Source organism: Photobacterium kishitanii, from assembly GCF_003026355.1.
Taxonomy (GTDB): Bacteria; Pseudomonadota; Gammaproteobacteria; order Enterobacterales; family Vibrionaceae; genus Photobacterium; species Photobacterium kishitanii.
In genome coordinates this window covers 1-230,686 of sequence record NZ_PYON01000006.1, presented here as the reverse complement: position 1 = coordinate 230,686, position 230,686 = coordinate 1, and the positions used below count along the sequence as shown (strand labels likewise).

Below are 230,686 nucleotides of genomic sequence, written 5' to 3'. Positions count from 1 at the left end.
AGGCTTCTATGACTTTTTCTATCCGCCCAAGCGAGAGAAAGGTCAAAAGGGTCAGCTACCTAGATCTGTTCAACTTTCAAAGATACCTGTTCCTAAAGACAAAAAACTGCACTTTGTTGAACCACTTCAGATTAACTATTGGATGACAATCGCCTCTGATATTAACGATATGATTCGTCGTAGCACGTTTCCGAAAACAGAGTTTGGCTTTTACTACCCAGAGTTGACGTTCCACAAGGTTGTTTCCGCTGAGAAGTATCTCCCAGCAACTATTGAAATGCTGTCATCGCCTTTCATTATCATCAAACACGACGAGGTGCATGATATCGTTGGTGGTCAAATCAAATCGGTATACGACCCTGGTTATGTTGTCTACTATAACCGAGAAGCAAACACAGATAATGAGTTTCTATACCTTTTAGATTTACTATCAAAGTATCAACTGTTAAACGCTGAAAATAAGATTCGATTAAAAGTACCACATACTGAAACCAGTGGTTCAGCTCGATCACATTTTAATCGAGCATTAGAGAAGTATGCCCATGAGTGGGGATATGACGAAGAAATGAAGAAGAGACTCGATATTAAATTTGAGTTGATTCCTTACAAGATTGAGTTTTACAACTCAGAAGATATTGGTTGGAAGGGTGTCCATGCATAAAAATTACCTTTATAGCGTTACTGATAAGGCCTTATTTGACGCACTTAATACCTCGAAGATTAATAACTCTGAACTAAGAGATTTATTCCTTTCACGGGGCGTAATCATATCGACTGAAACCAAAAGAGAAGAACTTGCTCGTGATTTCTCTAAATACAACCACGATTATTACGACCATCAAAGAATAGCTTCGGCGATGGGGGTGGTGCAGCGTAAAGAAAAAACAACGACGAGCGATTATGCCACTAAGGTAGATAAAGAGTCTTTGGAAACATCGTTGAACGTCCTTAAGAAGCAAATCACTGAAGAAAAGGATTTGTGTATCTGGCACGAAGACGAAAACGGTAACTTTATCGTCGATATCACGTATGAAACGCCTGATTACACCAAGTCTGATTTCAAGCAAATTGTTAAGAAAGAAGCGACGATTACGATCGAGAAAACGGATTCTGGTTACACAGTAAGATACCCAGACAATCCAAAAGTAAAAGGATACGAAAAAACTATTAGAGAGTCTGTCGAACTTATAGCAGAAGATGCGGGCGAGGAATTTGACTCAACTCGTATCAATATGACTTCTGTGGAAGATCCTGACGCCCGAACTAGGTTCTTTCAAAAGCTGCTTTATAGAATGGATGGGTTTAAGCCAATTGATGTAACGGACGTTTATGTGTTCCACCCGAAGCCCACTGATGATGAGAAAGACAGATCTGGGGATTCTGGTATACATATAAGCAGAGCTTCACTAAAAGGGGAGGGAGTACTGCACTCTGGCGAGCTTCAAGAATTCTATAATCGCGGTTTTTACATTTCTAAAATCAGATGGAAATTTGAAGAGGACCTTGTAGGTTCGGATATCTATGTGATTGAAGCAATGTTCGGTGAACCAGAGACCTTTGAGGATTTCTCTTACATAACGAGAGGGAAGTTCAAGTATAAAGCCAAGAACGAATATAACAAAAACCCGTCCAAATTGGATAAGGAAGAAGAACTAAGGATATCTAGGCTCATCGAAGATACTGCACGTGAGATAGTAGATGAAATCGTAGCAGAAACTCTAGGGGAGAACGAAAATGAGTCGTCAGAGGCTGAAGTTACTACTGATAAACAGTAAAAAAAGTGTTTCAGAAATGCTGTCTAAATTACGACAGCTATCTGATGAGCAGCATGGTTTTACATTTCATGGCGTGTCACTAAGTGAGTCGGAAACTCTTCACGCTACGTACTCTGAAAAAGTAGAGTTTAGCAATGAAACTTATGACCAATTTGGTAATGTTATCGATGAGGTATCATATGTTACCTATAGGAATATTAGTTTTCATATAGAGGCTCTTGATACAAATAAGCTACTGATGGTGATTTACAATTCGCCTAAGTCGACGAGAACGTTTGTGGATTGTTTTACAAGACTATTTGATTTTCAGGTTGGCTTCAGTAATCCAGAACTCAATTTGAAAAAGTTTAAGGGCGTACTTGAAAGTGACCTCAACTCTAAACTTGAAGGCACTGGGAAAGTAAAAGTTAGTCGTATAGTTATAGACAAGGCAGCGAAAGCTAGTATCGAAATAACAAGTATAAAAGATGCGTTTGAGTCACTGGAAAAGCTTATAGAAGGCAAGGAATATAATCTAGATAAGCTTAGTAGCTCGATTTACGTTGATGGACATACTGTTGATTTTGAACTTTCTAAAACATGTAGCTTAAGGGTTCGGGATGATCATCTGGGTTATATTCTGCCATCAATCAAAAGTACGCTCATAAAACAATAGCTGGTCAACTAAAGTAAAGATAACCCAGTTGATATGAAAATTAGTTGGGTTGTCATCACATGCTTCTGATCACGACTATTTGTCTTACTACTATATTAGAGCTAGATCTAACATGTTTATGTCCACTAATGAGTTTAATAAATCAAAGCACTCTGGTGAATAAGGTTGTATCCGTTATTGGTTCGATGTGTATAGCGCATAAAAGTGAGCGCTTACGCGAAGTGTGATACAAGCCACTCGATGTTCGTTAATGTGATAATGGAGTTAAATTGGCATGTAGTAACTCAGTAGCTGGATATTACCTCTAGGACTCTAATAAGCACTCTTTTTCTATTAATTAAAGTGTAAGAATAAACATGGAAAGTTACTCAATTTCTTTTTTTATGTTCTCTTTTCTTACGAAAAATAAAAAGTGTAAAGATAGTTTTTTTTGATTCGAGATCTTATTGTGATAAGCTGCTATAAAATAAGGGTTTTTATTCGGTACTTACTCACACGCTCACTGATTGGTTAGTATTTTTACCTTTATTACCGTTCTAGATCCCGAAAAAAGAAGCGATTATATTTAGCTTACTAATATCTATTAACCCAGCATTATTGCTGGGTTTTTTTGTGTATCAAAAATATTATACCTAAGCTAAACTATTAATATTATTATCACTATATATCTTGTTGTATTTATGAAACGTTTAAATGTCGTTATTACTCTTTTATTATCTTTATTACTTACCATTGGGGTTGGATATAATGGCAATGAAATGATTGTAGTAAGTGGATGCTTATTTTTAGCATTGATTTTTTTGTCGTCTAAACGTTGGTTAAAATGGTTGTTTATATTTCCAATTGGTTTTGTTGCAGTATTATATTTTCAGTCTGGATATATTTATGGTCATCCTAATATAGGTATTATTGCATCGTTAGTTGAAACCACTAAACGTGAAAGTATTGAGTTTTTATTAGCGGTGCCAATAAAAGTATGGCTATTAAACGCTATTTTGCTAATCGTATTTGGTTATTATTTAATTAGGATTGAATTCGTATTTAAATGGCATAAATCTACTGTTTTATTAGGTGGGGTTTGCCTTTATTTTTCTTCTTTAAGTTTGTTTGTTAATCATATTTATATCAGTACTGAGCATTACATTGCCCAGATGAATGCAATCAGGAGCAGTATTCACCAAGCGGCTAATTGGACGGTTTTAAGTGCCAAGCCGAAGTATAAAAATTATGTGTTAATCATTGGTGAGAGCATGCGTAAAGATTATATGTCTGCTTATGGCTACCCGATTAATACCACTCCTTTCTTAGCTCAAACACCGGCAATATTAGTTAATGGTTATTTGTCGACAGCATCCCATACAGCAGTATCATTACCAAGAACTTTAGGTATCAGTAACGGATTAGATTTACATCCGGTTAATAATATAATTACGTTAGCCAATGCCGCTAAAATGAAAACAATATGGCTATCAAATCAAGGTTTTATTGGAAAATATGATACAGCTGTTTCAGTAATAGCGATGCATGCAGCAGAAAAACAATTTTTGAAAAAAGGTAATTTTCTAACTAATAATACGAGTGATTATGCATTACTACCGTTATTTAAGCAGGCATTAGCACAGCCTTATAATGGGTCTAAATTAATTGTATTGCATATTATGGGATCACATGAAAATTTTTGTGATCGAATTAAAAAAGACATATATGGTTTGAAAGATAAAGATTTATCCTGTTATTTATCTACTTATAATCAAACAGATAACATTATTAAAGCGGTAGTTAATGATTTAAAATCGACTCAAGAAAGTTATTCATTATTTTATTTTTCAGATCATGGCCTTGATAATGTCAGCACTGTTAAAGGGCAAACACAATTAGTCCATGGTGATTTATATAAACAAAATTATGAAGTCCCATTGATTGAAATAGCCAGTGATATTAAGCAGCATACTATGCTGAATAAAAAAATAAGTGCTTTTGATTTTATGTCTATTTTTTCCAACTGGATCGGTGTTAAAACGACTCAATTGCCAGCATTCAGTGTTTATCAGTCACCTCGAGTGAATAACATTCACGTATTGAGCGGTAATAAAATGGTGCCTTTTAACTCATTAAAAAATGATCCAGATGAAATTATTAAACAGCATTAATTGGTATTTATTAACATTATTTCTCAGTGCTTAATGAGTTCGTTGCCGATTTTTGTTTAATGAAATCAATAAATAATTTCGTTTTAACATGATGATAATTTAATTTGGGGTAGTAAGCATAAATTGCATTTGTAGGCTGCTTTAATGTCGGTAGTACAGGGACGAGTAAGCCATTATCTAATTCTCGTTTGATGGTTTGGCGGCTGGTTAAAATTAGCCCCATTCCAGCAACAGCACCCGCAACCAGTACTTCTGGATTGGTGGTAATAAAATTGCCTTGTAATCGCAGTCGCTGATTATGCTCAAAAATATGATCTTGTTGATGACCTTGATCGCCAAATAATAGGTAATTATGCTGGCATAATTGCTCGGGGGTAGTGATTGGCTCATTATTTTCAAGGTAGGCAGGGGCGGCATAAAAACCATTACGATAATTCAGCAGTTTAGTTGCTATATAGCTGCAAGAGTTAAATTCAGTGATTTCTCTGCTGATAAATACATCGAGGTTGAGATCGGGAAGTTGCCCTGCAGTTACGGTATGGAGCTCAATTTTTATTTTTGGGTAACATTGACTAAATTCAGTTAAGTAATTGACTAATAAGCGACTGCCTGTTGCTAGTGGGGCGCCAATACGTAATATTCCGCCGACCTCACCATAGGTAGCGGTTGTTTCTGCCAGCATCTGTTGCCAGTCATTGACCAATAATGCACTGCGTTGATAAAACAATTGGCCTGCATCTGTCACGGTTAAGTGGCGAGTGGTGCGTTTTAAAAGCTGTACACCAAGTTGTTTTTCTAACCAAGATAATCGTTTTGATAATGCGGAGCTGGAAGTATTGAGTTTATTAGCGGCTTGCGCCAATGAGCCGTGTTCTACCACGGTAATAAAGCTATTCGCGCAAGTGATCCAATCCATAAATGTATTATTCCTTTGTTACAATATTAATAATCGATTAACTGGTCTAATGTAGCGTATGCTTAGCGATGAGAAAATGATTAAGATCGTTTTGACGTTTACATATTGATATTAATGGCATATATGAAATAAGGATGCTATGAGAAAAGCCTCAAGGATGAAGTTAACAAATCGCTTAGTTGCCTTTGTTACCATGATCGTGATTTGCGCGATTTTAGTTATTTTTATTGGCGGAGCCTTGAGTTTTCGTAAACTCGGCCAAGACTCATTAGTGCATTATCTTGATGGCGTTGTTAGCGTTATTGATCAAGAGCTTTCTGAGCCTCAAGGATCTCAGGCGTTATCGCGTTGGTTGCCGACGTTATTAGAGGCGAGCAATGTGGTGACGTTAACGATTAATGATGGTGATAAACAGCTGTTTGGTTTTGAAGGTCATCAAATCGTTCCTGATCCTAATATTCTGTATCATCATCAATACTTACTGCCATTGCATCCTCGCTATCAAGTAACAATTGCGGCAATTCCACTTTATAGTGAATTTACCTATTCCCTTGGAGCGATGTCATCAATTTCATTAGCACTGCTGATTGTAATCGTCGGCTTAATTCGAGGTGTGCATTGGCTACGTACGCAATTATATGGTTCTGAATTATTAGAAGAGCGTGGCCGAATGATTTTAGCTGGTCGCGTCGATCAATATGCTGAAGGCAATGATTATGAGTGGCCAGCAACAGCGAGTTTAGCCCTTGATCAATTAATTAGTGAACTTAAAGATGCTCGTCAAGAACGGAGTCGGTTTGATACGTTTATTCGTACTCACACTTTTTTAGATCAATTAACGGGTACTGCTAATCGTGTGTTATTTGATAGCCGTTTACAGTCAATGGTGCAAGATCAAGATAGCCATGGTGCGGTAATTCTATTGCGTTTAAGTGACTGGGATGAGCTGTGCTCTCTGCAGGGAAAAACGATTGCAGATGAGTTGCTACAAGATATCAGCGTAATTTTATCTAACTTTATTCAGCGTTTTCCAGATACGGTATTAGCACGTTATTTTGATGCTGAATTTGCGATTCTTATTCCCCAGCAACCCGCCAAAGAAATTAAAATATTTACTAATCAATTATTGAATGCCGTTGAGCGTATATCGCCACCATCACCGATGGAACAAGACAATTGGTGCCACATCGGAGTGACATATTTTCATGGTGGTGATCGCCGTGGACGGATTATGGATGAAGTCGATACCGCTTTACGTAGTTCACAGTTACAAGGCGCAAATAGCTGGAATAGTTTTAAGAAAGATCATCAATGGGATAAATCGCGCGGTAATGTACGCTGGCGTAGTTTGTTTGATAAAACGTTGGTGCAAGGTGGGCCGCTATTATATCAACAACCGATTATTATGGCGGTTGATGAAGAGGTGATGAGTTATGCCTTACTTGCTCGTATTAACGATGATAATGGTGACATCATTAAAGCATCACATTTTATGTCCGCCGTAGAACAAGTGGGTTATTCGGTGCGTTTTGATCGGGCGGTTATTAGTCAAACCTTAATGTTGCTCAAGCAGCAATCGGCGGATAATAGTTACGCGGTTAATATTACTACCATCAGTTTACGCGACAAAAAATTTGTTAAATGGCTACGAGATGAATTATTACAATTACCACGTCCAGTATTGAATCGGTTATTGTTTGAAGTATCAGAAAGTATGTTGGTGAAACATCTTGATGCGATACGGCCTATATTACGTGTATTAACAGGGCTTGGTTGTAAGCTTGTTGTTTCACAAGCGGGGCGAACTATAGTTAGTACTTACTATATTAAAGATATTAAGGCTGATTATATTAAATTACATCGTGGCCTAGTACGTGATATTCATCAGCGGCAAGAGAATCAGTTATTTGTTCGAAGTATGCTGGGAGCATGTGCCAATAGTGATGCCCAAGTGATTGCTGTCGGTGTTGAAACCAATAAGGAATGGCGGGTGCTACAGCAGCTTGGTGTGGTAGCTGCACAAGGGCGCCTTTTTGCTGCTGAGCGACCAATATCCCCAATTGTAAATGCTTTAAAGGTATAATTATTAAAGAGTTAATGTGAAAGGTATTATTTAAAGTGATGTAGGTCTTACATTTAATAGATTAATATTGTGAAGCACTAACTCTTTACCTAAAGTGCGAGCTGTTATTCGGCTCTAACTTTCGGCTTACTTTTATCATGATCCAGCGCTTACTTTCTCCTTTTTTTTTCCGTAAAAATTCTATATTAAATGCTGCGCTTGCTCTGTTTTCTGACACGGTTATTTTAGTTGCTGATAATGAAGCTGATGTCATCGTTGATTCAGTGTCAATTACATCGGTAACCGAGTGGCAAAGTGCGATTGAAATGTTGATCGCTAAGCATCAATTAGCGGGTAGTCAACTTGCTATCATTTTAGGACCGGGGCTATATCAAAGTTTATTGATTGATAAGCCTGAGTTGAGCGGTGATGAATTGGCTCTCGCGCTGCCCTATCTGGTTAAAGATTTAGTTAATGAGTCGCCAGAAGATATCGTTGTTGATGGTTTTAGCAGTTTAAATAATGATCGTATTCAAGTGTTTGTGAGCAATCGTCAACAAATGAATAAGATTGTTTTAGCCTGTCAATCTGCAGGCTGTAGTGTTGGCTGTATGACAGTTGACAGCGTGGTTTTGAGTGAATTTACCGCTGAGAATCGCAGTCAATTAGTCGTGCATCGCTATGGCAATGGCAATTTACAATTAACGGCATTTAGCCAACATAAATTGTTTTTTCAACGCCAACTGCGCGGGTTTGATGTACCTCTCGTGGCAACCCCAAGCTCTGATATCCAAGCATTACAACTGGATAGTTTAGCGTTAGAACTTCAGCGCTCGTTGGATTTTCTTAGTGCGCAATTACGTGATAATTCGATCAGTCAGTTATTAATTAGTTGTGATAATGATGATAACCACCAATTAGCGCAGGAATTAAACGTTCGCTTAAATGTTACTGTCGAAGCGCTTGAACCACAGGTGTCATTATTAACCTCCACAGGAGCGCGTGTTGCTTGGGCGGGACTTAAACAAGGATTATCATCTTCAATTAATTTCTACTCACAACATCTACAACCTAAACGACAATGGTTAACCCTTAATAATATGGTGGCAAGTTGGTTAGTTCTTATGGTGTTAATCAGTGTCGTTAGTGGCGTTTACACCTATAAGTCTCGTCAGTTAGCACCTAAATTAGCATCGAGTAAAGCCCAATTAACTGCGGCACAAAGCCAACTAACGTTGACTCAAAAACAATTACAGCTCCATATCGTTAGCCCAATAAAGCAGCAGCGTGTTAGTGCCTTAGAACAAGACATCATTGCTAAACAATCGACATTAAAGGCTGTTGCTAATCATGATGTAAGTTTAATGGTTGGTTATGGCCAAGTATTAACCCAACTTGCAGCAGCTGGCTCAAACAATATTGCTATTGAACGTATTTCGATTTCAGGTAATGCGCTGGATTTAAACGGTGTTGCTCGAACGCCGGAGGCAGTACCTGGTTGGTTAGGGACATTTAATCGTTATTCCACGTTGGCTGAGCGGCGATTCCAGTTACTCAATATTGGTCGAGATGATACCAATCAGGTCACTTTTACATTGCAAGCCCAACGCATACAAGGGGCAAATTGATGAGAATAACCTGGATTGAATGCCAACTAAGATTCAGTGGCTTGTCATCACGAGAGCAATGGCTGATAGCTATTTCAGGTTGGGTTGCGATCGGCTTTATTGGCGTGTTTATGGTGTTAGAACCACAATGGTTACAGCTGAAAAGCCAAATGAATAATGTCCAAACCACGACGAATAATGCTATTGCTATCCGTAATAATATTACGGTATTGCAACGTCAATTAGCCCAAGATCCTAATAAAGACATTGAGGTTAAAATAGCGCAACTGACTCAAAAAAATACTCAGTTAGTACAACAGCTACAACAAAAGATTGGCGGCTTAGTTACCCCGACACAAATGCCAAATATCCTTGAGCAAGTGTTGCGCCACAGTAAAGAATTGCGGTTGCAGAGTATCGTGTCATTACCCGCAGCTCAGCTAATAAGTGGTGAAGACCAAGGTTATTATATTCATCCCTTACGGATGACGTTTGAAGGAAAGTATTTTGATGTTATTCGCTATTTAACTCAGTTAGAAGCGTTACCCGTTAATTATTATTGGCGCAATTTAAACTATCAAGTAATGCAATATCCATGGGCAAAAATCGAGCTTGAGCTCTATACCTTAGGTGAAAGTAAGGACTTTATTGGTGGTTAAATATATTGTGGCAGGGTTAGCGATCAGCAGTTTATTGCATGCGGTAAATGTACAGGCTCAGCAAGATCCAACAGCACCATTAGGGTGGCAAAAAAAATCACCATCAGTAGTTGTTTCAGCACCATCATTACCACAGTTACAAAGTGTTATTTGTGAACAGCAACATTGTCGTGCCATTTTAAATGGTCAAACGGTGAGGGTTGGTAGTTATATAAAAGGCTACACCGTAAGTCGAATCAGTGATAGTTCAGTGATATTAACCCGCAATAAAAAACAGTGGCAATTGTCACTATTTAGCGCAGATATTAAGCAGTGAAGGTACGTAAAAATATGCAACGGATCATTCTTGGTGTAGTTATCGCTTCGTTAGTTGGCTGTTCAACCCAAATGGGACATAAGTCCCCAGTGGCGATTAAAAAAGCACTCAATCAAGCTGCGAATGATGCGGTAAGTCAACCTATGTTTGAGTTACCGGCTGCTGTTAATAGTGATTTGATGCCGACATTGGATACGAGTGATTTTCAGACACCTCAAGCCTTAGAGAAACGCTTTCGAGTCAATGCGCGTAATGTTGATGCCAATGCGTTTTTTTCTAGTTTAGTTCAAGGAACACCGTTTAATATCGTGATTCATCCCGGTGTGAGTGGCTTGATTAGCTTGCAATTAAAAGATGTCACACTTGATGAAGTGCTGGATGTTGTCGATGATGTTTATGGTTATAGCGTCACCCGTAAAGGTAATATTATTCAGGTGTTTCCGGCTACTTTGCGGACCGATATTATTCCAGTAGATTATTTACAATTGCAGCGTCAAGGGGTGTCGTTGACCTCGATAACAACGGGATCGATCGCCAACGGCAATAGCTCTGATTCAAATTCAGGTGCTAATGATGATGACAACACGACAGAGGGCGTAAACACGACAACGGGTGGTACTACGATTAAAACCACTTCTGAAAGTGATTTCTGGCAACAGTTAGAAAAAGTGGTACGCGGTATGATTGGTCACGGTGAAGGCCGTAATGTAATGATATCACCGCAAGCGGGTTTAATTTCTGTACGGGCATTTCCAAACGAATTACGTGAAGTGAAACAGTTTTTGGGTATTTCACAACAACGCTTAGTACGTCAGGTGGTATTAGAAGCCAAGATCATGGAAGTGACCCTTAATGATAGTTATCAGCAAGGGATTAATTGGCAAAATATTACCCGTAGCATTGGTGGTACTAATATTGTTGTGGGTTCAACCCCGATAGTTGATGCCGCAGCAATTGCAGCACTGCCGGGTGGTAACGCCATTTCAAACCTGTTAGGCGGTCAAACTAATATCACCATTAGTGATGGTAACTTTACTTCAGTATTGAGCTTTCTGGAAACCCAAGGTGATCTTAATGTGCTTTCAAGCCCACGCGTGACTGCGGCTAATAACCAAAAAGCGGTGATCAAAGTGGGGGGGGATGAATATTTTGTGACTAATGTCTCGAGTAGTAATGTTTCGGGAGATAACAGTACTGCGGCTCCTGATATTGAATTAACGCCATTTTTCTCCGGTATTTCATTGGATGTAACGCCGCAAATTGATGATCAAGGCGGGGTGTTATTACATGTTCATCCCGCGGTGGTTGATATTAAAAATGAAATAAAAGCCGTTGATCTAGGGGAAAAGTTTGGGGTTTATCAATTGCCATTGGCGAAAAGCACTATCCGTGAATCAGATTCCATTATTCACGCTCGCAGTGGTGACGTAGTAGTGATTGGCGGCTTAATGAAAACAGCGATGACTGATCAAGTATCAAAAGTACCGTTGTTAGGTGATATTCCGATAGTGGGTAATCTGTTTCGTAACATCAATAAAGTGAAGCAAAAAACCGAATTGGTTATTTTATTGAAGCCAACTGTGATCAGTGATCAAACTTGGCAAAAAGAGATCGAACGCTCACGAGCATTGGTTAATGAATGGTTTCCAGAAGATAAGTAGCCGATGTATTTATCGCACTTTGAGCTTCATTCGGCACCGTTTTTATTGACGCCTAATACCGCTTTATTTCATGCTTTGCCTACTCATTTAACTGCAATCGATACGGTGTTAGCAGGACTGGCAATGGGGGATGGCATTATTCAGGTATCCGGTGAAGTTGGAACCGGAAAGACCCTCGTTTGCCGAATGTTAATCAATCGCTTACCGGCAAAATTCGATTTAGTGTATTTACCGACTCCCGCGCAATGTGGAGTGACGTTACAACTGGCGTTAGCGCATGAATTAGGACTGAATATCGATGCTGATCGGCATCGACTCACTATCGATATTCAGGATCAATTACTGCAGCGGAAAGCGAATGGACGTGCGGTAGTGGTGCTTATTGATGAAGCTCAAGCATTGACTGATGACGCATTAGAAATGATCCGTCTATTAGGTAATCTTGAGACAGAATCAGAAAAGTTACTCCATATTGTGTTAGTTGGTCAGCCAGAATTAGATCAGCGTTTAGCGCATTATCAATTGCGTCAATTGCAACAGCGAATTACTTTACGTGCCATTTTATTACCATTAACTGAAGCAGAAGCCGTTGCTTATATTGAACATCGAGTGTTATTCGCGGGGGGGAAGCTGGGATTATTTTCAGTGGCCCAAGCGCGCGCGATTTGGTTTGCGAGTGGTGGTATTCCAAGATTGATTAATCAATTAGCCCATAAAGCATTACTCGCAGCCTATAGCCAGCAGCGTCAGTCTGTTTGTCAGCAAGATATTAAGATAGCGATTGCTGATACTGTCGCGGCTCGGCAATCAAGTCGGTTGTGGTGGCGATGGCTGAGATGGAAATATTTATGAGTGAATTAAATCGTCGTTTGAGTGCGTTAACACCGCAGTCTCATGATGCGGCAGTTGTATTACAGCCAGCTACGATCAAACCATTACCTAAAAAACGCTGGTGGTATGGTGTGGTGGCGATTTTGATAGCGGTAATGTTAATGGTTGCGCTGAGTTATTGGCGACAACAGTCAGCCGCAGTTGTTGCACCTGCACCTGCATCATCACCTTCGGTAGCAGCCGTTGCTACAACCGTTGTCGTGGCTGCACAGCCCCAAGCTGTCGCTAGTCTAACTGATTCCGATCGTGTTGTTTTAACGGCGATGCCAGAGGCTGAGCCTGCTATTGAAACCCTCGAGATGGAACAAGAACTCGCTAGTTCGTATGAACAAGGCTATGACAGTGGTTACCAACAAGCATTAGCTGAGCAGCAAGTGAAAGATATTGCGATAGAGCCTCCACAAGAGGCTAAAGTCGCTTTAGTCTCGAAACCATTACCAAGTAGTTTATCGATAAAAACAGTGGCGTTAACACCATCACAGTTAGCTGAGGTTGAATATCGTAAAGCGGAAAAAGTATTGCGTCAGGCGAATAGTCGTCAGGCGATTATTCATCTTGAAGCAGCGTTAAAGTATCGCCCTCAATGGGTGGCAGCTCGTCAAAAATTGGCAGCATTATATTATGGTCGTGGTGATAATCGCCAAGCCGTTGCAATGTTACAACAAGGATTACAGCAGCAACCGCAGAATACTGAATTGCGATTAACGCTAGCTAAATTATTGGTTAATGAAAAACAACTTCAAGCGGCGTTAACGGTATTAGAACAACCGTTGAAGGTCGATTCAATCGCTTTTTTGGCGATGCGGGCGGCACTTGCTCAGCAGTTAAATAATACCGCTTTAGCACTGACTAGCTATCAACAATTGTTATTACATGATGCTAGCGATGGACGCTGGTGGCTGGGATTAGCTATTGCTCAAGAGCGTAGCCACCAACAGACAGCAGCCTTAACTTCTTATCGAAACGGATTAACCCATGGTGGGTTATCAGTGGCATCACAACATTTTATTCAACAACGTATTATGGCGTTACAAACCCAAAGGATCTAACAGGTGCAAATTCGATTACGTAAACGTTTAGGCGATCTGTTGGTTGATGAACACATTATTGCGCAGCAGCAATTGGATCAAGCCCTTACTCAGCAGCGAACCACGGGGCGTAAATTGGGTGATACGCTGATTGGAATGGGTTTCCTCAGTGAACAACAACTGTTGCAATTTTTAGCTCGCCAATTAGATATACCGTTGGTCGATTTAAGTCGAATTGTGGTTGATAGTGAGGTGGTGAACCTGCTATCAGAAGTTCATGCCCGCCGTTTACGCGCTTTAGTGATCAGCCATCGTGGTGATGTGGTACGGGTGGCGATGAGTGATCCCGCCGATCTAGCGATGCAAGAAGCACTACTTAACCAGTTGCAGCAATATCAAATTGAGTTTGTGATTGCCCCCGAACGGCAATTGATCACGGCTTTTGATCGTTATTATCGCCGTACTAAAGAAATCGCTTCATTTGCCGAGCAACTTAACGCCGAGCATAAAACTCAACAGCATTATGGGTTTGCTATTGAAGATACTGATAATGATGAGATGACAGTGGTAAAGCTGATCAATTCATTATTTGAAGATGCATTGCAAGTGGGGGCATCAGATATCCATATTGAACCCGATGAAGATGTGTTGCGGATTCGACAGCGTATTGATGGCATTTTGCATGAGACCCTACTTAACGAAAATAGTGTCGCAGCAGCTTTAGTATTACGACTTAAGTTGATGAGTGGCCTTGATATATCAGAAAAGCGCTTACCTCAAGATGGACGCTTTAATGTTAAAGTTCGCGATCATTCGGTTGATATTCGTGTATCAACAATGCCAGTTCAATATGGTGAGTCGGTAGTCATGCGCTTATTGGATCAATCGGCGGGAATTCTCGATTTAGATCATGTCGGCATGCCCGCGGATCTTTTATCACGGGTTAGACGCCAATTAAAACGTCCCCATGGAATGATCTTAGTTACTGGGCCAACGGGCTCAGGTAAAACCACCACCCTATATGGGGCGCTTAATGAACTGAATAAGCCCGGTAAAAAATTAATTACCGCAGAAGATCCGGTTGAGTATCGCTTACCGCGAGTCAATCAGGTGCAGGTGAATAATAAAATAGGGTTAACTTTTTCTTCGATTCTACGGACTTTCTTACGCCAAGATCCAGATGTGATTTTGGTCGGTGAAATGCGTGATCAGGAAACGGTTGAAATTGGTTTACGTGCCGCTTTAACTGGTCATTTAGTGTTATCGACTTTGCATACCAATAATGCGATTGATAGTGCCTTACGAATGATTGATATGCAGGCGCCAGGCTATCTGGTCGCTAGTGCGGTAAGGGCTGTATTAGCGCAACGATTAGTGCGTCGAGTGTGTCGCGACTGTGCTCAAGTAGCAGTATTAGAAGCGGAGCAGCAGTTATGGTTACGAGCTCGCCATTTCGGTGATGATCATAGTGTATTTAAGCTTGGTCAAGGCTGTCAAAGTTGTAACTTTACCGGTTATAAAGGCCGAGTTGGCGTGTTTGAATTATTAGAAATCGATCAACCGATGATGGATGCTTTACGCAATAACAATGCGGTGCTATTTAGCCAAATTGCACGAGAAAGTGACGGTTATAAACCATTGGTTGAGTCGGCATTGGCACTGGCTTTAGCTGGGGTTACCAGCTTAGATGAAGTCATGATCTTAGCCGAAGGTGATTTTGATGATTGCCATATTGGGTTGCCAGTCAATGAAACTATTTAATTATCGTGGTCGTGGTGCACAGGGTAATATTCAGCGTGGTCAGTTGGAAGCATTAACCCAATCAGCGGCGGCCGATCAATTATTACGCCAAGGTATTATTCCACTAGAGATCAAACTGGCGCCTAATAACCACTCATTATTTGCTGTTAGTGGTTGGTGGCAACGGTCATTACCGATTGAAGTATTAGTTATTTTTTGTCGGCAGTTATACAGCTTAACTAAGGCGGGAGTGCCGTTATTACGCGCTTTTAAAGGCTTAGAACAAAGTGCTAGTCATCCATTATTACGCTCAACGTTAGCGGAAGTCGCAACAGAATTAACCAATGGTCATTCGTTATCTGCAGCAATGAAACAACATCCTCGAGTGTTTTCTGATTTATTTGTCTCCATGATCCATGTTGGAGAGAATACTGGTCGCTTGGATCAAACTTTATTGCAGCTTGCTAATTATTATCAGCAAGAGATGGATACTCGACGCCAGATTAAATCGGCAATGCGCTATCCAATGTTTGTCATCATTGCAATTGGACTGGCGATGGTGGTGTTGAATACTCAGGTTATTCCACAATTTGCAGGCATGTTTGCTCGGTTTGGGGTTGATTTACCGTGGCCGACCAAGGTATTGATCACCACCTCAAACGTATTTGTTCATTATTGGCCATTAATGATCGCCATTAGTGCCGCACTTTGGATGAGTGTTCGAATGTGGCGTAATACTATTGCTGGCCAACAGAGGTGGGATCTATGGCGACTGCGAGTGCCTATCGTTGGCAGTATTATCAATCGAGCTCTCATGGCACGTTTTTCGCGTACATTTGCGTTAATGGTACGTGCTGGGTTACCGCTAAATCAGGCTTTAAAAATGGCAGCCGAAGCATTAGATAATCGTTTTTTAGAGCAACGGTTGTTAGAAATGAAGCTTGGTATTGAAAGTGGTACTAGTATTGCTACGACAGCTGCAAATACGCATATTTTTACTCCGCTAGTATTGCAAATGATCGCGGTAGGTGAAGAAACGGGTCAAATAGATGATTTGTTATTAGAGGCTGCCGATTTTTATGATCGTGAAGTTGATTATGATTTAACGACCTTAACTGCTCGTATCGAGCCATTATTATTATTAGTGGTATCGGCAATGGTGCTCTTACTGGCTCTCGGTATATTCTTACCAATGTGGGGGATGTTAGATGTCGCCAATGCAGGCTAATATTTATAAATTCCAAGGTGATTACGTTATTAATTATCATTGATGGAAATATTAATTTGTTATTTACGATTATATTAACTATCTACTAGTTATTATTATTAAATACAATATTAATAATATCCTAATAAAGAATAATAATATTGTTAATTGGAATTTAATTGTTGTTTTCTTATTATATATTAATTGGTTGCAAATAATTGTTGGCAATATTTTGACTAAGTGAGAAACTATTAAGATAGTTTTTTGACAGTTTATGTTGTTAGGAATAACCATTGTCAATACGACCTAAAGGTTTTTCATTTATTGAGTTGGTTATTGTCATTGTGGTTATTGGTTTATTAATGGCAGTAGCGTTACCGCGATTTATTAATATTATTCAACAAGCAAAACAAGCCGCTATTGAAACAATTAGTGGTAATTTTGCGACGGCGGTTATTTCTGCACGGGTGCAATGGGAAGCGGATGGTCACCCACGAACACCTAACGATAATAATACGGTTAACTATGACGGCAGTATTTTTAGATTAACCTCAGCAACGACTAACAGTTCGGTATTAATTGGATATCCATTTGCATTGTTAACCAGCACGACTATGGATGTTGAACAATTAACAGCCCAAGACTGTGTTGATTTAATTGAGAACTTATTACAAATCCCACCGCCAGCAACGGCATTAATCGCCAACGTTGCAATGGGAAAATATATATTTTTCGTCACGGTTGAACGACAACACGCGCATCAACAGTGTCGATATTATCAGTTAGCATCTGCTAGCAATCATCGCTCAGGCGCTATTAATGTGACTGCCGGGCATTCATTTACTTACATACCGGCTCAAGGTCGAGTTGAAGTGAATTTACATCAGAGAAAGGACTAAGTTATGAAACGTCAAAACGGTTTTACATTAATTGAATTGGTGGTGGTGATTGTAATTCTCGGTATTTTAGCCGTAACTGCAGCACCTAAGTTTTTAAACTTGCAAGATGATGCACGTGCGTCATCACTACAAGGGTTGAAAGGCGCAATTGATGGGGCGGCAGGGATTACTTATGGTAAGGCTGCGATTCAGGGCGTTGAGTCTAAAGATACAGATACTGTAGATGATATTGCAATTGTTTATGGCTATCCAGCAGCAACATCGGCTGGTATTGGTGCTGCGATGACTGGTTTTTCTGATTGGGTCGCAATTACAAATCCTGCACCAACAGCAGGTAGTTTAGTATTAACTTACAAAGGCAATACTGATGTTGGTTGTAGTGTAACGTACACTCAAGCAACAGATACTACTGCTGCTTCAACAAAAATCGCAACAACAGGCGCTGGTTGTAAGCCTTCAACTGACGAAACACCATAACTAATAGTTAGCGCTCTGTGGAGCGCTATTTAGTGATGTTATTTTATTTGAAATAGCATCACTAAATAATCATCACAAAAGGTTAGGGCTGTGGCGCGACAACATGGATTCACCTTAATTGAATTAGTGATGGTGATTATTGTACTGGCGATTATCTCAGTTACTGCTGCCAGTCGTTATGCCAGTAAATCGAGCTTTAGTGCCCAACTTGCTCGTGATCAAGCGATAGCTATTGCGCGTCAAATTCAAATTACGGCGATGCAGCAACAACGCGGTTGTGCAACGTTAACGATTAATCAGCAGTTATTCGGTTGTGCGACTCGTCAAAACGCCACCAATTACCTTACGACCATAAATGATCAGGTCACCATTACCCCAAATTCTATTATTGTTTTTAATTTACTTGGGCAGCCATTACATGCCCACGGTGAGCCTCAATGCATGACTGGATGTGAGATTGTATTTACTGCTAATAATAACAATTACGCGAAAATGTGTATTAATCAGCAAGGTTACATTCACGCGGGGGCTTGTTTATGACCTGCTTTGGTCGTCGAACTCAGCGCGGATTTACGCTAATTGAAATGATTATTACGATTGTCATTTTTGCGGTGGCAATGCTTATTTTAAGCCGCTTTTTATTTCCGCAAATCGCATTATCAGCTCAGCCGCATTATCAAGCTCGAGCTGCAGCGTTAGCGAATGCGATGATGAGTGAAATTTTAGCGCGTAAATTTGATGCCAACAGTGATGATAATGGTGAGCAAATTCGCTGTGATGATACTCAAGATCTGCAGGGTAAAGTGATTAATAATCCATGCTCATTAAACCTAGTCGCAACCACGGATAGACAACAGTTTTCGAGCGTTGATGATTATATTGGCTGTTGGCAGGGCAAGAGTGCCCATTGTGACGGCGGTAATGGAAAGGCGTTGAGTAATGCGCTCGGTGATTCGATTGCAGCAGACTATAGCCATTTTACCGTGACGGTGGCTGTTTTTTACGATAACAATTTAACTAATACGCCTAATCCCATCGCAGTAGAAACCCCTCATAATTATAAGCGTATCAATATGGTGGTTGATAGCGGCCGATATGGGCGTTATCAATTTGCAGCTTATCGAGGTAATTATTAATGTTATCGCGGCGCTCGCAAGGATTTACATTGATCGAATTGATCATGGTGATCGTGGTGATGGCTATTCTTACCATTGGTATTGGCCGCTTTGTCAGTCTTGGTACTGAGGGCTATTTGCAAACTCGCGATCGGGAACAATTACAATCCCAAGCTCGATTTGCGGTTGAGAGAATAAGTCGCGAATTACGTGATGCGGTGCCAAATAGCCTTGAAATCACTAGTGATGGGCAATGTTTGGCGTTTAAGCCGATTCAATATAATGGTGATTATGTTAACCCAAGTCTAACGAATATCGATGTGATTACCGGTTTTATTACTCAGACAATAGCTCCGCAATTTCAATCCGAGATGATATTAGTGATTAACCCTCATAAAGCTCAGGATTTTGATGGTGTTAGTGATCAAGCTGCTAAAGTGAAAGCGATAAATAAAGGCACTGAAAGCAATCAGTGGCAATTTGAACTTGATGGTCAACATCGCTTTGGCAGTGGTTCATTGGCACAGCGTTTCTATGTTTACACTCATAGCGTTAAGTTCTGTATTGAAAGTAATAGCCTCACACGCATGACCATCAATAATTCGGGAATCGAATCACAGCCAATATTACTGGCACAATATATTGATACTAATTTGTCTGCTTTTGAGCTCGACAATGCCGCCCTTGCACGCAGCGCGTTAGTGGCTTGGCAATTAACGTTTACTCGTAATGGTGAAACTAGCCGTTATAACCATACCGTACAGGTGATGAATGCGCCGTAATTACTCTTCATCATTGGCTTCCCAAACGGGGAGCGCCTTAGTGGTGGCTATTTTTATTATTACTGTGATGTCGATGATGGCTGCTGCAATGATCAAAATTAATGCGTCGCAAGCGGTAACCACCACTCAAGAAATACTCGGTACTCGAGCATGGTTTGCCGCTCACAGCGGGATTGAAATTAGCTTAAATAAATTATTCCCGATTGGTGATCCGAATCAAATGTTAACTTGTGAAGCTATTCCTACTCAGATCCCGTTGGTGGATTTTAAGGGTTGTCGCGTAACCGTAACATGTGATGAATTTTCAGCTAACGATAATACTGTGGTTAGTGCCGACCGACGCATTAAGTTAAGTAGTACAGGACGTTGTGGTAGTGGTCAATATCAAGTGGCTCGCCAGCAACAAGTGTGGGTTAAGGGATTACAGCGATGAAATTTATAACCATGTTAAGCGGTTATGTGTTTTTTATGATGGTGAGCTTTGCCGCAGTTAGCGAACCTGTATTTGATTTTGGTCAGTATACGGTCAAGCAACAACAGGGTTGTATTGAGAACGACTGTGAAATTATTTTAGAAAAAAACTTTACTCACAAGCCACTGGTTTTTTTAATGCCAACCATTACTGAAAATGGTTTAGATGCGCCATCCTCACTAAAAATAACCACAATATATAAAAAAACGACAGGAAAATATGCATTTAAAGTTCGGCAGGTGTATCCGCTGATTAGCGATAAAATAGAACTTGAAGATGGTGATGAATTTGAACCCGACGATGATTTGGAATCAGATAAAGATTTAGAGCTATATAAAATACCAATGATGAAAATCGCTTATTTCGCCATGGAAGAAGGTGAAATAGCATTAGGTAATAAAGGTCGTATTTTAGCGGCTAAAACAGAGATTAGTCATAACCTTGATGGCAGTATTAAAAGTCTTTATAAAAATCAAACACTCAAAAAAGGCAGTGCCGATCAGTTAGTGAAAAATGGCAAACTTATTTCAATACCGTTGCCTGAACAATTTAATCATCCAGGGGCAATAGTTGAGGTTCAACCGTCTGCTTCTATTCATGATGATAACAGTCATATTGAAAAAAATTGGTTTACGCCATTAATGCTGCGTAATAACGATAGTAACAACAATAATTTTGGCGATTTTTATTTAGGGGTTGATAGCTCAGAAACTGGCGCTGTACTCAATAAAAAATTGATGGTTGGTTATCTTTTGGTTGAAGGTAGTGGTTTCCATCGTGGATTACAATTTGCATTAGGTTCTGCTGCCACCCCCAATACTTTAAAAGAAGAGTATAGCGGTAATGAGTTAGTCACTCAGCCAGTATTGGATCAATGTCAGGGATTCACGACATTAAAAAATACTAACTTTAATTTTACTGATCAGCAGAATAATCCGATTTTATTTGTCGCATCTAAAAATTCGCGTTTTGGCTCCAATGGGGGCTGGGTACGTTTGTGTCAGGTAGAGACAAATGCGGTAACTAAGCAATTGCAGGTTAGTTTTGTTAATGATGAAGATCTTAATGAGAATAAGCTCCCTGAACGTAAGCATGCTAATGAAGAAGTGGGCTTTATGGCATTTCAGCGCCGTGTTGCTGAAGAGATCTGTAATGTTTTTCCTGGACCGGTACAAACCTGGCAAGATTCAGGTGGTATTTTTGCTGGTTCTCATAAAGTAAATATTAAAGGGGCGCCGTTTGTAGGTGATCGTTATCGATTAGGTTTTGAACGTGTTAGCAGTAGTTATGCACCTAATGATTATTGTAATGGTCAGCAGTGTTTTGCTGCCGATGGGTACCCTAAACTTTACGCTCAAAAAATGTTATTGCCGACATGGCCCTCAAAGGATGATGGTGAATATTTTGATCGTAGTAAAATAACCCCCCATAAAAAAGAATATTGGTTTAAAAAATTATATTTATCTGGTGGTGATCCAGTAATATTTCCTGCGGGAACTAAGCTACATCTGCAAGATTTAGATCTTAGCCGTGGTGCAGTATTAGCTGCAGATACTGTGTTTGCAGATGACTTACAAATTTTTATTCATGGAGAAAAGGGGCCACCAAACCGACCTTCAATTACTTTAAGTAAGGGAAGTAAATTACATGCATTAATTTATTCTGAGCGTCATATCTCAATGTCTAATGGTAATAATAAAGATGAAAAAACGATTATTACGGGGGCCGTTACTGCACCTGCTATTTTAATGGCAGGCAATAAAAATAATCGTTGGACTGAAATTATTGGTCAAACGGGCTGTTTTGACGCTCAACTTGAATATCAATTAGCGATTACTCCTACCGTAGCAACATCAACCTTGTGTGAGCCACAAAAAATAGAGTTTTTAGTCTCGCAAGCTGGAGCCAGTAAGTCTGATTTTAAAGGCGATATTTCATTTAGCATTAGCTCTGCGACAGGCGGTAAATGGGCTCGTAATGTAGGGCTTAATAATGCGACCTCATTTGGTGTTGGAACCTCAACTTTTGTGCTGAAAGAGAGTGACTCAAGGAGTGTTATTTGGTTACAACCCAATGGTGCTGAAACGGTAACTGTTACGGCATCGATTGCTAATATGGTTGGTGAACAACCATCTGGAAAATACAGTTTTATTCCCGGTGGGTTTAGCGTTACACCAAATACCAATAACATTATTGCTGGTCAACCGTTTTCAGTAACAGTTAAAGCTGTTGCTTGTGCTAATAGCGAAAATATTAATGATAGCGTTATTGAACAATATTCTGGCTTAAAATCACTTCAGTTTAAAACCGAGTATTTAGCTCCTAAAATAGGACAATTTAAAGTTGGTGTTGTGAGTGATAATACTGAAGTAGAACAGTTAAATGTTGATTTTACTAACGGTGTTTCTGAAGTAATAACGATGCGTTATCGTGATGCTGGAGAGCTGGCGTTAATCGTTAATGACGCTGATTGCACTCGTGACACTTGTTCCTTAATTGAGAGTAAATCAAAACATAATAAGAGATTACTCACCAAGGCGGATCTACCTCAAGGATTGAGTGGTAAAGCTAATCTAAAATCCCGTCCTTGGACATTTGCTATGTGCCCTCAAGTGGGTGACAGTTTTACTGGTACAGCGACGAGTGGCGATGGTTTAGTCGCGGCGGGAGAAGCGTTTGTGGTGCGGGCTAAACCATTGCAATGGCAGGCGGGTGATAGCTTAAATAACCCTATTGATGTCACAAATAAAACTTACTGCCAACGACCCATTACCCCCAATTTTTTTGCCAATGGTGCGCCGATTACCACTTTAACAGCCTCGATTGCTGGTATTGATACACCAGTAAATGGCCACCGAGGTGATCTTAGTGGTACTGTAGCGCAACCAAACAGTGGATCTCATGATAAGACAGCAATGATTTTTAATAATTTGCGCTGGAGTGAGGTTGGCAGTGTGGTGTTAAAAATGACCGCTAATAGTTATCTTGGTATGACCGTTAACCCAAGTCAGCGTGCGATTGGACGTTTTTACCCCAAGCAGTTAGTTATCATTGATAGTGTAATCACCAATGCTCATACTGAATCATCACCGTTCACTTATATGGATCAAGCTTTTACCACCAATGTGACCGTTGAAGCGCAAAATGTTATTGGTGAGCCAACGTTTAATTACGGCAAATTTGCGCCCCAATTGAAAGAAACATTGCTATTAACAGCGGTTGATCTTAATCCGCAAACCAGTATAAATGATCTCAGCTTTCGATTGGATCAAGTTAATTTAGCTAATGATTGGCAGCAACAGTGGCAGCAAGCACAATTAACGATTACCAATGGTGTGCTGACATTTAAACGTTTACCTAAAAATGACACTCATGCTACCGTGAAAGTGACAACGGCAGATGGTCCGTATGAGGTTGGATTGGGCTTGTCGGTACTGCCACGTTCACAATGTTCGACATTAGGTTGTACGGATTTTATTGCTAAAACGCTACCGTTACGCGGATATAATACTTCTCAGGCGGCCTCTATTGCTCCTCTTACGGGTCAAGTCAGTAGTCGCTATGGCCGAATGGTATTACAAGATGTCAATGGTGTGTTTGATAAACCGTTAACCATGCCACTTAAAGTGCAATATTGGAATGGTAAGCAATTTATAATCAATAGTGACGATAGCCGCTCGCGATTTAATAGTCAGTGGTCATGTAAGAAAATTATCTATACCTCTAAACCGCATGATAAAGCCAGTTTAGTCGCAACCAACAATAGTGTCTCGCAAGGTCAAAATAATTCGCTACAGGTATTACCTGGCATTGGTGAAAATGAAGCCTATATAAAGCAACAATTACGGTTTTGGTTACGAATAGCCGCTCAGCCTGCGAGTAATATTGGTTGTACAGAAGATAAAATGGCAAATCAGCCATGGTTAACATTTAACTGGCGTGGTGTTGGTGATGAGGATCCATCAGGGTTGGTGACCTTTGGCAGTTACCGTGGTAACGATAGAATCATTTATCGAGCAGAAAAAGGCCTCAATCAACCCATAGAGTAAATAAATTGCGTGTCTAGGCGCGGTTTAGCGATCCATATCTTGTTTCACTTGGTTGCACTTGATACATTGAGCGCAATTTACGATTTTTTAACGCTTGCAGGAATAGCTGAAGACTATGTTTAAGAAGCTTCGTGGCATGTTTTCCAATGACTTGTCTATTGACTTGGGCACAGCCAACACCCTTATTTATGTCAAAGGACAAGGAATTGTTCTTGATGAACCCTCTGTAGTGGCTATTCGTCAAGATCGCGCGGGGGCAACCAAAAGTGTTGCCGCAGTAGGCCATGACGCCAAATTAATGCTTGGCCGTACGCCAGGTAATATTGCTGCTATCCGTCCAATGAAAGATGGCGTTATTGCCGATTTTTACGTTACAGAAAAAATGCTTCAGCACTTTATTAAACAAGTGCATGACAATAGTTTTTTACGCCCAAGCCCACGTGTATTAGTGGCAGTACCTTGCGGTTCCACCCAAGTTGAACGTCGTGCTATTCGTGAATCGGCTCAAGGTGCTGGTGCGCGTGAAGTGTATTTAATTGATGAGCCTATGGCGGCAGCAATTGGTGCGGGCATGCCTGTATCAGAAGCAACTGGCTCAATGGTGATCGATATCGGTGGTGGTACTACTGAAGTTGCGGTTATTTCATTAAATGGTGTCGTGTATTCATCATCAGTACGTATTGGTGGTGACCGTTTTGACGAAGCGATTATTAACTATGTGCGCCGTAATTACGGTAGCTTGATTGGTGAAGCAACCGCTGAACGTATTAAGCATGAAATTGGCTCGGCTTATCCGGGTGATGAAGTGCGTGAAATTGAAGTGCGTGGTCGTAACCTTGCAGAAGGTGTACCGCGTAGCTTTACATTGAACTCCAATGAAATTTTAGAAGCATTGCAAGAGCCGTTAACGGGGATTGTGTCTGCGGTTATGGTTGCACTTGAGCAATGCCCACCTGAACTAGCGTCTGATATTTCAGAGCGCGGCATGGTGCTAACGGGTGGTGGTGCATTATTGCGCGATCTTGATCGTCTACTAACGGAAGAGACTGGAATTCCAGTCGTTGTGGCTGAAGATCCATTGACGTGTGTAGCTCGTGGCGGCGGTAAAGCGCTTGAAATGATCGATATGCATGGTGGCGATCTTTTCAGCGAAGAATAATACCATCATGGGTTTTCAACTAAACAGGTTATAGCGTTATATGAAACCTATATTTGGCAGAGGTCCATCTCTGCAATTACGCCTGTTTCTTGCCATATTATTATCGGCTAGCTTAATGCTAGCCGATAGTCGTCTTGGTGCTTTTGCCAATATTCGTTATTTATTGAATTCGGCGGTAGCGCCGCTGCAATATGCTGCCAATTTACCGCGTGAAATGTTAGATGTTCTGCGGGGGCAATTTAGTTCTCACCAACGATTATTGACAGAAAATAAAGCATTAAAACGTGATTTATTAGTCATGAAAAGTAATGTGTTATTACTCGATCAATTACAGCAAGAAAATCAGCGTTTAAGAAGTTTACTCGGATCTCCATTTGTTCGTGACGAACGTAAAATGGTGGCAGAAGTCATGGCGGTTGATTCAGATCCTTATAGCTATCAAGTAATGATAAATAAAGGCCGTGTTGATGGCGTTTATGAAGGTCAGCCAGTCATTAATGACAAAGGTATCGTTGGTCAAGTTTCTTATGTCGGGGCGCATAATAGTCGGGTGTTATTATTAATCGATCCTACTAATGCGATTCCAGTACAAGTTGTTCGTAATGATATTCGTGTTATTGCCACTGGCGGTGGTCGTAATCATCAAATTTTACTGGAGCATGTACCCAGTAGTACGGATATTAAAAAAGGTGATTTATTAGTGAGTTCAGGTCTTGGTGGACGTTATCCTGAAGGTTATCCCGTTGCGCGGGTAACATCGTTCTCATTTGACAATAAACGCCCATTTGCACAAATTACCGCTAAGGCAACGGTACAATTTGATCGCTTGCGTTATCTGTTATTAGTGTGGCCAACTGATCGCGTTAAAATGAGCTCTAAGCCAGCTGTTACCGAGGCCGCTCCAGCAACGGTTGTTGAACCTTTAGTTGCGCCAGCAGTTGCACCTGTAACGACAACGACAACAGCTCCTGTGGTACCAGCTTCGAATAAGGTGAATCATGCCAACCAATAAAGCACATGGCCGAATCTGGATTTGGTTATCATTTTTATTTGCGTTAGTGTTACAAGCGGTACCGTGGCCTGGAGAACTTGAACCCTTTCGACCATCATGGGTCGTATTAGTAACTTGTTATTGGGTATTAGCATTACCCCATCGAGTTAATGTCGGTACTGCGTTAGTTGTTGGTCTATTATGGGATTTAACCTTAGGGTCAACACTTGGTGTTCGTGGGTTAATGCTGTCAGTGATTGCTTATATTATTGCACTCAACTTTCGAGTATTACGCAATTTATCGCTCTGGCAGCAGGCAATTGTAATTGCGTTATTATCATTAGCCGCTAAATTAATTGAATTCTGGGCTGAATATTTAGTCTCAAATATTAGTTTTTATCCGCAGCAATTATGGGCGGTGTTATTAAACTTTATATTATGGCCATGGTTATTTTTATTACTCCGTCGAATTCGGCGTAAATTAGCCATTCGCTAGTAACGATTAACATTATAGGGGGAAGCCAACAGGTATTCCCCCTTTGTGCTTTTGGCGCAAAAATTGCTAATTTAACAATTTATTATTTAATACAGGATAATTATGGCTGCTATTCAACTTTACCTTGCCTCTGGTTCGCCGCGTCGAATGGAGCTTTTGACCCAACTTGGTTATAACTTTGAGCGCATAGTGGTTGATGTTGAAGAGTGTCATCAAGCTCAAGAAACAGCAGCACAATATGTGCAACGTTTGTCACGTGATAAAGCGTTTGCAGGTGTAAAAGCCGCTGATAATGATATTCCAGTACTCGGTGCTGATACTATTGTTGTGGTAGATCAACAAATTCTAGAAAAACCTGTCGATTTTGAGGATGCGGCGCGTATGCTGAGGTTATTATCAGGAAGGCAGCATCAAGTGATGACCGCTGTCACCTTAGCAACACCATCACATAATCAAACCTGTTTAGTGACCACCCAAGTGTGGTTTAAAACTTTGTCCGAGAACGATATTAAAAAATACTGGCAAAGTGGTGAACCGCAAGACAAAGCCGGAAGTTATGGTATTCAAGGTCTAGGTGGCAAATTTATTACCCGTATTGATGGCAGTTATTATGCTGTGATGGGGTTACCATTAGTGGAAACCGACATCATGGTGCAAGATTTTTTAAAGTTATAAGTAGAGGCAACCATGGGCACTGAGCTGCTAATAAATGTGACGCCGAGTGAAACACGTGTCGCAATGATTGAAGGGGGTGTTTTGCAAGAGATTCACATTGAACGTGAATCGAAGCGAGGCATTGTCGGCAATATTTATAAAGGACGTGTTAGTCGTGTCTTACCGGGAATGCAGGCTGCATTTGTTGATATCGGTTTAGATAAAGCGGCGTTTTTACATGCGTCAGATATAGTTCCACACACTGAATGTGTGGCGGAAAATGAAAAAAAACAATTTAAAGTCCGTGATATCTCGGAACTCGTCCGTCAAGGGCAAGATATTGTGGTGCAAGTTGTTAAAGATCCTCTCGGTACCAAAGGCGCCCGTTTAACGACTGATATTACTCTACCATCGCGTTATTTAGTGTTTATGCCAGGGGCGAGTCATGTTGGTGTATCACAGCGAATTGCCTGTGAAAAAGAACGCGATCGACTGAAGAAAGCAGTGGCGCAGCATTGTGATCACCTTGGTGGCTTTATTATTCGTACTGCCGCTGAAGGTGCTGATCCTGATGAAGTGGCACAAGATGCAGCCTTTTTAAAACATTTATGGCGTAAAGTCATTGAGCGTCGTGCGAAATATAAGCCGCGGTCAATGTTATATGGTGAATTGGGTTTAGCGCAGCGTATTTTACGTGACTTTGTTGGTACTCAAATTAATCATATTCAGGTCGATTCACGCGTGGCGTTTGATAAGCTCAAAGAATTTACCGATGAATTCGTGCCTGAAGTTACCGAAAATATTGAATATTATTCTGGTGATCAGCCTATTTTTGATCTTTATGATACCGAAGCTGAAATTCAGCGTTCACTTGATCGTAAAGTCGAGATGAAATCTGGTGGCTATTTAATTATTGATCAAACTGAAGCCATGACCACTATTGATATTAATACTGGTGCTTTTGTTGGTCGTCGTAATTTAGATGAGACAATTTTCAATACTAATATTGAAGCCACTAAAGCGATTGCACGCCAATTACGCCTACGTAATCTTGGTGGCATTATTATCATCGACTTTATTGATATGGCATTAGAAGAGCACCAACGCCGTGTACTACAGGCTTTAGAACAAGCACTGTCGTTTGATCGAGTGAAAACCAATATCAATGGTTTTACTCAGTTGGGCTTGGTTGAAATGACGCGTAAGCGTACCCGTGAGAGTATTGAGCATGTGTTATGTAATACCTGTCCATCTTGCGAAGGCCGCGGTACGGTAAAAACAGTTGAGAGTGTGTGTTACGAAATTCTACGTGAAATTACTCGCGTTAATCGTGCTTATGATGCTGAGCGGTTTGTGGTTTATGTATCGTCAGCTGTCGGTGATGCGTTAGCGGGTGATGAATATCATGCGTTAGCCGAGCTAGAAGTGTTTATCGGTAAACAAGTGAAAATCAAACCAGAGCCTCTTTATACGCAAGAGCAGTTTGATGTGGTAATGATGTAATGTACTCAGTGAGGAAGTAACAGTGCCCAAGATACTCGTACGCCTTGTACGCGGTGGTTTATGGTTGATAGTGATTATATCGTTACTATTAGCGTCGTTAATCACCGGCTTAAGGTTACTGCTTCCTCACCTCAATGATTACCGTCAGCCGATAGCACAATGGGTGTCTCAGCAGGCGGATATTTCTTTAAAATTGACGCATATCGAAGGGCGTTGGCAAGCGGCAGGCCCGGCTTTAACCTTAACGGGTATTACGCTTTCCGCTCCAAATCAGTCGCAACCGTTGGCTAAAATTGGCCAGGTTGGATTTTATTTTGATATTTGGCATTCCGCGCTGCATTTACGGCCCATTTTCAAACAAGTCACTATTCGTCAGGTCGATCTTGATCTGACAAAAATAAAACCATCTTCATCATCGTCTAATGGGGCTGATGTCAATGTCGCTCAACATTTAGAGCAATTATTTTTTACGCGTTTAGGTCAATTTAAACTGCTTGATTCGTCAGTATCTTTTATTGCGCCATCCGGCAATCAGCAGCAACTTAATATTAAGCAGCTTGATTGGGCGAACGTTGAAGGGCGTCATTTAGCACAAGGCAGTATTAATTTTACCAATACTGATTTGGGACAATTAGCGGTTAAAGCTGATATTTATGAACAAGGAGGACTTAACAGTTTATCCGGTTCGGTGTATATCAAAGGTGAACACGTTTCGGTAACGCCGTGGTTGAATAAACAACTCGCTGGGGTAGCAAATATTACCCATAGTGAAATTGGTGTTGAGGCGTGGTTAACCTTAAAACAGGGCCAGATAGAGAGTAGCAAAGCGAAGATCAATAACAGTATTATTGATTGGCAGGCCGGTAAGCAACAGCATCAAATTAATATTAAACATGGGCTGGTTTCATTAAGGCCAATTCGATTAGCTGATGGCTCAAAAACGTGGCGGATTGATACTGAAAAATTTTCTATTTATACCGATGATGTCGAGTGGCCAACATTTGATATTGCTGGACAATTAGCTTTTAGTGATCACGACCAATTAAAACAATGGAAACTCGCTTTAAGTAATATTGCCTTACAGCGATTATTACCATTAATTAATTTTTTACCCTCGACGAATCACATCGTTAATGCGGTGCAACACCTCCAACCGAGTGGATTATTGACTCAGATTCGGGTTGCTGGTGAACATAATAAGGTGCCACGTTTTTCATTTAAGGTGCAGCAATTAAGTGTTAAACCATGGCAATGGGTACCGGGACTCAATCATTTAAATGCGACTATTGCAGGTGATGGTCAGCAAGGCAAAATTACCCTTAATGTTGCAGCTGACAGCTTTGCCTATGAACGGGTGTTTGCCAAACCATTAAAGATTAACCAAGCTCAAATACATGCTTATTGGCATCGAGATGCTAAAAGTACCACGTTATGGAGTGATCAACTTGCAGTGGCAACGCCTGATTTAACTTTTGCGGGACAAGCAAGAGTGGATATTGCTAATAATGCTGCACCATGGTTATCGTTATACGGCGAAGCGAATGTGGTTGATGCGGGGCAAACTTGGCGTTATTTACCACGACCAGCATTAGGTGATGCGCTCACTGATTATTTATCGAGGGCGATTAAAGGTGGTCAAGTAAAGTCTGCGCGTATTTTGTGGTACGGCGCTTTAAATAATTTCCCTTATCATCACCATGATGGTGTTTTTCAAGCATTTGTGCCGTTAACCAAAGCCAAGTTTAGTTTTGATCCTAGCTGGCCATTATTGCGTGACCTTCAGCTCGATTTATTGTTTGAAAATGACAAGATGTACATTGATTCCAATCACGTTAAAACAATGGCAGCACAAAGCTCCAAAGTGATTGGTGAGGCTGATTTAACCCCTAATGGTCATTTGAAATTGGCAATAGATCTTGCTGCGACAGGACCGCAAGTTCGCCAATATATGCTTAATAGCCCATTAGCAAATTCTGTCGGTAGTGCTTTGACGACAATTGATGTGACAGGGCCTGTCACAGCAAAGCTTAATTTAGATATTCCATTTAATGGCACCGCGGTTGATGCGAGTGGTCGAGTCTATTTCAAGCATAATCCAATTACACTTACCACACCGCATTTAGCGATAGATAATGTTAGTGGTAGTTTACGTTTTACGAATAGTGCGATTAAAGCACAAGGACTGACAGGGCTATTATATCAGCAACCAATTCGGTTTGGCTTTAATGGCGATAATAGTCATCAAGCGGCGGATTATAAGGTCAATGTTAATATTGGCGGCCGATGGCAACTGGCTAAGTTGAGAGATTATTTGCCAGCCGTCGTCTTAAATAATGTTAGCGGTAGTAGTGATTGGCGAGCTCAGGTCGGGGTTAATATTAAACCTAAGGGGGTTAATTATAACGTTGGTGTCACGATCCCTTTAAATGATGTTAGTTCTAAATTACCGTATCCACTCCAGCAACCTCAAGACACTGCTGCAGCGCTGACGGTGCGTGTTAATGGTGACAAATCCCGCTTGTATGCTCAGGCTTTATTGCCTGATGTTAGCTATCAAGCACAACTGTCGTTATTGACAAAAGTGCCTAAAATTACTGCCAGTAACCTTAGTATAGGTAAAAAACGCTTATTAACTCAGCCATTACAAGGCCAGTTAGTGCGGATTAATAGTCGGCAATTTAATGCTGACCAATGGCTTGCGGTGGTAAAGCAACTAACGGATAAAAACGCCAAACTATCATCAGTGACAACAGCCAACACTGCGGCATTTTCGTTGCCATTACCTACACGAGTGATGGCAAATATTGGTCAATTAACGTTAGGTGGTCTTAATTGGCACCAAGTTGATACCGTTGCAACGCGTGGTCAGGGGTGGTCGATAAAATTGGCATCACGTGAAGCGAATGGTTATATTTCATGGGTCAAGAATCGACCATTAAATGTCATTTTAAAATCGCTACACCTTAATTTACCACAATTAAATCAGCAGCCACCTGCTGCATTATTAACGCCAATATTAGCCACAAAACTGCCATCAACGTTGGTTACCGCTAACGATCGCCGCATTATGGCTGCAATACCGAAAATAGATTTGTCGATTGCAGATGCATGGTTACAAGGCTATCGCTTGGGGGCGGTAACGGCAAAGTTAACAAAGACCAACAATAGCTTGCAGTTGCAGCAGTTTAATATTAAATCTGGTAATGTGAAATTAAATGCATCTGGTGACTGGAGTATAGGTCAGCGGCATAATCAGACTAAACTCGATGTCGTTATTAGTGGCAGTAATAGCACTGATTTACTTGATAGGTTTGGGATTTCAGGTGGAGTACAGAATGCACCGTTTAATACTCATGTCATAGTTAATTGGCAAGGTACTCCTTGGGGCATAGATCGCAGTACATTAAATGGCACCGTGGCCACTGATATCGGTAAAGGTCTCGTTAGTGGTGTTGGTGGTGCAGGGCGATTACTGGGCTTATTTAGTCTTGATTCGATTATACGAAAAATGAAGCTCGATTTTTCTGGGGTATTTGATAACGGCTTAGCCTTTAATTATATTCGCGGTAACGGCATTATCAAAGACGGTATTTTTGATAGCGACAATATTAAGATGCAAGCGTTAGCGGGTGATATGTACATTAACGGTAAAGTTAATCTGATTGATGAAAAAGTGAATGCTAACGTTAAATTTATTCCTGATTTTACCTCAGGATTACCGGTAATGACGGCATTTGCAGTTGCACCGCAAGTTGCATTGTATGTGTTCGCGATCTCAACCGTATTATCGCCGGTGTTAGACGTTATTACCCAAGTTAATTATCAAGTTACGGGACCGATAGCTTCACCAAAAGTGGTCGAACGATCACGTTTAGAGGGTGAATACAAAATACCAGAGAGCAGTAATCTTTAATGTTGAAGCTGTTACTTTTGCAGTGATAGTCGATGAATCTGATTCATTTCAGTTATAGTTCAGGAGATAGCCATGACAAAGATTGGTGTAGTACAAATGAACTCAGGCACAGATCCTGAGCGTAACCTGAGCCAATTAAAGAAGTTTATGCAAGGGTTGCAGCTACAGGGGGCTAAATTAGTAGTTACCCCTGAAAATACTGTTGTTTTTGGCAGTAAAGCCGATTATCAACGCTGGGCTGAGCCACTGGGCAACGGCCCATTGCAGCAACAACTATCTCAGTATTCACAACAGTTAGGGATTTGGCTATTGATTGGTTCGATGCCAATTTTACAAGCTGACGGCAGCATCACGACGACTGCGGTGTTATTTGATGATCAGGGTAAGATCCAAGCTCATTATAATAAAATGCATATGTTTGATGTTAATGTTGCCGATAAACATCAGAGTTACCGAGAATCTGATACTTTTAAAGCGGGTGACGACATTAAAGTGATCGATACTCCTTTTGGTAAACTAGGATTATCTATTTGTTATGATATTCGTTTCCCTCAACTTTACAGTGAATTACGTCAGCAAGGTGCTGATATTATAGTTATTCCGGCAGCATTCACTAAGTTGACGGGACGAGCCCACTGGGAAGTGTTAGTGCGAGCGCGAGCAATTGAAACTCAGTGTTGGGTTGTCGCGGCAGCGCAGTGGGGCGAGCATAATGAAACGCGAGAAACATGGGGTCATTCAATGATTGTTGATCCATGGGGACAAGTGGTTGCTTGCCAACAACAAGGAACGGGTGTTCTGACAGCGAATGTTGATTTACAATTAGCTAATAAGATTCGCACAAATATGCCAGTGGCTGATCATGCCCGCTTGGTGCTCAGTCATATTCAATAATTAAGAGCAAATTAATGACCCTTAACACTGTAGAAAGTACCATGCTAGACCAATCAGGTCTTGGTCGTGATGAATTGCATAACATTCTTGGCTTAATTGCTACCCGTGATGTTGATTATGCTGATATATATTTTCAGTCATGTTGGCATGAGTCGTTAGTTTTAGAAGACAGTATTATCAAAGATGGCTCGTTTAACATTGATCGTGGTGTAGGCGTGCGTGCTGTTGCTGGTGAGAAAACTGGCTTTGCTTACTCAGATCAAATTAATTTATTAGCCTTAACCCAAAGTGCTAAAGCTGCGCGTGGGATTGTGCGTCAAGGCGGTAATGGCAAAGTTCAGACATTTGCACCAATGGCATCGTCTGGTATTTATTCACCAATTAATCCATTAGGTAGTTTTGATAAATACCAAAAAATTGCATTGCTTGAAGAAATTGATCGTTATATTCGTACTAAAGAGCCATTGGTCACAGAAGTTTCAGCCAGTATAAATGGCGTCTATGAAGAAGTATTAGTTGCGGCATTAGACGGTACTTATGCGGCAGATATTCGCCCATTGGTACGTTTATCTATTAGCGTCTTGGTTGAAAAAGGTGATAAGCGTGAACGTGGCAGTGCTGGTGGCGGTGGTCGTTATGGTTATGAAACGTTTTTAACTGAAGATGCAACCGGTAAAAGCCAAGCGATCTTTTTTGCTGATGAAGCGATTCGCCAAGCATTAGTTAACCTTGAAGCTGATGCTGCGCCTGCTGGTACTATGCCGATTGTATTAGGGGCGGGTTGGCCAGGGGTGTTATTACATGAAGCGGTAGGCCACGGTTTAGAAGGTGATTTTAACCGTAAAGGCTCATCAATGTTCGCTGGCCAAATAGGACAGCAAGTGACTTCGCCGTTATGTACTATTGTTGATGATGGTACGCTAGTCGATCGCCGAGGTTCAATTAATATTGATGATGAGGGTACGCCAGCACAACATAATGTCTTGATTGAAGGCGGTAAGCTTAAAGGCTATATGCAAGATAAGCTCAATGCACGTTTAATGGGGGTTGCACCAACAGGTAACGGTCGCCGTGAATCCTATGCGCATTTACCGATGCCGCGAATGACCAATACTTATATGTTGCCAGGCGAACATACTCCAGAAGAAATTATTGCCAGTGTTAAAAGTGGTATTTATGCGCCTAACTTTGGTGGCGGTCAGGTTGATATTACTTCGGGTAAATTCGTTTTCTCTGCTTCAGAAGCTTACTTGATTGAAAACGGTAAAATTACTCGTCCGATTAAAGGTGCGACCTTAATTGGTAGTGGTATTGAGGCGATGCAGCAAGTGTCGATGGTCGGTAATGATCTTGATATTGACCGTGGCGTTGGTGTGTGTGGTAAAGCGGGTCAAAGCGTGCCTGTTGGTGTTGGTCAACCAACATTGAAGATCGATTCAATGACGGTTGGTGGCACTGAATAAATAACAGTAATTACTTTATTTTAAATAAAAATGCCGGCAGAGATGCTGGCATTTTTGTTATTGCTGAGGGCATTAATCGAGGAGATTAATCAGCAAGGTATAAAGATTTTAGATATTGAAAAATCTCACGGCATGCTTTGCCTGGTTTTTCCTGCGCTTTTTCTTTGGCTGCTTGACGAACCAATTGGCGTAGGTGTTGGCGATCAGCATCTGGATGATCAACCATAATAGCATTAAGCATGCTGTCACCATTTTCAATCAGCTTATCACGTTTGATTTCAAGCTTTTTAAGGGCAACAGTGTGCTGTGAGTGCTTATTATTTAATTTGTCGAGTGCAGCTTGAATTGGTTCGAGATCCATATGACGCATCTGCTTACCAATAAATTGCAACTGACGACGACGCGCTTCTTTGCTAAAGCGCTGGGCGTCTTTAATTGCAGCCATCATTTCTTCATCTAATGGCACTTTTGCTAGCGCGTTGGGTGTAAGTTCAACTAACGCTTCACCAATTTTTTGTAACTCTTCCATGTCGCGTTTCATCTCGGATTTACTTACCCAGATGATTTCTTCTTCTTCATCCCAAGGGGCTTTTTTGTTTTTACGGCTCATAAATGGGCTCACTTATTGTATCAATAGTTCTATTTTATCAGTTTAATAACGATTTTGGGCGTAAATTACATTATTCTATAACTAATAAGCTAAACCCTAACCTTAAGTGATTGTATGGACGTAAGAGAACAGGTTGCTCATCAGCGTGTTGAACTTGAAGCTGCAGTAGCAAAAGCGCTTGAAGTTGCTGGTAAACAGGCTGATGCAGCCGAAGTAGCCATTAACAAAACAACAGGTATCAGTGTTTCAACTCGCATGTGTGAAGTTGAAAATGTTGAATTTAATAGCGATGGTGCGCTTGGTATTACTGTGTACCGTGGCAACCGTAAAGGTAGTGCATCAACTTCAGATTTAAGCGAAGCCGCTATTGCTCAAACTGTTGCAGCCGCTTTAGATATTGCAAATTACACATCGGAAGATCCGTTTGCAGGTCCAGGTCCAGCAGAGTTAATGGCGCGTAATATTCCTGATTTAGACTTATTTCATCCAGATGAGCCTGAGCCTGACCATGCTGCTGCCGTCGCAATTGCCGCAGAAGAAGCTGCGCTTGCGTTTGATCCGCGCGTAAAACAAAGTGATGGTGCTAGCTACGATAGTCACTACGGTGTACGTGTTTATGGTAATAGTCATGGCATGTTAGCCAGTTATGCCTCTAGTCGTCATAGCATTAGTTGTTGTGTGATCAGTGAAGGTAAAAATGGCAATATGGAGCGTGATTATAGCTATACCACTTCACGTCTAGCATCTGAAATGTGGACGCCTGAACGGGTTGGTCGTCATGCTGCTGAGCGTACGGTTAGCCGTATTGATCCACAAAAACTGACTACGCGTGAAGCACCGGTGATGTTTGCCGCTGATGTCGCAACGGGATTGTTTGGCCACTTAGTGATGGGGATAAGCGGTGCTAACCTATACCGTAAATCATCATTTTTATTAGACAAACTTGGTGAGCAGATTTTTCCAGAATGGTTAAACATCAGCGAGCGTCCTCATATTCTACGTGGTATGGCAAGTACCCCGTTTGATAGTGAAGGCTTAGCAACTTATGATCGTGAAATCATTACGGGTGGTGCACTGCAGACGTATTTGTTAACCAGTTATGCTGCGCGTAAGATGAAGATGCAGCCGACTGGCCATGCTGGTGGTATTCACAACTGGTTAGTATCATCAAGCGGTGAAAGCTTTGAGCAAATGCTGAAGAAGATGGATCGCGGCTTGCTCGTCACTGAATTGATGGGTCAAGGGGTTAACATTATCACTGGCGATTATTCACGTGGTGCTGCTGGCTTCTGGGTTGAGAATGGTCAAATTCAATACCCTGTATCTGAAATTACGATTGCGGGTAATCTTAAAGATATGATGCAGAATATTGTCGCAATTGGTCGTGATACTGAAACTCGCAGTCAGATTCTAACGGGGTCAATGCTGTTAGATTCAATGAAAATTGCGGGCGAATAATCGTATTTAACCTAGCATAAATTATCAATAAAAAGCCCGAATCAATTGCTTGATTCGGGCTTTTTTGATCGCGTTAGTTATTCGGAATTAAGGCGTAATAAAGATCGTTGCTAGACCTAAGAACACCATTAAACCGACAATATCAGTACAGGTCGTGAGTGCCATACCACCTGCGAGTGCTGGGTCGATCTTTAGTTTTTTAAGTCCGATTGGAATTAATACTCCAGCAACACCAGCAATAAACAGGTTGGCTAGCATGGCTCCGGCCATAATGGCACCCAGCATTAAGCTGCCTTTCCAAACAAAGACCACGACCCCGATAATTAATGCCCAAACTAAGCCATTAATTAATCCCACCCGTGCTTCTTTACTCAGTAGCCAGCGGGTGTTGGTATCACCGATATGGCCAACAGCAAGGCCTCGAATCACCAGTGCTACAGTTTGGTTACCTGCGACACCACCCATCGATGGCACAATCGTCATTAATACCGCTACGGTCGCCATCTGTTGTAAAGTGTGTTCAAACATGTTGGAAACAGATGCTGCCGCTAAGGCTGTTAGGACATTAACCCCTAACCAAATGCTACGACTTTTCGCTGATTTTAATACTGGAGCAAAAGTATCTTCATCATCATCCATACCTGCCATGGTCATCATTGAGTGTTCCGCTTCTTCACGGATCAAGTCAACCACGTCATCGATAGTAATACGACCTAATAGATGGTTGTTAGCGTCAACAACAGGCGCAGATAGCCAATTTCGACGTTCAAAGATATTCGCTATTTCACTATCTGCCATATCAACAGCAATTGCTTCGTCAGCATCTTGCATCACATCTTTAATTTCAATGTCTGGTTGGGTTGTGATCAAGGTAGATAGAGATAGATGACCAATTAATACTTGGTTATCATCGACAACATATAAAGAATCAGTTGCTTCTGGAAGTTCACCACGCATACGTAAATAACGTAATACTACATCAGCAGTTACGTCACCACGAATGGTGATAAAATCGGTACTCATCATCCCACCGGCAGTATCTTCCGGGTAGGCGAGCGCTGTTTCGATACGATGACGATCGGTGGCATCCATTTGTGCCAATACTTCTTGGTAACGCTCATCAGAGAGGCTACGAAGTACGTATGCGACATCATCGCTTTCCATCCCCTCGGTAACGGCTGCCAGTTTTTCTGGTTCCATTTGCGAGACGATGCCATCTTTTACATCTTCAGAAAGCTCATCAAGGATCTCCCCTTGCTCTTCCGGATCCGTCAATTGCCATAAGACTTGACGTTCTTTCGGAGGCGAGGCTTCTAACAGGTGAGCAATATCCTCCGGCTCCATATCTTGGAGTAATCGGCGAACATGGACAAACATGCCATTTTCAAGTGCTTTGTTGACTTCTTGGAGTGTGTGATGGGTTTGATCTTGTTCTAATACATCCGCCATAGGTATTAGGCCCACTTATATTTGATGGCGCAATAAGCTGAATTTTAACGTAATCAGTTAGCCTTTGTCTCCTGCTGATTGATATTTAATTAGCTCATAAACCAATCAAGTATGGGCGATACGCATGATCATAATGGTGATATATCTACATTTCATGCTTTTTATCTACCAAGAACCTCTAAAAAGCGTATTTGGCGAGAATGTATCGCGCACTAAAAAAGTTATTAAGTTGAGCAATAAACCAGGATTTAATAGCTAATAATCGATTGTTAGTGAGATAGTTTGTTAATTTTCTTCATCAAATCCCGCTTCAATTAGGCTTGAAACGGCAATCAAAGCAGATTTAGCATCTTGGCCTTCAGCACTGACCATGATTTTTTGGCCTTGTGCTGAATCAAGCATCAGTAATCCCATTACGCTATCAGCTGTAGCACTGTTATCACCATTAGAGATAGTAATGACGGCTTCAAAGCTTTGAGCTAACTCAACCAACTTTATCGCCGCTCGAGCATGGAGCCCGAGACGATTACGAATAAATAACTCACGGCTGATGGTCATTTATAATTTTCCAGCGTGCGATGACGCACCTGCACTTGTTGACCTTGCTGAGTAAAATAATCGGCAAGTTGCTGGGCGATATAGACCGAACGGTGTTGTCCGCCAGTACAGCCAATGGCTACTGTGACATAACTACGATTATTTTTTTCTAACATAGGTAGCCAAGTTTCGATGAAATTACGCAATTGATAATTAAGCTTATTGACTTCAGCATGCGCGGATAAAAAATCTTTTACGCCTTGATCAAGACCTGTTTGGGGTTTGAGCTCAGGCACCCAATGTGGATTAGGTAAAAAACGCACATCAAATACATAGTCAGCATCAGAAGGGAGACCATGTTTAAAACCAAAAGATTCAAACACTAAGATCAACTCTCGTGCTTCACGGCCTAATACTCGAGCACGAACAGTTTCACTTAAATCATGAATGGAGCGGTTAGTGGTATCAATTACAAGATCCGCATGCTCTTTAAGATCACTTAGCAAAGCACTTTCTGATTGGATAGCTTGTTCCAAGCTCATGTTATGGCGAGATAACGGGTGTAAACGGCGTGTTTCACTGTAGCGTTTGACCAACTCTTTATCATCAGCATCGAGAAAAATAATGTTGACATCAACATCACTGGCTAAATTTTTAAAAATGGCTTCGAGCTCACCTTGGTGCGGTGGCATATTACGAATATCGATGCTAACAGCTATGTCTTGCTCGCTATTTGCTATGTCATTTACAAATTGTGGCAGCAGGTGTACGGGAAGGTTATCAACACAGTAATACCCTAAATCTTCTAGCACGCGTAGTGCGACCGATTTACCAGAACCTGAGCGGCCACTAACAACCATTAACCTCATGGTTAAGCTACCTTCTTTATGTGGGGGTTCACTGATTTATTCTTCATCAATCAGTATGTTATATAATTCTTGATCGGTTGTTGCATTGCGTAATTGCTTGCAAATTTTCTTATTTCCAAGTTTTTCAGCCATGCTTGCAAGGGTCGATAAATGCTCTTTACATTGTTCTTCAGGAACCAGAAGGGCAAATAAAAGATCAATCGGTTGGCCATCAATGGCATCAAAGTCGATTGGATCTTGGCATTGAATCAGGATCGCAATAGCGTGATCACTGTTACTGATTCGACCATGCGGAATCGCAATGCCGTTACCAATACCTGTGGTACCCAATTTTTCACGATTGAGCATACATTCAAATAATGGCTGCGGATTTTGATCAAGATGTGCTGCGGCGATCTCACTGATGAGCTCTAGCGCGCGTTTTTTGCTGGAGCAGGGGACTGCACTTTTGGTGCAGTCCAGGCTCAATACTTTACTCAGTTGCATGATTAGTGACTATTGAGTTTATCTTTATGTTTGTTTAATTGACGGACCAGTTTATCAGTCAATTCGTCAATCGCGGCATACATATTTTCAGAATCAGCCTTTGCGTGGATTTCTCCTGAATTAATATGCAGTGTTGCTTCGGCAATTTGTTGGAGCTTTTCGACATTTAAGATCACTTGTACAGTATTGATTTTGTCGAAGAATCGCTCTAATTTTTCAAATTTGGTACTGACATACTCTCGTAAAGAATCGGTTACATCAACATGGTGTCCGGTAATATTGATTTGCATAGACATCTTCCTTTTGTTGGCGCTGATCCGATTTAGATCAGACATTTTCGCTGATTTGATGGCGGAATTCCTAAAGATTCACGGTACTTAGCGATAGTTCGTCGCGCAACCATGATCCCTTGTTCTGCCAATAAAGTCGCAATTTTGCTGTCACTCAGGGGTTTAGCCTGATTTTCAGCAGCAACAAGTTTCTTCACCAGTGCGCGAATAGCTGTCGATGAACATTCACCGCCATTATCCGTACTGACATGACTTGAGAAGAAGTATTTCAATTCAAAAATACCCCGAGGTGTATGCATATATTTTTGTGTAGTGACTCGGGATATGGTGGATTCGTGCATTTCAACCGCAAGAGCGATGTCGTTAAGAACCATCGGTTTCATGGCTTCTTCACCAAATTCAAAAAAATCTTGCTGTTGTTCTACAATACAGCGAGCAACTTTGAGCAAGGTTTCATTGCGACTTTCAAGGCTTTTAATTAGCCATTTAGCGTCTTGTAGGTGGGTGCGGATAAATTGGCCATCAGCACTATTACGGGTGTTGTTACTCAATGCGGCATATTGCTGATTAACTTTGATGCGTGGAATGCTATCAGGGTTAATACTGACGACCCATTTGCCATTCTCTTTAAATACTGACACGTCGGGAATAACGTATTCAGTTTCAGTTGATATTACGCGGTTACCTGGGCGAGGATCTAAGCTATGGATCAGATCCATTACCGCTTTAAGTTCTGGCTCTTTGAGCTTGGTCTCTCGCATTAGCTGACGATAATCGCGATTGCCTAATAAATTAATGTGTTCGCGCAATAGCGTTTTAGCTTCAGTAAGCCATTGGGTCTGGGTTGGATAAGTGGCAAGTTGCAGTAATAAACATTCTTGTAAATTACGAGAGGCGACCCCGAGAGGATCAAATTGCTGTACTCGTTTAAGTACAGCCTCTACTTCATCAAGTTCAATCTCAAGCTCTTCATCTTCGAAGTTCTCAAGAATTTCAGCAGTAGTGCAGCTGAGATAGCCTTTTTCATTAACCGCATCGATAATGGCGGTCGCAATGGCTAAATCCGTTTCACTAAATGGGGTTAGATGCACTTGCCACATTAAGTAATCTTGTAGTGATTCGGTGGTTTCACCTTGATACACAGGAATGTCGTCATCAATCGCAATGCCAGCACTACCTGTGCCGGCACTGTAAACATCATCCCAAGTGCTATCAACAGGGAGTTCAGTGGGTAGTTCGCGCGTTTCTAGTGCTTCTGCTGTATCAAAGCTTTCAATATCGTCGAGATTTTCACTGCTGTCGTTAGTGGTGGTTTCTGCGGTGGAGGTGTCATTGTTAGTGCTGACTTCATCCGCATCAAGTGTTTCATCGAGCTCTAGGAGAGGGTTACCATCAAGCGCTTCTTGAATTTCTTGTTGGAGTTCCAACGTAGATAGCTGCAACAAGCGAATGGCTTGTTGTAGCTGAGGCGTCATTGCTAACTGTTGACCGAGCTTAAGTTGGAGCGAAGTTTTCATTAACGTTGATACACCTTATTGTTATTGTTGTTAGTATCTGTAATCAATAGTGAATGCTAGAGACGGAACTGATCACCAAGATAAACCCGTTTAACGTGCTCATGATTGAGTACATGATCCGGGGTGCCATTAGCGATAAGATGGCCTTGGCTTACAATATAAGCATGTTCACAGACATCCAGTGTTTCACGGACATTATGGTCAGTAATTAATACCCCTAACCCACGATCCCGTAAATGTTTAATGATCTTTTTGATATCGATAACTGAAATAGGGTCGACACCTGCAAATGGCTCATCAAGTAGAATAAATTTCGGATTTGCTGCTAATGCGCGAGCGATTTCAACTCGACGACGCTCACCACCTGATAATGCTTGTCCTAAACTATCGCGAATGTGTTGGATATTAAACTCATCCAATAACTCTTCAGCTTTGTCTTGTCGACCTTCTTTGGTGAGCTCTTTACGGGTTTCTAGCACCGCCATTAAGTTGTCATAAACCGTTAATCGACGAAAGATTGATGCTTCTTGGGGTAAATAGCCAATACCCATTCGTGAACGGTTATGCATTGGTTGTAGGCTAATATCTTCTCCATCGATGGTGATAGTGCCTTCATCGCGGCTAACTAAGCCAACGATCATATAAAATGAAGTGGTTTTACCGGCGCCATTAGGACCAAGTAAACCAACAATTTTTCCTGATTCTACCTCAAGACTTACATCGGAAACGACTTTGCGCCCGTTGTAACTTTTTGCAAGGTGTTCAGCTTTTAGAATAGCCATAAATGATGTTTATTTCTTATTATTGTTTAATTGACTTGGTAGTATCACCGTGGTGACACGCTCTTTGTTGCCGCTTTCTGCTACTAGGCGTTGGTCACGAATATTGTAGGTGATGATATTACCTTTAATATTGCTACCGTCTTGATTAAGTTGAGCTTTTCCTGTCATTTTTAGGCGTTCAGTCGCTGTTTCATAGTGCATCGTAAGCGCTTCACCATCAAGAGGTTTACCGTCTTCCATTATTTGATGGAAAGTTGCCGGTTTTCCATATGCCATGATCGTTTGCTGCTTGGATTTAGCATTTGGTTGAGTCACAACGACTTTATTGGCGCGAATATCAATCGTACCTTGGCGCAACTTAACATTACCGATAAAAGTGACAATATTATTCGGCATATCAACTTGTTGACTGTCTGAATCAATATAAATGGGTTGCTTGGTATCACTTTTCATAGCCCATGTTGGTGCACTGATACACAACAAGCATAGTAGAGTACTAATTTTTAGTCGGTTCATATCTACCTTTTACATTTTTTAAGAGAGTTGCCACATTACGATCCATATTACCTTTCATGCCATCGCCTTCATTTTGAAAAACAGGGCCATTGATTGTGACATGATCATTGGTATCAAAATCTTTATTAACTAAATTTAAGCGTAGATTATTTGTTTTAATAACCTGAATATCTGAATCAGGTAATAAGTTAAAAATACGCACATTACCTTGAAGGTGTAAGATTTTATCTGACTCTAGTTTGGCGTTGTTAGCACTTACTCGCCACTCAGCATTTTGACCTTGCTTAAATACCCATAGCACTGGTTTAGTGAACGTAGTGATACCACTAACGTTGAAATGCTCAAGGTGCTCAGCATCAATTTGATATTGGCGTACGCCTTTCAAATTGAAACTAGTGTTACTGACTTTATTACCAATAAACATCGGTTTTTCGTCATTAGGTGTTACTTGGACATCTTGTCGCCAATGTTGTTCAAGTAGATAGTAGCTGAGCCATGCACATATAATCATTAGCAGTACATAGAGTAGCTTTTTAAAAGTCATAGACTTAAGCCTTTATTGTCTTAGATGTTACCGATAGTTTCTAAATAGGTATACGCTTTATAATAGCGTTACATGACGCCGGCTTTAAGTAAATCGTGCATATTTAGCGCCCCAACTAATTGGTTATTTTCGGTCACCAATAAGCCATTAATTTTGTTATCTTCCATTAATTTTAGCCCTTCTGCGGCTAATAGTTGTGGCGAAATAGTTCGTGGGTTAGTCGACATCACTGTACCAATACTGGTGTTGTGAATATCAACATGATTATCCAGTAAGCGTCGTAAATCACCGTCAGTAAAAATACCACGTAATTGTTGGTTATGATCAACAATTGCCGTCATGCCTAAGCCTTTGTGTGATATTTCTAACAATGCATCTTTGATGCTGGCATGCTCCTCAATCATAGGTAGCAACTCGCCACTATGCATAACATCTGCAATGCGAAGTAATAATTTGCGACCTAACGCCCCGCCAGGGTGAGAAAGTGCAAAATCATCAGCAGTAAAGCCGCGCGCTTCCATAACTGCAATTGCGACCGCATCACCCATAACCAGCGTGGCTGTAGTACTAGAGGTTGGCGCTAGATTTAGTGGGCAAGCTTCTTTATCTACCGTTACTTGAAGATGCACTTGTGCCATTTTTGCCATACTAGATTCGGGTTTACCTGTTACGCTGATCATTGCAATACCAAGCCGTTTAATGACGGGCAATAAAGCGAGGATTTCAGTCGCTTCGCCTGAATTAGAAATCGCAATCACGACATCATTTTTTTTAATCATACCTAAGTCACCATGGCTGGCTTCACCAGGGTGAACAAAGAAAGCAGGGGTTCCTGTGCTGGCCAATGTTGCTGCTATTTTTCGCCCAATGTGACCTGATTTCCCCATCCCCATCACGATAACTTTCCCTTGGCAATGTAAGATTAACTCACAAGCTTGGCTAAAGCTGCTATCAATATAATGACGGATTTTTTCAAGGGCTTGTAACTCAGTATCGAGTACCTTTTTACCATAGCTGCAAAAATCAAATTGACCAGACATCAGAAAAAACTCCTTTATGCGGCAATATTTAGAAACAAGAATGCTTGATAAGCAATAAAGCAAACCACTAATATTCCGCCTTCAATACGACTAATTTGGCGTCGTTTTCCGAGTGCCATTAGCAGTAATAAAATTGAAATAGCCAACATAACATAAAAGTCACGGCTCATAGCCAGTGGACTTAATGCGGATGGATTCAGTAATCCGGGAATGCCCATTACCGCTAAGATATTAAAAATATTGGAGCCGATAATATTACCAACTGCCATATCATCTTCGCCCTTAAAGACACTCGCAATTGAGGCGGCAAGTTCAGGTAAGCTGGTACCGACAGCAATAATCGTTAAGCCAATCACTAAATCACTCATGCCGAAGTATTTAGCGATAGTAACTGCTGACTCAACCACCATGTCTGAAGAGTATAATAAGAGACCTAAGCCAATAAAAACCCAAATAATAGCCTTAGTATTAGTCACCCCAGTTGGAATATCTGCTTGTTGTTCTTCAACTAAAGGATCACTTTTACTGCCACGACTGATTTTTAGCATTACGATTAAGAACAGGCCAAACAGTACTGCTAAGATAATACCTTCATTACGGCTTAAATAATTATCCCATAGAACAGCACCGGCGATAACCGTAACCCCAAGCATTATTGGTAGTTCGCGGCGAATAATGGTTGAACTTATGCACAATGGTTTGATTATTGCGGTGATACCGAGAATTAACGCGATATTGGCAATATTTGAACCTAACACGTTACCAACTGCAGTATCGGTTTTATCAGCAAGGGCTGCGGTAGCCGATACCATCATTTCTGGTGCAGATGATCCCATAGCTAGAATTGTCATACCAATAACTAGTGGCGCAACACCAAAATTTTTTGCTAGTGCCGCCGCACCATATACCAATCTATCGGCACTCCAAACCAGTAAAGCTAATCCGATACAGAGCAACACAATGGCTTCTAGCATGTTAATTCCTTTTCAGTACGACTCGCTAAAGAGCGAATTTCAGTCAATTGATGAAATATTTCCAATTTGAGTTGCTAATTTTGACGTTAACTCATGCAAAAGGGAAGCATAAGCCAATACTAATTATCATCTTGAGGCGGTTTTATAGTAACGATCTTGGTAAACCATCGCTGAATCACAACCAATTGAGGCGAGAAATAGCAGTTTGACTATTTACACTATTAAAACGATGTTTTATTGTGTCAAAATTACAATCGCTATGATTTGTTTTAGGCTGAAATCGTGCTGTTAGTGCCGTTTTTATGGTAAATGTTTTATTTTTGATAAAAATCCACCATTAAAGCGTGATAATACCGCGCTTAGGTTGAGTTGATAGTTAATTCCTCCTATCATCGGCGCTCTATTTTTATAATACCTACTGATTGTTTTTCAGATGTTTATTATGAAGAGGTATGAAGCACGATTGTGTCAGATAACATCAATATTCATCGCTTACGCAAGCTAGTTAGCTAGAGGTAACGTAAACATAATGCTCAATGATGATGTACTTGTTTCGATTAAAAATATGAGCTTCTCTCGAGGAAGTCGAGTTATTTTTGATGATATTAGCCTTGATATTCCACGCGGAAAAGTTACCGCGATTATGGGGCCGTCAGGGATCGGCAAAACCACCTTATTACGTTTAATTGGCGGTCAGATTGCGCCTGATAGTGGTGAGGTGTGGTTTGATCAATGGAATATACCAACATTACGTCGCAGTGAACTTTATCAAGCGCGTAAACGAATGAGTATGCTATTTCAATCAGGGGCATTATTTACTGATATGACAGTATTCGATAATGTCGCGTTTCCATTACGTGAACACGCACAGTTACCTGAAGATTTGCTACGCACCTTAGTGCTCTTAAAATTAGAAGCGGTAGGGTTACGTGGTGCGGCACAATTAATGCCCAATGAGTTATCTGGTGGTATGGCACGTCGAGCTGCATTGGCTCGTGCGATTGCGCTTGATCCTGATTTGATGATGTACGATGAACCTTTTGTTGGTCAAGATCCGATTACTATGGGTGTATTGGTCAAATTAATCCGCGATCTTAATCAAGCATTAAATATTACTTCAGTAATTGTATCGCACGATGTGCCTGAAGTGATGAGCATTGCTGATCATGTGTATATTCTCTCCGGTGCTAAGATCATTGGCAGTGGGACACCGAATCAATTACGTGCAGATACTAATCCTCAGGTACGTCAATTTTTAGATGGTGATGCGGATGGTCCAGTGCCGTTTCAATTTCCAGCACAGCCATTAAGTGATGATTTGTTTGGTTAATGTGTGGTTCTGATAGTCGTTATGGCATCAGTCTATTACAACAAAGAATATGAGCAAAAAATGATTATTGATGCTATTTCCCGATTGGGACGAGCGACCATTGAAAAGTGTCAAGCATGCGGGCGTGCAAGCTTGATGTTATATGGCGCGTTAGTGTGTAAGCCACAACCGAAAAAAATGTTGCCATTATTAATCAAACAACTGTATTCAGTTGGGGTGTTATCAATGGCGATTATTTTAGTCTCGGGATTATTTATCGGTATGGTGTTAAGCCTTCAAGGTTATTTGGTGCTAGCGGGTTATGGTGCCGAAACTAGCCTTGGGCAAATGGTGGCATTATCATTACTGCGTGAATTGGGGCCTGTGGTCACAGCCTTGTTATTTGCAGGTCGAGCAGGCTCAGCATTGACCGCTGAAATTGGACTGATGAAAACCACAGAACAATTATCGAGCATGGAAATGATGGCCGTCGATCCGCTACGTCGAGTGATTGCACCACGTTTTTGGGCGGGGGTAATTTCAATGCCATTATTGGCACTGATGTTCTCTTTAATTGGACTTTGGGGGGCACAGTTAGTTGGTGTTGATTGGAAAGGCATTGATTACGGTAGCTTCTGGTCAGTGATGCAATCATCTGTTGATTTCAGTACTGATATTGGTAATAGCATTATCAAGTCAGTCGTGTTTGCCATCGTGATAACTTGGATTGCAGTCTTTAATGGTTATGATGCCGTACCCACGTCGGAGGGGATCAGCCGTGCAACAACTCGTACAGTAGTTAATTCATCATTGGCGGTACTGGGACTTGATTTTGTGTTAACAGCATTAATGTTTGGTAGCTAAACATTCACTTAGCCGCATGCATACGACGGCATAAATTACATGGATAAAGACAATGCAACAAAATAGACGATTAGAGTTGTGGGTTGGCGTTTTTATGCTAGCCGGCATTAGTGCCTTATTAGTGTTAGCGTTTAAAGTCGCTAACGTACAAAGTTTCGGTAGTACAGAAACTTATACCCTCAAAGCCCATTTTGACAATATTGGTGGTTTGAAAGTACGTTCACCGGTCAAGGTTGGTGGTGTTACTGTCGGTGAAGTAACAGCGATTACGTTAGATAAGCAAACTTACGTGCCGATTGTGACTTTAGAAATCAATAAAAAGTTTGGTTATTTCCCTGAAACGAGCTCTGCGTCGATCCTAACCTCAGGGTTATTGGGTGAGCAGTACTTAGGTATTCGTCCTGGGTTTATAGATACTGATACTGAGATGCTACATAACGGTGATTTAATTGAAGACACTAAATCCGCGTTAGTATTAGAAGATATGATTGGTCAAGTGCTGTATAGCCTTGGCGGCGATAAGAAATAATGAGGAGAACCACTATGAAATTTGTACGAGGCTTAATGCTGTGTTTATTGGCAATACCAATGCTAGCACAAGCGGCGACGATTGATCAGACTAACCCTTATCAAATGATGGATAAAGTATCTGCACATTTGTTTGGTACCTTAAAAGCTGAACAAACAAAAATTAGAGCGAACCCAGAAGAATTACGACTGATCGTTAAGCAAGAGTTATTACCATATATTAATACCCGTTATGCTGCTTACAAAGTATTAGGCTCTAATTTACGTAATACAACTGCTGAGCAGCGTGATGCATTTACTGCTGCTTTTACTGATTACTTAGTTGCGTCGTATGCACAAGTTCTTACTCAATATACTGATCAAAAAATTGAATTAGAATCACCAAAACCAGTACCTGCTGATCGGAGTATTATTTCTGTTCGAGTCGATATTGTTGATCCACAACGTCCGCCTATTCGTCTTGATTTCAAATTACGTTTGAATAAAAAAACCAAAGAATGGCAGGGATTTGACATGGTAGCTGAAGGTGTCAGTATGCTTTCAACTAAACAAAGTGAATGGAGCGGTCAGCTACGTACCAAAGGTATTGATGCTGTGACGCAAAGTTTACGTGATTTGGCGGCGAAACCGATCCAAATAGAGAACAACTAACCATGGCTGTTGATAAGATTTGTTGGCAGGTCATTGCGGAAGGGCAATACCACTTGTCAGGGGTATTAGATCGTGACACAGTGCCTGATTTCTGGCGTCAAAGACACCAATGGATGCCACATAATAAGCGCTTAACCATCGATCTTGCTGACTTGTCTCGAGTTGACTCCGCAGGCATGGTAATGTTGCTACATTTGTGCCAGCAACTTGAGCAAGCGGGAAGTGGTGTGATGTTACATAATGTACCTCAGCAGCTTAAGACGCTGTTTCGCTTAAGCCATATCGAACCAATGTTAGCAGCTTGCATGGAGTAAGCTGTAGAGAGGATAGCTTGTGGAAATCTCTGAAATTAAACAAATTCTAGAAAGCGCTTTAGACGTTGATGAAATCATCGTTAAAGGTGAAGGTAGCCACTACCAAGTGATCGCAGTGGGTACCTTATTTGACGGCATGAGCCGTGTTAAAAAACAACAAACAATTTATGGTCCATTAATGGATCGTATTGCAGCAAACGACATTCACGCGTTAAGTATTAAAACATTTACGCCTGAAGAATGGGCGCGTGATAAAAAATTAATGTCGTTATAGAGAGCTAAATGATGCAAAAGTTTCGTATTCAGGGCAGTGGCCCATTAAGCGGTGAAGTGTCTATTTCAGGTGCTAAAAATGCAGCATTGCCTATTCTATTCTCAGCGTTGCTTGCTGAAGGTCCAGTAGAGATTGCTAATGTACCTCAGTTACGTGATATTGATACCACCATGGAATTGCTGTCGCGTTTAGGCGTGAAAGTTTCCCGTAATGGTGCTTCGGTTCATATCGACGCGAGTGATGTTAATGAATTCTGTGCCCCTTATGATCTCGTGAAAACCATGCGTGCATCTATTTGGGCATTAGGTCCATTAGTGGCACGTTTTGGTCAAGGTCAAGTGTCATTACCTGGCGGTTGCGCTATTGGTGCACGTCCAGTTGATTTACATATTGCAGGTCTTGAGCAACTTGGTGCTGTTATCACATTAGATGAAGGTTATGTTAAAGCCGCTGTTGATGGTCGTCTAAAAGGCGCTCATATTGTTATGGATAAAGTCAGTGTTGGCGCAACTGTAACGATTATGTCAGCGGCAACATTAGCTGAAGGCACGACTGTGATTGAAAACGCAGCCCGTGAGCCAGAGATTGAAGATACTGCTGCATTCTTAAATGCGATTGGCGCTAAAATTACGGGTGCTGGTACTGCAACTATCACCATTGAAGGTGTTGAACGTCTTGCTGGCGGCTATCATGAAGTGGTTGCTGACCGAATTGAAACAGGTACTTTTTTAGTTGCAGCTGCGGTATCTGGTGGTAAGATTGTATGTCGTAATACCAAGCCTGAATTACTTGAAGCAGTACTTGCTAAGCTAGATGAAGCTGGTGCATTAGTTGAAACTGGCAGTGATTGGATCAGTCTTGATATGACGGATCGTGAGCTAAAAGCGGTTAATATTCGCACTGCACCACATCCTGGTTTCCCGACAGATATGCAAGCCCAATTCTCGCTATTAAATTTAATGGCGAAAGGTACTGGCATTATTACTGAAACGATTTTTGAAAACCGTTTTATGCATATTCCTGAATTGATCCGTATGGGTGCTCACGCTGAAATCGAAGGTAATACTGTGATTTGTGGCGATACTGATGGTTTAAGTGGCGCCCAAGTCATGGCGACTGATTTACGTGCCTCTGCGAGTTTAGTGATTGCTGGTAGTATTGCTAAAGGCGAAACTATCGTTGATCGTATTTATCATATCGATCGTGGTTACGAATTTATTGAGCAAAAATTCAGTGCGTTAGGTATGAATATCGAACGTATCTCTGAATAAGCACTCATCGTTTCAAGCTATAAAAAAACCTCGCATCATGCGAGGTTTTTTATTGCTGTTTTTTGGTTAATCGTACCGTGATAGGCGCTTATTTAGGCGGGTTAGCCATTGGTGGCCTATTCGCAACGGTAACGGGAATCATCAGTGGTTTGCCATTACGTAATATCTTCACTTGAATATGGGTACCCGGACGAATATCAGTCACGATATCACGTACACTTTGTACATTAGTCACTTCCTTACCCGCTATCTCAATCACGATATCATTTTTCTTAAACCCTGCTTTTGATGCCGGGCCTGTCGGATCTAGACCATCAACAATGATGCCATTGACTTTAGCGACGTCATAAAGTCGTGCCATTAGCGGGTTGATTTCACGACCTTGAATACCAATCCAACCTCGAATAACTCGCCCATCAGCAATCAATTTTTGCATGATCTTAATCGTCAGCTGGTAGGGAATCGCAAACGAAATACCATAAGTTTCAATATTGGTTGCTTGTTGGAAAGAGGCAGTGTTAATGCCAACTAATTCACCACGCGTATTGACTAATGCACCACCAGAATTGCCTTTATTAATTGCAGCATCTGTTTGGAGGAAATCTTGGGGGCCGTAGAAACTCATGCCTGAGCGTCCTGTGGCTGAGATAATTCCAAAAGTAGTAGTTTGGCCAAGGTTATAAGGGTTGCCTATTGCCAGTACCACATCGCCCACGGCAGCTTTATATTGGGGATTAACCGGGATCACTGGCAAGTTATCGGCATTGATTTTTAATACTGCGAGATCAGTGAGCTGATCTAAGCCAATTAATTGGGCATTGAGTACTCGTCCATCCTGTAAGGCCACAATGATTTGATCAGCATGAGCAACAACATGGTAGTTAGTAACGATATAGCCTTTATCGCTCATGATAACGCCAGATCCTAACCCTTGGGTACGTAATTCACGCTCTTCACTATTATTATTGTCATAACGACGATTATAAATATTAACCACTGCCGGCGAGGCACGACGAACTGCATAATTAAAAGAAAGTGGGGTTGAACCGCTATCGGGTAATGATAAGGACGCTGGCGTCGTCGGACGTAAATCAGGGACGGCAATGAGCACAATAATAGCAGTGATAAGGCCGAGGAGAATAGAGCGACCAATAAATGCCAGCATTAACAGTCCTTATAAAATGGGTAATAAAAAGGTGCTAACAGAATAGCACCCCTCTGGAGTGAGACCAACTTTGACGTTGATTATCACCGTTAAAGCCAAGCAGTAATATCAGCTCAGTGAGCGCTAATTATGGCTAACGAATGATAATATACAGCACATTATTACTGCGTTGAATTTCGAGCGCGATGACTTTAGGTGGATGCTCTAGAGCTTTACGCAGTTGGCCGAGGTTATTAATTGCAGTTCGATTGAGACCAATAATAATGTCACCTTTGAGTAGTCCTGAACGTGCAGCTAACGATCCTTTAGTGAGTTGGCTAACTTCAACGCCGCGGGCCTTACCGTTAACAGTAACATTTGTGAGTTGGGCGCCAGTTAAGCTAGTGTGAAGATCATCAGCTTTGACGATACTATCAGCGCTAGCACTCAGAGTGACGGTAAATTGTTGTAATTTACCATTGCGCATCGCTTGCAGTGTCAGGGTTTTACCGGCACCTAATGTGGCTATTTTTGCGCGTAACTCACTGAATGAACGAATAGGACTGCCATTAACTGTAGTAATGATATCACCTGCTTTTAGACCTGCTTTTTGTGCGGCAGAATTTGGCATTACTTGGTTTACAAACGCACCCTGATTGGTGTCATAACCAAATGTTTTGGCTAATTCTGCGGTCAGTTCACGTCCTTGTACCCCTAATGTACCGCGTTGCACATGACCAAATTTGATAATTTGCGCGGTAAGGTTGTTCACCATATTGGCAGGAATAGCAAAACCAATTCCAACGTTACCGTTATCTGGAGCCAGTATTGCAGTATTAATACCGATCAGTTCGCCATTAAGGTTAATCAGTGCGCCACCAGAGTTACCACTATTAATTGCGGCATCTGTTTGAATGAAATTCTCTATGTTTTCAAGGTTTAAACCACTACGCCCTAACGCAGATACAATACCGGAGGTGACAGTTTGCCCGAGGCCAAAAGGGTTACCAATTGCAATCGCAAAATCCCCCACACGTAACTTATCAGAATTGGCTAATTTTATAGCCGTTAGTTTTTGTGGAGTATCGATTTGTAGCAAGGCGATATCGGATAATTTATCACTACCAATCAACTTCGCCGTTACTTCGTTACCATCATAAAGTTGAACCATTATTTTATCAGCGTTATTGATAACATGCTGGTTGGTAACAATATAGCCTTTGTCTGCATCAATAATAACCCCAGAACCTAAGCCACGAAAAGGGCGTTCTTGAACTTGCTCGGCTGGAAAATTAGGGCCAAAGAAAAAGCGATAGGCTTCTGGAATTTGTTGCTTTGAAACTTGTTTGCCTTCAATTGCGATACTCACAACAGCAGGCGTTACTTGTTCAAGCATGGGAGCAAGACTGGGTAGTGGTTGACTATTTACCGCTATTGGTAATGCGGCATTAGCGGCGATTGGTGACAAAAGAGCACTAACAGTTAAAGCTAATGCACTAATAAGAAAAAGATTTTTTTTACGCATGATTTAACTCCAAGTTAACAAGTTAAAGTATGACTTGTTAACTGGAATTAAGTTCCCTCTACCGTGATGTTTTGTGGTGGAGGTATTGATATGGTGATTAACTGTTAGCTGGCTTTTACTTGCTGCTCAGGGGTAGCAATTTCATCTTCTCTAACGGTAGTTGCTTTATCACTGAAGAGACCTGTGGCACCATTTGCGTAGTCACGCGGTTGATGATCCATGACTTCATCTTCAATTGGCTTATCATTCTTTACTTGTTCCAAGGTGGTTATTCGTTGTGCGAATGGGTTGTCTTGGGTTGGTAAATTAGGCATAAGCTCTGCAGATGTTTTTGCCATATGTTCATAAAGTTTACTGTAATCTTTAGATACGTTGTCTAATAACTCTGCGCTACGAGCAAAATGATCAACAAGTTCTTGTCGATATTGTTCTAGCTCGTACTTTGATTTATCAAGATCTTTTTTTAATGATATTTGTTGATTTTGATTTTTATTGGTTAAGCGACTTACGATGGAACCAATAAAGATTCCGGCAATAAAAATAGCAGCTGCAATAATCCAACTCATAGCCATGATAATTCCTTGTGATTTTGATGTTAATACGTGTTTTTTCAGTCAGAGTGCTGTTTATTAATAGGTAATAACGCTATTACTATACCTTGAGCGGGTTACGCATGGAACAAATTCAATCATCTATTGTGACTATTTATGCTCTAATTTTATGGCAAATAAGATAAAAAGGGACAACTTCAAATGAATCAGCAGCAGACGCCGCTTAATAAATATCATGCAGATCTACAACGTCTCGATTTTTTTGCAGACCCTGCTCAGGCTCAGGCCGTCACTCATTTAAATGATTTGTACCATAGGTTGATAGCGCCAGTTGCCCCATTACCAGCCACAACCGAATGGCAACGATTATGGTCGGCGACTAAAACATTATTTCAAACCACAACCACTCAAGCAGATATCGTGCCAGTAACGGGACTGTATTTTTGGGGAGGGGTTGGGCGCGGGAAAACGTATTTGGTTGATACCTTTTATGACTGTTTGCCAATAGAACGAAAAATGCGGATTCATTTTCATCGCTTTATGTATCGGGTTCATCAGCAGTTGCAACTGCTTGATGGAACTGAAGATCCGTTAGAGCATGTGGCTGATAATTTTAAACAACAAACTGATATTATTTGTTTCGATGAATTTTTTGTTAGTGATATTACCGATGCGATGATTTTAGCTACTTTACTTGATGCGTTGTTTAGACGGGGGATTACTTTAGTTGCGACATCAAATATCGCGCCTGATTGTTTATATCGAAATGGTTTGCAACGTGCACGGTTTCTGCCAGCAATCGCTCTTATTGAACAACATTGTCTGGTGGTTAATATTGATGCTGGTATTGATTATCGGTTGCGTTCTTTAGCACAGGCTGAAATTTACTATTCGCCACTAGGACCACAAGCCGATGCTAATTTAGCGCGTTATTTTGAGCAACTGAGCTTTGAACCGCGGTATTACGCTAAAGATATTATTATTAATCAGCGTCCAATAACGACTCAACGAGAAGCTAGCGGGGTGGTGCAGTTTAGTTTTCATCAGCTATGTCAAACTGCGCGTAGTCAAAATGATTATATTGAAATTGCACAGTTATATCACACCGTGCTTATCGCAGATGTGATGGTGATGAAAGAGCAAGATGCCGCACGGCGTTTCATCGCCATGGTCGATGAATTTTATGAGCGTAACGTGACGGTGATTATTTCTGCGGCGGTGCCATTAATTGAGCTTTATACTGAAGGACGATTGTTATTTGAATTTGAGCGCTGTTGTTCACGCTTAATTGAAATGCAAAGTGAGCAATATTTAGCAAGAGCACATCTAACGGATTAATTACTGCTGTTAATTACTCAAGGCTATTGCACTTTTAGTATGATTAGCACACTTTAAGTTGTGATTTATTGGTCTAATTAGCAATTAATGACCGTGGATATGAAAAAAAAACATTTTTTTTGGGAAAAAAGGTGATTTTTTCCACACCCTTCTCTATAATCTTGCGACCCACCGTACCTGTATGGCGAAAGCCAGGAGTGCCACCCACTCGAAGGGGTGATGACTGGGCTCTTAACAGAGGAATCATCATTTGATGGTTCTAGTAAGTGAAACTATTTAAATAATGGGTATTAATTAGCATGAAAACTTTCGTTGCTAAACCAGAAACTGTAAAACGTGACTGGTATGTTGTTGACGCTGAAGGTAAAACTCTAGGTCGTCTTTCAACTGAAATCGCTTCTCGTCTACGTGGCAAGCATAAGCCGGAGTACACTCCACACGTTGACACTGGTGACTACATTGTAGTTATCAATGCTGAGAAAGTAGCAGTAACTGGTAATAAGCGTACAGATAAAATGTACCATCACCACACTGGCTTCATCGGCGGCCTTAAGTCAATCAGCTTTGATAAGCTAATTGCTAAGAAACCAGAAATGGTTATTGAAACTGCTGTTAAAGGCATGCTTCCAAAAGGTCCTCTAGGCCGTGCTATGTTCCGTAAGCTTAAAGTTTACGCGGGTACTGAGCACAACCATGCTGCACAACAGCCTAAAGTACTAGACATCTAATTGGGAATTATGACAATGGCAGAGAATCAATACTACGGCACTGGTCGCCGTAAAAGCTCAGCAGCTCGCGTTTTCATCAAACCGGGTACTGGCAACATCGTAATCAACAAGCGTAGCATCGAAGAGTACTTCAGCCGCCCAACAGCGCGCATGGTAGTTCTTCAGCCTCTTGAGCTTGTAGGTATGACTGAGAATTTTGACCTATACATCACTGTTAAAGGTGGTGGTATCACTGGTCAATCTGGTGCTATCCGTCACGGTATCACTCGTGCTCTTATGGAATACGATGAAACTCTACGTCCTGCTCTACGTGCAGCTGGCTACGTTACTCGCGACGCTCGTTGCGTTGAGCGTAAGAAAGTTGGTCTACGTAAAGCACGTCGTCGTCCACAGTTCTCTAAGCGTTAATTTTTCGCTTCCAGATTTTATCTGGTTACTGTGTACAGAAAAGCTCAGCCCTCGGGTTGGGCTTTTTTTTGCCTTTTTTCCAATAGAGGTACTCATTAGCTTCAATTGGTTATTTTCTCGCATCTCGCATCTCGCATCTCGCATCTCGCATCTCGCATCTCGCATCTCACATCTCACATCTAACGTCGTATTTTTCGATAAACCTTGATGCATAATAATGAAAAACGGTATATATCCAATATTTGCGGCTAAACAATAGCTTGAACTTGTGAATATATTGACCTTTACTTATTCTTTAAATGTTGGTGATAATTTAAAACTGTAGCAATATTGTTGCTACGGTATGTTTGGCTAAGTTTGCATCTAAGCGCTAGGGATATATAAAAATCCAAGCAGGAGCTATTGGAGAAAATGGATGAGCAATGTGCGAATAAGTAATGGAAGACGTCGCTTTCTAACGGCAACAACCTCGATCGTTGGAGGTATAGGTGCGATTGCAATTGCTGTGCCTTTTATTAAATCATGGAATCCCAGCGAGAAAGCGAAAGCAGCAGGTGCACCCGTTGAAGTCAATATTAGCAAATTAGCCGATGGGCAAATGATCCGCGTTGAATGGCGCGGTAAGCCGGTATGGATTGTGCGTCGCAGCCAAGCGGTGTTACAGCAATTAGCTTCTCACGATGATCAGCTTCGTGATCCGGCCTCTGAAGAACCACAACAACCCACTTATGCGCAAAATTCACATCGTTCATTAAAGCCAGAAATCTTTTTAGCGGTGGGTATTTGTACTCATCTTGGTTGCTCGCCGACATATTTACCGAATAGTTTTAGTGATCAAGTCAGTGGCGTTGCTGCTGGCTTTTTTTGTCCATGTCATGGTTCTACATTTGACATGGCAGGGCGGGTATTTGCTGGTGTACCTGCTCCTCTTAATCTGGTGGTTCCACCGTATCAATTCTTAGACGATAACACCATTTTGGTTGGGCTTGATAAGGAGACGGTATAATGGCAGGTTTAGTTGATTGGATCGATAAACGTTTACCGGTGATCAATGCCTACCGTAAGCACTTGTCTCAATATCCAATGCCAAAGAATTTTAATTTTTGGTATGTATTTGGTTCGTTAGCGATGTTAGTGCTAGTCAATCAAATTATTACTGGAATCTGGTTAACCATGAATTATGTGCCATCAGCAGAAGGTGCATTTGCTTCGGTTGAATACATAATGCGAGATGTTGAATATGGGTGGTTACTGCGTTATATGCATTCTACCGGCGCTTCAGCATTTTTTGTGGTGATATATTTACACATGTTCCGTGGCTTAATTTATGGCTCTTACCAAAAACCACGGGAGTTATTGTGGTTATTTGGCATGCTGATATTTTTGGTGTTGATGGCTGAAGCTTTTATGGGATATTTGTTGCCATGGGGACAAATGTCTTACTGGGGAGCACAAGTTATCATTTCACTGTTTGGTGCGATCCCGGTGATTGGTGATGATCTTACCTTATGGATTCGAGGTGATTATGTTATTTCTGGAGCAACCTTAAACCGTTTTTTTGCCTTACACGTGATAGCGTTACCATTAGTATTACTACTGCTGGTGGTATTGCATGTGTTAGCGCTGCATGAGGTGGGTTCAAATAATCCTGATGGTATTGATACTAAGTTACCTAAAGGTAGTAAAGGGGATGACTATCAGACTCAATTTACTTTTCATGAAGACTATACCAAAAAATATGACATTATTGATTCGATCCCTTTTCATCCTTATGGCACCGTTAAAGATCTAATTGGAGTAGCAGTGTTTGCACTTTTCTTCAGTTATGTGATCTTTTTTGCCCCTGAAATGGGCGGCTATTTTTTGGAAGCGCCAAATTTTGAAGCTGCTAATCCGATGAAAACCCCTGAACATATTGCCCCCGTTTGGTATTTCACTCCATTTTATGCCATTTTGCGCGCTGTACCCGATAAACTGCTGGGTGTTGCAGCAATGGGGGCTGCAATTGTGTTTCTATTCTTATTACCTTGGTTTGATCGCTGCAATGTGCGCTCATTCCGTTATCGCAGTAAATGGCACTTGGCTAATTTGGTTCAATTTACGATTAGCTTTATTGGCTTGGGTATTCTTGGATCTTTACCCGTCACCCCTATGTTCACCTTGTTAGCTCAAACATTTAGCTTTACCTATTTTATGTTTTTTATTGTGTTGTTTTTCTACAGTAAAAATGAAGCGACTAAACCGCTACCAGAGAGGGTAACATTCAAATGAAGCAATGGATTGTAACACTACTGGTTTTGGTGCCGACATTAGCATTTGCAGGTGGTGGAAATGTACGTCTGCAAGCGGCGAATAATGATTTGACAGATCAAGCCTCTTTACAACGTGGAGCGCAATTGTTTACCAATTATTGTGCTGGTTGTCATTCAACGCAATATCAACGTTATGAACGGGTTGCTACCGATTTAGGTATTCCATTGGAATTAATGCAACAGCATTTGATATTTAATCCTAAGGCTAAAATCGGTGATTTAATGACCAATGCAATGTCGGAGCAATATGCAGCGACTTCATTTGGTGCCCCTACGCCCGATTTAACGATGGTTGCCAGAGTGCGGGGGACTGATTGGCTGTATACTTATTTACATTCTTTTTATGCTGATCCTAGTCGTCCATTTGGCGTCAACAATAGCCTTTTTCCAAGTGTAGGTATGCCACATGTACTGGAAGAATTACAAGGGGTACCACGTAGGATCTATGAGACTCAGATGATCGATGGTAGTCCAACTCAAGTATTAATGGGGATCGAAACCGATGGTAGCGGTGAGTTAAATCCACAGCAATATGATACTGCGGTACGTGATTTGGTGAATTTTTTAGATTACTCCGCCGAGCCAATGAAGCTTGAACGCCAGCGTTTAGGGCTGTGGGTTATGGGATTTATTGGTGTATTCTTAGTATTAACAGTATTGTTGAAGAAAGAATATTGGCGTGATGTCCACTGATAAGGTAATCTAGTGGGTTAAGAATCTCGCAATGGGGGCTTGAGCCTCCATTGCTTTTTGTGTATTGAAATATACTGGAGGGGTTGATGGCTGTTGCTGCCAATAAACGCTCTGTGATGACTCTGTATTCTGATGCTTCAGACATCTACAGCCATCAGGTGCGTATCGTACTAGCCGAAAAAGGCGTTAGTGTTGAAATTGAGCTGGTTGATCCAATGAGCCTGCCGGAAGATCTGTTAGAATTGAACCCATACAGTTCAGTTCCAACATTGGTTGATCGCGAATTAGCGCTATACCAAGCTAACATTATCATGGAGTACTTGGATGAGCGTTTCCCTCACCCACCTCTAATGCCTGTTTATCCTGTTGCTCGTGGTAATAGTCGTTTGATGATGTACCGTGTTGAGCGTAACTGGTACTCACTAGCTGACAAGATTAATTCAGGCAATGCTGATGAAGCTGATAAAGCACGTAAGCAATTACGTGAAGAGCTATTAGCATTAGCACCTGTATTCGCTGAATACCCATTCTTTATGAGTGATGAATTTAGCTTAGTTGATTGCTACCTAGCTCCACTATTATGGCGTTTGCCTGAAATGGGTATTGAGCTAAGTGGTACTGGCGCTAAAGAAGTGAAGGCATATATGACTCGCGTATTTGAACGTGATTCATTCCTTGCATCATTAACTGAAGCTGAACGTGAAATGCGTTTAGCTGGCCAGTAATTATGGATATGGAAAATATGACGCCGCGTCGCCCTTATTTGTTGCGCGCGTTTTATGATTGGTTGGTTGATAATGACCTAACACCACATTTAGTCGTTGATGCGACTTTACCTGGGGTTAAGGTGCCAATGGAGTTTGTTAGCGATGGTCAAATCATCCTTAACATTGCTCCTATGGCGGTGGGTAACCTCGAACTGAGCAATGAAGCAGTTAGCTTTAGTGCTCGCTTTAGTGGACGCCCACATTCAGTTATCGTACCTATGTATGCCGTTTTAGCTATTTATGCACGTGAAAACGGCGCAGGAACGATGTTCGAGCCAGAAGCTGCATATGATACTGAAACTCCTATCTATGATGATGAGCATGCGTTAGAAGACGACAACACTGATGATGCAGTGTCTCCTACAGTTTCACCATTTGCAGTCGTTACAGAAGCGGCTGAAGGTGATGAGCCTGATGATGAGCCACCACGTCCTCGTGGTCGTCCAAGCTTACGCGTTGTCAAATAACATTGGCAATTAGCTAAAATAAAAACGCAGCCATTGGCTGCGTTTTTTTATTACTCAAATAAGCGAACTAATTAGCTGGTAAGTGGTTTTTCAAATAGTGTAATAACGTGTTTAACACCTGAAACATTCCGGGCAATATTAGCGGCTATTGCAGCTTGTTCTGGTGCGACATAACCCAATAAAAACACCTGTTTATTTTCAGTGATCACTTTAATGACCACATTGGTTAGTTGTTTACTGGCAATCAGTTGCGACTTCACTTTAGTGGTTAACCATGCATCGTTACTGATACTCGTCATGGTTAATAATGGCCGTACTTGGATTTGATCATAAATACGTTTCACATCGCTAATCGCACGAACTTGAGTAACAAATGCTTGCTTAAGTGGTTGTGATGTTGCTTGACCAACGAGCAATACTGTACCGTCTAAGGCAACACTATCAATACTCAATTGTTTGGTATATTTACGGGTGTGGGCAATACCTGCAATATCCATTTCCGTTTTTTGATCTTGCCAATGTTGGGTGTTATTGCGTGGATCTTGGGTTGAAAAAACAGAACATCCAGAGAGTGATAAGCTCGAAATAATGAGTAACGCCAATAACCACTTCATCGGTTAGCCTTCGTGATGAGGAAATAAAACTTGGTCAATTAAATCGCATAGGCAATGGACCGTTAATAAATGGCCTTCTTGAATACGAGCTGTTCGTTGTGATGGAATGCGAATTTCAACATCTTGTACGCCTAATAATCCCGCCATTTCGCCACCATCTTTACCTGTTAAGGCAATGATATTCATATCACGAGTTAGCGCTGCTTCCATCGCTTTAATGATGTTCTTACTGTTACCGCTTGTGGATAGCACCAATAAAATATCACCGGCTTGGCCTAAGGCGCGGACTTGCTTTGAAAAAACTTCATCATGGTGGTAATCATTGGCTATAGCGCTTAACACGGTAGTATCTGCCGTTAATGCTAATGCGGGTAAGCTCGGACGTTCAATTTCAAAACGATTGATTAGGCATGAGGCAAGTTGTTGGGCATTGGCTGCTGAACCACCATTACCACAACTTAAAATCTTATTGCCATTTAATAAACTTTGAACCATCACTTGAGCAGCTTTTGAAATTGCATCTGGCAGTGCTTCAGCAGCGGCGATTTGGGTTTGGATACTTTCGGTGAAACTTTCTCGAATGCTATCTAGCATGACTAACCTTCAACTAATATGTTAGTAAACCACTCAATGTGGTGGTGATGACCTTGGATAGCAATTACATCAAAGCGAAATTGACTATGCTCAATTGAGAAGCCATTTTTGTGTAACCAAAAAAAAGCTGCGCGTTTGAGTTTTTGTTGTTTACGCCAATTTACCGCTTCAACGGCTGATCCATAGTGAGCTTGGGTTCGGTATTTTACTTCAATAAACACCAAACATTTACCTTGTCGCATGATTAAATCAATTTCACCACTGCGACAGCTAAAATTTCGTGCAATAGGCGTCAAATTATGGCGGCACAAAAATTGTTCCGCCATTTGTTCATAGGCTTGGCCAATTTGACGTTTATTGGGCAGAAGTCTCACCATTGATAAGAGTAATATTATCAGCTGTACTAGATATAGGTGCCGTTGGCGTATGCGTTGCAGTTAGCGGTGTTATACCTTGACTACTAAACTTGCCCCAATCCATTTGACGCTGAACAACACAGTAGTTATTCACGGATAATTGTCCAGTTTCACCCTGTACGGTGTAATCACTATTTGCACGCATTTCAGGTAACTTTTTAGCGATTAAGTAAGCATCCATGCCAAATGCATGTAAACGAATACTGGTATTACCTTGATTTGGCCACAGTTGATTAAAGCGTTCCATATAACCCGGTTGCGGGTTGATGAGTAATGGAATATCACTGACTTCGATACCTCGCAATTCACGATTGGTATTGTGACTATCTGGGTTACTGCGTGAACTTGCGTATATTTGAGCTGGATCACCACTTGGAGGCATTGATGCTTCAATGAAAGGTTTTAGCATCATTACTTCGTTGCGACTGGCGACCATATAAATAGCATCAACATGGCTGCCTGCACCGCTGGTAAAAGCGCTTTTAATTTGCTGAGGTATCTCAGCGCGGCTACCAAAATTAACGATGAGCGCTGGTTGATTATCAAGCTGTAACCACTGCTGGTTAAACGCTTGTGCAACTCGTTGACCGAAGCCATTGGATGGCACTAATATCGCTGGATTACGGTGCCCTTGGGCGTAAATACGTTCTGCGGCTTGCTGTGCTTCTTGTTCTGGTGATAAAGCAAAATAGCAAGCATTGGGTTTGTTATTACTGATTTGTGGTGGCATGTTTAATGCCAGCATATTGATATGGCTGGTATTGTCTTGTTGAAACTCAGTAATAACGTTTTTACGTAGCGGGCCGACAACAAACTGAGTACCGTTATGCTGTAGCTGCGCCATGATATCTGGCATTGATTGTGCTTCAGTATCGTAAATATTGAGCTCGCTATCCGCATCGCGATTTTTATCATCCATCATCGAATTAATAAAACCATCACGAACGGCTTTACCTTGAGCTGCAAAACGACCTGAGAGTGGCAACAATAAGGCGATATTATCAAGCTTAATCGCTTTCATGTCGATTAACGCTTTTAGCTCTGCTGGTAAATATTGATTTGCGGGATGATAAGGATGGCGATGTAGCCATTGTTCAAGTGCTTGTTTCAGTTGCATTGGCTGCATCGCCGCATTGTTTTTCAACATTGCGAGTTCAACCCAACCTTTCAGGACACTATCATTATCGGTGAGCTTAACGCTGCCTAATTGAGCATTAGTATAACCAGATAGATCATGCCAAACTTGCTGCCAGTTAGCGGCTCTTTGACTTTGATCTAAATAGTAATCAAGCTTAGTACGTTCACGTGCTGCTTGGAACGGATGGTTTAACTGCTCCAACAGATGTGCTCGTAAAGTGTAATAACGTTGATACTGGCTCTTGGTTAGCTGCCACGATGGCTGAAAGTTTAAGCTGTTCAGTGCCGCTTGTGGTTGACCCTGATGCTCACGTACCATTGCGCGTGCGAGTTGCCACTCCGCAATTTGGGTTGGGCTCATAGATTGTTGAGATAATTTAGCAATCCATTGATCGGCTTGTTGCCATTTATTTTCGAGGATCATCGCTTTAACAGCCATGATCTCCCAGTTAATGCGCTCTGCGCCATCACTGGTGTTAACTTTATTTAAATAGGCGGCTGAGCTTTGAGCGGCTACCGCAGTGATATCCGTTAATGGTACCTGCTGGTTGTACAGGTTTGGCGTGCTACACCCTGCTAAAGCAACAGCAAGGGCTACAGGCGCCATCAGTCGTGATACACTTTTACGCTTATGGGTAAAATTGGGCATTGAATTTATTCAACTGTGACAAATTACTCTTGATATTAATTGCAGATGAGATCTTAGACAAATGAGTGAGAGCAATTCAGGCATGGTAGATGTCGCAACTTTGTACATCGTACCGACACCTATCGGTAATCTTGCTGATATAACGCAGCGTGCATTAGACGTATTAGCAAACGTAGATTTAATTGCTGCTGAAGATACACGTCATACATCGCGATTGTTGTCCCATTTCTCTATCTCGACCCGCACCTTTGCGCTTCACGATCATAATGAACAGCAAAAAGCTGACTTTTTGATTGAGAAACTTCAGGCAGGTACTAGCATCGCGCTTGTATCAGATGCTGGTACGCCGCTGATCAGTGATCCAGGGTATCATCTTGTTAATCGCTGTCGTCATGCGGGTGTTAAAGTTGTGCCATTACCAGGCCCATGTGCTGTGATTACAGCGTTGAGTGGTTCAGGTTTGCCTTCTGACCGTTTTAGTTTTGAAGGTTTTCTTCCTCCAAAAAGTAAAGGTCGCCGCGACTGTTTTCAAGCATTAGCCGACGATGCACGAACATTGATCTTTTATGAGTCGCCACATCGTATTAATGATTCCCTAAGTGATATGTTAGCCGTGCTTGGCCCTGATCGCCAAGTAGTATTAGCGCGTGAGTTAACAAAAACTTATGAAACCATCCATGGCGCACCACTTGGCGAGTTGATTGACTGGTTAGCTGAGGACAGTAATCGTGTTCGTGGCGAGATGGTAATTTTAGTGGCTGGTCATCGGGCTCAGAAAGATGACCTGCCTGGTGAGGTTTTACGGACGCTAACATTATTGGCTAAAGAGCTACCCCTTAAAAAAGCAGCGGCGCTAACCGCTGAAATTCATGGTGCCAAGAAAAATGCGTTGTATAAATGGGGTCTTGAAAATCTTGAGTAAAGCGACCTAGCTTACGCCAGTTAATTTGCTGACTTGAGACGAGGGCGTGGTTTTTATCAACGAATTAAAATCAGACGTTGGTTTTTTGTTCAAGCTGTAACTTTGGTGATTTTTTCACTGGTAACTGTGAGCGTAGTCTTATACAATTCACAGCGGAGTTGGTCAGGTAATCGCTGCTTCGTTGGTAACCTTCGGGAAATCAATGGAGGGGAGGAAAGTCCGGGCTCCACAGGGCAGGGTGCCAGATAACGTCTGGGGGGCGCAAGCCCACGACAAGTGCAGCAGAGAGCAAACCGCCGATGGCCCATTGCTTGCAATGGTGCACAGGTAAGGGTGAAAGGGTGCGGTAAGAGCGCACCGCGCGGCTAGTAATAGTTTGTGGCAGGGTAAACTCCACCCGGAGCAAGACCAAATAGGTCCCTAATGGCGCGGCCCGCGTTGGGGACGGGTAGGTTGCTTGAGTCTGTGAGTGATTGCAGACCTAGACGAATGATTGCCGCCGCGAAAGCGGAACAAAACCCGGCTTATCGACCGACTCCCTACATTTAGAGAAGGTGGTGTTTGATTACAAGCACCACCTTTTTTTCGTTTTATTTTCCGCCAAAATTACATTTCGCAATCAGGTTTCTTCGCCACTGTTAGAAGTGTGTCTGAATTACTGCCAATTGCTTGACATCGTTTTTGTCTCATACGTACACTTTGCGGTGGGAATTTGTGGGGAAAAGTGGTGTTGTCTTATTATCTTTGTTGTTATTCTGCTAAAGTGAGTAATTAACGTACTCTTTTATCGTGTAATTTAACCGAGATCCCCAAATGTTAAGAGGTGCCACTAACGTTGTTATTGATGATAAAGGTCGCTGGGCAATGCCGAAGCGTTACCGAGCATCATTAATAGAGCAATGTCAGGGACACTTTGTTTGTACTATCGATCACCAGTTTTGTTGCTTGTTGCTATATCCCATTGATGAATGGGAACGAATTGAAGCTAAATTAGTACGTCTATCCAGTCTTCACCCCGCAGAACGCCGATTGCAACGATTATTGCTTGGGCATGCAAGCGAATGTGAATTGGATGCGCAGGGAAGGATATTAATTCCACCGACGTTAAGACAATATGCTCAGTTAGCGAATAAAATTATGGTCGTCGGCCAGTTAAATAAATTTGAAATCTGGTCCACGCCTTTATGGCAACAGCAAATTGAACATGATATCGACCTTCAGGCTGAGGATGCGCCGGAATCTTCCCCGCGCCTTAGTGAGCTTTCACTTTAGCTGAAATTATATTTATGTCTGAGCAATTTGAGCACGTCTCCGTTTTACTTAATGAATCAGTAGACGGGTTAGCCATTAAACCCGATGGTATCTATATCGATGGTACTTTCGGTCGCGGCGGTCACAGCCGTTTAATTCTTTCAAAATTAGGTGATAACGGTCGCCTTTACAGTATTGATCGCGATCCTCAAGCGATTGCAGAAGCGCAAAAAATTGATGATCCGCGTTTTGAAATTATCCATGGCCCATTTTCTGGCATGGAAAAATACATGCAAGAACGTGATCTTATTGGTCGTGTTGACGGTGTCCTACTTGATTTAGGTGTTTCGTCCCCACAGCTTGATGATGCTGAACGTGGTTTTAGCTTTATGCGTGATGGTCCACTTGATATGCGAATGGATCCTACTTCAGGTATGTCTGCTGCTGAATGGTTAGCAGAAGCTGATGCTGATGATATTGCATGGGTACTGAAAGAGTTTGGTGAAGAACGCTTCGCTAAGCGCATTGCTCGCGGTATTGTTGATCATCGAGAAAACCCGGATAAAGAGCCATTAACACGTACGCGTGAATTAGCCAGTCTAATTGCTGAAGTATCACCGTTTAGAGATAAGCATAAGCACCCAGCTACTCGTAGTTTCCAAGCTATTCGTATTTACATTAACAGTGAATTAGAAGAGATTGATACTGCTTTGCATGGTGCAATGAATACGCTTGCTGCTGGTGGTCGTTTATCTGTGATCAGCTTCCATTCCTTGGAAGATCGCATGGTAAAACGCTTTATCCGTAAGCAAAGTAAAGGGCCTGATGTGCCCGCGGGCTTACCATTGACAGAAGATCAAATTAAAGCGCTTGGTAGTGCTGATATGAAACCTGTAGGTAAAGCAATTAAACCGTCACAAAATGAACTTGGTTATAATACCCGTGCTCGTAGTTCAGTATTACGTTTGGCCGAGCGTCTATGAAACCAACAGAATCTTCAATGAATCTGGCTAGCCTGATCGGACGAGACCTCGTCACGGTCGGGTTGGTACCGCTGATTCTAGCCTTTACTATCCTCATATCTGCCTTATCTGTTGTTTATGTTACTCATGAATCTCGTCAATTAATTGCCAAGCAAGAAAAATTGCTAATGCAACGTGAGAACTATGATGTCGAGTGGCGAAATCAGATCCTTGAAGAAAACTCACTTGCAGAGCACAGTCGTATTGAACGATTAGCTGAAACTGAACTCAAAATGCAACGTCCATCTGTCGATAATGAAATTGTTATACATTAAAAGATGAAATTACTTAATCGTTCAAATAAAAATACCAAGGTTAGTCCTAAGAGCACGCCATTTTTAAAATGGCGTTTTATGATCATTTGTGGTTTTATTTTATTAGGTTTCTTTGGCCTAATTGCTCGTGCTGCCTATATTCAGGTGCTTGAACCTGGCCGTCTTATTCAAGAGGGTGATGCCCGTTCGTTGCGAGTGCAATTAATGCCTTCTGCACGTGGTATTATTTCTGATCGTAACGGTGAGCAACTTGCCGTTAGTGTGCCAGTACAGGCAGTATTTGCTAACCCGGTTGAGATCTTTAAACACGGTGGTTTAAGTGAGACTAAGCGTTGGAATGCGCTTGCCGATGTGCTTGATCTTGACCGCACCAAACTGCTGCAACGACTCGAAAAAAATAAAAATCGCAAATTCATTTATCTTGCGCGCCAAGTTAGCCCACCGATGGCTAATTACGTCGAGAAATTAAAATTACCAGGTATTGGCTTACGAGCTGAGTCACGTCGTTTTTATCCTTCTGGTGAAGTTAGTGCCCAATTAATTGGTTTTACCGGTATTGATGGTCATGGGCTTGATGGTATCGAAAAAACCTATGATGGTTGGTTAACGGGTGAGCCGGGACGCCGAACGGTACGTAAAGATCGCTATGGTCGAGTAGTCGAAAATATTTCTCAGCAAAGCCGTCAGCCAGGTAAACCGTTAGAGCTAAGTATTGATCAGCGCATTCAAGCAATCGCTTATCGTGCCGCGAAAGAAGGGGTGATGGATATTCCTGCGACCTCGGTCAGTATTGCTATTTCAGATGTGCGCACTGGTGAAATTCTCGCGATGGTGAATGCGCCATCATTTAACCCTAATGATCGCAATGATCGTCAACCGTATAAAATGCGTAACCGAGTGATCACCGATACCTTTGAGCCGGGTTCAACGGTGAAGCCATTTGTGGTTTACACCGCACTCAAAAATGGTGTCGTCAATGAGCATACGCTAATTAATATTCCGCAAAGTAAGCATTTCCGTGTGGGTAGCAAAGTGATCACTGACGTATCACGAATTGAACCGTTAGCGACCGTACAACGTATTTTACAGAAATCGAGTAATATCGGTGTAAGTAAACTATCGTTGGCAATGCCAGTCGAAGACATTCTTGATACCTACCGCAAAGTTGGCTTTGATGAGCCATCAGGGATCAACTTAATTGGTGAAACGACGGGTCACTTCCCTAACCGTTATCGTTGGTCAGATATTGGGCGCGCTACTTTGGCCTATGGCTATGGTATTTCATTAACACCAATTCAATTACTGCATGCTTACACAACCCTAGGGGCTTATGGTATTAAACGGCCATTATCAATTTTAAAAACGGAAAAAGTGGTTCCGGGAGAGCAAGTACTCGATCCTAAAATTGCTAAGAAAATTCTGTTGATGATTGAGTCTGTTACCGATAAAGCCGGTGGTGGTGGTGGTTGGCGTGCTGCTGTTCCTGGCTATCGTGTGGGTGTTAAAACCGGTACTGCGAAGAAAGCGATTGCTGGTGGTTACGGTAATGATTACTTCTCATATACCGTTGGTGTAGCGCCGATCAGTCATCCGCGCTTAGCAATAGTGGTAATGGTGAATGAGCCTAAAGGTGATAAATTCTATGGCGGTGCAGTTGCTGCACCAATTTTATCAAAAGTACTTGGTGGTGCACTACAGATCCTAAACGTGCCGCCAGATGCTGATACGCTAAAAATAGATAAATGAGTGTGATCATGGCATTGGTTAAGCAGGAAGTACAATTAGGCGCTTTATTAGCGCCTTGGTTAACAGCCAAAAATGTGCCAGCTGAATATGCACAATTGTTGTTAACTGCAATGACATTGGATAGCCGTCAAGTAACGGCAGGATGTTTATTTGCCGCGGTTAATGGCCATACGGTCGATGGGCGTCGTTTTATTACCAATGCTATTGCAGCTGGTGCGAGCGCCATTGTTGCAGAAGCTGAAGGTGTTGCTAGTGATGGAGAGATCCAGTTTCAAGATGGGATCATCATTATCTATCTACACCATTTAGGCCATAAGTTATCTGCTATTGCTGGGCGTTTTTATGCTGAGCCTGATAGCAAACTTAAATTGTATGCGGTAACGGGCACCAATGGTAAAACGACCATTAGCCAATTATTGGCACAGTGGGCTGATTTAATTGGTTATCGTGCTGGTGTGATGGGGACAACAGGCAATGGTTTGTTAACCGATCTTCAGCCAGCGGCAAATACCACCGGTAGTGCGATTGAAATTCAACAAACGCTAGCGGAATTAGTTACCCAAGGTGCTAATTTTGCTGCGATGGAAGTGTCCTCTCATGGTTTAGTACAAGGCCGTGTGAGCACATTACATTTTGTGGCGAGTATCTTTACTAATCTTAGTCGTGATCATCTTGATTATCATGGTGATATGGCCCATTACGCGGCAGCGAAAAAAAGCTTATTTACAGAGCATGATAGTGGTGTGGCGGTGATTAATGCCGATGACGCTATTGGTCAGCAATGGTTAGCTGATTTACCACAAGCGGTTGCAGTCGCTATGAATGCTGAGGCTGTGGCTGCGCACTCTGGACCAAAATTGTGGGCGACTGCTGTCGATTTTAGTACTCAAGGTGTGACGATTTGTTTTGAATCAAGCTGGGGTAACGGTAACTTTACCGCACCATTAGTGGGCTCATTTAATGCGACTAACTTATTGTTGGCATTAGCAACGTTATTAGTTAGTGGGCACTCATTACCACAACTATTAGCCGTTGCACCACGCTTACAAGCTGTGATTGGTCGCATGGAAGTCTTTCAGGCACCACAAGCTGATAAAGCGATGATGGTAGTTGATTATGCGCACACCCCTGACGCGCTCGATAAAGCACTGCAAGCATTACGTGTACATTGTGATGGTCAGTTGTGGTGTTTATTTGGCTGTGGCGGTGATCGTGATAGCGGTAAACGACCAATGATGGCTGCAATTGCAGAGCGGTATGCTGATCATATTATTTTAGTCGATGACAATCCTCGCAGTGAAGATCCACTGCAAATTATGCTCGATATGCAAGCAGGACTAACTGTCGCGACGGCTGCTACGATAATTCATGATCGTGCTCAAGCGTGCGCTTATGCACTTACGCATGCGAAGGCGAATGATATTATTTTGGTCGCAGGTAAAGGCCATGAAGATTACCAAATTCTTGCAGATCGTACGATCCACTATTCAGACCGCGAAACTGTGGCCGCATTATTTAGAGAACTTCCATGATTAAGGTTCAACTGAGTCACTTACAATCAGTATTAGCCGCAGAGTTAATTGGTGAGGATATTGAGATTGCTGCAGTATCAACGGATACTCGCGTGATCGGTGATAATACCTTATTTATCGCTCTTATTGGTGAGCGTTTTGATGCCCATGACTTTTGTCAAAATGCGGTTGAAAACGGTGCTAAAGCATTATTAGTCAGTAAGCCATTAGCATTAGATATTCCACAATTAGTGGTTGCGGATACTCATCAAGCTTTAGGCCAGTTAGGCGCATGGTTAAAAGCTAAAATGACCGCTGAGCATGGATTAAAAACCCTAGCATTAACGGGAAGTTGTGGCAAAACCACCGTTAAAGAAATGGCTGCAGCAATTTTAGCGACCAAAGGTAAAGTGTTAGCAACTGCGGGAAACTTTAATAATGATATTGGGGTGCCATTAACATTATTGCGTTTAACTCCTACCGATAACTATGCCGTGATTGAGCTTGGTGCTAATCATTTAGGCGAAATTGCTTACACGACTGCGTTAGTTAAACCTGATGTGGCCTTGATTAATAATCTTGCTGCCGCTCACCTTGAGGGATTTGGTTCATTACTCGGGGTGGCTAAAGCCAAAGGTGAAATTTTTGAAGGATTAGCCGCACAAGGGCAGGCGGTGATAAATCTTGATTCTAATCAACTTGCAATGTGGCAGCCAACGTTATCTAACCACAATGTAGTCAGCTTTTCGGCAACGATGAATAGCGCTGATTATTTTGCGACTGAGATAAATCTTAACCAGCAAGGTTTAGCGTGTTTTACCATGCAAACCCCGATGGGTGCTATTGATATCAAGTTAACCTTAGCTGGCATTCATAATGTTAGTAATGCATTGGCAGCCGCGGCATTAACCATGGCATTAGGTGCCAGCTTAACAGCGGTAAAACAGGGTTTAGAAACCGTGACTAATGTTAAAGGTCGGTTAGCGATCTCTGAACCACGTTCAGGGTTACGGTTAATCGATGATACCTATAATGCCAGTGTTGCTTCTGTGAAAGCAGCGATTGATGTGCTACATAGTTTCAGTGGTAAGCGCTACTTTATTCTCGGTGATATGGCTGAACTTGGTGACGAAAGTGAGAGTTTACACCGAGAAGTGGGCGAATATGCACGCGATAAACAGTTTGATGGTGTGATGACATTTGGTCGTGCCAGTGCTGTTGTCAGTCAATTAAATAATGGTCAGCATTTTAGCGATAAAACTGCGTTGATCGATGAACTTAAACAACAATTACACCAACAACATGCTTCACAAGTGACTGTGCTTGCCAAAGGTGCGCGTAGTTCACATATGGAAGACGTTATTATTGCCTTGCAGGAAGATAAATAATGATTTACTGGTTAGCTGACCACTTTCAGTCCTCAATCCCTTTTTTCCGTCTGTTTGAATACCTGACGTTTCGCGCCATCATGAGTATTTTAACGGCGCTACTGTTTTCGTTGTGGCTCGGCCCTCGAATGATTGCTCGATTGCAGATGCTGCAAATTGGTCAAGTTGTGCGTCATGATGGCCCTGAGTCACATTTCAGTAAGCGCGGTACGCCAACCATGGGCGGCTTAATGATTTTAGCTGCAATTACCTTAACCGTATTGTTGTGGTGTGATCTTAGCAACCCTTATGTATGGGCTGTTTTGGTAGTTATGCTGGGCTATGGTGTGGTGGGTTTTGTTGATGATTATCGCAAAGTCGTACATAAAAATACTGATGGCTTAATTGCTCGTTGGAAATATTTCTGGCAATCAGCTATCGCCCTCGTGGTTGCTTTTGCACTTTATGCTTACGGCAAAGATACCGCAGCAACGCAATTAGTATTGCCGTTCTTTAAAGATGTGATGCCGCAGTTAGGTTTGTCTTATATTGTACTGACCTATTTTGTGATTGTTGGTACCAGTAATGCGGTTAACTTAACCGATGGCTTAGACGGTCTTGCAATTATGCCGACGGTAATGGTTGCCGCAGGTTTTGCTTTTATTGCGTGGGCTACTGGTAACTACAACTATGCAGAATACCTGCATATTCCTTACCTAAGTAATGCCGGTGAATTGGTTATTCTATGTACAGCTATTGTTGGTGCAGGTTTAGGTTTCCTATGGTTTAACACTTATCCTGCGCAAGTATTTATGGGTGATGTCGGCTCATTAGCATTAGGTGGTGCGCTAGGTACGATTGCAGTGTTAGTTCGTCAAGAATTCTTATTGGTGATCATGGGTGGCGTGTTTGTGATGGAAACGGTGTCGGTAATCTTACAAGTTGGCTCATTTAAATTACGTGGCCAACGTATCTTCCGAATGGCACCGATTCACCATCACTATGAATTAAAAGGCTGGCCAGAACCACGTGTTATTGTCCGTTTTTGGATTATCACGTTGATGCTGGTATTGATTGCATTAGCAACATTGAAGGTGCGTTAACATGAATGGCTTGGTAGGTATCAATAAGGTTGTGGTGATTGGACTTGGAATGACTGGTCTGTCAGTAGTTCACCATTTAGGACGATTACCGCAATCACTGGATATTAAAGTGATTGATACTCGTGATAACCCACCAGGCCAAGATCAATTGCCCGCTGGTGTTGATTTATGTGCAGGGCAGTGGAACTTACAGTGGCTGTTAAATGCTGATCTGATTGTTGCGAGCCCTGGGATTGCATTAGCCACGCCAGAATTATTATTAGCAGCTCAATCAGGGATTGAGCTGGTGGGTGATATTGAGTTATTTGCACGCGCGGTTAATAAACCAGTGATTGCAATCACTGGTTCTAATGGCAAAAGTACTGTTACTAGTTTAGTCGGTGAAATGGCTAAAGAAGCCGGCATTAATGTTGGTGTTGGCGGTAATATTGGTTTTGCAGCGCTTGATATGCTGGCACAGGATCATGATCTTTATGTGTTAGAGCTATCAAGTTTTCAGTTAGAAACTACCTCATCGTTGGTGCTTGAAGCGGCGGTATATTTAAATCTGTCTGAAGATCATATGGATCGCTATCCTGGCGGTTTAACGGATTATAGTAACGCCAAAATGCGCATTTTTAATCATGCCAAATTAGCCGTTTATAACCGTGATGATCTCGCGACTAAACCGTTATTTAGCGATAACATGACCAGTTTTGGTTTTGATAGTAGTGATTATGGTTTAGTCATCGTAGATGGTGAGGAATGGCTTGCGATAGCGGGTGAGCCATTGATGGCTGTGAGTGAGATCGCTTTAGTTGGGCGTCATAATGTAGCTAACTGTTTAGCGGCATTAGCGTTAGCTGATGCGGTTGGCATTGATCGCCACGCTGCTTGCCAAGCAATGCGTCGTTACACCGGCCTTGCCCATCGTTGTCAACTTGTGGTTAATCAGCATGGTGTTAAATGGGTTAATGATTCTAAAGCCACCAACCTTGCTAGCACTGTGGCGGCATTAACTGGCTTGCAACTGGCAGGCAAACTGCATTTATTAATGGGCGGTGATGGTAAAGGTGCTGATTTCAGTGAACTTAAACCCGTTCTGGCTGACTTAAATGTACAACTTTATTGTTTTGGGCGTGATGGCCATTTATTTAGCGAACTCGTAGAGAATGCGATAAATGTCGACACTATGAGTGAAGCAATGGATCGTGCAGCAGCAACAGTACACGCTGGCGATATGGTTTTATTATCACCGGCATGTGCCAGTTGGGATCAATTTGCCAACTTTATGGCTCGTGGTGATGCTTTTGTTGAACAAGCCATTCGGCTCCAAGATTCAGTCTCAGGAAAAATTTAATGTTTAAAATGGCCCGTAACGGATTATCGGTAGTCTCTGGTTGGTTTCTAAAGCCAGCTAAACCGATTCTGTATGACCGCCAATTGGTGTGGATAGCAATCGCCTTGATGATTACTGGTTTAGTCATGGTAACCTCAGCATCCATACCTGTCGCCACTCGTCTTACTGGTATTCCTTTCTTCTTTGCACTTCGACATGCGTTTTTTCTCGCGTGTTCATTAGTGATTGCAGCGATTGTAATGCAAGTTCCATTAACAAAATGGGAAAAATATAGCGTACCGATGTTACTCACTTCGATCTTATTATTGGTCGTGGTATTGGTCATTGGTCGTTCGGTTAATGGTGCCGCACGTTGGATTCCACTTGGCGTGTTTAACTTGCAGCCTGCTGAAGTCGCTAAACTATCGTTATTTGTGTTTCTGGCCGGTTATTTAGTCCGTAAAAATAAAGAAGTTAGAGGCAGTGTCGCTGGTTTTCTTAAACCTATTGCCGTACTTGGTATTATGGGATTTCTATTACTACAACAGCCTGACTTAGGATCGTTTGTAGTAATGTTCGTTGGTACTATTGGGATGCTGTTTCTTGCAGGTGCTAGGTTATGGCAGTTCTTAGTCATGATTGGACTCGCGATGGGGGGGATTACGATGTTGATTGTATTTGAGCCCTATCGTCTACGACGAGTCACCTCATTCTTAAATCCATGGCAAGATCCGTACGGTAGTGGCTATCAGTTAACCCAGTCATTAATGGCATTTGGCCGCGGTGACTGGTTTGGGCAAGGCTTAGGTAACTCGATTCAAAAACTGGCTTACCTTCCTGAAGCACATACTGACTTTGTGTTTGCCGTGTTAGCCGAAGAATTAGGTTTGATTGGCGTTATCGTGGTATTAACGCTGTTATTTGCGTTAGTGTTTAAAGCGATCATGATTGGCCGTAAATGTCTTGAAGATGGCTTGCTTTTTGGCGGCTATTTGGCATCTGGATTTGGTATTTGGTTTGCATTCCAAACCTTAGTTAACGTTGGTGCGGCGGCGGGTATTGTACCGACTAAAGGCTTAACGTTACCCTTGATCAGTTATGGTGGTTCGAGCTTATTTATTATGGCTGCCGCCGTGGCGATTCTGATTCGTATTGATTTTGAACAACGGGTTGCCGCTAAATTCTCATCAGAGCAACCAGCTGATGTTGATGATGAAGCATTAGATAATATGGAAGTAGCGGTTGAGCAAGGATCTTTAGGTTTACAGAGCCTAGCCACTGCTGATCATTCACAACTAGAACAAGATAAAAAGCATTCTAATGACAAAGAATAAACGTTTATTAGTGATGGCTGGTGGTACTGGTGGTCACGTATTCCCTGGACTTGCAGTTGCACGTCAATTGCAGCAACAAGGTTGGGAAATTCGCTGGTTAGGCACCGCGGATCGCATGGAAGCGGAGTTAGTACCAAAGCATGGTATTGATATTGATTTTATTAAAGTAAAAGGCCTACGTGGCAGCGGTATTGTATCGTTACTCGGCGCGCCATTTAAAATTATCAAAGCGATTTTTCAAGCCCGTAAATACATGCAAGCATGGCAGCCTGATGTGGTGCTTGGCATGGGCGGTTATGTTAGTGGTCCCGGTGGTGTAGCTGCTTGGTCGCTTGGTATTCCTGTGGTACTGCACGAACAAAATGCAGTCGCAGGTTTAACCAATCAATGGCTAGCGAAAATTGCCAGTAAAGTGCTGCAAGCTTTCCCTGGTGCATTTAAAGACAAGCAAGTCGTCGGTAACCCAGTGCGTGAAGATGTGACATTACTGGCTGACCCTAAACAACGTTTTGCTGAACGTAGTGGACCGATTCGCATCTTGGTTATGGGTGGCAGTCAAGGGGCACGTATTCTGAACCAGACTATGCCTGAAGTTGCTGCAATCTTAGGTGAGCATGTGACTATCTGGCATCAAGCTGGTAAAGGTAATCAGCAGTCGACTGAACAGGCCTATGCCAAAGATACTCAAACGCCACATAAAGTGACCGAGTTTATTGATGATGTTGCTGCTGCTTATGGCTGGGCTGATTTAGTGGTTTGTCGTTCAGGCGCATTAACCGTTTCGGAGCTATCGGCTGCTGGGGTAGGGGCAATCTTTATTCCGTTTATGCACAAAGATCGTCAGCAAGCATTAAATGCTGAACATTTAGTTGCTTGTGGCGCAGCTAAAATGATTGAGCAACCACAATTAACTGTTGACGGTTTAGCTCAACAAATTAATTTATTAAATCGTATTGCGCTTGAGCACATGGCTTGTGCGGCGCGCAATGCTGCTATCATTGACGCAGACCAACGTGTCGCTGATGTGATCAAATCACTAGCAAAGAATTAAACAGGAACAAAGTGATGAGTAAACTGGATAACCAGCAATTAGCAAAGATTCGAACTATGGTGCCCGAGATGCGCCGAGTCGAACGTATTCACTTTGTTGGTATTGGTGGTGCTGGCATGAGCGGCATCGCAGAAGTATTAGTCAATGAAGGTTATCGTATTAGTGGTTCAGATATTGCACCTAATGCGGTAACCAATCGTCTGACAGCGAAAGGTGCTGAGATCTTTTTTGGTCATGCGGCTGAAAATGTTACTGGTGCTAGTGTGGTGGTGGCATCAACCGCTATCAACAAGCAAAACCCTGAATTATTAGCTGCAACAGAATTACGTATTCCGGTAGTACGTCGTGCTGAAATGTTGGCTGAGTTAATGCGCTATCGCCACGGTATTGCGATTGCGGGTACTCATGGAAAAACGACCACTACCGCTCTAGCAACTCAAATTTACTCTGAAGCTGGGCTTGATCCAACGTTTGTTAACGGCGGTTTAGTTAAAAGTGCTGGTACTAATGCCCGCTTAGGTTGTAGTCGTTATTTAATTGCTGAAGCTGATGAAAGCGATGCCTCGTTTTTACATTTGCAACCGATGGTGTGTGTGGTCACTAACATAGAAGCTGATCATATGGATACTTATGGTGGTGACTTTGAAGTGCTCAAGCAGACCTTCATTGATTTTATCCATAACTTACCATTTTATGGTTTAGCTGTGATGTGTATTGATGATCCTGTGGTGCGTGAATTATTACCACGTGTTGGTCGCCCAATGTTGACTTATGGTTTTGCCGAAGATGCTGATGTGCGATTAGTTAACTATACTCAAACTGGTCAGCAAGGTCACTTTACGGTACTGCGGAATGACAAACCAGCGTTGAATATTACCCTGAATATTCCGGGAAAACACAATGCACTTAATGCGACTGCTGCTATTGCTGTCGCGACTGAAGAAGGTGTTAGTGATGATGCCATCATGCGTGCTTTAATTGAGTTTGAAGGTACGGGGCGTCGCTTTGATCATCTTGGTGAGTTTGAAACAGGCAATGGTAACGTGATGTTGGTGGATGATTATGGTCATCACCCGAGTGAAGTCGATGTGACGATTCAAGCCGCACGTGCTGGCTGGCCGAATAAACGTTTAGTGATGGTATTCCAGCCGCACCGTTATAGCCGTACTCGTGATTTATATGATGATTTTGCTAATGTGCTAGAACAAGTTGATGTGCTAGTGATGCTTGATGTTTATGCTGCTGGTGAAACCCCAATTGCAGGTGCTGATAGCCGTTCATTATGTCGTACTATTCGTTCTCGAGCTAAAATCGATCCTATATTTGTACCGCAAGCAGATAATCTGCCTGCAATTTTAGCCAATATTATCCAAAATGATGATTTAGTTCTGACACAAGGTGCAGGCGATGTTGGCAAAATAGCCCGCCAATTGGCTGAATTACAGTTGAATATCGCGGTTATGCAGAAGGATGCCTAGAAGGCATTATTTGTTACTGATAATGTCGTAACTATTGATCACTGGCTGTAAATTGGATATTCCATCGCCAGTGATCGCTATTTTTTGCGATTTCTCGACAAATAGATAAATTTATTGTCAGGTTATGCTCGGAAAACGCCTCATGAGTGTTGGAGTGGGTCGAGTTGCTCGGTATAATCGTTTAACTTTGCTCGTTATACCTGATTGAGCGCACCATCATAAAATACCTTTATGGAATGGTTTGGCTGAAATGGTAAGGTAAATAGACACGCGATGACTGAACAAGTCGTAAACAAAGAGCATATATCATCCTCTCCTCGTGGCTTAAAACGCTGGGGTGGATTAGCGTTTTTTATCTTTGTCATTGGTTTTACGGTTTGGCTTGTCAGTGCTACTAAAGACTGGATGACAGATGCAAATCGATTACCATTGTCAAATTTAGTAATTCAAGGGCAGTTGCATTATCTGACTAAAGATGATGTTAGGCAGTCAATTTTAAATCTTCATCATCTGGGTACTTTTATGACCCAAGATGTGAATAGTATTCAAGCATCCGTAGAGGCATTGCCTTGGGTTGCTCAAGCCGCTGTACGTAAACAGTGGCCGAATACTATTAAAGTATTTTTGGTTGAAAATCAGCCTATCGCAGAATGGAACGGAACTTATCTAGTTAACCGTGCTGGCGATGTTTTTAAGGCGCCAGCATTACAGGTTGCAGGATTAGGGTTAACCAATCTGATTGGTCCGAAAGGCACTAGCCAAGAAGTTTTAGCTGGATTGCGTGAAATGCGTCCGGTACTGAAAAAAGCGGGTTTTGGGATTGCGTCATTAGCATTTAATGAACGTCGTTCTTGGCGCGTGGTATTAAAAAACGGAATTATACTTCAATTAGGGCATGAAGCTCGAATGCAACGTATAAAGCGTTTTATCGAGATTTATCCTGAGTTATTGAAGCAGGATAAACCGATTGATTATGTAGATTTGCGTTATGATTCTGGCGCAGCTGTGGGTTGGAAAACAAAGTCGGAGTATGATAATCATGCGTCGACAAAAAATAAGAGCGTGCACTGATGACTAAGGCTGCAGATAAAAAACTCATAGTTGGTCTTGATATCGGCACTTCCAAAGTTTGTGCTTTGGTTGGGGAGGTCCTACCCGATGGCAATGTTAATGTTATTGGTGTAGGTAGCAGCCCGTCACGCGGAATGGATAAAGGTGGGGTTAATGACCTTGAATCAGTAGTGAAGTCAGTTCAGCGTGCTGTTGATCAAGCTGAACTCATGGCTGATTGCCAAATTGGTTCCGTGTGTTTGTCGCTATCAGGTAAACATATTAGTTGCCAAACAGAAAAAGGCATGGTGCCTATTTCTGATAAAGAAGTGACTCAAGATGACGTCGATAATGTTATTCATACGGCGAAATCTGTAAAAATAAGCGATGAGCAACGTACGTTGCATGTGATTCCACAAGAATTTGCGATTGATTACCAAGAGGGTATTAAAAACCCAGTTGGTTTATCTGGTGTTCGTATGGAAGCAAGTGTTCATTTGATCACTTGTCATAACGACATGGCGCGCAACATCGTTAAAGCAGTAGAGCGTTGTGGTTTAAGTGTTGATCATCTGATTTTTTCAGGATTAGCGGCAAGCCATGCTGTACTGACCCCAGATGAGCGTGAGCTCGGCGTATGCGTAGTCGATATTGGCGGCGGTACAATGGATCTTGCTATTTGGTCTGGTGGTGCATTACGTCATGCGGAAGTGATTCCGTATGCGGGTAATGTAGTTACTAGTGATATTGCTTATGCGTTTGGTACACCGCCGGGTGACGCTGAAGATATTAAAGTGAAATACGGCTGTGCATTAAGTGAGTTGGTGAGCAAAGATGCTAAGGTAGACGTACCCAGTGTAGGTGGTCGTCCATCGAGGAGCTTGCAAAGTCAAACACTAGCAGAAGTGATAGAGCCTCGATATAGTGAATTGCTAGGGTTAGTAAATCAAAAATTACTAACCGTACAAGATCAATTGCGAGAGGCTGGTGTTAAACACCACCTAGCAGCAGGCATCGTCCTTACCGGGGGCGCTGCACAGATGGAAGGTTTAACTGAATGTGCTGAGCGGGTTTTCCGCAATCAAGTACGTATCGGTCAGCCTCTTGAGCTGAGTGGATTGACTGACTATGTTCAGTCTCCACCTTATGCAACTGCAGTAGGATTACTGCACTACGGAAAGGATAGTCAATCATTTGATGAAAATGCACCAGAACCGAAACGCTCGGTAACGGGGATATTTTCACGAATCAGTGGTTGGTTCGAAAAGAATTTTTAAACCTGATGCGAACAGGATAACGGAGAGAACAAATGTTTGAACCGATGATGGAAATGTCTGATGAAGCTGTAATTAAGGTCATTGGCGTTGGCGGCGGCGGCGGTAATGCAGTCGATCACATGGTACGTGAGTCTATTGAAGGCGTGCAATTCATTAGTGTTAACACTGATGCACAAGCTCTTCGTAAAACAAGCGTAAGTACTGTTATTCAAATCGGTGGTGATATCACTAAAGGTTTGGGTGCCGGTGCTAACCCACAAGTGGGTCGTGATTCAGCGTTAGAAGATCGTGAAGCAATCAAGAAAGAGCTTGAAGGCTCTGACATGATCTTCATTGCAGCGGGCATGGGTGGTGGTACCGGTACTGGTGCTGCGCCAATCATTGCTGAAGTGGCTAAAGAGCTTGGTATTCTTACTGTTGCTGTTGTGACTAAACCATTTAGCTTCGAAGGTAAGAAGCGTATGGCATTTGCAGAGCAAGGTATTGATGAGCTTTCTAAGCATGTTGATTCATTAATTACTATTCCTAACGAAAAGCTACTTAAAGTACTTGGTCGTGGTATCACATTACTTGATGCCTTTGCGAAAGCAAACGACGTACTTAAGAATGCCGTTCAAGGTATTGCTGAGCTAATCACTCGCCCAGGCATGATTAACGTCGACTTTGCGGACGTACGTACCGTAATGTCGGAAATGGGTCATGCAATGATGGGTAGTGGCGTTGCTGCTGGTGACGATCGTGCTGAAGAAGCTGCTGAAATGGCAATTTCTAGCCCATTACTAGAAGATATCGATCTAGCTGGCGCACGTGGTGTATTAGTTAACATTACTGCTGGTATGGATATGCGTCTTGACGAATTCGAAACTGTGGGTAACACAGTTAAAGCATTCGCTTCTGATAACGCTACCGTGGTTATTGGTACTTCACTTGACCCAGATATGACTGATGAACTACGCGTAACTGTAGTTGCAACGGGCATTGGTAAAGAGTGCAAGCCTGATATCACATTAGTAACGTCATCTAAGCCAGCACCTGTTGTTGCACAGGAAAAACCTGCTGCGATCGCTGAAGAAAAGCCTGTTGAAACACCACAAGCTAAATCTCAGGGTGCTGATCATGACTACTTAGATATCCCAGCATTCTTGCGTAAGCAAGCGGACTAAATAGCCATCATATTGATTGTGGTAGCTAATTTAGCTAAGTAAGAGTTGCATCTTTTGTTTCACCACAAAAGATGCGCTGTTTCACCCGCAGTTAATTATTTTGGATATTTTTTAGGTTATGGTATGATAAGTGTTCGATTCGCCATTTTGGTGTTGCGAATAGTTTCTATTCACCTAATTAGTTTGCAAGCAAAAGTTTGTTTAACCGTTGAGATATAAAGCAGATGATCAGACAACGTACACTTAAAAGCATTGTGCAGACGACTGGTGTGGGCCTCCACTCTGGACGTAAAGTGACGCTTATTCTGCGTCCTGCAGCCGCAAATACTGGCGTGATTTATCGCCGTACTGACCTTAATCCACCTGTGGATTTTCCTGCAAATGCAGACTCAGTGCGCGATACCATGTTATGTACAGCTCTTGTTAACGAACAAGGCGTGCGCATTTCAACTGTTGAGCACTTGAATGCTGCACTAGCCGGTATGGGTATCGATAACGTGATTATCGAAGTTGATGCACCTGAAATTCCTATTATGGATGGTAGCGCAAGCCCATTTATTTACCTGCTTCAATCAGCAGGTATTGATACGCTAAATGCGCCAAAGCGTTTTTTACGTATTAAAAAGCCTGTTCGCATTGAAGATGGCGACAAGTGGGCGGAACTCGTGCCTTATAACGGTTTCCGTCTCGATTTTGCTATCGACTTTAACCACCCTGCGATTGATTCAGATCAGCAGCGTCTAGTGCTAGATTTTTCAAGCCAGTCTTTTGTTAAAAAGATTAGCCGTGCACGTACTTTCGGTTTCATGCGTGATATCGAATACCTTCAGTCACAAAACTTGTGTCTTGGTGGTAGCTTTGATAACGCAATTGTATTGGACGACTACCGTATCCTGAACGATGATGGTTTGCGTTTTGACAATGAACTTGTTACTCACAAAGTATTGGATGCCATTGGTGACCTTTACATGTGTGGTCATAACATCATTGGTGAGATGCGCGCCTATAAATCAGGTCATGCGCTTAACAACCAACTACTGCGTGCAGTATTGGCTGACCAAGAAGCCTATGAGTGGTCAACCTTTGAAGATGAGCGTGAAGTGCCTGTCACTTTTGCTCAACCAGGTATGGTGTTAGCGTAAATCACGCAATTGCCTTGTATTAAAAAACGCCGAGCATTTATGTTCGGCGTTTTTGTAGCTGTTGTTTGTCGTTTAGTGACGTGATCGCAATATGCTCAATTAACCGATTATCTTTAGAAGCATTAGTGTTTTTTCTTTTGGGCTAATTTAGCCAACCGTTCTAAACAGGCTTTGACTTTATCAGGTGCATTAGCCGCTGTTGCCAATAAGTGTTGTGCTGCTACATCGCTGATCGGTTTTTGAATAATATCAGGGATTTTATCTTGTTTACGAATTGCAACTGCTGCCAGTGCTGGATTTACCTTCACTTCGATATCACGTAATTTTGGTAATAATTTTTCGCGTAATTTAGTCATTAACTGGTAGCGTTCATAGTTAAGTCGCATTGACCATGCCGCCGATGCGGTTTCAATGATCAGCACCCCTTGGCGATAATTACTGACTCGACAATGCTCGGCACAATTTAGATGGGCTTTTACTGCGGTATCTAGTTGGCTAAGTGCCGCTGCGCGTTGTTGAATTGACGTTAGACCATCACTATCGAGCAGATGAGCAGGGGTTTGCGGGCGATGATCTCTCATGATTTTAGTTCCTGAATATTCAACAGAATAAAAATGTGACTTTTGCGGATACGATCTTAATTTTTCACAGATAAAAACCGTTGCTGTGGCTTTTATCATAGGCGATGACATTAATATGACTTATCATATCAGATGTATAGGTTAATATATGTTGAGTGATATGTCTGCCAAGCGTCAGTGACCATTGTCTTTTTAGCTGAGATGGCAAGTAAAAGGGTATTAGTTTAGCATTGAGCAAGGTGCTTTTTGTTAGGATAGTAATGATAGCCCTTGAAAAGCAACTATCGCGACACAATATCAGTTACTACATGTTTTAGATTAACCTCTTAGTCACCGTTGTGACGATTCCTGTGGGATAGGGATGGCTTAGGTCCCCCAAGGAATGAAACCCGAATTAAGCGATTCAGCAATAGAAACGCTGATATAACAAAGAGAAAACGGCATCACCATGTTATCAAAACTACTGACTAAAGTTATCGGTAGCCGTAACGACCGCACTCTGCGTCGTATGCGCAAAATTGTTGATCAAATCAATAAGCTAGAACCTCAGTTTGAAAGCCTACAAGATCATGAGCTGCAAGCAAAAACAGCTGAATTTCGTGAGCGTTTAGATCAAGGCGAAACGCTAGATCAACTACTACCAGAAGCCTTCGCGACTGTTCGTGAAGCATCAAAACGTGTTTATGGCATGCGTCACTTTGACGTCCAGCTACTTGGCGGTATGGTTTTAAATGACTGTAAAATTGCCGAAATGCGTACCGGTGAGGGTAAAACTCTTACAGCAACATTGCCGTCATACCTTAATGCTTTAACCGGTAAAGGTGTTCACATTGTTACTGTGAACGACTATCTTGCTGCGCGTGATGCCGAAACTAACCGCGAATTATTTGAATACCTTGGCATGACTGTCGGTGTTAACGTACCGAATATGTCTCCGCCAGCGAAGAAAGAAGCTTACGCAGCAGATATACTTTACGGAACTAATAACGAATTTGGTTTTGATTACCTACGTGACAACATGGCATTCCGCCCTGAAGATCGCGTTCAGCGTGAGCGTTTCTTTGCGGTTGTCGATGAAGTTGACTCAATTCTAATCGATGAAGCGCGTACACCATTGATTATCTCAGGCCCTGCTGAAGATAGCTCTGAGATGTACATCAAAGTGAACAAGCTGATCCCGTTGTTGGTGCGTCAAGATAAAGAAGACAGTGCTGATTACCGTGGTGAAGGTCACTACACCGTTGATGAAAAGTCTAAGCAAGCGCACTTTACTGAAACGGGTCAAGAATTCATCGAAGAGTTGTTAATCAATAATGACATTATGGCTGAGAATGACACTCTGTATTCTCCGGCTAATATTAGTTTATTACACCACGTTAACGCCGGTTTACGTGCGCACGTGTTGTTTGAAAAAGACGTCGATTATATTGTGCAAGATGATGAAGTTATCATTGTCGATGAGCACACTGGCCGTACTATGCCAGGTCGTCGTTGGTCTGAAGGTCTTCACCAAGCTGTTGAAGCGAAAGAAGGCGTTAAGATCCAAAATGAAAACCAAACTTTGGCATCTATTACTTTCCAGAACTACTTCCGTCTATACGAGAAGTTATCTGGTATGACAGGTACAGCTGATACTGAAGCGTTTGAATTCCAATCTATTTACAACCTAGATACGGTAGTACTACCAACTAACCGTCCAATGGCACGTATCGATAATGGTGATTTAGTTTACATGACTGAAGCGGAGAAATTCGCAGCGATCAGTGAAGATATTACTGAGCGTGTTAAAAACGGTCAGCCATGTCTCGTGGGTACGGTTTCGATTGAAAAATCAGAGATGCTATCAAACGCACTTAAAAAAGCCGGTATCAAGCACAACGTATTAAACGCTAAATTCCACGAGAAAGAAGCCGATATTATCGCCGAAGCGGGTGCGCCAGGCGCGGTAACTATTGCAACTAATATGGCCGGTCGTGGTACCGATATTATGTTGGGTGGTTCATGGAAAACGGATGTTGAAAAACTTAACAACCCAACGGAAGAGCAAATTGCTAAGATCCGTGCTGAGTGGCAGGTTAAGCATGATGCAGTATTAGAATCAGGTGGTTTGCACATTCTTGGTACTGAGCGCCATGAATCTCGTCGTATCGATAACCAGCTACGTGGTCGTGCTGGTCGTCAAGGTGATGCTGGTTCTTCACGCTTCTATCTTTCAATGGAAGATGGCCTAATGCGTATCTTCGCCTCTGATCGTGTTTCAGGCATGATGAAGAAGCTAGGTATGGAAGAAGGTGAAGCAATTGAGCACCCATGGGTATCAAAAGCTATCGAGAACGCGCAACGTAAAGTTGAAGGACGTAACTTTGATATTCGTAAGCAATTGCTTGAATTTGACGATGTGGCTAACGATCAGCGTCAGGTAGTATATGAACTACGTGATGAGCTAATGAATGCTAACGATATCAGTGAGATGATTGAGCACAACCGTGAAGACGTGTTGAATGCAATTATTGATAACTATATTCCACAGCAATCGCTAGAAGAAATGTGGGATATTGAAGGCCTAGAAGCGCGTCTAAAAGAAGACTTTGATTTAGAACTACCGATTAAGCATTGGTTGGATACTGAAGATAAGCTTTATGAAGAAGCGTTACGTGAGCGAATTATCGAACAAGCGTTTGAGCTTTACCGTGAGAAAGAACAAGTTGTTGGTGCGGAAGTACTACGTAACTTTGAAAAAACAGTAATGCTGCAAAACCTTGATACGTTATGGAAAGAACACCTAGCAGCGATGGATCATCTTCGTCAGGGTATTCACTTACGCGGTTATGCACAAAAGAACCCTAAACAAGAGTACAAGCGCGAGTCGTTTGAATTGTTTGAAGAGATGTTAGATAACTTGAAGAGTGATGTAGTCTCTATCTTAAGTAAGGTACGAGTACAACAGCAGGAAGAAGTTGATCGTATGGAAGAAGAGCGTCGTCAAATGGCAGAAATGCTAGCACGTCGTCAACAGTTCCAACATCAGGATGCTGACAACCAAATTGTCGATGAGTCATCTCAAGCAGAAGACGATAGCCATCAAGGTACGTTTGAGCGCGAAGAGCGTAAGATCGGCCGTAATGAGCCTTGTCCATGTGGTTCTGGTAAGAAATACAAGCAGTGTCACGGTAAGATCGACTAAGATCACCGTTAAGCTGTAACAAAAAAGGTCGCTTTCGAGCGACCTTTTTTTATGGTTATTATTTTCAGTGTAAGAAAACTACCGTCATTCCCTACAGTGAGGTTACGAACGAGATAGGAAATCTACTATCTATACGCCGTAGCGTTAATATTATTTCTGGTATCTTTTAGGCTCAAGCTCGTTGTGAGTAGATCCCAAATAATTTCGTGCCTCAATTTTCGGGATAACTTATTCCGTTATCCCCCATACACCTCAACGATCTTCGCCAGTACTGCCGCATTCGCCTCAGGAAATGGATATTGATTAAGCTCATTAATTGCTACCCATACTCCAGCTTGACCCTCATTACCGCAGGCTTCACCGGTGAATGCTGTAATAGCAAAGAAATCGAACTGTAATGCTTTATCTGGGTAATCATGGGCGAGGCTAATTAACGGTGCTAGCGTGGTAACTTGAATGCCAATTTCTTCGTTAAGTTCACGTATTACTGCTTGCTCTGCGGTTTCATTAGCCTCCACTTTACCACCGGCAAATTCCCACAACCCACCTTGATGAGCATTGGCATCACGACGAGTGATAAATATCTGATCTTGTTCTGAATTTAAAATGATCCCCGCAGCGATCCAAACGCGTTTTTTGGTCATAAGTCAGTACCTGAATAAAATCGAGTTATTAAAAATTTAGTCATTAAAAAAGGGCGAGCTAATGTGAACATTGACTCGCCCTTATCAGCAATAGGTTTCTAAATAGCACTAGAAAGATTTAGTAATTATCTTCAGACCAACCATCGGCATCAGACATATCTGGTGCGCCAGCAATGGATTTTTCTTCATCAGCCCACTCACCAAGATCAATCAATTGGCAGCGTTTACAGCAGAAAGGGCGATATGGACTTTGTTCGCCCCAGACCACATCAGTTTTACACGTTGGGCATTTCACCACAGTAGGTTGAGATTGCGACATAGTCACCTCAGCAAATAGCTAATTTAAAGTCGATATTCGTTGCTACTGTCGAACCGTCTTCATAAGGTGAAAACCGAATAGAGAAGTGGCTACGATGGCCTGATACCACAGGATAAACCCCATAGCTTGCATCGATTTCAACTCGAAGTAAACACGATAAGCTCGCATCATTCTGGAAAAAGCCATTATGTGCAGACTGCGGTTGATATTGAGCAGACTGGCGAACCAAATGTAGCCATAAGCTTAATGCTTGATCAACTTCAGATAATTGATCAAGCCACGCTTGGGTGGTTTGTTGACGTTCTTCAAGTGGTAATTGACGCCAGTAATGTAACGCTGGCAGATCAAAACTACAGGTGCCGCCAGGAATAGAGAACCGTTGTCGAATCGAGCTTAGAAAACGATCTTCACGTAGGCTTTGGCCTAAACGTGGTGCCGCTAATAAGTTTTTCTGAGCGTGACTCATGTCATTGAGTAATGATTCAATCGCAGTCGGATCAACACCATCATAATCTAACCATGCTTTTAATTTAGTGCTCTGTTTATCGAGTGCTTTGGCGAGATCGGTTTTAACCGGAATTTGCTCAATCAATTCCAGCAGATCAAATAAGGCATTAAAGAAAATCGTATATTGCCATGGATCGCTAAGTTCGCTGCTGTCATGTAATTGTTTAAGTAAGTGTTCTAGGCGCAGATAAATACGCACTTTTTCATTCAGTGGATGTTCATAGCGATGTATTTGCATAACGGAAACCAGTGGAAGCCAAAAAGAATAATGAATGCACGCTGAGCGTTATTTCGCGGCCTGTGCGAGTGCGAGATAATGTTGGTGTAGCTGAGCGACTTGAGTCAACAGTGCCTGATTATCACCGTTATTACAAATGATATCATCGGCGGCATCGAGCCGTTGCTGGCGTGACGCTTGCGCTGAAAGAATACTTTTTATTTGCTCAAGCGATACATTATCACGCTGTTGGGTACGCATTATCTGTGTTTGTTGGTCAACGTCAACCACCAGTAATCGGTCGGTCATGGTTTGAAGGTTATTTTCTACCATTAACGGCACGATAAGCAGACAATACGGCGAACGAGCACGATCTATATCAGCTAACATCTTTTCACGGATCAATGGATGAAGCAGTTGATTGAGCCAGTTTTTGAGGTGTGGATCACTAAATATAGCCGCTCTTAATTGGCTTCGATCAAGATTTCCGTCTGCAAACAGTATGCTATCACCGAATTTTTCAGTGATGCGTGCTAAGCCGATGCTGCCGATGGCCACTACCTCACGGGCAATGATGTCAGCATCGATCAAATCAATCCCATAGTCGCCAAATAAGTTAGCCACCGTTGTTTTACCGCTACCAATTCCACCCGTTAAACCAATCACAACTGCCATTAATTAGAATCCTAAATATGAAGTAACATACCAATGTAAGATTGGCTCGCCCCATAGAATAGCAATCCAGCCAGCGACAGCAAGGTATGGTCCGAAAGAGAATGGCGTTTGTTGATCTTCATGCTTGATTCGCAGCATGATAATGCCGCATATCGCACCGACAAGTGAAGAAAGCAACACCACAAACGGTAATAATGACCAGCCAACCCAAGCGCCGATAGCGGCTAACAGCTTAAAATCACCGTACCCCATGCCATCTTTTTTAGTCAGTAGTTTAAACGCCCAGAATATCGACCATAACGATAAGTAACCCGTCATCGCACCAATAATCGAATCGGTTAATGAAATCGGACTGATACCGATGACCGCTAATAAAATACCAGCCCACATTAGTGGCAGCGTGATTTGATCCGGCAGTAGCATTTTATCGATATCAATAAATGTCAGTGCGATAAGTGCAAAGCTACAGCCGAGAACAGCAACAGCCCACCATGTCGGTGGTAACACTAGCGCGACCGTTAAGCTAATGATGGCGGTGAGTAGTTCAATTGCAGGATAGCGTTTACTGATCGGTGCCTGACACTCGCGGCATTTGCCTTTTAATACTAACCAACTAATTAGAGGAATATTTTCCAGCGCACTGATGGCATGATTACAATGCGGGCACCGTGAACGGGGGACACTTAAGTTAAACGGGGCTGGATCATGATGCTGAGGATTATCTAATTCAGGAAAACAATCATGACATTCTTGACGCCATTGGCGCTCCATCATTATCGGTAGTCGATAAATCACCACATTGAGAAAGCTGCCGATCAATAAACCAAATATTGTTGCAAATAGTGGATATAACCACGGGTAATAACTCAATACAGCCATGAAGTGCTCTCTAAAAAATGCATGTATTAACCTTTAACGTCATGGTTATTGATTGAGTTGTGATCACCCTATAACGCTCATTAGCGTAAAGATAGGCATGTACATCGCGACTAATAAACCACCGATAATGGTACCAAGAATGATGATAATAAATGGCTCCAGAATTTGACCAAGGTTATCGACGGTATTATCGACATCATCTTCGTATAATTGTGCCATTTTATTTAGCATATCATCAAGTGCGCCAGATTCTTCACCAATCATTACCATTTGCAGCATTAATTCTGGAAAAACATCAGCTTGACGTAAGGCTAAATATAGCGGCATTCCTGCTGCAGTACTGTTGTAGACCTCATCAATCGCTTGTTCGATATAAATGTTATTACTGGTTTTAGCTGCTGATTGAATCCCAGTCAATAATGGAATGCCGGCATTAAAAGTGGTGGCAAGGGTGCGAGCAAAACGAGAGATAGTCGCTTTAAGTAACACATCACCTAACAGCGGTATTTTAAGACTGAGCTTGTCAGCACGATAGTGAAAGCGGTAATAATGTTGATAACAATAGCGACACAACATCACCACCCCCACTATTCCAATCCCAAGGTAACTGCCGTAGTTAACCAGAAAATCAGAAGCTTTCATCACTTGGCGAGTAAACCACGGCAGTTCAGCGCCAAAACCACTGAAAATAGCCGCGAATTGGGGAATAACAAACACCAACATTAGTACAGTGACTAATACGGCGGTGATCGATACCATTGATGGGTAGATCATCGCTTTAATGACCTTTTTGCGCATCGCTTCGGCTTTTTCACGGTAAACCGCAATACGGGCGAACACTTGCCCTAAATGACCGGTTTGCTCGCCAGTATCAACTAAGTCGCAATAGAATTTATCAAACAATGGCGAACTGGATCGCATTGCCTTAGAGAGCGATGATCCCGCTTCAACTTGAGTGGTTATTTGAGTTAAGGTGGCGCGCATTTCTGCTTTATGGTGGCTGTTAGCCATTAAGGTTAATGCTTGTACTACTGGTACGCCTGATTCGACCATGGTTGATAACTGGCGCGTTACCATAGTGACATCTTCAGGCTTCATTTGGTTACGCAGTCGGCTTAACGTTCCTGGGGTAGTGCGCTTGATCTTTTTAACATTGATCATTTGTTCTGTGAGTTGGTAGCGCACTTCTTGTTCTTGATATCCCATCGTGACACCAGAGACTTTACGTCCGGCTTGATTGATGCCACGCCATTGGTAGTAACGAATTTTAGTGGCAGCAACCATAATCAATTCTCTTTAATTGAATGATAGGAAAAGGTATTAGTGTTAATACCCAAGTTGTATGGCGGGCTAAGTTAAAGTTGCAATACTCGCTGTAATTCAGTGAGACTAGTAATGCCCTCAACCAGTTTATCGACCCCTGATTCTCGCAGCCGCTGCATGCCTTGGCTGGCAGCAATATCTTCTAACTGCAAGCTGGTGGCGTGTTGCATTAAGGCTGCGGCAATTTCGCGACTAAATGGCATCACTTCATAAATACCGACGCGACCGACATAACCTTTATTACAATCATCGCAGCCTTCTTTATGAGCTTGATAAACGCGGGTGTTGATGGGGAGCTTTAGTCGCTCACAAGTGAGATCATCAAGTAGATGTGGTCGCTTACAGTGGCAACATAAACGTCGTGCTAACCGTTGGGCAATAATCAAACTTAAGGATGAGGCGAGATTAAAATCTTCAATCCCCATATTGGTTAAGCGGGTAATGGTTTCCGCGGCTGAATTGGTATGCAGAGTCGATAATACTAAGTGCCCAGTTTGGGCCGCTTTTACTGCAATTGCTGCAGTTTCTAAATCCCGAATCTCACCCACCATCACCACATCAGGATCTTGGCGCAGAAATGCTCGTAGTGCTGCGGCAAATCCAAGTCCGGCAAGATTATTGATCTGCACTTGGTTAATCCCTTGAAGGTTGATCTCGACCGGATCTTCAGCGGTGGAAATATTGCGCTCATCGGTGTTTAAAATACTTAAGCCAGTATATAGCGACACGGTTTTGCCACTGCCCGTTGGACCGGTCATTAAAATCATCCCTTGCGGGCGCTGGAGCGCAGTTAAGTAGGCCTGCTTTTGGGCGTCGCTATAACCTAAAATATCAATATTTAAGCTGGCGCTGGAGCTGTCTAAAATACGCAGCACTACTTTTTCCCCCCACAAGGTGGGTAGTGTCGATACCCGCAGATCTATTGCCAGCGATTCCGAGAGCTTAAGTTTGATACGACCATCTTGTGGTTGACGACGCTCGGCAATATTGAGTTTTGACATCACTTTTAAACGGGTTGATAACCGCCGCGATAAACTTGAAGGTGGGGTTAAATGTTGGTGCAAAATGCCGTCACAGCGAAAACGAATTCGATAACTGGTTTCATAGGGTTCAAAGTGAATATCAGATGCTTTACGGCGCAGGGCATCCATTAAGACTTGGTTGATATAGCGAGTGACAGGGGCGCTATCTTGGCTTAAATCCGTACCATCATCGATTTCACCATCGTGAATATCAATTAAGTTACCCAGATCTTCATCGCTGATTTGGCGGCTATGGCTAACATCACCAATGTCACTGCCATAAACTCGCCGAATCGCGGATTCAAGCTGTTTATTATCTAATAATAAGGGTTCAACATTCTTACCAATGGCGAAGCGAAACTCATCTTGAGCATCGACATTGGTAGGATCGCTCAGACCAACAAACAGGGTGTTATTATCTTGTGCCAGTGGTAATACGCGATGACGCAAGACTAACTCACGTTGGTAGACACTTTGGCAACAGCCTTGAAAGTCATAGTGGTGGGCATCAACCCGATCGAGGTTGAACAGATGCGATAGTGAACGTGCTAATTCATCATCCGCCATGATCCCCAATCGAGTAATGGCGGTCGGGACATTGATCCTTTCCGCCGTTACTGACTCGACGATTTGCTGTTCCTGTTCGCGGCTGATTAACTCCGCTTGGAACAGGATCGAGGCGAGGTTGGTTTGCATTAGCTTGCTGGACAGCCTTTAATTTCTACACCTGTATCTTGGATACAAGTCCATACTCCATTTGATGCTGCATTTTTTTGAAAAGTAACTTTTTTACCATTAACTGAACTATCTGCATCGAAAGTAAAGATTAAAGATGATGCAGCACTTGTCACTGATGCTGGATCTGTAATTGCACCTAATGGATTGGCATTTGCGTTAGTTCCAATATCAGCTAAAGAATATGAAGGTGTTCCCTCAAAGCCTTTTTCTTGTATACGTGCTTCTAATGGGGTAATTAATGCTTTCATGGTTGCCATTGCTGACGCAACTTCACTTTTGGTGACGTAGTTTTTATAAGCTGGAATTGCGACTGCTGATAACACACCGATGATCGCTACGACGATCATCAATTCAATCAGGGTAAAGCCTTGTTGCTTGTTCATTTTCCATTCCTTGAAAGTGTAATTCGCCCGCTGCGAATCAAAAAGGGATAGTGCAATGACAGTAGGATAAAAGGCTTAGGATATTGATTGAATAAGGTGCAAAGGATTGCTCGGCACAGGCTGAATTATTTATGGGGTTGTTGCAGCGCTTGCAAAATAGAACTGGAGTTAGGGCGCAGAAAGAAGGGACGAGTAGCGAGATTAAGCGTAGCGAGGAGGGTTGGGACAAGGAAAAGCAGAGGCGAGTAACGAGTAGAAACAAGGAACGAGAAGTCAGGAAGGGCGAGTGAGGTTATTATCCGTCATCTCGGAAGTGAGGTACGAGCTATTCGGGATCTACTCACCACGTGATTGAGCCTTAAATACGCCACTGAAAACATAAATTTGGCAACGCGTGGAAGGTAGATTCCCTATCTCGCTCGTAACCTCGCTGTAGGGAATGACGGGGCTGGTGTAAGAAAAATTGATCTTCCTCGAAAACTAGAAACCCCGCCCCTCGAAACCTATGTCCTATTTAAACCGCATCGATAAATCCATTGCGCGTATATGCTTAGTCAATGCGCCAACCGAGATATAATCTACCCCAGTTAACGCACATTCACGAATATTGCTCAGGGTAATATCGCCAGAATTCTCTAGCGCGGCACGACCAGCATTGATCTTTACTGCTTCACGCATCATCTCTAGGCTAAAATTATCCAGCATAATAATATCGGCACCAGCGGCTATTGCTTGTTCTAATTCAGCTAACGATTCGGTTTCAACTTCAACCGGTTTGCCGGGGTTTAGTTGCTTAGCCGTGGCAATTGCCTTATCGATCCCACCGCAAGCCATGATGTGATTTTCTTTAATTAAATAAGCATCAAATACCCCAATGCGGTGATTAAAACCACCACCACAACTAACCGCATATTTAAGCGCACTGCGCAGACCGGGAACCGTTTTGCGGGTATCTAGTAAACGGGTGTTAGTGCCAACCAGCTGGTTAACATATTCTGCGGTTAAGGTCGCGCAGCCTGACAAGGTTTGAATGAAGTTCATCGCATTACGTTCGCCAGTTAGCAGCACTCGCGACGGCCCGTTGAGGGTACACAAAACTTGATTAGGCTTAACCACTTCGCCATCGCTAACATGCCATTCAATCATCACTTCGCCACCTAATTGAGCAAACACTTCATCTGCCCATAATTGACCACAAAACACCCCATATTCACGGGTGATAATGGTGGCGGTACTGATACTGTCAGCAGCAATTAAATTCGCGGTAATATCGCGACTGGCATCGATCTCGCCGCCTAAATCTTCCCGTAGCGTATCAGCAACGGCACGGGTGATTTCTAGTGGCAGTTGTTGTTTAAGGTAAGCGAGGCGGGCGGTGCTGTCGTGTTTATGTTCCATAGCTGTCATGTCGTATCCATTGCATGAGTTTGCCGGTAATCGAGTTACCGCGAGTGATAACCAAAGCATACAGGGAATAGATTCAGTTTTCGAGGGGCGAGGGAAAGCAGGGACGAGGAAGAGCGGGATACGGTGTGGAATATTTTTTTCCGTCACTATTTACAAGGGGATAGTTTTAGTTTTTTCTACGATACTCGATACTCGATACTCGATACTCGATACTCGATACTCGATACTCGATACTCGATACTCGATACTCGATACTCGATACTCGATACTCGATACTCGATACTCGATACTCGATACCTATTCTTTACTCTGAGGTTGATATGACCCTAACTATTAACAGCGACCATTGGCTCGATAACGTTAAGCAAGTGCCATCGCCATTTTGTGATCCGCGTCCTGATGATGAAGTTTCATTGTTAGTGGTACATAACATCAGCTTACCACCGGGGGAGTTTGGTGGGCCTTACATTGAGCAACTGTTTACTGGCCAGCTCGATCCGAATGAACATGCTTATTTCGCATTAATTCATCAATTCCGCGTTTCGGCTCACTGTTTGATCCGTCGTGATGGCAGTATTATTCAGTTTGTGCCATTTAATGCTCGTGCGTGGCATGCCGGTGTTTCTTGTTTTGAAGGGCGAGATAAATGTAATGACTATTCGATTGGGATTGAGCTTGAAGGTTGCGATTATTTACCCTTTACCAGCAATCAGTATCAGACGCTAACGGCACTCAGTAAAAAAATTATGCAGCATTATCCTGCTATTACTCGCCAGCGAGTAACGGGGCATGAATTTATTGCGCCTGGGCGTAAAACAGATCCGGGATTAGTGTTTAATTGGCTGAGTTATAAAAGTCAGCTTTAAGCGGTTATTTATTCATTATATTGTTGATAAAAAAAGCGAAGCAAAGGTTTGCTTTGGTTGGTTAGAGGTTGTTTTCAAGTACTGACTGTATCTTAATCTAATTACGTTTGTTGGCGTTAGTTGATGCTGATGTGTGTTTTTTGTTAAACGAGCCGCATTCTATGATTTCAATCAAGTTGAATGTGGACTTTCGCGATTATTTCTGTAAACTTTCCTCGTCAGTAAATTGGTAATACCAATTATCCGTATTGTTAGTTTTGTTATGAATCAGATTGACTATAAGAAGCGTTAATCATAATGACGTATAAACGTATTCGCCAACCTAAACTTTGTGATGCTATCGAGCAAGAGCTTGAGTGTTTGATTGTCGAGGGGACGTTATCGCCCGGACAACAATTGCCTCCAGAGCGCGAATTGGCAAAACAATTTGATGTTTCTCGTCCTTCGGTTCGAGAGGCGATTCAACGCTTAGAAGCCAAACATTTACTGACTCGTCGTCAAGGTGGTGGCACATTTGTCACCGATGATTTGTGGAAAAGTTTCTCTGAGCCGTTATTAGATTTATTGGCTGCTCACCCAGAAACACAATTAGATTTAGTCGAAGCACGCCATGCGCTAGAGGGATTAGCGGCATATTATGCGGCCCTGCGTGGTAATGATGATGATTTTAATCGAATTAAAGATTGTCATGTGTGCATTCAACAAGCCCAACAGCAAGGCGATTTAGCCGCTGAAGCAGCCGCAGTGATGCAATATCTTATTGCGGTCACAGAGTCAGCGCATAATGTGGTGTTACTCCATATTATTCGCAGTTTAGCGCCGTTGTTGGAACAAAACGTACTACAGAATTTTGAACACCTTAATCGTCGCCAAGAGGTGGTGGATAAGGTTAGTAAGCATCGAGCCAATATTGTTGAGGCGATTGTTTCTAAACAGCCAGAAAAGGCACGTGAAGCATCCCACGCACATTTGGCTTACATTGAGGAGACTTTGTTGGATTTATCGCGAGAAGATAGCAGACGTGAACGCTCTCTCCGTCGAATTCAACAACGCAAGGACGGGCTTGACTAGGGTTCTTTATCAGCCAAAGGCCATTTGCAAGTCGCGACATTGTTAGTTTAGTAGATTATAACGAAAGGATAGATCGCATGTCTGAAGTCATGAAGAGTGACGTGGATGCACTGGAAACTCAAGATTGGTTAGAAGCTCTTGAATCAGTAGTCCGTGAAGAAGGTGTTGAACGCGCCCAGTACTTACTAGAGCAAGTATTGGACAAAGCACGTTTAGATGGCGTTGATATGGCCACTGGCATCAACACAAATTACATTAATACGATTCCTGCGGAGCAACAGCCTGCTTACCCAGGTGATATTACGCTAGAGCGTCGTATCCGTTCTATTATTCGTTGGAACGCAATCATGATCGTATTGCGTGCTTCGAAGAAAGATTTAGACCTAGGCGGCCACATGGCTTCTTACCAGTCTGCTTCTGCTTTCTATGAAGTATGTTTTAACCACTTCTTCCGAGCACCTAATGACGTTGATGGCGGCGATTTGGTTTATTACCAAGGTCACATCTCTCCAGGGATCTACTCTCGTGCATTCGTTGAAGGTCGTTTGACTGCGGAGCAACTTGATAACTTCCGTCAAGAAGTTGATGGCAAAGGTATTCCTTCATACCCACACCCTAAGTTAATGCCTGAATTCTGGCAGTTCCCGACGGTATCTATGGGTCTAGGTCCTATTTCTGCGATCTACCAAGCACGTTTCCTTAAATATTTAGAAGGCCGTGGTCTTAAAGACACTTCAGCGCAACGTGTTTACGCGTTCCTAGGTGACGGCGAGATGGATGAGCCAGAATCACGCGGTGCGATTTCTTTCGCTGCACGTGAGAAGCTAGATAACCTATGTTTCCTTATCAACTGTAACTTACAGCGCCTAGATGGCCCAGTTATGGGTAATGGTAAGATCATTCAAGAGCTAGAAGGCCTATTTAAAGGTGCAGGCTGGAATGTGGTTAAAGTGATCTGGGGTAACAACTGGGATTCACTACTAGCAAAAGACACTAGCGGTAAACTACTTCAGTTAATGAACGAAACTATCGATGGTGACTACCAGACATTTAAATCTAAAGATGGCGCTTACGTACGTGAGAACTTCTTTGGTAAGTACCCTGAGACTGCAGCACTTGTTGCTGATATGACTGATGAGCAAATCTTTGAACTGAAACGTGGCGGCCACGATTCATCAAAACTATTTGCTGCATTTACGAATGCGAAAGAGACTCAAGGTAAACCAACTGTAATCCTTGCTAAAACTGTTAAAGGTTACGGCATGGGTGAAGCAGCTGAAGGTAAAAACATTGCTCACGGCGTGAAGAAAATGGACATGACTCATGTTCAATACCTACGCGATCGTTTAGGCCTACAAGACCTTATCTCTGACGAAGCAATTAAATCATTGCCTTACCTAGAGCTTGAACAAGGTTCTGCAGAGTATAACTACTTGCACGCTCGTCGTGATGCACTACTAGGTTATACGCCTAAGCGTAACCCTAAGTTCACTCAAGAATTTAAAGTACCTGAGCTTGAAGAATTTGCACCATTGCTTGTTGAGCAAAAGCGTGAAATCTCTACCACTATGGCTTACGTTCGTACGCTAAATATTCTATTGAAAGATAAGAATATCGGTAAGAACATCGTGCCAATCATTTGTGATGAAGCACGTACATTTGGTATGGAAGGTCTATTCCGTCAAGTGGGTATCTACAACCCAGCGGGTCAAACTTACACTCCAGAAGACCGTGGCGTTGTTTCTTACTACAAAGAAGCAAACTCAGGTCAGGTATTGCAAGAAGGTATCAACGAACTAGGTTCAATGGCTTCTTGGGTTGCTGCTGCAACATCTTACAGCACCAACGATCTACCAATGATTCCATTCTACATCTACTACTCAATGTTCGGCTTCCAACGTGTTGGCGACATGGCGTGGATGGCAGGTGACCAACAAGCACGTGGCTTCCTATTAGGTGCTACTGCAGGTCGTACAACCTTGAACGGTGAAGGTCTACAGCACGAAGATGGCCATTCACACATCATGGCTAACACTGTACCTAACTGTATCTCTTATGACCCAACGTTTGCTTACGAGCTAGCGGTTATCATGCAAGACGGTATTCGTCGCATGTACGGTGAGAACCAAGAGAACATTTATTACTACCTAACAGTAATGAATGAAAACTATGCGATGCCTGGTATGCCAGAAGGCGCAGAAGAAGGTATTCGTAAGGGTATTTACAAGCTTGAGTCTTACGCTGGTGATAAGTCTAAAGTTCAGTTAATGAGCTCTGGTACTATCATGAATGAAGTACGCGCAGCGGCACAAATTCTAAGTGAAGATTACGGCGTAGCATCTGATGTTTACTCAGTAACATCATTCAATGAATTGACTCGTGACGGTCAAGATGCAGAGCGTTACAACATGCTTCACCCTGAAGCTGAGCAGAAAGTAGCTTACATTACAACGGTTATGGGTACTGAACCTGCAATCGCTGCGACTGACTACATGAAGAACTACGCAGAACAAGTTCGCGCGTTCATGCCTTCAGAGTCATTTAAAGTACTTGGTACTGATGGCTTCGGTCGTTCAGATAGCCGTGCAAACCTACGTCGTCATTTTGAAGTTAATGCAGGCTACGTTGTTGTTGCTGCACTTTCTGAATTGGCAAAACGTGGTGATATCGAGAATTCTGTTGTTGCTCAAGCAATCGCTAAATTTAACATTGACGCAGACAAGATCAACCCGCTATACGCGTAAGAGGCAAATATAATGGCAATCGAAATTAATGTACCAGATATCGGTGCGGATGAGGTTGAAGTAACTGAGATTCTTGTTAGCGTTGGCGACAAGGTTGAAGAAGAACAATCACTGATCACTGTTGAAGGCGATAAAGCATCAATGGAAGTGCCTGCTTCACAAGCGGGTATTGTTAAAGAAATTAAAATCGCTGTTGGTGACACAGTCTCTACTGGTTCATTGATCATGATCTTTGAAGCTGAAGGCGCTGCAGTAGCAGCTCCTGTCGCTGAAGCGGCACCCGTTGCTGCGCCTGTTGCAGCAGCAGCGGCTGAACTTAAAGAAGTACACGTGCCTGACATCGGCGGTGATGAAGTTGAAGTAACTGAAATCATGGTTGCTATCGGCGACAGCATCGAAGAAGAGCAGTCACTACTTACTGTTGAAGGCGATAAAGCATCAATGGAAGTACCTGCACCGTTTGCTGGCGTACTAAAAGAAATCAAAATCGCAACGGGTGATAAAGTGTCAACTGGCTCACTTGTGATGATCTTTGAAGTTGCGGGTTCTGCACCAGCAGCGGCTCCAGCGCAAGCTGCAGCACCTGTAGCTGCGGCTCCAGCTGTTGCAGCAGCTAAAGATGTTCACGTGCCTGACATCGGCGGTGATGAAGTTGAAGTTACTGAAATCATGGTAGCTGTTGGCGATACAGTAGAAGAAGAGCAATCTCTAATTACTGTTGAAGGCGACAAAGCATCAATGGAAGTACCTGCACCTTTCGCTGGTACTATCAAAGAAATCAAAATCGCCGCTGGCGACAAGGTTTCTACTGGTTCATTGATCATGGTATTTGAAGTTGCTGGCGCAGCACCTGTTGCAGTAGCGGTTGCAGCACCAGCTCAAGCAGCAGCTCCAGCTTCAGCACCAGTTGCATCTGCTCCAGCAGCGACAACTGGCGACTTTGAAGAAAACAACGATTATGCACATGCATCACCTGTTGTTCGTCGTCTAGCACGTGAGTTTGGTGTTAACCTTGCGAAAGTTAAAGGTACTGGCCGTAAGAACCGCGTTCTTAAAGAAGACGTACAAAGCTTCGTTAAAGATGCACTTAAGCGTCTTGAGTCTGGTGCAGCAGCATCGGCTTCAGGTAAAGGCGACGGCGCAGCATTGGGTCTACTACCTTGGCCGAAGATTGACTTCAGCAAGTTTGGTGACACAGAAGTTAAGCCTCTTTCTCGCATTAAGAAGATCTCTGGCGCTAACCTACACCGTAACTGGGTAATGATCCCGCACGTTACACAGTGGGATAATGCTGATATCACTGAGCTTGAAGCATTCCGTAAAGACCAAAACGCTATCGAAGCGAAGAAAGACTCTGGCATGAAGATCACGCCACTTGTGTTCATTCTTAAAGCTGCTGCGAAAGCATTGGAAGCGTTCCCTTCATTCAACTCTTCACTATCTGACGATGGCGAGAGCTTGATTCTGAAGAAATACATCAACATCGGCATCGCGGTAGATACCCCGAATGGCTTGGTTGTTCCTGTATTTAAAGACGTGAACAAGAAAGGTATTTACGAGCTTTCTGAAGAGCTAATGACTATCTCTAAGAAAGCACGTGCTGGTAAGCTAACTGCATCTGATATGCAAGGTGGCTGTTTCACTATCTCAAGCCTAGGTGGCTTAGGTGGTACTGCGTTCACACCAATCGTGAATGCACCAGAAGTAGGTATCCTTGGTGTATCTAAGTCTGAAATGAAGCCAGTATGGAACGGTAAAGAGTTTGAACCGCGTCTACAACTTCCGTTATCACTATCATACGATCACCGTGTGATTGATGGTGCTGAAGGTGCACGTTTCATTACTTACCTAAATGGTTGTCTATCAGACATCCGCCGTTTGGTACTATAAGGTTTCACATCCACAACGCCATGCCTACGCTGAGTAGGCATGGAATTGTTGTTTAGCTCACAGGCTGCGGTAATTTATTTTTCATGTTGTTAACAGGTCTGTAAACTTGTTAATCAGTTTGATAATAAATTTAGCATTAAAAAAGTACAGCATAGCTGATAGCCTGTTAGGGATAAAAGACTTACAACGAGGTCATGATGAGCAAAGAAATTAAAGCCCAGGTAGTGGTGTTGGGTTCAGGCCCTGCAGGTTATTCTGCGGCATTCCGTTGTGCAGACTTAGGTCTAGATACGGTTCTAATCGAAAAATACAATACTCTAGGCGGCGTATGTCTTAACGTCGGCTGTATTCCATCAAAAGCTCTACTTCACGTAGCGAAAGTTATTGAAGAAGCAAAAGCGATGGCTGAACATGGCGTGATTTTCGGTGAGCCACAAACCGATATTAATAAAATCCGTCTATGGAAAGATAAAGTAATTACCCAACTTACTGGCGGTCTTGGCGGTATGGCTAAGATGCGTAAAGTTAACGTGGTTAACGGTTACGGTAAATTTACTGGTCCTAATTCAATCGTTGTTGAAGGCGCTGACGGTCAAACGACAGTAACATTCGACAATGCAATTATTGCTGCGGGTTCACGCCCAATTAAGCTACCTTTCATTCCACATGAAGACCCACGTATTTGGGATTCAACAGATGCGCTAGAGCTGAAAGAAGTACCTGAAAAGTTACTTGTTATGGGCGGCGGTATCATTGGTCTTGAAATGGGTACGGTTTATCACGCACTAGGTTCTGATGTCGACGTTGTTGAAATGTTCGATCAAGTTATCCCTGCTGCTGATAAAGATATCATTAAAGTCTTCACTAAGCGTATTTCTAAGAAATTCAACTTAATGCTAGAAACGAAAGTAACAGCAGTTGAAGCGAAAGAAGACGGTATCTACGTATCAATGGAAGGCAAGAAAGCACCAGCTGAGCCTGTTCGTTATGATGCAGTGCTAGTGGCTATCGGCCGTGTACCAAATGGTAAACTTATTGATGCTGAGAAAGCGGGTATCAATGTTGATGAGCGCGGCTTTATCAATGTAGATAAGCAACTACGTACTAACGTAGCGCACATTCACGCGATTGGTGACGTTGTTGGTCAACCTATGCTTGCTCACAAAGGTGTGCATGAAGGTCACGTAGCTGCAGAAGTTATTTCTGGTAAGAAGCACTACTTCGATCCTAAAGTAATTCCTTCAATTGCGTACACTGAGCCAGAAGTTGCGTGGGTAGGTAAGACTGAGAAAGAAGCAAAAGCTGAAGGTATTAACTACGAAGTTGCAACATTCCCATGGGCTGCGTCTGGTCGTGCAATCGCATCTGATTGTGCTGATGGTATGACTAAGATGATCTTCGATAAAGACACTCACCGCGTTATCGGTGGTGCTATCGTTGGTACTAACGGTGGTGAATTACTCGGTGAAATCGGTCTAGCGATCGAGATGGGTTGTGATGCAGAAGATATTGCATTAACTATTCACGCTCACCCAACATTGCATGAGTCAATTGGCCTTGCAGCAGAAGTATTTGAAGGTTCAATCACTGACCTTCCAAATGCAAAAGCAGTAAAGCGTAAGAAGTAATTCTCGCTTAACTTGCTCGGTTAATTAAAAAGCGCCTGATAGGCGCTTTTTTTGTGGCTGAGATTTGATAATGATGAAAAATTAACCGCGACGAGTGCAACAAACTTACAAATTTGTGAATGTTGTAAAACATCGACTCATTTTAAAATTAGGTTAAAAGTGATATGGTATTTAACAGTTTTGATCTCTGATTAACAGCGAAGACGTAAGGTATGGATTAAACGTCAATCATTGATCAGAGAGAGATCATTCAACTTCCAAGGATGTTCGACGCTATAGTCGAGCCAATATAAGAGGAATATGTCGTGCTTGAAGCCTACCGTAAACACGTCGAAGAACGTGCGGCTGAAGGGGTTGTTGCCCAGCCGCTAAATGCAGAACAGGTTGCCGCTCTGATTGAGCTATTAAAAACCCCACCGCAAGGTGAGGAAGCGGTATTACTGGATTTATTAGAAAACCGTATCCCACCGGGAGTCGATGAGGCCGCTTATGTTAAGGCCGGTTTTCTAGCTGCGATCACGACTGGCGAGACCCAATCGCCATTGGTTAGCAAAGCAAAAGCGGCGCAATTATTAGGCACTATGCAAGGTGGTTATAATATTGAGCCGTTGATTGCATTACTTGATGATGCTGAACTGGCCCCAATTGCAGTGACGGCGTTATCACATACATTACTGATGTTTGATTCATTTTATGATGTTGAGCAAAAAGCCAAATCAGGCAATGCTTTTGCCGAGCAAGTGCTGCAGTCTTGGGCTGATGCCGAGTGGTTCTTATCTAAACCTGCTCTTGCTGAAAAAATTACCTTAACTGTTTTTAAGGTCACCGGTGAAACTAATACCGATGACTTATCTCCTGCGCCGGATGCATGGTCGCGACCAGATATTCCACTGCACGCATTAGCAATGTTGAAAATTGAGCGTGAAGGGATCACCCCAGATCAAGCTGGCACTATTGGTCCAATTACTCAAATTGACGCGCTAAAACAGCTAGGTCATCAGCTGGTTTATGTTGGTGATGTGGTTGGTACGGGTTCTTCGCGTAAGTCGGCGACTAACTCAGTACTGTGGTTTATGGGGGATGATATCCCTTATGTACCTAATAAGCGCGCCGGTGGCTATGTGCTTGGCGGTAAGATCGCACCGATCTTCTTTAATACCATGGAAGATGCTGGTGCACTGCCGATTGAAGTTGATGTTACTAAGCTTGCGATGGGTGATGTGATTGATGTCTATCCATTTAAAGGTGAAGTACGTCGTCACGGTAGCGATGAATTAGTATCAACCTTTAAACTTAAAACCGATGTTCTGATTGATGAAGTGCGTGCTGGTGGTCGAATTCCATTGATCATTGGTCGTGGTTTAACAGATCGTGCCCGTCAAGCATTGAACTTACCTACCTCTGATGTGTTCCGTCGCCCCGTTGCGGTTGAAGACAGCGGTAAAGGGTATACCTTAGCCCAGAAGATGGTTGGTAAAGCCTGTGGTGTTGAAGGCGTTCGCCCTGGCACTTACTGTGAGCCGAAAATGACCACGGTTGGTTCGCAAGATACTACTGGCCCAATGACCCGTGATGAGCTTAAAGATTTAGCGTGTTTAGGTTTTTCTGCCGATCTTACTATGCAATCTTTTTGTCATACTTCGGCTTATCCAAAACCGATTGATGTCAATACTCACCATACCTTGCCTGATTTTATTATGAATCGTGGTGGCGTGGCGTTGCGCCCTAAAGATGGCGTGATCCATTCATGGCTTAACCGGATGTTATTGCCAGATACTGTCGGTACTGGCGGTGATTCACATACCCGTTTCCCATTAGGTATTTCATTCCCTGCCGGTTCTGGTTTGGTGGCGTTTGCTGCTGCAACAGGAGTGATGCCGCTGGATATGCCAGAATCTATTTTGGTGCGCTTTAAAGGTGAGATGCAAGCAGGGATCACACTACGTGATTTAGTGCATGCAATTCCTTATTTTGCGATTCAGCAAGGGCTATTAACGGTTGAAAAATCTGGCAAGATCAATGAATTCTCAGGGCGTGTACTTGAGATCGAAGGGGTCGAGCATCTATCCGTTGAGCAAGCATTTGAACTTTCAGATGCATCGGCGGAGCGCAGTGCCGCAGGTTGTACGGTGAAATTGTCACCTGAATCAATCACTGAATATTTAAATTCAAATATCGTGATGCTGAAATGGATGATCGCTGAAGGCTATGGTGATCGCCGTACTATTGAGCGTCGTGTTACAGCGATGCAAGAGTGGTTAGCTAATCCTGAGCTAATGAGCGCAGATAAAGATGCTGAATATGCGCATGTGATTGAGATCGATCTGGCGGATATTAAAGAGCCTATTTTATGTGCGCCAAACGATCCTGATGATGCGCGTTTACTTTCCGATGTTGCAGGTACTGCGATTGATGAAGTCTTTATTGGTTCATGTATGACTAACATTGGTCATTTTCGTGCCGCGGGTAAATTGTTAGAAAAATTTGGTGGTCAATTAGATACCCGTTTATGGGTTGCACCGCCAACTAAGATGGATCGTGATCAACTGATCGAAGAAGGTTATTACGGTATTTTTGGTCGTGCTGGGGTACGAGTTGAAACTCCTGGGTGCTCATTGTGTATGGGTAACCAAGCACGCGTAAAAGACAAAGCAACGGTGATGTCGACTTCAACCCGTAACTTCCCTAACCGTTTAGGTAATGGCGCTAATGTGTACTTATCATCAGCGGAATTAGCAGCAGTAGGTGCCATTTTAGGTCGCATTCCAACCATGGATGAATACCTAACTTATGCTAAGCAAATTGATGCAACTGCCGCTGATACTTATCGCTATCTAAATTTTGATCGCATGGCTGATTACACTAATAAAGCTGATGAGGTCATTATTCAGCAGCCGGTCTAATTGACGTTGCTATTAGTGTTATAAAAAACGCCGCGAATATTCGCGGCGTTTTTATTGGCTGAATGTAAATATTAGCGAATATGTCGATTAACGGCCTAAACAATACATTGCAGCGACATTACGTGCGGTTAATTCAACATTGATCGCAGCGTCTTTAAAGGCTTGTTCTAGGCTAATTGCAGCTGGAACAACGCTAAATACGGCATCAATTCCATGCTCATAAACCACACCACAATCTTGGCTTAAACAACCAGCAATACCGATCACTGGCTTATTAAATTTCTTGGCTGCGCGAGCGACACCAATGGGCGTTTTACCGTGAATAGTTTGGCTATCAATACGGCCTTCGCCAGTGATCACTAGATCGGCATCTTTGACTATCGCGTCTAAGTTAACCGCATCGATCACTATCTCGATCCCTGAGCGTAATTGGGCTTTAAATAAACCTAATAGCGCCGCCCCCATACCGCCAGCAGCACCCGCTCCCGCCATATGTTTAACATCAATCGCTAAATCGCGTTCAATAATAGCGGCATAGTGAGCTAAATTTTGATCGAGTTCGGTAACCATTGCAGGCGTCGCACCTTTCTGGGGGCCAAATACCGCAGAGGCTCCCTTTGCACCACAAAGAGGGTTATCAACATCGCATGCTACTTCAAGTTTGATGGTTGCTAGACGCGGATCGATGTGGCTGATATCTATCGTTGCTAGCTGTGCTAGAGCTTGACCACCAAAACCCAAAGATTGGCCGTTATTGTCTAACAGTTGCACGCCAAGTGCCTGTGCCATACCGATACCACCGTCATTAGTGGCGCTGCCACCGATACCGACAATAATGTGTTCAACCCCTTGCTCAAGCGCAGCTAAGATCAACTCACCAGTACCATAGCTGGTGGTAAGCATTGGGTTACGTTGCTCAGGACTAACAAGGTGTAATCCTGATGCTGCTGCCATTTCTATTACTGCTGTTTTACCGTTACCCATAATGCCGAAAAAGCCTTGTACTTGTTCGCCTAAAGGCCCGGTCACTGGATGATGAACAATTGTGCCGTTACTGGCATCAATCAAGGATTGGACAGTGCCTTCACCGCCATCAGCCATTGGTAGCTTAATGTATTCAGCATTCGGCATTACTTGACGAAAACCGGCTTCAATCGCGGTAGCCACTTCCATTGCGGTCAGGCTTTCTTTGTATGAGTCAGGAGCAATAATAATTTTCATAATCAATCAGCCTTGTTAAATTGTGAAGCCAAATACACCAAAGATAAGGGTTGATACTGTCGCTATCATTAAGCCGACGGCTGTTTCATAAGGGATCAGTTTTAAACGTTCATGCATGTCCATGTGAACCGAACCACCGGTTGCGTGGAAGAAGCTACCGTGCGGCATATGGTCAAACACTGTCGCACCAGCATGGATCATCGCAGCACCTGCAATTGCTGGTACACCTAATTCTAAAATAGTGTGACTAAAGACACTTGATGCCACTGCAGTACCGGCGGTGGTTGATGCTGTTGCTAACGACATCATCGCACCTGAAATTGGCGCAAGTAAGTAAGACGGTAAACCGGATGCTGTTAGAACGTCAATTAAGCCTGTTTTTAAACCTGAGTTGGCAATAATGCCGGCTAGAGTACCAGTACCAAGTAACATTACTGCCACTGGCGCCATACGATTTAATCCCGATACCGCAAAGTGGTTAGTATCACGGAAACGCTTCATTGCAATCGCTCCCATCAAGCCACCTAAAGGTAACGCAATCAGTGGATCAACATTAATACCAGCAATTGGACGTAGGGCTAATAATGCGATCGCAACCAGTGGTGCGACAATCGCGGTAGCAAAAGAGGGTAAGCGGCTTAAATCAACATCAATCACTTCATGAGCTTGAACTTTACTGCCTTTATTCACTAATTTTTTAGCAATAAAGTAGGCAAATAGCATTCCACATAGACCAGGAATAACACCAGCGGCCATAACCGATGTCAGTGGTACATGAAACGCATCTGCTGCTGCAATTGAGTTTGGATTGGGTGACATTACGTTACCCGCTTTACCGCCGCCAACCATGGCGAGCAAGATCGCCATTTTTGATAGATCAGCGCGACGGGCAATTGCTAAAGCAATCGGAGCGACAGTAATAACGGCAACGTCAACAAATACCCCTACCGCAGTAAGGATCATGGTCGCAATAGCAAGGGCGAGTAATGCTCGTGTTTCACCGACTTTTTTAACAATCGTTTCAGCAATAGAGGTGGCGGCACCAGATTCAATTAACACGCCAGCTAAGACACCAGCAGCTAAAATTCGTAATACTGCGGTGACAATGCCTTGTGCACCACCAATCATCATGGTCACGGTATCGGTTAAAGATATACCACCGACAATACCACCAACCAGAGCGCCGACGATCATGCCATAAGCGGGTGGTACGCGTTTTAAGATCAGTCCGATTGCGACGATCAGTGCCGTAAGTGCACCAAGGGTGGATACTTCAACCATGTTCCATTCCAGTGAAAAGTTAAGATGGCTGCACTGTAGTGAATTTTGAAAGTAGAAGCTTTAGGCAAATTAACAAATAAAGAGTTGTTATTGCGGTTGTAAATTGTGCAAATGCACAAAGTTAGTGAATTATGACTGACTAATTATCGCTAAATATAAGCGCGTGATATCACTTATCTTATTGATTTCTAAGTTTGTTTGTTGTTCTATTTTATCGAGTCGGTATCGAAGCGTATTACGGTGAATATGTAGTACTTGGCATGTTTGAGCTAAATCACAATTCTGATCAAAAAATGCAGTGAGAGTTTTAACTAAGGTGCCACGGGGATCGTGTTGTTTCAGTTTATCAAGCGGAGATTGCAATTGTTGATAACGCCAAGGCTCCGCTTTTATTTTATTGAGTAACACCGGCAGAATATGATCTTGGTAAAAGAATACCTGCTGTTGAGCATATTGATTACTATTGAGAGCGGCTTCCATAGTGGCAGTGGCGGTTAAATAAGATTGTGCGAGGCCGTGAATAGTAGGGAAATAATCGCCAAGAGCGATCTTAATACTGTAGTTAGCGTCTTTGCCGATGCGTTTAAGCAGTTTATAAACCCGTTTTTGTTCGAGATCCCGTGACCAACCCTGGCTATTGATAGTGATTGGTTTAAGTACTACTACTTCATTGCGAGACACTGAACTAATTGCGACTAAGTTATCCCGTTCTGGATATTCTAGTAGGTGGACTAAATGCTGTAAGTTTTCTAAAGAAAAAGCTTCGCCATCTTGAGGTAACACTTTGATGATAGTTGCAATTCGCGGTTGCTCTAGCTGTATTTCTAGTCGTTCAGCAATGGTTATCAATTGGATATCATCTAAATTGGTATCATTGATTAACTGCATCACCAGTTCTTCACGGTGGCGTTTATGCCATTCAACTTGGGTCATTAAAGCCGCTTGCTCGATAATGAGTTCGGCGGTCATTTTGACTAATTCGCCATAGTTGCGCACTTCATCGGGATCACCTGAGATCCCAACCACGCCGATTGCTTGTTGTTGAAATATAATCGGTAGGTTGATCCCTGGTTTGACACCTTGTAATTGCTGCGCAGTGGCGTGATCTATTTCTATTACATGGTGATTGTTAAGCGCCAAAATAGCGCCATCATGTTTTTGATTGAGACGCTTTGGATCGCCAGAACCAATAATCCGGCCATCACTATCCATCACATTCACTGAATGCTTAATTATTTTCATAGTACGAGCGACGATTTGTCGAGCAATAGTGGTATTGAGTTGCATTTTAGTGAGAGATCCTGACAATGGGCGCCAAGCGCATTCTGCTGGCAGTGTAGCAGTTAACAACTAAGATGATCATAGATGGGGTACTAAAGGTATGGATTACGAATTTAAAAAAAATACCTTGGACGGTAGTTATCATGCCATTTTTTCAATGGGACATGAAGTATTAGGCCATTGGATCATTGACGAGCTAGGCAAGGATGTCGAAAAAATAGATATGGTAATGGAGCAACTTAGTACATTGAAAAATAGTACTAAAGAGTGGCGCTTAATGGGTGAAGAGCTGACGTTATGTTTACAAGATAACGAGGCTTTAGTTCAAGCTAACTGTTTGTTTTCTGAAGAAGATGAAGATTTTGAAGAAGATCTGCATTTTTATGATGAAGAAAGCATGTCGGTATGTGGTTTTGAAGATTTAGCGCAAGCATTGGCTGCTTGGCGAGCATTTGTGATCCGTTTTTAATCGGGTTATTTATCAGTAGCACTTAAATGCCACATTACAGTGAAAAGGCTGCACCTATATGGTGCAGCCTTTTTTCGTTCTACGGTGATGGTTTTAAAATGACAATATTAAACAGTTACTTAAATACTTGGCATGATGATTGTTTGTTGTTTAATCATAACGGGAACAGATATTGAGGCTAAGGGGTAAATCATGAAAATAATTAATGCGATTATTAAGCCATTTAAATTAGATGATGTGCGCGAAGCATTAGCGGATGTCGGCGTTGAAGGGATGACAGTATCAGAGGTTAAAGGATTTGGACGTCAAAAAGGACATACTGAACTCTATCGTGGTGCTGAATATCAAGTTGATTTCTTGCCAAAAGTAAAATTAGAAATTGCGACTCAAGCTGAGAACTTGGATGACATTGTTGATGCGATCAGCAAAGCCGCTCAAACCGGAAAAATCGGCGATGGTAAAATTTTTGTTTATGACCTTGAACATGCTGTGCGTATTCGTACCGGAGAGGTCGATAGAGAAGCACTTTAACAACAATGAAAATCAAGATAATTAATGCAAGGTATTAAGGGAAGGTAACCATGGAATTATCAACGACAGTAATTGAATTACGCTATGCACTCGATACATTTTTCTTTTTGATTTCAGGTGCATTAGTGATGTGGATGGCAGCTGGTTTTGCAATGTTAGAAGCTGGCCTCGTACGCTCAAAGAATACCACTGAAATATTAACCAAAAACTTTTGTTTATATGCGATAGCGTGTACCACGTTTTTACTGGTCGGTTATAACATTATGTATGTCGACAACAGTGCTGGCGGCTGGTTACCGTCGTTTGGTGCACTGATTGGAACCCAAGCCGAAGGCGCCGACCACTCTTTAGAATCAGATTTCTTTTTTCAGGTTGTCTTTGTTGCTACCGCAATGTCAGTGGTATCAGGTGCAGTTGCTGAGCGAATGAAGTTATGGTCATTTTTATTATTTTCAGTGGTACTAACAGGACTTATTTACCCGATTGAAGGTTATTGGACATGGGGCGGTGGTTTCCTTGCCGAAGCTGGTTTTAGTGACTTCGCAGGTTCAGGTATTGTCCACATGGCTGGTGCTGCTGCTGCATTTGCGGGAGTGTTACTTCTTGGGGCACGAAAAGGTAAATACGGTAAAAACGGTGAAGTTCATCCGATCCCTGGTTCAAATATGCCATTAGCCACTTTAGGTACGTTCATTTTGTGGTTCGGTTGGTTTGGCTTTAACGGTGGTTCACAGTTAATGTTGTCAGACTTTGAGAATGCCTCAGCGGTTGGACAAATATTTTTAAACACTAATGCCGCGGCGGCTGCTGGAGCGATTGTTGCACTGCTTGTTTGTAAAACTATGTGGGGTAAGGCAGATCTAACCATGATCCTTAATGGTGCATTAGCTGGTTTGGTGGCAATTACCGCCGATCCATTATCACCATCGCCATTAGCCTCTGTTGCTATTGGTGGTATCTCAGGTGCACTAGTGGTGTTTAGTATTATCGGTTTCGATAAGATCAAGATTGATGATCCGGTAGGTGCTATTTCAGTCCATGGTGTATGTGGTTTATTTGGCCTAATGATGGTGCCATTGAGTAATCCTGATGCTTCATTTATGACTCAGTTATTTGGTGCCGCGGTTATTTTTGGATGGGTATTTGGTGCCAGTCTTGCTGTGTGGGGGATTCTAAAATTCACTATCGGTATTCGTGTTAGTGAAGATGAAGAGGTGGAAGGTATGGACTCACATGACTGTGGAGTTGATGCTTATCCTGAATTTGTTAGTGTAAAATAGTAATAATAGCGTTATTTGGCTGCTATAAAAGGTAAAAAAAACGTCACCGGCAACGGTGACGTTTTTTTGTAATGAAGTGTTACAGGCTGATTGTGTTCGAAGATGAAAAACGTATAATCTGCATTAATCTAATTGAGAAACATTATCATTACATTTTGCATTAAGGGATTTAGCAATGAAGAAACTTTTAGCTACCGCGGTATTATTGGGTTTATCTGCGCCTCAAGTCGCTACTGCTGCTGAAGAAGTCAATGTCTACTCATACCGTCAACCTTTCCTTGTTGAACCGATGTTTAATGAGTTCACTAAAGAAACAGGTATTAAGGTTAATGTTAAATTCGCGAAAGCGGGCATTGCAGAAAAATTACAGCAAGAAGGCGAATACAGCCCAGCTGACGTAGTGTTAACTACCGATATTAGTCGCTTGGTTGAATTATCTGATAAGAAGCTAGTCCAGCCTGTTGATAGCAAAGTTATTGATGCGAACATTCCTGCACAATTTCGTGATAATGAAGACGAGTGGTTTGCACTAACGCTGCGTTCTCGTAATGTATTTTCATCAAAAGATCGTGTAGGTAAATTACCAGCATCTTTTGATTACAGTGATTTAGCTAAGCCAGAGTGGAAAGGTAAACTTTGTACGCGTTCAGGTAAGCACCCATATAATGTCTCACTGGTTTCAGCCATGATTGCTCATAATGGCGAAGCAGAAACGAAAACATGGCTAGAAGGTGTTAAAGCTAACTTAGCTCGTAAGCCTCAAGGTAATGATCGTGGCCAAGTACAAGCGGTTAAAGAAGGCTTATGTGATATTGCAATTGGTAACAGCTACTACTTAGGCAAAATGGTTAATGATCCAAACCAACAAGCATGGGCTGAAGCGGTTGAGATTAATTTTCCAGGACAGCAAGGTAACGGCACTCACGTTAACGTCAGTGGTATGGCAATGGCGAAGTACGCACCAAACAAAGATAATGCGCTTAAGTTAATGGAATTCTTAACGGCAACCACGGCTCAGCAAATGTATGCTGAAGTGAATTATGAATACCCAGTTAAAGAAGGTGTTAAACGTTCAGAGTTAGTGGCATCTTGGGGTGAATTTAAAGCTGATGATGTATCACTCGATCAAGTGGCACAATACCATCAAACAGCAATAAAATTGCTAGATGAAGTGAAGTTTGATCTGTAATTAGTTACAAAATAAATGGGGTGTTAAGCCCCATTTTTCAGTTTAACTTAGTCTCTTTTACAATAAGTTGTGGTAGCTTCTGATGCTTGCTTACAGTGAATGTATTTACTGACAAAGTGGTCTGATGTTGCAGGCTTAAATATATTGAAAAACGTACTAAGTAGTAGTAAATGAAAGAAAAATTTTTATTTTGGCGGATTAGCAGTTGGTTCTTAGGATCATTGTTAGTATTGCCTATTATCGCTATATTCATTACCGCTATGGGTAACTCTGATCAAGTGTTCTCGCACTTGATGGATACAGTGATGTCTACCTACGCTTTAAATACCCTGGGGCTGGTGGTTGGTACCGTGTTACTGACTTTAGTGTTTGGGCTTCCTTGCGCATGGTTAATGGCGATGTGCCGTTTACCGGGTGAAAAAATACTTCAATGGGCACTTATCTTACCTCTTGCAATGCCCGGCTATATCGTTGGCTACCTTTATACTCATTGGTTTGACTACGCGGGTCCAATTCAAATTTGGCTGCGCGAATTATTTGGTTGGCAACATGTTAGCGACTACTGGTTTCCTGATTTACGCTCATTATGGGGAGCATGTTTTGTATTAGCATTAGTGCTGTATCCGTATGTGTACTTATTAGTGCGTGCTGCTTTTATGGAGCAAAGTAATAACCTATTGCAATCGGCGCGTTTGCTTGGTTGTTCACCGTGGCAAAGTTTTCGGCGTATTTCATTACCATTAGCACGTCCAGCGATTGCGGTTGGAGTGTCATTAGTGGCGATGGAAGCGTTAGGTGATTTTGGTACGGTGAGCTATTTTGCTTTAAATACCCTCACAACGGCGGTATACGATACTTGGCTTGGCTATTCTAATCTTAATGCAGCCGCCAAAATTTCTGCGATTATGCTAATGGTGATTTTCTTACTGATTAGCAGTGAACGTTTTAGTCGTCGCAAACAAAAAATGTTTCAGCAGCAATGTGGTAACGATGGCCATACTAAATACCAACTGACAGGCTGGAAAAAATGGCTTGCAGTTAGCTGGTGTTGGGGGTTAGTCGGGTGTGCTTTTATTTTACCAATGCTGCAATTGGGTTCTTACGCAATTGATTATTTTGAGCAAAGCTGGACTGAGCAATTTAAGAACTACAGCTTTAATAGTTTGATGGTGTCATTTGCTGCCGCCATATTTGCAGTATTATTAGCATTGATAGTTAATTTTTATCAGCGTTTAGATGGCCGAGGTATCAGTACTGTGCCGATGCGATTAGCCTCATTAGGTTATGCGGTGCCTGGAACTGTATTGGCGATTGGAGTCATGATCCCTTTGACCAGTGCTGACCATTTAGTGAATGACATAGCTCGAAGCTTCGATTTAGGCCGCCCAGGACTTATTTTCTCTGGCACTATGTTTGCGATTATTTTTGCTTTTGTGGTGCGATTTGCTGCTGTCGCTATCGGTAGTATTGAAAGTAGCTTAGTGAAAATACCGCCGTCATTAGATATGGCTGCTAAAACCATGGGCTATGCGTCGACAGCAATGCTACGCAAAGTGCATTTGCCATTAATTCGTCGTGGTTGCTTAATTGCTGGTTTGCTGGTGTTTATTGAATCAATGAAAGAGCTTAATGCCGCAATATTATTACGGCCGTTTAATTTTGAAACGTTAGCGACTTATGTGTTTAATTTTGCCTCTGATGAGCAGTTAGAAGTGGCTGCTCTACCTGCCATTTTATTGGTGATAGTCGGATTGATTCCGTTGGTAATGGTGAACCGTTCTTTGGAGCAAAAACATTGATGAAATATGCATTATCTGTAACTGATCTTACTTGTAGCTACTATGGTCAGCCGATATTACAAGATTTATCGTTGGCGGTTGAACGTGGTGAAATAGTGTGTTTGCTTGGTGCCAGCGGTTGCGGAAAAACCACGTTACTAAAAGCGATTGCGGGATTGTTACCATTGACCCAAGGTACAATGGCAATTAATGAGCGCACGATTGTTGATCACCAATTATGTTTGCCTCCTGAGCAGCGAAATATCGGGATGATATTTCAAGATTATGCGTTATTTCCACATTTAACCGTGGCTGAAAATATTGCCTTTGGCTTGCGTCATTGGGATAAATCACGAGTGGTTGCAAAAATTAAGCAAATGTTGGCATTGGTACATTTAACTGAACTTGATGATCGTTATCCGCATCAATTATCTGGCGGTCAGCAGCAGCGGGTTGCAATTGCACGCGCCTTGGCTAATGAGCCTGATTTAATTCTATTAGATGAACCATTTTCTAATATTGATACCCAAGTTCGTCATAGTTTGATTCGTGATATTCGACAAATATTTAAAGACCAAGGTGTGACCGCAATTTTCGTGACTCACAGTCGTGAAGAAGCCTTTGCCTTTGCAGATAAAATGGCCGTAATGAATAATGGTGTGATTGAACAATTTGGTACCGCGACTGAGCTTTACTATCAGCCGAGTAGTCGCTTTGTGGCTGAATTTTTAGGGGTAGGATCTTATTTACCCGCAACTGTTACTGCTAGCCAGCAGTTAGACACTCCATTTGGCGAGTTAGCGTTAGCTGCCCAACAAAAGCTTGCTGCGACGACGAATGTTGATTGGCTATTAAGGCCACAACACTTAACGGTAACGCCACAAGACGAAGGCTTAGCGGTTATTATTGAACAGCAGTTTATGGGGGATAATTGTCGTTATATCGTAGAATTTGAAGGACATAAATTAGTGATTAATTCTAATTTACTTTTGGATGTCGGCGAGCGAGTGACGGTCAGTGTTACTCCTCATCAGCCCGTTATTTTCGCGAGTGTATAAATACAATCAGGCTTGTATATAAATATAAGCCTGATTGTTTGAACTCGTTGTGTATTTAGTTCTTTTGGGTTAATACCTGTAGATAAATTTGAGCTTGTTCACGGAGCATATCTTGATCTGGATGTTGGTTAGCTTGCATGTAAATCACATAACACATGCCATGCAACATTTTCGCTAAATTCTCTGGGGTTTGATCTGTAGTTATTTCTTTATTATCAATAGCCTGAGTAAATGCTTGTTGTACTTGCTTGAGGTTTTTTTGGTTGCTTTCAATAAATTGTGGCCATACTTCATCACGGACTGATGTACTCCACTCAAACCACACTTTTATCCAATCTTGTTGTTCTAACACGGTATCAATTAAGTTATTGCTGATGCAGGTCAAGCGCGCATGTAAGGCTTTATTTGGCGCTCCAATGCACTCTGTGAGTAGCTCATTAAATTGGGTAGCGACTTCCATTAATACTTGTTCAACTAATGCTTCCCGAGTGGGAAAATAGTTAAAAACAGTCGCGACTGAAACATTGGCCATATCTGCAATATCAGCATGACCTGCGCGACCAATACCACGACGAGAAAAAACTTCAATCGAGTAATCAAGTAGTTGCTGCTTTCTTTTTTCTGGAGATAAGCGTGTACGTGGTTTTTTAGTAATCGTATCCATAATTATTAATTCCCTAACCCTATTTATATTTGTTCTGTTTATATTTAACAGTTTTCATATAAACACTACAACAGCAACAAGGTTGGTTCAAACTAAACTATCAATAAGTGTTTCGGATTCTGGACACTATTGATTAAATAACGCTTAACTTGAATGAATGCTACAATAACGACCTTTGGAATATATAGCCTCAGTCGGCTAATGCAGTCGCGTTGATGGAGAATAAAATGAAGCACACTATCGAAGTAATGATTTCTGAGCAGGATGTTCAGGAACGCATCAAAGAGCTAGGAAAGCAGATCACGGAGCATTATAAAGATTCGACTGACCTAGTAATGGTTGGCTTACTACGTGGCTCATTTGTCTTTATGGCAGATTTAGCACGTGCGATTGATATCCCTCATGAAGTTGATTTCATGACTGCATCAAGCTACGGCAATACTATGCATAGCAGCCGTGATGTTCGTATTTTGAAAGACTTAGATGACGACATCAAAGGTAAAGATGTGTTATTGGTCGAGGATATTATCGATACTGGTAATACGTTAAGTAAAGTGTGCGAGATTTTATCACTACGTGGTCCTAAATCTATCAGCATTTGTACGTTATTAGATAAGCCAGAGCGTCGTGAAGTAGATGTGAAGGTTGATTGGTACGGCTTTATTATTCCTGATGAGTTTGTGGTTGGTGTTGGTATCGACTACGCGCAAAAATATCGTCACTTACCGTTTATTGGTAAAGTTATTCCAGACGCAGAATAAAACAAAAAGCGACCTTCACGGTCGCTTTTTTTATGGCTGCTATTTATTATTTTCTAGCTGCTTTAATTGCTCTTCAAGCGGCGGTAATAATGATGACATCGCAGCTTGATAAGCGACTTCAAGGCTTTCACGACTGGTAGCTGTTACGCCAAGGTCTTTTAGAATGCCATTGCTGGTACCATAAATCCAACCGTGAATTTTGACATCTTGGCCGCGTTCCCATGCTTGTTGCATGATAGTGGAATTGCCAAGATGATAAACTTGAGAGGCGACATTAATCTCACATAGTTTGTCATCCCATTTTTCACGTGGCAAGCTACCAAGATCTGAGCGATGTTTAAGATAAAGATCGCGAATGTGTAATAACCAGTTATTGATAAGCCCTAATGGTGGGTTTTCTATTGCCGCAGTTACACCACCACAGCCATAGTGTCCACAAATGATGACATGCTTAACCTTAAGGACATCAACCGCATATTGAACTACAGATAAGCAGTTTAAGTCGGTATGGATAACTTGGTTGGCCACATTACGGTGCACAAATAATTCACCAGAGGTTAAGCCTGTAAGGCGTTCTGCTGGTACGCGACTGTCGGAACAGCCTATCCAAAGGTATTGTGGATGTTGTGCTTCTGCGAGGTGAGAGAAAAATTCTGGATCTTCATCCTTAATGTTTTCTGACCACGAGAGGTTGTTTGCGAAGAGCTGCTTTATATCTGCCATGATAATGCCTTATATTAATATGTTCCTTACTATACACAAGCTACGCTGATAGCAAATCGGATTAGTTGTTAGCGTTTTGTCACTAGCCTATAAATATTTAACAGAAAGATTGCATATAATGAATGCTTTAGAAATAAAAAATGTAAGCAAAACTTACAAAGGCGGCGTCAAGGCGCTGAAAAATATGAGTCTAAATGTCGAGCAAGGGGATTTTTTTGCTTTGCTAGGGCCTAATGGTGCAGGTAAGTCGACCACCATTGGTATTATTAGCTCATTAGTAAATAAAACCTCGGGTGCGGTCAGTATTTTTGGTTATGACCTAGATACTCAAAAGGTGGATGCTAAAAACCAACTAGGTTTAGTACCACAAGAATTTAATTTTAATCCCTTTGAAACCGTTGAACAAATTGTTGTCAACCAAGCAGGATTTTATGGGGTTGAACGTTCACTGGCTAAACAACGCGCTCAAAAATATTTAACCCAATTGGATTTATGGGGCAAACGTCATGATCGTGCTCGTAATCTTTCTGGTGGTATGAAACGCCGATTAATGATCGCTCGCGCGTTAATGCATGAACCTAAATTATTGATTCTAGATGAGCCAACCGCTGGGGTTGATATTGAATTACGTCGTTCAATGTGGACTTTTTTACAACGTATTAATCGCGAAGGGGTAACGATTATTTTAACTACCCATTACCTTGAAGAAGCGGAAATGTTGTGTCGCAATATTGGTATCATTAATCATGGTGAGTTAGTTGAGCATACCTCAATGAAAGCGCTATTAAGCCAATTAGAATTAGAAACCTTTATTTTAGATATTGATACTATAACAGCAACGCCAACTCTTGATGTTGGTTTATGTCGATTAGTTGATAGCACCACCTTAGAAGTTGATCTCAATAAGGGGGATGACTTAAACCGTGTCTTTACCGCATTGACAGCGCAAGGTGTCGTAGTGCGCTCTATGCGTAATAAGAGCAATCGTTTAGAAGAGTTATTCGTGAACTTAGTCAATAAAGCTCAAACCGCTATTGCAGTAGGTGATAAGCAATGAAAAAACAATATTGGATTGCATTCAAAAGTTTAATTACCAAAGAAATTCATCGGTTTACTCGAATTTGGGTGCAAACTCTAGTGCCGCCAGCCATTACCATGACGCTGTATTTTATTATTTTTGGTAACCTTATTGGTAAGCGTATTGGTGACATGGAAGGCTTTAGTTACATGGAATATATTGTGCCGGGATTAATCATGATGTCGGTGATCACTAACTCTTATTCTAATGTTGCTTCTTCATTTTTTAGTGCCAAATTTCAACATAATATCGAAGAGTTATTAGTCGCTCCTGTACCTAATTATATTATTATTGCTGGTTATGTTGGCGGTGGTGTATTGCGAGGTTTAGGCGTAGGTTTGATTGTATCAGTGGTATCGTTGCTATTTGTATCACTTAATATCGCCCATTTAGGGATAATTATTGCAACTGTCGTTATGACCTCGATAGTGTTTTCTCTCGGCGGGCTGATTAATGCCATTTTTGCGCGTACTTTTGATGATATTAGTATTATTCCGACTTTTGTATTAACGCCGCTAACCTACCTCGGCGGGGTATTTTATTCAATTAATTTGCTGCCCGAAGGCTGGCAAATCGTATCAAAGGTCAACCCGATTGTGTATATGGTTAACGCTTTCCGTTATGGCTTCTTAGGGGTGTCTGATGTGGGCATTGGGACTTCGTTTGCGGTATTAAGCTTGTTTGTTATCGCATTGTACGGTGTGGCTTACTATCTAATTTCACGTGGTATCGGTTTGCGTTCATAAGTGGTTCGTTACACCTTGACGGTGGTTAAAACTCGCCGCCCAAGAAAATAGGGCTAAAAAAATACCGCGCGTTAATGGTTAACGAGCGGTATTTTTTTAGCAATCAAAGCTGATTAATTTGCTTCTGCTACGTCTTCTTCTGGTGGCGTAACTGCAGCAAAATCGACTACTTGATTGTCAATTAAGCGCGCTTTACCCAATTGTGCAGACATTAAAATAACCGCTTGTTGGGTTGCGTCAGTGATCGGTAATAAGGTTACTGCATCACGAATAAAACTTTTATCGGGTTGTAAGCCTGCTGCACGTAATTGATCGTTAGCATCAACAATTAATTCGTCATAGTCAGTACGACCACCACGCATTTGACTGCTGATCCAACGCATTGTACGTGCTAAAACAGGTGCACGTTGACGTTCATCTACCGTTAGGTTGCTGTTACGCGAACTCATGGCTAAGCCATCCATTTCACGTACTGTCGGTACGCCAACAATTTTAATATCCATACTTAAATCAATTACCATCTGGCGAATAAGTGCCAATTGTTGATAATCTTTTTCGCCAAAACATGCCACATCTGGCTGAACGATATTAAACAGTTTATTAACGATAGTTGCTACGCCACGGAAATGACCTGGACGTAATTCGCCTTCTAAAATGGTTGATAATCCAGGAACATCGATGAAGGTTTGGTTATTAACACCAGCTGGATACATAACTTCTGGAGTTGGGGTAAAGACCACATCCACCATATTCTGTTGTTGTAATTTAGCTATATCTTGTTCAAGTGTACGGGGATAATTGGTTAAATCATCAGTTTTTTCAAACTGCATCGGATTAACAAAAATACTCGCGACAACAACATCAGCATGCTTACGTGCTTTACGCATTAACGTAAGATGACCTTCATGTAAGTTACCCATGGTTGGAACAAAGGCAATACGACGGCCTGCGCGGCGCCACGTCGTAATCTGTTCTCTTAACTGGGCAATCTCGGCGAATGTTTGCATCTCTTATTCCTTATTCAAAGGTATGTTGAGACCCTGGAAATGCACCAGACTCAACATCTTCAATGTATTTAGTAACCGCAGCACGCATATCACCGGTTTCTGCAAGGAAGTTCTTAGAGAACCTCGGCATGTAGTTCGCAGAAATACCAAACATGTCGTGCATAACCAGTATTTGGCCATCAGTCGCATTACCCGCACCGATACCAATTACAGGCACATCCACCGCTTTGGTAATACGTTCAGCAAGACTTGCCGGAACACATTCCAATACGATGATTTGGGCACCAGCTTTAGCGAGAGTTATGGCATCTTTAACCATAGTCTCAGCTTGATCCAAATTGCGGCCTTGAACTTTATAGCCGCCAAAAATATTGACAGACTGAGGCGTTAAACCAAGATGAGCACATACAGGAACTGCACGTTCTGTAAGGGTTGTAATTGTTTCAGCAACCCAAGCGCCACCTTCTATTTTTACCATGTTAGCCCCTGCGCGCATCAATTTAGCGGCATTATCACAAGCTTGTGCTGGGGTTGCGAAGGTCATGAATGGCATGTCAGCCATTAGCAGCGCGTTAGGGCTGCCTGCACGAACACTACGCGTATGGTAGGCAATATCATCAATGGTTACGGGTAAGGTGTCGTTTCGGCCTTGGAGTACCATGCCTAATGAGTCGCCTACTAACATAACCGGCATATTCTGTTGCTCAAATAATTGGGCAAAACTAGCGTCATATGCTGTTACTGATGCAAATTTACGACCTTCTTGCTTCCATGTCAGTAGATCGTTGATAGTGATTTTTTTCATAGCTTCTTCCTCGCCCTGATGAATTTATGCTTGCCAAATAGCTAAGCCATTACGGTTAACCTGAGTCAATAACGTGCGTAAAGAAGTGTGATCAGGTAAAACTAAATCAGGGTTAATTTCGGCAAGTGGATACAGTACGAACTCCCGTACTTTCATTCCATAGTGCGGCACCGTAAGGCGCTCGCATTGGTGTTGCAGATCACCATATAAAATAATATCGAGATCTAACGTCCTTGGACCCCAGCGTTCATCTTTGCGAACACGTCCTTGTTCAAGCTCAATCGCTTGAGTATGGTTGAGTAACTCAAGTGGAGCTAATGCGGTATCGATAGCGATAACCGCATTAATATAATCAGGTTGGTTTTGTGGTCCCATCGGGGTACTGCTGTACAACGAGGATACGCTAACAACCTGACTTTGTGGTAAATTTTGTAGTGCTTCAATCGCAGCTTGAGCTTGGGCGACAGGATCGCCCAAGTTACTACCGATAGCAATATAAGTGCGAATCATGACTTAACTTGCGGTTTTTTACGACGTTGTTGCTGTGGGCGACGACGACGAGGACGGCGAGTGCCACCATCATTAATGTGCGTTACCATCTGACCGCGTTGGTTATAATCGGCATCTTGGAATTCACTCCACCATTGGGCTAATTCTTTGATGTCGCTGCCTTCAAATAAACTGCGCATTTCTAAGAAATCATAAGCAGCTCTAAACTTAGGATGCTCCATGGTCTTAAAAGCACGTTTGCCACTGCGACGACTAAAGCGTAACTGTTGCTGCCAGATATCACGTACAGTGGTGGTATGACGGCGAGGGATAGCAATCGAGCGCACTTGTTCATCAAGAATGTCATTACTTGCTACCATAAAGGCATCATAGAACGATAAGCCGCTTGCAAAAGAAACTTCTTCAGCACGAATCATCATTGGATACCATAGCATTGCAGCATAAATGAAGGCTGGATTGACACGCTTATCTTCAGCAATACGCTTGTCAGTCGAGGCCAGAATATGCTCGATCATTTTTTCAGTTTTGCTGCTGTTATTCTCAGTAAAATGGTCAGATAAAATTGGGAATAACTGCTGGAATAGGTTGTACTCACGCAGCATACGGTAGGTTTCTAAACCTTGGCCCGATTGTAATAACTTGAGGCTTTCTTCAAACAAACGTGCAGCTGGAATATCTTGCATCAGTGACGCTAATTCACGGATCGGTGCCGCAGTTACTGGTTCAATATCCATATCAAGCTTGACAGCAAAGCGTACCGCTCGCAGCATACGGACTGGATCTTCGCGGTAACGCGTTTCTGGATCACCCATTAGACGCACTACGCGATTATTAAGATCTTCAATGCCTTGTGCATAGTCAGTTACGGTGAAGTCTTTGACACTGTAGTACAACGCATTAATGGTAAAGTCACGACGTTGAGCATCTTCTTCGATGTTGCCGTAAACGTTATCACGTAGCAACATACCTTCTTCACTGCGAGATGATATTTGTGGCTTTTGCTTATTGTCTTTAGGCGCAACGACTTGTACTGGTGCGTCTGAATGATGGCCACGAAACGTAGCGACTTCAATAATGTCACGTCCAAAAAGAATGTGTGCTAGACGAAAGCGACGGCCGATCAAACGACAGTTACGAAACAGTTTTTTGATTTCTTCCGGGGTTGCATTGGTTGCAATATCGAAATCTTTTGGCTGTTTGTGGAGCAATAAATCGCGGACGCCGCCACCTACAAGGTAAGCGTCGTAACCGGCTTTGTTTAGACGATATAGTACTTTCAGCGCATTTTCGCTGATATCTTTTCGTGAAATGCCGTGCTCTGGGCGTTGGTAAACTTGCAAAGTTTGTTCCTCTGGAACGCGAGTACTACTGTCGCGATTCAATACTTTACGGCAAAAGCTGGCTACTCGATTAAAGATAATACACCCCATTTTGTGCACTTAGTTCAACAAACAGCCGTGTATAATATATCACGGCAGACTATTTTAGAATGCTAGTGTGATAGCAGTTGTCTTTGGTAGCTGCTTAAGCTGCCAATGAGTGATGCCCCACTGTAAAATTTGTTCTACGCTTTCTATGATAAGCTCTGTCGGTGGCGACAAACCTAAAAAGCGTAGCGCTGCCATTAATGCTGGCCGAGGATTGTGTTTATCAATCGCTGGAGCATGGTTTTGTTTCGACAATTTATTACCATTGTCAGTAATGGCGAGCGGTAAGTGTAAATAACTGACTTCAGGATGCCCGAGCTGATGATAAAGACCTATTTGGCGCCCAGTAGGCTCAATTAAATCTGCACCACGTACAACCTCAGTGATCCCTTGTTCAATATCATCTAGCACTACAGCAAGATTATAAGCAAATAAGCCATCGCGGCGACGAATGATAAAATCTTCACTCGCCAATGCTAATGGCAATTCGATACGACCATGTAATAGGTCATCGAAATGGGTTATTGGTGTGTCTACTTGTAATCGAACCGCACCATTGCTGTGCCGTTGATTGAGGGTACGACAGGTACCAGGGTAAAAGCCGCCCGTTTGTTTAATGTCTTTTCGACTGCACTGACAATAGTAGGCATTACCTTGTGCTAACCAAGCTTCAATTTGAGCGTGATAAGCATCATGGCGTAAACTCTGATACATGATATTGCCATCCCACATAAAACCAAAAGCTTCAAGTGTGCGCAGAATATCATCAGCAGCCCCTAGCATTTCGCGAGGTGGATCAAGATCTTCGATCCTAACTATCCATTTTCCTTGCTGAGATTTTGCTTGCAGGTAGCTACCGAGAGCAGCAATTAACGATCCGAAATGCAATGGCCCGGAGGGCGATGGTGCAAAACGACCGACATATTGATTCGTGTTAGTCATACATTAATGAACGGTTATAAAATCCAAGTTGATTATTATCTAACTTGGTACGGCAGCGTAAATGTCGCCCAGAGTCAGGGGTAAATATGACAAGATATATTCCCTCCAAACTGAATAAGGCTCTCAGTTTATGAGAGCACTATTCAGTTTGGTGCCTGTTTATCTATAACGCAAAGTTATGACTAAACCGGCAGAGCTCGTGCGACATCGGTAAGTAAGTAACCATCAGGTTCGTTACTGTGTGTTATTTCGAGCGCTAGTGTAAACGAAAGAGGGAGCTTACGCTCCCTCTAAAATTAGCTTAACCTGATAAAGACGTAATTAGCCAGCCATTTGCTTTTCTTTGATCTCTGCAAGTGTTTTACAGTCGATGCAAAGATCTGCAGTTGGACGAGCTTCAAGACGACGAATACCAATCTCAACACCACAAGAATCGCAGAAGCCGAAATCATCTTCTTCGATACGCTTCAGTGTTTTGTCAATTTTCTTGATCAGTTTACGTTCGCGGTCACGATTACGAAGTTCAAGACTGAACTCTTCTTCTTGTGCGGCACGATCCACTGGATCGGGGAAGTTAGCGGCTTCATCTTGCATGTGGTTTACGGTGCGATCAACTTCAACACGAAGTTGGTTACGCCATGCTGATAGAATTTTATGGAAATGCTCTAATTGAGCTTCGCCCATGTATTCTTCGCCAGCTTTTTCCTGATAAGGTTCAACCCCAGCAATAGCCAGGATGCCTAGTGATTTTTTAACGTTGGTCTCTGGCATATAGCATCTCCTAATGTACCTAATAACCGTCACTGGTTAATTTTGGGCGGTATCTATACCAGAAAGGTTACCATGTGGCAATTACTGTATTACTTCAATTCTACGTCAATGTGAAGAAAACGGCATTTTTTATGTTGAGTGCTGAAATTGTATACAGTCTTTGAGTTTTATTTCATCAGCATTAATCGTGGCGCGATAGCAAATTATTTCAACCCCAGCGTTGACTGCTTGTTGTAATAATTGTGCGTATTCAGCATCGATATGCTGTGCCACATTAACCTTATTAATCCCGGTATGTAACACCGCAAAAAATAGCACTGCCCGTGATCCTTGTTGTGCCATTTGGGTTAGCTCACGCAGATGTTTTTGACCTCGAATGGTCACCGCATCTGGAAAGTAACCTTGGCCATTATCTGCTAATAAGGTCACGCTTTTTACTTCAATATAGCAGCGGGGGCGATTTTGTGATTCAAGTAATAGATCTATGCGGCTATTTTCAGTGCCGTATTTTACTTCTGTCCGTAAGCTATCGTAATTTTCGAGCTCAGGTATACGTTGCTGTTCAATTGCTTCTTTAACGAGATGGTTCGCTTGAATAGTATTAACACAAATCCAGTCATTAGCGACAGTGTGTGCAAGTTGCCAGCTATTGGGGTATTTACGTTTTTTATTATCCGAGGTTGAATACCATACTGTGGTTCCAGGTTCAGCGCAGCCAGTCATGGCACCAGTATTGGCACAATGAATGGTACGGACTTCACCATTACTGAGTTCGATATCAGCTAAGAAACGTTTGTAGCGTTTGAGCAAAATAGCCGCTTGAAGTGGTGGAGAAAATTTCATTTATGGCCTCGTGTGCAGATTATTATTTTTAGTTGTGACTAGGCTTTCGTTACAATGTGATTTCGTTTGATCATGACATAAGGTGACGCCATTGTCACAACTCCCTATTGACGAGGTTTTAGCAACCTTGTTTAGCGCTTTAACGCGCCATACCCAAGTGATTTTAAAAGCACCACCGGGAGCGGGTAAATCAACTCGGTTGCCATTAGCACTATTAGATCAAGCGCTCATACAAGGGCGGATTATCATGCTTGAGCCGCGGCGATTAGCGGCAAGAAATATTGCTGGGTATCTCGCGCAGCAATTGGGGGAGCGTGTTGGTCAAACCATAGGTTTACGAGTTCGAGGCGAAACCAAAGTCAGTGCTCAAACGCGATTAGAGATTGTCACTGAAGGGGTGATGACTCGCATGTTACAGCATGATCCTGAACTCTCTGGAATCGGACTGATTATTTTTGATGAATTTCACGAGCGTAGTATTCACGCCGATACCGCATTAGCGTTAGCAATTGAGGTCCAGCAAGCCCTGCGTGACGATCTGCAATTGTTGGTTATGTCAGCCACACTTGATCACGCAGCATTGGCACAATTGCTGCCACAGGCGGCTTATGTTGAATCTCAAGGTCGTTGTTTCCCTGTAGAGTATCGCTATCAGCATGTAAATGATCCTCGAGATGTGATTGAGCAAATGGCTGTAGCGATTAGCCAATTGCTTAGCCAAGAATCAGGATCAGTGTTAGCATTTTTACCCGGGGTCGGTGAAATCAAACGTTTAGCACAAGCATTAGCGACTCGTTTAACTGCGGCTGATACCCATATCAAAATTTGTCCGTTATATGGTCAGTTACCGATTGAGCAACAACAGCAAGCGATTAATCCCGCACCAGTTGGACAGCGTAAAGTAGTATTAGCGACTAATATTGCTGAAACCAGTTTAACCATAGAAGGTATTCGATTGGTGGTTGATAGTGGCTTTGAACGAATCGCGCAGTGGGAGCCCAAAACAGGCATTAGCCGCTTACAGCAAGTTAGGATAGCCCAATCATCCGCCGAACAGCGAGCAGGGCGTGCAGGACGCTTAGAAGCGGGTATTTGTTTACGAATGTACAGTGAAGAATTACTACAGCGTCAACCAGCAACACCACAACCAGAAATACTACGTAGTGATTTAACCGCGTTGGCAATGGATTTAGTTCAATGGGGCTGTAATGATCCACAAGACTTACAGTGGTTAGATATACCGCCAGCGATTGCTTTACAGCAGTCGCGACAGTTATTGCGACAATTAGGTGCGATTGATGAGCGTGGGCAACAAACCCAACGCGGCCAATTGATGCAAACATTAGGTGCTGATCCTCGCCATGGTGCAATGTTAGCGTTTGCTAAACATGCCGCACAGCAGCAAGCTGATACGACAATTTTAACCACAGCGGCGATGTTGGTGGCATTACTTGAAGACCCTCCGCGTGGTATCGATAACCCCGATTTGGCGTTTCAGTTACATTTACTTGAAACTAAAAAACTCGCTAAAAGCCATGCTTATATACAACGATCTCAACAACACCTTGCGACTTTAGGTGGTCCCAAAAATAGTGTATCAGTCGTTAATAATCAGTGGGCCGCGATGGTGTTAGCGGTAGGTTTTCCTGATCGAATCGCACAATCTCGCCCTGATGATGGTCGTTATCAGTTAGCTAATGGTCAAGGGGTAATGCTTGATAGCAGCCAAGGGTTAGCCAACCAGCCATTATTAGTGGTGGCTGATGTGGTTAAAACCCGCCAAGGTGATAGTCGAATCTTCTCTGCTATCAGCGCCGAATTGAGTGGACTACAACACGCATTACCATCCTTATTTACTGAGTGTGAGTGGCTTGATTGGGATGATAAAAAAGGCCGTCTAAGTGCTGAGCATCGCGTGTATTGTGGCAAATTAATTGTTGCACGTAGCCTCGCGGCAACGCCTGACGCCACATTAGCCAGTGAAGCATTGTTAAATGCAGTTAAGCGTAAAGGACTGGCAGTGTTAAATTGGACTCCTGCCGCAATGATGTTACTTACTCGTGGTCGTTGTGGCTGCGAGTGGCTACCTGAACTCGATTTTCCTGCATTGGATGAGACGAGCTTACTTGCTAATGCTGAACAATGGTTATTGCCGTATCTCAGCGGTATAACCACTTTAAAAGGCCTCCAAAAAGTTAATTTAGTCGCAGTATTGGAAGCGTATCTAGGTTGGAATAAAAAACAACAGCTCGATCAATTATTGCCAACCCATTATCAGGTGCCGACAGGTTCTAAAATTAGTATTCGTTATCAAACTCAACAGCAGCCAGTATTAGCGGTAAAGTTACAAGAAATGTTTGGTGAGCCAACCACGCCAACTATCGCCAATGGCAAAGTAAAGTTAGTTTTAGAATTGTTATCTCCAGCCCAACGTCCGTTGCAGATCACTCAAGATTTAGCTGGATTTTGGCAAGGTTCATATAAAGATGTCCAAAAAGAAATGAAAGGGCGTTATCCCAAACATCCTTGGCCTGATGATCCTGCTAACCACCTTCCAACCCGCAAAATTAAAAAATACCTTTAGCAACGGTAAACAAGACAGATACCTGTATATATAATCAGTTATAGTTGTTAAGATTTTACTAATTTGAATTATCAAAGCAGAGCCAGATTATGGTCTCTGCTTAAATATAGGAATGACGGTAGTTGATGCATTATGAGTAAGTTGCCACAGCCCCCTAAACCACAGCAGAAGAAACCTGCCGCTGCACGCAAAAAGGCCGCTGTAAAACCAACTGCTAAAAAACAGCCTGCCAAAAAAGCGGCGCCTAAAAAAGCCGCATCTAAAAAAAGTGCCACTAAAAAATCCGCTGGCTCTCATCCATGGCTACGCAAGCTTGGCGGTTTAGTCTTTAAAATGACCTTAGTGGTAGTGGCTATTTTATTAGTGATCGGTATTTATTTAGATACTGTGGTGCGTAATAAAATGGATGGCCCAATTTGGGATTTACCCTCTGTTGTGTATGGCCGAGTATTAACCTTACATCCAGGCCAAGCGATCACTATCAGTGATGTGCGACGAGAGTTAGATGTACTGCAATATCATAAAGTACGGAGCCCACAACGGATGGGTGAGTACTCTGCCTCTTCAACTCGAATCGAGTTAATTCGACGCCCATTTAAATTTGTTGATGATCCGCAACCACAACGACATGTGATGCTGACTTTTGTTGGCACTCAATTAACCTCTATTGTTGATGTTACGACTAAACAACAATTAAAAACCTTAAAAATTGAGCCAAAGTTACTTGGTATGTTGGGCCTTACGGGCAATGAGCAACGGATTTTCATGGCGCGAGATCAATTTCCCCCATTGTTGATTGACGCATTGTTAACCACAGAAGATCGTGATTTTTATCAGCATGATGGTGTATCGCCGTTGGCAATTTTGCGAGCGATGGTAGTGAACCTTAAAGCGGGTCATACCGTACAAGGGGGCAGTACTTTGACTCAGCAACTGGCGAAAAATTTATTTTTAAGTCGTGAGCGTAGTTTGTGGCGAAAAGTACGCGAAGCATATATCGCGGTAATTATTGATCATCGTTACAGTAAAGACCGAGTGTTAGAAGCGTATTTAAATGAAATTTACCTTGGTCAAAATGGCGCTAAAGAAGTGCATGGTTTTCCATTGGCGGCGCGATTTTATTTTGGGCGTCCATTAGAAGAATTGCGCGTTGATCAACTGGCAATGTTAGTTGGAATGGTGAAGGGACCATCGCAATTTAATCCGTGGCGTCATCCAGAACGAACCTTGAAACGTCGTGATCTCGTGTTGACGTTGTTGTTAAAAAATAACTACCTGACAGGAGCTGAATATGAACAAGCCGTTTCAGAGCCATTAGGTATTCAAAAAACAGCTAAGATAGCCAGCCGTCAACCGGCTTACTTTCAACAGTTACAGCGAGAGTTACAGCAAGACGTTGGTGATATTTACAAATCAGGCAAAGGGCTGCGTATTTTCAGTACTCTTGATCCTGTTTCTCAACAAGCAGCTGAAAAAACCATTGCAGCAATGGTGCCACGGTTAAATAAAAAGGCTGGCGTTAAAGTTGAAACTGCGATGGTAGTGGTGGATCGTCAATACGGTGCTGTACGCGCGCTGATTGGTGGTAGTCGTCCAGGTTATGCTGGCTTTAATCGCGCTCTGGATGCCAGTCGTCAAATTGGCTCGTTAGCTAAACCGGCTGTTTATTTAGCGGCGCTGAGCCAACCACAAAAATTTAGCTTAGCAACCACACTTAGCGATCAGGCGATTGTGTTAAAAGGTAGCAAAGGCACGTCGTGGCGGCCAAGAAACTATGATCGTAAGTTCCGCGGTCAGGTACCGTTATATTATGCATTAGCGCATTCGTTAAATGTACCAACGGTGAACTTAGGATTAAAGGTTGGACTTGGCACTGTGATTAATACGATGGCTAAGTTAGGGGTTAATCGTGATGAAGTGCCACGTTTACCATCGATACTATTAGGGGCATTTAGTTTATCACCGTTTGAAGTTGCACAAATGTTCCAGAGCATTACCAATAATGGCCGCAAAGCGCCGTTATATAGCCTTGATGCGGTGGTTGATAGTAAAGGGCGAGTGCTATACCAACATCAGTCTGACATCGAACAAGTTGTTCCAGAGCAAGCCGCTTGGTTAACAACTTATGATATGAAAAAAGTGGTTAGCCAAGGTACTGCGCGTTTTTTACAGAGTAAATTTAGCGCCGCTAAACTGGCAGGTAAAACGGGTACCACCGATAATAACCGTGATAGTTGGTTTGCAGGCGCTGATGGACGAGAAGTTGGTGTGGTTTGGGTTGGGCGTGATGATAACACTCCAGTCCGTTTAACTGGCTCTAGCGGCGCGCTACGGGTTTATGCTGATTACCTTGCTCGTCGTCAACCGTTACCGTTAAATATCGGCTGGCCGCCTTATATCACGACGGTTAAGTACCAACGGACAGCCAATGGTAGTTTACAGTTTGACTGTGATGGTAATGTTTCACTGCCAGCGTGGGATAACAATGGCGATTTAAAAGCGAAATGCCAGGATAGTCAGCCTGCAACGTGGATTAAACATATGTTTGCGGGTTAAAGAGTAGAAGCGAGTTTTCGAGGGGCGAGGAAGATCTGAAGCAAAAGATAGGCTAGAACAAGGACGAGGTTACGGGGAGTGAGGAAGAGCAGTTGTAAGTAATGAGATGACTGTTGACAACGTGTTGAGGGTGTTGAAAAATTTCGAACCCTCGAACCCTCGAACCCTCGAACCCTCGAACCCTCGAACCCTCGAACCTTTTATTCAGACGAAAAAAAAGCCTCATCAAAGATGAGGCTTTCAAAAGATGGTGCCGACTACCGGAGTCGAACTGGTGACCTACTGATTACAAGTCAGTTGCTCTACCTACTGAGCTAAGTCGGCACACTAAATTCTTTTTAAATAATGAGATAACTCATTATCTTTAATATGGTGCCTCGAGGCGGAATCGAACCACCGACACGAGGATTTTCAATCCTCTGCTCTACCGACTGAGCTATCGAGGCAAACACAGCAATTAAATTGCTATTTTTGCATTTCTTACCGAAGTAAGAGAATAAATGGTGCCGACTACCGGAGTCGAACTGGTGACCTACTGATTACAAGTCAGTTGCTCTACCTACTGAGCTAAGTCGGCACATATATTCGGTGTATCTCTTTACTCTATTGAGCGAAGAAATAAAATTGGCTCCCTCTACTGGACTTGAACCAGTGACATACGGATTAACAGTCCGGCGTTCTACCAACTGAACTAAGAGGGAATTATTCTTTTATTCAACACGACACATCGTATCAAATTTTAATATGGTGCCTCGAGGCGGAATCGAACCACCGACACGAGGATTTTCAATCCTCTGCTCTACCGACTGAGCTATCGAGGCAAACACAGCAATCAAATTGCTATTTTTGCATTTCTTACCGAAGTAAGAGAATAAATGGTGCCGACTACCGGAGTCGAACTGGTGACCTACTGATTACAAGTCAGTTGCTCTACCTACTGAGCTAAGTCGGCACATAAATTCTGTAATCTCTCCGCTCTATTGAGCCAAGAAATAAATAGTGGCTCCCTCTACTGGACTTGAACCAGTGACATACGGATTAACAGTCCGGCGTTCTACCAACTGAACTAAGAGGGAACAGATTTTATCGTTGCTTGGCACCACACTTCAAAAGAGAAGAAATGGTGCCTCGAGGCGGAATCGAACCACCGACACGAGGATTTTCAATCCTCTGCTCTACCGACTGAGCTATCGAGGCAACGGGGCGCTATTAAAAGGGTTTTGAGCCTTTTCGTCAACCCTTTTTTTAATAAAAAATGATTATTATGTTCGAGTGTTGGCTTTTTGTTCGTTATGGTGTGATTTTTTACTTTTTTTAATGTTTTCCGCCGTTTGAGTTACGGCGGAATATCTCTTTGATCTCAATATTATTTTGTTGGTGGTGTATAACCATCAATCACCACATCTTTACCTTCAAACAAAAAATTCACCATTTCAGTCTCAAGTAATTGGCGATGTTCTGGGTTCATCATATTAAGTTTTTTTTCATTAATCAGCATAGTTTGTTTTGCTTGCCACTGTGCCCATGCTTGCTTTGACACAGTATCAAAAATACGTTGACCAAGTTCGCCTGGGTATAATTGAAAATCTAGACCTTCAGCATCTTGCTGTAGACGGACACAAAAAACAGTACGGCTCATGGAATATTCCTTATGCATTGATTATTTAAGCTACGACAACAGTCGTCGTAACTTATAATTGCTGTATTTATAACAATAGTTATACCAGAGTAGGCAAGTAGCGGCTAGGGTCGAAAATGGAATAAAAACCGCGTAATCACTATGGATTACGCGCTAAAAAAGGATTAATGGGCGTTTAACATCGCTAAGGTGATAGCCACTGAATTATCTGCCGTTATTTGTTTTAATTTAGGGTAATCAAAATGTGCCGAGCCATCAGCTTTATCTGAAATAGTGCGAATTACAACAAATGGTTTATTAAACATAAAGGCGACTTGTGCGACTGCTGCTCCTTCCATTTCAATGGCCATCGCATTGAATTCATTATGAATAAAATTCACTTTTTGTTTATTAGCAATAAATTGATCGCCGGTAGCAATAATACCTTTAAAAACTTTTTGTTGGCCAATCACTTGCTGTGCAGCTGTAAATGCTTGAGTTGTTAGTTCACTATTGGCATAAAAATAGCGGTCATCAAACCCATCCATGTGACCAGGCTTTTGACCAAATACAGTTAAATCAACATCATGTTGAACCAAGGCGGTTGAGATCACGACATCTGTTGGTGACAGTTGAGGCGCAGCTGCCCCAGCAATGCCTGTAAAAATTAACTTATCAACCTTAAACTCACGAATTAGGGTTGTCGTGGTTACTGCGGCATTGACTTTACCGACTCCTGAACGGGTCACAATAACTGAATGTGAGCCAATATTACCTTGATAATAGCGATGTTGGCCGATGGTGATAGTTTGTTTATTTTTAATGTGTGGCAGTAAATTGGTGATTTCAGCATCCATTGCGCCAACGATAGCAATCGTTTGCGTGGCGGAGGCAAAAAAAGAGCAACTAGCTAGAACGGCAGCGAATAAATATGCGATTTTTTTCATAAGGTAAGTGAATAAATAAGAATATTAGAAGGCCGCGATAGTAACTAGTTACATTTTAAAATGACACTACAAATGGTGTATTGTGAGCATAAAAATGTAACTAGTGATAAACCTATTCATTATTGGGGGTATAGCAAACTCTCAAGGATCTTTTGCACAGGGGCTGCAAGGCCAATCTTGGCTGGATCATGCAGATCATACCATTGTCCTTGACGTTGATGGATAACATCAGGCATTTGGTTCAAGGTGAACAATATCGGTACGATATCAAGGTGGTAATGGCTAAATGTGTGCCGAAACGCGATCAATTGCTGTTGGTTGGTGATCATTGTTTGTGGCTGCCCCAGTTGCTGCAACAACAAATCTTCAAGATCATCAGTGTCATGTTGTGGAAAGCACCATAAGCCGCCCCAAATACCGCTTTGTGGTCGTTGTTCTAACCAGACTTTGTCGCCATAACGTAAAATGGCGAACCAAGTTTGTTTTTCTGGCATCACTTTTTTGGGTTTCTTACCTGGAAATTCTGTTTGGCGTTGTTGCGCTTTGGCAAGGCATTGGGCTTCAATTGGGCATAAATCGCATTTAGGTTTGCTACGAGTACAAATCATAGCGCCCATATCCATCATCGCTTGGTTATAACGTTCAACACCAAGTGCGGGAGTATTTGCAGTGGCGATTTCCCATAAGGCATTTTCAACCGGTTTTTTACCAGGCCAACCTTCAATTGCATAGCAGCGGGCAAGAGTACGTTTAACATTGCCATCTAAAATCGGGTGGTGTTGTTTTAATGATAGCGATAATACCGCGCCAGCAGTTGAACGTCCGATGCCTGGCAGTGCTTCTACTTCTTCAATCGTGGTAGGAAATTCACCATTATGTTGAGCTACAATTAATTGTGCAGCTTTGTGAAGGTTACGAGCGCGCGCGTAATAGCCTAACCCCGTCCATAAATGGAGTACTTCATCTTGTTCTGCGGCGGCAAGATCTGCCACCGTCGGGAAGCGAGTCATAAAGCGTTCAAAGTAAGGGATCACGGTGGCAACTTGGGTTTGTTGCAACATGATTTCTGATAACCATACTTTGTAAGGGGTCTTTTGGTGCTGCCATGGTAGGGTTTTACGGCCAAATTTATCATACCACGCTAAAATAGCGTCGGAAAAAGCTGTACTCACGGTGGGCTCACTTTACTCTATAGACATTAAAAAATGTCATGTTGCGCTTTATTATGGAATGAGCTTGCGGAAAGTTGGAGTCCGTGGGGACGATCCCTTATACTGCAAGCCATCGATGTAATGGCGTCTATAATGACGTTATTGACTATGATTGCATCATAAATTGGCTATTGTCACAATTGATAGACTTGAATTGAGTCTATAACTTTGGATAATGCCACTCCGTTTCTTTTTTTGTTTGGATAGTTAGCATGAGCGAAGTTTCAAAAAAGTCAGGTGACGTAACCCTGACTGAATTTACCGATGAAGGCAAAATGGTTCGTAAGATCCGCAGTTTTGTTCGTCGTGAAGGCCGTTTAACCAAAGGTCAAGAGCATGCGATCGAAAAGAACTGGCCAGCTATGGGTATTGATTTCGCCACTGAAATGCTGGACTGGACACAAGTCTTTAATCGTGAAGCGCCAGTTGTATTAGAAATTGGTTTTGGCATGGGTGCATCATTGGTTGAAATGGCACAAGCTGCGCCACAGAAAAACTATGTTGGTATTGAAGTACATACACCAGGTGTTGGTCATTGTTTGATGGGCGCAGAAGCGGCTAATTTAACCAACCTTCGCGTAATGTGTCATGACGGTGTTGAAGTGTTTGAACACATGATCCCTGATGGCAGCCTTGATATGGTGCAATTGTTCTTCCCTGACCCATGGCATAAAGCGCGTCACCATAAGCGTCGTATTGTTCAACCAGAATTTGCTCAAATGCTACGTAAGAAACTTAAAATTGGTGGTATTTTCCATATGGCAACGGATTGGGAAAATTACGCAGAGCATATGGTAGAAGTGATGGATGCTGCGCCTGGTTATAAAAATACAGCAACTGATGGCGCTTACATTGCACGCCCAGAAGATCGTCCTTTAACTAAGTTTGAAGCACGTGGTCATCGCCTAGGTCATGGCGTATGGGATATGAAGTATATGCGTACTGAATAATTGCAGACATTGCTGTGACAATCGATTAGGGTGACAGCAGTTATTGCGTTATCTATTTAGAAAGCCAACTTTTGTTGGCTTTTTTGTTATTGGAGATGAAGTATATGAAGCCAACAGAAACCTTGCTCAATGGCATTTTAGATGAAGTTAGACCTTTGATTGGTCAAGGAAAAGTGGCTAATTATATTCCTGCTTTAGCTGAAGTGCCTGCCAGCAAATTAGGCATCGCTGTGTGTTATAACGATGGTGAAATCATTCAAGCTGGCGATAGCCAAGAAAGCTTTTCTATTCAATCGATCTCCAAAGTATTATCGCTAACTTTAGCAATGGCACTCTATGAGCCGGATGAATTATGGGCTCGAGTCGGTAAGGAGCCGTCTGGTCAGGCGTTTAATTCAATGATTCAGCTTGAATTAGAAAACGGTATTCCGCGTAATCCGTTTATTAACCCTGGCGCAATAGTTATTTCTGACATGCTTTATAGTCGGTTGTGCGCACCGCAATATCGAATGCTGGAATTAGTGCGTGAATTATCCTGTAACCCACAGATTGTATACGACAAAATTGTGGCTAACTCTGAAATGCAGCACAGTGATCGTAATGCCTCAATTGCCTATTTAATGCGTTCATTTGGCAATTTTAATAATGAAGTTATGCCGGTGCTTAATAACTACTTTAGCTACTGTGCCTTAAAGATGAGTTGTGTTGATTTAGCACGGACATTTTCTTATTTAGCAAATAAAGGTCAGCCTTTAGGTGCAAATACGCCAATTATTAGCCAAACTCAAAGTAAGCATATAAATGCATTGCTTGCGACATGTGGGCTATATGATGGCGCCGGGGAGTTCGCTTATCGCGTTGGTATGCCAGGGAAATCAGGAGTTGGTGGTGGCATTGTTGCGATTGTACCAGGAGAAATGACCATTGCTGTATGGTCACCAGAATTAGATCAATCGGGTAATTCTTTGGTAGGCACTGCGGCATTAGAAAAATTATCAGCTCGGATTGGACGTTCTATTTTTTAGTGGGTATCTGTTGAGGCAATATGTCGCTACCCACTATGGACAGGGAAGTGGGGTATTATTGATGAAGATTAAACTTTATATAAAAAATGGGTGTGGATTATTAATCGGACTAAGTATCAGCTCAGCAGTTGCAGCGGTTGAGTGTCAGCCGTTATGGCATAACAACCTGAGTTTTACCGATGAAAAATTAATTCTAGAGCACGAAACGCAGACGTTTACGATTAAAGATAATGGTCAGCTTTATTTTGATATTCATAAAGTAAATTTGAATCCTGAGCAAAGCCACCTATTGGCGCAATATTATCAAATAATCGCTACTGATTTACCGTATGTATTATCTCATGGTCAGCGAATTGATACTCAGTTATGTGATTTTGCTGCGGTACGTATTGATCAAGAAAATCAAATTCGACAACATATTCCAGCATTGAAAAATTGGCATAGCGTTAGTTTAGAATAATGCTGCGATTTTTTGATGGAACATAATTTGATGGTAGACAGTAAAAAAGCGATTCACAGTGGTGAGATCGCTTTTTTTGAGGTTGGGTTTTGATAACCAATAATAGGGCTTAATTACTCATCATCTTCAACAAAAGCCGCCAATAAGTCATTTAAAAATAATTTTCCGTGTTCAGTGATCTGCCATTGATCGCCATTATCGAGTAAATAATTTTGCTCGATTGCCCAATCGATATTAGCTTCAATTGTCGATAGAGGTAGGCCTGTACGATCGATGAAGTCTTGTTTTGGACAAGCTTCTAATAATCGAAATCTATTCATGAAAAACTCAAACGGTCGTTCATTATCGGCAACAGCTATTTGCTGGCTTAAATAGGGTTTATCAGCTTGTAAATATCCACGCGGATGTTTCACTTTGACGGTGCGAATGATACGACCATCATCAAAGCTGATCTTGCCATGGGCACCACAGCCAATACCTAAGTAATCACCAAAACGCCAATAATTAAGATTATGTTGGCATTGCTTATCGGGTTTGCTGTAGCCAGATATTTCATATTGTTGATAACCAGCGGCGGTTAATAGTGCATGGCCCTGCTCAAAAATATCCCATAAATCATCGTCATCAGGCAATGTTGGTGGTTTTGAGTAATAGAGAGTATTCGGTTCAATGGTCAGTTGATACCAAGATAAATGCGGGGGATCAAGTGCGATCGCTTGCTTGAGATCACTGATCGCATCAGCGATAGATTGATCGGGTAGTCCATGCATGAGATCAGTATTAAAACTGTTTAATCCGGCTGATTTAGCCAGTTCAATTGCTTTAATTGCTTCTTGGCTACCATGAATACGGCCTAAACGCTGTAATTTGTCATTTTGGAAACTTTGAATACCAATCGAAATTCGGTTGACACCTGCTTGGCGATAACCATCAAAACGTCCTGCTTCAACTGTGCCAGGGTTAGCTTCCATAGTGATTTCAATATTGTCACTAAATGGAATGCGCGCTTCAATTGCCGTTAATAAGCGACCAATTTCAGAGGGTGAGATTAAACTTGGCGTACCACCACCAATAAAAATTGAATGCAGTGGTCGTTGACCGTTGATTAATTGGTATGCCATCAGATCTGTTTCTAGATCGTCAATTAATGCATCAATATAATCCAGTTCTGGCAATTCAGTTTTTAGCGCGTGCGAATTAAAGTCGCAATAGGGGCATTTTTGGACACACCAAGGAATGTGAACATATAAGCTGAGTGGTGGAGGAACAAGCATTAGTTAGCCTTTAGTGCACTGAAAAGTTGTTGGAGCGCTTTACCACGGTGTGACAGTTGCTTTTTGCGACTCGGATCTAACTGTGCTGAAGCACATTGATCTTCAGGTACCCAGAAAATTGGATCATAGCCAAAACCATTATCACCATGACGTTCAGTTAAAATACTGCCTTCCCATGAACCATGACACACTAACGGTGTTGGATCATTTTCATGGCGCATCATCACTAATACACAATGAAAACGCGCACTGCGTTGTGCTTCAGGAACGCCGTCCATTGCTGCTAATAGCTTATCAATATTTTCCGCATCAGTAGCACCTTCACCGGCAAATCGTGCCGAGTAGATACCAGGAGCGCCGTTAAGGAAATCAACTTCAAGACCAGAATCATCAGCAATCGCAGCGCAGCCTGTTTCTTTAGCGGCATGACGCGCTTTGATGATTGCATTTTCAATGAAAGTAGTCCCCGTTTCTGCCACTTCTGAAACGTTAAAATCGCTTTGAGCGACGACATCAAACCCAAAGTCAGCAAGTAGGGAAGCCATTTCTTTTACTTTGCCTTGATTACCTGTAGCCAGTACCAGTTTGCTCATATTGAATGCCTTTTGAAAACGTTAATGCGTTAATGATCGCTATGATAGCCGTTGTGGGAATAATAACAAACTAGTGCACTCAGTGAGGCTATTTTATTGGGGATTCTTGCATATAAAAAAAAGCGAATATCGGTAGGATATTCGCTTTTAAGTTGACAGTTGTTGGTTGAAGTTATTGCATTAGGCTCGCAATCGGTTCGGGGATCTGTTTAGGATCCTCAATCCGTATTTGCTTGTGACGGCCTTGAAAGCCTTTTTCGACATGGACTAAACCTTTAGCAACTTTGAACTGTTTCGCCAAAAATTTAGCTAAATGTGCATTAGCTTTACCGTCAACAGGGGGAGCTGTAATGGCAATTTTTACTTCATCGCCATGTAAGCCAACAATTTGATCGCGACTGGCTTTAGGTTGGATGTACAGTCTAATCACGACATCATCCCCTTGGCGACAGACAGCGTTGGTACTCATAATTGGAACCAAATCGGCCCAATTAAATCACCCATCAAGTAGTTAGCAAACTGTAATCCTAAGAAGATAACCAGAATACTTAAATCTAAGCCACCCATCGCTGGTAGAACGCGACGAATCGGTGCCATTAGTGGTTCAGTTAATTGATGCATGACATATTCCATTGGGCTACGGCCTTGGCTTACCCAACTTAGAATGGCACGAATCAATAGCACCCAGAATAATAATCCGCCAGCTGCTTTAACGAGTGCCAGTAAACCTAGCAGTAAGAAACTTGGGCTAAAGGCAAAAGCACCACCCGTTAACGCCAGTTGTAGCAGAATAAATTTAGCGACACACAATAGGTAACCAAATAAAATGGTTGCCATATCGACAGAGCCAATTGATGGGATCACACGACGTAATGGCGCTACAACCGGTTGGGTTGCTTTAACAATAAACTGTGAGAACGGGTTGTAAAAGTCTGCGCGTGACCATTGAAGCCATACACGGAGTAACACAATCATGATGTACAGATCAAAAACTGTGGAGATTAAAAAAGCCAGTGAATTCATAATTAAACCTTAAAACAATTGTTCCATTTCTTGAGCACGAGCAACCGCAGCTTGCATTGCTTTAGCGACTATTTCTGTTAAATGATGGTTGTTGAACGTATTAATCGCTTCTGCGGTAGTACCGCCTTTAGAAGTCACTTGCTGGCGTAATGTGGCAAGATCCGTTTCAGGATTTGCTTGCACCATTTCCGCCGCGCCTAATGCAGTTTGTTGAACTAACAATCGTGCTGTTTGTTCATCAAAACCTTGCGCCATTGCTTGTTGTTGGATTGCTTCCATAAACAAGAAGAAGTAAGCGGGCGCACTGCCTGCTGCGGCAATGATACCATTGATATCTGCTTCTTGTTTAACCCAGCAAATTTCACCAACGGCTTGTAATAACTGGCTGGCAAAATGATGATCTTGCGGTGCTAATGTTGAATCTGCATATAATCCACTCATGCCTTTACCGATTAATGCTGGTGTATTTGGCATTACTCGCACTAAGTGCAGTTGGCTATCAAGCATGGTTGCTAATCGAGCACAGCTAATACCAGCAGCAATGGAGATCACTAATTTATTACTGAAATCGATCGCTTGCAATGGTAAACATACTTCGGCCATTAATTGTGGCTTCACCGCGAGTACCACGACATCAGCTTGTTGAGCTGCACGTAGGTTGTCACTGTCGGTATGAATTCCAAAATCATGCTTTAGCGGTGCTAGACGGGTTTCACTGGGAGCTGTCGCAGTAATTTTATTGGCATCATAACCGCTGGTTATTAGTCCAGCGATAATTGAACGTGCCATATTACCGGCACCGATAAAGGCGATAGAACGCTGTTCCATGTAATATCCTTTGCTGTTGGTACGACACGCAAATAGGTCGCTGAGTCGTGGACCGTTATTTTAAATTATTATTAAGCTTGGCTGCCATAGTCTCGCGCACCAAACAGTGCTGTACCAATGCGCACCATAGTACTACCTGCTGCAATAGCGGCTTCCATATCACCACTCATTCCCATCGATAACGTATCAAGTTGAGGGTGGTGTGGTTTAAGTAGTGCGTGTAAATCCGCCAGCTTCTTAAAAGCCGCGAATTGGCTATCATAATCGGTTTCGGGTTGTGGGATCGACATTAATCCACGTAAAACTAATTGCGGCATGGTCGCAATTGCTGCTGCTAGCTCGACAACTTCATCAGCATTAACTCCTGATTTACTCGCTTCACCACTGGTGTTGACTTGCAATAACACATTTAGTGGTGCCATTGTTGTTGGGCGTTGTTCATTTAAGCGAGTGGCAGTTTTAAGGCGATCAATCGAATGAACCCAATCAAAATGCTCGGCAATTGGGCGCGTTTTATTAGACTGGATTGGACCAATAAAATGCCACACTAATTGTTTTGCGGCAGGGTGGTTCGCAAAATAATTAACTTTATCTACCCCTTCCTGAACATAGTTTTCACCAAAAGCAAAGAGGCCAGCATCAATCGCTTGTTCGATCGCGGCGACGGGCTTGGTTTTGCTGACAGCTAACAGTTGCACTGAATCGGTGGCTCTGCCGCATTTTTTTGTTGCTAGTGCCATCTCATTGATGACCTGTGTAATATTTTGCTTAATACTGTTCATAATTGATTCTTGAGGAAAATGTATGGATATCACCGAATTACTCGATTTTAGTGTAAAGCATAACGCATCAGATCTGCACCTATCTGCGGGCGTTCCACCAATGATAAGAGTTGATGGTGATGTGAGAAAGCTCAGTTTACCAGCTTTAGATCATAGCGAAGTGCATCGACTAATATTTGATATTATGAACGATGCTCAGCGTCGAGAGTATGAAGAAAAATTAGAAGTCGATTTTTCTTTTGAATTACCCGGCACGGGTCGCTTCAGGGTTAATGCCTTTCATCAGTCGCGTGGTTGTTCTGCTGTGCTACGAACCATTCCCGTTCAGATACCTACTTTAGCATCACTAAATGTACCAGAAGTTTTTTATGATATTGCTCAGCTGAATCGTGGATTGGTGCTGGTTACTGGCGCGACCGGTTCAGGTAAATCAACCACCATCGCCGCTTTAGTAGATTACATCAATAGTAACTATCAACGCCATATCTTGACCATTGAAGATCCAATCGAATTTGTACATACCAGTAAAAGCTGTTTGATTAACCAACGTGAAGTACATCGCGATACGTTGAGCTTTCAAAATGCATTGCGCTCATCATTACGCGAAGATCCAGATGTGATAGTCGTCGGGGAATTACGCGATCAAGAAACCATTAGTTTAGCGTTAACCGCAGCTGAAACTGGCCATTTGGTATTAGGGACATTACATACCAGTTCAGCGGCGAAAACGGTTGATCGTATTATTGATGTTTTTCCTGGAAGTGATAAATCGATGGTGCGTTCAATGTTATCGGAATCATTGCGCGCTGTTGTGGCACAACATCTTTTGAAGTGCACTTCCGGTGGGCGAGTGGCATGTCATGAAGTGATGATGGCAACCCCTGCGATTCGAAATTTAATTCGTGAAGATAAAATTGCTCAGATGTATTCGATGATCCAAACCGGCTCATCACTTGGAATGCAAACCATGGAGCAAAGCGTAAAAATGCTGGTGGCACAAGGCATAGTTGAAGCCGAAGAAGGGCGGCGTATTCTTGATAGCAGCAAACGTGGCTTTTAAAGAAAAGGATAATTGCATGACTTTAGATGACATCCTTGAGCAAATGGTTGCTAAAAAAGCCTCTGATTTATATATCACGGTTGATGCTGCGTGTTTATTAAAAATTGATGGCAATCTGCATGACGTTGGAGAAACGTTAACTCGTCATCGGGTTGATAGTTTGTTTGATCAAGCAATGGATGCCAGCTTGCGACAAGAATTTATCAGTACTAAAGAAGCCAACTTTGCCCTCGTACGTAATGCGTTTCGGTTTCGTGTCAGTGCGTTTTGGCAACGAGAATTACCCGGGATGGTGATCCGTCGCATTGAAACTCAAATCCCGCAAATGAATGATTTACAGTTACCGATTGATATGGAGCGGCTAGCGTTATCAAAACGAGGTTTAGTATTAATTGTCGGGGCTACTGGTTCGGGTAAATCAACCTCGATGGCTGCGATGATAGGTTACCGTAATCAGCACCGTAGTGGCCACATTTTAACGGTTGAAGATCCGATTGAGTTTGTTCATAAACATGACAAATGCATTATCACCCAGCGTGAAGTTGGGCTTGATACTGCCAGTTATGAAGTGGCATTAAAAAATTCATTACGCCAAGCACCGGACATGATTGTGATCGGTGAAATTCGTACACCTGAAACGATGGAATACGCGATGAATTTTGCTGAAACAGGACATTTATGCATAGCAACCTTGCATGCTAATAATGCTAATCAGGCATTAGAGCGTATCTTGCATTTAGTCCCCAAAGATCGCCGTGAGCAATTTTTGTTTGATTTATCACTGAATCTTAAATGTATTTTGGCGCAGCAGTTGGTTGCCGATGCTAATGGTATCGGCCGTCATGGAGTCTATGAATTATTACTTAATACGCCGCGAGTTGCTGATCTTATTCGACGTGGCGATCTGCATGAAATTAAAGATGTGATGGCAAAATCGGCACAGGCGGGAATGATAACTTTTGATCAATCACTGTATGCGTTATTTAGTGAAGGTAAAATCAGTGAACAAGATGCGCTTCATCATGCCGACTCAGCTAATGACTTACGGTTGATGATCAAGGTCGGTGATCCAGCGGCTAAACCATTAAATAGTTTAGCGGGTGTAACGTTAGATAAATAATAAAGACTATGATGATCCTTTTGCAAAAGGATCATTATAGTAAAATTACCAATCATTAATGCTAATTGCTGATAATATTGTAACCAGTTGTTTTTTAAGTGTTTTATTTTTATTGGAATAAACAAAATTAGAAGGGTGAGTTTTTGGGTTTAAATGATCCAAAAGCTGTACAAGCTGATCAAGAGAGAGATAATGCGGCTTGATAACAAGGCGAAACGCTTACAGAAAAGTAGCGTCAGCTTTATGATGATCTTATGATTGAAAGCTGTACAGCAAAAAAAAGACAAGCTTCCAGCGGGAGCTTGTCTTTTTTATTATTGTTTTTTTAGTTGCGGTGGTGACGGAAAAAAGTTGTTTATTAAGCGCCGTATTGACGTTCAAACCAGCTTTCTAAAATCACTACCGCAGATTGTGAATCAATATTACCTTTACTTAATGAGCGATAACCACCACGTTCAAATAAGTCAGCTTTGGCTTCAACAGTACTTAAACGTTCATCGTGTAATTCGACTGCATAACCAAATCGACCATGAATACGGTTAGCAAATTTTTTGGCACGTGGCGCTATGGTTTCTAGCTCTTTGCCTTCGAGATCTAATGGTAAGCCGACGACGATTAAATCTGGCTGCCACTCTTTAAGGATTTTTTCAATATCATCCCAATTAGGAATGCCATCTTTGGCTTTTAAAGCAGCCAGCGGACTGGCTGTGCCTGTGAGTTCTTGGCCGATAGCAACACCAATACTTTTGGTGCCGTAATCAAAGCTTAATACGCTGCGAGATTGACTCATGCATGACCTATATCTGAAGACAGATTCGCGGGGCTAATACCCAATATTGCCATGGCTTGTTGCCAGCGCTGATCTATCGGAGTGGAAAAAATTATGTTGCTATCAGCTTCAATAGTGAGCCAATTATTATTGGCTAATTCTTGCTCTAGTTGACCCACATCCCAACCAGCATAACCGAGCGCGACAATAAATTGTTGTGGCGCTTGCTGAGTGCCGAGTTGGGCTAAAATATCTAAGGATGTGGTGACAGCAAGTTGAGGAGTGATAGTAATACTAGAGTTATAATCAGCTTGAATAGTGTGTAATACAAAGCCGCGATCTTCGGCCACTGGACCACCATTGAGAACCGGATATTCAATACTCAAAGGGTCAATTAAAGGCAGTGTGCGTTCGATCTCAATTTGCTCAAGCATATCGGCAATTGAGATTTCAATTGGTTGATTAATGATAATGCCCATTGCACCTTCATCATTATGCTCACAAAGATAAATCACACTGCGTTTGAAATTTGGATCTTGCATAGTGGGCATCGCCACTAAAAAGTGATTAGTCAGATTCATTTACAACACCATTAAATACACGTCAGCACCGATGATGGTGTTGATAGTAAAAAGCAGCGATAAAATATAATCGCTGCGTTCTTGGTTTGATTATGGCTGATGTTTAGCGCTTAGGTGATCTTAGTTAGCGTTAATACGGCGCTCAATCGCATCCATTAATTTACCCGTGATTGAAATATCAAACGCGGCTTCAATTTCACAAATACAAGTTGGGCTAGTAACGTTAATTTCAGTTAGCTTGTCGCCAATCACATCAAGACCTACAAAGATTAAGCCTTTCTCTTTTAAAATAGGCGCTACTGTTTCGGCAATTTTACGATCGGTGTCGCTAATTGGGCGTGCTTCACCACGACCGCCAGCAGCAAGGTTACCGCGCGTTTCACCTTTAGCAGGAATACGCGCTAGGCAGTATGGCATTGGTTCGCCGTCAACCACTAAAATACGCTTATCGCCGTTACTGATATCAGGCACGAAAGTTTGTGCCATACAGTAGTTTTCACCCATCGCTGTTAGTGTCTCAATGATCACTGATACGTTAGGATCATTTTTCATCACTCGGAAGATCGATGAGCCCCCCATACCATCAAGTGGTTTTAAGATCACATCACCGTGTTCTTGGTGGAAAGCTTTCAGTTTGTCAGCACGACGAGTAACAAGCGTGGTTGGCGTTAGTTCTGGAAACCATGCCGTAAATAATTTTTCATTACAATCACGTAGGCTTTGCGGTTTATTAACGATTAAGGCACCGTTATCTTCTGCACGCTCAAGAATGTAAGTTGCATAGATGTATTCAGTATCAAAAGGAGGATCTTTACGCATTAATACCGCATCAAGATCCGCCAGCGGGATCTCTTGTTCATTATGGAATTCAAACCAGTCGTTTGGATCTTTTTTTACAGTTACAGTGCGAGTACGTGCAATCGCGACACCTTGCTCTAAAGAAAGATCACTCATTTCCATGTAGTGTAATTCCCAACCACGACGTTGTGCTTCCATCATCATGGCAAAGGTCGAATCTTTTTTGATATTGATAGACTCGATAGGGTCCATCACTATACCTAGCTTGATCATTGTTTTCTCCTGATTACTTAGCCTAGATCACCAAAGCGAACTTGTAGTGCGGTAATGGCTGTCATTGCGGTAGTCTCAGTGCGTAATACACGTGGGCCTAATAAAATTTCGTCAAATTTATATTGCTCAGTCATACTGATTTCTTCAGCAGATAAGCCACCTTCTGGACCGATCAATAACCGTACTTTAGTTACTGGGGTCGGAAGGGTGTTAATTGAATAATGTGCTCGAGGGTGTAAATTTAGTTTTAGACCGTCATATTCTTCAGCACACCATTGCTCTAGTTTCATTACTGGGCGAATAGTTGGTACAACATTACGGCCACATTGTTCACAGGCTGCGATAGCTATTTTTTGCCACTGCTCAAGTTTCTTCTCAAATCGTTCTGCATTTAGCTTAACTCCGCAACGCTCTGAAATCAGAGGCGTAATAGTATTAACGCCAAGTTCAACTGATTTTTGAATCGTGAACTCCATTTTATCGCCACGTGAAATTACTTGGCCTAAGTGAATATCCAGTGGTGATTCAATACTATGTTCAACGCGCGCTTGAATCTCAACTTCAACACTTTTTTTGCTAGCGCTGCTAATCACAGCTGGGAACTCAGCATTACTGCCATCAAACAGTAATACTTGTTGTCCAACTTGCATTCGCATAACACGACCAACATGGTTAGCCGCATCGTCGCTAAGCATAACCATACCTTGGCTTGGTAAAGGTTGTGGATGGTAAATTCGTGGAATTCTCATGATGCGGTCATCTGCAGTAATGGTTGAGTAATACCAGATATTACCACGGTTAGCGGCAGATTGAGGGCAAAAGTTAATTACTGAAATAGAGTAAATAGATCAAAGTAAACAATAATGGTCATGTTTGATGATGGCTATTATCATCTGCTAATACGAGGTTGATAAATTAGCTTTTTGAGATGCTGCGACAACGAAACAATTGTGGTTGTCTGGTTTAGCCACAGAGACTGAGGAAGAGATTAGTCGCTTACTGATAGTTATCTTTTGGGCATGTTAGTAGTGCTATTTGGTCACGGTTAATTGACAACTGTGCGTCAACATTATTATTGAATGTCAGTCTTAAACTGTAATGGTTGTTTGCATTTACGGCAGTAATAGCTAGCTTGGCCCCGTTTTACTTTATTATGGCGTCGAATAGTTAGTGGGTATTCACTACATGGGCAAAGGTAAATATAGCGGGTGCCTGCGACTGAACTAACATTAAAGTTATGGGTGGTTTTAGGCGTTACATTAAACACTTCAGTCATGATTAGTTGCCATTCACGACCATGAGGGCGCACGCGACCAAATAATTTAAATACCACTAAATGGGCGACTTCATGGGCAACGACTCCATTAAGAAAGGCATCAGGATTTTCAGCCAGTAGTATTGGATTAAAACGTAATTCCCATTTTTGTAGATGGGCAGTACCAGCAATTTTGCCACGCTGATTAAAGTTGACGGTTGGTATTTGTAGTCGTTTGTTGAGGCGTTGATTGGCATGTTTGATACAGTACTCTACGTGAGTAAGCACTTGCTTTTGTAGCGGGGTCATAACTTGAAATATCCTAGATTAACGTGTTACAGAGCGGAGAATAAACACTGCTGACTATACACTGGAGGATAAATATTAACGATTATTTTATTTTAGGAATAAAAAAAGGGACGAATTATCGTCCCTTAGTTTTTGATAAACTTAAATTTATTATTATTTAAGTTTAGCGAAGTCGCGTAGTGCGTCTACTTTGTCAGTTTTTTCCCAAGGGAATTCATCACGACCAAAGTGACCATATGCAGCAGTCTTTTTATAGATAGGCTGCAGTAAGTTTAGCATTTCTTGTAAGCCGTATGGGCGTAGGTCGAAGTGCTGACGAACCGACTCAATAATAATTTCTGGGTGTACTTTCTCAGTACCAAACGTTTCAATCATGATAGATGTTGGATCAGCAACACCGATTGCGTATGAAAGTTGAATTTCACAACGGTCAGCCATACCAGCGGCAACGATATTTTTCGCTACGTAACGTGCTGCGTATGCTGCTGAACGGTCAACTTTTGATGGATCTTTACCTGAGAATGCACCGCCGCCGTGACGCGCTGCGCCGCCGTAGGTATCAACGATAATTTTACGGCCAGTTAGACCACAGTCACCCATTGGGCCACCAATAACAAAACGACCAGTTGGGTTGATAAAGAATTTAGTCTCTTTACGTAGCCACTCTTCTGGTAATACTGGCTTGATGATTTCTTCCATTACAGCTTCACGTAGATCTGCTGTTGAGATTGAATCACTGTGTTGAGTTGATAGCACAACTGCATCAATACCAACAATCTTACCTTGATCGTACTCAAACGTTACTTGAGATTTAGCATCAGGGCGTAACCAAGGTAGGCTACCATTCTTACGTACAAGCGCTTGACGTTGAACAAGACGATGAGCATAAGTAATTGGTGCCGGCATCAATTCTTTAGTTTCGTTGGTTGCGTAGCCAAACATAATACCTTGGTCACCAGCACCCTGTTCTTTAGGGTCAGTTTTATCAACGCCTTGGTTGATGTCTGGTGATTGCTTACCAATGGTATTTAACACAGCACAAGAATTAGCATCAAAGCCCATATCAGAGTGAACATAACCAATTTCACGTACTGTCTCACGGGTGATTTCTTCGATATCAACCCAAGCTGATGTGGTTACTTCACCACCGACCATTACCATGCCAGTTTTTACGTAAGTTTCACAAGCAACACGCGCTTTCGGGTCTTGCTCTAGAATTGCATCCAAGACTGCATCTGAAATTTGGTCTGCAATTTTATCTGGATGTCCTTCCGATACTGACTCAGAAGTAAACAAGTGTTTAGCCATTGGTGATCTCACTTATATTCATAAATTTATTAGAACGGTAGCGGTAATACTGATACTACATTGCATTCCATACGTTTACATGTATGGAGCTACCTCCGTCTAGACGTCCATAATACCCCGACTAGTTATAAAATCAACAATGTAATATGTAAGGATTTAGTCAAAAGCCCAACCCATTAAATACTAAGCTTTTTATTGTGACTATTTTAAATGTAAAAACTTAAATTAACATCGGTTGCATATTATTGAATAAATTAACTTTTTTAAAAACGAAAACGATTGCAGTTGGTGGTGCCTCTTTGAGACAATATTCAACCGAAATCAAGTGATCGCTAATAAATGGCGTCATTATTTATTCGTAAATTATTATTTTATGACTATTTGGAGCAGATATGTCTTCTAGTAATGCGGTGTCGCGTAAAGAACTAGCCAATGCAATTCGTGCACTTAGTATGGATGGTGTGCAACAAGCGAATTCAGGTCACCCAGGTGCACCAATGGGAATGGCAGATATTGCTGAAGTATTGTGGCGTGGCCATCTGAACCATAACCCCCATAACCCTAACTGGGTTGATCGTGATCGTTTTATCTTATCAAACGGTCATGGCTCAATGCTTATTTACTCTCTGCTTCATTTAACAGGTTATGATTTATCGATTGATGATCTTAAAAATTTCCGTCAATTACATTCAAAAACGCCAGGTCATCCGGAATATGGGTATGCTCCAGGTATTGAAACCACGACCGGCCCTCTCGGCCAAGGTATAACTAATGCAGTCGGTATGGCATTAGCTGAGAAATCGATGGCTGAGCAATTTAATCAGCCAGGCCATGATATTGTTGACCACTACACTTATGCTTTTATGGGTGATGGTTGCATGATGGAAGGTATCTCTCATGAAGCGTGTTCACTTGCTGGCACACTAGGCCTAGGTAAGTTAATTACTTTTTGGGATGACAACGGTATTTCTATTGATGGTGACGTCGAAGGTTGGTTCTCCGACGATACTGCAAAACGTTTTGAAGCTTATGGTTGGCATGTCATTTCAACTGTTGATGGTCATGATGCTGAAGCGATTAATGCAGCGATTGAAGCGGCGAAAGCTGAAACAACCAAGCCAACTCTTATTTGTTGCCAAACCATCATCGGTTTTGGTGCACCCAATAAAGCCGGTTCGCATGATTGCCATGGTGCACCATTGGGTACTGAAGAAATAGCTGCGGCACGTGAGTTCTTAGGTTGGCACCATGGGCCATTTGAAATTCCAGCTAATATTGTTACTAATTGGGATGCGACAGCAGCGGGTAATGCTAAAGAAGCGGCATGGGATAAAAAGTTTGCCGCCTACAGCGCTACTTTTCCTGAATTAGCCGCTGAATTCACCCGCCGTATGAATGGCGACTTACCTGTTAATTGGGAAGTTGCAACGTCGAACATTATTGCTGATTTACAAGCCAATCCTGCCAATATCGCCTCACGCAAAGCTTCACAAAATGCGCTTGAAGCCTATGGTCAATTATTACCTGAGTTCATGGGCGGCTCGGCTGACTTAGCACCGTCTAACTTAACCATGTGGTCAGGTTCTAAATCACTGACACCGACTGATGCTTCTGGTAACTATATTCATTACGGTGTGCGTGAGTTTGGTATGACAGCCATCATTAATGGTATTGCATTGCATGGTGGTTTTGTTCCTTATGGTGCAACTTTCCTAATGTTTATGGAATACGCGCGTAATGCATTGCGGATGGCTGCATTAATGAAAGTGCAAAACATTCAGGTCTATACTCACGATTCAATTGGCTTAGGTGAAGATGGTCCAACTCACCAACCGGTTGAGCAAGTCGCATCACTGCGCTTAACACCAAACATGAGTACTTGGCGTCCTTGTGATCAGGTTGAATCTGCTGTGGCGTGGAAATACGCGATTGAGCGTAAAGATGGTCCGACAGCATTGATCTTCTCACGCCAAAATCTTGATCAGCAAGATCGTAATGCTGAGCAAGTCGCTAATATCACTAAAGGTGGTTACATTCTTAAAGATTGTGCTGCTGAGCCAGAGCTTATTCTTATTGCGACGGGATCTGAAGTTGGTATTGCTGCGCAAGCTTATGCAGAATTAACGGCTGCAGGTCGTCAAGTTCGTTTGGTTTCTATGCCAGCAACTGATTTATTTGATAAACAAGATGCGGCTTACCGTGAAAGTGTATTGCCAGCTAATGTAACAGCACGTATTGCCATTGAAGCGGGTATTGCTGATTACTGGTATAAGTATGTTGGCCTTAACGGTCGTATTATTGGTATGACAACCTTTGGTGAATCAGCGCCTGCAGATGAACTATTTAAGATGTTTGGTTTTACAGTAGAAAATATTGTTAATAATGCCAATGAGTTACTTGGATAATATTTTATTATTTCCTAATAACTAAGTTTGAAAAAGACCGCAGATAGCGGTCTTTTTTTTGTGGTTATGATCTGTGTTTTTTTAATAAAAATAAAATCGTAATTCAACCGTATTAAGCATTACTAAAACTAATCTGAAGTAGCTATTTTTATCATTTTTCAAGGCCATTAAAATATCTATAATGGCCTCCATCGAAACACGACCGCAAGCCTTATAGAGTCAATGGTTAGGCTATGGTTGTATTATTTAAAGCTTAGTTTATTGAGGAAAAAGAAATGACTGGTATCGTTAATAAAATTATCGCACTTTACACTCCTGTATTCGCTACTATGTACAAAAGCGGCAACATGACTAAGTAAAGTCAGTGTTAAGGCTTAGCCTTAACCATTAAAAATATTTGTTAAGAAGGCTTTGAACTTATTGTTCAAAGCCTTTTTTGCGTTTATGCCAAACATGAAAATTTTCTGATCTAATCATCGATTTTATTCCATTACAGTAAATGCACGTAAAGATAGTAGGGAACCTAAGGCTTTTATTATGAGCTGTTAATTCATGAGCTAGGATATTACCAATAAAACATGCACTATAAGTGACGTAATAAACAGTCGTTATATGTCTTAACGATATATTTAAATATTTCCCAATACCGCTAGAGATGCATTTCGCTGACGTTTGTCAATTTTTAATTTTTAAGCGTTATTTTGCTTTTGTTTATAGAGATAACCATTAAAATAAACTCTCAAGTTTACTTTTGGCGGTATTATGAAAAAAACTATTTTAGGGTTATTAGTTGGTTTAGTTGCGATAACTTCAGTACCAGCGCAGGCTAATGATTGGGGTTCTTGGGGCGAGACTAAAAAAGGTCGTGTTGAGAGCGCTAGAATCTGTGGTAATAATGGTTATATTTTTAAAGTACGAGATTCTTTTTACGTTGCAAAATATCAATCAGGCAAACGCTTTGCTGTTGGCGTACCAGTTAAAGCACGTTTCGGTAAAAATAAGTGGCTACATATTGAAGGACTTAAAAACGACGGTAATTATTTAGTTAAGCGTAAGTACTACAGTTTAGCGAAAGCAAAAGCGAGCGCATGTGGTTTGACGTGGTAAATTATATTTAAGAATATGCCTAATATAAGGCCGTCTAACGGCCTTGTTATATTGAAACATAGCTAAAAAAGGGCAGTCTCAGACTACCCATAGCAACGATCATTTTATTATCTAAAGTGCTCTTTCTGCAGTAGATACATAATCTGGCAAGTTGGTTACATAAGGTGCAAACCAAGATCCTTTAATACAGTGTGATTCACTGTCAACAATGCAAATATCTTTGTTATTATTTTCAACTACCCCGAGCACCATTCCATCCGCTTCACCCGTGACGTTGATTGAAACATCAAACCAGTATGTCGCGCTTTCGTTATTACGATCTTTACCAGAAAAAACAGCTTTCATTTGTCTCTCCAAATCATAAATTTATTAAGTTTATTAAGCACAAAGATAAACGTAAATATACGTAATTAACTGAATATACAAGGTTTTAATTTATCTTTTAGCTTAAGTTAGCGTTAGTTTATACCTTAGGTGAATAGTTAAATTAGCTATAGATCACAACAATAGCAGTATAGTTAAAATAGTTGCATATAAGGTTGTTGCTCCCAAAGTAAATAGTGGTTAAAGAACACTATTGAACAGTATGGATATTTATGCGATTTAATATATGTGTAACCGCTGTACATAAAAAGGCTACCTAAGCGGTAGCCTTTTGAGCATTAACGTACGAGTGTATTAAATCTTAATTATGCTTAATGACTAATATTTCATTAGTTCGTTTTTTCATTATTATCAGTGCAAATGATGTAATCATACCAATAATAGCAACGATTAAACCTATTCCAAAAATGATTTGATATGCTTTAATTGCTGGATATGTATCAATAATCCAACCATTTAATGCATAAGCCCAAAATACAGAAGAATATGCAGCAAATGATCCAATACTCATCGCTGAACCGGTATAACTTTTAGGAACGCCGGCTTCTGCTACTGGAGCCAGAATAATTCCTTTAGCTAAAAAAATACTAAACGAAAAGCACATTAATAAAATTATATTAATGAATAACATATTTTGTTCTTTAGGCAAAAATATCGTAATAGATAAAGATATAATTGTTAAGAATAGTGCAAAAAACATCATTTTAATTGAAGATTTAAAAATAAAATCAGCGATTGAACCAGAGATTAATCCGGAAATTACACCCATAGCACCTGTGTTAATAATACCAAATAATGCGGCTTGTTCTGTTGACAATCCAAAAACAGCCTGTAAGTAAGGAACTGTATAAATTAGAGTGATGTATATCCAATATACAGTTAAAGATGTAATAGCTGCTAGCCACACTGTTGGCATTTTTAATACATGTAGTAATCCATTAAGAGCTTCTTTATTTTTACTTTCTCCTTTTATTATCTCCATTCTATTATTAGGTACAAATTTCCAAACACAAAAAATCATGGGTAAAATAAGTAAGGTATAAATGATAATAGCACTTTGGAAAACTAAAATAGAACCGCCTAATAATGCCATGATTCCAACAATAATAGCATTCATCCCCATTTCAGAGGCGCGACGTACCGATTCAAGTAAACCAAATGCCATACCTTTATTATTATCGCCAGACATTAATGTCACACCATTTACAACAGCAGGCCAAAATGCAGAGTCAACTAATCCCCAAATACCTGCAATAACCATTAACATATGAAAACTTGGAGATAAAAAAATAACGCCCATCATAGTGATAAATCTTATTAATAAACTAGTTATTAATATTGATTTAACAGGGAAACGATTATTAATCCATCCGGCAGGTATGTAAAAGAAAATTGCAGAGCCTATTAATGTAAACAATATACCCATTTGTGTATTGTTTATTTTTAGAACTTCAAGTAGTAGGTCATAAAATGTGCCTTTAAATGCTTCAAATCCAGAATATATAATTTGCCCTGATAGAACAACAGAGAAAAACCCGAGGACTTGTTTTTTTCCTGAAAACCCTATCTTTTCAAAGAGATTCATATCAAGACCTGTTTTTAATATTTGTATTTGGAAGGGAATTTATGCGCAATATCAGTGAAAACCCCATCTACTCCCCAATTAAATAGTTCATTGGCACGAGATAAACTATTTACTGTCCAAACATTAATTTTAACGCCAGATGCTTTGAATTTATTAACCATCTCTCGTGTTAATCCTTTATCTTCTGGATGAATATATTCGGCTTTACACCATTCTATAATTGAATGCCAATCATCCCATATATTATTATTTTCAAATAAACAGGCGACTTTAGTTTGAGGCCTTTTATTTTTAAATTCAGATAAGGCTAAGAAATTAAAACTAGACACAATTAATTCTCTTTGAGGATCTAATTTTTCAAGAGCTAAAATTAAATTATCTATTAAAAGATGACTTAATTTTGCGCTCTCTGCACAAGATTTTATTTCTATGTTTACATTTAGTTCTTTCTCATTAATCAATGAAATCAACTGTTGGATTGTTGGTAATCTTTCTCCAATATAGTCATCACTAAACCAACTACCAGCGTCTATTGTTGATAAATCATTATGACTAATATCATACAATCGTCCTTTTTTATCTGTACATCTATCTAAGCAATCATCATGTGAAATAATAACTGTTCCATCTTGTAGTATATCAACATCACATTCAAACCATTTTACTTTAGAATCTTTACATAATGAGAATGCAGATAATGTGTTTTCAGGAGCAAGTGAAGACATTCCACGGTGAGCAATTAATGTAGGCATTTTTATTTGTCGTTAAGAAGTTGAGCTATAACGATATCACCACGCTCATCATGAAAGTGTGATATAGGTATACAATATTCTTATTTGTACAAATATTAAATGAAGTGTATCCGTAGTGTTTATATTTTATAAATACATCTATCAAGTATAAATAAGATGAAATTTTTAGAAATACTTACAGATATTATCATCACCTAAAAATAGTATTATTTAAATAAATTTTAAATTTATATAAATAATACTAAGATCACAAAAATAAGAGATGATTAGTATTATATGGAGAATTCTAAAATATATTTTATATTTAAATTAGTCTCGTAGGGAAGTTAAGGTTAAGTAAAATATGACTAATAAATATCTTTAATCAAATCGTTTTATGATCATGCCGATCTATTTACTATACGATCACGCAGTATTAAAAAAACATAAGCTCGGTTTTAATAGACTTTGCTAATTCCGCTTATAAAGTATTTTTGACTCTCGCCACTTTAAAACTAGATTTTGCTCCGTACAGTAAGGAGCTCCTACCTAAAATAGACACACAGTATTGTTTCTGATAGGTAATAATCTTTTGTAATTTGATTGTATTGTGCGTTTTTGTGTAATTGTTAATATAGCCGCATCGAAACGCAGACAGCGTTGAATAAAAACTCTAAAGATAAGGTTACACAACTCATGAAAACAGTTATTAAAGCAATCATCGCTACCGCCATTATCGCCACTTCTTATACTGCTTCTGCACGTGACGGCGCATTTACCGGTAACGTTAGTTTTAACAACCAAGCTAACAATGCTGTAGTTGCATGCCACTATGCAGTCAATGGTAGCGCTGATAAATCACATTCAGGCATTGTGGTTACTAACAAAAATACCCATATGAGCTTTAATGAAAAACTGCTATCAGCCGCTGATAAGTAATATTTCACTGCTATGGTAAACAAACGCTTATTACATCTTTTTATTATTACATTTAAGTAAAAGTGTTTTGGTTTTATCTCTATTGTTACCAAATGGGTGGGGTGTAGAATGACAGCATCGACACCAACAATAACAAATAAACTCGATATAGCTTCTTACGCTATCACCCCTTTATAACGCGCTATCAAACAAATTCAGACTTATGGCTATCGCGGTAAGTCACTATAAATTAATTAAAATTATCGGAGTTTTACTATGAGCAATGTATTTTACATGCCACCTGTAACCTTAATGGGTCCTAATGCTATCCAATCTTTAGGGGCTGAATTAGCGTCAAAAGAACTGAAAAAAGCACTTATCGTCACTGACGGTGTGTTAGTTGAAGTGGGTCTTGTTAGCAAATTAACTGATGAGCTAACCGCTCACGGTATTGATTACGCAATCTACGATGGCGTTCAACCAAACCCAACTGAGAAAAACATCGAAGATGGTCTTACTCTATTAGCTAAAAGCAACGCTGATTTTGTGATTTCATTTGGTGGTGGTTCTTCTCACGATACAGCTAAAGGTATCGCATTGGTTGCTGCTAATGGGGGGCATATTCGTGATTACTCTAAAGGTGTGCACCTTTCTAAGAAGCCACAACTTCCATTGGTAACCGTGAACACAACTGCGGGTACGGCATCAGAAATGACGGTATTTGCGATTATCACTAACCAAGAAGATGAAACTAAATACCCAGTGGTTGATAAGCACTTCACGCCTATTATTGCGGTTAACGATTCAGAGCTAATGGTCGCAATGCCTAAGTTCCTTACCGCGACCACAGGTATGGACGCATTAACGCACGCGGTTGAAGCGTATGTTTCAACAGCAGCGACCCCAATCACTGATGCAGCTGCAATCAAAGCGATTGAGTTGATTGTTAATAACTTAGAAGCCGTTGTAGCTAACGGTCAAGACCGCGCAGCACGTGATGCAATGCAGTACGGCGAGTACTTAGCCGGTATGGCATTCTCAAATGCTTCTCTCGGTTACGTGCACTCAATGGCGCACCAATTGGGTGGTGTTTACGACTTGTCACACGGTCTATGTAACGCAATCCTACTTGCTGAAGTATCACGCTTTAATGCACAACAAGTCCCTGAGCGTTTTGTTGATATTGCGAAAGCAATGGGTATCGACACTGCAGCGATGACCCAAGAGCAAGCGGTTAATGCAGCTCTTGAAGCGATTGATGCACTATCTGAAAAGGTCGGTACTAAGCAACGTTTAACAGATTTGGGCGTAACAGAAGACAAGCTAGCATTCATGGCACAAAATGCCCTAAATGATGCCTGTTCTTTAACTAACCCACGCCAAGCAAGCCTAGAAGAAATCGTAAATATCTTCAAAGCACGGATGTAATTACTCTGACTATCAGTAATTACGCTTAGATAAAAGGCCGCTGAGAAATCAGTGGCCTTTTTTTATTTGAGTCTTTTCGCTAGGTGACAACGCATTGAGCTGCTAGTTGCGACTATAATTAATCGTTACTCCAAGTCCTGGATTACAATCATAAAGCTTAATATTTCCTTGGTGTAATTCTGTTACCGCTTTAACTAATGTAAGTCCAATCCCTAATCCGCCATCATTGCGTGATTTATTAATGCGATAAAGGCGTTCAAATACTCGATTTTTTTCTTGGTCATTAATACCTGGTCCATTGTCTGCCATAGTAATAATGACGTTATCTTTGTCTGTGGAACATGATAAGCAAAGTTGACTCTCGGGCGGGCAATATCGTAGCGAGTTTTCGACTAGATTAGCCAACTGCTGAATAAGTAATTCTCGATCGCCTTGAATGAAAATAGGCTCTATTGGGGTGTCTATTTTTAATATCATTCCCGCGTCTTCTGCAACATAAGTATATATATCTGCAATTGTTGTCACTACTTCGACAATATCTATTTGCTCAAAACGTTGGCGTCTGTTTCCTGATTCTATTTGAGATATACGTAGCAAAGCATCAAAAATTTCCGCTAAACGGCTCGACTCTTTGAGTGATAACTCCAACTGCTCATAAAAGCTATCGTCAATATTATTGCTGTGTGATTCTGCCATCTCATTGAGTGTTAATAAGTTATACTGCAATCGAGTAATCGGTGTTTTTAACTCATGGGCAATATTGGCTGAAATATCACTCATTGCAGCAACGACGCTTTGTAAGCGTGAAAGCATCTCATCAACAGTATGACCAATACGAGTTAAATCATTACCTTGAGTCGACATCATTGTTCTTGCCGATAACTCACCATCTGCTGCTGCACGTAATACTGTTTCAATACACTCGATTTTTGATTGATTGTGTCTTGTCATATAAATAACGATAGCTGAGCTAAAAAGAACCACTAAAATGCCGGATAAGGTAAACCCAGTCACTAATACATCGATGACATCATCTTCATCAATCGGCTCCTTGTCGATCTCGGAGGTGATACCAAGCATAAATGCTTCAATATTGTGTTCAATATCGTTATTGACTTCGTCAAGATGGTAATCAACATAAGCAATCGTGAGGCTGGACATCAAAATTAAGCTCACTACTGACATCATGATAAACATCAGTCCTTGTTGCATTGCTGAACTTCGTAACCAAATTGGCGGAGGAAACCGTTGTTGAACTCGCTCTATTAATAGATGCATCAATTACATTTCCCATGTTTATGTTCTAATTTATAACCTGCACCTCGAACGGTATGAATAAGTTGATCACCAAATGGTTTTTCTAGCTTATTCCGTAAACGGCTAATGTGGGTTTCAACGACGCTAGTTTGAGGATCGAAATAGATATCCCAAACATGTTCTAATAACATCGTACGAGTGATAACGCGTCCCGGATGGCGAAGAAATAGCTCCAGAATGCGAAATTCTTTGGGCTGGAGATTCAACGTTGTGCCTTGTCGTATTGCAGTATGATCAAATAAATTCAATTTGAGATCACCGTAAATGAGTTCGCTTGTTGGCGTCATTGCTAAGGTATTAGAACGGCGCGATAAGGCTGATAATCGTGCGAGTAACTCTGAAAATGCGAACGGCTTCGTTAAATAATCATCCCCGCCAGCCTCTAAACCATCAACACGATCATCAATACCACCCAATGAGGTGAGGAATAAGATCGGCATAGATATTTTTGATGCTCGCAGCGCCTTCACAAAAGATAACCCATCTAACCCCGGTAGCATTCGATCGACAATCGCGATATCAAATTGTTCAGACATACATATCGAAAGGGCATACTTTCCATTGTCAATCGACTGCACATGATGGCCAGCCTCTGTGAGTCCTTTTTCAATATAACGACTTAAGCTAATATCGTCTTCTACAAGCAGTATTTGCATAATTACAGCCTTCAGTGAAATTAAATGTATTTATATGTCTATAAAATATTTACGGCACAATATAGGAATTATTTAAATAGGCTTAAATATAAGTGTTACAAAATTAAACAACCGCTCTATTGTTAGTATCTATGATCCGATTATTAATAGGGCTATTAGTCTGTATATAAAAGTAATGATAGACATTAATAGGTGTAGAGCGTTGATGAGGATGTGATTAAGTTAAAGTGCTATATGGTGTTGGGTTGGTGAGGAGATGACTTTATGTATTTACGCCAATGGCATTTAAAACTTGAAATAGATGTAGCCTTGAGAAATGTTAGCTGTTCCTCAAAGCTACATATAGATGGGGCGTTAACTGACCACACGCAGATGATCAACATCAATAGCGGTATGATTAAATTCTTTATCAATTTCACCATGGATAGTAATTTTTGTTTGTGGCGTAACCTGCACCCCAAACCATTTATCATGATCAATCTCAACTGTAATTGAGCCAGTACCATCGGTAAATGTATAATGGTCACCTCCTAATGAACTGGTGATATTACCGGTTAATGTGACTGGCGTATCATCGCTGAACATACCGGAATTAAGAACTGTCTTCACTGTATTTAGACCAAGGCTTGGGCCGTTAAAACCTTGTTGAGTTGTAGTACCTGTGAACCCTTGAGCCGTAGCTGCGCATACAGATGTTGATAATAGAACAGCAGGAAGAAGCATAAGAAATGGTTTAGTAAACATGGTAAAAACCTTAGTTGTGTTTTGATGTGGAGATAATACCTAACGATCTATACGGCTACCTTTCCTGCAGATTACATTTTTGTAAGCTTTCTCTGGCCTATGTATGGACATAAAAAGGCCGCTAATTTATTAGCGGCCTTGCGATGTCTTATATAACAATCATGGTGCAGTTTTGTATACCAAGCGAACTCAAATAACTATTGATTTTCAGGTGCTAATATCTCATTGAATAACTGCTGCTTATGTAATTGTTCTGCTATGTATTTTGTACCTGCACGCGTTGTATGACGTTTATCAGAGTAAAAACTATTACCATCTTTATCTATAACATCACAACGATTACTATGACACATAACCTGCGTCATATTGATGAAAGTGTAATTATATTCAGGTAACTTAGCATTTGCTTCAAATTGCTTATTTTGTACAGCTCGATTTTCCAGATCATTGCTTGCAATATTCATTTTTGCATAATGACCAAGATCTGCTTGTTGTTTATAAGCGTCATAAGCCAATGTTGATACTGGAGTATTAAATGATTTACCGCCAATAACATAGATTTTTGCATGCTGATTATTAGCGCGAATATTTTGAATAGATTTAAAAATCCAATTCATATTAACATCACGCCAATACATAGCTAGGATAATAACGTTAGCTTGTTCAACAACATCGCCTTTATCTACATTTTTAATAAAGGTACGACATTTATTCTGCCACATTTGATTACCTTTAATCGTTGGTGATTGACTAAAAGCAATATTTTGTTCCGCTGGTGGTAAGTAGAAAAAGCCACAATCAGCTTCAACAACTCGTGAAACTATATCAACATTTTTATTTAAACCAGCATCATAAAGACTATTAGTAAAATCACCCGCTTGAGAGTCGCCGATGATTAATACTTTTTCTTTATTTTTACCTGCAAAGTCTTTTTGATCTAAATGTCTAATTTTGTCCCATGTGTATTTACCATTTTGATCTGTTTCTGTATTTGTAACAATTGCTTTCAATTTCATTTTAGGGATATTGTAGAATAAACCGATGTTTGATGAAACGATACACGCGAATCCTAGAATTAAAACATATGGCAAAATAATAGCTTTTAAAGTTACTTTGTTTTTTTCAATAACGGTATAACTAATGAAGCCTAATAATATAGATAATGGAATACCAACGAAAGCCCAGTATTCAATATTAAAATAATGTCCGATAACAACAACAGGCCAATGCCATAAATAAATAGAATAAGACCATAAGCCAATATTCTTCATTATTTTATTACTGGTAATAGGGCTATTGCTATTATTAGCAAGAATAACTAATGCGGCACCAACAACAGGGATCAGAGCTAAGTACCCTGGCCACATATCTGATTTTGATATAAAGGCATAAGAAAGGAAAATTAAAGCTAATCCAGTCCATTCGATATGTTTTTTTCTAGGTTGGCTTAACGTTATAGGATATAAGAATACGAGACCACCCGCTAGCATTTCCCATGCACGTGTAGGTAATAAGAAATAAGCAGGAGATGGCCAGTAGTATGATGCATAAATACTAATACCTAAACCTAATACCGTTGCTACTATCAGAATTCTTTTTATGTTAGTAAGAGAAAATAGCTTTTTAAGAACAATTAAAGCAATTGGATAAATAATATAAAACTGCCATTCGACAGATAGTGACCACGTATGCAGCAACCATTTAGTTTGCGATGATGTATCAAAGTAACCTGATTCAGTCCAATAAAGGATATTAGATAAGAAGCTAACACTGCCTATCACATGCCGACCTAAAGCTTCAAGCTTTAATGGCATTAAAAAGAACCAACAGAATATAAGTACTGTGATACAAACCGCTAATAAAGCAGGGATGATTCTTACTGCTCTCGCTTTATAAAAAGTAAGTACTGAAAACGTGTTATTTTCTAACCCTCTAAATATAATACTAGTCATTAAGAAACCAGATATAACAAAAAACACATCAACCCCAGCAAAACCACCAGGTATAAGTGAACTGTTAAAATGAAATAGCACAACAGCAATAACGGCTATTGCTCTTAAGCCATTTATATCTTCCCTAAACTTCATAGGTGCTCCAAAATGAGAATATAATTAATAATGCAGTATATAGATTCCTTATGAAAATTCAGAAACACGTTATAAATATAACAATAATATGACATTAATATATTGTATGTATTATAATAAGTATGATCTTATATAAGATATTGAAATGATAAGGCTGTTTAAACTATTATCAGAGGCTTATTATTATTTAAATTGTTGAATTTAGATGCACTCATTGAAGGTAGTTATCTGTTAGGGATGAGATTTGAATTTATTTATACTATAAGATTTTTTGTCATTATTAATTTAATGATTAGACGTGTTTAAATAACATTTAGTTTGGTTAGTTATTTGAATTTTTTATTTAGATGTTCAGTATAATTAATAGATTTTTTTGTTATCTATTTTATCGTAATAAATGCCACTGATTTATCAGCGGCATTTATTTTTCGTTATAAAACTACAACGTTGATGGCTTGTAGGCCCTTTTGGCCTTGTTCAACATCAAAAGAAACTTTTTTACCTTCAGGTAGAGTCGTTAAGGTTTTATCTGCAATGCCACTGCTGTGGACAAACACATCGGCATTACCGGTATCTTGAGTTAGAAAACCAAAGCCTTTTTCTTCGCTAAACCACTTCACTAAACCCGTTGCTTTATGCGACATGTGTAACCCTTACTGTAAAAAATATGAATAAACGGTGTTGCTGATAAGCGTGAATTATTAAATACGACGATGAAGCTAAGGGAAACACCGAGGATGACAACATTAACGAAGATATTCTAAGGAGTTTACTTTACTTGATGTTTCATTAATAACGCTGAGCAACAGAGTGGGCTGATTATTTATGTAAAACGCAGGCTTGTAAAGGGCAATGTGTGACGACTTTTAGCTGAGTGGGGGCTGTATTAGTCAATATATTTTATCGCTAATATTCTCTTCAATATTGTTAAATCAATTATTTCGGCTCCAGAATTGATAAAAAAAGACCGCATTAATGCGGTCTTCATTCAACATATAAACAAGAAGATGATTAACGTTTTTCGAGAATATTAATCAAATCGACTGTACCTGCTTGTGCACGTGAAACATAGTTAGCCATGATCAATGAGTGGTTGGCGATAACCCCAAATCCATTACCATTTAAAATCATTGGGCTCCACACGGTTTCTTGGGTCGCCTCAAGCTCACCGATGATCTGATCCATCACCACCATTGATTTGGTTTCTTCTAATACTTCTTTGAAATCATCTTTCATCGATTTCATCAGTAACAACAGCGCCCATGTGGAACCACGGGATTCATAAAAGATATTATCAATTTTTAGCCATGGCGTTTTGGTATTATCGACTTTGATCTCTCGCATCACACCATTACCTTCTGCTAATTGATCATGATCCATATTTAAGTGCGCTTCACCAACTGATGAGCCGAGATCTTGCGAGATACTACCTAAGCGGTTTTGAACCACTTCAAGCCATGCAACTAAACCATCATCGCGAGCATAAAATGTTGCTTGTTGACTCGGTTTTTTCGGGGCTGTTAGGCGATCACGGTAGCTGATCAATGAATCAATAGCTTCTTGATACTGTGATTCAGCACTAGGGAAGTTCCAGCTATGACTATTAATGTTCAGTGCTGGTTGAGCTTCTTTTAGATCAGGATCAGTGCGGCTTTCGTTTTGAGATCGGCTAATACGATCTTTTAGTATTAGTACCATATCTCGTACTTGGGTTAACACTCCGGCTTCCCAGGCTGGCATGTTATCCATTAAAACACTTGGTGGTAAACGGTCATTAGTTAGGAAACCACCCGGCTTATCCAACAATAGCTGATTAATGTGGATTAAAGTCGTCGTGGTTTCGTAACCAATAACTTGTTGTTGATGATTTAAAGTTGCTTGTTGGGCTGCATACTTATCTGGCGAAAAGGTGTCGGGCTCGAAAGACCAATAAACTGAAACTGCGTAGCCAAGTAAGACCGCGAGAGCTCCCCCGATAACAATTTTTTTCTTGTTCATAATAACCTCATTGCGGATGTAACAAATGTTTAGCAGTAAAAATAATGGCTGTTAAAGACGTGAATGTAAGCATATTGATGCGCCATTACGAGTTTGAAATGTAGATAAATATGTCATTTTGTATAATTATACTACGAATAAATTATTGCTTTTGTGAATTTTGTACAGTGTTGATTTACATCTAAAATAAGCAAAAAAAAGCCTGTCTGAATGACAAGAAATTGACATTTATAGTGGATGATAGTGGCTGGATATTCACATTTTCATTTTTAACCATCCAGCTTTGTGTGATTATGTGTTTGATTATGTAAGTATTTAATTAAACGCAGTGAGAGTTGTCACAATTATGGTGATTCTCAAACTTGGTTGGTATACACTAACGCCGTTTGGTTTTTTTGTAGCACGGATATGACACTAAAAGTCGCAATAAATGGATTCGGCCGCATCGGTCGCAGTGTGCTCCGCGCATTGTACGAGAGTGGTAAACATCACCAAATTAACGTCGTGGCCATCAATGAATTGGCTGAGCCAGAAGCAATGGCTCACCTGCTTCAGTATGATTCAAGCCATGGACGTTTCGGTAAGCCTGTCAGTCATGACCAGGAGCATCTTTTTATTGCCCATGAAAATGGTCACCGCGATCAAATTCGCCTACTTCATCAACCCGATCCTAAACTGTTACCTTGGCACGATTTGGATGTCGACATCGTCCTTGATTGTACTGGTCATTTAGGTTCTCGTGATGATGGTTTAGCTCACATAGATGCTGGCGCTAACAAAGTGTTATTTTCCCATCCAGCTGCCAAAGATATCGATTTTACTGTGATATATGGCGTTAATCATCAACAGTTAACTCCGCAGCACACGATTGTTTCCAATGGCTCTTGTACGACGAATTGCATCGTGCCCATCATTCAAGTGTTGGATGATAGTTTCGGTATTGAAACTGGCACCATAACCTCAATTCACTCTGCAATGAATGATCAGCAAGTTATTGATGCTTATCACCCCGATTTACGCCGAACGCGTGCTGCTAGCCAATCCATTATTCCAGTAGATACCAAATTACATCTAGGTATCGGTCGTATATTTCCGAAGTTTTCTGACAAATTTGAAGCTATTTCTGTGAGGGTGCCCACAATAAACGTCACTGCCATGGATTTAACGGTTACTGTTACAACAAACGTGAAAGTTAATGACGTAAATCAAGCATTATTAAATGCGTCTCGTTGTACATTAAAGGGTATAGTGGCTTATACCGAAGCACCATTAGTGTCAATTGACTTCAATCATGATCCCCATAGCGCGATTGTTGACGGCACTCAAACTCGAGTCAGTGGTAAGCATTTAATTAAAATGCTGGTGTGGTGTGATAATGAATGGGGATTTGCTAATCGCATGTTAGATACTGCGTTAGCAATGGCGGCAACAGATAACTCTGCTGCAACGCCGCAAAAATAACGAGTAAGAATTCTTGGGTTTGGCAGTGAAGCCGAGCCGTGAAATTTATGAACTTTTATTTTATATAATGTTGAGAGGGCAAAACATGTCTGTAATCAAGATGACTGATCTGGATCTAGCTGGTAAGCGTGTATTTATTCGTGCTGACCTAAATGTGCCAGTAAAAGACGGTAAAGTAACTTCAGATGCACGTATCCTTGCATCTTTACCTACTATTCAGCGCTGCTTAGAAGCGGGTGCTAAAGTAATGGTTACTTCTCACCTAGGTCGTCCAACGGAAGGCGAATACGCAGAAGAATTCTCTCTACAACCTGTAGTTAACTACTTAAACGATGCACTAGATTGTGACGTTAAATTAGCAAAAGATTACCTTGATGGTCTTGAGCTAAATGCAGGTGAGCTTGTTGTTCTTGAGAACGTACGTTTCAACAAGGGCGAGAAGAAGAACGAAGACGAACTATCTAAGAAATACGCTGCACTTTGTGACGTATTCGTAATGGATGCATTCGGTACGGCTCACCGTGCACAAGCATCTACTTACGGTGTAGGTATGTTTGCTCCTATAGCATGTGCAGGCCCACTACTAGCTGGCGAATTAGAAGCGCTAGGTAAAGTAATGGATAACCCAGCACGTCCAATGGTTGCTATCGTTGGTGGTTCTAAAGTATCAACTAAACTAACAGTTCTTGAGTCACTATCTAAGATTGCTGACCAAATCGTTGTTGGTGGTGGTATTGCTAACACTTTCATCGCAGCTGAAGGCAACGATGTAGGTAAGTCACTTTACGAAGCCGATCTTATCCCAACAGCTAAAGCGCTAATGGCACACACTGATATTCCAGTTGCAACTGATGTTGTATGTGCAAAAGAGTTCTCTGACTCAGCTGAAGCAACGATTAAAGCTGCAACTGATATTGCTGCTGACGACATGGTTCTTGACCTTGGTCCAGATTCAGCTCAAGCGCTTGCTGACATCATCATGAACGCAAAAACTATTCTTTGGAATGGTCCAGTTGGCGTATTTGAAATTGAGCAATTCGGTAAAGGTACTGAAGTTGTTGCTAACGCAATCGCAGCATCTGCTGGTTTCTCTGTTGCGGGCGGTGGTGACACACTAGCAGCTATCGACAAATACGGCATCAAAGATAAAGTATCTTACATCTCTACTGGTGGCGGTGCTTTCCTTGAGTTCGTTGAAGGCAATAAATTGCCAGCAGTTGAAATGCTAGAAGCACGCGCTAAAGCATAATTTATTTGGCGTGGAGACTGGGATATTTATAATAATAGTCTTAGTTTCCACGTTTAAATGTTTGTGATAGCCGTTATATTTCAGTAAAATAGAAGCTTATCGCAAACGTTTGCACAAGAATTTTTCCACAGACAACAAAGTAAATATAGGACTATTGTTATGTCTAAGATCTTCGATTTTGTAAAACCTGGTGTTATTTCTGGCGACGACCTACAGAAAGTTTTTGCTGTAGCAAAAGAAAACAATTTTGCTCTACCTGCTGTTAACTGTATCGGTACTGATTCAGTAAACGCTGTTCTTGAAGCTGCTGCTAAAGCTAAAGCGCCAGTTATCGTTCAGTTCTCTAACGGCGGTGCTGCATTCTTCGGTGGTAAAGGTCTTAAGCTTGAAGGTCAAGGCCCTCAAATTCTTGGTGCTATCGCTGGTGCTAAATATGTTCACGCAGTAGCAGAAGCTTACGGTGTGCCAGTTATTCTTCATACTGACCACGCTGCTAAGAAACTACTTCCTTGGATCGACGGTCTACTAGACGCGGGTGAAGAGTTCTTCGCTCAAACTGGTAAGCCTCTTTTCTCTTCTCACATGATTGACCTTTCTGAAGAGTCTCTAGAAGAGAACATCGCAATCTCAGCTAAATACCTTGAGCGTATGGCTAAGATGAATATGACACTAGAAATCGAACTAGGTTGTACTGGTGGCGAAGAAGACGGTGTTGATAACTCAGATATGGATTCTTCTGAGCTATACACTTCTCCTGAAGATGTTGCATATGCATACGAGCAACTAAATGCAGTTAGCCCTCGTTTCACTATCGCAGCATCTTTCGGTAACGTACACGGTGTTTACCAAGCAGGTAACGTTGTACTTACTCCGACTATCCTACGTGATTCTCAAACATACGTTTCAGAGAAGTTTGGCCTACCAGCTAACTCTCTAAACTTCGTATTCCACGGCGGTTCAGGCTCTTCTGAAGCTGAAATCCAAGAGTCAATCGGTTACGGTGTTATCAAAATGAACATCGATACTGATACACAGTGGGCTGCATGGGACGGTATCCGTCGTTACGAAGCTGAAAACCACGATTACCTACAAGGTCAAATCGGCAACCCAACAGGTGAGTCAGCGCCTAACAAGAAATACTACGATCCACGCGTTTGGTTACGTGCAGGTCAAGTATCAATGGTTGAGCGTCTAGAGAAAGCATTCTCTGACCTAAATGCAGTTGACGTTCTTTAATAGAATATCAGCCACATAAAATGTGAAAAAGCCCACTTTGGTGGGCTTTTTTTTTGTATATCATAAGCAGTTAGCGCTACTTTATTACAATAGATAATTTATATTTTTTTATGATTGTTCGATTTTTTTTACTAGCCATTTATCTAGTAAAGGATTAATAATGCACCGTTTCTTTGATGTTGGAGTGCATCATGCTAATTATTATATCAATTACAGCATGGTCAGTTGTCACCATCTAACATCATATTTGTTGCTGAGGTGTTATTTTTTACTGTTTACTGTATGATTTACTCATTAAGCGGCATTTTGTTATTATTCTTATATTTTTTAGAGAGATACCTTCATGACAGAGAGCGTTACTGACAAGGTTGTTGAACATATATCTGATAACTCATTGACTAACGGTGTATTACACGCTGGAGACTGGATCACTAAAAACCAAGATCTATTAGTCCAATATGCAGTTAATATCGTTTCAGCCTTACTGATTTTATTTATTGGTAATATCATTGTTAAACTCATTGCTGGTTCAATTGCGAAAGTTTTACGCAAAAAAGAGATGGACAATGCAGTTGTTGAGTTTATTCATGGCTTAGTACGTTATGTGCTATTCGTGATTGTTTTAATTGCCGCATTAAGTCGTATTGGTGTTCAAACTGCATCAGTGGTTGCTGTTATTGGTGCGGCAGGTTTGGCAATTGGTCTTGCACTTCAAGGGTCATTATCAAACTTTGCAGCAGGTGTATTGATTGTTGGTTTCCGCCCATTCAAATCTGGCGATTATGTTGAAGTTGCTGGTGTTGCTGGTGCTGTTGAATCTATTCAGATCTTCTCTACTGAATTACGTACGCCTGATAACAAAACAGTTATCGTACCAAACGCTCACATCATTGGTAATCCAATTACTAACTACTCTCGTAATGACACTCGTCGTATCGATTTAGTGATTGGTGTTTCTTACAATGCTGATTTACAAAAAACCAAAGAAGTATTACGTCGCGTAGTAACAGCTGACGAACGTGTGCTTAAAGATCCAGAACCAACAATTGGTGTGGTTGCACTTGCTGATTCTTCTGTTAACTTTGTGGTACGCCCATGGGTTAATACACCTGATTATTGGAGTGTATATTTCGATCTAAACCAAGCTATTAAAGAAGAGCTTGATAAAGAAGGTATCGAAATTCCATTCCCACAGATGGATGTGCATGTAAATAAAGTTGGTGCTTAATTTGCTCAAGTTTTAATTATATGACACTAAAAAAAGAAGCCTACGGGCTTCTTTTTTTTATCCAGATAAAGAGATGGTTCGCAATAATTATGACGTTATAACGATAATATTCCTGAATGATTTCTGAATAATAATTAAAAAACAGTGTTCGTTATATTGGGGGTTTGTTAGCATAACGGCATAATTGATGAGAAAAGATAATATATTTATTGCTGTAACAGAGAATAAATAACAATCTTGTGCGACAAATAAAAGGATGAATAATGAATAAGAAATGTTTAGCGATGATGGTACTTGGCGCTAGTGCGTTTGTTTCAACTGCTGCAATGGCGGCAGATATTCCATTTCCTCACTTAGAAACAACGGGTCGTGGCGAAATTGTGGTTAAGCCTGATATGGCAGTATTTTCCGTCAGTGTGGTTGAAACCAAAAAAAATGCAGTTGATGCTAAGTTAGCGGTTGATCAAGCAGTAACCAAGTTTATTGAGCGTTTACAAGCAGCTGGTGTGAATAAAAAAGACATCAATAGTGCAAATATTGCCTTGTCGGCACAATATAATTACCCTAAAGATCATAAGCCAGAGTTAGTCGGCTTTAGAGCTAATCGTAATGTTGAGGTGACGGTACATCAACTGACTAAGCTAAATAGCTATTTAGATGACGCCCTTGGTGATGGTATTAACCAAATTAATAACATTGAATTAAAAGTGGCTGATACTGAGAAGTATCAACAGCAAGCTCGTCAAAAAGCGATCGAGAATGCTAAGCAAGTTGCTGCATCACTGGCCCAAGGCTTTGGTAATAAAATCGATGGTGTATGGCAGATAGATTACAATACAGATGGTTTGCCGATGCCATATATGCGCACTAATACCTACATGGTTGGCAGTGCACCACAAAGCGCCATTGATCAAAGTTATACTGATAACAACATTGTGATTAAAGACAGTGTGAATGTTATATTTAAATTAGCTGAAAAATAATCATTAAGTACAATAAAAAAGGAGAGCGATATGCTCTCCTTTGTCGTAGTTAAGTGTTCAACTTAATGCAAAATCCGGGCGCGAATTGTGCCTTCAATGGATTTAAGTTGTTGCAGGGCTTCTTTAGAACGCTCAGTTTCAACATCTATTACCACATAACCTACTTCTGCGCCGGTTTGTAAGAATTGGGCCGCAATATTAATGCCTTCTGAAGCAAAAATAGTGGTGATTTGATTTAATACTCCAGGGCGGTTGTGGTGAATATGCAGTAGACGTGAACAGCCATGATGTTCAGGTAAGGATACTTCAGGGAAACCAACTGCAGATAATGTTGAGCCATTATCTGAGTACTTAACCAGTTTTCCAGCTACTTCAATACCGATATTTTCTTGAGCTTCGTGAGTTGAACCGCCAATATGAGGAGTTAAAATCACGTTATCAAACTGCATTAATGGTGACTCAAATGGGTCGTTGTTGGTTTTTGGCTCAATTGGGAACACATCAATTGCAGCACCTGCAATATGCTTACTTTCTAAGGCGCTACATAGCGCATCAATATCGACGACTGTGCCCCGAGCAGCGTTAATGAAGATCGCTCCTGGTTTCATGCGGGCAAATTCTTCTACTCCCATGAGGTTAGCAGTACCTTTGGTTTCTGGTACATGCAAGCTCACCACATCTGATTTATTCAGTAATTCAGATAGATTATGTATCTGAGTGGCATTACCTAATGACAGTTTGGTTTCAACATCATAAAAACATACTCGCATACCAAGGTTCTCAGCCAAAATACCAAGTTGAGTACCAATATGACCGTAACCAATAATACCTAATGTTTTACCGCGTGCTTCAAATGAGTTATCCGCTGATTTGAACCATTCACCACGATGGGCTTTGGCATTTTTCTCTGGAATACCGCGTAATAATAATAGAATTTCACCCAGAACAAGTTCAGCAACACTGCGGGTATTGGAAAAAGGGGCATTGAAAACAGGGATACCACGTCTTACTGCTTCATCTAAATCAACTTGGTTAGTACCAATACAGAAACAACCTATCGCGGTAAGTTTTTTTGCAGCAGCAAACACTTCTGGTGTCAGTTGAGTGCGAGATCTAATACCAATGAAATGAACATCTTTTACGGCTTCTAATAGTTCATCACCGACTAAAGAGCCTTTGTGGTATTCAATATTGTTATAACCCGCTTGCTGTAAGACCTCGAGTGTTGATGGATGGAGGCCTTCTAATAGAAGAATTTTAATTTTTTCTTTATTGAGTGACACTGTTGCCATAGGTTCTTATCCTTAAAAACGTAGCGACTAATGATTATAACGCCACAGTAGTGAAACTAAAGAGGATTACATCTTAGTAGCTAAATGGTTAAATGTTTGCTACATGCTGTTTAATAAAGTATCAAAATTTAACCATTAAGGGTAAGAATATTACAAAAAAGCCAATAAAAAACGGCAGCTAATGATTCGCGAACGATCAATGACTGCCGTTTTGTAACCAAATAACGAATTAATCATTATTTTTCGATGATTTTAGTTCCTTCAGGTGAGCCGACAACTAACACATCTGCGCCACGGTGAGCAAATAGACCAACAGTAACTACACCAGGTAAGGCGTTGATACTATCTTCCATTGCTTTAGGATCGGTGATCGCCATATTGTAAACATCAAGAATGATATTACCATTATCTGTGATCACACCTTCACGGTATACCGGATCACCACCTAGCTTGACTAATTCACGACCGATGAAAGATCGTGCCATTGGAATAACTTCTACTGGTAATGGGAATTGACCAAGTACATCAACTTGTTTGGTGTTATCAACAATACAGATAAATTTCTCTGCAATTGCAGCGACGATTTTTTCGCGGGTTAATGCTGCGCCGCCACCTTTGATCATGTCAAATTGGGCATTGATTTCATCTGCGCCATCAACATAAATATCAAGGCTTGCCACCTCGTTAGCATCAAAGACTTTGATGCCAATTTGCTCTAGGCGCTCAGTTGAAGCAATAGAGCTTGAAACCGCTCCTTTGATTTCTTCTTTACGAGTTGCCAAGGCATCGATGAAGTGATTAACGGTCGAACCAGTACCTACACCAACAATACTGTTTTTCGTTACGTACTCAAGTGCTGCCCAGCCCGCTGCTTTTTTCATTTCATCTTGTGTCATGCCGTTCTCCTCGTAATGACCTCAATTATGCGAAAGGTGATTATAGCTAACCGAAGTGATTTCGTCAGTTGGATTCTATGGTTAAACAGTGCAAACTTAAAACTAAAAATATAACTTTTTGAATAACATACAATTATATTCAGTTTTTTTTAACGAAAAGCCAATCGTTTGCGTGATGGTGTTAGGCTTCTATAAATTGGTGGTTAGGAGTGATGATTATTGGTAGTGGCACATCCCATTGTTGATTTGGTAACTGGGGAATATATTGGCAATCATGACCAATACCGATTGGATAAGGCCCACGACGGTGTTGGTGCCATTGGCCTAAGGTGCGATCATAATAGCCCCCTCCCATACCAAGTCGTTGGCCATTATTATCAAAGGCAACTAACGGGGTACAAATAACATCCAGTTCAGCAATGGGCTTAACACGACGCACATCTAATTTAGGCTCATGAATCTGATAACGATTGGTCGTCATCGGAGTCGTTGCATCATAGTGTAAAAACAACAGATGGCCCTTACTGAAAGGGTGCAATACTGGTAGATAAACCGACTTACCTTGCTGCCATAGCCATTCTATAAATGGTTGCGGATCAATTTCACCGTCATTGGCAATGTAAACGGCAATATGCTGGCTATGTTGGATATGATCTAAGGTTTGTAAGCGCAGGGATAGTTGTTGCGCTGCATGTTGTTGCTGTTGAGCAGATAATTGTCGTCTAGCGTGACGAATTTGCTGTCGAAGTTGATGGCGTAACTGTTGGGTAGCTGCAATGGAGGGTGTCATCACTTAAGTATCCAATCCATGAACTGTGGGTGTTTAGGGATTGTAAAGTGCTAATGCTGAGAAATAAAGTGGGATGCAAAAGAGAGACCCCAAGGTGCCGTTGCGAAATAAGGCCCTTGAACCAGATGTTCAAGGTGGACTGGCAACATTAACCGCAGGCTTCTCAGTCAGGCTGAGCATGCACAATAGCTAATAAAAAAGCCAATCCTGGGTATTTGCTTATCGGCTCGGGGACATTCATTCACTGACGTACACCCCAGGGTTAATTCATTATCAACGCTTTGGCTGATATTGCAATACTTTATCCAGATTTTCTTCTATTGAATTGATTTTATTGGATATTAATTCAGCATTGCGATTGTGTTCTTGTCGCTCTAAATGCAACTCGTTACTGATGTTGAGGCCAGTAAAGATTAATAATTGTTCTACGGATACGTTACTACGCGCAGACATATCTTTCAAGCGTTGGTCAAAATCTGCCGCCGCGGCACGTAATGCATCTTCTTGACCCGTTGGACAATTAACTTTTAATTTTCGGCCCAATACTTGAATTTCTACAGCCTGAGTACTCATAAACCTTCGATTTGCTCCGTGCCAGAATGGGTATTCATTCCGCTTGCGACGAGGGTCAATATAGGAAAACCCTACACAAGATGCAAGCGACTATATCGCGGTTTCGGTTCAATATGTTCTGACTAAACAGATATTAATCAGACTCGTCAAGGAGTTGATTAAGGATTGAACGTTATCACTAGTGTTATTATTTGCCGAATTAGGCTTAAATGTTAGCATAACACAGTGCCGTCATTCGCTCATTGCTATTTATTATATCAACTAAGCCGTAAGCGTGATTATTGTTTGGTACAATTTCAAACAGTGTAATCTTAATGACAAACGTGATTGTTATGTCATACCTATAAAAAATTTATCTTAAATTGTGTCAACTACAAAGGTGATAAACCATGAGTGAAATAACCCTACCGACATACTCAGCTGTTGAAGCGGCTTTAAAAGAGCAAGGCCTAGCAGCGGTACCTGCTGAGTTACATGGTTTACTCAGTGGGATGATTTGTGGTGGTCTCGCTGTTGATGATGAGAGCTGGGCGGGTCCAGTATGTGACTACGCTAATGAAGGCGAGCCAATGACTGATGGCGCTAAGATGATGGTACGGACATTATTTACGACTACCGCTGAAGAGTTAATCGGTGGTGGATTTGAATTTTCGTTGTTAATGCCTGATGATGATGAACCGTTATCTGATCGCGCAGAAGCATTAACAGAGTGGGTAAATAGTTTTATTTCGGGCTTAGGGCTAATGGATTTACAAAAAAATCAATTGTCTGAGGAAATCACCGAAGCGCTGGCTGATCTACAAGAGATTTCTCAACTTGGTATTGATGAGGATGACGATCTTGAAGAACAAGCGGCATTATTTGAGCAAGTGGTTGAACATGTACGTATGTGTGTGTTGAGTTGTCATTCTGAATTAGGTCAACGACTAGTGAATGATGATGCTGATGAGCAGCCAACCGTTCACTAATAATTTCTATTGCGAAAGGGACAAAATGTGAAGCAATATGATGTGGTTATTGCGGGTGGCGCAATGGTTGGTGCGTGTTTAGCTATCGCACTTGATGAATTAACTCAGCATCAATTACATATCGCTGTGGTTGAAGCTGTGGCGACAGATGATCAGCAACATCCAGGTTATGATGCCCGTAGTATTGCTGTTTCTCATGGATCTAGCCGGTTATTAGACTCGATTCAGCTTTGGCCAGCATTGGCTACTGTCACGACGGCGATCAAGCACATTCATGTGTCCGATCGAGGTCATGCCGGAATGGTTGAATTGTCAGCTCAACAACTGGCTGTTGATGCTTTAGGTTATGTCATTGAGTTAGCGGCTGCAGGGGCGATATTTCACCACCAGTTAGCCACTCGTCCACACATTGATCTGTTTTGTCCCGCAAAAGTTGAGCATATAGAGCGTACTCAATCAGAAGCGTTAGTGCGTTTAAATAACGGTAAACGGTTACGGACTAAGTTAGTGGTTGCGGCTGATGGTGCTGTATCCCATTGCTGTGATTTATTAAATATCGGTCGCAGTGAGCATGATTTTGAGCAAGTGGCGATCATTGCCAATATCACCACCTCAGAGCCTCATCGGGGCCAAGCTTTTGAACGCTTTACTAAACATGGGCCCGTCGCATTGTTACCCATGTCTCAGGGACGTAGTTCACTAGTTTGGTGTATTGAGCCACAGCAACAAGCTCGAATCATGTCATTGACTAATCAGCAATTCTTAGCGGAATTACAAGCGCTATTTGGATGGCGATTAGGGGCATTAACTATGGTCGGTGAGCGTAATTGTTATCCATTAATATTACGCCAAGCACAACGGTTAGTGTCACATCGAGTTGCGGTAATTGGTAATGCTGCGCAAACGCTCCATCCTATTGCAGGTCAAGGATTTAACCTTGGACTTCGTGATGTAATGACCTTAGCAGAGGAAATTACAGCGGGGGTTAAATGCAATGCCGATATTGGTTTACCGACAGTATTAGGTCGTTATCGTGAACGACGGTTGCCTGATCGACAGGCAACTATTGCGATGACTGCCGGCTTGGTTAGCTTGTTTGCCAATGATAATCCTGCGCTCGTTGCTGGGCGTAATCTGGGCTTGATGACAATGAGCCTTTCTAACACACTTCAAGCACCGCTGTTACGCCGTGCCATGGGACAGGTAAAACGATAGCTATGATGCAAAATGTTGATGTCGCCATTATCGGTGGTGGAATGGTGGGCTTAACGCTGGCAGCAGCGTTAGCCGATACCGAATTACGAGTAGCAGTGATTGAAGGTCAGTTACCTGATCCTAAGTTGGCAGCCTTACCTGATGTACGCGTGTCGGCACTAAGCCGTGCCAGTGAGAGAATATTACGTGGTGTTGGGGCTTGGGAAGGAATTTGCGACCGTCGTATGAGCCCTTACAGTAAAATGGAAGTATGGGAACAAGACAGTTTTGCTCGTATTGATTTTGATGCTGAACGACTAGCGCAACCAGATTTAGGCCATATTGTTGAGAATCGCGTGATTCAATTAGCGTTACTTGATCGGGTTAGCAAGCAGCAAAATGTGATTTTAATGGCTCCAGATAGGTGCCAAAATATTGCTTTTGGTGAAACTGAAGCCTGGCTCACATTGGAATCAGGTAAAAATCTAACGGCTAAATTAGTGGTTGGTGCTGATGGTGCGAATTCATGGTTACGTCAACATGTTGATATTCCGCTGACCCATTGGGATTATGGTCATAGTGCGTTGGTGGCAAATATTCGTTGTGATGAACCTCACTTGCAAACAGCGCGTCAAATTTTCCGTCCAGATGGTCCATTAGCCTTTCTTCCGTTAGCTGAAAAAGATCTATGTTCAATTGTATGGTCACTACCGCCAGAGCAAGCATTAACCTTATGTGATGTCAGTGATGAGGTATTTAATCAACACTTAACTGCTGCGTTTGATCATCGTTTAGGCTTGTGTCGTGTAGAGGGAGAGCGGCAAGCATTTCCACTTAAAATGCGTTATGCCCAAGATTTTGTGCGTGAACGAGTGGCATTAGTGGGAGATGCTGCTCATACTATTCACCCGCTTGCAGGCCAAGGCGTTAACTTAGGGTTACTAGATGCAGCGGCATTAGCGCAAGAAATTATTGGCTTATGGCAGGCAAATAAAGACATTGGTAAACAGGTCAATTTACGTCATTACGAACGCTGGCGTAAAGCTGAAGCTGCAAAAATGATCACTGCAATGCAAGGCTTTAAGACTCTGTTTGATGGTGCACATCCTGCCAAGAAATTAGTACGCGATCTTGGCATGCTATTCGCTAATAAAGCGCCTGGGGTCAAAGATGAGTTTATGCGACGTGCTTTAGGGTTAAGTGGTGAATTGCCTGAGTTAGCGCGTTATAAATAGTCTCTAATTAAGTAACTATTCCAGTGATAATTTATGAAGCCATAGCATTTTTTTGTTGTGGTTTTTTTTATATCTAAAATTGAGCAAAAATTTTTTTTTCACCTACAGTAATAAATGGAGTGATAGTTACCGATTAATGGTGAGATTAAAAAGGATGTGTGAATGAGCTATGTACCCTCTGAATTAAAATTTACTCATACTCATGAATGGTTGCGTGATGAAGGTGATGGAATTTACACCGTTGGTATTAGTGATCACGCTCAAGCGCTATTAGGTGATATGGTTTTTATTGATTTGCCTGATAGCGGGGCTGCTGTTGATGCTGGAGAAGAGTGTGCGGTTATTGAATCGGTAAAAGCAGCATCAGATATTTATGCGCCGTGTACTGGCACGATCATAACAATCAATGATGATCTTGATGCTGCACCAGAGTTGGTCAATAGCGATCCTTATGGTGATGGATGGCTATTTCAAATTCGAATTGATGTTGAAGAGGATTTAGATGAGTTGCTTGATGCTGAAGATTATTTAGCATCCATCGCTGACGATGAGTAGTTGCTACGATTAAAGCCCACCCAATGAAGTGGGCTTGATGTGGTTTATTTAGCGAAGAGTTTATTTTTAATAAATATCGTCTTTAATAAACTTCACGTAGGCGCTTAATTTCTAGGTTAACCTCGTTAACCGTATCATAATGATGTTGTTGGGCCTTTAGTGGTACCAACAATATTCCTTTCTCAAAATGATAGCCGCCACGGCCATCAATATAAATTCTTCCATTAAATATACGACTAACATGCTTGGCGATTAATTTAGGCAAGTAGCGTTTGAACATCCGCATAATACAGTTTAACTCCGACCATCCTGGCGATTAACGTGCTAAGTATACGTTAAGGGCGATGACACTTCTGTGACACTATCAGCATAAATTTCACGATAAGTTTCATTTATCGACTTATTATGTAATAACAAATCTAATATTTAGATTAATATTCTGATTTGTGTCTTTTTTTATAATTTATTATCGAGGCTGGTATCTCTAGTTCGAGCTGATTTATTTGCGAGGATATCAACCTGTTTAGCGATGTTAGCGTTAAATTAATTATCGGTGGTTGGTTTTTGTTCTAGCAGTGTGATTTCTAAGCGCAGTAGTGAGTAATGAATTAGATACGATTACGATATATTGTGCTGATATTTTAAAAACGATGTTATTTGTGTTGGGGGTTATTGATTGAAATTGGTACTTAGATGATGATTTATGATCCTAGATCAATGCGGAGTTTTTGGCGTATGCCAATAATAACCGTCAATGAACAGGGGTTATGATCATCATGGCAAGACCTAAAATTGTAAGAAAGATAGCTTGCCGTCCAGCTTATAGCTGTTTTAAGCCTAATGGTGTACCAATGAAGCAATTGCCGAAACTGGCATTGGCAAGTGATGAATTAGAGGCATTGAGATTGGTCGATATGTTAGGTTTGCAACAGCTTGAAGCTGCGCAACAGTTGGGTGTGTCACGTCAAACCCTAGGCAATATTATTGCTCGAGGGCGACACAAAGTAGCACAGGCGTTAGTGATGGGCATGGCATTAGAGTTAGCATCAGACAGCATACAGACTATCGAGGATTAATTTATGTTAATAGCAATTGCATTGACTCCCAGAAATCAAATAGCGGGCCATTTTGGTAAAGCAGCAACGTTTGCTATTTATGATCAACAAGGTCAACTAATTGAACAGCTTGAAAATAGTGGCAGTCGTGAATTGGGGTGTAAGCATAAAAAAATTCTGCAACGCCAACTAGCAGCACTTAATGTGACTGAAATTGTATTAGGTAATATTGGTACTCGATCTTTAGCGCGTTTATTACAAGCTGGATTCAGTGTTAGTCGTGTTGCTCCACGAACATCATTAGTGGATTTCTTAGCTGGTGGGGTGACTAAAGAAGCCTTACTGAGCGCAGAACAGGGGCGTGCTTGTAAACGAGAAAAAGGCGCATGTGGCTGCGGTTGTGGTTCTAAGAAATCAGCGCCAGTAGCGGTAAAAGTTGGCATGCTAAGTCCAATTGTTAATGGCCTCGGTAAGATAGGCGGTCTCAAGCTATGACCACTTTTTTATTAACCTTAGGGATTTTTGTGGCGGTGATATTGGCGATGGCAATTGGGTGGTTTGTCAAACGACAAACGATCAGTGGCAGTTGTGGCGGTCTTGCTAATGTTGGTGTCAATAAAGAGTGTCATTGTGATGAGCCTTGCGATGAACACAAACTTTATCAGATTCAAGAACCGAATAGCCGCGCCTAGGAATAATATTGGCAGAGCTACTATGCTCTGCCATAGCGATCTATATACCAATGCGAAGTTGTTTAACTTGGGCTATTACTGTACTGGCAACGACTTGGCGCAACCATTGGTTGCGAGGGTGGTTACTGTTGCGATGGAGCCATAATAATCGAATATCAAAATCAGCAATGGCGACAGGCGGTGGGCATTGAGTGAGTTGGTCGTTAAAAATATCCAGTTGTGCCATTAATCGTGATACCACACAGATTAAATCACGGCCACTCAGTAAATGTCTAATGGTTAGAAAATTATGTGATCCCACCGCAACTTGACGTTGAAATCCCTGTCGTTGTAATTGGTCATCGACTTGCGTGGTTAATTTACCATCAGGGCTAACTAACGCATGTGGATGCTGACTGTATTGATCGAGACTAACGTGTTGGTTAAGACCTGTGGCTTGTTGATCGTAAAGGCAAACATGATCTTCAGTGTATAAATATTGATGTTCAATATCTTTACCCATATCAGTCATGGATCCAATCACCACATCAATTCGGTGCTGATTAAAGTCTGTGTGATAACTGTGCCGATCAACATTAAAGAAACTCAGTTGGCATTGTGGTGCTTGGTGGTGAATCGCATCATATAAGGCTGGCGCAAAGAGCAGCTCTGCATAATCGGTTAAGCCTATTTTAAAAGTGCCACAGAAATCTGCTGGAACAAAGACGCTTGGGCGTAGGAGTTCATTGGTGATCAGTGACAGAATAGTATCAACCGTGGCAGCATGATCTAACGCGGTTTGAGTTGGCAGCATTTGGTGACCATGACGCTCAAACAATGGATCATTTAATAAACTGCGCAAACGCGATAAATTATGGCTCATTGCTGATTGACCAATGGCAAGTTTATTGGCTGCTTTAGTGACACTGCGGGTTTCTATTAATGCCGCAAAGGCAATCAATAAATTCAGATCGACACCGCGCCAATTGATATCGTGATGATGGCTCGCCATTGTCTATTCCTCTATTATCTCACTAAACCAACGGCACCTTAATCAATACCGCCAGTTTAACTATGTGTTATTACCAATCAAGATTGATCTCGGCAAATATTGCCTAAGATGGGATCGCACAAGATCAATAAGTCTTCAGTGGCGATCTCAATGCCAGCCATACGATCACCGCTGCTAATATTAACGTGTTCAATGGCTGTAATCGCGGCATCAAACACAACCGCAAGTGGGCGTTTTAGCCCTAGAGGTGCAACAGTCCCGATGACTAATCCGGTCACTTTCTCAACTTCGGTAGCATCAGCGCAGGTCATACGCTGACAACCAAATAATGCCCGTACTTTTTTAGGATCAACTGATTGCAGCCCAGGTACACATGCCAATACATGAAACCCAGACATATCTTTGAGCAATATTGATTTGACCATATGCTGTGGATCGACCCCGCGTTCTGCTGCTGCTTCGGCAATGGTTTTGGCCGGTTTAGTATGCGGTAGTAAACGGTAATCAACCCCTTCGCTAGCCAGTAACCGCGTTACTGGCGTATCAATCTGATTATTCTGCATTAAGATCATACGGTAGATCGAGTTTGTGCCATAGTGCATCTGGGTTAGCTGCAAACCGGAATTGGCTATCAGCGTCGAGATCATTAGGTAATACCACGAGTGCCAATGCTTGATTGTCACTGTATTGATAACCACAAATTACTGTACCACCTTTACGCCAATTTTCACCCACGCTACGCTCTAATGCATCACCTGCTTGTGGGCACTGAGTTGCTATGCCTGCAACGATATACATGGCGCGTTTATTGATGCCACGGTACTTAGCACGTGCGACAGTTTCTTGACCGGTATAGCAGCCTTTTTTAAAGCTAATACCGTTAACGGCTTGTAAATTAACTGCTTGTGGAATGAACTCAAGTTCGATGGTGCTATCAATTCGCGGCATGGCAGCTTTAATATCATATAAATCCCACAGGTCAGTGGTTGCCAAAATTGCCGTGGGTGTCAAGGTGGTGATCACTGAATCAGCTTGCTCTGCAGTGGTTATGATTAACCAACGTTCGTTATCTACTTTTACTACCGTCGCAGTGTCGTTATGACGCACATCAGCATCGCCACTGAAATGATGATCAATCGTTGCTTGAGCTTGGCGACCAACCAACGCCAAAATAACCACTTCAGCTTGGGTTATTTCTGTTTTAGAAAATACGGCATATTTTTTTAATTCGGGTAATTGGTTTGCCATCACGCTTTGGCGTTGCACTAAGCCATAGCCATTCTGATAGTGGAAAACACGCATAATCGTACGTAATTTTCCTTTAGCGTCACAGTGGCCAGCAAAGGTCGAGGCATCTGCGGCTAATGACACCACATCACAGGTTAATTGACCTTGTAAATATGATTTACTGTCTGGGCCAACGAGTGTCACCATGCCCCAATCGCTGAGGTTGATTATGGCTAAATCAGGCAAAGAATCGGTGGTGCTTAAAGCGAGTGGGGTAAAACTATGTTGAGTTGACCAAGTGTTCATAATGGTATCCACAAATGCAGTAATGATTGCGCTATGTTATACCAACTGGACAAAATAATTAACCATGGTTACATGATGGGTTAATTAGCTGTTTTCATTAGATGTCATTATGGTGGGCTAGGTCTCATCTTGAGCGATTGTTTGCGCTGGTGCATGGTCGTTATTGAGCACGACTGTTAATATCGTTATAACGGAAATACACTAAGTATTCGATTATCAGTGAGCCATTAGGCACGCACATAGAGGTTATGTATGTTAGTTGCAGAAGAGAGAGCCCGCGTAAAATGGGCATGTCGTCGTGGCATGTTAGAGTTAGACGTGTTGGTGATGCCATTTTTTGAAGAGTGTTTTGATGATTTATCAGAGCAGCAACAACGTGATTTTATTTCTCTACTGACATGTGACGATCCTGATTTATTTAAATGGATGATGCAGCATGGCCGCAGTGATAACGCTGCTCATGCAATGATGGTTGATAAGATTGTTGCTCACAACAACAGCAAGTTACGTTGATTTAAAGCTTAACTTATCCCCGCTACTGAACACTGCACTGAGTCGATGTTATCTTGGTGCAGTACTATTGTTATGTGTCGTTCCACCTGTTTTTTGGCCGTTGAGTTATTTTTTTGCCGAAGCATTATTATTTGAATGGCAGCGAATGTATCAATATTATTTACGCCAACAGGGACCGTTACGGCTTTATAGTGATGGTAATCTTCGCTGGCATAATCAAAGGGGGGAGATGGTAGCGGTGAAATTAGTTACCCGCTGGCTGGTGGTCTTGTCGGTGTCACATCCTCGAAATCAGTGGCTCATTATCTGTTATGACAGTTGCGATGAGTTGCGTTATCGGCAACTAAAAATGTGGCTTCATTTAGGGCTATTAAAGCCGGCTTCCTCAGTAAATAAACCATGATGCTAATATTATAATTAGCACCATAGTATTGGCGAGTTACAGCGTATTGAAGCTAGTAATTATCAGGCACTAAAATGGTTGCTGTAGCTTGCTCATCAAGCTCTGGATAATCAAGAGTATAGTGTAGTCCTCGGCTTTCTTTACGTTCCATCGCACAACGTACTATTAGTTCTGCAACTTGTAATAAATTACGCAGTTCGAGCAGATTATTTGAAACTCGGAAATGACAGTAATATTCATCAATTTCGTGCTTAAGTAATTCAATTCGGTGCATGGCACGCTCTAAACGTTTGGTTGAACGGACAATACCGACGTAATCCCACATAAATAATCGTAATTCATGCCAGTTATGTTGAATGACTACTTCTTCATCAGAGTTAGTCACTTTACTGTCATCCCAAAATGGCAGCTGTTGTGGCTGTAAAATAGTCTTAAATTGGCGCTCAATATCTTGTGAAGCAGACCATGCATAGACTACGCACTCAAGCAGTGAGTTTGATGCCATGCGGTTAGCACCATGAAGACCGGTATAGCTCACTTCACCAATGGCATATAAACCATCAATATCTGTTTTACCTGATTTATCTACCACCACTCCACCACAGGTATAGTGTGCAGCAGGAACAATTGGAATCATATCTTGGGTGATATCAATGCCGTAACCCTGCAATTTTTCAGCAATGGTTGGAAAGTGACTTTTAACGAAATCAGCGGGTTTGTGGCTAATATCGAGATACATACAATCGGCGCCTAAACGCTTCATTTCGTAATCGATCGCACGTGCAACCACATCTCGTGGCGCCAGTTCAGCACTCTCGTGAAACTCTGACATAAAACGGCTGCCATCAGGACGGCGTAAATATGCCCCTTCGCCACGTAATGCTTCACTTAATAAAAAGGTCTGTGCTTTGGGATGGAATAAGCAAGTGGGATGAAATTGATTAAATTCTAGATTGGCGACTCGACAGCCTGCGCGCCATGCCATAGCAATGCCATCACCGGATGATACATCAGGGTTTGAGGTGTATTGATATACTTTTGAAGCACCACCTGTGGCTAAAACCACAAACTTAGCCGCTAGGGTTTCAACACACTCTTTGTCTCGATTCCAAACATAAGCACCTAATGCACGATTGGTTACTGCTTGGGGATTAATTTTTTTCTCAGTGATTAAATCGAGGGCATTATGGCGTTCAAGAATGGTGATGTTAGGATGATTACGGGCTTGTTCTTGGAGCGAGGTTTGCATTGCCATTCCGGTGGCATCAGCAGCATGAAGGATGCGACGATGACTGTGTCCACCTTCTAATGTTAGGTGGTAGCGGGGGTCGTCATCAGTGTCCGTGTCTTCTCGATCAAATGGCACCCCACCATCAATTAACCATTGTACACATTGCTTGGCATTTTCAGCGATAAACTGCACCACGTCTTGGTCACACAGATGGGCTCCTGCAATCAAAGTATCTTCAACGTGGGATGCGATACTGTCTGATTCATCAAAAACGGCAGCGATACCTCCTTGAGCATAAAAGGTTGAACCTTCACTCAGTGGCCCTTTGCATAAAATAGTCACTTTACCTAGGTGGGCTAAATGTAGTGCCAGTGACAGTCCTGCTGCGCCACTACCAATGACTAAAATGTCGCTATCGTGTTGATGAAATTGATTCATAGTGATTGCATGTCCATGTGATAATCTTATTTCATGCTACCAAAATTGTTATTAAAACGCATGTTTGTTTGGGTTTGAGTAGCGTAAATATCATTAATATACGGTACTTTAGCAGTATTATTGTTAAATGTTAGCGAAGTAACAGCAGTCTACTTTAGTGATTATTTTACTTTTTTCAGTTACAGATCCTCGTTAGTATTATTATTTCAGGTAAAATGACTAAAGTTATTAATCCTACCTTTGTTTAACTTTGTTACAGGTAATAACCTAACGGTAACGAAAACATAAAATTATTTTACTGACGGTGGAACTTTGCCATTATCCATCGGTCTTACGTAGTGCTCATGCTCATAAATATTTCATAAGTCAGTGTTTTATTTACGGTGAGACTAACGCTTATAGTGGCAGGATAATCTAAATAAACCATTGTGCATCAATAACGAATTACAGCCATTATCGGTGTTAGTTCTCGTGAGATGAATGCAATATTACTAACAGTTAGACATGGGAGTAAACGCTCGAATGAGCGAGCAGCAAACTGATCAGGTATTAATTGAGCGAGTACAGCGGGGAGATAAGCAAGCATTCAACCTTCTGGTTATTAAGTACCAGAATAAAGTTTGTAACCTTGTTTCACGTTATGTTAGCAATTCTGGTGATGTGCCAGATGTTGCTCAAGAAGCATTTATTAAAGCGTATCGTGCCTTACCCTCATTTCGTGGTGAAAGTGCATTTTATACATGGCTTTACCGTATAGCTGTTAATACCGCAAAAAATTATTTAGTTGCTCAGGGACGTCGTCCGCCAGCATCTGATGTTGATGCTGAAGACGCGGAATATTATGAAAGTGGAAATGCGCTTAAAGAAATTTCGAACCCTGAGAACCAAATGTTGTCTGAAGAATTGAAGCGGGTTGTTTTTAGTACGATTGAATCATTACCTGACGATCTTAAAACAGCGATCTCATTGCGTGAACTGGATGGTCTAAGCTATGAAGAAATCGCTGAAATAATGGGATGTCCGGTAGGTACAGTTCGCTCACGTATATTCCGTGCACGAGAGACGGTAGAAAAACGTATTCGTCCTCTTATGCAGCAATAACAATGTTGCACCAAACGGTGGAAAAAATGGCTGATAAAGAAAAAATTTCGGCATTACTTGATGGCGAAGATTTGGATCAGAGCATTATCAATGCGCTGACTGTTGACAAAAATAGCGAGCAAAGCTGGCATGACTTTAACCTTATCGGTGATGTCATGCGTGGTGATGTACCGCAATGCAAACAATGGAATATTGCAGAAAATGTCGCGTTAGCGCTAGAGGCTGAACCTGCTCATACTGGTGCGACGGCCACTAATATTGAGGCCGTTGTTGCGCCGATTATTACTGAAGAACAACCGACCCCATTTAAAGCGAAGCGGACCTTACCCGCTTGGCTATCCCAGTTTGGTCAGGTTGCTGTGGCTGCATGTGTTTCGCTGGCGGTGATTGTTGGTGTCCAACAATATGATGGTAATGGTAGCAACCTTACAACAACAACCAGTAATGATGTGCCTGTGCTGCAAACCATTCCATTTGTTGGTAAAGCTGAGCCTGTGAGTCTAAATACCAATATGGTTGATGATAATCAGACACCATCTGAGTCACAGTTAATGGAACAACGACGTCGAATTAACTCGATGTTACAAGATTATGAACTTCAACTTCGGTTTAATGCTGAAGATGGTAGTATTGATAATTCACGATTACATACTAATAATTCTGTGGCGGATTAATGAAAAAAACTCTGGTCGGTGCGCTTGCATTGGTCAGCCTATTGTTGCCACTCCAAGCCTCTGCTGAAGCGGTTCAACCTTCAACAGAGGCTTTGTTGCATCAAATGGGCCAAGCCAGTCGAGATCTTAGTTATGAGATGTCTTACATTTGGGTTAAGAAAAATAGCATTGATACATTGCGGTATCGGCATGCATTAGAGAATGGTCAAAGTTATGGTCATCTGTTGTTCCTCAGTGGTCCACCACAAGAGGTGATTCAACGTGGTGATGAGGTGAGTTACTTTGAACCAGGGCTCGATCCTTTTACGATTAAAAGTAATAAAATGGTCGCGCCAATATTACCGTTAATGAAAGCCAATATAGATAAACTGTCTAAGTATTATGAATTTATCGCTATGGGACGCGCACGTGAAGCGGGTGTCGCCTGTAATGTTATTCGTATCGCACCTAAAGACGGTAATCGTTATTCTTATTTATTGTGGATAGATCAAGCGACTCACCTTGTTATGCGCGCTGATTTATTGGGGCGTGATGGTGACTTACTGGAACAATTCCGTGTTGTGTCATTTGTCGTGAATCCTAAAGTTGCTGAAATGCTCAGTAAGCTCGATCAAGTTAAATTGCCGGCCGTGGTACAATTACCGCAACAGCCACAGAAAAAACTGGAATGGTCGGTAAATTGGTTACCGAATGGTTTTACATTAATAGCCGGTAATCGACATCGACTACTATTAACTGAGCGTGCGGTTGAAAGCCGAATGTACAGTGATGGTTTATTTAGTTTTTCTGTTTATGTTTCTGATGCCGATAATTTTGTTGGACGAGGACAATTGGTTCGCCAAGGACGTCGTACGTTAATCACTCGAGTTGATGGTAATAAAGAAATTACTGTCGTTGGTGATATTCCACCACAAACAGCACGACAAATTGCAGAAAACGTAACCTTTGATAAAATTAAAGCAGAGGTTACCTCAACGAGTAAATAATCATGATGCGAACATTAGCAACGGTTGTCGCCGTTGATAGCGGCCATATAACCGTGAGTTGTCAGCAAGAAACCAGTTGTGGTCATTGTGCTTCACGCGATAGTTGTGGCACAGGTATAGTCAGTAAAGCTATGCCTGGGCGTTCTCATCAGATAAATATCGCGACTGATGAAAAAATAACCCTTGGACAAGTGGTTGAAATTGGCTTGTCTGAGCGTAGTATGCTGAGTTCAGCCTTGCTGGTTTATATGCTGCCGTTACTGTTTTTAATTGGTGGTAGTTTAATCGGTCAGTATATATTTATTGATTTAGCAGGCAGTAATCAGCTAGGTGTTATTGTATCAGCCGCGGTTGCTACAACGATAGGATTAATGATTGCTCGGTATTATGCCAAGAGATTAGATGGGGATTCAGCCTACAAACCAAGCCTTATTCGAGTGCTAGGGCTACCCATTTCAGCAGATAAGCTGATAAATGCCGCATCGAAAGATAGCGAGTAGCGTTTAAATTCGGTAGAATCCGTCAACTTGATCTTAAGATCCCATTCATTTTAATCACGAGCTAGTCACGCCATTCATGAAGCACATTCGTAACTTTTCGATTATCGCACATATCGACCATGGTAAGTCGACCTTATCCGACCGTCTAATTCAAGTCTGTGGCGGCCTTTCTGATCGAGAAATGGCTGCGCAGGTTTTAGATTCAATGGATCTTGAACGCGAACGCGGTATCACCATTAAAGCCCAGAGCGTGACGCTCGATTACACGGCTAAAGATGGTGAAACTTATCAATTAAACTTTATCGACACCCCTGGGCACGTTGACTTCTCGTATGAAGTATCGCGTTCACTTGCAGCCTGTGAAGGTGCATTATTGGTAGTCGATGCGGGCCAGGGCGTAGAAGCTCAGACTTTAGCAAACTGTTATACCGCTATGGAAATGGATTTGGAAGTGGTGCCGATTTTAAATAAAATCGACCTTCCTGCCGCCGATCCAGAGCGTGTAGCTGAAGAAATTGAAGACATCGTTGGTATTGATGCTATTGATGCTGTGCGTTGTTCAGCAAAAACTGGCGTTGGTGTTGACGAGGTTCTAGAGAAAATCGTTGAAGCTATTCCTGCACCTGAAGGTGATCCGGATGCGCCCCTACAAGCACTAATTATTGACTCATGGTTTGATAATTACTTAGGTGTAGTGTCTTTAGTTCGTGTTAAAAACGGAAAGCTAAAGAAAAACGACAAAATTAAAGTAATGACCACAGGTCAAATTTGGGGTGTTGATCGTCTTGGTATTTTCACGCCAAAACGAGTTGATACTACTGAATTAAATACTGGCGAAGTAGGCTGGGTAGTATGTGGTATTAAAGACATCCTTGGCGCCCCTGTTGGTGATACACTAACATTAGCAAAAGGCGGTTGTGAAGTTGCATTACCTGGCTTTAAAAAAGTAAAACCACAGGTATATGCAGGTTTGTTCCCTGTATCATCTGATGATTACGAGAACTTCCGTGATGCATTGGGCAAATTAAGTCTTAATGACGCCTCATTGTTTTATGAGCCAGAAAGTTCATCTGCACTTGGTTTCGGTTTCCGTTGTGGTTTCTTGGGTATGCTCCACATGGAGATTATTCAAGAGCGTCTAGAGCGTGAATACGATCTTAATTTGATTACTACTGCACCGACAGTAGTGTATGAAGTTAAGAAAAATGACGGCACGATGCTGTACGTTGATAGCCCTGCGAAATTACCTGCGGTTAATGATATTGAAATTATGGGTGAGCCTATTGCTCGCTGTAATATTCTAGTACCAAGTGAATACTTAGGTAATGTTATTACGCTATGTATTGAAAAGCGTGGTATGCAGGTTGATATGGTTTATCACGGTAATCAAGTCGCACTAACGTATGATATTCCAATGTCAGAAGTAGTACTGGATTTCTTCGATCGTTTGAAATCAACTTCGCGCGGTTATGCATCGCTAGATTATAATTTCCAACGTTACCAAGAATCAGACATGGTACGAGTTGATATTCTGTTAAATGGTGAGCGTGTTGATGCGCTAGCTATCATTACTCATAAAGAAAACTCACAGACTCGGGGTCGTGATGTTGTTGAGAAAATGAAAGAATTCATTCCTCGTCAAATGTTTGATATCGCTATTCAAGCGGCGATTGGTGGTCATATCATTGCACGTTCAACCGTGAAGCAATTACGTAAAAACGTAATCGCGAAATGTTATGGTGGCGATATTAGCCGTAAGAAGAAGCTACTACAGAAACAGAAAGACGGTAAGAAACGCATGAAGCAAATTGGTAATGTAGAATTACCACAAGAAGCCTTCCTAGCGATTCTTCATGTGGGCAAAGATAAGTAACCTTTCTTTGTTTATAACAGTCTATATATGATTAGAAAGTGCTTATTTAACCTGTTAAATAGCACTTTCTTTTACTTAGGCGTTTTAAATTAGACCCAATCAGCTAACTGTCGGGGTTAGTTGCGTTAAACCTAAGGAATAACATGGCAAATACATTTTCAATAATACTGGTCTTAGCAACAATTTTTACCGGTATTATTTGGGCTCTAGATAAATTTATCTGGGCACCTAAGCGACAATTAAAAATTGCAGCCGCAGCTGAAAAAGCCGGTGGTCAAGTTGATGCTGAAGTACTTGCACGTGTTGCGCCTCAGCCAGGTTGGATTGAGTCAGCAAGCTCAATGTTCCCTGTGATTGCACTGATCATGATATTCCGTTCATTTATTTATGAACCGTTTCAAATTCCATCAAAATCAATGCTACCAACCTTATATGTTGGTGATTTTATCTTGGTAAATAAATTTGATTACGGATTACGCGATCCAGTATTTGACCATAAGTTTTTAGATTTAGGTGAGCCTAAACGTGGTGATGTCATTGTATTCCGTTACCCGCCAAATCCAAAAATTGACTACATTAAACGTGTTGTTGGTTTACCTGGTGATATGATTCGTTATAGTGCAGATAAACAGTTATGCATTCAGCCGCAAGGTACTTCTGTTTGTAAGCCAGTTAAGTTAACGGATATGAAAGACAGCGATTTTACTCAAGGTATGGCGCGTCTGATTGAGTTTAACGAACACCTTGGTGATGTAAATCATCATATTTTGATCAATCCATTGCGACGTGATAACCGTATGGCTTACGTACCTCGCCCAGGGATCGGTGAGTGGGTTGTACCAAAAGGTGAGTATTTTGTTATGGGTGACAACCGTGACAATAGTGCTGATAGTCGTTACTGGGGCTTTGTTCCAGAAGCGAATCTAGTCGGCAAGGCGGTAGCTATTTGGATGAGCTTTGATTTCGATCGCAAGCCTGATAGTTTACTTCCATCTTGGATCCCTACCGGTGTACGCTTTGACCGTATCGGTAGCATTAAATAATCGAGAGAAAATGACAACTCCAGCGAATAGGCTTCAGCGCAAGCTGGGCTACCAATTTAACAATTGTGAGTTGATGACATTAGCACTGACACATCGCAGTGCTAATGGCACCCACAATGAGCGCCTAGAATTTCTAGGCGATTCTATTTTAAGTTTTGTTGTTGCTGATGACTTATATCACCGTTTTCCTTCTGTGGATGAAGGTGATATGAGCCGAATGCGCGCAACACTAGTCCGTGGTAAGACATTAGCTGAGTTAGGACGTGAGTTCGAACTTGGTGACTACTTACTATTAGGCCCTGGTGAGTTGAAAAGCGGCGGCTTCCGTCGTGATTCGATTCTGGCTGACTGTGTTGAAGCAATCATTGGCGCGGTTTATCTAGATAGTGATGTTGAGACAGTGCGTCAAGTCGTATTGGCTTGGTATAAATCACGTCTTGATACGATTGAACCTGGCATCAACCAAAAAGATCCTAAAACACGCTTGCAAGAGTGTCTTCAAGGTCGCCGTTTACCATTACCAGCATATACTGTAATTAAGGTACAAGGTGAAGCTCATAACCAAGAGTTCACCGTACAGTGTGATGTTTCAGGTTTGGATGAACCTGTTATCGGTAAGGGCGGCAGTCGGCGCAAGGCAGAGCAGGCAGCAGCAGAAATTGCACTTAATCAGTTGGAATCATGACAGATAAACAACACTGTGGCTTTATTGCCATCGTTGGTCGACCGAATGTCGGAAAATCAACCTTGCTTAACCGTTTAGTGGGGCAGAAACTGTCTATCACTTCACGTAAACCGCAAACTACACGTCACCGCATTATGGGTGTTGATACTCGTGATGGGTATCAGGCTGTCTATATAGACACTCCAGGTTTGCACATTGAAGAAAAGCGTGTGATTAACCGTTTAATGAACCGTGCTGCAAGTAGTTCATTAACTGATGTTGAGCTAGTGTTATTCCTTGTGGATGGCACGATGTGGACTGCAGATGATGAGATGGTACTGAATAAGCTTATAAAAAGTGAGCTACCAACAGTACTGTTGATCAACAAAGTCGATAATATTAAAGAAAAACATGAGTTATTCCCGCATTTGCAGGAACTAGCGAACAAAATGCCATTTGTTGATGTTGTGCCAATTTCTGCGAAGAAAGGGACTAACGTTGATGCGGTTGAAAAAATTGTTCGTGAGTATTTGCCTGAGTGTGAATACTACTTTCCTGAAGAGTATGTAACGGATCGTTCCCAGCGCTTTATGGCGTCAGAAATTATTCGTGAAAAACTAATGCGCTTTACCGGTGAAGAATTACCGTATTCAGTGACTGTTGAAATTGAGCGTTTTGATTTCAACCCTGAAACAAATGGTTTTGATATCAACGGTTTGATTCTGGTTGAGCGTAAAGGCCAGAAGAAAATGGTAATCGGTAAAGGCGGCGATAAGATCAAAGTTATTGGCCGTGAAGCCCGTTTAGATATGGAAGACTTATTTGAACGTAAAGTGTATTTAGAACTTTGGGTTAAAGTGAAATCAGGTTGGGCAGATGACGAACGTGCACTGCGTAGCTTAGGTTACATTGACGATCTATAAGGAAAGTAATGGAGGGCCTACAGCGTTGTTTCGTCCTTCATTATCGTCATTATAGTGAGACGAGCCTGATCCTTGATGTGTTTAGCGAGGATTATGGCCGTCTTACCCTACTTGCAAAAGGAGCGCGACGTAAGCGTTCTAATCTTCGAGGAACCTTGCAGCCATTTACGCCATTATTTATGAAATGGAGTGGTAAAGGTAGCATGCCCGTTCTCACTCATGCCGAACCTATCAGTATTGGACTGCCGTTGCGCAGTTATATTTTATATTCCGCGATGTACGTTAATGAAGTTTTAGCGCGGGTATTAGAAAATCACACCCCTTATCCGGTGTTGTTTCTTGATTATTTGAATGTGCTACGTGAGCTTGCACAAGCGGATAATCCAGAGCCAGCATTGCGCCGTTTTGAACTCGCCTTATTACACCATCTTGGCTATGGCCTCGACTTTCTTCATTGTGCCGGTAGTGGCTTAGCTGTCGACGATCATATGACTTACAATTACCGCGAACAGTTGGGGTTTATTGCCTCGATAAAAATAACCCAACTTACTTTTCGTGGTGATGAATTAAAAGCCATTGCAGCGAGATGTTTTGAAACGCCCGCCCAACTTCGGGCGGCGAAACGCTTTACACGGATAGCCTTAAAGCCGTATCTTGGTTCAAAGCCATTAAAAAGTCGGGAATTGTTTATCCCACGAGCAAGGAGTATTGGAAAATGAGCAACATTCTACTCGGCGTCAATATCGACCATATTGCAACATTACGTAATGCCCGCGGTACACGGTATCCTGATCCCGTTCATGCTGCAGAAGTAGCTGAGCGCGCAGGTGCTGATGGTATCACGGTCCATTTACGTGAAGATCGTCGTCATATTAATGATCGTGATGTTCGAATTTTACGAGAAACATTGCAGACGCGAATGAATCTAGAAATGGCGGTTACCGATGAAATGGTCGCAATTGCTTTAGAGACCCAACCTGAATATGTATGTTTAGTACCAGAAAAACGGGCTGAGCTGACAACTGAAGGTGGCTTGGATGTGGCGAGCCAATGTGAAAAAATCAAAGCAGCAACGGCTAAACTAGCCGCTGCAGGGATTAAAGTGTCACTGTTTATTGATGCAGACAAGCGCCAGATTGATGCAGCACTAGTGACTGGTGCCCCGTTTATTGAATTGCATACTGGTCATTATGCAGATGCAACTACTGAAGAAGTACAAGCCGCTGAACTTGAAAAAATTGCCGTTGCTGCAACTTATGCTGCAAGCCTTGGAATTAAAGTTAATGCTGGTCATGGTTTAACCTACCATAACGTTAAGGCTATTGCGGCATTACCTGAGCTGTATGAGCTCAATATTGGTCATTCTATTATGGGACGAGCAATGTTTGATGGTCTTGAAAAAGCGGTAGCGGATATGCGTTTATTGATGCAGGAAGCGCGTGGCTAATGGCTATTTTAGGTTTAGGGACTGATATCGTTGAAATTGAACGGATTGAAAAAGTACTTGCTCGTACAGGCGATGGCTTTGCCGAGCGAGTGTTATCAGCCTCTGAACTCGAACAATATTATAGTTTAAAATTACGAGCCCGCTTTGTCGCTAAACGATTTGCGGTTAAAGAGGCAGCCTCTAAAGCGTTAGGGACTGGGATTGCGTGCGGTGTCTCTTTTCAAGACTTTAGTGTTACTAATGATGCTCGCGGTAAACCATTGGTTACCTTCTCCGGCCAAGCATTAGCATTGCTGACTGCAATCGGTGGTCAGCATGTACATCTTACTATTGCAGATGAGCGCCGTTATGCCGTCGCAACGGTGATCATTGAAAGTTAATATCATCGATAGTCGTTAATATAAAAAAGCGCGAGCTGATAAGGCTCGCGCTTTTTTTATGGTTAAAACGGTGGTCATTAATGGCGATATTGCTTTGAGGCCTTAACAACATTATCCATTTCATCAATTAACTCTAGCAGTTCGGGTTCAATATCAACCATCATTGCATTGGCTTTTAATTCAGTTTCAATGGTGTGACAAAGGTATTTCAGACGCGGTACACCACTGTAAGCACAGCTACCATGTAGTTTGTGGATTGATGGCCATAATTCGACAGACTTTCCATCCAAGGCTTCATTGACTAATAATTCTACCTCTGGCATGTAATCCAGTAACATCTGCAACATATCACGGGCAAGATCTTGTTTACCAGCTGCCTGTTTGAGTGCTAATGACCAATCAAAGCTAATGCTATTATCGATGGTCGGTGCCACGTTCTGTGGTGGTGTCTCTTCGATCGCCACGGTTTGTGGTGCAGTTAATCCCCCCCTGTGATGAGCGGTCGGGGTGATCCACTTTGCCAGAATTTGCTGCAGAATATGTTCTTCAATTGGTTTGGTTAGGTAATCATCCATACCGGCATTGATCAGTCGCTCACGTTCGCCAGCCATTGCATGGGCGGTGACAGCAATTATCGGTGTATTGTGGTTAAGGGTCGTTTTGTGTATTTCTTGGCAAGCAGTAACCCCATCCATTTCTGGCATTTGAATATCCATAAAGATTAAATCAAAGGCTTTATGATGAGCATATTCGACTGCTTTTTTACCACCAGTGGCGGTAATGACGGTTTCAACACGTTCGCCTAATAGCGCAGAGATTAATTTTAGGTTAGCTGGATTATCATCAACTGCCATCACCGTTAATGGTTGAATTGGCTCCTGCGGTGTGGCGAGCATTGGCAGTTCCGGTTCACTATTGTCATCACTGTTATCGCATAAAGCTTCAAATAATTTACGTGAGGCAATTGGTTTACCAAGGCAGATATCAACTCCAGTATTGGCGAGTTTTTCAGATAATGCGAGCTCAGTTGTTGGTAGGCAAACCAGTACCTTATCAGCCATCTGTTCGGCTTTAAAGACATGATCAAATAACACCGCTGTTGGTGGTTGTTCGCTTGGTGATAAACACAACAGCGCAAAGTCATGGTGTTCGACATCATCTGGCATGGTAGAACGGTAGGTCACATGCACGCCGGCATTAATTAACCGTTGCTGTACGACAGAGGCCGCTTGCATATTGGGTTCAATTAGTAGCAGTTTTTTACCGGCTAATGATGAGGTATCGATTAGTTGTGATACTGGTAAATCGGTTTTGTTCATGCGAATGCTAAACCAGAAAGTTGAACCTTGATGGAGGCGACTAGTAAGGCTTACTTGGCCACCCATTTGGCTTACCAATTTCTGTGTGATCACTAATCCTAAGCCAGTACCACCATAACGGCGTGAGATACTGGCATCAGCTTGACTGAAGGCTTGGAATAATTGTGCTTGCTGGCGCTCTGAAATACCAATACCGGTATCACGCACCATAAATTGCAATTCAATATTATTTTCATGCTCAGATTTAAGCTCGACAGAAACATCAATATTACCTGTTTCAGTGAACTTTACTGCATTACCAATTAAGTTGGTTACTACTTGTTGAATTCGAAGTGGATCGCCAATTAAGCCCGGTGGAATACGGGTATCTATTTTAAGAGTTAACTCTAAGCCTTTTTCATGCGCACTTGGAGCAAGTAAGCGCATCACATCATCAAGCGCATCGGTGAAATCAAATGGAATATTTTCCAGTAATAATTTACCAGCTTCTAATTTTGAGAAGTCTAAAATATCATTGATGATGGTTAGAAGGTTATTGGCTGAGTTTTCAATCGTCAGCAGATAATCTTGTTGGTTGGAATTAAGTTTAGTTTTGAGCATTTGACGGGTGAAGCCAATTACACCATTAAGTGGTGTCCGTAGCTCGTGTGACATATTGGCTAAGAATTCAGATTTAACTCGCGCAGCTTCTTGAGCGCGTTTTTTAGCAATATCTAATTCTACGTTTTGAATTTCAAGTTGCTCAAGGGTCTCACGTAAATCTGAGGTTGCCTGATCAATACTTTGTTGCATTTCAATGTGATATTCAGATAACGAGATAGCCATCGCATTGATGCCGTTTTTAAGGGTATCAAGTTCACCTAAAAGTTGACCTTCAATACGAATATCAAGGTGACCCCGACGGATTCTGTCAACGACACTGATCATATGAGAAATAGGGCGAGTAACATCTTGCATCAAACGGTAGGCAAACAGTGATGATAAACTTAAGCCGAGTAATAGCACCATTAATGCCGTGAAAACTTCTTGGTATTGTTGCAGTCGCAATGAACTTAAATCGAGCTCTATCGCAATATAACCTAATGGTTTACCTAATGAACTGGCACTGGTATTGGTACCAAATTGGCCTTCAGTCAAAATAGGGGTACGTAGAATTAGGGTGTTATCGTTAAGTTGTGTGTCGAGTAAGCGTGGAATCGGCTTATCATCGGGGTACATAAATGAAGCAAAGTTGCGATGGAAATTAGAGGTCGCAAATATTTTATTGTGATCAGTAAATACCGCAATGCTACGAATAATATCGGAATGCTTGCGATGGGTATAACCAATCAGACGACGAATAGCCTCCCGATTTTTTTCGGTCATACCATATTCAGCTGAAATCGCTAATGGCTCAATAATACTCGTGCCGGTCGAAATCAATTGATGTTCAAGATCTTGATAGCGGCTCATAGTAAAAAAAGCGCTCAATAACAGGCCGATTATCAGTGTTGGTGCTAATGTCAGGGTAAAGACCCTGGCACGAAGTCCATATTTGGTCATGGTTCTCTTAATTACAAGCAAGCGATTCTGTGGGAGAATTAGTACCTATCTATATTCCTAGTTTAAATAAAACAGGGATATGCAACAAATACTCAATGTCTGAACGGTGAGCAAAACACTATGGCACGCTTTTTTAAGCCTCAAAAACGTAAAACTGACACCAAACATAAAGAAATCACTATTGACCGCTTAGATCACCAGGGCGCTGGTATTGGTCACTTAAACGGTAAATCTATCTTTGTGGATGGGTTACTTCCCACTGAAACCGCAGTGGTGCAGTTAACGGAAGATAAAAAAAATTACGCTCGTGCTCGAGTAATTAAACGCCTTTCAGACAGTAATGCCCGTATTAAACCCCATTGTGCGATCTATGACCAGTGTGGCGGCTGTAATTTGCAGCATTTATCTCATCAAGGCCAAGTTATTGCGAAGCAACAAGTGCTAAGTGAACTGATGGCAAAGTTCGCCGTTGTTGATCAAGCTGATTGCGTTCAACAACCACCGATCATCAGTGAATCGTTACATTATCGTCGCTGTGCACGTTTTGCGGTGCGGGTTGAAAATAATGGTCAGTTACAGTTTGGTTTCCGCAAAAAGCAAAGTAATGACATTGTTGATGTCAACGTGTGCCCAGTATTAGCACAACCATTGAATGATTTATTGCCGCCATTACGCGATTTATTACAAAGCTTAAAAGGGCGTCGATTCATTGGTCACCTTGAATTGACTAATGCTGATAATGGCCGCGTGGTGTTGATTCGCCATTTAGCGCCTTTTAATGCCGATGACAGTGCTTTAATTCAAGCGTTTGCTGTTAAACATAATGTAATGCTGTTTTTAGCGCCAGAAACTGATGAACTAATCCAGACTTATGGTGACCAACCATATTATGAGGTTGATGGTTTGAAGCTGACTTTTTCACCGAAAGATTTTATTCAGGTTAATGGTGATGTAAACGCTAAAATGGTCGCACAAGCTATCGAATGGTTGGATGTTCAGCCTCAGGATAGGGTATTAGATTTATTCTGTGGCTTAGGTAACTTTAGTTTACCGCTCGCCAAGCGCGCTAAAACCGTGGTTGGCGTGGAGGGTATTGATGATATGGTTTTACGCGCAACAGACAATGCTCAGGCAAACAACCAATATAATGCCACTTTTTATCAGGCTAATTTAGAACAAGACGTTACGAAATTAGTGTGGGCACAAGAGCAATTTGATAAAATCTTATTAGACCCTGCACGTGCAGGTGCTGCTGGAGTGATGGATCACGTGGTTAAGCTGGCGCCTAATAAAGTGGTTTATGTTTCGTGTAATCCAGCAACACTGGCTCGTGACAGTCAAGTATTACTACAACAAGGTTACCGGTTAGGGCATCTTGGTATGTTGGATATGTTTCCACATACTGGGCATTTAGAATCGATGGCATTATTTGTAAAGGTTCAAAAAAAGCAGAAAAAATAGCTACAGCAATTACAGATATTGCCATTAAATAGCAAACAGGACAGAGACATGGTCGCAGTACGCGGAGCACATCTAAAAGAAAACACGACGTTTGAGCTTGCCTCATGGGTTGAAAGTTTACGTTTGGATGCAAAAACGTTTGGACGTTTAGAAGGAACTTATCTGCGTTGTCAGGAGCTAGTTGTTGATCAAGAGAACGGTTCGTTGCTGTTATGGCGCGGTCGTGAAATGGTTGAGATTCTGGTGACGTTAAGCATGGATACCGATACGCTAATATCGGCAATGCTATATCCATTAGTTGAAGCGGGTTGTTATAGCCATGAACAAGTAAAAGAAGACTACAACGGTAATATTTTGCATCTAGTGCAAGGTGTTGAGCAGATGTATGCTATTAGCCAACTTAAATCGACTGCGGAAGAGGCGGCGCAATCAGCGCAAGTTGATAGCATTCGTCGCATGTTGTTATCGATGGTTGATGACTTCCGTTGTGTCGTCATTAAGTTGGCTGAGCGAATTTGTAATTTACGTGAAGTTAAAAATGAGCCGGATGCTGTACGTCGAGTTGCTGCGCAAGAATGTGCCAATATTTATGCACCCTTAGCCAATCGGCTTGGTATTGGACAGTTGAAATGGGAAATTGAAGATTATGCCTTCCGTTATCAACATCCTGAGGTGTACAAGCAAATAGCGAAACAGCTTTCAGAACGTCGAATTGATCGTGAAGGCTATATTACCCACTTTGTTGATGACTTATCTGATGCGATGAAAGCATCAAATATTCGTGCTGAAGTGCAAGGTCGACCAAAGCATATTTATAGTATTTGGCGCAAAATGCAGAAGAAGAGCTTAGAGTTTGATGAGCTCTTTGATGTGCGTGCAGTACGTATTGTTGCCGAAGAATTGCAAGATTGTTATGCCGCTTTAGGGGTGGTGCACACTAAATATCGTCATTTACCGAAAGAGTTTGATGATTATGTTGCTAACCCTAAACCGAATGGCTATCAATCAATCCACACCGTAGTGCTTGGTCCTGAAGGTAAAACCATTGAGATTCAAATTCGTACTAAGCAAATGCACGAAGAATCTGAATTAGGGGTTGCAGCACACTGGAAATATAAGGAAGGCCCAGCGGCTTCTGGCGGCGCTCAGTCGGCGTATGATGAAAAAATAAACTGGTTGCGTAAGTTACTCGTTTGGCAAGAAGAGATGTCAGATTCTGGCGAAATGCTCGATGAGCTTCGTAGCCAAGTGTTTGATGATCGTGTGTATGCGTTTACACCTAAAGGTGACGTAGTTGATTTACCATCAAATGCGACCCCGTTAGATTTTGCTTACCATATTCACTCAGAGGTTGGCCATCGCTGTATTGGTGCGAAAGTAGAAGGCAGAATTGTGCCATTTACTTACCATTTACAAATGGGGGATCAGGTTGAGATTATCACTCAAAAAGAGCCAAATCCTTCACGTGATTGGTTAAATCCAAATCAAGGTTTTGTGACCTCAAGCCGTGCTCGTGCCAAAGTACATGCGTGGTTCCGTAAACAGGATCGCGATAAAAATATTATTGCAGGTAAAGAAATCCTTGAAGCTGAGCTAAGTAAGATCCATGCGACACTAAAAGATGCGCATGCTTACGCGAGTAAACGTTTTAATGTTAATTCGCCTGAAGAGTTATATGCCGGTATTGGTAGTGGTGATTTACGTATAAACCAAATTATTAATCACATTAATGCTTTGATTAATAAGCCCACTGCGGAAGAAGAAGATCAGCAACTGTTAAATAAGTTGTCTGAAGCGAGTGATAAAGCCTCACATTCGGCGAAGAAACCACAACGTGATTCAGTTGTAGTGGAAGGGGTTGATAACTTAATGACCCACTTAGCGCGTTGTTGTCAGCCTATTCCTGGGGATGATATTCAAGGCTTTGTGACCCAAGGCCGTGGTATTTCTGTCCATCGTCATGATTGTGAGCAGTTAGAAGAGCTGCGTCATCATGCACCTGAACGTATCATTGATACTGTTTGGGGAGGCGGTTTTATTGGGAACTATACTATTACCGTTCGCGTCACTGCTTCAGAGCGTAATGGCTTGCTTAAAGAGTTAACCAATACTTTGATGAACGAGAAAGTCAAAGTGGCGGGAATGAAGAGTCGAGTTGATTATAAAAAGCAAATGTCGATTATGGACTTTGAACTGGAGTTAACCGATCTCGAAGTATTAGGTCGAGTTTTAAACCGAATTGAACAAGTAAAAGATGTTGCACAAGCTAAGCGTTTATACGGTTAGTTGTGATAGATAATATCGAACATAGAAATAGGTAGCTTCGGCTACCTATTTTTTTATTTCGGGAGATAATGATGAGCAATAAAACCACAGTTGATATCGATAAGTTACTGGCAATAATGGCCCAGTTACGGGATCCCCAAGCTGGTTGTCCATGGGATTTAAAACAAGATTTTGATTCAATCGTACCTTATACCATTGAAGAAGCTTATGAAGTTGCTGATGCGATTGAGCAAAAAAACTGGACTGATGTTAAAGAAGAGCTCGGCGATCTATTATTTCAAGTGGTCTTTTATAGTCAACTCGCGACAGAACAGGGCTTGTTTGATTTTAATGATGTGGTTGCTGGTATCAGTGAGAAGCTAACGCGTCGTCATCCGCATGTTTTTGGTGATACTGAATTTGCCGATGAAGCCGCTGTAAAACAAAATTGGGAAGCTGAAAAAGCAAAAGAGCGTGCTAAAAAAGCGCAAGATGACAGTTTGTTAGCGAATATTCCGCTGGCATTACCTGCACTTAGTCGAGCCCATAAAATTCAACAACGCTGTGCGAGTCAAGGTTTTGATTGGGATACGTTGGGACCGGTGGTTGATAAAGTCACAGAAGAGTTAGATGAAGTGATGGCAGAAGTGATTCAAACGCCACAGCAGCAACATAAGATCGCTGAGGAAATGGGTGATTTGCTATTTTCGGTGGTAAATTTAAGTCGTCATCTCAATGTAAAGCCCGAACATGCACTGCAACAAGCAAATAAAAAATTTGAGCGACGTTTTCGCCAAGTTGAAAAAAATGTGCTAGAACAAGGTAAGTCTTTAAGCCAATGTTCACTAACTGAGCTAGATCTTGAATGGGATAGAGTAAAACAGCATGAATGCAAAAAATAATTATTCCCATCTAGAATTGTTATGCTATAAAGGTATAGTGACTTAGTGGCTAAAAGTAGTGAAATGGGGTGAAAACACGGCGCATATCACTTCCTTGATTTGAGACAAAAAAAATCTTAGGGGTGTGTGATAGTTTTCACGTTGTGGCGATAAATGGTGTCTGGTATACTAATTTCCCGTCCAGATACACTTTATCCTCTACACCAATCTTCCAGGTTTAACATGACAACGAATTATATTTTTGTTACGGGCGGAGTAGTATCCTCTCTAGGTAAAGGCATTGCTGCAGCATCTTTGGCAGCTATTCTAGAAGCGCGTGGTCTGAATGTGACCATGATGAAATTAGACCCTTACATTAACGTTGATCCAGGCACAATGAGCCCAACTCAGCATGGTGAAGTATTCGTTACGGAAGACGGTGCAGAGACTGATCTTGACTTAGGTCACTACGAACGTTTTATTCGTACCAAAATGACAAAGCGTAATAACTTTACTGCTGGTCGTGTGTACGCTGACGTATTACGCAAAGAGCGTCGTGGTGATTACCTAGGTGCAACGATTCAGGTTATTCCACATATCACGAACGAAATTAAAGATCGTGTGATTGCAGGTGCTGCGGGTCATGATATCGCGATTGTTGAAGTCGGTGGCACAGTAGGTGATATTGAATCACTACCATTTATGGAAGCTATTCGTCAGCTTGCAGTTCAACAAGGTCGTGAAAACACCATGTTTATGCACTTGACATTAGTTCCTTACCTAGCTGCTGCTGGTGAAGTGAAAACTAAGCCAACTCAACACTCAGTGAAAGAATTACTTTCTATCGGTATTCAACCAGATATTTTGGTTTGCCGTAGTGATCGTGTTATTCCTGCTAATGAGCGCGCAAAAATTGCGTTGTTCTGTAATGTGCAAGAAAAAGCGGTTATCTCAATGAAAGATGTAGATTCAATCTACAAAATTCCACAGCTTATTAAGGCACAAGGCCTTGATGACTTGGTATGTAAGCGTTTTGGTATTACTGCACCAGAAGCTGACTTATCTGAGTGGGAACAAGTTATTTACGAAGAAGCTAACCCTACTGCTGAAGTCACTATCGGTATGGTTGGTAAGTACATTGAATTACCTGACGCATATAAGTCAGTCAACGAAGCGCTTAAGCACGCTGGTTTGAAAAATCGTATTTCAGTACAAATTAAATACATCGATTCTCAAGATGTTGAGTCTAAAGGTACTGAAGTACTTGCAGATCTTGATGCTATCCTAGTACCTGGTGGCTTTGGTCATCGTGGTATCGAAGGTAAGATTCTGACGGCTCAATATGCACGTGAAAACAAAATCCCTTATTTAGGTATTTGTTTGGGTATGCAAGTCGCATTAATTGAGTTTGCTCGTAATGTAGCAAACATGGCGGATGCACATTCAACTGAATTTAACGCTGAAACTAAACACCCAGTAGTTGGTTTAATCACTGAGTGGGTTGATGGCGAAGGTAACGTAGAAGAGCGTACTGAAAAATCTGATCTAGGCGGTACTATGCGCCTTGGTTCTCAGTTATGTCATCTTCAAGAAGGTTCAAAAGCACGTGAATTGTACGCACAAGCGTCAATCCATGAGCGTCACCGTCACCGTTACGAAGTTAATAATAACTTGCTACCTAAGTTAGAGAAAGCTGGTCTAAAAGTATCAGGTTTATCTGCTGATAAGAAGCTAGTTGAAATTATTGAAATTCCGAATCATCCTTGGTTCGTTGCTGCACAGTTCCACCCAGAATTCACTTCAACACCTCGTGATGGTCACCCATTATTTGAAGGTTTTGTAAAAGCTGCTGGTGCACACCACCGCGGTGAATCTGATAAGTAAGGATTACTGATAGCTGTAGCAGTTATCGCTGCAGCTATTTTATTTCGCTTTTAATTTGAAGATAAAGCAGAGGAAACACAATGTCTAAGATCGTTAAAGTTCTAGCTCGTGAAATCATTGACTCACGTGGCAACCCAACAATTGAAGCTGAAGTTCACCTAGAAGGTGGTTTCGTTGGTATGGCTGCTGCACCGTCTGGTGCTTCTACGGGTTCTCGTGAAGCTCTTGAGCTACGTGATGGCGACAAATCTCGTTTCCTAGGTAAAGGTGTTCTTAAAGCTGTTGCTGCTGCAAACGGTCCAATCGCTGAAGTACTTATGGGTAAAGACGCGACTGATCAAGCTGCAATCGACCAACTTATGATCGACCTTGATGGTACTGAAAACAAATCTAACTTTGGTGCTAACGCAATCCTAGCTGTTTCTCTAGCTAACGCTAAAGCAGCTGCTGCATCTAAAGGCATGCCTTTATACGAGCACATTGCTGAGCTAAACGGTACTGCTGGTCAGTTCTCTATGCCTTTACCTATGATGAACATCATCAATGGTGGTGAGCACGCAGATAACACTGTTGATATTCAAGAGTTCATGATTCAGCCAGTAGGTGCTAAGTCTCTTCGTGAAGCTGTACGTATGGGTTCTGAAGTATTCCACAGCCTAGCTAAAGTGCTTAAGTCTAAGGGCATGAGCACTGCAGTTGGTGATGAAGGTGGTTTCGCACCAAACCTTGAGTCAAACGAAGCGGCTCTTAAAGCAATCAAAGAAGCTGTTGAAGCTGCAGGTTACGAGCTAGGTACAGATATTACTCTAGCTATGGACTGTGCTGCTTCTGAGTTCTACAACAAAGAACAAGGTATCTACGACCTTAAAGGTGAAGGTAAGCAATTCACTTCAGAAGAGTTTAACTTCTTCCTTAAAGATCTTGTTGATAAGTTCCCAGCTATCGTTTCTATCGAAGATGGTCTAGACGAATCAGATTGGGCTGGCTTCAAGCACCAAACTGAACTACTAGGTGATAAAATTCAACTAGTAGGTGACGATCTATTCGTTACAAACACTAAGATCTTTGCTGAAGGTATTGAGAAAGGTATCACTAACTCAATCCTTATCAAGCTTAACCAAATCGGTTCTCTAACTGAAACACTAGCTTGTATCAAGATGGCTAAAGATGCTGGTTACACTGCAGTTATCTCTCACCGTTCAGGCGAGACAGAAGACGCAACTATCGCTGATCTAGCGGTAGGTACTGCTGCAGGCCAAATCAAAACTGGTTCTATGAGCCGTTCTGACCGTGTTGCTAAGTACAACCAACTTATCCGTATCGAAGAAGCACTAGGTGAGCGTGCTATCTTTAACGGTCTTAAAGAAGTTAAAGGCCAAGCTTAATTCTTTTAAGCCTATAATTGAGCTTGCTCAATTAGCCTAAATCGAACCGTCTCTTAGGAGGCGGTTTTTTTTTAGTAAAAAATAGTAGTGCTACAAATATCGCTAAATAAATGGTTTTTTGTTTGATTTATCAGCAAAAATGACACGCAATTAGCACAGTACCAACTCTATGACCATAATAGTGGTCACAATAAGCTGATTATGGGATTATTACTCTTCCGCAGTATGTATTCCAATTACTCACAATCAGTGGCTGATTGGCATGTATATTGTTGGCATTGACATTTAGGCTGATTTTGAAGGGGAACCATGCGTCTGTTTATCATTATCCTGCTAGTGGTTTTAGCATGGCTGCAGTACGATTTCTGGGATGGTAAAAACGGTATGAATGAGTATACCGCAGTAAAAGAAAGCGTTGCGTTGCAACAAGCTGCTAATACTGAATTACAACAACGAAACCAACAAATGTATGCGGAAATTAAAGATCTTCACGGTGGTAAAGAAGCAGTAGAAGAACGCGCGCGTAATGATTTAGGTTTAATTAAACCCGGTGAAACCTTTGTTCGAGTTCTGGGTGATAATAACTAAGGATTCGCGTTTTTTGTTGTGAGTGATAAAGCGGATGATAGCTAAAGAATTTATTGCCGTAGTACCTGCGGCAGGAGTGGGGAGTCGAATGGCTGCCGATCGTCCAAAGCAATATCTTCATATTGCAGGTAAAACCATTTTAGAGCATACCGTTGATCGGCTGTTGAGCTTAGCTGAGATTACACGGGTAGTGATTGCAATTAGTGCTGATGATCCTTATTTCCCATTGTTACCGTTAGCGACTGATCCACGAATTACCGTCGTTGATGGTGGTGCTGAACGGGCTGATTCAGTGTTTGCCGGTTTAGCTGCGATTGACAATGATAATGCGTGGGTGTTGGTACATGATGCAGCACGCCCCTGTGTCCGTCAAACTGATTTACAAGCATTGATTACTGCTGCTGTTAGTAGTGAATATGGCGCAATTTTAGCTGCACCTGTGCGCGATACGATGAAGCGCGGCCAGAATACGTTAACTCAGCCTCAGATTAGTCATACGGTAGATCGTGAAAACTTATGGCATGCGCTGACACCGCAAATGTTTCGGGTAGGGCAATTACGTGATGCATTAACTGCAGCATTAGCACAAGGTGCGACGATTACTGATGAAGCATCAGCACTAGAGTTTTGTGGTTATACGCCACTGCTGGTCGCAGGGCGCAGCGATAACCTCAAGGTGACACAGCCAGAAGATTTAGCTTTAGCTGAATTTTATTTACAACTTTTATTAAAGGAACAACATTAATGCGTATTGGTCATGGGTTTGATGTGCATAAATTTGGTGGTACCGGTCCGGTTATTATTGGTGGTGTTGCGGTTCCTTATGAACAAGGCTTAATAGCACATTCTGATGGTGATGTTGCGTTGCATGCTGTATGTGATGCGTTATTAGGGGCAATTGGTGCCGGTGATATTGGCCGTCACTTCCCTGATACTGATGCTGAATGGGCTGGAGCGGATAGTCGATTCTTACTGCGTGATGTTTATAACAAGGTTAAAACTGCAGGTTATTGCCTTGGTAATGTAGACGTCACTATTATTGCTCAAGCACCTAAAATGGCGCCTTATATTGACGCTATGTGCCAAGCAATTGCTGAAGATCTTGAAACAGATATAACTAACATTAATGTTAAAGCAACCACTTCTGAACGTTTAGGTTTTACTGGACGTAAAGAAGGTATTGCTTGTGAAGCAGTTGTTTTAATTAAAAAGGTATAATCACACCATGTCGACAAATAACACCTCAGCAAACGTAATGGATTGTTTTAAATGGCTTCATGAGCAGCCAATTTGCCAAGGAAGTATTAAGGCAAATCCCCAAGATTTTATCGTTAATGAGCAGTTAGGTTTTACCTTTAGTGGTACTGGCGAACACTTGATGGTTAAAGTTCGTAAAACGGGTGAAAACACTAAATATGTCGTTAATGAATTAGCCAAAGCTTGTGGCGTTAAATCACGTGATGTTAGCTGGGCTGGTCTTAAAGATCGCCATGCAGTGACTGAGCAATGGATAAGTGTTCATTTACCGGGTAAAGCCGATCCTGATTTAACGCAGTTTGAAGCAGAACATCCAGGTATTGAGATCCTTGAAACGACTCGCCATGACAAAAAATTACGTCCAGGTGATCTACAAGGTAACTGGTTCCAATTGCGTTTAACTGATTTAGATCAGCCACAAGTGTTAGCTGAGCGTTTAGAGTTAGTTAAACAGCAAGGTGTTGCGAACTACTTTGGTCAACAACGTTTTGGGCATGGTGGTAATAATGTCGTTAAAGCGCGTGCTTGGGGTAATAATGAATTCCGTGTTCGTGATAAGAGCAAGCGTAGTTTTTATTTATCGGCAGCCCGTTCATGGATGTTTAACCAAGTATTGTCTGCTCGTATTGAGCAAAACCTTACCCGTGAAATTATGTTAGGTGATTGCCTGCAAGCTGCTGGTGATGAGCGTACGTTTATTGTCGATACTATTACACCAGAATTGCAGCAGCAAGTTATGCAAGGTGAGGTGTTAATTACTGGCCCATTATTGGGTGATAATGCCTTACCGACAACTGCTGATGCGCAAGCATTTGAACTTGCGATTGTTGAGCAAGAACCTGCGTTAGTGGCATTGGTACGTGATAACCGTATGCGTCATGATCGTCGACCATTACTTTTATTGCCTCAGAATATGCAATGGCAGTTTGATGATAATGGTGTGATCCTTTCTTTTGCTTTACCTGCTGGCAGTTTTGCGACTTCGGTAGTGCGTGAGTTGATCATGCCGCTAGAATCAGAAGGTATGAATGATGAGAATACTGATCAGCAATGATGATGGTATTTTTGCTGAGGGCATAAATACGTTAGCTCAGGTCTTAGCAGATTTGGGTGAGGTAATAGTAGTAGCTCCTGATCGTAATCGATCAGGGGCGTCTAATTCGTTAACTATTGATTATCCACTACGTATTCGTCAGCAAAGTAATAACAGGGTAGCAGTCCAAGGTACACCGGTTGATTGTGTCCACTTTGCACTAACTGAATGGTTAGATGAGCAACCTGATATTGTAGTGGCAGGCATTAATCATGGTGCCAATTTAGGTGATGATGTGCTGTATTCTGGCACTGTTGCTGCTGCAACTGAAGGCTATTTTTTAGGTGTGCCTGCGATAGCGGTTTCATTAGTGGGTGACACTCATTTTGAAACGGCAGCCCAAGTGGTAAAAATTCTGATTGAAAAAATGGTCATGCAGCCATTATCTACTCAGAAGATTATTAATGTTAATGTTCCCGATGTGCCTTTTGAGCAATTAAAGGGCTGGAAAACAACCCGCTTAGGCGCTCGGCATCGAGCTGTTAGCATGATTAAAAAAACCGATCCTCGGGGTAATCCCTTGTATTGGTTAGGTCCTCCTGGTGACACACAAGATGCTGCTGAGGGAACTGATTTTTTTGCGATTGAACACGGAGAGGTTTCGATTACTCCGTTGCAAGTCGACCTGACTGCGCATGATGCAATAGCCGGGTTAGAAAGCTGGATGCATGCTGTGGAGATCCGATAACTATGCGTTATCAGAGCCAAGTTGATAACTTAATTGCGTTATTAGTAAGTAGAGGAATTACGGATCAACGGGTATTGCGCGCTATCGCAACAATCCCACGCGAATTTTTCGTTGATGAAGCATTTTCTTATCAAGCTTATGAGAATAATGCGTTACCTATTGGTAGTGGTCAGACGATTTCACAGCCGTATATTGTCGCTAAAATGACGTCGTTATTAAGGTTAACACCGCAATCATCCGTGCTAGAAATTGGTACTGGATCTGGTTATCAGGCTTCAGTGTTAGCACAATTAGTTGATCATGTTTATTCTGTTGAGCGAATTAAAGGCCTGCAATGGCAAGCTAAACGACGGTTTAAGCAATTAGAATTGTATAATATTTCAACCAAACACGGTGATGGATGGCAGGGCTGGGAAAGTAAAGGCCCATTTGATGCTATTATTGTTACCGCTGCGCCAAGTGAGGTTCCCCAGAGCCTATTAAACCAACTTGCCGATGGCGGTCGATTAATATTACCCGTAGGTTATTCTGAACAAGTGTTAAGATTGATTGTTCGCAACGGTGAGCAGTTTATTGAAACGGATATCGAACCTGTTAAATTTGTGCCGTTAGTGGCTGGAGATTTGGCGTAAACTATGAGTATTGAGCGTATGATAAAAAAAATAATTCAACCTTCTGTGCTAGCAGTAACCTGTGTCGTTCTGCTGTCCGCATGTAGTAGTCATACGCCTGCTCCTGTTTCAAATCTTGCTAAAGATTATTCACAATTACAGCGTGGTAGCTTCCATGGCCGCTACTACACCGTTCAAAAAGGCGATACGCTGTATTTTATTTCTTATATGACGGGTCGCGATGTTAAAGATATCGTGAAGCTAAACCGTTTACCTTATCCTTATACGATTTATCCAGGACAAACGTTAGCGATTCCAACTTCAGATAGTCAAGCTACCGCACCGACACGAACAAATAACGTAGTGGTAACGCCACTGATAGCGCCATCGACAACTAAAACGGTAACCCAGACCGTAACTAAACCAGTACAACCTACCGTTGTCGTTAAACCGGCTGTGCAAAAAACAACCAACAAACCAGTTGCGAAGCAAGAAGCAAAAGAGTACTCTGGAAATTCAAAAGTTAACAAACCTGTAACAACTAAGCCGGTAACTAAAGCGCCAGCTAAACCAGTAACTAAACCGACGGTACAAGTTTCAAGTTCTGGCTGGTCTTGGCCTGTGAAAGGTAAAGTGATTACAGGGTTCTCTAACGCTGATAATGGCAATAAAGGTATCGATATTACAGCTGCTCGTGGCACACCTATTCGAGCAACAGCTGCTGGTAAAGTGGTTTATGCTGGTGATGCGTTACGAGGATACGGTAACTTAGTGATCATCAAACACAGTGAAGATTATCTTAGTGCTTATGCGCATAACGATAAAATCTTGGTTAAAGAACAACAATCAGTTAAAGCTGGCCAGGAAATCGCTACTATGGGTAGCTCTGGTGCATCAAGCGTTAGGTTGCACTTTGAAATTCGCTATAAAGGTAAGTCAGTTGATCCAATGCGCTTTCTTCCTAAGTAGCAAGCCATAATAAAAATAGAGAGAAACGTATAAATTAGAAATGACATCATGACGTTGTAATGTCTTTAACTCGCCATCTGGGAGGCGCTATGAGTAGAAGCAGCACAGCCAAAAAACTTGAATCATTGACATTAGATGACAGCATTGAGCTTAATAGTTTAGTGGTGCCAACTGATAATAATTCTGATACGTCAGCATCGACAGAAGGTGCTGATATCTCCAAATATGAGACCAGTGCTAAAGCACTTGATGCAACTCAACTTTACCTTGGTGAAATTGGATATTCTCCGTTGCTCACCGCTGAAGAAGAAGTGTTGTATGCACGGCGCGCGTTACGTGGCGATGAGGTCTCACGTAAACGGATGATAGAAAGTAATCTCCGTTTAGTGGTCAAAATATCACGTCGTTATAGTAATCGTGGTTTAGCTTTACTTGATCTGGTTGAAGAAGGCAATTTAGGGCTTATTCGTGCGGTTGAAAAATTTGATCCTGAACGTGGCTTTCGTTTTTCGACTTATGCGACATGGTGGATTCGTCAAACCATTGAGCGAGCGATCATGAATCAGACTCGAACGATTCGGTTACCGATCCATGTTGTTAAAGAGCTTAATGTTTATTTACGTACCGCACGTGAATTAGCCCAAAAACTCGATCATGAGCCAACCGCTGAAGATATTGCGCTGCAACTTGAAAAATCGGTTGATGATGTCAATCGCATGCTGCGCCTTAATGAGCGCGTAAGTTCGGTCGATAACCCTATCGGTGGTGATTCTGACAAGGCATTGTTAGACATTATTCCTGATGAAAAAGGCGGTAGCCCGGAAACATCGACTCAAGATGATGATATTAAGAACTCGATTGTTGATTGGCTTCAAGATCTTAATCCTAAGCAGCGAGAAGTGCTGGCACGTCGATTTGGCTTATTAGGTTATGAGGCATCGACATTAGAAGATGTTGGACGTGAAATTGGTTTAACTCGTGAGCGGGTACGTCAAATTCAAGTTGAAGGTCTACGCCGTTTACGCGATATGTTGACTCATCAAGGGTTAAGTATTGAATCGTTGTTTAATCAAGAAATGTAAGCTTGAATATCAATGCTCGCGGTCTTTTTTTGAACTTACTTTTACGCAAGCAAATATCAATCGCATTGAATAAAAAAGGACGCTAAGGCGTCCTTTTTTTATGTGCTTCAAATGAAGTATGCGTTGCTAACTATTACTGCAATAACGCTTTAAGACGATATAACTCATCTAATGCTTGGCGAGGGGTTAACTCATCAGGGTTAACATTTGCCAGTGCTTCTTCGACTTCACTTGGCTCTGGAATCAAGCTCAGCTGATGTTCTTCACGTGGCGGTTGCCCTGCAACAGTAGGTTGTTGGGCTTTTTGATGACCAAGTGCTTCTAATTGCTTTAGCTTTATTTTAGCGCGTTTAATAACAGCCTTAGGCACACCAGCAAGGCTAGCAACGGCTAAACCATACGATTTACTCGCAGCCCCTTCTTGAACGCTATGCATAAAGGCAATATTGTCGCCGTGTTCAACCGCATCAAGATGAACATTTGCTAAACCAGAGAGTAATGATGGCAACTCGGTTAATTCAAAATAATGGGTTGCAAACAGTGTCATTGCGGCAATTTTATCTGCTAGCCATTCCGCACTTGCCCAGGCCAGAGATAAACCATCATAGGTACTGGTGCCACGACCAATTTCATCCATTAACACTAAACTGTGTTTAGTCGCATTGTGGAGAATATTGGCTGTTTCCGTCATTTCTACCATAAAGGTTGAGCGGCCAGAGGCGAGATCATCGGATGCTCCAATACGGGTAAAAATACGATCTAGAGGACCAATAGTAACGGCTTCTGCCGGCACAAATGAGCCCACATGTGCTAGTAATGCGATTAAAGCCGTTTGACGCATATAGGTCGATTTACCGCCCATATTCGGACCCGTAATAATCAACATACGACGATCTTGATGTAATGCAATTGGGTTGGCGATAAATGGTTCGCTCAACACTTGTTCAACCACTGGATGACGACCTGCGGTAATATTAATGCCCGTGGTGGTGGTCAATTGTGGGCGACAGTAGTTTAAGCTGTCAGCTCGTTCGGCTAAGTTAGCTAATACATCTAATTCTGATAATGCACTTGCCGCTAACTGTAATCGTTCTAAGTGAGGTAACAGTTGATCAAACAGTTCCTCCCACAGTTTTTTCTCAAGTGCTAAGGCTTTTGATTTTGAATTTAGCACTTTATCTTCGTGTTCTTTTAATTCAGGAATAATATAGCGCTCAGCATTTTTTAATGTTTGGCGACGAATATAGTGATCCGGAACTAAGTGACTCTGGCCTCGACTGACTTGAATAAAGAAACCATGAACCTGATTAAAGCCAACTTTCAGACTATCAATGTCGTGACGTTCACGCTCACGGGTTTCAAGGTCGGTTAAATATTGTTTAGCGCCATCGGCTAAATCACGCCATTCATCCAATTCTGCATTATAGCCTGGTGCTAATACGCCACCATCGCGAATAATCACTGGTGGGTTTTCAATAATCGCGTGCTCAAGCAATTGGCACAGATCATCCATTGGCGCTGAATGTTGGGCTAACTCGCCAATACGAGCCTGTGGAATCTCTGCTAATAATTGTGCCAGTTCAGGCAAATATTGCATTGCGGTACGCATACGGGCTAAATCACGTGGTCGAGCAGAACGTAAAGCTAATCGCGCTAGAATACGCTCTAAATCCCCCATATGACGCAGCACACCGGCAGCATCAACAAACATTCCGCTATCTTTAAAAGCTTCAATTGCATCTAAACGACCATTTAATTGATGCTGATCGCGAATGGGTTGGTGTAACCAGCGTTTAAGTAAGCGGCTGCCCATTGGGGTCGCGGTATGATCTAATACAGCAGCAAGAGTGTTATCAAAACCACCGGCTAGATTTTGGGTTAACTCTAAATTACGGCGTGTCGCGGCATCTAAAATAACGGCGTGATCTTGAGTATCAAGCGTGATCGCGCGAATATGAGGGAGTGCTGTGCGCTGAGTATCTTTGACATATTGCATCAAACAACCTGCAGCACATAAGCCAAGGTTCGCTTTTTCAACCCCAAAGCCGACTAAATCACGCGTACCAAATTGTAGCGTTAGTTGTTGGCGTGCGGTTTCTAGTTCAAATTCCCAAATCGGACGACGACGTTTACCCTTAAACGGTTCAACTAAATGTAAATAGGTGAAATCTTCAGGGTAAAGCAATTCGGCAGGGCTAGTACGTTGTAGTTCGGCCTGCATTTCTTCTTCGGTATTAGGCTCGGTTAACATGAAACGACCCGAGGTAATATCAAGTGTTGCGTAGCCAAATTTATTATTTGCGGTATAAATAGCTGCAATTAAGTTATCACGACGTTCATTAAGCAAGGCTTCATCACTGACTGTACCTGGAGTTACGATACGCACAACTTTACGTTCAACAGGGCCTTTGCTGGTAGCGGGATCGCCGATCTGTTCACAGATTGCAACGGATACCCCTTGTTGAACTAATTTAGCTAGATAGCCCTCTACTGCATGGTAAGGCACACCAGCCATTGGAATGGGTTCACCATTGGTCGCGCCACGTTTTGTCAGAGAGATATCAAGTAGTTGTGAAGCTCGCTTGGCATCATCAAAAAACATCTCATAGAAGTCGCCCATGCGGTAGAACAATAGAATATCAGGGTTTTCAGCTTTGATCCGAAGGAACTGCTGCATCATAGGAGTATGTTTTTCTAAGCCTTTTATCGTCACGATATTGCCTACTCTTGCTGGTTCGACGTCGGCCACTTAAGGTAGCTCGACCAAAAATAATGAGCACTAAGGATACGTGAATCAGCGGATCGGGCAAAGTAGCCATTGGACTTTTTTTATCATCTTTGCAATGGTGATTAACAGGCGTAAAGTTAATGCCAGCGTTTCAATATATTAAATACAGAAAGTAATAACAGGCTTGGAGGCACTTATGGTAGATATCGAACAGTTGGCTGATGAACTCGGTCAAGCATTAAAGGCTAAACAGTGGGTAGTAACCACCGCAGAATCTTGTACTGGTGGTGGTGTTTCGTTTGCTATTACTGATATTCCTGGAAGTTCAGTATGGTTTAATCGTGCTTTTATTACTTATAGCAATGAAGCAAAGAAACAGATGCTCAGTGTGACCGATCAAGCTTTGGTTGAATTCGGTGCGGTAAGTGAGGCGGTGGTATTTGAAATGGCCTGTGGTGCTTTAGCGGCTTCTCGAGCAGATATTAGTGTCGCGATCAGTGGTATTGCTGGCCCTGATGGTGGCAGTGACGAAAAACCTGTCGGGACAGTATGGTTTGCTTGGGCTGATGCGACAGGTTGGCAACAAACCCGTAGTTGTTTATTTAGTGGTTCACGCCAACAAGTAAGACAACAAGCAATAGCTGAAGCGCTGTCTGGGTTGATTGAACGCGTAAAGAGTGTGATAGAAGAGTGATCTAATCCTTAAAAAAATGTATTTAACAAAAAAAATTAAACCAGAACTAGACACTGTATGAATAGACAGTATACTAAGTCTCATACCCAGTTCAGTAACTTTATTTTAGCATCCGTTGGAGAGTCGAATGGACGATAATAAGCAAAAGGCTCTTGCCGCAGCGTTAGGCCAGATTGAGAAGCAGTTCGGTAAAGGTTCAATCATGAAATTGGGCGATAACCGTACTATGGATATCGAAACCATTTCAACCGGCTCATTATCACTTGATATAGCATTAGGTGCTGGTGGTTTACCAATGGGACGTATCGTAGAAATCTATGGTCCAGAATCATCAGGTAAAACAACCCTAACACTGGAAACTATTGCCGCGGCTCAAAAAGTAGGTAAGACGTGTGCATTTATTGATGCAGAACACGCACTCGATCCAATTTATGCAGAAAAACTGGGTGTTGATATTAATCAACTTCTTGTTTCTCAACCAGATACTGGTGAGCAAGCTTTAGAAATTGTTGATGCATTGGCTCGTTCAGGTGCAGTCGACTTAATCGTTGTCGATTCAGTTGCTGCCCTAACACCTAAAGCTGAAATTGAAGGCGAAATGGGTGATTCCCATATGGGTCTTCAAGCTCGTATGCTGTCGCAAGCAATGCGTAAATTAACCGGTAACCTTAAGCAGTCTAACTGTATGTGTATCTTCATCAACCAAATTCGTATGAAGATTGGTGTGATGTTTGGTAACCCAGAAACCACGACTGGTGGTAATGCATTAAAGTTTTATGCTTCTGTTCGTCTTGATATTCGTCGTACTGGTGCTATCAAAGAAGGCGATGAAGTTGTTGGTAACGAAACCCGAATTAAAGTCGTTAAAAATAAAATTGCGGCACCGTTTAAACAAGCAGAAACTCAAATTTTGTATGGCCAAGGTTTTAACCGTAATGGTGAATTAATTGATCTTGGCGTGAAGCATAAATTAGTTGAAAAAGCAGGTGCTTGGTATAGTTACCAAGGTAATAAAATTGGTCAAGGTAAAGCAAACTCTTGTAAATACCTAGTTGAAAATCCTGAGATTGCAACTGAGATCGAAAAGAAATTACGTGATTTACTGCTATCACCTGCTGTAGCTGAAACTGATGAAAAAGATGCAGTAAAAGCAGATGTTGAAGACGGTGATGCTTTTTAATTAACGCATTATTTATTGCCGTTTATATAAATAATAAATATCAACCCAGCCTTTGCGCTGGGTTTTTTTGTATATCAATGGCTACCATTAGATAAGATATATTCAGTTTTAGAAGCAAAGTGTATCTCCACCTTTAAAGCTTAAAGTATCGTTATAACTGATTGCTTGATGTTGTAATAGCACTGTTTTTATTGCTTGATATTTTTCTGAACGTGGGTTGATCGAATATATATCATATCTATTACAATTGGTTTTAGGTGGGGAAATTAGCTGTTTGAACTTATAGAGTAAACTACCACTTTCGGTATAGAAAGGAACTAGATACATTTTATAATTCATTTCTTTTATCGCTATTAATATGTTTGTGCATTGATTATTCCATGATCTTTCATTCTGAATGCTATTTTTTATTTTATCCATATAACAATGAGACACAATGAGGTCATAATTTCCATTTTTTATATCTATAGGCTGGATGAGCTTTTTTGAAAACTGAGGGGTATTTAATCCCCAGCTATCATGAACGGTCCAGTCACTATAATAGGCTAAACGCCCTGATTCAGTTACTAGCATGCGGCCATTTATACCATTTAGGTTTTTGGATAAAGCGAAGATATTTTCATTTTTTGAATAGATAATTTGATTGATTACTCTATGAGTTATAGCAGCGGATAGGATAGAAACAAAAAGTACATATATATACTTCTTTATATTTTTCTCTTGATGTAATAAATATAAAACGCCAAAGAATAATGGGGCGATAAAACGATTGCCTATATTTTGAGATAATGTCATCGATGAATAAAATAAAATAGGTATAATTGTTATAAGAATGATTGTTCTTTTATTTTTCGACATGCTTATAACAATAAGCATCGGGATAGCCACTATTGCTACATCTTTTAATGACGAATATGAAAATAGTAGGAGTTCTTTTGTTCCGTGTTGTTTAATATAAAAAGGTAATGGTAATAGCTCGTTGAAATAATACATTCGCCATAAAAAATAAATCCCACCGGGTATAATTAAATATTTCAAACTGACGAATAGACGTTCTTTACTCAAAGAAAATCCATTTTCAAATTGATAAAGTAATACTAAAGATGCTCCCCACACCACACCGTCAGGCCTAAATAAGCATAGCAGCAGTATACATAAGTGCATGTTTTTATGTTTTTTTTGTAAATAAAACTGTAAGCAATATAGATATATAGTTGAAAAAACAATACTACTAAACCCAAATGCTGCAGAATAAATAAATGACGTAATAGTCATTGCGATGAGAATGAAAAATAAATGATTATGTTTACAGAGTAATTTTATAAGTAAATATAGTGATAATGAGGTAATCATTAATGATGCTGTATACTCATTTATACCAACAAAATGGAATAAGCTTATTGCGACCATCCATAGAAAATCAGTTGCTCCTTCAATTGGAGTGCCTATATTACCGTATGAGATGACACCAGTATTTGCTAAGGTGTTTGAATATTCATAGAGAATTACAGCATCTTCAGCGGGATGAATAAACAGCAAACTGATTATAAAAAAAAGCCCTGAAAAATATAAAGCCAGCCCAGTTTGTAGTTTGCTCATAACTGACTCCGATTAAAGAGCTTCGCTGGAATGAACTTAATAATAGCCATGATGATAAACCAGAACCAAGGTACGTAAGAAAATAAGGATTTTGATTCAATGCGTTTTTTTATGATTTTGGCAACATATTCAGGCGATGACCATAAGATGTTTTTGGTCAATTCGGCTGTCATTTGAGTCTCGACAAAACCGGGCTTAATATCTAGCACATGAACATTTGATTTGGATAATCGTTGTGCTAGACCTTGTAGGAACGTGGAGACTAGACTTTTAGCTGCTCCATAAACATAGTTAGATTGGCGTCCTCTATCTCCAGCCACGCTGCTGATCACGGTGATATTACCGTCTTGTTGTTTTTCCATCTTATTAGCGATGGGGGTTAAGATGGAGATTATGCTACTTGCGTTGATTGTGAGCTGTTGTAATGTGTGTGAGGCTGAAGATTGGCATTCGGTTTGATTTGATAAACGGCCATGAGCAATAAAGATACAATCAATATGGTTAAAATATTTAAAGATGTCATTGATAAGTTGATGGTGAGAGGTTAGCTCTTCAGCATCAAATAGAGCGGTTGACACAGATTGAGCACCACGGATCTGTAAGTCTTGAGTAATAATCGATAGTTTTTGTTGATCACGAGCAAGCAAATATAAGTTATCACCGTCATTGGCATGCAGCCGTGCAACGTGTTGGGCAATTGTTGAAGTAGCACCAAAAATAACAATGTTTTTCACGGCTTATAACCCTATACGCAGAGATTGTAGAGATTGGAATACCTTGTCTGCTTGGTAATGTTGGCGTATTGCTTGAAAAGACGTCCATTGGGGGTAACCGGCTTTAAACATCTTTTCTGACATGCGGACATCTTTTGATAAATATAACCTTCCGTTAAGTTTGGTTACGATTGCATCTAATTCATCGAGCAGTGCTAATACTTTGGGGGTTAGCTTAAAATCTAACGCTAACGTGTAGCCTTCTATTGGAAAAGAGAGATAGTTGGCATTTTTTTTACCAAATAGTTTTAGTACCGCCAGTAATGAGTTTTGTTTTGAGTTGGACACTGTCGTTAATATTTCGGTTAACCCGTTAAGACCTGCCGACTTTGGGATCACAAATTGATATTGCGTAAATCCATTTTTTCCATAGATGTTGTTCCAATTACGAATACTGTCTAATGGATAAAAAAAAGAGTCGTAGTGTACTGTTGCGGTGGTTTCTTGATGACGCACTCGGCGAAAATAGAGTGCGTTAAATATTTTAATGGTATGTGGATTTAGCAACCGAGAGGGGAAATTAATGGGGATGGTTAATTTACTTTTTTGATGGGGAGTTAATGGTCCAGTGTCTGCATGCTCCCCTAGGATTAATAAAGAGCGGCCTAAACTTTCGCCTGTTGCAGAACAATCAATCCATGCCACAGAATAGGTATAATGTTTATTCGTTTCAAATAAGCTTAAAAGTTGTTTGAGGTTATTGGATTTTATGGTTTTCTGTTTGATATAGGCACTTTTTATTGGGAGTAAGCGAAAAGAAACCGATAAAATAATGCCTGTTAGCCCCATTCCGCCACAGGTTGCGTAAAACAAGTTGGAATAGTTGCTACGAGAGCATTTTAAAATACCTGAGTTGACCGTTAATAGTTCGAAAGATTGTACATGGTCGCTAAAACAACCTGAAAGATGGTGATTTTTGCCATGCACATCACTTGCAATTGCTCCACCGACCGTTACAAATTTAGTGCCAGGTGTGACAGGTAGAAACCAGCCTTTGGGGACAAAGTATTGCAAAATCGCTTCAAGTGAGACACCTGCATTACAGGTTAATATTCCTGTATCGGAGTCAAAAGACTGAAAATAGTCTAATTTATGGCAGTCTATTATATGAGCAGATAATGCACTATCGCCATAGCTACGGCCTAAACCTCGAGCAATAGTATGAGGTTGAAGCGTGATTGTTTGAGATTTAAATTGTAGGTAATTAATCGTGGCATCAATATGAGGATATTTACCCCAACTGGTTATGTTCATGACGAGTGTTTTCCATCTATAAAATAGTCTCACCTAAAACCAATGTGATTAAAAATATTTAATAAAGGTACTGATTTAAACTATCGTTTATTGAATATAGTTATTGATTAAATAATAATTGTATTAAGATTGATATTTTATTATTTATATATAAAAGCTTTAATGTTCATATAAGTGAGACATTAAATTATATCTTGTAGGCTACACTTGATTTTTATAGTTTTATTTATTTCATATAAATGGTTGTTGCTATGTTTAAGTGAGAATTAGTCTCATTGTTTTAATAACATCCCCATTAATGTTGTTTGATTAATATATCGTGTTATTGGGTTTTTAAATGAATTTGATCAATAAGATAATTTTACTTTTTAGACAATTCTCATTTTTAAAATTTATAAAGTTAATGAGGCCTAAGCATTGGGTTAAGAATCTTTTTGTTCTCGCGCCTGTTATTTTTTCTGGATTATTAGATAGTAAAGTTGCAATAGTTGATGCATTTTTGGCAATGGTATTATTTTGTATAGCGTCATCTGTTACTTATGTTTTTAATGATTATATGGATATTGAAAGCGATCGTCAGCATCCAATTAAATCCAAAAGACCTTTAGCATCTGGTGATATTTCAAAACAAGCTGCGATTATTTTAATCTGTATATTATATAGTGTTATTATTGTCTTAGGGATGTTTAATAAAAATGTTTTTAGTGTCGTTGTTAGCTATGTTTTATTAAATATAGCTTATAGTCTATATCTTAAACATCAACCCGTTCTTGATATTTTTACGATTGCTATTGGCTTTGTCTTACGTGTGTATGCAGGAGCTGTTGCAATTCAGGTTCCATTATCGGCATGGATGTTTATAACAACCTTCTCATTAGCTTTATTTCTTGCCTCGATTAAGCGCCGTCAAGAGATCCTTAAAAGTAATGCTATGAGCCGTAATGTTTTACGCTTTTATACCGTACCGTTGATGAACCGATATGCTGAGATGTCATCTATTTGTGCATTACTATTTTATAGTTTGTTTGTTATATCAGTAAATACTGAGATGGTTATCACTATTCCTTTTGTTATTTTTGGATTATATCGATATTGGTTTGTCGTCGAAGGTAATGGAAGAGGGGAATCGCCAGCAGATGTTTTATTTGAGGACTATCAATTACAATTATCTATTCTGTTATGGGTTGCATCTTGTATTTATATAATATGGATTTAAAGAGGGATTAATGGATTTTAGTTATTTGATTACGCCATTTTTCACATGGCTAGTTGCTGGCTGTAGTAAGTTTTTAATTAACTCAATAAAATCTAGGCAATTAGCCTTTAAATTAATTGGTTATGGCGGGTTACCGAGTAATCATACCAGTATTGTTTGTAGTGTGGCTGCTCTTATTGCATTAAAAGATGGCATTGATACTCCAGCCTTTGGGGTGGCCGTGGGGGTAGCATTTATTGTTATGCTTGATGCAAACGGTCTGCGGCAGAAAATAGCTCAACATGCGGTGATGATTAACCAATTGAATCGAGGAACAGCTTCCCCTCAGTTACGAGAACAGATCGGGCATACACGGTTAGAAATTTTTGCTGGCATTATAACGGGTATTAGTTGTGCTTGGGGGGTAAATCTTTTTCTTCCTCTTATCATTATTTCCTAATACCACGGGTATATTGTTTTGTATGTGAATATTAACAATGCGATGAAGTGTCTTTCTTAGTAAAATGCCTAGGTACTTGATAGAATTATTCTAACTCCCCGTGCTATCGGTCGCTTTCCTTTAGTCAGTCAATCAGAGTTAAGGGCTTAGTTTTATCGTCATGGAATAAGCACATATCTAGGTTAATCTACTGTAATGAAAGAACATTATTCGTTTATACATTGGATGGCGAACACCATTCGACGGTTTACCAAGTGGCTTTATACTCTGCGCCATATCTTTGTGGCTTTGTTTGTTTTAGGTAACAGCGGACTTATTTTTCATACGATTTATGGCTTGCCGATTGATCTGTTTACGTTGTTTAATGTTCGAGACTACGAGCAAATTAATACCAGCTTTTTAACCAATGCACCTTATTTTATGTTAGGGGTGTTTATTGTTATGAGTTCGGTTGGGCTTTTTTTTAGAGCCAGAATTTCATGGATGATCAGTTTTACGTTAATGCTGATCAATATATTTTATACCGCCCATATTCACCCTCAGCAAACCCATAATATTCACTATGGTATCGCATCATTAGTGTTGTTATTTATGGTGCGTAAATACTTTTCGAAAAGCAGTGTTGCCGCCGGTAGTATCTTTGCGTTAATTAGTGTTATTACTTTATTATTAACATCAACTTATGGCGCATTATATTTTGGTGATGGATTTAATCCTAAAATTACTAGTTTATTGACAGCGTTTTATTATGCGATAGAAACCATGTCTACCGTTGGATATGGTGATATTGTTCCAGTGTCTGAACCCGCTCGATTGTTTACTATTTCGGTTATTGTGTCAGGCATTACAGTCTTTGCCACTTCGGCAACGTCAGTGTTAGGCCCTGTTGTTCATAGTGGTTTTGAACGACTTGTTAAAGGTAATAGCAAAAAAATGGATCGTACTAATCACTTTATAATTTGTGGCTTATCAAGCCTAGCCGTTAATACCATCAAGCAACTAACGGAGCGCAAGCAGCCGATTACGGTTATTGTTTCACCGCGAATACAGCAAGTGGCTAAAGACCAATTAGAAGGACTAGATGTTGTTGTTGGTGACTACAGTGATGGCTCCATATTAACTCAAGCTGGGGTAATGAATGCCAAAGCTGTCTTGGCTCTTAGTGATGATGATGCCGACAATGCATTTATTGTGTTATCAGCAATTGAATTAGCCAGTTCTGCCCGTACCGTGGCACTGGTGAATGAAAGCAAAAATATCAATAAAGTAAAAAGTGTTAATCCTGACATTGTTATTTCACCGCAGCAATTTGCGAGTGATATTCTAGCGCGAGTATTAAACGGTGAGAGTATCGATAGTGATTCTATAGTGGCGTCGCTATTACATTCCGTACAAGGGCTATCAGATAAAGAAATTAATAAATAATATTGGTGCATTTGTTTAACAAAGCCATCAATGTTGTGCGCATTGGTGGCAACTAAAATTTAATTAATCGCCATCATTGACGATAGTTCATATGTTATATGAATAGTTTACAAGGGGGCTGAGCTTTCATTGGCTATATAAAGGATGATTATTTGATACATTTTTCCACATATCATTTCCCGTAATAGCTACCGTTGTTTTACAATAGCCCCCAAAAAATTTATCTTAGCTTTATTACTAGATGGTAATTGTTCACAAAGCCTTGTGGTTTAAGGCGTCAACGGTTACCGAAGAAAATCACTTCGAGGTGATTTTCTGTCTTTCTATTTCAAGCATTAATTCAGGATTTGCCAATGTACATGAGCACTGATGAGATTCGCCGCGCGTATCTTGCGTTTTTCGAGAGCAAAGGCCACCAGATCGTGGAAAGCTCATCTCTTGTACCTGCGAATGACCCAACGTTGTTATTCACTAACGCAGGTATGAACCAGTTTAAAGATACATTCCTAGGTCTTGAAAAGCGTAACTATACACGTGCGACAAGCGCTCAGCGTTGTGTTCGTGCGGGTGGTAAACATAACGACCTTGAAAATGTAGGTTTTACAGCCCGTCACCATACTTTCTTTGAAATGCTGGGTAACTTCAGCTTTGGCGATTACTTTAAGCATGATGCGATTGGTTATGCGTGGGAGTTTCTAACCAAAGAACTTAAGCTTCCTGAAGATCGTTTAGTGGTTACTATCTATGAAAGTGATGACGAAGCGTTTGAAATCTGGAATAAAGAAATTGGTATTCCAGCTGATCGTATCGTACGTATTGGTGATAACAAAGGCGCGCCGTTTGCTTCAGATAACTTCTGGCAGATGGGTGACACCGGCCCTTGTGGCCCATGTACTGAAATTTTCTATGATCACGGCGATCACATCTGGGGTGGCCGTCCTGGTACGCCAGAAGAAGATGGTGACCGTTTCATTGAGATCTGGAATAACGTATTTATGCAGTTCAACCGTCAAGCTGACGGCACAATGGAACCGCTACCTAAGCCATCTGTAGATACAGGTATGGGTATTGAGCGTATTGCTGCAATCATGCAAGGTGTACACTCAAACTATGAAATCGATATTTTCCAAACGTTAATTAAAGAAGCTGCTGCTGTTATTGGTTATGACGATTTGTCTAATCAATCACTACGCGTTGTGGCTGACCATATCCGTTCTTGTGCTTTCCTTATTGCTGATGGTGTGATGCCATCAAACGAAGGCCGTGGTTATGTATTACGTCGTATTATTCGTCGTGCAGTACGCCACGGAAACAAGTTAGGTGCACAAGGCGTGTTCTTCTACAAACTTGTAGGTCCATTAGCTGAGATCATGGGCACTGCAGGTGTTGAGCTTAAAGCGCAACAAGAACTTGTAGAGAAAGTATTAAAGATTGAAGAAGATAACTTTAGTCGCACCCTTGAACGTGGTCTGACAATTCTTAATGAAGCGTTAGATAATATCGACGGCAATGTGCTTGACGGTGAAACGGTATTTAAACTTTATGATACTTACGGTTTCCCTGCTGACTTAACTAACGACGTTGCGCGTGAGCGTGGTTTCTCAATCGATGAAGAAGGTTTTGAAACAGCGATGGCAGCGCAACGTCAACGTGCACGTGATGCGGGCAACTTTGGTGTTGATTACAATGACGCCATTAAAGTTGATGCTGAAACAGAATTCTGTGGTTACAGCTCGACTGATGGCGAAGGTGTAATCGTGGCGTTATACCGCGATGGTAACGCTGTTGATAGTATCAATGCTGGCGAAAACGCATTAGTTGTATTATCAAATACACCATTCTACGCAGAATCAGGTGGTCAGTGTGGCGATAGCGGTTTATTAACAGCTGAAGGTGTCGTGTTTAACGTTGCTGATACGCAAAAGTTTGGCGCAGCAACCGGTCATAAAGGCCAATTAGTTGAAGGTTCACTAACAGTGGGTCAGCAATTAACAGCAGCTGTTGATTCTGAGCGTCGTCAAGCGATTAGCCTTAACCACTCAGCGACACACTTAATGCATGCAGCACTGCGTACTATTTTAGGTGATCACGTTTCTCAGAAAGGTTCATTAGTAAAAGCGGATAGCCTTCGTTTTGACTTCTCAAACTTAGAAGCCGTTAAACCTGAGCAATTACGTGCTGTTGAGAATATGGTGAACGAGCAAATTCGTGCTAACCATAGTATTGATACTAACATCATGGATATCGAAGCTGCGAAAGCAAAAGGTGCGATGGCATTATTTGGTGAGAAGTATGATGACCAAGTGCGCGTATTAAGCATGGGTGATTTCTCAACTGAACTTTGTGGTGGTGTGCACGCAACACGTACTGGTGATATCGGTCTATTTAAGATTTTATCTGAAAGTGGTATTGCTGCTGGTATTCGTCGTATTGAAGCTGTGACAGGCGCTGGCGCAATTGCTGCGATGCACACTGAAGATATGATGCTAGCGAAAACAGCGCGTTTAGTGAAATCTGATGTGGCTTCTGTGGTTAGCAAGGTTGATGCACTAGTATCACACAGCAAACAACTAGAAAAAGAAATTCAGCAATTAAAAGATAAGCTTGCCGCACAAGAAGGTGCGAGCTTGATCAATAAAGCACAACAAATCAATGGCGTTAACGTATTAATCGCTAAGCTTGATGGTGCTGATAACAAAGCACTTCGTGGCATGGTTGATGAATTGAAAAATCAATTAGGTAGCGGTGTGGTGCTATTAGGTAATGTTAGCGATGGCAAAGTGGGCCTAATTGCTGGCGTAACCAAAGATTTAATTGGCAAAGTAAAAGCAGGTGAGCTAGTTAATTTAGTTGCACTGCAAGTTGGCGGTAAGGGCGGTGGTCGTCCAGATATGGCGCAAGCTGGTGGTACTGACGCAGCAGCATTGCCTGCAGCATTAGACACTGTTGCACCATGGCTTGCTGACAAACTGTAATTACTGGAGAGGTAATGTGGCACTATTAGTGCAGAAATTTGGTGGTACATCGGTCGGTAGTATTGAGCGAATAGAAGCTGTTGCTGAGCGAGTAATAAAAGCCTGCCAGTGTGGCCACCAAGTTGTTGTTGTCTTGTCTGCAATGGCCGGTGAGACTAATCGTTTGTTAGGCTTAGCTAAGCAGATTGATGCTGTACCTACCCCACGTGAGCTTGATGTTTTACTTGCAGCGGGTGAACAGGTGTCAATTGCCTTGTTGGCTATGGCGTTGAATAAACGGGGCTATAGCGCAATTTCATTGACGGCAGATCAAGTTGTTATCCACACTGATAGCAACTTTAATAATGCCACTATCGATGAAGTTGAAACCCAGCATATAACCACATTACTTGGCCAAGGCAACATTGTTGTCGTGGCCGGTTTCCAAGGACGTGACATTGATGGCAATGTCACAACCTTAGGACGTGGTGGGTCAGATACTACTGCGGTTGCTATTGCTAGTGCACTTAAAGCCGATGAGTGTCAGATCTTTACTGATGTTGATGGAGTGTATTCTACCGATCCAAGAATTGTACCAACTGCAGCCCGTTTGGATGTTATTCATTTTGATTACATGACTTGCATGGCGCGCCTAGGGGCAAAAGTGCTACAATTACAGTCTGTAGAGTATGCGTGCCAACATCGCGTTCCATTACGTGTTCTTTCTTCGTTTGAAGAAGGGCAGGGAACGTTAGTGAATTTCGATGTAATGAGTAATCAGAGCATCATTGGCGTTGCGCTCCAAAGGCAGCAAATTTTAGTTAATATTACACTACCAGCAACTGTTCTTAATGAGCAGTTGGACCTATATGGTTTGACAGCTTGGAATTTATCAACTAATTCTAGTGATGACACATCACAAATCGTTATTTCTAATGATGATTTAGCGCGTTTAAGGCTAGTGTTTGATAGTAAAATGCGCCATATTGGTATGGTCTCTATACTTTCTTTGATAGGAAAGGATATTCAGCAACATTTGAAATCTATTCAAATGGTACTGCAAGAGGCTGGCATTACAGTGCATACATATCAGGGCGATAAGAAATGTTTGTCTTTATTGATTAATGAAGATGATCATCTCGCAGCTGTTGATTTAATCCATGAAAAATTTGTGGTCGATAGCCAGTATTTAGGTAATCTATCGCATCTTGCTGTTTCTTGAGCCACGGCTATTTACGAAATTGTGAATTTTATTGGATAAAAAACGTTAAATTCTTATAAGACTGAGATTACTCAAGGAGCACTCGAATGCTAATTTTAACACGTCGTGTAGGTGAAACTCTAATGATCGGTGACGAAGTAACTGTTACTGTTCTTGGGGTTAAGGGAAATCAGGTACGTATTGGTGTTAATGCACCTAAAGAAGTATCTGTTCACCGTGAAGAAATTTATATGCGAATTCAAGCAGAAAAAGAAGCTGGTACTCCGAGTACTGGTAACTACTAATTCGAAGAGGGCTAGGATAATTATCCTGGCCTTTTTTGTGTCTGTAGAAAAGCAATACCTTGGTCGTTGCGATTAAATGCAGATCAAAGCTCATATTTTTTGTAAGCTTCAGAGACGATGATCTGTCTTGGAAAATGAATATTTCATCACTGGCGTTGTATTAATTATCGCATTGCTTACTAAGTGTGCATTCGTGCGGCGAGTGTTGGTTTTTATCAATAAAGTGTTTGACTTATTTTGGGCTAACAGTAATATGTGCCTCCACAACGTGGTGAGGTGGCCGAGAGGCTGAAGGCGCTCCCCTGCTAAGGGAGTATACGGTTTATCCCGTATCGAGGGTTCGAATCCCTCCTTCACCGCCATTATTTTTTAATGGATATTGTGAACGCTTTCTTATTGATTTAATTATCTTAATTTGGGATAATATTACGGTAGTAAAGCACAGTGCGCGCGTAGCTCAGCTGGATAGAGTACCTGGCTACGAACCAGGCGGTCGGAGGTTCGAATCCTCCCGCGCGCACCATTATTTAAGCAATGAGTCATGTTAGCTTTAGCCGCTAGTATAACTTATTACTTGCACCGAATTGTGTGGTGAGGTGGCCGAGAGGCTGAAGGCGCTCCCCTGCTAAGGGAGTATACGGTTTATCCCGTATCGAGGGTTCGAATCCCTCCTTCACCGCCATTCTTTATTGATGGCAACGATGTTGATATCAATATGGTGTTTTCTTTAGCAAGAAACACCCAGTGCGCGCGTAGCTCAGCTGGATAGAGTACCTGGCTACGAACCAGGCGGTCGGAGGTTCGAATCCTCCCGCGCGCACCATTATTTAAGCGATGAGTTAATTGTAATAATTAACTTGTTACTTATACCAATTTGTGTGGTGAGGTGGCCGAGAGGCTGAAGGCGCTCCCCTGCTAAGGGAGTATACGGTTTATCCCGTATCGAGGGTTCGAATCCCTCCTTCACCGCCATTCTTTTGCAAGTTGTTAAAAATTACCGCAAGGTAAGGTTTGACGATTGCACTATTCCTTTTTATAGCTAAAAGGAATTGTTTCTAGCAAGATATTGTCTTAAAAGAAACACAGTGCGCGCGTAGCTCAGCTGGATAGAGTACCTGGCTACGAACCAGGCGGTCGGAGGTTCGAATCCTCCCGCGCGCACCATCATTTAAAAGCAATAGGCCTCAATGTCTGTTGTTGCAACAAAATTTAGTGCGCGCGTAGCTCAGCTGGATAGAGTACTTGGCTACGAACCAGGCGGTCGGAGGTTCGAATCCTCCCGCGCGCACCATCATTTAAAAGCAATAGACCTCAATGTCTGTTGTTGCAACAAAATTTAGTGCGCGCGTAGCTCAGCTGGATAGAGTACCTGGCTACGAACCAGGCGGTCGGAGGTTCGAATCCTCCCGCGCGCACCATCATTTAAAAGCAATAGACCTCAATGTCTATTGTTACAACAAAATTTAGTGCGCGCGTAGCTCAGCTGGATAGAGTACCTGGCTACGAACCAGGCGGTCGGAGGTTCGAATCCTCCCGCGCGCACCATCATTTAAAAGCAATAGACCTCAATGTCTGTTGTTGTAACA

The 230,686-nt window shown here is 41.6% G+C and carries 213 protein-coding genes, 17 tRNA genes and 2 other RNA genes (1 of these 232 cut by a window edge); 143 read left to right on the top strand and 89 right to left on the bottom strand.

Annotation, left to right across the window (positions count from 1 at the left end; genetic code table 11):
* The 4 genes from C0W29_RS09540 to C0W29_RS09525 all read left to right on the top strand — a co-directional run.
* Nucleotides 1-661: the 3' portion of a hypothetical protein gene (locus C0W29_RS09540; RefSeq protein ID WP_045044956.1), read on the top strand. 410 nt of this gene lie to the left of the window's left edge; 661 of the gene's 1,071 nt are visible here — the last part of the coding sequence; the start codon falls outside the window, past its left edge; its stop codon occupies nucleotides 659-661.
* Nucleotides 654-1,775, top strand: coding sequence for a hypothetical protein (locus C0W29_RS09535; protein WP_045044955.1), 1,122 nt, complete (start codon nucleotides 654-656; stop codon nucleotides 1,773-1,775). Before C0W29_RS09540 ends, C0W29_RS09535 begins: the two co-directional genes overlap by 8 nt.
* Entirely contained in the window at nucleotides 1,735-2,430 is a 696-nt protein-coding gene (locus tag C0W29_RS09530; protein WP_235869010.1) for a hypothetical protein, read from the top strand. Before C0W29_RS09535 ends, C0W29_RS09530 begins: the two co-directional genes overlap by 41 nt.
* 680 nt (nucleotides 2,431-3,110) lie before the next feature.
* Nucleotides 3,111-4,580 carry a phosphoethanolamine transferase gene (locus tag C0W29_RS09525; protein WP_052671625.1) on the top strand — a complete coding sequence of 490 codons (1,470 nt, stop codon included), beginning with the start codon at nucleotides 3,111-3,113 and terminating at the stop codon, nucleotides 4,578-4,580.
* A 16-nt stretch (nucleotides 4,581-4,596) separates the two neighbouring features.
* Here C0W29_RS09525 and C0W29_RS09520 read toward each other — a convergent pair whose 3' ends face one another.
* Complete coding sequence (locus C0W29_RS09520; RefSeq protein WP_045044954.1) at nucleotides 4,597-5,496, bottom strand: LysR family transcriptional regulator; 900 nt, start codon at nucleotides 5,494-5,496, stop codon at nucleotides 4,597-4,599.
* A 139-nt stretch (nucleotides 5,497-5,635) separates the two neighbouring features.
* Here C0W29_RS09520 and csrD point away from each other — a divergent pair, with 139 nt between their 5' ends.
* The 24 genes from csrD (at nucleotide 5,636) to tldD (ending at nucleotide 35,534) form a co-directional block, all read left to right on the top strand.
* A complete protein-coding gene (csrD, locus tag C0W29_RS09515) occupies nucleotides 5,636-7,579 on the top strand; it encodes an RNase E specificity factor CsrD (RefSeq protein WP_045044953.1) in 1,944 nt (647 codons plus the stop codon).
* Nucleotides 7,580-7,716: 137 nt separating this feature from the next.
* On the top strand, nucleotides 7,717-9,186 hold the full coding sequence (locus C0W29_RS09510) for an MSHA biogenesis protein MshI (protein ID WP_107174191.1): 1,470 nt from the start codon (nucleotides 7,717-7,719) through the stop codon (nucleotides 9,184-9,186).
* A complete protein-coding gene (locus C0W29_RS09505; protein WP_045044952.1) occupies nucleotides 9,186-9,824 on the top strand; it encodes an MSHA biogenesis protein MshJ in 639 nt (212 codons plus the stop codon). Before C0W29_RS09510 ends, C0W29_RS09505 begins: the two co-directional genes overlap by 1 nt.
* Nucleotides 9,817-10,140 (top strand): hypothetical protein, encoded by a 324-nt coding sequence (locus C0W29_RS09500; protein WP_052671622.1) that lies wholly within the window; start codon nucleotides 9,817-9,819, stop codon nucleotides 10,138-10,140. Before C0W29_RS09505 ends, C0W29_RS09500 begins: the two co-directional genes overlap by 8 nt.
* Nucleotides 10,141-10,154: 14 nt before the next feature.
* Entirely contained in the window at nucleotides 10,155-11,801 is a 1,647-nt protein-coding gene (gene mshL, locus C0W29_RS09495) for a pilus (MSHA type) biogenesis protein MshL (protein WP_045042530.1), read from the top strand.
* Between the two features lie 3 nt (nucleotides 11,802-11,804).
* Nucleotides 11,805-12,653 carry an ExeA family protein gene (locus tag C0W29_RS09490; RefSeq protein ID WP_045044951.1) on the top strand — a complete coding sequence of 283 codons (849 nt, stop codon included), beginning with the start codon at nucleotides 11,805-11,807 and terminating at the stop codon, nucleotides 12,651-12,653.
* Nucleotides 12,650-13,741 (top strand): tetratricopeptide repeat protein, encoded by a 1,092-nt coding sequence (locus C0W29_RS09485; protein ID WP_045044950.1) that lies wholly within the window; start codon nucleotides 12,650-12,652, stop codon nucleotides 13,739-13,741. The genes C0W29_RS09490 and C0W29_RS09485 overlap by 4 nt, the downstream gene beginning before the upstream one ends.
* A gap of 3 nt (nucleotides 13,742-13,744) precedes the next feature.
* Nucleotides 13,745-15,481, top strand: a complete 1,737-nt coding sequence (locus tag C0W29_RS09480) for a GspE/PulE family protein (RefSeq protein WP_045044949.1) — start codon at nucleotides 13,745-13,747, stop codon at nucleotides 15,479-15,481.
* The gene (locus tag C0W29_RS09475) at nucleotides 15,468-16,688 is read left to right on the top strand and encodes a type II secretion system F family protein (RefSeq protein WP_045042534.1); all 1,221 of its coding nucleotides are present in this window, start codon (nucleotides 15,468-15,470) and stop codon (nucleotides 16,686-16,688) included. Before C0W29_RS09480 ends, C0W29_RS09475 begins: the two co-directional genes overlap by 14 nt.
* 272 nt (nucleotides 16,689-16,960) lie before the next feature.
* Entirely contained in the window at nucleotides 16,961-17,566 is a 606-nt protein-coding gene (locus tag C0W29_RS09470) for a prepilin-type N-terminal cleavage/methylation domain-containing protein (RefSeq protein WP_045042535.1), read from the top strand.
* A 3-nt stretch (nucleotides 17,567-17,569) separates the two neighbouring features.
* Entirely contained in the window at nucleotides 17,570-18,043 is a 474-nt protein-coding gene (locus tag C0W29_RS09465) for a type II secretion system protein (RefSeq protein ID WP_045044948.1), read from the top strand.
* Between the two features lie 90 nt (nucleotides 18,044-18,133).
* The gene (locus tag C0W29_RS09460; RefSeq protein WP_045044947.1) at nucleotides 18,134-18,583 is read left to right on the top strand and encodes a prepilin-type N-terminal cleavage/methylation domain-containing protein; all 450 of its coding nucleotides are present in this window, start codon (nucleotides 18,134-18,136) and stop codon (nucleotides 18,581-18,583) included.
* Nucleotides 18,580-19,179 carry a type IV pilus modification PilV family protein gene (locus C0W29_RS09455; protein WP_045044946.1) on the top strand — a complete coding sequence of 200 codons (600 nt, stop codon included), beginning with the start codon at nucleotides 18,580-18,582 and terminating at the stop codon, nucleotides 19,177-19,179. Before C0W29_RS09460 ends, C0W29_RS09455 begins: the two co-directional genes overlap by 4 nt.
* Nucleotides 19,179-19,940 carry a PilW family protein gene (locus C0W29_RS09450; protein ID WP_052671621.1) on the top strand — a complete coding sequence of 254 codons (762 nt, stop codon included), beginning with the start codon at nucleotides 19,179-19,181 and terminating at the stop codon, nucleotides 19,938-19,940. The genes C0W29_RS09455 and C0W29_RS09450 overlap by 1 nt, the downstream gene beginning before the upstream one ends.
* Nucleotides 19,930-20,373, top strand: coding sequence for a pilus assembly PilX N-terminal domain-containing protein (locus C0W29_RS09445; RefSeq protein ID WP_045042539.1), 444 nt, complete (start codon nucleotides 19,930-19,932; stop codon nucleotides 20,371-20,373). Before C0W29_RS09450 ends, C0W29_RS09445 begins: the two co-directional genes overlap by 11 nt.
* Complete coding sequence (locus C0W29_RS09440; protein ID WP_107174189.1) at nucleotides 20,370-24,461, top strand: DUF6701 domain-containing protein; 4,092 nt, start codon at nucleotides 20,370-20,372, stop codon at nucleotides 24,459-24,461. The genes C0W29_RS09445 and C0W29_RS09440 overlap by 4 nt, the downstream gene beginning before the upstream one ends.
* A 115-nt stretch (nucleotides 24,462-24,576) precedes the next feature.
* Entirely contained in the window at nucleotides 24,577-25,620 is a 1,044-nt protein-coding gene (gene mreB, locus C0W29_RS09435) for a rod shape-determining protein MreB (RefSeq protein ID WP_036793121.1), read from the top strand.
* Between the two features lie 40 nt (nucleotides 25,621-25,660).
* Nucleotides 25,661-26,632: a rod shape-determining protein MreC gene (mreC, locus tag C0W29_RS09430; RefSeq protein ID WP_045044944.1), complete on the top strand. Its 972-nt coding sequence runs from the start codon at nucleotides 25,661-25,663 to the stop codon at nucleotides 26,630-26,632.
* Nucleotides 26,619-27,107, top strand: coding sequence for a rod shape-determining protein MreD (mreD, locus tag C0W29_RS09425; RefSeq protein WP_036793125.1), 489 nt, complete (start codon nucleotides 26,619-26,621; stop codon nucleotides 27,105-27,107). Before mreC ends, mreD begins: the two co-directional genes overlap by 14 nt.
* 102 nt (nucleotides 27,108-27,209) lie before the next feature.
* Nucleotides 27,210-27,782: a Maf family protein gene (locus C0W29_RS09420; protein ID WP_045044943.1), complete on the top strand. Its 573-nt coding sequence runs from the start codon at nucleotides 27,210-27,212 to the stop codon at nucleotides 27,780-27,782.
* Nucleotides 27,783-27,794: 12 nt separating this feature from the next.
* The gene (gene rng, locus C0W29_RS09415; protein ID WP_036793130.1) at nucleotides 27,795-29,264 is read left to right on the top strand and encodes a ribonuclease G; all 1,470 of its coding nucleotides are present in this window, start codon (nucleotides 27,795-27,797) and stop codon (nucleotides 29,262-29,264) included.
* A 22-nt stretch (nucleotides 29,265-29,286) separates the two neighbouring features.
* The gene (locus C0W29_RS09410) at nucleotides 29,287-33,177 is read left to right on the top strand and encodes a YhdP family protein (RefSeq protein ID WP_045044942.1); all 3,891 of its coding nucleotides are present in this window, start codon (nucleotides 29,287-29,289) and stop codon (nucleotides 33,175-33,177) included.
* 72 nt (nucleotides 33,178-33,249) lie between these two features.
* Nucleotides 33,250-34,071 (top strand): carbon-nitrogen hydrolase family protein, encoded by an 822-nt coding sequence (locus tag C0W29_RS09405; protein ID WP_045042545.1) that lies wholly within the window; start codon nucleotides 33,250-33,252, stop codon nucleotides 34,069-34,071.
* Between the two features lie 14 nt (nucleotides 34,072-34,085).
* Nucleotides 34,086-35,534, top strand: a complete 1,449-nt coding sequence (tldD, locus tag C0W29_RS09400) for a metalloprotease TldD (protein ID WP_036793136.1) — start codon at nucleotides 34,086-34,088, stop codon at nucleotides 35,532-35,534.
* An 85-nt stretch (nucleotides 35,535-35,619) separates the two neighbouring features.
* Here tldD and yjgA read toward each other — a convergent pair whose 3' ends face one another.
* Nucleotides 35,620-36,144: a ribosome biogenesis factor YjgA gene (yjgA, locus tag C0W29_RS09395; protein ID WP_036793138.1), complete on the bottom strand. Its 525-nt coding sequence runs from the start codon at nucleotides 36,142-36,144 to the stop codon at nucleotides 35,620-35,622.
* Between the two features lie 114 nt (nucleotides 36,145-36,258).
* Between yjgA and pmbA the strand changes: the two genes are divergently transcribed.
* The gene (pmbA, locus tag C0W29_RS09390) at nucleotides 36,259-37,602 is read left to right on the top strand and encodes a metalloprotease PmbA (protein WP_045042546.1); all 1,344 of its coding nucleotides are present in this window, start codon (nucleotides 36,259-36,261) and stop codon (nucleotides 37,600-37,602) included.
* A gap of 87 nt (nucleotides 37,603-37,689) precedes the next feature.
* Here pmbA and mgtE read toward each other — a convergent pair whose 3' ends face one another.
* The 11 genes from mgtE to C0W29_RS09335 all read right to left on the bottom strand — a co-directional run bounded on the left by mgtE (nucleotide 37,690) and on the right by C0W29_RS09335 (nucleotide 46,606).
* Entirely contained in the window at nucleotides 37,690-39,051 is a 1,362-nt protein-coding gene (gene mgtE / locus C0W29_RS09385; RefSeq protein WP_045042547.1) for a magnesium transporter, read from the bottom strand.
* Nucleotides 39,052-39,336: 285 nt separating this feature from the next.
* Entirely contained in the window at nucleotides 39,337-39,609 is a 273-nt protein-coding gene (locus C0W29_RS09380) for an HPr family phosphocarrier protein (protein ID WP_036793143.1), read from the bottom strand.
* On the bottom strand, nucleotides 39,606-40,457 hold the full coding sequence (gene rapZ / locus C0W29_RS09375) for an RNase adapter RapZ (protein ID WP_045044941.1): 852 nt from the start codon (nucleotides 40,455-40,457) through the stop codon (nucleotides 39,606-39,608). The genes C0W29_RS09380 and rapZ overlap by 4 nt, the downstream gene beginning before the upstream one ends.
* 36 nt (nucleotides 40,458-40,493) lie before the next feature.
* Nucleotides 40,494-40,943, bottom strand: coding sequence for a PTS IIA-like nitrogen regulatory protein PtsN (ptsN, locus tag C0W29_RS09370; RefSeq protein ID WP_045044940.1), 450 nt, complete (start codon nucleotides 40,941-40,943; stop codon nucleotides 40,494-40,496).
* A gap of 2 nt (nucleotides 40,944-40,945) precedes the next feature.
* A complete protein-coding gene (gene hpf / locus C0W29_RS09365; RefSeq protein ID WP_036793148.1) occupies nucleotides 40,946-41,233 on the bottom strand; it encodes a ribosome hibernation promoting factor in 288 nt (95 codons plus the stop codon).
* Nucleotides 41,234-41,265: 32 nt separating this feature from the next.
* Nucleotides 41,266-42,708, bottom strand: coding sequence for an RNA polymerase factor sigma-54 (locus C0W29_RS09360; protein ID WP_373455695.1), 1,443 nt, complete (start codon nucleotides 42,706-42,708; stop codon nucleotides 41,266-41,268).
* A 98-nt stretch (nucleotides 42,709-42,806) separates the two neighbouring features.
* Nucleotides 42,807-43,532, bottom strand: a complete 726-nt coding sequence (gene lptB, locus C0W29_RS09355; RefSeq protein WP_036793152.1) for an LPS export ABC transporter ATP-binding protein — start codon at nucleotides 43,530-43,532, stop codon at nucleotides 42,807-42,809.
* A gap of 9 nt (nucleotides 43,533-43,541) precedes the next feature.
* A complete protein-coding gene (gene lptA / locus C0W29_RS09350) occupies nucleotides 43,542-44,048 on the bottom strand; it encodes a lipopolysaccharide transport periplasmic protein LptA (protein ID WP_045042550.1) in 507 nt (168 codons plus the stop codon).
* Entirely contained in the window at nucleotides 44,029-44,592 is a 564-nt protein-coding gene (lptC, locus tag C0W29_RS09345; RefSeq protein WP_045042551.1) for an LPS export ABC transporter periplasmic protein LptC, read from the bottom strand. The genes lptA and lptC overlap by 20 nt, the downstream gene beginning before the upstream one ends.
* A gap of 68 nt (nucleotides 44,593-44,660) precedes the next feature.
* Nucleotides 44,661-45,632 carry a KpsF/GutQ family sugar-phosphate isomerase gene (locus C0W29_RS09340; RefSeq protein WP_045044938.1) on the bottom strand — a complete coding sequence of 324 codons (972 nt, stop codon included), beginning with the start codon at nucleotides 45,630-45,632 and terminating at the stop codon, nucleotides 44,661-44,663.
* A 14-nt stretch (nucleotides 45,633-45,646) separates the two neighbouring features.
* Nucleotides 45,647-46,606: a calcium/sodium antiporter gene (locus tag C0W29_RS09335; RefSeq protein ID WP_045042553.1), complete on the bottom strand. Its 960-nt coding sequence runs from the start codon at nucleotides 46,604-46,606 to the stop codon at nucleotides 45,647-45,649.
* Nucleotides 46,607-47,135: 529 nt separating this feature from the next.
* Between C0W29_RS09335 and mlaF the strand changes: the two genes are divergently transcribed.
* The 7 genes from mlaF to murA are packed head-to-tail and all read left to right on the top strand — an operon-like array spanning nucleotide 47,136 to nucleotide 51,817.
* On the top strand, nucleotides 47,136-47,936 hold the full coding sequence (mlaF, locus tag C0W29_RS09330) for a phospholipid ABC transporter ATP-binding protein MlaF (RefSeq protein WP_036793161.1): 801 nt from the start codon (nucleotides 47,136-47,138) through the stop codon (nucleotides 47,934-47,936).
* A 60-nt stretch (nucleotides 47,937-47,996) separates the two neighbouring features.
* Nucleotides 47,997-48,779, top strand: coding sequence for a lipid asymmetry maintenance ABC transporter permease subunit MlaE (gene mlaE, locus C0W29_RS09325; protein ID WP_036796214.1), 783 nt, complete (start codon nucleotides 47,997-47,999; stop codon nucleotides 48,777-48,779).
* 52 nt (nucleotides 48,780-48,831) lie between these two features.
* Nucleotides 48,832-49,308, top strand: coding sequence for an outer membrane lipid asymmetry maintenance protein MlaD (gene mlaD / locus C0W29_RS09320; RefSeq protein WP_036793162.1), 477 nt, complete (start codon nucleotides 48,832-48,834; stop codon nucleotides 49,306-49,308).
* Nucleotides 49,309-49,322: 14 nt separating this feature from the next.
* Nucleotides 49,323-49,958: a phospholipid-binding protein MlaC gene (mlaC, locus tag C0W29_RS09315; protein ID WP_045044937.1), complete on the top strand. Its 636-nt coding sequence runs from the start codon at nucleotides 49,323-49,325 to the stop codon at nucleotides 49,956-49,958.
* 2 nt (nucleotides 49,959-49,960) lie between these two features.
* Nucleotides 49,961-50,272 carry an STAS domain-containing protein gene (locus tag C0W29_RS09310; protein ID WP_045042556.1) on the top strand — a complete coding sequence of 104 codons (312 nt, stop codon included), beginning with the start codon at nucleotides 49,961-49,963 and terminating at the stop codon, nucleotides 50,270-50,272.
* A 19-nt stretch (nucleotides 50,273-50,291) separates the two neighbouring features.
* Nucleotides 50,292-50,546 carry a BolA family iron metabolism protein IbaG gene (gene ibaG, locus C0W29_RS09305; RefSeq protein WP_036793169.1) on the top strand — a complete coding sequence of 85 codons (255 nt, stop codon included), beginning with the start codon at nucleotides 50,292-50,294 and terminating at the stop codon, nucleotides 50,544-50,546.
* Nucleotides 50,547-50,557: 11 nt separating this feature from the next.
* On the top strand, nucleotides 50,558-51,817 hold the full coding sequence (gene murA / locus C0W29_RS09300) for a UDP-N-acetylglucosamine 1-carboxyvinyltransferase (protein ID WP_045042601.1): 1,260 nt from the start codon (nucleotides 50,558-50,560) through the stop codon (nucleotides 51,815-51,817).
* An 88-nt stretch (nucleotides 51,818-51,905) separates the two neighbouring features.
* Here murA and degS read toward each other — a convergent pair whose 3' ends face one another.
* From degS to zapG, 3 genes are all read right to left on the bottom strand, one after another.
* The gene (degS, locus tag C0W29_RS09295) at nucleotides 51,906-52,982 is read right to left on the bottom strand and encodes an outer membrane-stress sensor serine endopeptidase DegS (protein ID WP_036793171.1); all 1,077 of its coding nucleotides are present in this window, start codon (nucleotides 52,980-52,982) and stop codon (nucleotides 51,906-51,908) included.
* A gap of 133 nt (nucleotides 52,983-53,115) precedes the next feature.
* The gene (locus C0W29_RS09290) at nucleotides 53,116-54,486 is read right to left on the bottom strand and encodes a Do family serine endopeptidase (protein ID WP_036793172.1); all 1,371 of its coding nucleotides are present in this window, start codon (nucleotides 54,484-54,486) and stop codon (nucleotides 53,116-53,118) included.
* A gap of 104 nt (nucleotides 54,487-54,590) precedes the next feature.
* Complete coding sequence (gene zapG, locus C0W29_RS09285) at nucleotides 54,591-55,052, bottom strand: Z-ring associated protein ZapG (RefSeq protein ID WP_045042602.1); 462 nt, start codon at nucleotides 55,050-55,052, stop codon at nucleotides 54,591-54,593.
* Between the two features lie 186 nt (nucleotides 55,053-55,238).
* Here zapG and zapE point away from each other — a divergent pair, with 186 nt between their 5' ends.
* From zapE to sspB, 8 genes are all read left to right on the top strand, one after another.
* Nucleotides 55,239-56,375, top strand: coding sequence for a cell division protein ZapE (gene zapE / locus C0W29_RS09280; protein WP_045044936.1), 1,137 nt, complete (start codon nucleotides 55,239-55,241; stop codon nucleotides 56,373-56,375).
* 299 nt (nucleotides 56,376-56,674) lie between these two features.
* Nucleotides 56,675-57,103 carry a 50S ribosomal protein L13 gene (rplM, locus tag C0W29_RS09275; protein WP_036793176.1) on the top strand — a complete coding sequence of 143 codons (429 nt, stop codon included), beginning with the start codon at nucleotides 56,675-56,677 and terminating at the stop codon, nucleotides 57,101-57,103.
* A gap of 15 nt (nucleotides 57,104-57,118) precedes the next feature.
* Nucleotides 57,119-57,511: a 30S ribosomal protein S9 gene (rpsI, locus tag C0W29_RS09270; protein WP_036793177.1), complete on the top strand. Its 393-nt coding sequence runs from the start codon at nucleotides 57,119-57,121 to the stop codon at nucleotides 57,509-57,511.
* Between the two features lie 415 nt (nucleotides 57,512-57,926).
* On the top strand, nucleotides 57,927-58,517 hold the full coding sequence (gene petA, locus C0W29_RS09260; protein WP_045042559.1) for a ubiquinol-cytochrome c reductase iron-sulfur subunit: 591 nt from the start codon (nucleotides 57,927-57,929) through the stop codon (nucleotides 58,515-58,517).
* Nucleotides 58,517-59,782, top strand: a complete 1,266-nt coding sequence (locus C0W29_RS09255) for a cytochrome b (RefSeq protein ID WP_045042560.1) — start codon at nucleotides 58,517-58,519, stop codon at nucleotides 59,780-59,782. The genes petA and C0W29_RS09255 overlap by 1 nt, the downstream gene beginning before the upstream one ends.
* Complete coding sequence (locus C0W29_RS09250; RefSeq protein ID WP_045042561.1) at nucleotides 59,779-60,516, top strand: cytochrome c1; 738 nt, start codon at nucleotides 59,779-59,781, stop codon at nucleotides 60,514-60,516. The genes C0W29_RS09255 and C0W29_RS09250 overlap by 4 nt, the downstream gene beginning before the upstream one ends.
* Before the next feature lie 86 nt (nucleotides 60,517-60,602).
* On the top strand, nucleotides 60,603-61,241 hold the full coding sequence (gene sspA / locus C0W29_RS09245; RefSeq protein ID WP_036793185.1) for a stringent starvation protein SspA: 639 nt from the start codon (nucleotides 60,603-60,605) through the stop codon (nucleotides 61,239-61,241).
* A gap of 2 nt (nucleotides 61,242-61,243) precedes the next feature.
* Nucleotides 61,244-61,750, top strand: a complete 507-nt coding sequence (sspB, locus tag C0W29_RS09240) for a ClpXP protease specificity-enhancing factor (protein ID WP_045042562.1) — start codon at nucleotides 61,244-61,246, stop codon at nucleotides 61,748-61,750.
* A 71-nt stretch (nucleotides 61,751-61,821) separates the two neighbouring features.
* Here the strand turns inward: sspB and C0W29_RS09235 are convergent, their stop codons facing one another.
* From C0W29_RS09235 to C0W29_RS09220, 4 genes are read right to left on the bottom strand one after another with little or no spacing between them, the layout of a single operon-like run.
* Nucleotides 61,822-62,364 carry a BON domain-containing protein gene (locus C0W29_RS09235; RefSeq protein WP_045042563.1) on the bottom strand — a complete coding sequence of 181 codons (543 nt, stop codon included), beginning with the start codon at nucleotides 62,362-62,364 and terminating at the stop codon, nucleotides 61,822-61,824.
* Between the two features lie 3 nt (nucleotides 62,365-62,367).
* Nucleotides 62,368-62,958, bottom strand: a complete 591-nt coding sequence (locus tag C0W29_RS09230; RefSeq protein ID WP_045044935.1) for a phosphoheptose isomerase — start codon at nucleotides 62,956-62,958, stop codon at nucleotides 62,368-62,370.
* A gap of 2 nt (nucleotides 62,959-62,960) precedes the next feature.
* Nucleotides 62,961-63,335, bottom strand: coding sequence for a YraN family protein (locus C0W29_RS09225; protein ID WP_036793192.1), 375 nt, complete (start codon nucleotides 63,333-63,335; stop codon nucleotides 62,961-62,963).
* The gene (locus tag C0W29_RS09220) at nucleotides 63,313-65,160 is read right to left on the bottom strand and encodes a penicillin-binding protein activator (RefSeq protein ID WP_045042564.1); all 1,848 of its coding nucleotides are present in this window, start codon (nucleotides 65,158-65,160) and stop codon (nucleotides 63,313-63,315) included. The genes C0W29_RS09225 and C0W29_RS09220 overlap by 23 nt, the downstream gene beginning before the upstream one ends.
* Nucleotides 65,161-65,221: 61 nt before the next feature.
* On the opposite strand from C0W29_RS09220, the gene rsmI reads away from it, so the two are divergent.
* The 17 genes from rsmI (at nucleotide 65,222) to lpxC (ending at nucleotide 84,170) form a co-directional block, all read left to right on the top strand.
* A complete protein-coding gene (gene rsmI, locus C0W29_RS09215) occupies nucleotides 65,222-66,082 on the top strand; it encodes a 16S rRNA (cytidine(1402)-2'-O)-methyltransferase (RefSeq protein ID WP_045042565.1) in 861 nt (286 codons plus the stop codon).
* A gap of 154 nt (nucleotides 66,083-66,236) precedes the next feature.
* Nucleotides 66,237-66,625: RNase P RNA component class A (gene rnpB / locus C0W29_RS09210), an RNA gene on the top strand.
* A gap of 270 nt (nucleotides 66,626-66,895) precedes the next feature.
* On the top strand, nucleotides 66,896-67,354 hold the full coding sequence (mraZ, locus tag C0W29_RS09205) for a division/cell wall cluster transcriptional repressor MraZ (protein ID WP_045042566.1): 459 nt from the start codon (nucleotides 66,896-66,898) through the stop codon (nucleotides 67,352-67,354).
* A 14-nt stretch (nucleotides 67,355-67,368) separates the two neighbouring features.
* Nucleotides 67,369-68,316 (top strand): 16S rRNA (cytosine(1402)-N(4))-methyltransferase RsmH, encoded by a 948-nt coding sequence (rsmH, locus tag C0W29_RS09200; protein WP_045042567.1) that lies wholly within the window; start codon nucleotides 67,369-67,371, stop codon nucleotides 68,314-68,316.
* Nucleotides 68,313-68,630: a cell division protein FtsL gene (ftsL, locus tag C0W29_RS09195; protein ID WP_036793200.1), complete on the top strand. Its 318-nt coding sequence runs from the start codon at nucleotides 68,313-68,315 to the stop codon at nucleotides 68,628-68,630. Before rsmH ends, ftsL begins: the two co-directional genes overlap by 4 nt.
* A 3-nt stretch (nucleotides 68,631-68,633) precedes the next feature.
* Nucleotides 68,634-70,376, top strand: a complete 1,743-nt coding sequence (locus C0W29_RS09190; RefSeq protein WP_045067138.1) for a penicillin-binding transpeptidase domain-containing protein — start codon at nucleotides 68,634-68,636, stop codon at nucleotides 70,374-70,376.
* A gap of 8 nt (nucleotides 70,377-70,384) precedes the next feature.
* A complete protein-coding gene (gene murE, locus C0W29_RS09185; protein ID WP_045044934.1) occupies nucleotides 70,385-71,908 on the top strand; it encodes a UDP-N-acetylmuramoyl-L-alanyl-D-glutamate--2,6-diaminopimelate ligase in 1,524 nt (507 codons plus the stop codon).
* Entirely contained in the window at nucleotides 71,905-73,275 is a 1,371-nt protein-coding gene (murF, locus tag C0W29_RS09180) for a UDP-N-acetylmuramoyl-tripeptide--D-alanyl-D-alanine ligase (RefSeq protein ID WP_045044933.1), read from the top strand. The genes murE and murF overlap by 4 nt, the downstream gene beginning before the upstream one ends.
* Nucleotides 73,275-74,357, top strand: a complete 1,083-nt coding sequence (gene mraY, locus C0W29_RS09175) for a phospho-N-acetylmuramoyl-pentapeptide-transferase (protein WP_036793207.1) — start codon at nucleotides 73,275-73,277, stop codon at nucleotides 74,355-74,357. Before murF ends, mraY begins: the two co-directional genes overlap by 1 nt.
* A gap of 1 nt (nucleotide 74,358) precedes the next feature.
* Nucleotides 74,359-75,696, top strand: a complete 1,338-nt coding sequence (gene murD / locus C0W29_RS09170; protein WP_045044932.1) for a UDP-N-acetylmuramoyl-L-alanine--D-glutamate ligase — start codon at nucleotides 74,359-74,361, stop codon at nucleotides 75,694-75,696.
* Complete coding sequence (gene ftsW / locus C0W29_RS09165; RefSeq protein WP_045042571.1) at nucleotides 75,696-77,009, top strand: cell division protein FtsW; 1,314 nt, start codon at nucleotides 75,696-75,698, stop codon at nucleotides 77,007-77,009. Before murD ends, ftsW begins: the two co-directional genes overlap by 1 nt.
* A complete protein-coding gene (gene murG / locus C0W29_RS09160; RefSeq protein WP_036793213.1) occupies nucleotides 76,996-78,060 on the top strand; it encodes an undecaprenyldiphospho-muramoylpentapeptide beta-N-acetylglucosaminyltransferase in 1,065 nt (354 codons plus the stop codon). Before ftsW ends, murG begins: the two co-directional genes overlap by 14 nt.
* Nucleotides 78,061-78,074: 14 nt before the next feature.
* The gene (gene murC / locus C0W29_RS09155) at nucleotides 78,075-79,538 is read left to right on the top strand and encodes a UDP-N-acetylmuramate--L-alanine ligase (RefSeq protein WP_045042573.1); all 1,464 of its coding nucleotides are present in this window, start codon (nucleotides 78,075-78,077) and stop codon (nucleotides 79,536-79,538) included.
* Nucleotides 79,539-79,811: 273 nt separating this feature from the next.
* Nucleotides 79,812-80,609, top strand: coding sequence for a cell division protein FtsQ/DivIB (locus C0W29_RS09150; protein ID WP_045042574.1), 798 nt, complete (start codon nucleotides 79,812-79,814; stop codon nucleotides 80,607-80,609).
* A complete protein-coding gene (gene ftsA, locus C0W29_RS09145) occupies nucleotides 80,609-81,865 on the top strand; it encodes a cell division protein FtsA (protein ID WP_036793219.1) in 1,257 nt (418 codons plus the stop codon). Before C0W29_RS09150 ends, ftsA begins: the two co-directional genes overlap by 1 nt.
* Nucleotides 81,866-81,897: 32 nt before the next feature.
* Nucleotides 81,898-83,028, top strand: a complete 1,131-nt coding sequence (gene ftsZ / locus C0W29_RS09140; protein ID WP_036793220.1) for a cell division protein FtsZ — start codon at nucleotides 81,898-81,900, stop codon at nucleotides 83,026-83,028.
* A 224-nt stretch (nucleotides 83,029-83,252) separates the two neighbouring features.
* Nucleotides 83,253-84,170 (top strand): UDP-3-O-acyl-N-acetylglucosamine deacetylase, encoded by a 918-nt coding sequence (gene lpxC, locus C0W29_RS09135; RefSeq protein ID WP_036793221.1) that lies wholly within the window; start codon nucleotides 83,253-83,255, stop codon nucleotides 84,168-84,170.
* Between the two features lie 122 nt (nucleotides 84,171-84,292).
* Here the strand turns inward: lpxC and C0W29_RS09130 are convergent, their stop codons facing one another.
* Nucleotides 84,293-84,751 (bottom strand): DUF721 domain-containing protein, encoded by a 459-nt coding sequence (locus tag C0W29_RS09130; RefSeq protein WP_036793222.1) that lies wholly within the window; start codon nucleotides 84,749-84,751, stop codon nucleotides 84,293-84,295.
* Between the two features lie 448 nt (nucleotides 84,752-85,199).
* Between C0W29_RS09130 and secA the strand changes: the two genes are divergently transcribed.
* Nucleotides 85,200-87,935, top strand: a complete 2,736-nt coding sequence (gene secA / locus C0W29_RS09125; RefSeq protein WP_107174187.1) for a preprotein translocase subunit SecA — start codon at nucleotides 85,200-85,202, stop codon at nucleotides 87,933-87,935.
* A gap of 236 nt (nucleotides 87,936-88,171) precedes the next feature.
* Here the strand turns inward: secA and mutT are convergent, their stop codons facing one another.
* From mutT to nadC, 9 genes are all read right to left on the bottom strand, one after another.
* The gene (gene mutT, locus C0W29_RS09120) at nucleotides 88,172-88,579 is read right to left on the bottom strand and encodes an 8-oxo-dGTP diphosphatase MutT (RefSeq protein ID WP_045044931.1); all 408 of its coding nucleotides are present in this window, start codon (nucleotides 88,577-88,579) and stop codon (nucleotides 88,172-88,174) included.
* A 118-nt stretch (nucleotides 88,580-88,697) separates the two neighbouring features.
* The gene (yacG, locus tag C0W29_RS09115) at nucleotides 88,698-88,898 is read right to left on the bottom strand and encodes a DNA gyrase inhibitor YacG (RefSeq protein WP_036793225.1); all 201 of its coding nucleotides are present in this window, start codon (nucleotides 88,896-88,898) and stop codon (nucleotides 88,698-88,700) included.
* Between the two features lie 7 nt (nucleotides 88,899-88,905).
* Nucleotides 88,906-89,643: a cell division protein ZapD gene (gene zapD, locus C0W29_RS09110; RefSeq protein WP_045042577.1), complete on the bottom strand. Its 738-nt coding sequence runs from the start codon at nucleotides 89,641-89,643 to the stop codon at nucleotides 88,906-88,908.
* Between the two features lie 48 nt (nucleotides 89,644-89,691).
* Nucleotides 89,692-90,297 carry a dephospho-CoA kinase gene (coaE, locus tag C0W29_RS09105; protein ID WP_045044930.1) on the bottom strand — a complete coding sequence of 202 codons (606 nt, stop codon included), beginning with the start codon at nucleotides 90,295-90,297 and terminating at the stop codon, nucleotides 89,692-89,694.
* A 3-nt stretch (nucleotides 90,298-90,300) separates the two neighbouring features.
* Nucleotides 90,301-91,176 (bottom strand): prepilin peptidase, encoded by an 876-nt coding sequence (locus C0W29_RS09100; protein ID WP_045044929.1) that lies wholly within the window; start codon nucleotides 91,174-91,176, stop codon nucleotides 90,301-90,303.
* 63 nt (nucleotides 91,177-91,239) lie between these two features.
* Nucleotides 91,240-92,460 (bottom strand): type II secretion system F family protein, encoded by a 1,221-nt coding sequence (locus C0W29_RS09095; RefSeq protein WP_045044928.1) that lies wholly within the window; start codon nucleotides 92,458-92,460, stop codon nucleotides 91,240-91,242.
* A gap of 71 nt (nucleotides 92,461-92,531) precedes the next feature.
* On the bottom strand, nucleotides 92,532-94,217 hold the full coding sequence (gene pilB / locus C0W29_RS09090; protein WP_045044927.1) for a type IV-A pilus assembly ATPase PilB: 1,686 nt from the start codon (nucleotides 94,215-94,217) through the stop codon (nucleotides 92,532-92,534).
* Nucleotides 94,217-94,642 (bottom strand): pilin, encoded by a 426-nt coding sequence (locus C0W29_RS09085; RefSeq protein ID WP_045044926.1) that lies wholly within the window; start codon nucleotides 94,640-94,642, stop codon nucleotides 94,217-94,219. Before C0W29_RS09085 ends, pilB begins: the two co-directional genes overlap by 1 nt.
* A gap of 510 nt (nucleotides 94,643-95,152) precedes the next feature.
* On the bottom strand, nucleotides 95,153-96,040 hold the full coding sequence (nadC, locus tag C0W29_RS09080) for a carboxylating nicotinate-nucleotide diphosphorylase (protein ID WP_045044971.1): 888 nt from the start codon (nucleotides 96,038-96,040) through the stop codon (nucleotides 95,153-95,155).
* A 329-nt stretch (nucleotides 96,041-96,369) separates the two neighbouring features.
* Here nadC and ampD point away from each other — a divergent pair, with 329 nt between their 5' ends.
* The 6 genes from ampD (at nucleotide 96,370) to acnB (ending at nucleotide 107,151) form a co-directional block, all read left to right on the top strand.
* On the top strand, nucleotides 96,370-96,915 hold the full coding sequence (gene ampD, locus C0W29_RS09075) for a 1,6-anhydro-N-acetylmuramyl-L-alanine amidase AmpD (RefSeq protein ID WP_045042582.1): 546 nt from the start codon (nucleotides 96,370-96,372) through the stop codon (nucleotides 96,913-96,915).
* Nucleotides 96,916-97,212: 297 nt separating this feature from the next.
* Nucleotides 97,213-97,986: a pyruvate dehydrogenase complex transcriptional repressor PdhR gene (pdhR, locus tag C0W29_RS09070; RefSeq protein WP_045042583.1), complete on the top strand. Its 774-nt coding sequence runs from the start codon at nucleotides 97,213-97,215 to the stop codon at nucleotides 97,984-97,986.
* Between the two features lie 77 nt (nucleotides 97,987-98,063).
* Nucleotides 98,064-100,730 carry a pyruvate dehydrogenase (acetyl-transferring), homodimeric type gene (gene aceE / locus C0W29_RS09065; RefSeq protein WP_036793234.1) on the top strand — a complete coding sequence of 889 codons (2,667 nt, stop codon included), beginning with the start codon at nucleotides 98,064-98,066 and terminating at the stop codon, nucleotides 100,728-100,730.
* Between the two features lie 12 nt (nucleotides 100,731-100,742).
* Nucleotides 100,743-102,620 carry a pyruvate dehydrogenase complex dihydrolipoyllysine-residue acetyltransferase gene (gene aceF, locus C0W29_RS09060; protein WP_045044925.1) on the top strand — a complete coding sequence of 626 codons (1,878 nt, stop codon included), beginning with the start codon at nucleotides 100,743-100,745 and terminating at the stop codon, nucleotides 102,618-102,620.
* A 197-nt stretch (nucleotides 102,621-102,817) separates the two neighbouring features.
* Nucleotides 102,818-104,248, top strand: a complete 1,431-nt coding sequence (lpdA, locus tag C0W29_RS09055; RefSeq protein ID WP_036793236.1) for a dihydrolipoyl dehydrogenase — start codon at nucleotides 102,818-102,820, stop codon at nucleotides 104,246-104,248.
* A gap of 305 nt (nucleotides 104,249-104,553) precedes the next feature.
* On the top strand, nucleotides 104,554-107,151 hold the full coding sequence (gene acnB, locus C0W29_RS09050; protein WP_045042585.1) for a bifunctional aconitate hydratase 2/2-methylisocitrate dehydratase: 2,598 nt from the start codon (nucleotides 104,554-104,556) through the stop codon (nucleotides 107,149-107,151).
* A gap of 87 nt (nucleotides 107,152-107,238) precedes the next feature.
* On the opposite strand, the gene C0W29_RS09045 is transcribed toward acnB, so the two are convergent.
* The 3 genes from C0W29_RS09045 to C0W29_RS09035 form a co-directional block, all read right to left on the bottom strand.
* Nucleotides 107,239-108,372 carry a glycerate kinase gene (locus C0W29_RS09045; protein WP_045044924.1) on the bottom strand — a complete coding sequence of 378 codons (1,134 nt, stop codon included), beginning with the start codon at nucleotides 108,370-108,372 and terminating at the stop codon, nucleotides 107,239-107,241.
* 15 nt (nucleotides 108,373-108,387) lie between these two features.
* Nucleotides 108,388-109,653 carry a GntP family permease gene (locus C0W29_RS09040; RefSeq protein ID WP_036793239.1) on the bottom strand — a complete coding sequence of 422 codons (1,266 nt, stop codon included), beginning with the start codon at nucleotides 109,651-109,653 and terminating at the stop codon, nucleotides 108,388-108,390.
* Nucleotides 109,654-109,782: 129 nt separating this feature from the next.
* Nucleotides 109,783-110,940 (bottom strand): sugar diacid recognition domain-containing protein, encoded by a 1,158-nt coding sequence (locus C0W29_RS09035; protein ID WP_045042587.1) that lies wholly within the window; start codon nucleotides 110,938-110,940, stop codon nucleotides 109,783-109,785.
* A 94-nt stretch (nucleotides 110,941-111,034) separates the two neighbouring features.
* Here C0W29_RS09035 and C0W29_RS09030 point away from each other — a divergent pair, with 94 nt between their 5' ends.
* From C0W29_RS09030 to C0W29_RS09005, 6 genes are all read left to right on the top strand, one after another.
* On the top strand, nucleotides 111,035-111,403 hold the full coding sequence (locus C0W29_RS09030; protein ID WP_036793241.1) for a YacL family protein: 369 nt from the start codon (nucleotides 111,035-111,037) through the stop codon (nucleotides 111,401-111,403).
* Between the two features lie 192 nt (nucleotides 111,404-111,595).
* Entirely contained in the window at nucleotides 111,596-111,934 is a 339-nt protein-coding gene (locus C0W29_RS09025; RefSeq protein ID WP_036793242.1) for a P-II family nitrogen regulator, read from the top strand.
* 50 nt (nucleotides 111,935-111,984) lie between these two features.
* Complete coding sequence (locus C0W29_RS09020) at nucleotides 111,985-113,214, top strand: ammonium transporter (protein WP_036793243.1); 1,230 nt, start codon at nucleotides 111,985-111,987, stop codon at nucleotides 113,212-113,214.
* 175 nt (nucleotides 113,215-113,389) lie between these two features.
* Complete coding sequence (locus C0W29_RS09015; RefSeq protein ID WP_036793244.1) at nucleotides 113,390-114,403, top strand: Fe(3+) ABC transporter substrate-binding protein; 1,014 nt, start codon at nucleotides 113,390-113,392, stop codon at nucleotides 114,401-114,403.
* 170 nt (nucleotides 114,404-114,573) lie between these two features.
* The gene (locus C0W29_RS09010; RefSeq protein WP_036793245.1) at nucleotides 114,574-116,202 is read left to right on the top strand and encodes an ABC transporter permease; all 1,629 of its coding nucleotides are present in this window, start codon (nucleotides 114,574-114,576) and stop codon (nucleotides 116,200-116,202) included.
* Entirely contained in the window at nucleotides 116,202-117,239 is a 1,038-nt protein-coding gene (locus tag C0W29_RS09005) for an ABC transporter ATP-binding protein (RefSeq protein ID WP_045044923.1), read from the top strand. Before C0W29_RS09010 ends, C0W29_RS09005 begins: the two co-directional genes overlap by 1 nt.
* Nucleotides 117,240-117,294: 55 nt before the next feature.
* Here C0W29_RS09005 and C0W29_RS09000 read toward each other — a convergent pair whose 3' ends face one another.
* Nucleotides 117,295-117,903: a TetR/AcrR family transcriptional regulator gene (locus tag C0W29_RS09000; protein WP_036793247.1), complete on the bottom strand. Its 609-nt coding sequence runs from the start codon at nucleotides 117,901-117,903 to the stop codon at nucleotides 117,295-117,297.
* Nucleotides 117,904-118,130: 227 nt separating this feature from the next.
* On the opposite strand from C0W29_RS09000, the gene hpt reads away from it, so the two are divergent.
* Entirely contained in the window at nucleotides 118,131-118,664 is a 534-nt protein-coding gene (gene hpt, locus C0W29_RS08995) for a hypoxanthine phosphoribosyltransferase (RefSeq protein ID WP_036793248.1), read from the top strand.
* Between the two features lie 39 nt (nucleotides 118,665-118,703).
* On the opposite strand, the gene can is transcribed toward hpt, so the two are convergent.
* Nucleotides 118,704-119,387: a carbonate dehydratase gene (gene can / locus C0W29_RS08990; RefSeq protein ID WP_045042591.1), complete on the bottom strand. Its 684-nt coding sequence runs from the start codon at nucleotides 119,385-119,387 to the stop codon at nucleotides 118,704-118,706.
* Between the two features lie 118 nt (nucleotides 119,388-119,505).
* Between can and C0W29_RS08985 the strand changes: the two genes are divergently transcribed.
* Nucleotides 119,506-120,444 (top strand): ABC transporter ATP-binding protein, encoded by a 939-nt coding sequence (locus tag C0W29_RS08985; RefSeq protein WP_045044922.1) that lies wholly within the window; start codon nucleotides 119,506-119,508, stop codon nucleotides 120,442-120,444.
* Nucleotides 120,441-121,211 carry an ABC transporter permease gene (locus C0W29_RS08980; protein ID WP_036793251.1) on the top strand — a complete coding sequence of 257 codons (771 nt, stop codon included), beginning with the start codon at nucleotides 120,441-120,443 and terminating at the stop codon, nucleotides 121,209-121,211. Before C0W29_RS08985 ends, C0W29_RS08980 begins: the two co-directional genes overlap by 4 nt.
* Nucleotides 121,212-121,324: 113 nt before the next feature.
* Here the strand turns inward: C0W29_RS08980 and panC are convergent, their stop codons facing one another.
* The 7 genes from panC to sfsA all read right to left on the bottom strand — a co-directional run bounded on the left by panC (nucleotide 121,325) and on the right by sfsA (nucleotide 127,516).
* The gene (panC, locus tag C0W29_RS08975; protein ID WP_045042593.1) at nucleotides 121,325-122,218 is read right to left on the bottom strand and encodes a pantoate--beta-alanine ligase; all 894 of its coding nucleotides are present in this window, start codon (nucleotides 122,216-122,218) and stop codon (nucleotides 121,325-121,327) included.
* Nucleotides 122,219-122,228: 10 nt separating this feature from the next.
* On the bottom strand, nucleotides 122,229-123,023 hold the full coding sequence (panB, locus tag C0W29_RS08970) for a 3-methyl-2-oxobutanoate hydroxymethyltransferase (RefSeq protein WP_036793253.1): 795 nt from the start codon (nucleotides 123,021-123,023) through the stop codon (nucleotides 122,229-122,231).
* Nucleotides 123,024-123,047: 24 nt separating this feature from the next.
* Nucleotides 123,048-123,533, bottom strand: coding sequence for a 2-amino-4-hydroxy-6-hydroxymethyldihydropteridine diphosphokinase (gene folK, locus C0W29_RS08965; protein ID WP_045044921.1), 486 nt, complete (start codon nucleotides 123,531-123,533; stop codon nucleotides 123,048-123,050).
* On the bottom strand, nucleotides 123,530-124,963 hold the full coding sequence (gene pcnB / locus C0W29_RS08960; protein WP_080888872.1) for a polynucleotide adenylyltransferase PcnB: 1,434 nt from the start codon (nucleotides 124,961-124,963) through the stop codon (nucleotides 123,530-123,532). The genes folK and pcnB overlap by 4 nt, the downstream gene beginning before the upstream one ends.
* Before the next feature lie 54 nt (nucleotides 124,964-125,017).
* The gene (gene gluQRS, locus C0W29_RS08955; RefSeq protein WP_045044920.1) at nucleotides 125,018-125,902 is read right to left on the bottom strand and encodes a tRNA glutamyl-Q(34) synthetase GluQRS; all 885 of its coding nucleotides are present in this window, start codon (nucleotides 125,900-125,902) and stop codon (nucleotides 125,018-125,020) included.
* 321 nt (nucleotides 125,903-126,223) lie between these two features.
* Nucleotides 126,224-126,673: an RNA polymerase-binding protein DksA gene (gene dksA, locus C0W29_RS08950; protein ID WP_036793256.1), complete on the bottom strand. Its 450-nt coding sequence runs from the start codon at nucleotides 126,671-126,673 to the stop codon at nucleotides 126,224-126,226.
* 129 nt (nucleotides 126,674-126,802) lie between these two features.
* Nucleotides 126,803-127,516: a DNA/RNA nuclease SfsA gene (gene sfsA, locus C0W29_RS08945; RefSeq protein ID WP_045042596.1), complete on the bottom strand. Its 714-nt coding sequence runs from the start codon at nucleotides 127,514-127,516 to the stop codon at nucleotides 126,803-126,805.
* Nucleotides 127,517-127,607: 91 nt separating this feature from the next.
* On the opposite strand from sfsA, the gene hrpB reads away from it, so the two are divergent.
* Both hrpB and mrcB read left to right on the top strand, forming a co-directional pair.
* Entirely contained in the window at nucleotides 127,608-130,100 is a 2,493-nt protein-coding gene (gene hrpB, locus C0W29_RS08940; RefSeq protein WP_045044919.1) for an ATP-dependent helicase HrpB, read from the top strand.
* A gap of 132 nt (nucleotides 130,101-130,232) precedes the next feature.
* A complete protein-coding gene (gene mrcB, locus C0W29_RS08935; protein WP_045044918.1) occupies nucleotides 130,233-132,656 on the top strand; it encodes a penicillin-binding protein 1B in 2,424 nt (807 codons plus the stop codon).
* Nucleotides 132,657-132,904: 248 nt separating this feature from the next.
* Here mrcB and C0W29_RS08930 read toward each other — a convergent pair.
* The 11 genes from C0W29_RS08930 to mutY all read right to left on the bottom strand — a co-directional run bounded on the left by C0W29_RS08930 (nucleotide 132,905) and on the right by mutY (nucleotide 136,393).
* Nucleotides 132,905-132,980 (bottom strand) — tRNA-Thr (locus tag C0W29_RS08930).
* A 46-nt stretch (nucleotides 132,981-133,026) separates the two neighbouring features.
* Nucleotides 133,027-133,102: transfer RNA gene (locus tag C0W29_RS08925), tRNA-Phe, on the bottom strand.
* A 55-nt stretch (nucleotides 133,103-133,157) separates the two neighbouring features.
* A tRNA-Thr gene (locus tag C0W29_RS08920) sits at nucleotides 133,158-133,233 on the bottom strand.
* A gap of 48 nt (nucleotides 133,234-133,281) precedes the next feature.
* Nucleotides 133,282-133,357: transfer RNA gene (locus C0W29_RS08915), tRNA-Asn, on the bottom strand.
* A gap of 44 nt (nucleotides 133,358-133,401) precedes the next feature.
* Nucleotides 133,402-133,477: transfer RNA gene (locus C0W29_RS08910), tRNA-Phe, on the bottom strand.
* A gap of 55 nt (nucleotides 133,478-133,532) precedes the next feature.
* Nucleotides 133,533-133,608: transfer RNA gene (locus C0W29_RS08905), tRNA-Thr, on the bottom strand.
* Nucleotides 133,609-133,656: 48 nt separating this feature from the next.
* Nucleotides 133,657-133,732, bottom strand: a tRNA-Asn gene (locus C0W29_RS08900).
* A 45-nt stretch (nucleotides 133,733-133,777) separates the two neighbouring features.
* Nucleotides 133,778-133,853, bottom strand: a tRNA-Phe gene (locus C0W29_RS08895).
* 169 nt (nucleotides 133,854-134,022) lie between these two features.
* The gene (locus tag C0W29_RS08890; RefSeq protein ID WP_036793260.1) at nucleotides 134,023-134,295 is read right to left on the bottom strand and encodes an oxidative damage protection protein; all 273 of its coding nucleotides are present in this window, start codon (nucleotides 134,293-134,295) and stop codon (nucleotides 134,023-134,025) included.
* Nucleotides 134,296-134,459: 164 nt separating this feature from the next.
* The gene (locus C0W29_RS08885; protein ID WP_036793261.1) at nucleotides 134,460-135,221 is read right to left on the bottom strand and encodes a 5'-methylthioadenosine/adenosylhomocysteine nucleosidase; all 762 of its coding nucleotides are present in this window, start codon (nucleotides 135,219-135,221) and stop codon (nucleotides 134,460-134,462) included.
* A gap of 119 nt (nucleotides 135,222-135,340) precedes the next feature.
* Nucleotides 135,341-136,393 carry an A/G-specific adenine glycosylase gene (gene mutY, locus C0W29_RS08880; RefSeq protein WP_036793262.1) on the bottom strand — a complete coding sequence of 351 codons (1,053 nt, stop codon included), beginning with the start codon at nucleotides 136,391-136,393 and terminating at the stop codon, nucleotides 135,341-135,343.
* A gap of 251 nt (nucleotides 136,394-136,644) precedes the next feature.
* Here mutY and trmB point away from each other — a divergent pair, with 251 nt between their 5' ends.
* The 3 genes from trmB to C0W29_RS08865 all read left to right on the top strand — a co-directional run bounded on the left by trmB (nucleotide 136,645) and on the right by C0W29_RS08865 (nucleotide 138,867).
* Entirely contained in the window at nucleotides 136,645-137,382 is a 738-nt protein-coding gene (trmB, locus tag C0W29_RS08875) for a tRNA (guanosine(46)-N7)-methyltransferase TrmB (RefSeq protein ID WP_036793263.1), read from the top strand.
* A 104-nt stretch (nucleotides 137,383-137,486) separates the two neighbouring features.
* Nucleotides 137,487-138,407, top strand: coding sequence for a glutaminase B (gene glsB / locus C0W29_RS08870; RefSeq protein WP_045045831.1), 921 nt, complete (start codon nucleotides 137,487-137,489; stop codon nucleotides 138,405-138,407).
* Between the two features lie 61 nt (nucleotides 138,408-138,468).
* On the top strand, nucleotides 138,469-138,867 hold the full coding sequence (locus C0W29_RS08865) for a YggN family protein (RefSeq protein ID WP_052671733.1): 399 nt from the start codon (nucleotides 138,469-138,471) through the stop codon (nucleotides 138,865-138,867).
* 113 nt (nucleotides 138,868-138,980) lie between these two features.
* Here C0W29_RS08865 and hemW read toward each other — a convergent pair whose 3' ends face one another.
* The 6 genes from hemW to C0W29_RS08835 form a co-directional block, all read right to left on the bottom strand.
* Nucleotides 138,981-140,141 (bottom strand): radical SAM family heme chaperone HemW, encoded by a 1,161-nt coding sequence (gene hemW, locus C0W29_RS08860; RefSeq protein WP_045045832.1) that lies wholly within the window; start codon nucleotides 140,139-140,141, stop codon nucleotides 138,981-138,983.
* A complete protein-coding gene (locus C0W29_RS08855; RefSeq protein WP_036793266.1) occupies nucleotides 140,141-140,734 on the bottom strand; it encodes an XTP/dITP diphosphatase in 594 nt (197 codons plus the stop codon). Before C0W29_RS08855 ends, hemW begins: the two co-directional genes overlap by 1 nt.
* A gap of 172 nt (nucleotides 140,735-140,906) precedes the next feature.
* Complete coding sequence (yggU, locus tag C0W29_RS08850; protein WP_036793267.1) at nucleotides 140,907-141,203, bottom strand: DUF167 family protein YggU; 297 nt, start codon at nucleotides 141,201-141,203, stop codon at nucleotides 140,907-140,909.
* Entirely contained in the window at nucleotides 141,200-141,757 is a 558-nt protein-coding gene (locus C0W29_RS08845) for a YggT family protein (protein ID WP_036793268.1), read from the bottom strand. The genes yggU and C0W29_RS08845 overlap by 4 nt, the downstream gene beginning before the upstream one ends.
* 9 nt (nucleotides 141,758-141,766) lie before the next feature.
* A complete protein-coding gene (gene proC / locus C0W29_RS08840) occupies nucleotides 141,767-142,585 on the bottom strand; it encodes a pyrroline-5-carboxylate reductase (protein WP_045045833.1) in 819 nt (272 codons plus the stop codon).
* Nucleotides 142,586-142,656: 71 nt separating this feature from the next.
* Nucleotides 142,657-143,367: a YggS family pyridoxal phosphate-dependent enzyme gene (locus tag C0W29_RS08835; RefSeq protein ID WP_045045834.1), complete on the bottom strand. Its 711-nt coding sequence runs from the start codon at nucleotides 143,365-143,367 to the stop codon at nucleotides 142,657-142,659.
* Between the two features lie 22 nt (nucleotides 143,368-143,389).
* Between C0W29_RS08835 and C0W29_RS08830 the strand changes: the two genes are divergently transcribed.
* Complete coding sequence (locus C0W29_RS08830; protein WP_045044061.1) at nucleotides 143,390-144,427, top strand: type IV pilus twitching motility protein PilT; 1,038 nt, start codon at nucleotides 143,390-143,392, stop codon at nucleotides 144,425-144,427.
* A 16-nt stretch (nucleotides 144,428-144,443) separates the two neighbouring features.
* Complete coding sequence (locus tag C0W29_RS08825) at nucleotides 144,444-145,547, top strand: PilT/PilU family type 4a pilus ATPase (protein WP_045044060.1); 1,104 nt, start codon at nucleotides 144,444-144,446, stop codon at nucleotides 145,545-145,547.
* A gap of 358 nt (nucleotides 145,548-145,905) precedes the next feature.
* On the opposite strand, the gene ruvX is transcribed toward C0W29_RS08825, so the two are convergent.
* From ruvX to metK, 6 genes are all read right to left on the bottom strand, one after another.
* Nucleotides 145,906-146,337 carry a Holliday junction resolvase RuvX gene (ruvX, locus tag C0W29_RS08820; protein ID WP_036793273.1) on the bottom strand — a complete coding sequence of 144 codons (432 nt, stop codon included), beginning with the start codon at nucleotides 146,335-146,337 and terminating at the stop codon, nucleotides 145,906-145,908.
* Entirely contained in the window at nucleotides 146,334-146,897 is a 564-nt protein-coding gene (locus tag C0W29_RS08815; RefSeq protein WP_045044059.1) for a YqgE/AlgH family protein, read from the bottom strand. Before C0W29_RS08815 ends, ruvX begins: the two co-directional genes overlap by 4 nt.
* 120 nt (nucleotides 146,898-147,017) lie before the next feature.
* Nucleotides 147,018-147,968, bottom strand: coding sequence for a glutathione synthase (gshB, locus tag C0W29_RS08810; RefSeq protein WP_045044058.1), 951 nt, complete (start codon nucleotides 147,966-147,968; stop codon nucleotides 147,018-147,020).
* A gap of 17 nt (nucleotides 147,969-147,985) precedes the next feature.
* Nucleotides 147,986-148,717 carry a 16S rRNA (uracil(1498)-N(3))-methyltransferase gene (gene rsmE / locus C0W29_RS08805; protein ID WP_036793276.1) on the bottom strand — a complete coding sequence of 244 codons (732 nt, stop codon included), beginning with the start codon at nucleotides 148,715-148,717 and terminating at the stop codon, nucleotides 147,986-147,988.
* Between the two features lie 323 nt (nucleotides 148,718-149,040).
* On the bottom strand, nucleotides 149,041-149,532 hold the full coding sequence (locus C0W29_RS08800; protein WP_045045835.1) for a SprT family zinc-dependent metalloprotease: 492 nt from the start codon (nucleotides 149,530-149,532) through the stop codon (nucleotides 149,041-149,043).
* Nucleotides 149,533-149,685: 153 nt separating this feature from the next.
* Nucleotides 149,686-150,840, bottom strand: coding sequence for a methionine adenosyltransferase (gene metK, locus C0W29_RS08795; RefSeq protein WP_036793278.1), 1,155 nt, complete (start codon nucleotides 150,838-150,840; stop codon nucleotides 149,686-149,688).
* Nucleotides 150,841-151,250: 410 nt separating this feature from the next.
* Here metK and tkt point away from each other — a divergent pair, with 410 nt between their 5' ends.
* Both tkt and C0W29_RS08785 read left to right on the top strand, forming a co-directional pair.
* On the top strand, nucleotides 151,251-153,245 hold the full coding sequence (gene tkt, locus C0W29_RS08790) for a transketolase (RefSeq protein ID WP_208019741.1): 1,995 nt from the start codon (nucleotides 151,251-151,253) through the stop codon (nucleotides 153,243-153,245).
* Nucleotides 153,246-154,007: 762 nt separating this feature from the next.
* Nucleotides 154,008-154,352, top strand: a complete 345-nt coding sequence (locus C0W29_RS08785) for a hypothetical protein (RefSeq protein WP_036793280.1) — start codon at nucleotides 154,008-154,010, stop codon at nucleotides 154,350-154,352.
* Nucleotides 154,353-154,463: 111 nt separating this feature from the next.
* On the opposite strand, the gene C0W29_RS08780 is transcribed toward C0W29_RS08785, so the two are convergent.
* The 3 genes from C0W29_RS08780 to C0W29_RS08770 form a co-directional block, all read right to left on the bottom strand.
* On the bottom strand, nucleotides 154,464-154,697 hold the full coding sequence (locus C0W29_RS08780; protein WP_036793281.1) for a hypothetical protein: 234 nt from the start codon (nucleotides 154,695-154,697) through the stop codon (nucleotides 154,464-154,466).
* A gap of 340 nt (nucleotides 154,698-155,037) precedes the next feature.
* Nucleotides 155,038-156,321 carry an MFS transporter gene (locus C0W29_RS08775; protein WP_036793282.1) on the bottom strand — a complete coding sequence of 428 codons (1,284 nt, stop codon included), beginning with the start codon at nucleotides 156,319-156,321 and terminating at the stop codon, nucleotides 155,038-155,040.
* A gap of 14 nt (nucleotides 156,322-156,335) precedes the next feature.
* Entirely contained in the window at nucleotides 156,336-157,073 is a 738-nt protein-coding gene (locus tag C0W29_RS08770) for a glycerophosphodiester phosphodiesterase family protein (protein ID WP_045045837.1), read from the bottom strand.
* 675 nt (nucleotides 157,074-157,748) lie between these two features.
* On the opposite strand from C0W29_RS08770, the gene C0W29_RS08765 reads away from it, so the two are divergent.
* A complete protein-coding gene (locus C0W29_RS08765) occupies nucleotides 157,749-157,991 on the top strand; it encodes a hypothetical protein (RefSeq protein WP_036793284.1) in 243 nt (80 codons plus the stop codon).
* Between the two features lie 255 nt (nucleotides 157,992-158,246).
* Nucleotides 158,247-159,398 carry an iron-containing alcohol dehydrogenase gene (locus C0W29_RS08760; protein WP_107174220.1) on the top strand — a complete coding sequence of 384 codons (1,152 nt, stop codon included), beginning with the start codon at nucleotides 158,247-158,249 and terminating at the stop codon, nucleotides 159,396-159,398.
* Between the two features lie 102 nt (nucleotides 159,399-159,500).
* On the opposite strand, the gene C0W29_RS08755 is transcribed toward C0W29_RS08760, so the two are convergent.
* The 6 genes from C0W29_RS08755 to C0W29_RS08730 form a co-directional block, all read right to left on the bottom strand.
* Nucleotides 159,501-160,676 carry a HAMP domain-containing sensor histidine kinase gene (locus C0W29_RS08755; RefSeq protein WP_045045422.1) on the bottom strand — a complete coding sequence of 392 codons (1,176 nt, stop codon included), beginning with the start codon at nucleotides 160,674-160,676 and terminating at the stop codon, nucleotides 159,501-159,503.
* Complete coding sequence (locus C0W29_RS08750) at nucleotides 160,676-161,371, bottom strand: response regulator transcription factor (protein ID WP_045043420.1); 696 nt, start codon at nucleotides 161,369-161,371, stop codon at nucleotides 160,676-160,678. The genes C0W29_RS08755 and C0W29_RS08750 overlap by 1 nt, the downstream gene beginning before the upstream one ends.
* A 354-nt stretch (nucleotides 161,372-161,725) precedes the next feature.
* Nucleotides 161,726-162,115: a NirD/YgiW/YdeI family stress tolerance protein gene (locus tag C0W29_RS08745; RefSeq protein WP_045043421.1), complete on the bottom strand. Its 390-nt coding sequence runs from the start codon at nucleotides 162,113-162,115 to the stop codon at nucleotides 161,726-161,728.
* 197 nt (nucleotides 162,116-162,312) lie between these two features.
* Nucleotides 162,313-164,202 (bottom strand): acyltransferase family protein, encoded by a 1,890-nt coding sequence (locus tag C0W29_RS08740; RefSeq protein WP_045045423.1) that lies wholly within the window; start codon nucleotides 164,200-164,202, stop codon nucleotides 162,313-162,315.
* A gap of 431 nt (nucleotides 164,203-164,633) precedes the next feature.
* Nucleotides 164,634-164,846, bottom strand: a complete 213-nt coding sequence (locus C0W29_RS08735) for a cold-shock protein (RefSeq protein WP_045043423.1) — start codon at nucleotides 164,844-164,846, stop codon at nucleotides 164,634-164,636.
* A gap of 367 nt (nucleotides 164,847-165,213) precedes the next feature.
* Nucleotides 165,214-166,200, bottom strand: coding sequence for a DUF2333 family protein (locus C0W29_RS08730; protein WP_045043424.1), 987 nt, complete (start codon nucleotides 166,198-166,200; stop codon nucleotides 165,214-165,216).
* A 408-nt stretch (nucleotides 166,201-166,608) separates the two neighbouring features.
* On the opposite strand from C0W29_RS08730, the gene epd reads away from it, so the two are divergent.
* From epd to C0W29_RS08705, 5 genes are all read left to right on the top strand, one after another.
* Entirely contained in the window at nucleotides 166,609-167,661 is a 1,053-nt protein-coding gene (epd, locus tag C0W29_RS08725; protein WP_045043425.1) for an erythrose-4-phosphate dehydrogenase, read from the top strand.
* A gap of 85 nt (nucleotides 167,662-167,746) precedes the next feature.
* Complete coding sequence (locus C0W29_RS08720) at nucleotides 167,747-168,910, top strand: phosphoglycerate kinase (RefSeq protein ID WP_045043426.1); 1,164 nt, start codon at nucleotides 167,747-167,749, stop codon at nucleotides 168,908-168,910.
* 159 nt (nucleotides 168,911-169,069) lie between these two features.
* On the top strand, nucleotides 169,070-170,146 hold the full coding sequence (gene fbaA, locus C0W29_RS08715) for a class II fructose-bisphosphate aldolase (protein WP_036793293.1): 1,077 nt from the start codon (nucleotides 169,070-169,072) through the stop codon (nucleotides 170,144-170,146).
* Between the two features lie 343 nt (nucleotides 170,147-170,489).
* Nucleotides 170,490-171,374: a small-conductance mechanosensitive channel MscS gene (gene mscS / locus C0W29_RS08710; protein WP_036793294.1), complete on the top strand. Its 885-nt coding sequence runs from the start codon at nucleotides 170,490-170,492 to the stop codon at nucleotides 171,372-171,374.
* A 263-nt stretch (nucleotides 171,375-171,637) separates the two neighbouring features.
* Entirely contained in the window at nucleotides 171,638-172,357 is a 720-nt protein-coding gene (locus tag C0W29_RS08705; RefSeq protein WP_036793295.1) for an oxidative stress defense protein, read from the top strand.
* Between the two features lie 62 nt (nucleotides 172,358-172,419).
* On the opposite strand, the gene serA is transcribed toward C0W29_RS08705, so the two are convergent.
* The 5 genes from serA to C0W29_RS08680 all read right to left on the bottom strand — a co-directional run bounded on the left by serA (nucleotide 172,420) and on the right by C0W29_RS08680 (nucleotide 175,908).
* The gene (serA, locus tag C0W29_RS08700) at nucleotides 172,420-173,649 is read right to left on the bottom strand and encodes a phosphoglycerate dehydrogenase (protein ID WP_045045424.1); all 1,230 of its coding nucleotides are present in this window, start codon (nucleotides 173,647-173,649) and stop codon (nucleotides 172,420-172,422) included.
* Between the two features lie 236 nt (nucleotides 173,650-173,885).
* Complete coding sequence (gene rpiA, locus C0W29_RS08695) at nucleotides 173,886-174,545, bottom strand: ribose-5-phosphate isomerase RpiA (protein WP_045043428.1); 660 nt, start codon at nucleotides 174,543-174,545, stop codon at nucleotides 173,886-173,888.
* A 181-nt stretch (nucleotides 174,546-174,726) separates the two neighbouring features.
* A complete protein-coding gene (locus C0W29_RS08690) occupies nucleotides 174,727-175,335 on the bottom strand; it encodes a 5-formyltetrahydrofolate cyclo-ligase (RefSeq protein WP_045045425.1) in 609 nt (202 codons plus the stop codon).
* 82 nt (nucleotides 175,336-175,417) lie between these two features.
* Nucleotides 175,418-175,601, bottom strand: a non-coding RNA gene (ssrS, locus tag C0W29_RS08685) — 6S RNA.
* A gap of 7 nt (nucleotides 175,602-175,608) precedes the next feature.
* Nucleotides 175,609-175,908: a cell division protein ZapA gene (locus C0W29_RS08680; protein WP_036793298.1), complete on the bottom strand. Its 300-nt coding sequence runs from the start codon at nucleotides 175,906-175,908 to the stop codon at nucleotides 175,609-175,611.
* A 389-nt stretch (nucleotides 175,909-176,297) separates the two neighbouring features.
* Between C0W29_RS08680 and C0W29_RS08675 the strand changes: the two genes are divergently transcribed.
* The 4 genes from C0W29_RS08675 to gcvH all read left to right on the top strand — a co-directional run bounded on the left by C0W29_RS08675 (nucleotide 176,298) and on the right by gcvH (nucleotide 179,860).
* A complete protein-coding gene (locus C0W29_RS08675) occupies nucleotides 176,298-176,876 on the top strand; it encodes a YecA/YgfB family protein (protein ID WP_045043430.1) in 579 nt (192 codons plus the stop codon).
* Nucleotides 176,877-176,903: 27 nt separating this feature from the next.
* Nucleotides 176,904-178,091, top strand: coding sequence for a 2-octaprenyl-6-methoxyphenyl hydroxylase (ubiH, locus tag C0W29_RS08670; protein WP_080888919.1), 1,188 nt, complete (start codon nucleotides 176,904-176,906; stop codon nucleotides 178,089-178,091).
* A 2-nt stretch (nucleotides 178,092-178,093) separates the two neighbouring features.
* Nucleotides 178,094-179,305 (top strand): FAD-dependent 2-octaprenylphenol hydroxylase, encoded by a 1,212-nt coding sequence (locus C0W29_RS08665; RefSeq protein WP_045045426.1) that lies wholly within the window; start codon nucleotides 178,094-178,096, stop codon nucleotides 179,303-179,305.
* Nucleotides 179,306-179,467: 162 nt separating this feature from the next.
* A complete protein-coding gene (gcvH, locus tag C0W29_RS08660; protein WP_045043432.1) occupies nucleotides 179,468-179,860 on the top strand; it encodes a glycine cleavage system protein GcvH in 393 nt (130 codons plus the stop codon).
* Nucleotides 179,861-179,942: 82 nt separating this feature from the next.
* Here the strand turns inward: gcvH and C0W29_RS08655 are convergent, their stop codons facing one another.
* Nucleotides 179,943-180,146, bottom strand: a complete 204-nt coding sequence (locus C0W29_RS08655; protein WP_036793303.1) for a DUF1107 domain-containing protein — start codon at nucleotides 180,144-180,146, stop codon at nucleotides 179,943-179,945.
* Between the two features lie 490 nt (nucleotides 180,147-180,636).
* Here C0W29_RS08655 and C0W29_RS08650 point away from each other — a divergent pair, with 490 nt between their 5' ends.
* The 3 genes from C0W29_RS08650 to nqrM are packed head-to-tail and all read left to right on the top strand — an operon-like array spanning nucleotide 180,637 to nucleotide 181,607.
* Complete coding sequence (locus tag C0W29_RS08650; protein ID WP_036793304.1) at nucleotides 180,637-180,936, top strand: DUF134 domain-containing protein; 300 nt, start codon at nucleotides 180,637-180,639, stop codon at nucleotides 180,934-180,936.
* A 3-nt stretch (nucleotides 180,937-180,939) separates the two neighbouring features.
* Complete coding sequence (locus tag C0W29_RS08645; protein WP_045043433.1) at nucleotides 180,940-181,410, top strand: NifB/NifX family molybdenum-iron cluster-binding protein; 471 nt, start codon at nucleotides 180,940-180,942, stop codon at nucleotides 181,408-181,410.
* A complete protein-coding gene (nqrM, locus tag C0W29_RS08640; RefSeq protein WP_036793306.1) occupies nucleotides 181,407-181,607 on the top strand; it encodes a (Na+)-NQR maturation NqrM in 201 nt (66 codons plus the stop codon). The genes C0W29_RS08645 and nqrM overlap by 4 nt, the downstream gene beginning before the upstream one ends.
* Before the next feature lie 40 nt (nucleotides 181,608-181,647).
* Here the strand turns inward: nqrM and C0W29_RS08635 are convergent, their stop codons facing one another.
* The 3 genes from C0W29_RS08635 to ygfZ all read right to left on the bottom strand — a co-directional run bounded on the left by C0W29_RS08635 (nucleotide 181,648) and on the right by ygfZ (nucleotide 184,131).
* The gene (locus tag C0W29_RS08635) at nucleotides 181,648-182,598 is read right to left on the bottom strand and encodes a LysR family transcriptional regulator (protein WP_045045427.1); all 951 of its coding nucleotides are present in this window, start codon (nucleotides 182,596-182,598) and stop codon (nucleotides 181,648-181,650) included.
* A 77-nt stretch (nucleotides 182,599-182,675) separates the two neighbouring features.
* Nucleotides 182,676-183,161 (bottom strand): aminoacyl-tRNA deacylase, encoded by a 486-nt coding sequence (locus tag C0W29_RS08630; protein WP_045045445.1) that lies wholly within the window; start codon nucleotides 183,159-183,161, stop codon nucleotides 182,676-182,678.
* Nucleotides 183,151-184,131: a tRNA-modifying protein YgfZ gene (ygfZ, locus tag C0W29_RS08625; protein WP_045045428.1), complete on the bottom strand. Its 981-nt coding sequence runs from the start codon at nucleotides 184,129-184,131 to the stop codon at nucleotides 183,151-183,153. The genes C0W29_RS08630 and ygfZ overlap by 11 nt, the downstream gene beginning before the upstream one ends.
* Before the next feature lie 252 nt (nucleotides 184,132-184,383).
* Here ygfZ and C0W29_RS08620 point away from each other — a divergent pair, with 252 nt between their 5' ends.
* Together C0W29_RS08620 and C0W29_RS08615 are read left to right on the top strand one after the other, a co-directional pair.
* Nucleotides 184,384-184,644 (top strand): FAD assembly factor SdhE, encoded by a 261-nt coding sequence (locus C0W29_RS08620; RefSeq protein WP_045043437.1) that lies wholly within the window; start codon nucleotides 184,384-184,386, stop codon nucleotides 184,642-184,644.
* Nucleotides 184,613-185,047, top strand: coding sequence for a protein YgfX (locus C0W29_RS08615; RefSeq protein ID WP_158260017.1), 435 nt, complete (start codon nucleotides 184,613-184,615; stop codon nucleotides 185,045-185,047). Before C0W29_RS08620 ends, C0W29_RS08615 begins: the two co-directional genes overlap by 32 nt.
* A gap of 52 nt (nucleotides 185,048-185,099) precedes the next feature.
* On the opposite strand, the gene nadB is transcribed toward C0W29_RS08615, so the two are convergent.
* Nucleotides 185,100-186,716, bottom strand: coding sequence for an L-aspartate oxidase (nadB, locus tag C0W29_RS08610; RefSeq protein WP_045043439.1), 1,617 nt, complete (start codon nucleotides 186,714-186,716; stop codon nucleotides 185,100-185,102).
* A gap of 522 nt (nucleotides 186,717-187,238) precedes the next feature.
* On the opposite strand from nadB, the gene rpoE reads away from it, so the two are divergent.
* The 11 genes from rpoE to acpS all read left to right on the top strand — a co-directional run bounded on the left by rpoE (nucleotide 187,239) and on the right by acpS (nucleotide 196,307).
* Nucleotides 187,239-187,817, top strand: coding sequence for an RNA polymerase sigma factor RpoE (gene rpoE, locus C0W29_RS08605; protein WP_036793312.1), 579 nt, complete (start codon nucleotides 187,239-187,241; stop codon nucleotides 187,815-187,817).
* A 26-nt stretch (nucleotides 187,818-187,843) separates the two neighbouring features.
* The gene (locus C0W29_RS08600; RefSeq protein ID WP_045043467.1) at nucleotides 187,844-188,491 is read left to right on the top strand and encodes an RseA family anti-sigma factor; all 648 of its coding nucleotides are present in this window, start codon (nucleotides 187,844-187,846) and stop codon (nucleotides 188,489-188,491) included.
* Nucleotides 188,491-189,477: a sigma-E factor regulatory protein RseB gene (rseB, locus tag C0W29_RS08595; RefSeq protein ID WP_045043440.1), complete on the top strand. Its 987-nt coding sequence runs from the start codon at nucleotides 188,491-188,493 to the stop codon at nucleotides 189,475-189,477. The genes C0W29_RS08600 and rseB overlap by 1 nt, the downstream gene beginning before the upstream one ends.
* Nucleotides 189,478-189,479: 2 nt before the next feature.
* Nucleotides 189,480-189,977 (top strand): SoxR reducing system RseC family protein, encoded by a 498-nt coding sequence (locus tag C0W29_RS08590; RefSeq protein WP_045045429.1) that lies wholly within the window; start codon nucleotides 189,480-189,482, stop codon nucleotides 189,975-189,977.
* A gap of 76 nt (nucleotides 189,978-190,053) precedes the next feature.
* Entirely contained in the window at nucleotides 190,054-191,850 is a 1,797-nt protein-coding gene (gene lepA, locus C0W29_RS08585) for a translation elongation factor 4 (protein WP_036793316.1), read from the top strand.
* A 143-nt stretch (nucleotides 191,851-191,993) separates the two neighbouring features.
* Entirely contained in the window at nucleotides 191,994-192,893 is a 900-nt protein-coding gene (lepB, locus tag C0W29_RS08580) for a signal peptidase I (protein ID WP_045045430.1), read from the top strand.
* A 10-nt stretch (nucleotides 192,894-192,903) separates the two neighbouring features.
* On the top strand, nucleotides 192,904-193,578 hold the full coding sequence (gene rnc / locus C0W29_RS08575) for a ribonuclease III (protein WP_036793318.1): 675 nt from the start codon (nucleotides 192,904-192,906) through the stop codon (nucleotides 193,576-193,578).
* The gene (era, locus tag C0W29_RS08570) at nucleotides 193,575-194,480 is read left to right on the top strand and encodes a GTPase Era (protein WP_036793319.1); all 906 of its coding nucleotides are present in this window, start codon (nucleotides 193,575-193,577) and stop codon (nucleotides 194,478-194,480) included. Before rnc ends, era begins: the two co-directional genes overlap by 4 nt.
* An 8-nt stretch (nucleotides 194,481-194,488) precedes the next feature.
* Nucleotides 194,489-195,199 carry a DNA repair protein RecO gene (gene recO, locus C0W29_RS08565; RefSeq protein WP_045043442.1) on the top strand — a complete coding sequence of 237 codons (711 nt, stop codon included), beginning with the start codon at nucleotides 194,489-194,491 and terminating at the stop codon, nucleotides 195,197-195,199.
* Nucleotides 195,196-195,927, top strand: a complete 732-nt coding sequence (pdxJ, locus tag C0W29_RS08560) for a pyridoxine 5'-phosphate synthase (protein WP_045045431.1) — start codon at nucleotides 195,196-195,198, stop codon at nucleotides 195,925-195,927. Before recO ends, pdxJ begins: the two co-directional genes overlap by 4 nt.
* Nucleotides 195,927-196,307, top strand: coding sequence for a holo-ACP synthase (gene acpS, locus C0W29_RS08555; RefSeq protein ID WP_045045432.1), 381 nt, complete (start codon nucleotides 195,927-195,929; stop codon nucleotides 196,305-196,307). The genes pdxJ and acpS overlap by 1 nt, the downstream gene beginning before the upstream one ends.
* 77 nt (nucleotides 196,308-196,384) lie before the next feature.
* On the opposite strand, the gene barA is transcribed toward acpS, so the two are convergent.
* Nucleotides 196,385-199,168: a two-component sensor histidine kinase BarA gene (gene barA, locus C0W29_RS08550; RefSeq protein WP_045045433.1), complete on the bottom strand. Its 2,784-nt coding sequence runs from the start codon at nucleotides 199,166-199,168 to the stop codon at nucleotides 196,385-196,387.
* 120 nt (nucleotides 199,169-199,288) lie between these two features.
* Between barA and rlmD the strand changes: the two genes are divergently transcribed.
* The 13 genes from rlmD (at nucleotide 199,289) to rpoS (ending at nucleotide 213,332) form a co-directional block, all read left to right on the top strand.
* Nucleotides 199,289-200,629: a 23S rRNA (uracil(1939)-C(5))-methyltransferase RlmD gene (gene rlmD / locus C0W29_RS08545; RefSeq protein WP_045045434.1), complete on the top strand. Its 1,341-nt coding sequence runs from the start codon at nucleotides 199,289-199,291 to the stop codon at nucleotides 200,627-200,629.
* A gap of 48 nt (nucleotides 200,630-200,677) precedes the next feature.
* On the top strand, nucleotides 200,678-202,915 hold the full coding sequence (gene relA, locus C0W29_RS08540; protein WP_045045435.1) for a GTP diphosphokinase: 2,238 nt from the start codon (nucleotides 200,678-200,680) through the stop codon (nucleotides 202,913-202,915).
* Nucleotides 202,916-202,986: 71 nt separating this feature from the next.
* Entirely contained in the window at nucleotides 202,987-203,796 is an 810-nt protein-coding gene (mazG, locus tag C0W29_RS08535; protein ID WP_036793326.1) for a nucleoside triphosphate pyrophosphohydrolase, read from the top strand.
* A gap of 222 nt (nucleotides 203,797-204,018) precedes the next feature.
* Nucleotides 204,019-205,659 carry a CTP synthase gene (locus C0W29_RS08530; RefSeq protein WP_036793327.1) on the top strand — a complete coding sequence of 547 codons (1,641 nt, stop codon included), beginning with the start codon at nucleotides 204,019-204,021 and terminating at the stop codon, nucleotides 205,657-205,659.
* Nucleotides 205,660-205,739: 80 nt separating this feature from the next.
* Nucleotides 205,740-207,044 (top strand): phosphopyruvate hydratase, encoded by a 1,305-nt coding sequence (gene eno, locus C0W29_RS08525; RefSeq protein ID WP_036793328.1) that lies wholly within the window; start codon nucleotides 205,740-205,742, stop codon nucleotides 207,042-207,044.
* A gap of 309 nt (nucleotides 207,045-207,353) precedes the next feature.
* Nucleotides 207,354-207,632 (top strand): cell division protein FtsB, encoded by a 279-nt coding sequence (gene ftsB, locus C0W29_RS08520; RefSeq protein ID WP_036793329.1) that lies wholly within the window; start codon nucleotides 207,354-207,356, stop codon nucleotides 207,630-207,632.
* 34 nt (nucleotides 207,633-207,666) lie between these two features.
* Complete coding sequence (gene ispD / locus C0W29_RS08515) at nucleotides 207,667-208,377, top strand: 2-C-methyl-D-erythritol 4-phosphate cytidylyltransferase (protein WP_036793330.1); 711 nt, start codon at nucleotides 207,667-207,669, stop codon at nucleotides 208,375-208,377.
* The gene (gene ispF / locus C0W29_RS08510) at nucleotides 208,377-208,850 is read left to right on the top strand and encodes a 2-C-methyl-D-erythritol 2,4-cyclodiphosphate synthase (RefSeq protein ID WP_036793331.1); all 474 of its coding nucleotides are present in this window, start codon (nucleotides 208,377-208,379) and stop codon (nucleotides 208,848-208,850) included. Before ispD ends, ispF begins: the two co-directional genes overlap by 1 nt.
* 37 nt (nucleotides 208,851-208,887) lie before the next feature.
* On the top strand, nucleotides 208,888-209,943 hold the full coding sequence (gene truD, locus C0W29_RS08505) for a tRNA pseudouridine(13) synthase TruD (protein ID WP_036796226.1): 1,056 nt from the start codon (nucleotides 208,888-208,890) through the stop codon (nucleotides 209,941-209,943).
* Nucleotides 209,921-210,670 carry a 5'/3'-nucleotidase SurE gene (gene surE / locus C0W29_RS08500; RefSeq protein WP_036793332.1) on the top strand — a complete coding sequence of 250 codons (750 nt, stop codon included), beginning with the start codon at nucleotides 209,921-209,923 and terminating at the stop codon, nucleotides 210,668-210,670. Before truD ends, surE begins: the two co-directional genes overlap by 23 nt.
* Before the next feature lie 2 nt (nucleotides 210,671-210,672).
* Complete coding sequence (locus tag C0W29_RS08495) at nucleotides 210,673-211,302, top strand: protein-L-isoaspartate(D-aspartate) O-methyltransferase (protein WP_045043447.1); 630 nt, start codon at nucleotides 210,673-210,675, stop codon at nucleotides 211,300-211,302.
* 18 nt (nucleotides 211,303-211,320) lie between these two features.
* Complete coding sequence (locus C0W29_RS08490; RefSeq protein WP_045045446.1) at nucleotides 211,321-212,250, top strand: peptidoglycan DD-metalloendopeptidase family protein; 930 nt, start codon at nucleotides 211,321-211,323, stop codon at nucleotides 212,248-212,250.
* An 89-nt stretch (nucleotides 212,251-212,339) separates the two neighbouring features.
* On the top strand, nucleotides 212,340-213,332 hold the full coding sequence (gene rpoS / locus C0W29_RS08485; RefSeq protein ID WP_036793334.1) for an RNA polymerase sigma factor RpoS: 993 nt from the start codon (nucleotides 212,340-212,342) through the stop codon (nucleotides 213,330-213,332).
* A 133-nt stretch (nucleotides 213,333-213,465) separates the two neighbouring features.
* Here the strand turns inward: rpoS and mutS are convergent, their stop codons facing one another.
* Nucleotides 213,466-216,045: a DNA mismatch repair protein MutS gene (mutS, locus tag C0W29_RS08480; protein WP_045043448.1), complete on the bottom strand. Its 2,580-nt coding sequence runs from the start codon at nucleotides 216,043-216,045 to the stop codon at nucleotides 213,466-213,468.
* A 211-nt stretch (nucleotides 216,046-216,256) separates the two neighbouring features.
* Here mutS and pncC point away from each other — a divergent pair, with 211 nt between their 5' ends.
* Entirely contained in the window at nucleotides 216,257-216,754 is a 498-nt protein-coding gene (gene pncC / locus C0W29_RS08475; protein ID WP_036793336.1) for a nicotinamide-nucleotide amidase, read from the top strand.
* A gap of 127 nt (nucleotides 216,755-216,881) precedes the next feature.
* Nucleotides 216,882-217,934: a recombinase RecA gene (gene recA / locus C0W29_RS08470; RefSeq protein WP_045045436.1), complete on the top strand. Its 1,053-nt coding sequence runs from the start codon at nucleotides 216,882-216,884 to the stop codon at nucleotides 217,932-217,934.
* Between the two features lie 108 nt (nucleotides 217,935-218,042).
* On the opposite strand, the gene C0W29_RS08465 is transcribed toward recA, so the two are convergent.
* Genes C0W29_RS08465 through C0W29_RS08455 form a run of 3 tightly spaced genes read right to left on the bottom strand, consistent with a single transcriptional unit; the run spans nucleotide 218,043 to nucleotide 221,560 of the window.
* The gene (locus C0W29_RS08465) at nucleotides 218,043-219,533 is read right to left on the bottom strand and encodes a hypothetical protein (RefSeq protein ID WP_107174217.1); all 1,491 of its coding nucleotides are present in this window, start codon (nucleotides 219,531-219,533) and stop codon (nucleotides 218,043-218,045) included.
* Entirely contained in the window at nucleotides 219,530-220,267 is a 738-nt protein-coding gene (locus tag C0W29_RS08460) for an SDR family oxidoreductase (RefSeq protein WP_045045439.1), read from the bottom strand. The genes C0W29_RS08465 and C0W29_RS08460 overlap by 4 nt, the downstream gene beginning before the upstream one ends.
* Before the next feature lie 3 nt (nucleotides 220,268-220,270).
* Complete coding sequence (locus C0W29_RS08455; RefSeq protein ID WP_045043461.1) at nucleotides 220,271-221,560, bottom strand: FAD-binding oxidoreductase; 1,290 nt, start codon at nucleotides 221,558-221,560, stop codon at nucleotides 220,271-220,273.
* Nucleotides 221,561-221,897: 337 nt separating this feature from the next.
* Here C0W29_RS08455 and C0W29_RS08450 point away from each other — a divergent pair, with 337 nt between their 5' ends.
* The 15 genes from C0W29_RS08450 (at nucleotide 221,898) to C0W29_RS08380 (ending at nucleotide 230,645) form a co-directional block, all read left to right on the top strand.
* Entirely contained in the window at nucleotides 221,898-222,776 is an 879-nt protein-coding gene (locus C0W29_RS08450) for a decaprenyl-phosphate phosphoribosyltransferase (RefSeq protein ID WP_045043462.1), read from the top strand.
* 10 nt (nucleotides 222,777-222,786) lie between these two features.
* Entirely contained in the window at nucleotides 222,787-223,215 is a 429-nt protein-coding gene (locus C0W29_RS08445) for a divergent PAP2 family protein (RefSeq protein ID WP_045045440.1), read from the top strand.
* Between the two features lie 195 nt (nucleotides 223,216-223,410).
* A complete protein-coding gene (kch, locus tag C0W29_RS08440) occupies nucleotides 223,411-224,640 on the top strand; it encodes a voltage-gated potassium channel protein (RefSeq protein WP_036793342.1) in 1,230 nt (409 codons plus the stop codon).
* A 353-nt stretch (nucleotides 224,641-224,993) separates the two neighbouring features.
* The gene (alaS, locus tag C0W29_RS08435) at nucleotides 224,994-227,615 is read left to right on the top strand and encodes an alanine--tRNA ligase (protein WP_045045441.1); all 2,622 of its coding nucleotides are present in this window, start codon (nucleotides 224,994-224,996) and stop codon (nucleotides 227,613-227,615) included.
* 16 nt (nucleotides 227,616-227,631) lie between these two features.
* Nucleotides 227,632-228,816: an aspartate kinase gene (locus C0W29_RS08430; protein ID WP_107174216.1), complete on the top strand. Its 1,185-nt coding sequence runs from the start codon at nucleotides 227,632-227,634 to the stop codon at nucleotides 228,814-228,816.
* Nucleotides 228,817-228,902: 86 nt separating this feature from the next.
* Nucleotides 228,903-229,100 carry a carbon storage regulator CsrA gene (gene csrA / locus C0W29_RS08425; protein ID WP_036793345.1) on the top strand — a complete coding sequence of 66 codons (198 nt, stop codon included), beginning with the start codon at nucleotides 228,903-228,905 and terminating at the stop codon, nucleotides 229,098-229,100.
* A gap of 270 nt (nucleotides 229,101-229,370) precedes the next feature.
* Nucleotides 229,371-229,462: transfer RNA gene (locus C0W29_RS08420), tRNA-Ser, on the top strand.
* A gap of 84 nt (nucleotides 229,463-229,546) precedes the next feature.
* Nucleotides 229,547-229,623, top strand: a tRNA-Arg gene (locus C0W29_RS08415).
* A 67-nt stretch (nucleotides 229,624-229,690) separates the two neighbouring features.
* Nucleotides 229,691-229,782 (top strand) — tRNA-Ser (locus tag C0W29_RS08410).
* 64 nt (nucleotides 229,783-229,846) lie between these two features.
* Nucleotides 229,847-229,923, top strand: a tRNA-Arg gene (locus C0W29_RS08405).
* Nucleotides 229,924-229,980: 57 nt separating this feature from the next.
* Nucleotides 229,981-230,072, top strand: a tRNA-Ser gene (locus tag C0W29_RS08400).
* A gap of 115 nt (nucleotides 230,073-230,187) precedes the next feature.
* Nucleotides 230,188-230,264 (top strand) — tRNA-Arg (locus C0W29_RS08395).
* Nucleotides 230,265-230,314: 50 nt separating this feature from the next.
* A tRNA-Arg gene (locus tag C0W29_RS08390) sits at nucleotides 230,315-230,391 on the top strand.
* A gap of 50 nt (nucleotides 230,392-230,441) precedes the next feature.
* Nucleotides 230,442-230,518 (top strand) — tRNA-Arg (locus C0W29_RS08385).
* Nucleotides 230,519-230,568: 50 nt separating this feature from the next.
* Nucleotides 230,569-230,645 (top strand) — tRNA-Arg (locus C0W29_RS08380).
* Nucleotides 230,646-230,686: the final 41 nt, after the last annotated feature.

Coding starts and splice junctions, on each gene's coding strand:
- C0W29_RS09535 (WP_045044955.1), top strand. CDS start 654: ATGCATAAAAATTACCTTTATAGCGTTACTGATAAGGCCTTATTTGAC.
- C0W29_RS09530 (WP_235869010.1), top strand. CDS start 1,735: ATGAGTCGTCAGAGGCTGAAGTTACTACTGATAAACAGTAAAAAAAGT.
- C0W29_RS09525 (WP_052671625.1), top strand. CDS start 3,111: ATGAAACGTTTAAATGTCGTTATTACTCTTTTATTATCTTTATTACTT.
- C0W29_RS09520 (WP_045044954.1), bottom strand. CDS start 5,496: ATGGATTGGATCACTTGCGCGAATAGCTTTATTACCGTGGTAGAACAC.
- csrD (WP_045044953.1), top strand. CDS start 5,636: ATGAGAAAAGCCTCAAGGATGAAGTTAACAAATCGCTTAGTTGCCTTT.
- C0W29_RS09510 (WP_107174191.1), top strand. CDS start 7,717: ATGATCCAGCGCTTACTTTCTCCTTTTTTTTTCCGTAAAAATTCTATA.
- C0W29_RS09505 (WP_045044952.1), top strand. CDS start 9,186: ATGAGAATAACCTGGATTGAATGCCAACTAAGATTCAGTGGCTTGTCA.
- mshL (WP_045042530.1), top strand. CDS start 10,155: ATGCAACGGATCATTCTTGGTGTAGTTATCGCTTCGTTAGTTGGCTGT.
- C0W29_RS09490 (WP_045044951.1), top strand. CDS start 11,805: ATGTATTTATCGCACTTTGAGCTTCATTCGGCACCGTTTTTATTGACG.
- C0W29_RS09485 (WP_045044950.1), top strand. CDS start 12,650: ATGAGTGAATTAAATCGTCGTTTGAGTGCGTTAACACCGCAGTCTCAT.
- C0W29_RS09475 (WP_045042534.1), top strand. CDS start 15,468: ATGAAACTATTTAATTATCGTGGTCGTGGTGCACAGGGTAATATTCAG.
- C0W29_RS09465 (WP_045044948.1), top strand. CDS start 17,570: ATGAAACGTCAAAACGGTTTTACATTAATTGAATTGGTGGTGGTGATT.
- C0W29_RS09455 (WP_045044946.1), top strand. CDS start 18,580: ATGACCTGCTTTGGTCGTCGAACTCAGCGCGGATTTACGCTAATTGAA.
- C0W29_RS09450 (WP_052671621.1), top strand. CDS start 19,179: ATGTTATCGCGGCGCTCGCAAGGATTTACATTGATCGAATTGATCATG.
- C0W29_RS09445 (WP_045042539.1), top strand. CDS start 19,930: ATGCGCCGTAATTACTCTTCATCATTGGCTTCCCAAACGGGGAGCGCC.
- C0W29_RS09440 (WP_107174189.1), top strand. CDS start 20,370: ATGAAATTTATAACCATGTTAAGCGGTTATGTGTTTTTTATGATGGTG.
- mreB (WP_036793121.1), top strand. CDS start 24,577: ATGTTTAAGAAGCTTCGTGGCATGTTTTCCAATGACTTGTCTATTGAC.
- mreC (WP_045044944.1), top strand. CDS start 25,661: ATGAAACCTATATTTGGCAGAGGTCCATCTCTGCAATTACGCCTGTTT.
- mreD (WP_036793125.1), top strand. CDS start 26,619: ATGCCAACCAATAAAGCACATGGCCGAATCTGGATTTGGTTATCATTT.
- C0W29_RS09420 (WP_045044943.1), top strand. CDS start 27,210: ATGGCTGCTATTCAACTTTACCTTGCCTCTGGTTCGCCGCGTCGAATG.
- rng (WP_036793130.1), top strand. CDS start 27,795: ATGGGCACTGAGCTGCTAATAAATGTGACGCCGAGTGAAACACGTGTC.
- C0W29_RS09405 (WP_045042545.1), top strand. CDS start 33,250: ATGACAAAGATTGGTGTAGTACAAATGAACTCAGGCACAGATCCTGAG.
- tldD (WP_036793136.1), top strand. CDS start 34,086: ATGACCCTTAACACTGTAGAAAGTACCATGCTAGACCAATCAGGTCTT.
- yjgA (WP_036793138.1), bottom strand. CDS start 36,144: ATGAGCCGTAAAAACAAAAAAGCCCCTTGGGATGAAGAAGAAGAAATC.
- pmbA (WP_045042546.1), top strand. CDS start 36,259: ATGGACGTAAGAGAACAGGTTGCTCATCAGCGTGTTGAACTTGAAGCT.
- mgtE (WP_045042547.1), bottom strand. CDS start 39,051: ATGGCGGATGTATTAGAACAAGATCAAACCCATCACACACTCCAAGAA.
- C0W29_RS09380 (WP_036793143.1), bottom strand. CDS start 39,609: ATGACCATCAGCCGTGAGTTATTTATTCGTAATCGTCTCGGGCTCCAT.
- rapZ (WP_045044941.1), bottom strand. CDS start 40,457: ATGAGGTTAATGGTTGTTAGTGGCCGCTCAGGTTCTGGTAAATCGGTC.
- ptsN (WP_045044940.1), bottom strand. CDS start 40,943: ATGCAACTGAGTAAAGTATTGAGCCTGGACTGCACCAAAAGTGCAGTC.
- hpf (WP_036793148.1), bottom strand. CDS start 41,233: ATGCAAATCAATATTACCGGACACCATGTTGATGTAACCGATTCTTTA.
- C0W29_RS09360 (WP_373455695.1), bottom strand. CDS start 42,708: ATGACGCCTCAGCTACAACAAGCCATTCGCTTGTTGCAGCTATCTACG.
- lptB (WP_036793152.1), bottom strand. CDS start 43,532: ATGGCTATTCTAAAAGCTGAACACCTTGCAAAAAGTTACAACGGGCGC.
- lptA (WP_045042550.1), bottom strand. CDS start 44,048: ATGAACCGACTAAAAATTAGTACTCTACTATGCTTGTTGTGTATCAGT.
- lptC (WP_045042551.1), bottom strand. CDS start 44,592: ATGACTTTTAAAAAGCTACTCTATGTACTGCTAATGATTATATGTGCA.
- C0W29_RS09340 (WP_045044938.1), bottom strand. CDS start 45,632: ATGTCTGGTCAATTTGATTTTTGCAGCTATGGTAAAAAGGTACTCGAT.
- C0W29_RS09335 (WP_045042553.1), bottom strand. CDS start 46,606: ATGCTAGAAGCCATTGTGTTGCTCTGTATCGGATTAGCTTTACTGGTT.
- mlaF (WP_036793161.1), top strand. CDS start 47,136: ATGCTCAATGATGATGTACTTGTTTCGATTAAAAATATGAGCTTCTCT.
- mlaE (WP_036796214.1), top strand. CDS start 47,997: ATGATTATTGATGCTATTTCCCGATTGGGACGAGCGACCATTGAAAAG.
- mlaD (WP_036793162.1), top strand. CDS start 48,832: ATGCAACAAAATAGACGATTAGAGTTGTGGGTTGGCGTTTTTATGCTA.
- mlaC (WP_045044937.1), top strand. CDS start 49,323: ATGAAATTTGTACGAGGCTTAATGCTGTGTTTATTGGCAATACCAATG.
- C0W29_RS09310 (WP_045042556.1), top strand. CDS start 49,961: ATGGCTGTTGATAAGATTTGTTGGCAGGTCATTGCGGAAGGGCAATAC.
- murA (WP_045042601.1), top strand. CDS start 50,558: ATGCAAAAGTTTCGTATTCAGGGCAGTGGCCCATTAAGCGGTGAAGTG.
- degS (WP_036793171.1), bottom strand. CDS start 52,982: ATGCTGGCATTTATTGGTCGCTCTATTCTCCTCGGCCTTATCACTGCT.
- C0W29_RS09290 (WP_036793172.1), bottom strand. CDS start 54,486: ATGCGTAAAAAAAATCTTTTTCTTATTAGTGCATTAGCTTTAACTGTT.
- zapG (WP_045042602.1), bottom strand. CDS start 55,052: ATGAGTTGGATTATTGCAGCTGCTATTTTTATTGCCGGAATCTTTATT.
- zapE (WP_045044936.1), top strand. CDS start 55,239: ATGAATCAGCAGCAGACGCCGCTTAATAAATATCATGCAGATCTACAA.
- rplM (WP_036793176.1), top strand. CDS start 56,675: ATGAAAACTTTCGTTGCTAAACCAGAAACTGTAAAACGTGACTGGTAT.
- rpsI (WP_036793177.1), top strand. CDS start 57,119: ATGGCAGAGAATCAATACTACGGCACTGGTCGCCGTAAAAGCTCAGCA.
- petA (WP_045042559.1), top strand. CDS start 57,927: ATGAGCAATGTGCGAATAAGTAATGGAAGACGTCGCTTTCTAACGGCA.
- C0W29_RS09255 (WP_045042560.1), top strand. CDS start 58,517: ATGGCAGGTTTAGTTGATTGGATCGATAAACGTTTACCGGTGATCAAT.
- C0W29_RS09250 (WP_045042561.1), top strand. CDS start 59,779: ATGAAGCAATGGATTGTAACACTACTGGTTTTGGTGCCGACATTAGCA.
- sspA (WP_036793185.1), top strand. CDS start 60,603: ATGGCTGTTGCTGCCAATAAACGCTCTGTGATGACTCTGTATTCTGAT.
- sspB (WP_045042562.1), top strand. CDS start 61,244: ATGGATATGGAAAATATGACGCCGCGTCGCCCTTATTTGTTGCGCGCG.
- C0W29_RS09235 (WP_045042563.1), bottom strand. CDS start 62,364: ATGAAGTGGTTATTGGCGTTACTCATTATTTCGAGCTTATCACTCTCT.
- C0W29_RS09230 (WP_045044935.1), bottom strand. CDS start 62,958: ATGCTAGATAGCATTCGAGAAAGTTTCACCGAAAGTATCCAAACCCAA.
- C0W29_RS09225 (WP_036793192.1), bottom strand. CDS start 63,335: ATGGTGAGACTTCTGCCCAATAAACGTCAAATTGGCCAAGCCTATGAA.
- C0W29_RS09220 (WP_045042564.1), bottom strand. CDS start 65,160: ATGCCCAATTTTACCCATAAGCGTAAAAGTGTATCACGACTGATGGCG.
- rsmI (WP_045042565.1), top strand. CDS start 65,222: ATGAGTGAGAGCAATTCAGGCATGGTAGATGTCGCAACTTTGTACATC.
- mraZ (WP_045042566.1), top strand. CDS start 66,896: ATGTTAAGAGGTGCCACTAACGTTGTTATTGATGATAAAGGTCGCTGG.
- rsmH (WP_045042567.1), top strand. CDS start 67,369: ATGTCTGAGCAATTTGAGCACGTCTCCGTTTTACTTAATGAATCAGTA.
- ftsL (WP_036793200.1), top strand. CDS start 68,313: ATGAAACCAACAGAATCTTCAATGAATCTGGCTAGCCTGATCGGACGA.
- C0W29_RS09190 (WP_045067138.1), top strand. CDS start 68,634: ATGAAATTACTTAATCGTTCAAATAAAAATACCAAGGTTAGTCCTAAG.
- murE (WP_045044934.1), top strand. CDS start 70,385: ATGGCATTGGTTAAGCAGGAAGTACAATTAGGCGCTTTATTAGCGCCT.
- murF (WP_045044933.1), top strand. CDS start 71,905: ATGATTAAGGTTCAACTGAGTCACTTACAATCAGTATTAGCCGCAGAG.
- mraY (WP_036793207.1), top strand. CDS start 73,275: ATGATTTACTGGTTAGCTGACCACTTTCAGTCCTCAATCCCTTTTTTC.
- murD (WP_045044932.1), top strand. CDS start 74,359: ATGAATGGCTTGGTAGGTATCAATAAGGTTGTGGTGATTGGACTTGGA.
- ftsW (WP_045042571.1), top strand. CDS start 75,696: ATGTTTAAAATGGCCCGTAACGGATTATCGGTAGTCTCTGGTTGGTTT.
- murG (WP_036793213.1), top strand. CDS start 76,996: ATGACAAAGAATAAACGTTTATTAGTGATGGCTGGTGGTACTGGTGGT.
- murC (WP_045042573.1), top strand. CDS start 78,075: ATGAGTAAACTGGATAACCAGCAATTAGCAAAGATTCGAACTATGGTG.
- C0W29_RS09150 (WP_045042574.1), top strand. CDS start 79,812: ATGACTGAACAAGTCGTAAACAAAGAGCATATATCATCCTCTCCTCGT.
- ftsA (WP_036793219.1), top strand. CDS start 80,609: ATGACTAAGGCTGCAGATAAAAAACTCATAGTTGGTCTTGATATCGGC.
- ftsZ (WP_036793220.1), top strand. CDS start 81,898: ATGTTTGAACCGATGATGGAAATGTCTGATGAAGCTGTAATTAAGGTC.
- lpxC (WP_036793221.1), top strand. CDS start 83,253: ATGATCAGACAACGTACACTTAAAAGCATTGTGCAGACGACTGGTGTG.
- C0W29_RS09130 (WP_036793222.1), bottom strand. CDS start 84,751: ATGAGAGATCATCGCCCGCAAACCCCTGCTCATCTGCTCGATAGTGAT.
- secA (WP_107174187.1), top strand. CDS start 85,200: ATGTTATCAAAACTACTGACTAAAGTTATCGGTAGCCGTAACGACCGC.
- mutT (WP_045044931.1), bottom strand. CDS start 88,579: ATGACCAAAAAACGCGTTTGGATCGCTGCGGGGATCATTTTAAATTCA.
- yacG (WP_036793225.1), bottom strand. CDS start 88,898: ATGTCGCAATCTCAACCTACTGTGGTGAAATGCCCAACGTGTAAAACT.
- zapD (WP_045042577.1), bottom strand. CDS start 89,643: ATGCAAATACATCGCTATGAACATCCACTGAATGAAAAAGTGCGTATT.
- coaE (WP_045044930.1), bottom strand. CDS start 90,297: ATGGCAGTTGTGATTGGTTTAACGGGTGGAATTGGTAGCGGTAAAACA.
- C0W29_RS09100 (WP_045044929.1), bottom strand. CDS start 91,176: ATGGCTGTATTGAGTTATTACCCGTGGTTATATCCACTATTTGCAACA.
- C0W29_RS09095 (WP_045044928.1), bottom strand. CDS start 92,460: ATGGTTGCTGCCACTAAAATTCGTTACTACCAATGGCGTGGCATCAAT.
- pilB (WP_045044927.1), bottom strand. CDS start 94,217: ATGCAAACCAACCTCGCCTCGATCCTGTTCCAAGCGGAGTTAATCAGC.
- C0W29_RS09085 (WP_045044926.1), bottom strand. CDS start 94,642: ATGAACAAGCAACAAGGCTTTACCCTGATTGAATTGATGATCGTCGTA.
- nadC (WP_045044971.1), bottom strand. CDS start 96,040: ATGGAACATAAACACGACAGCACCGCCCGCCTCGCTTACCTTAAACAA.
- ampD (WP_045042582.1), top strand. CDS start 96,370: ATGACCCTAACTATTAACAGCGACCATTGGCTCGATAACGTTAAGCAA.
- pdhR (WP_045042583.1), top strand. CDS start 97,213: ATGACGTATAAACGTATTCGCCAACCTAAACTTTGTGATGCTATCGAG.
- aceE (WP_036793234.1), top strand. CDS start 98,064: ATGTCTGAAGTCATGAAGAGTGACGTGGATGCACTGGAAACTCAAGAT.
- aceF (WP_045044925.1), top strand. CDS start 100,743: ATGGCAATCGAAATTAATGTACCAGATATCGGTGCGGATGAGGTTGAA.
- lpdA (WP_036793236.1), top strand. CDS start 102,818: ATGAGCAAAGAAATTAAAGCCCAGGTAGTGGTGTTGGGTTCAGGCCCT.
- C0W29_RS09045 (WP_045044924.1), bottom strand. CDS start 108,372: ATGAAAATTATTATTGCTCCTGACTCATACAAAGAAAGCCTGACCGCA.
- C0W29_RS09040 (WP_036793239.1), bottom strand. CDS start 109,653: ATGGTTGAAGTATCCACCCTTGGTGCACTTACGGCACTGATCGTCGCA.
- C0W29_RS09035 (WP_045042587.1), bottom strand. CDS start 110,940: ATGCAACTCAATACCACTATTGCTCGACAAATCGTCGCTCGTACTATG.
- C0W29_RS09030 (WP_036793241.1), top strand. CDS start 111,035: ATGGATTACGAATTTAAAAAAAATACCTTGGACGGTAGTTATCATGCC.
- C0W29_RS09025 (WP_036793242.1), top strand. CDS start 111,596: ATGAAAATAATTAATGCGATTATTAAGCCATTTAAATTAGATGATGTG.
- C0W29_RS09020 (WP_036793243.1), top strand. CDS start 111,985: ATGGAATTATCAACGACAGTAATTGAATTACGCTATGCACTCGATACA.
- C0W29_RS09015 (WP_036793244.1), top strand. CDS start 113,390: ATGAAGAAACTTTTAGCTACCGCGGTATTATTGGGTTTATCTGCGCCT.
- C0W29_RS09010 (WP_036793245.1), top strand. CDS start 114,574: ATGAAAGAAAAATTTTTATTTTGGCGGATTAGCAGTTGGTTCTTAGGA.
- C0W29_RS09005 (WP_045044923.1), top strand. CDS start 116,202: ATGAAATATGCATTATCTGTAACTGATCTTACTTGTAGCTACTATGGT.
- C0W29_RS09000 (WP_036793247.1), bottom strand. CDS start 117,903: ATGGATACGATTACTAAAAAACCACGTACACGCTTATCTCCAGAAAAA.
- hpt (WP_036793248.1), top strand. CDS start 118,131: ATGAAGCACACTATCGAAGTAATGATTTCTGAGCAGGATGTTCAGGAA.
- can (WP_045042591.1), bottom strand. CDS start 119,387: ATGGCAGATATAAAGCAGCTCTTCGCAAACAACCTCTCGTGGTCAGAA.
- C0W29_RS08985 (WP_045044922.1), top strand. CDS start 119,506: ATGAATGCTTTAGAAATAAAAAATGTAAGCAAAACTTACAAAGGCGGC.
- C0W29_RS08980 (WP_036793251.1), top strand. CDS start 120,441: ATGAAAAAACAATATTGGATTGCATTCAAAAGTTTAATTACCAAAGAA.
- panC (WP_045042593.1), bottom strand. CDS start 122,218: ATGCAAACATTCGCCGAGATTGCCCAGTTAAGAGAACAGATTACGACG.
- panB (WP_036793253.1), bottom strand. CDS start 123,023: ATGAAAAAAATCACTATCAACGATCTACTGACATGGAAGCAAGAAGGT.
- folK (WP_045044921.1), bottom strand. CDS start 123,533: ATGATTCGCACTTATATTGCTATCGGTAGTAACTTGGGCGATCCTGTC.
- pcnB (WP_080888872.1), bottom strand. CDS start 124,963: ATGGGGTGTATTATCTTTAATCGAGTAGCCAGCTTTTGCCGTAAAGTA.
- gluQRS (WP_045044920.1), bottom strand. CDS start 125,902: ATGACTAACACGAATCAATATGTCGGTCGTTTTGCACCATCGCCCTCC.
- dksA (WP_036793256.1), bottom strand. CDS start 126,673: ATGCCAGAGACCAACGTTAAAAAATCACTAGGCATCCTGGCTATTGCT.
- sfsA (WP_045042596.1), bottom strand. CDS start 127,516: ATGAAATTTTCTCCACCACTTCAAGCGGCTATTTTGCTCAAACGCTAC.
- mrcB (WP_045044918.1), top strand. CDS start 130,233: ATGAGTAAGTTGCCACAGCCCCCTAAACCACAGCAGAAGAAACCTGCC.
- C0W29_RS08890 (WP_036793260.1), bottom strand. CDS start 134,295: ATGAGCCGTACTGTTTTTTGTGTCCGTCTACAGCAAGATGCTGAAGGT.
- C0W29_RS08885 (WP_036793261.1), bottom strand. CDS start 135,221: ATGAAAAAAATCGCATATTTATTCGCTGCCGTTCTAGCTAGTTGCTCT.
- trmB (WP_036793263.1), top strand. CDS start 136,645: ATGAGCGAAGTTTCAAAAAAGTCAGGTGACGTAACCCTGACTGAATTT.
- glsB (WP_045045831.1), top strand. CDS start 137,487: ATGAAGCCAACAGAAACCTTGCTCAATGGCATTTTAGATGAAGTTAGA.
- C0W29_RS08865 (WP_052671733.1), top strand. CDS start 138,469: ATGAAGATTAAACTTTATATAAAAAATGGGTGTGGATTATTAATCGGA.
- hemW (WP_045045832.1), bottom strand. CDS start 140,141: ATGCTTGTTCCTCCACCACTCAGCTTATATGTTCACATTCCTTGGTGT.
- C0W29_RS08855 (WP_036793266.1), bottom strand. CDS start 140,734: ATGAGCAAACTGGTACTGGCTACAGGTAATCAAGGCAAAGTAAAAGAA.
- yggU (WP_036793267.1), bottom strand. CDS start 141,203: ATGAGTACCAACGCTGTCTGTCGCCAAGGGGATGATGTCGTGATTAGA.
- C0W29_RS08845 (WP_036793268.1), bottom strand. CDS start 141,757: ATGAATTCACTGGCTTTTTTAATCTCCACAGTTTTTGATCTGTACATC.
- proC (WP_045045833.1), bottom strand. CDS start 142,585: ATGGAACAGCGTTCTATCGCCTTTATCGGTGCCGGTAATATGGCACGT.
- C0W29_RS08835 (WP_045045834.1), bottom strand. CDS start 143,367: ATGAACAGTATTAAGCAAAATATTACACAGGTCATCAATGAGATGGCA.
- C0W29_RS08830 (WP_045044061.1), top strand. CDS start 143,390: ATGGATATCACCGAATTACTCGATTTTAGTGTAAAGCATAACGCATCA.
- C0W29_RS08825 (WP_045044060.1), top strand. CDS start 144,444: ATGACTTTAGATGACATCCTTGAGCAAATGGTTGCTAAAAAAGCCTCT.
- ruvX (WP_036793273.1), bottom strand. CDS start 146,337: ATGAGTCAATCTCGCAGCGTATTAAGCTTTGATTACGGCACCAAAAGT.
- C0W29_RS08815 (WP_045044059.1), bottom strand. CDS start 146,897: ATGAATCTGACTAATCACTTTTTAGTGGCGATGCCCACTATGCAAGAT.
- gshB (WP_045044058.1), bottom strand. CDS start 147,968: ATGATCAAGCTAGGTATAGTGATGGACCCTATCGAGTCTATCAATATC.
- rsmE (WP_036793276.1), bottom strand. CDS start 148,717: ATGAGAATTCCACGAATTTACCATCCACAACCTTTACCAAGCCAAGGT.
- C0W29_RS08800 (WP_045045835.1), bottom strand. CDS start 149,532: ATGACCCCGCTACAAAAGCAAGTGCTTACTCACGTAGAGTACTGTATC.
- metK (WP_036793278.1), bottom strand. CDS start 150,840: ATGGCTAAACACTTGTTTACTTCTGAGTCAGTATCGGAAGGACATCCA.
- C0W29_RS08785 (WP_036793280.1), top strand. CDS start 154,008: ATGAAAAAAACTATTTTAGGGTTATTAGTTGGTTTAGTTGCGATAACT.
- C0W29_RS08780 (WP_036793281.1), bottom strand. CDS start 154,697: ATGAAAGCTGTTTTTTCTGGTAAAGATCGTAATAACGAAAGCGCGACA.
- C0W29_RS08775 (WP_036793282.1), bottom strand. CDS start 156,321: ATGAATCTCTTTGAAAAGATAGGGTTTTCAGGAAAAAAACAAGTCCTC.
- C0W29_RS08770 (WP_045045837.1), bottom strand. CDS start 157,073: ATGCCTACATTAATTGCTCACCGTGGAATGTCTTCACTTGCTCCTGAA.
- C0W29_RS08765 (WP_036793284.1), top strand. CDS start 157,749: ATGAAAACAGTTATTAAAGCAATCATCGCTACCGCCATTATCGCCACT.
- C0W29_RS08760 (WP_107174220.1), top strand. CDS start 158,247: ATGAGCAATGTATTTTACATGCCACCTGTAACCTTAATGGGTCCTAAT.
- C0W29_RS08755 (WP_045045422.1), bottom strand. CDS start 160,676: ATGCATCTATTAATAGAGCGAGTTCAACAACGGTTTCCTCCGCCAATT.
- C0W29_RS08750 (WP_045043420.1), bottom strand. CDS start 161,371: ATGCAAATACTGCTTGTAGAAGACGATATTAGCTTAAGTCGTTATATT.
- C0W29_RS08745 (WP_045043421.1), bottom strand. CDS start 162,115: ATGTTTACTAAACCATTTCTTATGCTTCTTCCTGCTGTTCTATTATCA.
- C0W29_RS08740 (WP_045045423.1), bottom strand. CDS start 164,202: ATGAAGTTTAGGGAAGATATAAATGGCTTAAGAGCAATAGCCGTTATT.
- C0W29_RS08735 (WP_045043423.1), bottom strand. CDS start 164,846: ATGTCGCATAAAGCAACGGGTTTAGTGAAGTGGTTTAGCGAAGAAAAA.
- C0W29_RS08730 (WP_045043424.1), bottom strand. CDS start 166,200: ATGAACAAGAAAAAAATTGTTATCGGGGGAGCTCTCGCGGTCTTACTT.
- epd (WP_045043425.1), top strand. CDS start 166,609: ATGACACTAAAAGTCGCAATAAATGGATTCGGCCGCATCGGTCGCAGT.
- C0W29_RS08720 (WP_045043426.1), top strand. CDS start 167,747: ATGTCTGTAATCAAGATGACTGATCTGGATCTAGCTGGTAAGCGTGTA.
- fbaA (WP_036793293.1), top strand. CDS start 169,070: ATGTCTAAGATCTTCGATTTTGTAAAACCTGGTGTTATTTCTGGCGAC.
- mscS (WP_036793294.1), top strand. CDS start 170,490: ATGACAGAGAGCGTTACTGACAAGGTTGTTGAACATATATCTGATAAC.
- C0W29_RS08705 (WP_036793295.1), top strand. CDS start 171,638: ATGAATAAGAAATGTTTAGCGATGATGGTACTTGGCGCTAGTGCGTTT.
- serA (WP_045045424.1), bottom strand. CDS start 173,649: ATGGCAACAGTGTCACTCAATAAAGAAAAAATTAAAATTCTTCTATTA.
- rpiA (WP_045043428.1), bottom strand. CDS start 174,545: ATGACACAAGATGAAATGAAAAAAGCAGCGGGCTGGGCAGCACTTGAG.
- C0W29_RS08690 (WP_045045425.1), bottom strand. CDS start 175,335: ATGACACCCTCCATTGCAGCTACCCAACAGTTACGCCATCAACTTCGA.
- C0W29_RS08680 (WP_036793298.1), bottom strand. CDS start 175,908: ATGAGTACTCAGGCTGTAGAAATTCAAGTATTGGGCCGAAAATTAAAA.
- C0W29_RS08675 (WP_045043430.1), top strand. CDS start 176,298: ATGAGTGAAATAACCCTACCGACATACTCAGCTGTTGAAGCGGCTTTA.
- C0W29_RS08665 (WP_045045426.1), top strand. CDS start 178,094: ATGATGCAAAATGTTGATGTCGCCATTATCGGTGGTGGAATGGTGGGC.
- gcvH (WP_045043432.1), top strand. CDS start 179,468: ATGAGCTATGTACCCTCTGAATTAAAATTTACTCATACTCATGAATGG.
- C0W29_RS08655 (WP_036793303.1), bottom strand. CDS start 180,146: ATGCGGATGTTCAAACGCTACTTGCCTAAATTAATCGCCAAGCATGTT.
- C0W29_RS08650 (WP_036793304.1), top strand. CDS start 180,637: ATGGCAAGACCTAAAATTGTAAGAAAGATAGCTTGCCGTCCAGCTTAT.
- C0W29_RS08645 (WP_045043433.1), top strand. CDS start 180,940: ATGTTAATAGCAATTGCATTGACTCCCAGAAATCAAATAGCGGGCCAT.
- nqrM (WP_036793306.1), top strand. CDS start 181,407: ATGACCACTTTTTTATTAACCTTAGGGATTTTTGTGGCGGTGATATTG.
- C0W29_RS08635 (WP_045045427.1), bottom strand. CDS start 182,598: ATGGCGAGCCATCATCACGATATCAATTGGCGCGGTGTCGATCTGAAT.
- C0W29_RS08630 (WP_045045445.1), bottom strand. CDS start 183,161: ATGCAGAATAATCAGATTGATACGCCAGTAACGCGGTTACTGGCTAGC.
- ygfZ (WP_045045428.1), bottom strand. CDS start 184,131: ATGAACACTTGGTCAACTCAACATAGTTTTACCCCACTCGCTTTAAGC.
- C0W29_RS08620 (WP_045043437.1), top strand. CDS start 184,384: ATGTTAGTTGCAGAAGAGAGAGCCCGCGTAAAATGGGCATGTCGTCGT.
- nadB (WP_045043439.1), bottom strand. CDS start 186,716: ATGAATCAATTTCATCAACACGATAGCGACATTTTAGTCATTGGTAGT.
- rpoE (WP_036793312.1), top strand. CDS start 187,239: ATGAGCGAGCAGCAAACTGATCAGGTATTAATTGAGCGAGTACAGCGG.
- C0W29_RS08600 (WP_045043467.1), top strand. CDS start 187,844: ATGGCTGATAAAGAAAAAATTTCGGCATTACTTGATGGCGAAGATTTG.
- rseB (WP_045043440.1), top strand. CDS start 188,491: ATGAAAAAAACTCTGGTCGGTGCGCTTGCATTGGTCAGCCTATTGTTG.
- C0W29_RS08590 (WP_045045429.1), top strand. CDS start 189,480: ATGATGCGAACATTAGCAACGGTTGTCGCCGTTGATAGCGGCCATATA.
- lepA (WP_036793316.1), top strand. CDS start 190,054: ATGAAGCACATTCGTAACTTTTCGATTATCGCACATATCGACCATGGT.
- lepB (WP_045045430.1), top strand. CDS start 191,994: ATGGCAAATACATTTTCAATAATACTGGTCTTAGCAACAATTTTTACC.
- rnc (WP_036793318.1), top strand. CDS start 192,904: ATGACAACTCCAGCGAATAGGCTTCAGCGCAAGCTGGGCTACCAATTT.
- era (WP_036793319.1), top strand. CDS start 193,575: ATGACAGATAAACAACACTGTGGCTTTATTGCCATCGTTGGTCGACCG.
- recO (WP_045043442.1), top strand. CDS start 194,489: ATGGAGGGCCTACAGCGTTGTTTCGTCCTTCATTATCGTCATTATAGT.
- pdxJ (WP_045045431.1), top strand. CDS start 195,196: ATGAGCAACATTCTACTCGGCGTCAATATCGACCATATTGCAACATTA.
- acpS (WP_045045432.1), top strand. CDS start 195,927: ATGGCTATTTTAGGTTTAGGGACTGATATCGTTGAAATTGAACGGATT.
- barA (WP_045045433.1), bottom strand. CDS start 199,168: ATGACCAAATATGGACTTCGTGCCAGGGTCTTTACCCTGACATTAGCA.
- rlmD (WP_045045434.1), top strand. CDS start 199,289: ATGGCACGCTTTTTTAAGCCTCAAAAACGTAAAACTGACACCAAACAT.
- relA (WP_045045435.1), top strand. CDS start 200,678: ATGGTCGCAGTACGCGGAGCACATCTAAAAGAAAACACGACGTTTGAG.
- mazG (WP_036793326.1), top strand. CDS start 202,987: ATGAGCAATAAAACCACAGTTGATATCGATAAGTTACTGGCAATAATG.
- C0W29_RS08530 (WP_036793327.1), top strand. CDS start 204,019: ATGACAACGAATTATATTTTTGTTACGGGCGGAGTAGTATCCTCTCTA.
- eno (WP_036793328.1), top strand. CDS start 205,740: ATGTCTAAGATCGTTAAAGTTCTAGCTCGTGAAATCATTGACTCACGT.
- ftsB (WP_036793329.1), top strand. CDS start 207,354: ATGCGTCTGTTTATCATTATCCTGCTAGTGGTTTTAGCATGGCTGCAG.
- ispD (WP_036793330.1), top strand. CDS start 207,667: ATGATAGCTAAAGAATTTATTGCCGTAGTACCTGCGGCAGGAGTGGGG.
- ispF (WP_036793331.1), top strand. CDS start 208,377: ATGCGTATTGGTCATGGGTTTGATGTGCATAAATTTGGTGGTACCGGT.
- truD (WP_036796226.1), top strand. CDS start 208,888: ATGGATTGTTTTAAATGGCTTCATGAGCAGCCAATTTGCCAAGGAAGT.
- surE (WP_036793332.1), top strand. CDS start 209,921: ATGAGAATACTGATCAGCAATGATGATGGTATTTTTGCTGAGGGCATA.
- C0W29_RS08495 (WP_045043447.1), top strand. CDS start 210,673: ATGCGTTATCAGAGCCAAGTTGATAACTTAATTGCGTTATTAGTAAGT.
- C0W29_RS08490 (WP_045045446.1), top strand. CDS start 211,321: ATGATAAAAAAAATAATTCAACCTTCTGTGCTAGCAGTAACCTGTGTC.
- rpoS (WP_036793334.1), top strand. CDS start 212,340: ATGAGTAGAAGCAGCACAGCCAAAAAACTTGAATCATTGACATTAGAT.
- pncC (WP_036793336.1), top strand. CDS start 216,257: ATGGTAGATATCGAACAGTTGGCTGATGAACTCGGTCAAGCATTAAAG.
- recA (WP_045045436.1), top strand. CDS start 216,882: ATGGACGATAATAAGCAAAAGGCTCTTGCCGCAGCGTTAGGCCAGATT.
- C0W29_RS08465 (WP_107174217.1), bottom strand. CDS start 219,533: ATGAGCAAACTACAAACTGGGCTGGCTTTATATTTTTCAGGGCTTTTT.
- C0W29_RS08455 (WP_045043461.1), bottom strand. CDS start 221,560: ATGAACATAACCAGTTGGGGTAAATATCCTCATATTGATGCCACGATT.
- C0W29_RS08450 (WP_045043462.1), top strand. CDS start 221,898: ATGAATTTGATCAATAAGATAATTTTACTTTTTAGACAATTCTCATTT.
- C0W29_RS08445 (WP_045045440.1), top strand. CDS start 222,787: ATGGATTTTAGTTATTTGATTACGCCATTTTTCACATGGCTAGTTGCT.
- kch (WP_036793342.1), top strand. CDS start 223,411: ATGAAAGAACATTATTCGTTTATACATTGGATGGCGAACACCATTCGA.
- alaS (WP_045045441.1), top strand. CDS start 224,994: ATGTACATGAGCACTGATGAGATTCGCCGCGCGTATCTTGCGTTTTTC.
- csrA (WP_036793345.1), top strand. CDS start 228,903: ATGCTAATTTTAACACGTCGTGTAGGTGAAACTCTAATGATCGGTGAC.